The organism is Comamonas sp. NLF-1-9 (assembly GCF_019195435.1).
Lineage (GTDB): Bacteria > Pseudomonadota > Gammaproteobacteria > Burkholderiales > Burkholderiaceae_C > Comamonas_C.
Genome location: NZ_CP078069.1, coordinates 1,893,926 through 2,118,982 on the forward strand (window position 1 = coordinate 1,893,926; position 225,057 = coordinate 2,118,982).

General features: G+C 68.1%; 206 protein-coding genes, 1 other RNA gene and 2 pseudogenes (2 of these 209 only partly in view). 84 read left to right on the forward strand and 125 right to left on the reverse strand.

The window, feature by feature from the left end:
- Positions 1-422 carry the 5' portion of an ABC transporter permease gene (locus KUD94_RS09105; RefSeq protein ID WP_218236825.1) on the reverse strand. The gene continues 2,131 nt to the left of window position 1, outside the view, so the window shows 422 of its 2,553 coding nt (coding positions 1-422); it begins with the start codon at positions 420-422; its stop codon lies off the left edge, out of view.
- Between the two features lie 112 nt (positions 423-534).
- Between KUD94_RS09105 and KUD94_RS09110 the strand changes: the two genes are divergently transcribed.
- From KUD94_RS09110 to KUD94_RS09140, 7 genes are all read left to right on the forward strand, one after another.
- A complete protein-coding gene (locus KUD94_RS09110) occupies positions 535-1,260 on the forward strand; it encodes a ferredoxin--NADP reductase (protein ID WP_218236826.1) in 726 nt (241 codons plus the stop codon).
- Entirely contained in the window at positions 1,250-1,984 is a 735-nt protein-coding gene (locus KUD94_RS09115) for an RNA polymerase sigma factor (RefSeq protein ID WP_218236828.1), read from the forward strand. The genes KUD94_RS09110 and KUD94_RS09115 overlap by 11 nt, the downstream gene beginning before the upstream one ends.
- A 109-nt stretch (positions 1,985-2,093) precedes the next feature.
- Positions 2,094-3,707: an FAD-dependent oxidoreductase gene (locus tag KUD94_RS09120; RefSeq protein WP_255568685.1), complete on the forward strand. Its 1,614-nt coding sequence runs from the start codon at positions 2,094-2,096 to the stop codon at positions 3,705-3,707.
- Positions 3,704-4,858: an L-lactate dehydrogenase gene (locus KUD94_RS09125; RefSeq protein ID WP_218236832.1), complete on the forward strand. Its 1,155-nt coding sequence runs from the start codon at positions 3,704-3,706 to the stop codon at positions 4,856-4,858. The genes KUD94_RS09120 and KUD94_RS09125 overlap by 4 nt, the downstream gene beginning before the upstream one ends.
- 34 nt (positions 4,859-4,892) lie before the next feature.
- Positions 4,893-6,527, forward strand: coding sequence for a GMC family oxidoreductase (locus KUD94_RS09130; protein ID WP_218236834.1), 1,635 nt, complete (start codon positions 4,893-4,895; stop codon positions 6,525-6,527).
- Positions 6,524-7,357 carry an SDR family NAD(P)-dependent oxidoreductase gene (locus KUD94_RS09135; RefSeq protein WP_218236836.1) on the forward strand — a complete coding sequence of 278 codons (834 nt, stop codon included), beginning with the start codon at positions 6,524-6,526 and terminating at the stop codon, positions 7,355-7,357. Before KUD94_RS09130 ends, KUD94_RS09135 begins: the two co-directional genes overlap by 4 nt.
- 29 nt (positions 7,358-7,386) lie before the next feature.
- Complete coding sequence (locus KUD94_RS09140) at positions 7,387-9,045, forward strand: acetolactate synthase large subunit (RefSeq protein WP_218236838.1); 1,659 nt, start codon at positions 7,387-7,389, stop codon at positions 9,043-9,045.
- Between the two features lie 94 nt (positions 9,046-9,139).
- Here the strand turns inward: KUD94_RS09140 and KUD94_RS09145 are convergent, their stop codons facing one another.
- Positions 9,140-9,619 carry an outer membrane protein assembly factor BamE gene (locus tag KUD94_RS09145; RefSeq protein WP_370625899.1) on the reverse strand — a complete coding sequence of 160 codons (480 nt, stop codon included), beginning with the start codon at positions 9,617-9,619 and terminating at the stop codon, positions 9,140-9,142.
- A 61-nt stretch (positions 9,620-9,680) separates the two neighbouring features.
- On the opposite strand from KUD94_RS09145, the gene KUD94_RS09150 reads away from it, so the two are divergent.
- Together KUD94_RS09150 and KUD94_RS09155 are read left to right on the forward strand one after the other, a co-directional pair.
- Positions 9,681-9,911 (forward strand): DUF3460 family protein, encoded by a 231-nt coding sequence (locus KUD94_RS09150; RefSeq protein WP_218236842.1) that lies wholly within the window; start codon positions 9,681-9,683, stop codon positions 9,909-9,911.
- 57 nt (positions 9,912-9,968) lie between these two features.
- A complete protein-coding gene (locus tag KUD94_RS09155; RefSeq protein ID WP_255568687.1) occupies positions 9,969-10,784 on the forward strand; it encodes a ScpA family protein in 816 nt (271 codons plus the stop codon).
- Here KUD94_RS09155 and pgi read toward each other — a convergent pair.
- The 3 genes from pgi to KUD94_RS09170 form a co-directional block, all read right to left on the reverse strand.
- Positions 10,769-12,394 (reverse strand): glucose-6-phosphate isomerase, encoded by a 1,626-nt coding sequence (pgi, locus tag KUD94_RS09160; protein WP_218236844.1) that lies wholly within the window; start codon positions 12,392-12,394, stop codon positions 10,769-10,771. The two genes, KUD94_RS09155 and pgi, sit on opposite strands and share 16 nt — an antisense overlap.
- A 141-nt stretch (positions 12,395-12,535) precedes the next feature.
- Positions 12,536-13,480 (reverse strand): transaldolase, encoded by a 945-nt coding sequence (gene tal, locus KUD94_RS09165; RefSeq protein ID WP_218236846.1) that lies wholly within the window; start codon positions 13,478-13,480, stop codon positions 12,536-12,538.
- A gap of 77 nt (positions 13,481-13,557) precedes the next feature.
- Positions 13,558-14,766, reverse strand: coding sequence for a M20 aminoacylase family protein (locus KUD94_RS09170; RefSeq protein ID WP_146912975.1), 1,209 nt, complete (start codon positions 14,764-14,766; stop codon positions 13,558-13,560).
- Between the two features lie 211 nt (positions 14,767-14,977).
- On the opposite strand from KUD94_RS09170, the gene KUD94_RS09175 reads away from it, so the two are divergent.
- Positions 14,978-15,415: a hypothetical protein gene (locus tag KUD94_RS09175; RefSeq protein ID WP_146912974.1), complete on the forward strand. Its 438-nt coding sequence runs from the start codon at positions 14,978-14,980 to the stop codon at positions 15,413-15,415.
- A gap of 49 nt (positions 15,416-15,464) precedes the next feature.
- Positions 15,465-15,773 carry a type II toxin-antitoxin system RelE/ParE family toxin gene (locus KUD94_RS09180; RefSeq protein ID WP_146912973.1) on the forward strand — a complete coding sequence of 103 codons (309 nt, stop codon included), beginning with the start codon at positions 15,465-15,467 and terminating at the stop codon, positions 15,771-15,773.
- A 117-nt stretch (positions 15,774-15,890) separates the two neighbouring features.
- Here KUD94_RS09180 and KUD94_RS09185 read toward each other — a convergent pair whose 3' ends face one another.
- Complete coding sequence (locus KUD94_RS09185; RefSeq protein ID WP_146912972.1) at positions 15,891-16,139, reverse strand: CopG family antitoxin; 249 nt, start codon at positions 16,137-16,139, stop codon at positions 15,891-15,893.
- On the opposite strand from KUD94_RS09185, the pseudogene KUD94_RS14885 reads away from it, so the two are divergent.
- A pseudogene (locus tag KUD94_RS14885) lies at positions 16,138-16,200 on the forward strand (hypothetical protein); the annotation flags it as partial. The gene KUD94_RS09185 and the pseudogene KUD94_RS14885 overlap by 2 nt on opposite strands.
- A 9-nt stretch (positions 16,201-16,209) precedes the next feature.
- Here KUD94_RS14885 and KUD94_RS14740 read toward each other — a convergent pair.
- Together KUD94_RS14740 and KUD94_RS09195 are read right to left on the reverse strand one after the other, a co-directional pair.
- Positions 16,210-16,404, reverse strand: a pseudogene (locus KUD94_RS14740) (BrnT family toxin); the annotation flags it as partial.
- Between the two features lie 156 nt (positions 16,405-16,560).
- The gene (locus tag KUD94_RS09195) at positions 16,561-16,878 is read right to left on the reverse strand and encodes a type II toxin-antitoxin system ParD family antitoxin (RefSeq protein ID WP_218236849.1); all 318 of its coding nucleotides are present in this window, start codon (positions 16,876-16,878) and stop codon (positions 16,561-16,563) included.
- Positions 16,879-16,930: 52 nt separating this feature from the next.
- On the opposite strand from KUD94_RS09195, the gene KUD94_RS09200 reads away from it, so the two are divergent.
- Positions 16,931-17,089, forward strand: coding sequence for a hypothetical protein (locus tag KUD94_RS09200; RefSeq protein ID WP_218236850.1), 159 nt, complete (start codon positions 16,931-16,933; stop codon positions 17,087-17,089).
- Positions 17,090-17,118: 29 nt separating this feature from the next.
- Here KUD94_RS09200 and KUD94_RS09205 read toward each other — a convergent pair whose 3' ends face one another.
- The gene (locus KUD94_RS09205) at positions 17,119-18,030 is read right to left on the reverse strand and encodes a porin (RefSeq protein WP_218236853.1); all 912 of its coding nucleotides are present in this window, start codon (positions 18,028-18,030) and stop codon (positions 17,119-17,121) included.
- A gap of 197 nt (positions 18,031-18,227) precedes the next feature.
- Positions 18,228-18,677 carry an OsmC family protein gene (locus tag KUD94_RS09210; RefSeq protein ID WP_146914169.1) on the reverse strand — a complete coding sequence of 150 codons (450 nt, stop codon included), beginning with the start codon at positions 18,675-18,677 and terminating at the stop codon, positions 18,228-18,230.
- A gap of 122 nt (positions 18,678-18,799) precedes the next feature.
- Between KUD94_RS09210 and ilvA the strand changes: the two genes are divergently transcribed.
- Positions 18,800-20,365 (forward strand): threonine ammonia-lyase, biosynthetic, encoded by a 1,566-nt coding sequence (ilvA, locus tag KUD94_RS09215; protein WP_218236855.1) that lies wholly within the window; start codon positions 18,800-18,802, stop codon positions 20,363-20,365.
- 272 nt (positions 20,366-20,637) lie between these two features.
- Here ilvA and KUD94_RS09220 read toward each other — a convergent pair whose 3' ends face one another.
- Entirely contained in the window at positions 20,638-21,120 is a 483-nt protein-coding gene (locus KUD94_RS09220; protein WP_218236857.1) for a type II secretion system protein N, read from the reverse strand.
- 118 nt (positions 21,121-21,238) lie between these two features.
- Between KUD94_RS09220 and gspG (KUD94_RS09225) the strand changes: the two genes are divergently transcribed.
- The 10 genes from gspG (KUD94_RS09225) to KUD94_RS09270 are packed head-to-tail and all read left to right on the forward strand — an operon-like array spanning position 21,239 to position 30,362.
- Positions 21,239-21,616, forward strand: coding sequence for a type II secretion system major pseudopilin GspG (gspG, locus tag KUD94_RS09225; RefSeq protein ID WP_255569230.1), 378 nt, complete (start codon positions 21,239-21,241; stop codon positions 21,614-21,616).
- Positions 21,591-22,079 carry a type II secretion system protein gene (locus tag KUD94_RS09230; RefSeq protein WP_218236858.1) on the forward strand — a complete coding sequence of 163 codons (489 nt, stop codon included), beginning with the start codon at positions 21,591-21,593 and terminating at the stop codon, positions 22,077-22,079. The genes gspG (KUD94_RS09225) and KUD94_RS09230 overlap by 26 nt, the downstream gene beginning before the upstream one ends.
- Before the next feature lie 5 nt (positions 22,080-22,084).
- Positions 22,085-22,438: a type II secretion system minor pseudopilin GspI gene (gene gspI, locus KUD94_RS09235; RefSeq protein ID WP_146912965.1), complete on the forward strand. Its 354-nt coding sequence runs from the start codon at positions 22,085-22,087 to the stop codon at positions 22,436-22,438.
- Positions 22,438-23,133, forward strand: coding sequence for a type II secretion system protein J (locus tag KUD94_RS09240; protein WP_218236860.1), 696 nt, complete (start codon positions 22,438-22,440; stop codon positions 23,131-23,133). The genes gspI and KUD94_RS09240 overlap by 1 nt, the downstream gene beginning before the upstream one ends.
- Entirely contained in the window at positions 23,130-24,131 is a 1,002-nt protein-coding gene (gene gspK / locus KUD94_RS09245) for a type II secretion system minor pseudopilin GspK (protein ID WP_370625861.1), read from the forward strand. Before KUD94_RS09240 ends, gspK begins: the two co-directional genes overlap by 4 nt.
- On the forward strand, positions 24,128-25,348 hold the full coding sequence (gene gspL, locus KUD94_RS09250; protein WP_218236862.1) for a type II secretion system protein GspL: 1,221 nt from the start codon (positions 24,128-24,130) through the stop codon (positions 25,346-25,348). Before gspK ends, gspL begins: the two co-directional genes overlap by 4 nt.
- Entirely contained in the window at positions 25,345-25,836 is a 492-nt protein-coding gene (gspM, locus tag KUD94_RS09255) for a type II secretion system protein GspM (RefSeq protein WP_218236864.1), read from the forward strand. Before gspL ends, gspM (KUD94_RS09255) begins: the two co-directional genes overlap by 4 nt.
- A complete protein-coding gene (gene gspN, locus KUD94_RS09260; protein WP_255568691.1) occupies positions 25,833-26,627 on the forward strand; it encodes a type II secretion system protein N in 795 nt (264 codons plus the stop codon). Before gspM (KUD94_RS09255) ends, gspN begins: the two co-directional genes overlap by 4 nt.
- Before the next feature lie 4 nt (positions 26,628-26,631).
- Positions 26,632-28,968 (forward strand): type II secretion system secretin GspD, encoded by a 2,337-nt coding sequence (gene gspD / locus KUD94_RS09265; protein WP_218236866.1) that lies wholly within the window; start codon positions 26,632-26,634, stop codon positions 28,966-28,968.
- A 5-nt stretch (positions 28,969-28,973) separates the two neighbouring features.
- Positions 28,974-30,362, forward strand: coding sequence for a GspE/PulE family protein (locus KUD94_RS09270; protein ID WP_218236868.1), 1,389 nt, complete (start codon positions 28,974-28,976; stop codon positions 30,360-30,362).
- Between the two features lie 170 nt (positions 30,363-30,532).
- On the opposite strand, the gene KUD94_RS09275 is transcribed toward KUD94_RS09270, so the two are convergent.
- Positions 30,533-31,021 (reverse strand): YbhB/YbcL family Raf kinase inhibitor-like protein, encoded by a 489-nt coding sequence (locus KUD94_RS09275; protein ID WP_218236870.1) that lies wholly within the window; start codon positions 31,019-31,021, stop codon positions 30,533-30,535.
- An 80-nt stretch (positions 31,022-31,101) separates the two neighbouring features.
- Between KUD94_RS09275 and KUD94_RS09280 the strand changes: the two genes are divergently transcribed.
- Genes KUD94_RS09280 through KUD94_RS09290 form a run of 3 tightly spaced genes read left to right on the forward strand, consistent with a single transcriptional unit; the run spans position 31,102 to position 34,275 of the window.
- The gene (locus tag KUD94_RS09280) at positions 31,102-32,100 is read left to right on the forward strand and encodes an LLM class flavin-dependent oxidoreductase (protein ID WP_218236872.1); all 999 of its coding nucleotides are present in this window, start codon (positions 31,102-31,104) and stop codon (positions 32,098-32,100) included.
- A gap of 27 nt (positions 32,101-32,127) precedes the next feature.
- Positions 32,128-33,351 carry a type II secretion system inner membrane protein GspF gene (gene gspF, locus KUD94_RS09285; protein ID WP_218236874.1) on the forward strand — a complete coding sequence of 408 codons (1,224 nt, stop codon included), beginning with the start codon at positions 32,128-32,130 and terminating at the stop codon, positions 33,349-33,351.
- A gap of 6 nt (positions 33,352-33,357) precedes the next feature.
- Positions 33,358-34,275: a 5'-nucleotidase gene (locus tag KUD94_RS09290; RefSeq protein ID WP_218236876.1), complete on the forward strand. Its 918-nt coding sequence runs from the start codon at positions 33,358-33,360 to the stop codon at positions 34,273-34,275.
- Between the two features lie 91 nt (positions 34,276-34,366).
- Here the strand turns inward: KUD94_RS09290 and KUD94_RS09295 are convergent, their stop codons facing one another.
- From KUD94_RS09295 to KUD94_RS09305, 3 genes are all read right to left on the reverse strand, one after another.
- Positions 34,367-34,825 (reverse strand): hypothetical protein, encoded by a 459-nt coding sequence (locus tag KUD94_RS09295; protein ID WP_218236877.1) that lies wholly within the window; start codon positions 34,823-34,825, stop codon positions 34,367-34,369.
- 194 nt (positions 34,826-35,019) lie between these two features.
- On the reverse strand, positions 35,020-35,490 hold the full coding sequence (locus tag KUD94_RS09300; protein ID WP_218236879.1) for a DUF1854 domain-containing protein: 471 nt from the start codon (positions 35,488-35,490) through the stop codon (positions 35,020-35,022).
- On the reverse strand, positions 35,487-37,682 hold the full coding sequence (locus KUD94_RS09305) for an ABC transporter transmembrane domain-containing protein (RefSeq protein WP_255569232.1): 2,196 nt from the start codon (positions 37,680-37,682) through the stop codon (positions 35,487-35,489). Before KUD94_RS09305 ends, KUD94_RS09300 begins: the two co-directional genes overlap by 4 nt.
- Before the next feature lie 264 nt (positions 37,683-37,946).
- On the opposite strand from KUD94_RS09305, the gene cphA (KUD94_RS09310) reads away from it, so the two are divergent.
- From cphA (KUD94_RS09310) to KUD94_RS09320, 3 genes are read left to right on the forward strand one after another with little or no spacing between them, the layout of a single operon-like run.
- The gene (gene cphA / locus KUD94_RS09310; RefSeq protein ID WP_218236883.1) at positions 37,947-40,121 is read left to right on the forward strand and encodes a cyanophycin synthetase; all 2,175 of its coding nucleotides are present in this window, start codon (positions 37,947-37,949) and stop codon (positions 40,119-40,121) included.
- A 57-nt stretch (positions 40,122-40,178) separates the two neighbouring features.
- A complete protein-coding gene (cphA, locus tag KUD94_RS09315) occupies positions 40,179-42,755 on the forward strand; it encodes a cyanophycin synthetase (RefSeq protein WP_218236885.1) in 2,577 nt (858 codons plus the stop codon).
- Complete coding sequence (locus KUD94_RS09320; protein ID WP_218236887.1) at positions 42,752-43,240, forward strand: CreA family protein; 489 nt, start codon at positions 42,752-42,754, stop codon at positions 43,238-43,240. The genes cphA (KUD94_RS09315) and KUD94_RS09320 overlap by 4 nt, the downstream gene beginning before the upstream one ends.
- A gap of 44 nt (positions 43,241-43,284) precedes the next feature.
- Here the strand turns inward: KUD94_RS09320 and lpxC are convergent, their stop codons facing one another.
- The 20 genes from lpxC to KUD94_RS09420 form a co-directional block, all read right to left on the reverse strand.
- Positions 43,285-44,208, reverse strand: coding sequence for a UDP-3-O-acyl-N-acetylglucosamine deacetylase (gene lpxC, locus KUD94_RS09325; RefSeq protein ID WP_218236889.1), 924 nt, complete (start codon positions 44,206-44,208; stop codon positions 43,285-43,287).
- A 163-nt stretch (positions 44,209-44,371) separates the two neighbouring features.
- A complete protein-coding gene (ftsZ, locus tag KUD94_RS09330; RefSeq protein ID WP_218236891.1) occupies positions 44,372-45,583 on the reverse strand; it encodes a cell division protein FtsZ in 1,212 nt (403 codons plus the stop codon).
- A gap of 310 nt (positions 45,584-45,893) precedes the next feature.
- The gene (gene ftsA / locus KUD94_RS09335) at positions 45,894-47,123 is read right to left on the reverse strand and encodes a cell division protein FtsA (protein ID WP_146912947.1); all 1,230 of its coding nucleotides are present in this window, start codon (positions 47,121-47,123) and stop codon (positions 45,894-45,896) included.
- Between the two features lie 9 nt (positions 47,124-47,132).
- Positions 47,133-47,957 (reverse strand): cell division protein FtsQ/DivIB, encoded by an 825-nt coding sequence (locus KUD94_RS09340; protein WP_218236893.1) that lies wholly within the window; start codon positions 47,955-47,957, stop codon positions 47,133-47,135.
- Positions 47,954-48,934: a D-alanine--D-alanine ligase gene (locus KUD94_RS09345; protein ID WP_218236895.1), complete on the reverse strand. Its 981-nt coding sequence runs from the start codon at positions 48,932-48,934 to the stop codon at positions 47,954-47,956. The genes KUD94_RS09340 and KUD94_RS09345 overlap by 4 nt, the downstream gene beginning before the upstream one ends.
- Positions 48,931-50,364, reverse strand: a complete 1,434-nt coding sequence (gene murC / locus KUD94_RS09350; protein ID WP_218236897.1) for a UDP-N-acetylmuramate--L-alanine ligase — start codon at positions 50,362-50,364, stop codon at positions 48,931-48,933. The genes KUD94_RS09345 and murC overlap by 4 nt, the downstream gene beginning before the upstream one ends.
- Complete coding sequence (murG, locus tag KUD94_RS09355) at positions 50,361-51,428, reverse strand: undecaprenyldiphospho-muramoylpentapeptide beta-N-acetylglucosaminyltransferase (protein WP_218236899.1); 1,068 nt, start codon at positions 51,426-51,428, stop codon at positions 50,361-50,363. Before murG ends, murC begins: the two co-directional genes overlap by 4 nt.
- The gene (ftsW, locus tag KUD94_RS09360) at positions 51,425-52,699 is read right to left on the reverse strand and encodes a putative lipid II flippase FtsW (protein ID WP_218236901.1); all 1,275 of its coding nucleotides are present in this window, start codon (positions 52,697-52,699) and stop codon (positions 51,425-51,427) included. The genes murG and ftsW overlap by 4 nt, the downstream gene beginning before the upstream one ends.
- A complete protein-coding gene (murD, locus tag KUD94_RS09365; protein WP_218236903.1) occupies positions 52,696-54,411 on the reverse strand; it encodes a UDP-N-acetylmuramoyl-L-alanine--D-glutamate ligase in 1,716 nt (571 codons plus the stop codon). Before murD ends, ftsW begins: the two co-directional genes overlap by 4 nt.
- Entirely contained in the window at positions 54,408-55,586 is a 1,179-nt protein-coding gene (gene mraY, locus KUD94_RS09370) for a phospho-N-acetylmuramoyl-pentapeptide-transferase (protein ID WP_218236905.1), read from the reverse strand. Before mraY ends, murD begins: the two co-directional genes overlap by 4 nt.
- Positions 55,583-58,462 (reverse strand): bifunctional UDP-N-acetylmuramoyl-L-alanyl-D-glutamate--2,6-diaminopimelate ligase MurE/UDP-N-acetylmuramoyl-tripeptide--D-alanyl-D-alanine ligase MurF, encoded by a 2,880-nt coding sequence (gene murF, locus KUD94_RS09375; RefSeq protein ID WP_218236907.1) that lies wholly within the window; start codon positions 58,460-58,462, stop codon positions 55,583-55,585. Before murF ends, mraY begins: the two co-directional genes overlap by 4 nt.
- An 8-nt stretch (positions 58,463-58,470) precedes the next feature.
- Positions 58,471-60,222, reverse strand: a complete 1,752-nt coding sequence (locus tag KUD94_RS09380) for a penicillin-binding protein 2 (RefSeq protein WP_218236909.1) — start codon at positions 60,220-60,222, stop codon at positions 58,471-58,473.
- Positions 60,219-60,518, reverse strand: a complete 300-nt coding sequence (gene ftsL / locus KUD94_RS09385; protein WP_218236910.1) for a cell division protein FtsL — start codon at positions 60,516-60,518, stop codon at positions 60,219-60,221. The genes KUD94_RS09380 and ftsL overlap by 4 nt, the downstream gene beginning before the upstream one ends.
- Positions 60,515-61,441: a 16S rRNA (cytosine(1402)-N(4))-methyltransferase RsmH gene (rsmH, locus tag KUD94_RS09390; protein WP_218236912.1), complete on the reverse strand. Its 927-nt coding sequence runs from the start codon at positions 61,439-61,441 to the stop codon at positions 60,515-60,517. The genes ftsL and rsmH overlap by 4 nt, the downstream gene beginning before the upstream one ends.
- A gap of 10 nt (positions 61,442-61,451) precedes the next feature.
- Positions 61,452-61,880 (reverse strand): division/cell wall cluster transcriptional repressor MraZ, encoded by a 429-nt coding sequence (mraZ, locus tag KUD94_RS09395; RefSeq protein WP_218236914.1) that lies wholly within the window; start codon positions 61,878-61,880, stop codon positions 61,452-61,454.
- 265 nt (positions 61,881-62,145) lie between these two features.
- Positions 62,146-63,462: an ATP-dependent protease ATPase subunit HslU gene (gene hslU, locus KUD94_RS09400; protein WP_218236916.1), complete on the reverse strand. Its 1,317-nt coding sequence runs from the start codon at positions 63,460-63,462 to the stop codon at positions 62,146-62,148.
- A gap of 60 nt (positions 63,463-63,522) precedes the next feature.
- A complete protein-coding gene (gene hslV / locus KUD94_RS09405) occupies positions 63,523-64,071 on the reverse strand; it encodes an ATP-dependent protease subunit HslV (RefSeq protein WP_218236918.1) in 549 nt (182 codons plus the stop codon).
- 55 nt (positions 64,072-64,126) lie between these two features.
- Positions 64,127-65,836 (reverse strand): STAS domain-containing protein, encoded by a 1,710-nt coding sequence (locus tag KUD94_RS09410; RefSeq protein ID WP_218236920.1) that lies wholly within the window; start codon positions 65,834-65,836, stop codon positions 64,127-64,129.
- Positions 65,837-65,873: 37 nt separating this feature from the next.
- The gene (gene dksA, locus KUD94_RS09415) at positions 65,874-66,365 is read right to left on the reverse strand and encodes an RNA polymerase-binding protein DksA (protein WP_218236922.1); all 492 of its coding nucleotides are present in this window, start codon (positions 66,363-66,365) and stop codon (positions 65,874-65,876) included.
- A 217-nt stretch (positions 66,366-66,582) separates the two neighbouring features.
- On the reverse strand, positions 66,583-67,650 hold the full coding sequence (locus tag KUD94_RS09420; protein WP_218236923.1) for a GTP-binding protein: 1,068 nt from the start codon (positions 67,648-67,650) through the stop codon (positions 66,583-66,585).
- Positions 67,651-67,874: 224 nt separating this feature from the next.
- Between KUD94_RS09420 and KUD94_RS14845 the strand changes: the two genes are divergently transcribed.
- Positions 67,875-69,656 (forward strand): methyl-accepting chemotaxis protein, encoded by a 1,782-nt coding sequence (locus KUD94_RS14845; protein ID WP_218236925.1) that lies wholly within the window; start codon positions 67,875-67,877, stop codon positions 69,654-69,656.
- A 66-nt stretch (positions 69,657-69,722) separates the two neighbouring features.
- Here KUD94_RS14845 and KUD94_RS09430 read toward each other — a convergent pair whose 3' ends face one another.
- The 3 genes from KUD94_RS09430 to KUD94_RS09440 all read right to left on the reverse strand — a co-directional run bounded on the left by KUD94_RS09430 (position 69,723) and on the right by KUD94_RS09440 (position 71,684).
- Positions 69,723-69,953, reverse strand: coding sequence for a hexameric tyrosine-coordinated heme protein (locus KUD94_RS09430; protein WP_146912929.1), 231 nt, complete (start codon positions 69,951-69,953; stop codon positions 69,723-69,725).
- A 76-nt stretch (positions 69,954-70,029) separates the two neighbouring features.
- Positions 70,030-70,977 (reverse strand): tyrosine recombinase XerC, encoded by a 948-nt coding sequence (locus tag KUD94_RS09435; RefSeq protein WP_218236927.1) that lies wholly within the window; start codon positions 70,975-70,977, stop codon positions 70,030-70,032.
- Between the two features lie 11 nt (positions 70,978-70,988).
- Positions 70,989-71,684: a DUF484 family protein gene (locus tag KUD94_RS09440; RefSeq protein ID WP_218236929.1), complete on the reverse strand. Its 696-nt coding sequence runs from the start codon at positions 71,682-71,684 to the stop codon at positions 70,989-70,991.
- A 207-nt stretch (positions 71,685-71,891) separates the two neighbouring features.
- Here KUD94_RS09440 and KUD94_RS09445 point away from each other — a divergent pair, with 207 nt between their 5' ends.
- Complete coding sequence (locus KUD94_RS09445) at positions 71,892-72,272, forward strand: DoxX family protein (RefSeq protein ID WP_218236931.1); 381 nt, start codon at positions 71,892-71,894, stop codon at positions 72,270-72,272.
- Between the two features lie 41 nt (positions 72,273-72,313).
- Positions 72,314-73,978, forward strand: coding sequence for an MBL fold metallo-hydrolase (locus tag KUD94_RS09450; RefSeq protein WP_218236932.1), 1,665 nt, complete (start codon positions 72,314-72,316; stop codon positions 73,976-73,978).
- A 5-nt stretch (positions 73,979-73,983) separates the two neighbouring features.
- On the opposite strand, the gene rnpB is transcribed toward KUD94_RS09450, so the two are convergent.
- Positions 73,984-74,301: RNase P RNA component class A (gene rnpB, locus KUD94_RS09455), an RNA gene on the reverse strand.
- 59 nt (positions 74,302-74,360) lie between these two features.
- On the opposite strand from rnpB, the gene KUD94_RS09460 reads away from it, so the two are divergent.
- Positions 74,361-75,719, forward strand: a complete 1,359-nt coding sequence (locus tag KUD94_RS09460) for an amidase (RefSeq protein WP_218236934.1) — start codon at positions 74,361-74,363, stop codon at positions 75,717-75,719.
- Between the two features lie 171 nt (positions 75,720-75,890).
- Here the strand turns inward: KUD94_RS09460 and htpX are convergent, their stop codons facing one another.
- On the reverse strand, positions 75,891-76,766 hold the full coding sequence (htpX, locus tag KUD94_RS09465) for a protease HtpX (RefSeq protein ID WP_218236936.1): 876 nt from the start codon (positions 76,764-76,766) through the stop codon (positions 75,891-75,893).
- A gap of 167 nt (positions 76,767-76,933) precedes the next feature.
- Positions 76,934-77,884 (reverse strand): LysR substrate-binding domain-containing protein, encoded by a 951-nt coding sequence (locus KUD94_RS09470; protein WP_218236938.1) that lies wholly within the window; start codon positions 77,882-77,884, stop codon positions 76,934-76,936.
- 105 nt (positions 77,885-77,989) lie between these two features.
- Here KUD94_RS09470 and KUD94_RS09475 point away from each other — a divergent pair, with 105 nt between their 5' ends.
- The 3 genes from KUD94_RS09475 to KUD94_RS09485 are packed head-to-tail and all read left to right on the forward strand — an operon-like array spanning position 77,990 to position 80,907.
- Positions 77,990-78,544: a TRAP transporter small permease gene (locus KUD94_RS09475; RefSeq protein WP_218236940.1), complete on the forward strand. Its 555-nt coding sequence runs from the start codon at positions 77,990-77,992 to the stop codon at positions 78,542-78,544.
- Entirely contained in the window at positions 78,541-79,839 is a 1,299-nt protein-coding gene (locus KUD94_RS09480) for a TRAP transporter large permease (RefSeq protein ID WP_218236942.1), read from the forward strand. The genes KUD94_RS09475 and KUD94_RS09480 overlap by 4 nt, the downstream gene beginning before the upstream one ends.
- Positions 79,840-79,866: 27 nt before the next feature.
- The gene (locus tag KUD94_RS09485; protein ID WP_218236944.1) at positions 79,867-80,907 is read left to right on the forward strand and encodes a DctP family TRAP transporter solute-binding subunit; all 1,041 of its coding nucleotides are present in this window, start codon (positions 79,867-79,869) and stop codon (positions 80,905-80,907) included.
- A 207-nt stretch (positions 80,908-81,114) separates the two neighbouring features.
- Here KUD94_RS09485 and KUD94_RS09490 read toward each other — a convergent pair whose 3' ends face one another.
- The 10 genes from KUD94_RS09490 to KUD94_RS09535 form a co-directional block, all read right to left on the reverse strand.
- The gene (locus KUD94_RS09490) at positions 81,115-82,968 is read right to left on the reverse strand and encodes an ABC transporter ATP-binding protein/permease (protein WP_218236945.1); all 1,854 of its coding nucleotides are present in this window, start codon (positions 82,966-82,968) and stop codon (positions 81,115-81,117) included.
- 141 nt (positions 82,969-83,109) lie between these two features.
- Positions 83,110-85,035: an FAD-binding oxidoreductase gene (locus KUD94_RS09495; RefSeq protein WP_218236947.1), complete on the reverse strand. Its 1,926-nt coding sequence runs from the start codon at positions 85,033-85,035 to the stop codon at positions 83,110-83,112.
- Between the two features lie 13 nt (positions 85,036-85,048).
- A complete protein-coding gene (locus KUD94_RS09500; protein ID WP_218236949.1) occupies positions 85,049-86,479 on the reverse strand; it encodes a cbb3-type cytochrome c oxidase subunit I in 1,431 nt (476 codons plus the stop codon).
- Positions 86,476-86,979, reverse strand: a complete 504-nt coding sequence (locus KUD94_RS09505; protein WP_218236951.1) for a hypothetical protein — start codon at positions 86,977-86,979, stop codon at positions 86,476-86,478. Before KUD94_RS09505 ends, KUD94_RS09500 begins: the two co-directional genes overlap by 4 nt.
- A complete protein-coding gene (locus tag KUD94_RS09510) occupies positions 86,976-88,556 on the reverse strand; it encodes a 4Fe-4S binding protein (RefSeq protein WP_255568694.1) in 1,581 nt (526 codons plus the stop codon). The genes KUD94_RS09505 and KUD94_RS09510 overlap by 4 nt, the downstream gene beginning before the upstream one ends.
- Positions 88,557-88,578: 22 nt before the next feature.
- The gene (locus KUD94_RS09515; protein WP_255568696.1) at positions 88,579-89,442 is read right to left on the reverse strand and encodes an SCO family protein; all 864 of its coding nucleotides are present in this window, start codon (positions 89,440-89,442) and stop codon (positions 88,579-88,581) included.
- Positions 89,443-89,456: 14 nt separating this feature from the next.
- Entirely contained in the window at positions 89,457-90,359 is a 903-nt protein-coding gene (cyoE, locus tag KUD94_RS09520; RefSeq protein WP_218236954.1) for a heme o synthase, read from the reverse strand.
- Between the two features lie 33 nt (positions 90,360-90,392).
- Complete coding sequence (locus KUD94_RS09525; protein ID WP_218236956.1) at positions 90,393-92,093, reverse strand: cbb3-type cytochrome c oxidase subunit I; 1,701 nt, start codon at positions 92,091-92,093, stop codon at positions 90,393-90,395.
- Between the two features lie 15 nt (positions 92,094-92,108).
- The gene (locus KUD94_RS09530) at positions 92,109-92,648 is read right to left on the reverse strand and encodes a cytochrome C oxidase subunit II (RefSeq protein ID WP_146912910.1); all 540 of its coding nucleotides are present in this window, start codon (positions 92,646-92,648) and stop codon (positions 92,109-92,111) included.
- Positions 92,649-92,667: 19 nt separating this feature from the next.
- Positions 92,668-92,823, reverse strand: a complete 156-nt coding sequence (locus KUD94_RS09535) for a hypothetical protein (protein ID WP_186764573.1) — start codon at positions 92,821-92,823, stop codon at positions 92,668-92,670.
- 232 nt (positions 92,824-93,055) lie between these two features.
- Here KUD94_RS09535 and KUD94_RS09540 point away from each other — a divergent pair, with 232 nt between their 5' ends.
- On the forward strand, positions 93,056-94,036 hold the full coding sequence (locus tag KUD94_RS09540) for a heme A synthase (RefSeq protein WP_218236958.1): 981 nt from the start codon (positions 93,056-93,058) through the stop codon (positions 94,034-94,036).
- A gap of 60 nt (positions 94,037-94,096) precedes the next feature.
- Complete coding sequence (locus tag KUD94_RS09545) at positions 94,097-94,510, forward strand: acyl-CoA thioesterase (RefSeq protein ID WP_218236960.1); 414 nt, start codon at positions 94,097-94,099, stop codon at positions 94,508-94,510.
- A gap of 62 nt (positions 94,511-94,572) precedes the next feature.
- Here the strand turns inward: KUD94_RS09545 and KUD94_RS09550 are convergent, their stop codons facing one another.
- Positions 94,573-95,052 (reverse strand): thioesterase family protein, encoded by a 480-nt coding sequence (locus KUD94_RS09550; RefSeq protein WP_255568698.1) that lies wholly within the window; start codon positions 95,050-95,052, stop codon positions 94,573-94,575.
- Between the two features lie 196 nt (positions 95,053-95,248).
- Here KUD94_RS09550 and KUD94_RS09555 point away from each other — a divergent pair, with 196 nt between their 5' ends.
- The 11 genes from KUD94_RS09555 (at position 95,249) to KUD94_RS09605 (ending at position 107,995) form a co-directional block, all read left to right on the forward strand.
- A complete protein-coding gene (locus tag KUD94_RS09555) occupies positions 95,249-96,124 on the forward strand; it encodes a branched-chain amino acid ABC transporter permease (protein ID WP_218236964.1) in 876 nt (291 codons plus the stop codon).
- Positions 96,125-96,128: 4 nt separating this feature from the next.
- On the forward strand, positions 96,129-97,205 hold the full coding sequence (locus KUD94_RS09560; protein WP_218236966.1) for a branched-chain amino acid ABC transporter permease: 1,077 nt from the start codon (positions 96,129-96,131) through the stop codon (positions 97,203-97,205).
- On the forward strand, positions 97,202-98,038 hold the full coding sequence (locus KUD94_RS09565) for an ABC transporter ATP-binding protein (protein ID WP_218236968.1): 837 nt from the start codon (positions 97,202-97,204) through the stop codon (positions 98,036-98,038). Before KUD94_RS09560 ends, KUD94_RS09565 begins: the two co-directional genes overlap by 4 nt.
- Complete coding sequence (locus tag KUD94_RS09570; RefSeq protein WP_218236969.1) at positions 98,035-98,829, forward strand: ABC transporter ATP-binding protein; 795 nt, start codon at positions 98,035-98,037, stop codon at positions 98,827-98,829. Before KUD94_RS09565 ends, KUD94_RS09570 begins: the two co-directional genes overlap by 4 nt.
- A gap of 4 nt (positions 98,830-98,833) precedes the next feature.
- On the forward strand, positions 98,834-100,702 hold the full coding sequence (locus tag KUD94_RS09575) for a long-chain fatty acid--CoA ligase (RefSeq protein WP_218236971.1): 1,869 nt from the start codon (positions 98,834-98,836) through the stop codon (positions 100,700-100,702).
- Positions 100,703-100,765: 63 nt separating this feature from the next.
- On the forward strand, positions 100,766-101,929 hold the full coding sequence (locus KUD94_RS09580) for an ABC transporter substrate-binding protein (RefSeq protein ID WP_218236973.1): 1,164 nt from the start codon (positions 100,766-100,768) through the stop codon (positions 101,927-101,929).
- Positions 101,930-102,041: 112 nt separating this feature from the next.
- A complete protein-coding gene (locus KUD94_RS09585) occupies positions 102,042-103,208 on the forward strand; it encodes an acyl-CoA dehydrogenase family protein (protein ID WP_218236975.1) in 1,167 nt (388 codons plus the stop codon).
- 179 nt (positions 103,209-103,387) lie between these two features.
- Positions 103,388-104,593 (forward strand): acetyl-CoA C-acetyltransferase, encoded by a 1,206-nt coding sequence (locus KUD94_RS09590; RefSeq protein ID WP_218236977.1) that lies wholly within the window; start codon positions 103,388-103,390, stop codon positions 104,591-104,593.
- A gap of 13 nt (positions 104,594-104,606) precedes the next feature.
- Positions 104,607-106,775 (forward strand): 3-hydroxyacyl-CoA dehydrogenase NAD-binding domain-containing protein, encoded by a 2,169-nt coding sequence (locus tag KUD94_RS09595; protein WP_218236978.1) that lies wholly within the window; start codon positions 104,607-104,609, stop codon positions 106,773-106,775.
- Between the two features lie 93 nt (positions 106,776-106,868).
- On the forward strand, positions 106,869-107,420 hold the full coding sequence (locus tag KUD94_RS09600; RefSeq protein WP_218236980.1) for a DUF2939 domain-containing protein: 552 nt from the start codon (positions 106,869-106,871) through the stop codon (positions 107,418-107,420).
- A gap of 11 nt (positions 107,421-107,431) precedes the next feature.
- Positions 107,432-107,995: a peroxiredoxin gene (locus tag KUD94_RS09605; protein WP_218236982.1), complete on the forward strand. Its 564-nt coding sequence runs from the start codon at positions 107,432-107,434 to the stop codon at positions 107,993-107,995.
- Between the two features lie 33 nt (positions 107,996-108,028).
- On the opposite strand, the gene KUD94_RS09610 is transcribed toward KUD94_RS09605, so the two are convergent.
- Positions 108,029-109,234 (reverse strand): MFS transporter, encoded by a 1,206-nt coding sequence (locus tag KUD94_RS09610; protein WP_218236984.1) that lies wholly within the window; start codon positions 109,232-109,234, stop codon positions 108,029-108,031.
- Between the two features lie 189 nt (positions 109,235-109,423).
- Here KUD94_RS09610 and KUD94_RS09615 point away from each other — a divergent pair, with 189 nt between their 5' ends.
- Positions 109,424-110,248: a DUF3883 domain-containing protein gene (locus KUD94_RS09615; RefSeq protein ID WP_218236986.1), complete on the forward strand. Its 825-nt coding sequence runs from the start codon at positions 109,424-109,426 to the stop codon at positions 110,246-110,248.
- Here KUD94_RS09615 and KUD94_RS09620 read toward each other — a convergent pair.
- The 13 genes from KUD94_RS09620 to KUD94_RS09680 form a co-directional block, all read right to left on the reverse strand.
- Complete coding sequence (locus KUD94_RS09620; protein WP_218236988.1) at positions 110,245-110,673, reverse strand: PIN domain-containing protein; 429 nt, start codon at positions 110,671-110,673, stop codon at positions 110,245-110,247. The two genes, KUD94_RS09615 and KUD94_RS09620, sit on opposite strands and share 4 nt — an antisense overlap.
- Positions 110,670-111,005, reverse strand: coding sequence for a type II toxin-antitoxin system Phd/YefM family antitoxin (locus tag KUD94_RS09625; protein ID WP_218236990.1), 336 nt, complete (start codon positions 111,003-111,005; stop codon positions 110,670-110,672). Before KUD94_RS09625 ends, KUD94_RS09620 begins: the two co-directional genes overlap by 4 nt.
- Positions 111,006-111,051: 46 nt before the next feature.
- Positions 111,052-112,710, reverse strand: a complete 1,659-nt coding sequence (locus KUD94_RS09630) for a M50 family metallopeptidase (RefSeq protein ID WP_218236991.1) — start codon at positions 112,708-112,710, stop codon at positions 111,052-111,054.
- Between the two features lie 30 nt (positions 112,711-112,740).
- Entirely contained in the window at positions 112,741-116,730 is a 3,990-nt protein-coding gene (putA, locus tag KUD94_RS09635; RefSeq protein WP_218236993.1) for a trifunctional transcriptional regulator/proline dehydrogenase/L-glutamate gamma-semialdehyde dehydrogenase, read from the reverse strand.
- Between the two features lie 161 nt (positions 116,731-116,891).
- Positions 116,892-117,038: a hypothetical protein gene (locus tag KUD94_RS09640; protein WP_218236995.1), complete on the reverse strand. Its 147-nt coding sequence runs from the start codon at positions 117,036-117,038 to the stop codon at positions 116,892-116,894.
- Positions 117,035-118,975 (reverse strand): acyclic terpene utilization AtuA family protein, encoded by a 1,941-nt coding sequence (locus KUD94_RS09645; RefSeq protein ID WP_218236997.1) that lies wholly within the window; start codon positions 118,973-118,975, stop codon positions 117,035-117,037. Before KUD94_RS09645 ends, KUD94_RS09640 begins: the two co-directional genes overlap by 4 nt.
- The gene (locus tag KUD94_RS09650; protein WP_370625863.1) at positions 118,972-119,742 is read right to left on the reverse strand and encodes an enoyl-CoA hydratase/isomerase family protein; all 771 of its coding nucleotides are present in this window, start codon (positions 119,740-119,742) and stop codon (positions 118,972-118,974) included. Before KUD94_RS09650 ends, KUD94_RS09645 begins: the two co-directional genes overlap by 4 nt.
- A 135-nt stretch (positions 119,743-119,877) precedes the next feature.
- Positions 119,878-121,038: an acyl-CoA dehydrogenase family protein gene (locus KUD94_RS09655; protein ID WP_218237001.1), complete on the reverse strand. Its 1,161-nt coding sequence runs from the start codon at positions 121,036-121,038 to the stop codon at positions 119,878-119,880.
- Entirely contained in the window at positions 121,035-123,074 is a 2,040-nt protein-coding gene (locus tag KUD94_RS09660) for a biotin carboxylase N-terminal domain-containing protein (protein ID WP_218237003.1), read from the reverse strand. The genes KUD94_RS09655 and KUD94_RS09660 overlap by 4 nt, the downstream gene beginning before the upstream one ends.
- 138 nt (positions 123,075-123,212) lie before the next feature.
- Entirely contained in the window at positions 123,213-124,391 is a 1,179-nt protein-coding gene (locus KUD94_RS09665; protein ID WP_218237005.1) for an acyl-CoA dehydrogenase family protein, read from the reverse strand.
- Between the two features lie 154 nt (positions 124,392-124,545).
- Positions 124,546-126,189, reverse strand: a complete 1,644-nt coding sequence (locus KUD94_RS09670; RefSeq protein ID WP_218237007.1) for an acyl-CoA carboxylase subunit beta — start codon at positions 126,187-126,189, stop codon at positions 124,546-124,548.
- The gene (locus KUD94_RS09675) at positions 126,186-127,088 is read right to left on the reverse strand and encodes an SDR family oxidoreductase (protein WP_218237009.1); all 903 of its coding nucleotides are present in this window, start codon (positions 127,086-127,088) and stop codon (positions 126,186-126,188) included. The genes KUD94_RS09670 and KUD94_RS09675 overlap by 4 nt, the downstream gene beginning before the upstream one ends.
- Complete coding sequence (locus KUD94_RS09680) at positions 127,085-127,744, reverse strand: TetR family transcriptional regulator (protein ID WP_218237010.1); 660 nt, start codon at positions 127,742-127,744, stop codon at positions 127,085-127,087. The genes KUD94_RS09675 and KUD94_RS09680 overlap by 4 nt, the downstream gene beginning before the upstream one ends.
- 127 nt (positions 127,745-127,871) lie before the next feature.
- Here KUD94_RS09680 and KUD94_RS09685 point away from each other — a divergent pair, with 127 nt between their 5' ends.
- Both KUD94_RS09685 and KUD94_RS09690 read left to right on the forward strand, forming a co-directional pair.
- On the forward strand, positions 127,872-128,174 hold the full coding sequence (locus KUD94_RS09685) for a type II toxin-antitoxin system Phd/YefM family antitoxin (RefSeq protein ID WP_218237012.1): 303 nt from the start codon (positions 127,872-127,874) through the stop codon (positions 128,172-128,174).
- On the forward strand, positions 128,171-128,512 hold the full coding sequence (locus KUD94_RS09690; RefSeq protein ID WP_218237014.1) for a type II toxin-antitoxin system RelE/ParE family toxin: 342 nt from the start codon (positions 128,171-128,173) through the stop codon (positions 128,510-128,512). The genes KUD94_RS09685 and KUD94_RS09690 overlap by 4 nt, the downstream gene beginning before the upstream one ends.
- 43 nt (positions 128,513-128,555) lie before the next feature.
- Here the strand turns inward: KUD94_RS09690 and KUD94_RS09695 are convergent, their stop codons facing one another.
- The 9 genes from KUD94_RS09695 to KUD94_RS09735 form a co-directional block, all read right to left on the reverse strand.
- Positions 128,556-129,347 (reverse strand): enoyl-CoA hydratase, encoded by a 792-nt coding sequence (locus KUD94_RS09695; protein ID WP_218237016.1) that lies wholly within the window; start codon positions 129,345-129,347, stop codon positions 128,556-128,558.
- A gap of 4 nt (positions 129,348-129,351) precedes the next feature.
- A complete protein-coding gene (locus KUD94_RS09700; RefSeq protein WP_218237018.1) occupies positions 129,352-130,179 on the reverse strand; it encodes an acyl-CoA thioesterase II in 828 nt (275 codons plus the stop codon).
- 5 nt (positions 130,180-130,184) lie between these two features.
- On the reverse strand, positions 130,185-131,078 hold the full coding sequence (locus KUD94_RS09705) for an alpha/beta fold hydrolase (protein WP_218237019.1): 894 nt from the start codon (positions 131,076-131,078) through the stop codon (positions 130,185-130,187).
- Positions 131,079-131,094: 16 nt separating this feature from the next.
- Positions 131,095-132,297 carry an acetyl-CoA C-acyltransferase gene (locus KUD94_RS09710; protein WP_218237021.1) on the reverse strand — a complete coding sequence of 401 codons (1,203 nt, stop codon included), beginning with the start codon at positions 132,295-132,297 and terminating at the stop codon, positions 131,095-131,097.
- Positions 132,298-132,299: 2 nt separating this feature from the next.
- Positions 132,300-132,707, reverse strand: a complete 408-nt coding sequence (locus KUD94_RS09715; RefSeq protein ID WP_218237023.1) for an endonuclease domain-containing protein — start codon at positions 132,705-132,707, stop codon at positions 132,300-132,302.
- 684 nt (positions 132,708-133,391) lie between these two features.
- Complete coding sequence (locus tag KUD94_RS09720; protein WP_218237025.1) at positions 133,392-135,815, reverse strand: 3-hydroxyacyl-CoA dehydrogenase/enoyl-CoA hydratase family protein; 2,424 nt, start codon at positions 135,813-135,815, stop codon at positions 133,392-133,394.
- 132 nt (positions 135,816-135,947) lie between these two features.
- Complete coding sequence (locus KUD94_RS09725) at positions 135,948-136,376, reverse strand: DUF2147 domain-containing protein (RefSeq protein ID WP_218237027.1); 429 nt, start codon at positions 136,374-136,376, stop codon at positions 135,948-135,950.
- Positions 136,377-136,521: 145 nt separating this feature from the next.
- Positions 136,522-138,318 carry an acyl-CoA dehydrogenase C-terminal domain-containing protein gene (locus KUD94_RS09730; RefSeq protein WP_218237028.1) on the reverse strand — a complete coding sequence of 599 codons (1,797 nt, stop codon included), beginning with the start codon at positions 138,316-138,318 and terminating at the stop codon, positions 136,522-136,524.
- Between the two features lie 64 nt (positions 138,319-138,382).
- On the reverse strand, positions 138,383-139,042 hold the full coding sequence (locus tag KUD94_RS09735; protein ID WP_218237029.1) for a TetR/AcrR family transcriptional regulator: 660 nt from the start codon (positions 139,040-139,042) through the stop codon (positions 138,383-138,385).
- A gap of 120 nt (positions 139,043-139,162) precedes the next feature.
- Here KUD94_RS09735 and KUD94_RS09740 point away from each other — a divergent pair, with 120 nt between their 5' ends.
- Positions 139,163-139,429 (forward strand): BrnT family toxin, encoded by a 267-nt coding sequence (locus KUD94_RS09740; RefSeq protein WP_218237030.1) that lies wholly within the window; start codon positions 139,163-139,165, stop codon positions 139,427-139,429.
- Positions 139,395-139,706: a BrnA antitoxin family protein gene (locus tag KUD94_RS09745; RefSeq protein ID WP_218237031.1), complete on the forward strand. Its 312-nt coding sequence runs from the start codon at positions 139,395-139,397 to the stop codon at positions 139,704-139,706. The genes KUD94_RS09740 and KUD94_RS09745 overlap by 35 nt, the downstream gene beginning before the upstream one ends.
- Before the next feature lie 59 nt (positions 139,707-139,765).
- Here the strand turns inward: KUD94_RS09745 and argB are convergent, their stop codons facing one another.
- Positions 139,766-140,653, reverse strand: a complete 888-nt coding sequence (gene argB / locus KUD94_RS09750; RefSeq protein ID WP_218237032.1) for an acetylglutamate kinase — start codon at positions 140,651-140,653, stop codon at positions 139,766-139,768.
- Between the two features lie 1,895 nt (positions 140,654-142,548).
- The gene (locus KUD94_RS09755; protein WP_218237033.1) at positions 142,549-143,655 is read right to left on the reverse strand and encodes a glycosyltransferase family 4 protein; all 1,107 of its coding nucleotides are present in this window, start codon (positions 143,653-143,655) and stop codon (positions 142,549-142,551) included.
- A gap of 89 nt (positions 143,656-143,744) precedes the next feature.
- Between KUD94_RS09755 and KUD94_RS09760 the strand changes: the two genes are divergently transcribed.
- From KUD94_RS09760 to KUD94_RS09790, 7 genes are all read left to right on the forward strand, one after another.
- The gene (locus KUD94_RS09760; protein ID WP_218237034.1) at positions 143,745-147,401 is read left to right on the forward strand and encodes a methyltransferase domain-containing protein; all 3,657 of its coding nucleotides are present in this window, start codon (positions 143,745-143,747) and stop codon (positions 147,399-147,401) included.
- Positions 147,402-147,474: 73 nt separating this feature from the next.
- Positions 147,475-149,439, forward strand: a complete 1,965-nt coding sequence (locus KUD94_RS09765) for a glycosyltransferase family 2 protein (RefSeq protein WP_218237035.1) — start codon at positions 147,475-147,477, stop codon at positions 149,437-149,439.
- Positions 149,440-149,797: 358 nt separating this feature from the next.
- Entirely contained in the window at positions 149,798-151,336 is a 1,539-nt protein-coding gene (locus KUD94_RS09770) for a cell surface protein (protein WP_218237036.1), read from the forward strand.
- Positions 151,337-151,441: 105 nt separating this feature from the next.
- Complete coding sequence (locus tag KUD94_RS14755; RefSeq protein WP_255568701.1) at positions 151,442-152,380, forward strand: peptidylprolyl isomerase; 939 nt, start codon at positions 151,442-151,444, stop codon at positions 152,378-152,380.
- Between the two features lie 37 nt (positions 152,381-152,417).
- Positions 152,418-153,218: an ABC transporter permease gene (locus tag KUD94_RS09780; RefSeq protein ID WP_218237037.1), complete on the forward strand. Its 801-nt coding sequence runs from the start codon at positions 152,418-152,420 to the stop codon at positions 153,216-153,218.
- A 102-nt stretch (positions 153,219-153,320) separates the two neighbouring features.
- The gene (locus KUD94_RS09785; protein ID WP_218237038.1) at positions 153,321-154,577 is read left to right on the forward strand and encodes an ABC transporter ATP-binding protein; all 1,257 of its coding nucleotides are present in this window, start codon (positions 153,321-153,323) and stop codon (positions 154,575-154,577) included.
- Positions 154,578-154,584: 7 nt separating this feature from the next.
- Positions 154,585-155,517, forward strand: coding sequence for a hypothetical protein (locus KUD94_RS09790; protein ID WP_218237039.1), 933 nt, complete (start codon positions 154,585-154,587; stop codon positions 155,515-155,517).
- On the opposite strand, the gene KUD94_RS09795 is transcribed toward KUD94_RS09790, so the two are convergent.
- The 22 genes from KUD94_RS09795 to KUD94_RS09900 all read right to left on the reverse strand — a co-directional run bounded on the left by KUD94_RS09795 (position 155,486) and on the right by KUD94_RS09900 (position 175,435).
- A complete protein-coding gene (locus KUD94_RS09795) occupies positions 155,486-156,697 on the reverse strand; it encodes an acyltransferase (RefSeq protein WP_218237040.1) in 1,212 nt (403 codons plus the stop codon). The genes KUD94_RS09790 and KUD94_RS09795 overlap by 32 nt on opposite strands.
- Entirely contained in the window at positions 156,666-157,073 is a 408-nt protein-coding gene (locus KUD94_RS09800; RefSeq protein ID WP_218237041.1) for a hypothetical protein, read from the reverse strand. The genes KUD94_RS09795 and KUD94_RS09800 overlap by 32 nt, the downstream gene beginning before the upstream one ends.
- A gap of 32 nt (positions 157,074-157,105) precedes the next feature.
- Complete coding sequence (gene gspD, locus KUD94_RS09805) at positions 157,106-159,502, reverse strand: type II secretion system secretin GspD (protein WP_255568702.1); 2,397 nt, start codon at positions 159,500-159,502, stop codon at positions 157,106-157,108.
- A 62-nt stretch (positions 159,503-159,564) separates the two neighbouring features.
- A complete protein-coding gene (locus tag KUD94_RS09810; protein WP_218237042.1) occupies positions 159,565-160,164 on the reverse strand; it encodes a hypothetical protein in 600 nt (199 codons plus the stop codon).
- Complete coding sequence (gene gspM / locus KUD94_RS09815; RefSeq protein WP_218237043.1) at positions 160,161-160,727, reverse strand: type II secretion system protein GspM; 567 nt, start codon at positions 160,725-160,727, stop codon at positions 160,161-160,163. The genes KUD94_RS09810 and gspM (KUD94_RS09815) overlap by 4 nt, the downstream gene beginning before the upstream one ends.
- A complete protein-coding gene (locus KUD94_RS09820; RefSeq protein ID WP_218237044.1) occupies positions 160,724-161,872 on the reverse strand; it encodes a PilN domain-containing protein in 1,149 nt (382 codons plus the stop codon). The genes gspM (KUD94_RS09815) and KUD94_RS09820 overlap by 4 nt, the downstream gene beginning before the upstream one ends.
- Positions 161,865-162,740 (reverse strand): type II secretion system protein GspK, encoded by an 876-nt coding sequence (locus KUD94_RS09825; protein ID WP_218237045.1) that lies wholly within the window; start codon positions 162,738-162,740, stop codon positions 161,865-161,867. The genes KUD94_RS09820 and KUD94_RS09825 overlap by 8 nt, the downstream gene beginning before the upstream one ends.
- Entirely contained in the window at positions 162,737-163,408 is a 672-nt protein-coding gene (locus KUD94_RS09830) for a prepilin-type N-terminal cleavage/methylation domain-containing protein (protein WP_218237046.1), read from the reverse strand. The genes KUD94_RS09825 and KUD94_RS09830 overlap by 4 nt, the downstream gene beginning before the upstream one ends.
- The gene (locus KUD94_RS09835; RefSeq protein ID WP_218239259.1) at positions 163,405-163,803 is read right to left on the reverse strand and encodes a prepilin-type N-terminal cleavage/methylation domain-containing protein; all 399 of its coding nucleotides are present in this window, start codon (positions 163,801-163,803) and stop codon (positions 163,405-163,407) included. Before KUD94_RS09835 ends, KUD94_RS09830 begins: the two co-directional genes overlap by 4 nt.
- Before the next feature lie 20 nt (positions 163,804-163,823).
- Positions 163,824-164,246 carry a GspH/FimT family protein gene (locus KUD94_RS09840; protein WP_255568704.1) on the reverse strand — a complete coding sequence of 141 codons (423 nt, stop codon included), beginning with the start codon at positions 164,244-164,246 and terminating at the stop codon, positions 163,824-163,826.
- Between the two features lie 49 nt (positions 164,247-164,295).
- Positions 164,296-164,781 carry a type II secretion system major pseudopilin GspG gene (gspG, locus tag KUD94_RS09845; protein ID WP_218237047.1) on the reverse strand — a complete coding sequence of 162 codons (486 nt, stop codon included), beginning with the start codon at positions 164,779-164,781 and terminating at the stop codon, positions 164,296-164,298.
- Positions 164,765-166,012: a type II secretion system F family protein gene (locus KUD94_RS09850; protein ID WP_218237048.1), complete on the reverse strand. Its 1,248-nt coding sequence runs from the start codon at positions 166,010-166,012 to the stop codon at positions 164,765-164,767. The genes gspG (KUD94_RS09845) and KUD94_RS09850 overlap by 17 nt, the downstream gene beginning before the upstream one ends.
- Positions 166,005-167,705, reverse strand: a complete 1,701-nt coding sequence (locus KUD94_RS09855) for a GspE/PulE family protein (RefSeq protein WP_218237049.1) — start codon at positions 167,703-167,705, stop codon at positions 166,005-166,007. Before KUD94_RS09855 ends, KUD94_RS09850 begins: the two co-directional genes overlap by 8 nt.
- Before the next feature lie 227 nt (positions 167,706-167,932).
- Positions 167,933-168,847 (reverse strand): glycosyltransferase family 2 protein, encoded by a 915-nt coding sequence (locus KUD94_RS09860; RefSeq protein WP_255568705.1) that lies wholly within the window; start codon positions 168,845-168,847, stop codon positions 167,933-167,935.
- Entirely contained in the window at positions 168,844-169,980 is a 1,137-nt protein-coding gene (locus tag KUD94_RS09865; protein WP_218237050.1) for a DUF1972 domain-containing protein, read from the reverse strand. The genes KUD94_RS09860 and KUD94_RS09865 overlap by 4 nt, the downstream gene beginning before the upstream one ends.
- Positions 169,981-170,137: 157 nt before the next feature.
- Positions 170,138-170,734, reverse strand: a complete 597-nt coding sequence (gene rfbC, locus KUD94_RS09870) for a dTDP-4-dehydrorhamnose 3,5-epimerase (protein WP_218237051.1) — start codon at positions 170,732-170,734, stop codon at positions 170,138-170,140.
- A gap of 90 nt (positions 170,735-170,824) precedes the next feature.
- A complete protein-coding gene (rfbA, locus tag KUD94_RS09875; protein WP_218237052.1) occupies positions 170,825-171,736 on the reverse strand; it encodes a glucose-1-phosphate thymidylyltransferase RfbA in 912 nt (303 codons plus the stop codon).
- Positions 171,737-171,757: 21 nt separating this feature from the next.
- Positions 171,758-172,153: a type II toxin-antitoxin system VapC family toxin gene (locus KUD94_RS09880; protein WP_218237053.1), complete on the reverse strand. Its 396-nt coding sequence runs from the start codon at positions 172,151-172,153 to the stop codon at positions 171,758-171,760.
- Complete coding sequence (locus tag KUD94_RS09885; protein ID WP_218237054.1) at positions 172,150-172,392, reverse strand: Arc family DNA-binding protein; 243 nt, start codon at positions 172,390-172,392, stop codon at positions 172,150-172,152. Before KUD94_RS09885 ends, KUD94_RS09880 begins: the two co-directional genes overlap by 4 nt.
- A 66-nt stretch (positions 172,393-172,458) precedes the next feature.
- The gene (gene rfbD, locus KUD94_RS09890; RefSeq protein WP_218237055.1) at positions 172,459-173,349 is read right to left on the reverse strand and encodes a dTDP-4-dehydrorhamnose reductase; all 891 of its coding nucleotides are present in this window, start codon (positions 173,347-173,349) and stop codon (positions 172,459-172,461) included.
- A 168-nt stretch (positions 173,350-173,517) separates the two neighbouring features.
- Positions 173,518-174,579, reverse strand: a complete 1,062-nt coding sequence (gene rfbB / locus KUD94_RS09895) for a dTDP-glucose 4,6-dehydratase (protein ID WP_218237056.1) — start codon at positions 174,577-174,579, stop codon at positions 173,518-173,520.
- 91 nt (positions 174,580-174,670) lie between these two features.
- Positions 174,671-175,435, reverse strand: coding sequence for a type III pantothenate kinase (locus KUD94_RS09900; RefSeq protein WP_218237057.1), 765 nt, complete (start codon positions 175,433-175,435; stop codon positions 174,671-174,673).
- A gap of 154 nt (positions 175,436-175,589) precedes the next feature.
- On the opposite strand from KUD94_RS09900, the gene lysM reads away from it, so the two are divergent.
- Positions 175,590-176,099: a peptidoglycan-binding protein LysM gene (lysM, locus tag KUD94_RS09905; RefSeq protein ID WP_218237058.1), complete on the forward strand. Its 510-nt coding sequence runs from the start codon at positions 175,590-175,592 to the stop codon at positions 176,097-176,099.
- 64 nt (positions 176,100-176,163) lie between these two features.
- Here the strand turns inward: lysM and KUD94_RS09910 are convergent, their stop codons facing one another.
- From KUD94_RS09910 to KUD94_RS09945, 8 genes are all read right to left on the reverse strand, one after another.
- Positions 176,164-176,886 carry a M48 family metallopeptidase gene (locus KUD94_RS09910; protein WP_255568709.1) on the reverse strand — a complete coding sequence of 241 codons (723 nt, stop codon included), beginning with the start codon at positions 176,884-176,886 and terminating at the stop codon, positions 176,164-176,166.
- The gene (locus KUD94_RS09915; protein WP_218237059.1) at positions 176,883-177,656 is read right to left on the reverse strand and encodes a 1-acyl-sn-glycerol-3-phosphate acyltransferase; all 774 of its coding nucleotides are present in this window, start codon (positions 177,654-177,656) and stop codon (positions 176,883-176,885) included. Before KUD94_RS09915 ends, KUD94_RS09910 begins: the two co-directional genes overlap by 4 nt.
- Positions 177,657-177,868: 212 nt before the next feature.
- Complete coding sequence (gene glyS / locus KUD94_RS09920) at positions 177,869-180,028, reverse strand: glycine--tRNA ligase subunit beta (protein ID WP_218237060.1); 2,160 nt, start codon at positions 180,026-180,028, stop codon at positions 177,869-177,871.
- A 119-nt stretch (positions 180,029-180,147) separates the two neighbouring features.
- Positions 180,148-181,086 (reverse strand): glycine--tRNA ligase subunit alpha, encoded by a 939-nt coding sequence (glyQ, locus tag KUD94_RS09925; protein WP_218237061.1) that lies wholly within the window; start codon positions 181,084-181,086, stop codon positions 180,148-180,150.
- A gap of 893 nt (positions 181,087-181,979) precedes the next feature.
- On the reverse strand, positions 181,980-183,374 hold the full coding sequence (gene lpdA, locus KUD94_RS09930; protein ID WP_218237062.1) for a dihydrolipoyl dehydrogenase: 1,395 nt from the start codon (positions 183,372-183,374) through the stop codon (positions 181,980-181,982).
- Positions 183,375-183,393: 19 nt separating this feature from the next.
- Positions 183,394-184,692 (reverse strand): dihydrolipoamide acetyltransferase family protein, encoded by a 1,299-nt coding sequence (locus KUD94_RS09935; RefSeq protein WP_218237063.1) that lies wholly within the window; start codon positions 184,690-184,692, stop codon positions 183,394-183,396.
- Positions 184,693-184,694: 2 nt separating this feature from the next.
- A complete protein-coding gene (locus KUD94_RS09940; RefSeq protein ID WP_218237064.1) occupies positions 184,695-185,738 on the reverse strand; it encodes an alpha-ketoacid dehydrogenase subunit beta in 1,044 nt (347 codons plus the stop codon).
- Positions 185,739-185,741: 3 nt separating this feature from the next.
- A complete protein-coding gene (locus KUD94_RS09945; RefSeq protein WP_218237065.1) occupies positions 185,742-186,977 on the reverse strand; it encodes a thiamine pyrophosphate-dependent enzyme in 1,236 nt (411 codons plus the stop codon).
- A 285-nt stretch (positions 186,978-187,262) separates the two neighbouring features.
- Between KUD94_RS09945 and KUD94_RS09950 the strand changes: the two genes are divergently transcribed.
- Genes KUD94_RS09950 through KUD94_RS09960 form a run of 3 tightly spaced genes read left to right on the forward strand, consistent with a single transcriptional unit; the run spans position 187,263 to position 188,304 of the window.
- Entirely contained in the window at positions 187,263-187,577 is a 315-nt protein-coding gene (locus KUD94_RS09950) for a YqjD family protein (protein ID WP_218237066.1), read from the forward strand.
- 26 nt (positions 187,578-187,603) lie between these two features.
- Positions 187,604-188,002 (forward strand): phage holin family protein, encoded by a 399-nt coding sequence (locus tag KUD94_RS09955; protein WP_218237067.1) that lies wholly within the window; start codon positions 187,604-187,606, stop codon positions 188,000-188,002.
- A complete protein-coding gene (locus tag KUD94_RS09960; RefSeq protein ID WP_218237068.1) occupies positions 187,999-188,304 on the forward strand; it encodes a hypothetical protein in 306 nt (101 codons plus the stop codon). The genes KUD94_RS09955 and KUD94_RS09960 overlap by 4 nt, the downstream gene beginning before the upstream one ends.
- 64 nt (positions 188,305-188,368) lie before the next feature.
- On the opposite strand, the gene fabB is transcribed toward KUD94_RS09960, so the two are convergent.
- The 5 genes from fabB to KUD94_RS09985 all read right to left on the reverse strand — a co-directional run bounded on the left by fabB (position 188,369) and on the right by KUD94_RS09985 (position 193,157).
- Positions 188,369-189,592, reverse strand: coding sequence for a beta-ketoacyl-ACP synthase I (gene fabB / locus KUD94_RS09965; protein ID WP_218237069.1), 1,224 nt, complete (start codon positions 189,590-189,592; stop codon positions 188,369-188,371).
- A complete protein-coding gene (gene fabA / locus KUD94_RS09970; protein ID WP_218237070.1) occupies positions 189,589-190,110 on the reverse strand; it encodes a bifunctional 3-hydroxydecanoyl-ACP dehydratase/trans-2-decenoyl-ACP isomerase in 522 nt (173 codons plus the stop codon). Before fabA ends, fabB begins: the two co-directional genes overlap by 4 nt.
- 60 nt (positions 190,111-190,170) lie before the next feature.
- A complete protein-coding gene (lnt, locus tag KUD94_RS09975; RefSeq protein ID WP_218239263.1) occupies positions 190,171-191,709 on the reverse strand; it encodes an apolipoprotein N-acyltransferase in 1,539 nt (512 codons plus the stop codon).
- On the reverse strand, positions 191,706-192,596 hold the full coding sequence (locus tag KUD94_RS09980) for an HlyC/CorC family transporter (protein WP_218237071.1): 891 nt from the start codon (positions 192,594-192,596) through the stop codon (positions 191,706-191,708). The genes lnt and KUD94_RS09980 overlap by 4 nt, the downstream gene beginning before the upstream one ends.
- A gap of 75 nt (positions 192,597-192,671) precedes the next feature.
- Positions 192,672-193,157 (reverse strand): Lrp/AsnC family transcriptional regulator, encoded by a 486-nt coding sequence (locus KUD94_RS09985; protein ID WP_218237072.1) that lies wholly within the window; start codon positions 193,155-193,157, stop codon positions 192,672-192,674.
- A 174-nt stretch (positions 193,158-193,331) separates the two neighbouring features.
- Between KUD94_RS09985 and hppD the strand changes: the two genes are divergently transcribed.
- Positions 193,332-194,447 carry a 4-hydroxyphenylpyruvate dioxygenase gene (hppD, locus tag KUD94_RS09990; RefSeq protein ID WP_218237073.1) on the forward strand — a complete coding sequence of 372 codons (1,116 nt, stop codon included), beginning with the start codon at positions 193,332-193,334 and terminating at the stop codon, positions 194,445-194,447.
- A 1-nt stretch (position 194,448) separates the two neighbouring features.
- Positions 194,449-195,279, forward strand: coding sequence for a phenylalanine 4-monooxygenase (gene phhA / locus KUD94_RS09995; RefSeq protein WP_218237074.1), 831 nt, complete (start codon positions 194,449-194,451; stop codon positions 195,277-195,279).
- A 1,000-nt stretch (positions 195,280-196,279) separates the two neighbouring features.
- On the opposite strand, the gene KUD94_RS10000 is transcribed toward phhA, so the two are convergent.
- Positions 196,280-197,173 (reverse strand): triacylglycerol lipase, encoded by an 894-nt coding sequence (locus KUD94_RS10000; protein ID WP_218237075.1) that lies wholly within the window; start codon positions 197,171-197,173, stop codon positions 196,280-196,282.
- Positions 197,174-197,266: 93 nt separating this feature from the next.
- Here KUD94_RS10000 and KUD94_RS10005 point away from each other — a divergent pair, with 93 nt between their 5' ends.
- The 4 genes from KUD94_RS10005 (at position 197,267) to KUD94_RS10020 (ending at position 202,584) form a co-directional block, all read left to right on the forward strand.
- Positions 197,267-198,196, forward strand: a complete 930-nt coding sequence (locus tag KUD94_RS10005) for an MBL fold metallo-hydrolase (protein WP_218237076.1) — start codon at positions 197,267-197,269, stop codon at positions 198,194-198,196.
- Positions 198,197-198,363: 167 nt separating this feature from the next.
- Positions 198,364-200,703, forward strand: a complete 2,340-nt coding sequence (locus KUD94_RS10010) for a TonB-dependent siderophore receptor (RefSeq protein WP_218237077.1) — start codon at positions 198,364-198,366, stop codon at positions 200,701-200,703.
- Between the two features lie 91 nt (positions 200,704-200,794).
- Positions 200,795-201,907 (forward strand): alpha-hydroxy acid oxidase, encoded by a 1,113-nt coding sequence (locus KUD94_RS10015; RefSeq protein WP_218237078.1) that lies wholly within the window; start codon positions 200,795-200,797, stop codon positions 201,905-201,907.
- Positions 201,901-202,584: a Fe2+-dependent dioxygenase gene (locus KUD94_RS10020; protein WP_218237079.1), complete on the forward strand. Its 684-nt coding sequence runs from the start codon at positions 201,901-201,903 to the stop codon at positions 202,582-202,584. Before KUD94_RS10015 ends, KUD94_RS10020 begins: the two co-directional genes overlap by 7 nt.
- Before the next feature lie 125 nt (positions 202,585-202,709).
- Here the strand turns inward: KUD94_RS10020 and KUD94_RS10025 are convergent, their stop codons facing one another.
- From KUD94_RS10025 to KUD94_RS10035, 3 genes are all read right to left on the reverse strand, one after another.
- Positions 202,710-203,309 carry a DUF3617 family protein gene (locus KUD94_RS10025; protein WP_218237080.1) on the reverse strand — a complete coding sequence of 200 codons (600 nt, stop codon included), beginning with the start codon at positions 203,307-203,309 and terminating at the stop codon, positions 202,710-202,712.
- A 136-nt stretch (positions 203,310-203,445) separates the two neighbouring features.
- Positions 203,446-206,652: an IPTL-CTERM sorting domain-containing protein gene (locus KUD94_RS10030; RefSeq protein ID WP_218237081.1), complete on the reverse strand. Its 3,207-nt coding sequence runs from the start codon at positions 206,650-206,652 to the stop codon at positions 203,446-203,448.
- 243 nt (positions 206,653-206,895) lie between these two features.
- Positions 206,896-208,935: a lytic transglycosylase domain-containing protein gene (locus tag KUD94_RS10035; RefSeq protein ID WP_218237082.1), complete on the reverse strand. Its 2,040-nt coding sequence runs from the start codon at positions 208,933-208,935 to the stop codon at positions 206,896-206,898.
- Positions 208,936-208,955: 20 nt separating this feature from the next.
- Between KUD94_RS10035 and KUD94_RS10040 the strand changes: the two genes are divergently transcribed.
- Genes KUD94_RS10040 through KUD94_RS10050 form a run of 3 tightly spaced genes read left to right on the forward strand, consistent with a single transcriptional unit; the run spans position 208,956 to position 211,552 of the window.
- Positions 208,956-209,528, forward strand: a complete 573-nt coding sequence (locus KUD94_RS10040; protein ID WP_218237083.1) for a 5-formyltetrahydrofolate cyclo-ligase — start codon at positions 208,956-208,958, stop codon at positions 209,526-209,528.
- A 13-nt stretch (positions 209,529-209,541) separates the two neighbouring features.
- Positions 209,542-210,243, forward strand: coding sequence for a glutathione S-transferase family protein (locus tag KUD94_RS10045; protein ID WP_218237084.1), 702 nt, complete (start codon positions 209,542-209,544; stop codon positions 210,241-210,243).
- 19 nt (positions 210,244-210,262) lie between these two features.
- Positions 210,263-211,552 (forward strand): multifunctional CCA addition/repair protein, encoded by a 1,290-nt coding sequence (locus KUD94_RS10050; RefSeq protein WP_218239264.1) that lies wholly within the window; start codon positions 210,263-210,265, stop codon positions 211,550-211,552.
- Between the two features lie 39 nt (positions 211,553-211,591).
- Here KUD94_RS10050 and trxC read toward each other — a convergent pair whose 3' ends face one another.
- From trxC to KUD94_RS10065, 3 genes are all read right to left on the reverse strand, one after another.
- Entirely contained in the window at positions 211,592-212,032 is a 441-nt protein-coding gene (gene trxC, locus KUD94_RS10055) for a thioredoxin TrxC (RefSeq protein ID WP_218237085.1), read from the reverse strand.
- Between the two features lie 88 nt (positions 212,033-212,120).
- Positions 212,121-212,315 carry a DUF2905 family protein gene (locus KUD94_RS10060; RefSeq protein ID WP_146912784.1) on the reverse strand — a complete coding sequence of 65 codons (195 nt, stop codon included), beginning with the start codon at positions 212,313-212,315 and terminating at the stop codon, positions 212,121-212,123.
- A 9-nt stretch (positions 212,316-212,324) separates the two neighbouring features.
- A complete protein-coding gene (locus KUD94_RS10065; RefSeq protein WP_218237086.1) occupies positions 212,325-213,449 on the reverse strand; it encodes a class I SAM-dependent methyltransferase in 1,125 nt (374 codons plus the stop codon).
- Between the two features lie 56 nt (positions 213,450-213,505).
- Between KUD94_RS10065 and KUD94_RS10070 the strand changes: the two genes are divergently transcribed.
- The 7 genes from KUD94_RS10070 to KUD94_RS10100 are packed head-to-tail and all read left to right on the forward strand — an operon-like array spanning position 213,506 to position 218,479.
- On the forward strand, positions 213,506-214,303 hold the full coding sequence (locus KUD94_RS10070) for an SDR family oxidoreductase (protein ID WP_218237087.1): 798 nt from the start codon (positions 213,506-213,508) through the stop codon (positions 214,301-214,303).
- Positions 214,300-214,713: a dihydroneopterin aldolase gene (locus KUD94_RS10075; protein WP_218237088.1), complete on the forward strand. Its 414-nt coding sequence runs from the start codon at positions 214,300-214,302 to the stop codon at positions 214,711-214,713. Before KUD94_RS10070 ends, KUD94_RS10075 begins: the two co-directional genes overlap by 4 nt.
- 27 nt (positions 214,714-214,740) lie before the next feature.
- Positions 214,741-215,115, forward strand: coding sequence for a dihydroneopterin aldolase (locus KUD94_RS10080; RefSeq protein ID WP_218237089.1), 375 nt, complete (start codon positions 214,741-214,743; stop codon positions 215,113-215,115).
- 8 nt (positions 215,116-215,123) lie between these two features.
- A complete protein-coding gene (ttcA, locus tag KUD94_RS10085) occupies positions 215,124-216,032 on the forward strand; it encodes a tRNA 2-thiocytidine(32) synthetase TtcA (protein ID WP_370625864.1) in 909 nt (302 codons plus the stop codon).
- Between the two features lie 54 nt (positions 216,033-216,086).
- Positions 216,087-216,989 (forward strand): glutamate ABC transporter substrate-binding protein, encoded by a 903-nt coding sequence (locus tag KUD94_RS10090; protein WP_218237091.1) that lies wholly within the window; start codon positions 216,087-216,089, stop codon positions 216,987-216,989.
- Between the two features lie 30 nt (positions 216,990-217,019).
- The gene (locus tag KUD94_RS10095; RefSeq protein WP_218237092.1) at positions 217,020-217,682 is read left to right on the forward strand and encodes an amino acid ABC transporter permease; all 663 of its coding nucleotides are present in this window, start codon (positions 217,020-217,022) and stop codon (positions 217,680-217,682) included.
- Positions 217,679-218,479, forward strand: a complete 801-nt coding sequence (locus tag KUD94_RS10100; protein WP_218237093.1) for an amino acid ABC transporter permease — start codon at positions 217,679-217,681, stop codon at positions 218,477-218,479. Before KUD94_RS10095 ends, KUD94_RS10100 begins: the two co-directional genes overlap by 4 nt.
- A gap of 38 nt (positions 218,480-218,517) precedes the next feature.
- On the opposite strand, the gene KUD94_RS10105 is transcribed toward KUD94_RS10100, so the two are convergent.
- Complete coding sequence (locus KUD94_RS10105; RefSeq protein WP_218237094.1) at positions 218,518-219,072, reverse strand: hypothetical protein; 555 nt, start codon at positions 219,070-219,072, stop codon at positions 218,518-218,520.
- A 277-nt stretch (positions 219,073-219,349) separates the two neighbouring features.
- Between KUD94_RS10105 and KUD94_RS10110 the strand changes: the two genes are divergently transcribed.
- Positions 219,350-219,976 carry an RNA polymerase sigma factor gene (locus KUD94_RS10110; protein ID WP_255568711.1) on the forward strand — a complete coding sequence of 209 codons (627 nt, stop codon included), beginning with the start codon at positions 219,350-219,352 and terminating at the stop codon, positions 219,974-219,976.
- Positions 219,977-219,985: 9 nt separating this feature from the next.
- A complete protein-coding gene (locus tag KUD94_RS10115; RefSeq protein WP_218237095.1) occupies positions 219,986-220,729 on the forward strand; it encodes a hypothetical protein in 744 nt (247 codons plus the stop codon).
- A gap of 24 nt (positions 220,730-220,753) precedes the next feature.
- Here the strand turns inward: KUD94_RS10115 and KUD94_RS10120 are convergent, their stop codons facing one another.
- The 5 genes from KUD94_RS10120 to sctV form a co-directional block, all read right to left on the reverse strand.
- Positions 220,754-221,191, reverse strand: a complete 438-nt coding sequence (locus KUD94_RS10120; RefSeq protein ID WP_218237096.1) for a type III secretion system chaperone — start codon at positions 221,189-221,191, stop codon at positions 220,754-220,756.
- A 75-nt stretch (positions 221,192-221,266) separates the two neighbouring features.
- Positions 221,267-221,542: an EscF/YscF/HrpA family type III secretion system needle major subunit gene (locus tag KUD94_RS10125; protein ID WP_218237097.1), complete on the reverse strand. Its 276-nt coding sequence runs from the start codon at positions 221,540-221,542 to the stop codon at positions 221,267-221,269.
- Positions 221,539-221,889 (reverse strand): EscE/YscE/SsaE family type III secretion system needle protein co-chaperone, encoded by a 351-nt coding sequence (locus KUD94_RS10130; RefSeq protein ID WP_218237098.1) that lies wholly within the window; start codon positions 221,887-221,889, stop codon positions 221,539-221,541. The genes KUD94_RS10125 and KUD94_RS10130 overlap by 4 nt, the downstream gene beginning before the upstream one ends.
- Positions 221,890-221,906: 17 nt before the next feature.
- Positions 221,907-223,298 carry a type III secretion system inner membrane ring subunit SctD gene (sctD, locus tag KUD94_RS10135; RefSeq protein ID WP_218237099.1) on the reverse strand — a complete coding sequence of 464 codons (1,392 nt, stop codon included), beginning with the start codon at positions 223,296-223,298 and terminating at the stop codon, positions 221,907-221,909.
- Between the two features lie 117 nt (positions 223,299-223,415).
- Positions 223,416-225,057 carry the 3' portion of a type III secretion system export apparatus subunit SctV gene (sctV, locus tag KUD94_RS10140; RefSeq protein ID WP_218239266.1) on the reverse strand. The gene runs 452 nt beyond the window's last position, so the window shows 1,642 of its 2,094 coding nt (coding positions 453-2,094); its start codon lies beyond the right edge, outside the window; the stop codon is at positions 223,416-223,418.

Here is a 225,057-nt window from a genome sequence, read left to right on the forward strand (position 1 = left end):
TGCGTGTCGGGCGCGGTCTGCATCTGGCCGCGCAAGGGGTAGCCGGCCTGCACGCTCTTGAGCGCCACCAGGCGGCTGGCGCCGCCCTGGGCGTCGTCGGCGCGCGCCATGGTCGGAAAGCTCAGCGTCTGCACGCCCGCAAGCCCCAAGGCCTGCGCCTCGCGCACGAAGGCCTCGGGCGTGGCCTGGTCGCTCACGATCACCGCGTCGCCGCCGAGCAGCTGCACTGCGTCGCGCTGCAGGCTGCCTTGCAGCCGGTCGGCAAAGAATCCGACGGCGCTGAGCGCGGCCACCGCCAGCAGCACGGCGAGCATCAGCAGGCGCAGCTCGCCCGCGCGCAGGTCGCGGCGCAGCGCGCGCCAGCCCAGCAGCAGGGCGCCGGGGGGACGGGCGTCGGCCCGGGAGGGGAAGTGGTGTGCCATGGCCGCGATTGTCCCCAATGCGCATCCGGTCATGCGGCCCCCCGGAGGGCTGTGGGAATATCCGCGCTGCCTTGTGCATCCAATGACGGGAATACCAACAGGAGGTCTGTCCATGACGACACAAACGGTGCATCTGAAATCGAAAAACGAAGTCGCCCAAGGCACCAAGGCGTTTCACTTCGACAAACCCGCAGGGTTCACGTTTCGGCCCGGCCAGGCGCTGGACCTGATCCTGAGCAGCGCGGGCGCCGACCCCAACAGCTCGGACGTGCGCCATGCGTTTTCCATCGTCAGCGCGCCGCACGAGGACGAGCTCGTGGTCACCACGCGCATGCGCGCGAGCAAGTTCAAGAACGCGCTGGACGGCTTGCCTCTGGGCGCAGCCGTCGAGCTGGACGGGCCCTTTGGTTCGCTGACCCTGCACAAGAAGACAGAGCGCGCGGGCGTGCTGATTGCGGGCGGCATAGGCGTGACGCCCTTCATGAGCATGCTGCGCCACGCGGCGCATGAAGGCAGTGCCCAGCCGCTGCGGCTGCTCTACTCCAACCGCCGGCCCGAGGACTGCGCCTTCCTGGACGAGCTGCAGCAGCTTGAGCGGCTAAACCCGCACTTCAAACTGCTGGCGACGATGACCGAGATGGAAAAATCCAGCCAGCCCTGGAGCGGCGCCACCGGCCTCGTCGACGCGGCCTTCATCCGCCGGGCGATCGAAGGCCTGCCCGCACCGGTGTTCTACGTCTCGGGCCCGCCCGCGATGGTGCAAGCCATGCGCGAAATGCTGGAGCAGGCCGGCGTGGACGAGGACGACGTGCGCAGCGAGGAGTTCTATGGCTACTGACTCCGCCGCAGTGCGCGCGCCGCAAGCGCCTGCGCCGTCCATCGCCGGCGCCGATGCCGGCGACGCGGAACTGGTTGCGCATGCGCTGGCCGGCCGACGCCACGCGTTTGAAGCCATCATGCGCCGGCACAACCAGTTGCTGTTTCGCACCGCGCGCGCCATCCTCAAGAACGACGCCGAGGCCGAGGAGGTCGTGCAAGACGGCTACCTGCAGGCCTGGCGCGCGCTGGGCACGTTTCGTGCCGAGGCGCGCCTGTCCACCTGGCTGGTGCGCATCGTGGCCAATGCGGCGCTGGCGCGCCTGCGCCGAAGCCACGGCCAGGTCATTCCGCTGGACGCGGCCATGCAGATCCCGGACGCCCAGGTGCAGGCGCACTTCACGGCCGATGCGGATCTGCAACCGGAAAGAACTGCCATGCGAGAAGAATTGCGCCAGATCCTGGAAGAGCGCATAGACCGGCTACCCGACATCTACCGCGCCGTCTTCGTGCTGCGCGCGGTGCAGGAGCTCAGCGTGGCCGAAGTGGCGCACGCGCTGGGCCTGCCCGAGCCCACGGTGCGCACGCGCTTCTTTCGCGCGCGCAGCCTGCTGCGTGAAGGCCTGGCAAGCGAAATCGACCTGACGCTGGGCCAGGCCTTCGCCTTTGACGGCGAGCGCTGCGACCGCCTCGTCGAGCACACGCTGCGCCGCGCCACGCACGAAGGGCTGATCACCGCAGCCTGAGCGCGAGCCGCCGCACCCGTCCCACGGGCGACAAAGCGCCCTGCCTCTTGGCGCTACAAACCGCCTCTGGCATGCTGCGCCAACAATGCAGCCACGCAGGAGGCACAAGGTGACAGAGCAACAGGCCGATGTGGCCATCGTGGGGGGCGGCCTGGCGGGCATAGTGACCGCGCTGGAGCTGCTGCGCGCGGGTCGGCGCGTGGCGTTGATCGATCGCGACACGCCCGAGCGCTTCGGCGGCCTCGCGCTCTGGGCCTTTGGCGGTATGGCGCTCATCGGCACGCCGCTGCAGGCGCGCATGAAAATTCCCGACACGCCCGAGCGGGCGCTCGCCGACTGGCTGCGCTTTGCCGAACTCTCGCCCGATGACGCCTGGCCGCTCGCCTGGGCGCGCCACTATGTGGAGCATTCGCGCACCCAGGTCTACGACTGGCTGCTCTCTCACGGCCTGAAGTTCATGCCGGCGGTCAATTGGGTCGAGCGCGGCATGCACGGCGAGGGCAACAGCCTGCCGCGCTACCACATCGTCTGGGGCACTTCGCGGCACATGACACGCAGCTTGATCGCCGCGCTGCACGCCGCCGCCAACGGGCGCCTGACGTTGCTGCACCGCCAGCGCGCAACGGCGCTCGACCACGCGGGCGGGCGGCTTGCGGGCGTGCTCGCCATCGACGAAGACAGCGGCGCCCAGACGCGCATCGCCGCGCCGGTCGTGGTGCTGGCCACGGGCGGGCTCAACGGCAGCCACGAAGAGGCGCGGCGCAACTGGCCCGCAGGCCGACCGCTGCCCGCCGCCATGCTCAACGGCGCCCACCCTTTTGCCGACGGGCGCATGCACCGCTGGGCGGCAGAGCATCTGGGCGCGCAGATCACCCACGCGGGCGAGATGTGGAATTACGCGGCCGGCATACCGCACCCCTTTCCGCACTTTGCCGGCCACGGGCTGTCGCTGATTCCGTGCAAGTCGGCGCTGTGGCTGGACCACACCGGGCGGCGCATCGGCCCCGAGCCGCTGGTGACCGGTTTTGACACGCACTGGCTGTGCCAGCGCGTGGCGGCCCAGGCCAAGCCCTGGACCTGGCAGCTCATGAACTGGCGCATCGCCGCCAGGGAGTTCGCGATCTCGGGCGCCGAGCACAACGCGCGCATCCGCGACCGCCAGTTTCCCTCCTTCCTCAAGGAGACCCTGCTGGGCAACCATCGGCTGCTGCGCCAGATGCAGCGCGAGAGCCGCCACTTTCTCGTCGCCGACACCTTGCAGGAGCTGGCGCGGCAGATGAACCAGCTCACCGCCTCGCTCGACGTCGAGCCCGCGGTGCTGCAGGCCACGGCCGACGCCTTTGACGCCAACTTCGCGCTCGGCCACAAGCTGCAAAACGACGAGCAGATCCGCCGCATCCTGCACGCGCGCCAGTGGGGGCCGGACCGCTTGCGCACCTGCAAGCCCGCGCCGCTGCAAAAGCCGGGCAGTGGCCCCTTCATCGCCATTCAAACCCAGCTCATCACGCGCAAGAGCCTGGGCGGCCTGCAGACCGACCTGCAAAGCCGCGTGCTCAGCGGCGCTGGCGCGGCCATCGACGGCCTCTACGCCGTGGGCGAGATGGCCGGTTTTGGCGGCGGCGGAGCCTCTGGCCGCCGCTCGCTCGAAGGCACTTTCCTGCCCGGCTGCATCCTCACCGCGCAGGCGGCTGCGCGCAGCATCACCACGGGAGCCGCCGCATGAGCCTGGCCTACCCCGCCACCACGGACGACTGGCAGCGCCTGGCGCGCCGGCGCCTGCCACGCTTTTACGCCGACTACATCGACGGCGGCGCAGGCGCGGAGCACACGCTCGCGGCCAACGTGCAGGCCTTTGCCGCGCTGCGCCTGCGCCAGCGCGTGCTCGTGGATGTGACGCAGGTCAGCACGCACACGCGCATCGCCGGGGAAGACTGCGCGCTGCCGCTGGCGCTGGCGCCCGTGGGCCTGGCCGGCATGGCCGCAGCGCGCGGCGAGGTGCAGGCGGCGCGCGCCGCCCAGGCCGCGGGCGTGCCCTTCACGCTGTCCACGGTCGGCATCTGCCCCCTGAGCGAAGTAGCTGCGGCCACGCGCGCACCGTTCTGGTTCCAGCTCTACATGCTGCGCGACCGCAGCGCAGTGCAGGCGCTGCTGCAAGACGCCTGGACGAGCGGCTGCCGCACGCTGGTCTTCACCGTCGACCTGCCGGTGACCGGCCTGCGCTGGCGCGACGTGCGCCACGGCCTGGCCGACGCCGGCGCGCGTCCCGCGCTCATCAAGGCCTGGCAGGTGCTTGCGCGCCCGGGCTGGGTGCGTCGCGTGGCGCTCGGGGGCAAGCCGCTCACCTTTGGCAACCTGGCGGCGCAGGTGCCGGGCGCGCGCGACCTCAACGCCTTTCGCGCCTGGGTGGACGCGCAGTTCGACCCGAGCGTGACCTGGCAAGACATCGCCTGGCTGCGCCAGCAATGGAAGGGGCGGCTGCTGCTCAAGGGCATCCTCAGCGCCGAGGACGCGCAGGCCGCAGTGGATGCGGGCGCCGATGGCATCGTCGTCTCCAACCACGGCGGGCGCCAGCTCGATGCCGCCCCGGCCACCGCGAGCGTCCTGCCCGCCATCGCGCAGGCCGTGGGCGGGCGCACCGAGCTGCTGGTCGACGGCGGCATCCGCAGCGGCGTGGACGTGTTCAAGGCGCTGGCGCTGGGCGCGCACGGCGTGCTCATCGGCCGCCCCTGGGTCTGGGCGCTGGCCGCGGGCGGCGAGGCCGGCGTCGCCCGGCTGCTGGCCCACTGGCAGCGCGAGTTACGCACCACCATGATGCTGACGGGGGTAGGCCGGCTGCAGGACATCGACGCTGCCTGCCTTGAACGAATTTCTTGAAACAAATCGGGCTCTAGCGCTTGCGGGATCTGCGATGACAGCTATCAATAGTGAAGAAACCAAGGCCTTCGACTTCATCATCGTCGGCGCTGGCTCCGCGGGCTGCGTGCTGGCCCGGCGCCTGAGCGAGAACCCGGCGCACAGCGTCTGCCTGCTCGAGGCGGGCGGGCGTGACGACAGCCTGCTGATTCGTGCACCCCTGGGCTTCGTCGCCGAGGCGCGGGTCAAGAAGAACTCCATCCACTACCACACCGAGCCCCAGCCGGGGCTCAATGGCCGCCGCGGTTTTCAGCCGCGCGGACGGGTGCTGGGCGGCTCCAGCGCGGTCAACGCCATGATTTATTGCCGCGGCCACGCCAGCGACTACGACGGCTGGGCCCGGCTGGGCAACCCGGGCTGGGACTACGCCAGCGTGCTGCCGCTGTTCAAGCGGGCCGAGGACAGCGCCTGCTTTGGCGAGGACGACTACCACGGCGCGGGCGGCCCGCTGGGCGTGGACTGGCTGCGCAGCCGCTTTCCCACCACGCAGGCCTTTTTGCGCGCCTGCGAGGCGCAGGGCGTCGCGCCCACGCCCGACTACAACGGCGCGCAGCAGGAAGGCTGCTGGCGCGCCCAGGTGACGCAGCGCGGCGGCGAGCGCTGCAGCGCGGCAGCGGCCTACCTCACGCCGGCGGTGCGCCAGCGGCCCAACCTCGCCATCCTCACCCGGGCCCAGGCGCTGCACATCGTCTGGGAAGGGCGGCGCGCGGCCGGCGTGCGCATAGACCGCGGCGGGCAGCAAAGCGTGCTGCGCGCGCGGCGCGAGATCATCCTGTCGAGCGGTGCCTACGGCTCACCCCAGTTGCTGCTGTGCTCGGGCGTGGGCGCGGCCGATGCGCTGCAGGCGCTGGGCATTGCGCCGGTGCATGCGCTGGCGGGCGTGGGGCGCAACCTGCAGGACCATCTCACCGCATCGCTCAACTGGCGCGGCCTGCGCGGCGACGCCGGCCTTGGCATGTGCCATTCGGGCGCGCTGCAGCTGCTGCTTGGCATGCACGAATGGCGCCGCCAGCGCAGCGGCTGCATCACCAGCAACGTGGCCGAGGCCGGCGCCTTTTTCGCGACCGAGCCAGGGCTGCCCGCCAGCGACATCGAGCTGGAATTCGTCGTCGCCATCGTCGACGACCACAGCCGCAAGGCCCACTGGGGCCATGGCTTCGGTCTGCACGTGACGCTGCTGCGCCCCAGGAGCCGCGGCAGCGTCAGCATCGCCAGTGCCGACGCGCGCCAGGCGCCGCGCATCGATCCACAGTATTTCAGCGACCCGGACGACCTGCCGCGCCTGGTGCGCGGCGTGCAGCGCTCGCTGGCCATCATGAACGACGAGGCGCTCGCCCCCTGGCGCGGGGCAATGCTGGCGCCGCTGTCGGCAGACGACCCGGCGGGCATCGCCGCCCACCTGCGCGCCACGGCCGACACCGAATACCACCCCGTCGGCACCTGCGCCATGGGCCCGGCGAGCGACCCGGCGGCCGTGGTCGGCCCAGACCTGCGCGTGCACGGCCTGGCGGGCCTGCGCGTGGCCGATGCTTCGATCATGCCGCGCATCACCAGCGGCAACACCAACGCGCCCACCATCATGATCGGCGAGAAGGCCGCCGAGCTGATCCTGCAGGAGGACGCGCCATGAACTACCGCTGGAAAAAAGGCCCGCCGCGCACCGTCTTCATCAGCGGCGCCAGCAGCGGCATAGGCCGGGCGATGGCGCTGGAGCTGGCACGCGAAGGCGTCAACATCGCGCTCTTCAACCGCAGCGGCGCGCCCGAGGTGCTCGAAGAACTGCGCGCAGCGGCGCGCGACCCCGCGCAACGCTTTGTCTCGCTGGCTGCGGACGTGGCGCAACCCGATTCGATCACGCAGGCAGTAGCGCAGGCAGTGGCACAGATCGGCCCGCCCGACCTGGCGATCAATTCGGCGGGCGTCATCAACGCGCTGCCGTTCGACCAGGCGAGGGCGCAGGATTTTGACCGCGTGATCGACATCAACCTCAAGGGCTCGCGCCACTTCGCCGCTGCGGTGCTCATGCACATGCAGGCGGGCAGCCACCTGGTGCTGGTCGCCTCGCTCGCCGCGCTCACCGGCAATTTTGCCTACACCGCCTACTGCGCCTCCAAGTTCGGCGTGCGCGGCCTGGCCGAGGCGCTGCGCTACGAGCTCAGGCTCAAGCACATGGACCTGAGCCTGTGCTGCCCCGGCGAGATCATGACCCCCATGGTGGAAGAAGAAAAACGCCAGCAGCACCCGGTTTCGGCCGCGCTCAAGGCCTTTGCCGGCAGTGCCCGGCTGGAGGATTCCGTGCCCGCCCTGCTGCGCGGCATTGCGCGGCGCGAGTTCGAGATCATCGATTCGCCGCGCGCGCGCCTGACGGCCTTCTTGTCGCGCCACACCCCGCGCCTGTCGCGCGCCGTGGGCGACGCAATAGCCCGGCGCGCCGGCCGGCGCATGCAGGCACGACCGTAATTCGACCCCCCGCACAGGAACGCATACCCATGAACGGAGCCCACGCCCTGATCCAGACCCTGGCCGACGCCGGCATCGAAGTGGTCTTCACCAACCCCGGCACTTCGGAGATGCACTTCGTCGCCGCACTCGATGACGAGCCGCGCCTGCGCGCCGTGCTCGCGCTGTTCGAGGGCGTGGCCACCGGGGCGGCCGACGGCTACGCGCGCATGGCCGGCAAGCCCGCGGCCACGCTCTTGCACCTGGGCTGCGGCCTGGGCAATGGCCTGGCCAATCTGCACAACGCAAGAAAGGGCAAGGTGCCGGTGCTTAACATCGTGGGCGACCACGCTACGCACCACGTCAAATACGACGCACAACTGCAGTCGGACATAGAAACCGTGGCGCGCAATGTCTCGCCGGGCTTCGTGCGCACCGCCGCCAGCACCGCGGCGCTGGCGCAGGACGCGGTGGACGCGCTGGTCGCGGCGCGCGGCCTGCCCGGGCAGGTGGCCACGCTGATCCTGCCGGCCGACGTCTCCTGGAGCGAAGGCGGCGTGCCCTGCGCCGCCCCGCCGGCAAGCCCGGCGCCGCCGGCCGATGCGCAGACGCTGGCGCAGATCGCCGACCTGCTGCGCTCGGGCCAGCCGGTAGCGCTACTGCTCGGTGGCCAGGCCTTGCTTGAGCCGGGCCTAATGGCCGCCGCGCGCATCGCCGCGCAGGCGGGCGCAAAACTGTTTGCCGAATGCTTTCCCACGCGCATGGAGCGCGGCGCCGGCCTGCCGGCGCCGGAGCGCATCGCCTACCTGGCCGAGCTTGCGAGCGTGCAGCTTGCGCCCTTCAAGCACCTGGTGCTGGTGGACGCCAAGAGCCCGGTCTCCTTCTTCGCCTACCCCGGCAAGCAAAGCGACCTGGTGCCGGGCGGCTGCACCGTGCACACCCTGGCCAGCCCCGCGCAGGACGCCATCGCCAGCCTGCAGGCGCTGGCCACTGCCCTGGGCGCCGATGGCAGCGCACCGGCGCTGCAGCCGGCGCGCGCCCCCGGGCGCCCGCGCGGCCGGCTCAGCGCGCCCAAGGTCTGCAAGGCCGTCGGCCACCTGCTGCCCGAGCGCGCCATCGTCATCGACGAAGCCATCACCAGCGGCCTGATGCTGGGCGTGATGACCGCAGGCAGCCCGCGCCACGACCTGATCACGCTGACCGGCGGCGCCATAGGCCAGGGCCTGCCCAACGCCGTGGGCGCGGCCATCGCCTGCCCCGACCGGCCGGTCATCGCCTTGGTGGGCGACGGCAGCAGCATGTACACCATCCAGGCGCTGTGGACCATGGCGCGCGAAGGCCTGAACGTGACCACCGTCGTCTTCAACAACGCCAGCTACTCGGTGCTCAACGTGGAACTGGAGCGCGTGGGCGCGACCGGCGGCGGCGGCCCCAAGGCGCGCGCCCAGCTCGATCTGCAGGGCCCGGGGCTGAACTTCGCGCAGCTCGCCCAGGGCATGGGCGTGCACGCGGTGCGCACGGATACCGCCGAGGGCTTTTGCCGCGCCTTTGAATACGCGCTGGCCCAGCCCGGCCCGCATCTGATCGAGGCGCTGGTGCCCGAGTCGCTCGCCGGCGCCAAACGCCGCGTACTGCCCTGGATGCTGCGCGCCCTGCCCAGCCTGCCGCCGGCGATGGCGCTGGCGATCAAGCGCAAGATTGCGCCGTGATGCAGCGCATGCCCTGTGGGAGCGCCTTCAGCCGCGCAGGACCCAGCCAGAATTGGCGCCGAATGCCTGGGCCGCAGAAGCCCGCCCCGCACCCCTATTGGGCGGAAGCGGCATCCTCGTGGCTGCCCGAGCGGCGCACGCGTCCGTCGGGCCCGAAGGTGACGGTAAACACCATGGCGCGCGTCGGGCCGTCGAGCCACTTCCAGTCCCAGTCGGTTTCGCGCGTGAGCTCGTAAGTGAGCTTGCGCGCGGGCTGGCCCAGCAGGCGGCGCACGCTGAGCATGTCGGCGCCCGGCTGTACCCGGGCAAAGTTCTCGGGCACCAGCACCTGGCGGGTCTGGCGCAGCGTGCCGCCGGGCGCCAGCGTGATCATGTAGTTGACGTGGCCCTCGGGCTGGCGGTTGTACTCGAAGGTGCGCGCGCCATCGGCCTCCGGCCAGATGTGCTCGGGCGCGCCAAAGCGGGCACGCACGTCGGCTTCGGTGGAAACGCCTTCGTGCAGCTCGGCCAGGCTTTGCTGGTCGCATGCCGCCAGGGTGATACACGCGCCCGCCAGGGCCGTCAGCAGTGCCATCGTGCGCATGGGAGCCTCTGTTTGAATCAGTAAAATGGCGTATTACCGGAGGTTGCCAGTCATGTATCTTATTCGCCGCCCGGACTACCAGTCCGACACCACGCAGTTCATCCAGCAACTGCGCGAGAAGAAGCCGGGCCTGGAAGAGCGCCAGTTCCAGGGCCGCGAACTGCTGTGGGACAAGGACGTGGACCGCGAGCTCTGGCAAGACCTGCAAAAAGCCCGCCTGCGCCAGAAGGCCTACGTCTACTACTCCTTCGACGAAAACGGCTACGACTCCATCCCGACTTGAGTCAAATTGCCCTCCAGCCCAATGCAGGCCAGCGCAGGCAGCTCTGCATTGAATAGCATGCCGGCGGCCGCAGACATCCCGGCGGTGGTAGACCAGGTGGCGCTGGCCAGGCTCTATGGCGAGCCGCTGTTTGCGCTGCCGCACGACTTGTACATCCCGCCCGACGCGCTGGAAGTCTTTCTCGAGGCCTTCGAGGGGCCGCTCGATCTGCTGCTCTATCTGATACGCAAGCAGAACTTCAACATCCTCGACATCCCCATGGTCAGCGTCACGCGCCAGTACCTGGCCTATGTGGACGAAATCCGCGGGCGCAATCTGGAGCTGGCCGCCGAATACCTGCTGATGGCGGCGATGCTGATCGAGATCAAGTCGCGCATGCTCTTGCCCACGCGGCCGGCGCAAGGCGCAGTCGAGCCCGAGGATCCGCGCGCCGATCTGGTGCGCCGCCTGCTTGAATACGAAAAATTCAAGCTCGCCGCGCAGCAACTCAATGAGCTGCCGCAGTACGGGCGCGACTTCCTCAAGGCCCAGGTCAGCATCGAGCAAAGCCTGCAGCCGCGCTTTCCCGAAGTGACCATCGCCGACCTGCAGGCCGCCTGGGCCGAGGTGCTGGGGCGCGCCCGCCTGGTGCAGCGCCACCAGATTGCGCGTGAAGAGCTGTCGGTGCGCGAGACCATGAGCCAGGTGCTCAAACGCCTGCAGGGGCGGCGCTTTCTCAGCTTCGAGGAGGTGTTCGATCCGGCGCGCGGCGTGCCGGTGCTGGTGGTCACCTTCGTCGCGCTGCTCGAGCTGGCCAAGGAAGCGCTGATCGAGCTCACCCAGGGCGCGGCCTACGCGCCGATTTATCTGCGCCTGGCCTATACGCCGAGCTGAGACGGCGCCAGCGCGCCCAGGCGCATCAGCTCGCGCGTGGAAGCATCCACGCCCGCCCAGTCGCCCGAACCCTCGCGCGCCACCAGCTCGCGCGCCAGGCACTTGCCCAGTTCCACGCCCCACTGGTCGAAGCTGTTGATGCCCCAGACCGCGCCCGAGACGAAGACCCGGTGCTCGTACAGCGCGATCAGCGCGCCCAGCGCGTTTGCGTCCAGCCGCTCGAGCAGCAGGAAGGTGCTGGGCCGGTTGCCGGGGCAGCGCCGGTGCGCGTCGCCCGATGCATGGCCGAGCATCAGCGCCTGCGCCTGCGCCACCGCGTTGACCAGCAAGTCGTGGTGGTGTTCGACCAGGTCGCCCACGGGGGTGCGCGCCGCGATGAATTCCACCGGCACCACGTCCTGCCCCTGGTGCAGCATCTGGAAGAAGGCGTGCTGGCCATTGGTACCGGGCTCGCCCCAGAGCACCGGCGCCGTGGCCACGGCGAGCGCTCGGCCATCGCGCGTCACGCCCTTGCCGTTGCTCTCCATCTCCAGCTGTTGCAGATAGGCCGGCAGGCGCCGCAGGCCGTGGCTGTAGGGCGCGATGCAGCGGCTGCCCAGGCCGCAGAAATCGCGGTACCAGACGTCGAGCAGGCCCAGGCGCAGCGGCAGATTGGTTTCAGGCGGGGCGGCAAGAAAATGCGCATCCATGGCGTGCGCGCCCGCCAGCAGCGCGCGAAACGCTGCGCTGCCCACCGCGATCGCGATCGGCAGGCCTATGGCCGACCACAGCGAATAACGCCCGCCGACCCAGTCCTCAAAACCCAGCACGCGCGTGATGCCAAAGCGCGCCGCCGCCTCGGGCTGCGCCGTCAGCGCCACGAAATGCCGGGCGATGCTCTGCGCCTGCGCCGCATCCTCACTGCCGCCCTGGGCCAGAAACCAGGCGCGCGCCGTGTGTGCGTTCATCATGGTCTCCGCCGTGGTGAAGGATTTGGAGGCGATCAGGAACAGCGTGTTTGCCGCCCGCACGCGGCCCAGCACCGCGCTCAGCTCCCCGCCATCGACATTGGCGACGAAATGGATGCGCGGCCCGCCGGCGGCGAGATGCTGCAGCGCTTGCACCGCCAGCTCGGGCCCAAGATAGGAGCCGCCGATGCCGATATGCACCACGTCGGTGATCGCCGCATCGGCGCGCACCTCGTCGGCCAGGCGCAGCATGGCCTGCAGCGTGCGCGCCGTCTCGTCCAGTGCGCTGCGCAGCGGCGCACCCCAGTCCCGCGCGATGGGCAGCTCCCCAAGCAGCCCGGCATCGGGCGGCGTGCGCAGCAGCCAGTGCATGGCGGCGCGCTGCTCGGTGGTATTGACCTGCTCGCCGGCAAACATCGCGTCGCGCCAGGCAAGCACGCCGCAGTCATCGGCCAGGCGGCGCAGCAGCCCTTCCGTGCCCGGCAGCAGCCAGTTCTTGGACAGATCGGCCCAGATGTGCGGCGCATGCTGGCTCAGCAGGGCAAGGCGCCGGCCATCGCGGGCGAACTCGGCACGCAGGTCGATGTGGCGCGCGTCTTGCTGCCAGTGGGCCTGCAGTTGCGCCCAGGCGGGCGTCTGGTGGCACAGGAGTGAATCGGTCATCGGCAGCAGCCCCCATCCCTGCCTTCCCCAAGAAGGGGAAGGGGCGATACCGGCGCCGCCCTGCTTGCCTCCCTCCCCCTCTGCGGGAGGGCCGGGGTGGGGGCCTGCCGCGCCCGATACCGCAACACGCCAGGCACCGTCTCAAGCCTGCATCAAGGCTTCGAGCTTGACCGCGTCCGCCGCAAAGGCGCGTATGCCCTCGGCCAGCTTCTCGGTCGCCATCGCGTCCTCGTTGAGCGCGTAGCGAAAGCGCGCTTCATCGAGCTGCACGTGTTCGATCTGCAAGGCCCGCGCCGCCTCGGCGTCGAGCGCCCGGGGCAGCGCCGCCTCGCTCGCGGCCAGTTCGGCCATCAGCGCGGGCGCGATGGTGAGCAGGTCGCAGCCGGCCAGCGCACGGATCTGGCCGACGTTGCGAAAGCTCGCGCCCATGATTTCGGTGGCAATGCCAAAGTGCTTGTAGTAGTCAAAGATGCGGCGCACCGACTGCACGCCCGGGTCCGCGCTGGCAGCCATCGCCGCTTCGTCCCAGCTGCTGCCCGCCCTGGCCTTGTACCAGTCGTAGATGCGCCCGACGAAGGGCGAGATCAGTTGCACCCGGGCCTGCGCGCAGGCGACGGCCTGGGCGAAGGAAAACAGCAGCGTCATGTTGGTGGCAACGCCCCGGCCCTGCAGCCGGCGCGCCGCCTCTATGCCTTCCCAGGTGCTGGCTACCTTGATCAACACGCGCTCGATGTGTACGCCCTCGGCCTGGTAGAGCTCGATGAGCCGCTCGGCGCGTGTGACCATCGCTTCGGTGTCGAAGGACAGGCGGGCGTCGACCTCGGTGGACACGCGCCCCGGGATGTGCGCCAGGGTCTCGCAGCCAAAGCGCACGATGAGCCTGTCCATGCGCTCGGCCAGGTCGCGCCCGCTCCAGCGCGCGGCGTTGTCGCGCAGCAAATGGGCGTAGTCGCTCTTTTGCACCGCCTTGAGGATCAGCGAGGGGTTGGTGGTCGCATCCTGCGGCGCGAAACGCGCGAGTTCGTGAAAGTCGCCGGTGTCGGCCACGACCGTGGTGACTTGCTTCAAGGCTTCGAGTTGGTTCACCGGGCGTCCTTTACTTCAATAAACATAGCTGCTGGCGCTTTTTGCATCAGCGCGCAAGGCCGATTTTGCACCAATGTTCAGTCGCCCGGCGGCAAGGGCATGGCCTGTTCGACCAGGCCCGCGTGCAGCGCCGCACCCAGTGGCAGCACCTCGTCGTTGAAGTCGTAGCGGCTGCTGTGCAGCGGCGCGCCGCCCTGGCCCAGGCGCAGGTAGGCTCCAGGCTTGTGCTGCAGCATGAAGGAAAAGTCTTCCGCGCCCATGCTGGGCTCGAGCTTGCGCTGCACCTTGGCCTCGCCCACCAGCCGGGCGGCGACGTCGCCCGCGAAGCGCGCCTCGGCGGCTGTGTTGATCGTCGCCGGGTAGATGCGCTCGTAATGCACGCTGGCGCTGGCGCCAAAGCCCAGCGCCACCGCCGCGCAGACCTCGTGGATGCGCCGCTCCATCAGGTCCTGCACCTCGGGGCTGAAGGTGCGCACCGTGCCCACCAGCGTGGCTTCGCCCGGCATCACGCTGAAGGCGGCCAGGTCACCGGCCTGCGCCGCGCAGATGCTCAGCACCGCACTGTCGATCGCGCGCACGTTGCGCGCAACGATGCCCTGCAAGGCGGTGACGATGTGCGCGGCCACGAGCACCACGTCCACCGTCTGGTAGGGGTGCGCGCCGTGCCCGCCCTTGCCGCTCACCTGGATGGTGATGCGGTCGGCCGCGGCCATCATCGCGCCCTCGTTCAGCCCCACGGTGCCCGGCGCCATCATCGGCCAGTTGTGCAGCGCATAGACCGACTGCACCGGGAAGCGCTCGAACAGGCCGTCCTCGATCATCACGCGGGCGCCGCCAAAGCCCTCCTCGCCCGGCTGGAATATCAGCACCGCCGTGCCGTCGAAATTGCGGCTCGCCGCAAGATAGCGCGCCGCGCCCAGCAGCATGGTGACGTGCCCGTCGTGCCCGCAACCGTGCATCAGGCCGCTCTTGTCCGACTTCCAGGCGAAGTCGTTGTGCTCGGTCATGGGCAGCGCGTCCATGTCGGCGCGCAGTCCGACCATCGCGCCGCTGCCCCGGCCGCGCCCGTGGATCACGGCGACCACGCCGGTGCCGCCCACGCCCTCGTGCAGCTCATCGACCTGACAGGCGCGCAGCACCTCGCGAACGCGCGCGCTGGTGCGGTGCTCTTCAAAACCCAGCTCCGGATGGGCGTGCAACTCGCGCCGCAGCGAGGTCAGCTCGGGATGAAAGCGCGCGATGGCCGCAAAAGCCCGCCCGCCCGCCTGGTAACGCAGGGTCTGCATGGGTGTTCCTTTTCACGATGGGCTGCCGCCAGCCACCGCATGAGTATCTCGCGGCAGGCGGCTCATGAAGCATCTCGGATGGTTTCAAATCGGACTGTCTCGCGAATTCCACAAGACCAACGTGTTCCGACCGGAAAACACTTGCACGACTTCCATAGGTCATGCACGATCAAGGCTAGGGGAACATGTTTGATCTATAAAGGAGCGAATCATGCAAAGCATGACACTAGAGCAGCTGCGCGCCACGGCCAGCGCCGGCGGCGTTGTCGGCGTCACCTTGAAAGGGCAGGGCAGCAGTTTCTTCATGGAGATTGCCACCCGCAGCGGGCAAGACGCATTTTTGGTGAAGGCCCGCGGCACCGAGCCGCGCCGCTTCGGCAGTCCGAATTCCGCGCTGATCGTGTTGCGCCATCTTGGCATTGCCGTTGTGAAGCTCGACGCGACCCACTGGAACCCCGACCAAAAAGAAGTCACGCAGAACCGGGACAGCCGCGCTCAAGCGATGCGTCAAGCGCACCAAGCCGCCGCCTATAACCAGTGGCTGACCGGCGAAATTCAGGAGGCCATCGACGACCCCCGCCCGAGCGTGCCGCACGATGAAGTCATGGCCCGAATGGATGCCCGCATTCAGCGGCACAAGACGGCCTGAGTGAAGCGAGCATGAGCCAGCAGGCCATTGACCCATGACAAAGTGGCCGATGGCAAAGCCCAAGACCCCTTACAGCATCGTCTGGCGACCGATCGCCGAGGCCGACTTGGACCACATCGTTGACTACATCGCCCAGGACAACCCGATCAAGGCCGAAGAATTCGGCCAGGAGCTGCGCGACAAGGTGCTCCCGCTTGCGCAGCACCCAAGACTTGGCCGCACCGGCAGGCCCGGCCTGCCGGACTTCCTGCGCGAGTTGGTCGCACATCGGAACTACATCATTTTTTATCGCGTGCTGGACGAGACGCGCACCGTCGAGATTTTGAGAGTGAAGCACGCGGCCCAACAGGTGCCGTGAGGTTGAGGTCAGGAGCGATGACCCAAGCTCTTGATGCCCAGCGGTCGGCCCATCAAACCGTCACCAGAATGCCCGGTGCAAGAAGTCGGGATAGAGCAAGCGCGCCTTTCCCGGCCCTCATTCCGCATGCTGCAAGTCTGCTTCCAGCACCATCCGCACATAGCGGGAATACGGGATACCTTTGGCTTTGGCCTTGGCGCGTACCGCGTCCAGCAGGACGGCGGGCAGGCGCATGTTCAGGGCGGCTTCCTTCTTCACCACCTCGAACCGCATCGGCTTGAACTGCTTGAGGTCAAGGTCGGAAAGGTCTTGCTCCAAGAATGCCTCGGCTTCGTCGTCGGTCTTGAACTCAGGTACTCGTTTCATGGTTGCTCGCCTCCTTGGCGTGCATGTAGCGGGCGCTGATTGGGCGAATGAGACCGCCCCGGAAAGCAAACGCCACGAACATTGCCCGGCCATCCACCCGGCCCGCCGCAATGTGGCGGCTCTCGGTCGGTTTGGTGTGCTTCAGGTCAGGCGCAACGCGCGCTTGACCTTCAAGAAATAGCCGTTCGATTTCTTCACGGGAAACCCCATGCTTCCCGCACTTCGGCCAGTTACCGCTGTCCCAAGCAAACCCGCCGATTTTCATGGTTTATTGTAGATGAATGTCTACACAATTGCAAGGTGTTCAAGGCCGTTTCCTCAATTGTCATCGTTCCTGTCCCGCAAGGCCGCCAGGCCGTTCAACCTTCTGTATCCGCTCTACCTGCTTGGCCAAGCAGGTAGAGCGGAAGTTTCCTCGCCGTCAGGCGCGCGGTATCTGTCCATGGGGTGCATGTAGCCGCAGGCTACGGCCTTCGCCAGCGGAGACAGCCGGTACGGCTTGGCCATTGCGCGCATGCATGCGGCGCAGAAATGCGTCGCTATCAAACAAGCGCGGCGCGCCAGACTCAAGACCGGCGTCCAAGGCATCTTGCAGTGCCTTCACCTTGGATTCGTGTTCTTCCAGCAAGCGCAAACCTGCCCTGATGACATCGCTGGCAGAGCCATGGCACCCATCTTGCACTTGAGCTTCGATGAAGCCGGTGAAATGCTGCCCGAGGAATACGGACGGGTTTCGCATGGGTGCCCTCCTGGAACAGCACTCAATACATACCCATGATTGGTATCGAGCCATGGCTGATCGCTTCGGAAAACGCCTTGTCTGCCTTGGCCTGCGCTACGCCCGCAGTCCCGCCATGGCTAACGCAGACAGCGACTTTCACCTGACTATTGCGCCGAAGAATGCGGGACGCAGCCACGCAAAAAAGCCGCCCGAAGGCGGCTTTGGCTGAATCAGACACTGCCCGAGGCAGTGGCGTCATCAGAAGTTGTGGCGAACGCCGATACCGTAGTTGTTTTCGCCGTCCAGACGGAGGTAGTCGGCGTACACGAAGGTGCGCTTGGACAGGCTGTACTTGCCTTCGATCAAGGCGTTGGTGTACTTCTTGACCGGGTTCTTGGTGTCGCGGGTCAGGTCGAGGGTGACCGAGCCCGGGCCGAAGTTGGCGGTACCACCGATCGAGAAGCCACGGCGCACGGTTTGCAAGTCGTTGTACGACGCGGCCACCACGAAGGTGCCGAACTTGTACTGGCCACCCAGCGACCAGCCGGTCTTCATGGTCTGGGTCTTGTTGGCGGTCAGCGCAACACCCAGCGGGCCGTTGGCGTACTTCAGGTTCAGGTCCCACTTGGCGTTGCCGCCGTTATCATCCTTGAAAATATAGCCAAGGCTACCCGAAAAACCACCGAAATTGGGCGAGGTGTAGGTGAACTGGCTGTTGTTACGAGGAGTCCCATCGCCGCCAAAGCCGAAGGTGTTGGCAACGACCGAGTAGTTGGCCATGCCGGTCAGTTCCCAGGTGGCTGCGCCGAAGAAGGACGGATCCAGGGTACGACCCATCAGGAACTGGCCCCAGCTGCCGGCCAAGTACATATTGGCATTACGCTGCCAGAAAGCAGCATCGTTGGCACCCGTTTTCAGGTTCAGACCCGCTTCAAAATTGAAACCGGCCTTCAGGCCGCCGCCGAGGTCTTCCACGCCACGCACGCCCAGACGGCTGTTGCCGTTGTTGACGGTGTCATTGGCCTTCATGCCAGTCGTGTTGACACCGGTGGCGTAATTGTGACTACGACCGATACCGGCATCGGCCACGCCGTACAAAGTCACCGAAGACTGCGCCATCGCAAAGCCCGAAGCGCCCAAGACTGCCAAGGCAATCAGAGATTTTTTCATTACCAATACTCCAAGGTTAAATAGAAGGCTCCGGCCTGAAAGACTTTGTCCATGCGAGCACTGCCTCGCCGGGCCAACCTCCTGGTGGGGAAGTTCTACGTATTGCAACAGAGACCGGGCGGATAAGCAAAGCAAATCGCCTCGAAAGCGGCCACTGCCCCGGGTTCTGTTGTTCAATGACAACAACCCGCCGCAGCTCAGGACTCGCGCAGTTCAAAGCCGGTGGTGATTTGCGCCGTGCCCGAGAGCATGGCCAGCGCCGAGCAGTACTTTTCGTGGCTGAGCTGCACCGCGCGCTGCACCGCCTCGCGCGGCAGCTGGCGCCCGGTGACGGTGAACTGCAGGTGGATGCGCGTGAACACCTTGGGGTCGGTGCTGGCGCGCTCGGCCTTCAGGTGCACGCTGCAGCCGCGCACGTCGTGGCGGCCGCGGCGCAGGATCAGCACCACGTCGTAGGCGCTGCAGCCGCCGGTGCCCGCCAACACGGTCTCCAGCGGACGCGGGGCCAGGTTCAGGCCGCCGTGTTCGGGGCGCTCGGCGTCGGGCGCGCCGTCCATGTTGAGGATGTGGCCGCTGCCGGTCTCCGCGACGAAGCCCATGCCCGAGCGCGGGCCCGCAGCGCCCGTCCAGCTGACGGTGCATTCCACCATGGTGAGTTTCCTTTTTTAACGTGATCGGCGCGACGCCGCGCGAGGCCGCCATTGTCCCACCGCCCGCTGGGGCGCGAGGCCTATGATTGCCGGTTTTGCCGCCCCTGCACCGACCGCCCATGGCCCCAGCGCTCACCCCCTTCGACTATCTGACCCGGATATTGACCGCACGGGTGTACGACGTGGCGATCGAGTCGGCGCTGCAGCCGGCCAAGGCGCTGTCGCGGCGCCTGCACAACAAGGTGCTGCTCAAGCGCGAGGACCAGCAGCCGGTGTTTTCCTTCAAGCTGCGCGGGGCCTACAACAAGATGGCCAGGCTCACGCCCGAGCAACTGGCCAAGGGGGTGATCTGCGCCTCGGCCGGCAACCACGCTCAGGGGGTGGCGCTGAGCGCCGCGCGCATGAACGCCCGTGCGGTGGTCGTGATGCCGACCACCACGCCCCAGGTCAAGATCGACGCGGTGAAGAACCTGGGCGCCGAGGTGCTGCTCAGCGGCGAGAGCTATTCTGACGCCTACGAGGAGGCGGTGCGCCTGCAGCGCCAGCAGCAGCTGACCTTCATTCACCCTTTCGACGACCCGGACGTGATCGCCGGCCAGGGCACGATCGCGATGGAGATCCTGCAACAGGTGCAGCAGCTGGGCAGCAGCCGGCTCGACGCCATCTTCGTGCCCATAGGCGGCGGCGGCTTGATCGCCGGCGTCGCCAACTACGTCAAGGCCGTGAATCCCGAGGTCAAGGTGATCGGCGTGCAGATGAGCGACTCCGACGCCATGGCCCAATCGGCCGATGCGCGCGAGCGCGTGCAGTTGCAGGACGTGGGTCTGTTTTCCGACGGCACCGCGGTCAAGCTGGTGGGCAAGGAAACCTTTCGCATCGCCAGCGCGCTGGTGGACGAGTACGTGCGCGTCGATACCGACGCGGTGTGCGCGGCGATCAAGGACATCTTCATCGACACGCGCAGCATCGTCGAGCCCGCCGGCGCGCTGGGCGTGGCGGCCATCAAGCAGTACGTGGCCGCGCACAAGCGCCGTGGCGAGACCTATGCGGCCATCCTCTCGGGCGCGAACATGAATTTCGGACGCCTGCGCTTCGTGGCCGAGCGTGCCGAGGTCGGCGAAGAGAAAGAGGCGCTGTTCGCGGTCACCATCCCCGAAGAGCGCGGCAGCTTCAAGCGCTTTTGCGAAGTGGTCGGCGCGCTGCCGGGCGGGCCGCGCAGCGTGACGGAATTCAACTACCGCATCAGCGACCCGCAGCGCGCGCACGTCTTTGTCGGCCTGTCCACCCACAGCCGCGGCGAATCGGAAAAAATCGCCCGCTCCTTCGAGAAGAACGGCTACGCGGCGCTGGACCTGACGCACGACGAAATGGCCAAGGAGCACCTGCGCCACCTGGTCGGCGGGCATTCCAGCCTGGCGCGCAACGAGCGGCTGATGCGCTTCACCTTCCCCGAGCGGCCGGGTGCGCTGTTCAAGTTCCTGAGCCTGATGGCGCCGGCCTGGAACATCTCGCTGTTCCACTACCGCAACCAGGGCGCAGACTATGGCCGCATCCTCGTGGGCATGCAGGTGCCGGCACAGGACAACGCGGCGTTTGACGCGTTCTTGAAGGCGCTGGGCTATCCGTATATCGAAGAGACGCAAAACCCGGCCTATCGCTTGTTCCTGGAGGCCAACGGGCACTGAGCCTGGTTGGGTCCGCGCCGCTTTGGGGAGAGGCTGGGAGAGGGGCTGGCATGTGGCTTCAGTGTGGGCACGGATGCGCCGCTGGCCCTCACCCCTGCCCTCTCCCAGAGGGAGAGGGAGCAAGACAGCGCTCAGGCTGGCTCCACGCCTCTCTGGTGAGAGGTTGGGCGGGGGCGCAAGACGGTGCTCGGACTGGCTCCTCGCCCCTTTGAGGAGAGGCTGGGAGAGGGGCTGGCAGGTAGCAGCAGGGGGCACGGATGCGCCGCTGGCCCTCAGCCCTTCCCTCTGCCTGGGGGCGAGGGGGAAAGAGAAGGAGAGGGGCGCGGCAGCTCCAGCGTCATCGTGGCCGCGCCATCGAGTGCCGCGCCCAGCCGGGCCTCGCGCGCGCCGAGCGACTGCACGACCAGGCCGGGCGCGACCTGAGCGCCGACGCGGTAGGGCTTGGCCGGCTTGTCGCCCACGGCGATCAAGGCCGCGCCCTGCCCGCTGCGCGTGCCCGCCAGCACGCCGCGCAGCACCAGATGGGCGGACTCGGGTTCGGCGGCGTCCGAAGCCACGGCCGGGCTGGCGCCCAGCAGACGTGCCAGCGCGACGGCGTCCACCGCCGGTGGCTCGGCGGCGGCCACGGGCACGGGTGCGGCGGCGGGCGGGCGCGCGAGCCGGATCGCCCACCAGGCAAGGCTCGCGCCGCACAGCAGCCACAGGCCCAGCGTGGCAAGGCGCAGGCTCCAGCGGTGGGGGGCAGGGGCGGACATGGGCCCATTATCATTGAGCCGCTTGCCTTCCTCGTCTTGCTGAAAGAGCCCTCCCGTGCCCCTGTCTTCCACTTTTGGCCGCCTGCGCCGCGCTGCGGGCTTCACCCTGATCGAGCTGATGGTGGTGCTGGTCATCATCGGGGTGCTGGCCGCGCTCATCGTGCCCAATGTGCTGGACCGTGCCGACGACGCGCGCGAGACGGCCGCGCGCACCGACGTGACCAATCTCATGCAGGCGCTCAAGCTCTACAAGCTGGACAACCTGCGCTACCCCACGACCGAGCAAGGCCTGCAAGCCCTGGTGAGCAAGCCGACCAGCGCGCCCGTGCCGCCCAACTGGCGCCCCTACCTGGAAAAGCTGCCTACCGACCCCTGGAAGAACCCCTACCAGTATCTGAACCCGGGCATCAAGGGCGAGGTGGACGTGATGTCGTTGGGCGCGGACGGCCAGCCCGGTGGCGAGGGCAAGAATGCGGACATCGGCAGCTGGCAATAGCGGCACCTGCGTACGTACGCCGCGCACCGCGTCCCGCCCCGCCACGGGCTTGCGCGGCTTCACGCTGCTGGAGCTGCTGGTGGTCGTGGCCATCATCGCGGTGGCCAGTGCGGGCGTGGGCTTTGCGCTCGGCGACAGCCGGCGCAATGCGCTGCAGCAAGAGGGCGAGCGCCTGGCGGCGCTGCTGGAATCGGCACGGGCGCAGTCGCGCGCATCGGGCAGCGCGGTGCGCTGGCGCGCCGAGCCCGGCGGTTTTCGCTTCGAGGGCCTGGGCGGCGAGCCGCTGCCCCGGCACTGGCTGCAGGCGCAGACCCGGGTGTTGACGCCGGCACCTCTGTGGCTCGGGCCGGAGCCGCTGATCGGCCCGCAGGAGGTGCTGATCGTCAACCCCGAACTGCCCGGACAGACGGTGCGCGTGGCCAGCGACGGACTGCGCCCCTTTGCCGCGCACGCGCTGCGGTGAAGTCCATGCGCGCACGCGGCTTCACGCTGGTGGAGGTGCTGGTGGCGCTGGGCATCGTGGCGATTGCGCTGCTGGCCGGCTCGCAGGCCAGCAATGCGCTGGTGCGCAACAGCGCGCGCCAGACCGACATCACGCTGGCCCATGTCTGCGCCGAGAACGCGCTGGTGGCGGTGCGCCTGTCGCGTCAGATGCCCTCGCTGGGCGACAGCAGCGGGCCCTGCGTGCAGGCCGGGCGCGACTATCTGGTGCAGTTGCAGGTCACGCCCACGCCCAATCCGCAGTTTCGCCGCGTGGATGCGCAGGTTTTTCAAGCCAAAAACCCGGTTTTGCGCCTGTCCACCATCGTGGGACGCTATTGATGAAGGAGCGCACCGGACCCTCTCCCGGCGGCTTCACGCTGGTGGAGCTGCTGGTGGCGATCGCGGTGCTGGCGCTGCTGGCCGTGGTCAGCTGGCGCGGGCTCGACGCCATGGTGCGCGCGCAACAGCAGACGGGCGCGCACACCGACGCGGTGCTGACGCTGCAGACCGTGCTCGACCAGTGGGAGACCGACCTGAACGCGGTGCAGACTCTGGAGCACACCACCCCCATCGCCTGGGACGGCCAGCTGCTGCGCCTGACGCGGCGCAGCCCGCAAGCCGAGGACCCGGGCCTGCGCGTGGTGGCCTGGGCGCTGCGCAGCGTGGACGGCAGCGACCAGTGGCTGCGCTGGCAGTCCCCGCCCGTGGCCACGGCCGCGCAGTGGCAGCAGGCCTGGGACCAGGCGGCGCTCTGGGCGCGCACCCCGAGCGCGCAGACGCGCCGCGGTGAAACCGTGTTGCTGCCGCTGGCCGGCTGGCAGCTGTTCTTCTACCGCGAGGGCGCCTGGGCCAACGCCTTGTCCAGTGCCAGCGCGCCGCGCGCGGCGGAAGGCGCCGCGCCGCCGGCGGCGACACCGGCGGTGGGCATGCCCGAGGGCGTGCGCCTGCAGATCACGCTGGCGGCGGGCGGCGCGCTCAGCGGCCAGATCACGCGCGACTGGGTCAACCCGACGCTGGGAGGCAACAAGTCGTGAACGCGCGGCGCGACCAGCGCGGCGCGGCGCTGCTCACCGCGATGCTGGTGGTCACCCTGGTTGCGGCCTTCGCCGCCAGTGCGCTATGGCAGCAATGGCGCGCGGTGCAGGTGGAGACGGCCGAGCGCGCGCGCGTGCAGTCGGCCTGGATCCTGGTGGGCGCGCTGGACTGGGCACGGCTGATCCTGCGCGAAGACTCGCTGGCACGCGGCGACGGCACGGACAACCTGAGCGAGCCCTGGTCGGTGCCGCTGGAAGAAGCGCGCCTGTCCACCTTTCTTGCGGCCCAGCATGGCGCGGTGAGCGACGCCAGCACCGACGTGGCCGATGCCTTCCTCTCGGGCGAGATCATCGACCAGCAGGGCCTGCTGAACCTGCGCAATCTGGCCCAGGGCAACGCGGTGGACCCGGTGGCGCTGCGCCAGTTTGCGCGGCTGTTTTCCTACCTTGGGCTGGACGGCGCACTGCTGCAGCAGATTGCCGAGCACATGGTGCAGGCCACGCGTGCCGACGACCAGGGCCAGGCTGGCGCTGGCGCGCCACTGCTGCCCCAGACGCTGCAGCAACTGGCCTGGTGGGGCGTGCCCGCCGACGTCGTGCGCCGGCTGGCGCCCTACGCCTGCGTCCTGCCGGTGCGCACGCGGCTGAACCTCAACACCGCCAGCGCCGTGCTGCTGTGGGCCGGCATCGACGGTATTTCCATGGCCGACGCGCAGCAGCTTGCACAGCAGCGCCAGACGCGCTACTTCACCCGCGTGAGCGATGCCGCCAGCGCCCTGGGCAACAAGCCCGAGGCGGTGCGCGTGGATTTGCACGACGTTGCCTCCAACTACTTCGAAGTGCGCGGGCGCCTGCGCCTGGACGGCGTGGTGGTGCAAGAGCGCTCGCTGGTGTTCAAGCAGCGCGGCGCGGCGCGCACCCTCTGGCGCGAGCGCGGCAGCTGGCTGCAAGACCCCGGCAAGCCCGCACCTACAATGCCCGACCTGCCCCCGCCATGAGCACGCTGATCGTTTCCCTGCCGCCCGACTCGCCCGAGCCCAGCACCGAGCTGGGCTATGTGCTGACGGACGATGGCTACGGCGCCGCGCGCACCGGCCAGGGCGCTGCGGCCTTGCTGCCCGCGCCGGGGCGCACCGGCGAAACCGTCGCCGTGGTGCCGCTTGCGCGCCTGTCTTGGCAGCGCGTGACGCTGCCGCAGGGCACGCTGGGCCAGATGCAGCGCCTGCGCGCGGTGCTGGAGGGCCTGCTCGAAGAACAACTGCTCGATGAGCCGGCGCTGCTGCATTTCGCGCTGCAGCCCGAAGCCTCCACGGGCGCGCCGATCTGGGTGGCGGTGTGCGAGCGCGCCTGGCTGCAGGGCGCGCTGCAGGTGCTGGAGGGTGCCGGACACCGCGTGGCGCGCATCGTGCCCGCCTGGGCGCCAGGGCCTACCGCCAGCGGGCAGATGGAGTGCACCGTCGTGGGCGAGCCCGGGCAGGCCATGGCCGTGCTCGCCGGCATGGGCGAGCACCTGGCGCTGGGCCAAGTGCCCTTGCAGGCACCGGCGCTGCGCGCCCTGTTGCAGCCCGAGACGCCGCTGCGCGCGGAACCCGCTGTCGCCGAGCTCGCCGAGCGCGTGCTCGAACGCAGCGCTGCCCTGTTGCCGCGCGCCGAAGCCTTGCTCGCCGCAGCGCGCGGAGCCTGGAACCTGGCGCAGTTCGACCTCGCGCGCAACCGCCGCCAGCGCACCCGCCGCTGGCTGGGCGCGGGGGCCAGCGCGCTGCTGCATGCGCGCCAGTGGCGCGCCGCACGCTGGGCGCTGGTGCTGCTGGTGGCGCTGCAGCTGCTGGCGCTGAACCTCTGGGCCTGGCAAGACGCGCGCGCGCTGCGCCAGCGCCAGGAGGCCACGCGCCAACTGCTCACCCAGACTTTTCCCCAGGTCAAGCTGGTGATCGACGCGCCGGTGCAGATGCAGCGCGAGGTGGACGCGCTGCGCCGCGCCTCCGGTGCACTCGCGCCGGGCGACTTCGAAGCCTTGCTCGCCGCTGCTGCCGCCGTGCTCGCGCCGGGGCAGGTGCCCAGCGGCATCGACTACGGCCAGGGGCGGCTGCGCCTGTCGGGCCTCACGCTCAGCCAGGAGCAGTTGGGCGCGGCGCGCCAGCAGCTGGCGGCCGCAGGCCTTGAGCTCGGCCGCGAAGAGCAGGCGCTGGTGCTGCAAGTGCGGGGCGCTCCATGAAGGCGCTGGCTTCGGCGCGCAGCACCTGGGGCGCACTGGCGCCGCGCGAGCGCAGGCTGGTGCGCGCGGCGCTGGGCGTGGTGCTGCTGGGGCTGCTCTGGGGGCTGTTGCTGGCGCCGCCGCTCAAGGCCTTGCGCAGCTCGGCCGAGCGCCATGCGCGCGTGGACGCGCAGTGGCAGCAGATGCAGCAACTGCAGGCCCAGGCCGAGCAGCTCAAGGCCGCGCCGCGCCAGGGCGATGTCGATGCGCCCGCCGAGCTGCGCCAGAGCAGCCAGGCGCTGCTCGGCGCCGGCGCCACGCTCAGCATCAACGCCGGGCGCGCGACCGTGGCCTTGAGCGAGGTGCCTGCCGCCGCGCTGGCCGCGTGGCTCGCGCAAGTGCGCTCCAGCGCGCAGGCGCTGCCCGAGCAGGCGCAGCTCAAACAAGTGCCAGGCGGCGAGGCGGCGCGCTGGAGCGGCAGCGTCGTGCTGGCACTGCCCGCGCCGTGACGGCCAGCCCCGCAGCCGCCGCGCCGCGCCCGCCCTGGGGCTGGGCCGGCCTGGGCTTGTTCCTGGGGGTGCTGGCGGTGCTCGTGCTGCAGCCGCCGGCGCACTGGCTCGCGACCGCGCTGGAGCGCGCCAGCGCCGGTCAACTGCGCCTGGCGGCGAGCGAGGGCACGCTCTGGAGCGGCTCGGCCCAGTTGCAATTGACCGGCGGCCAGGGCAGCCACGACGCGCTGGCCCTGCCCGGGCGCGTGCACTGGCAGATCCGGCCGGTCTGGGATGGCGCGCGGCTGCGGCTGCGCCTGGACTGCTGCACGCCCACGGCGCTGCAGGCGCGTCTGCGCCTGGGCTGGGGCAGCGCGCAGGTGCAACTCGGCGATGGCCAGAGCCTGTGGCCGGCGGCCTTGCTCGCTGGCCTGGGCACGCCCTGGAACACGGTGCAACTGCGCGGCCAGCTGGCGCTGAGCACCAGCGCACTGGAGCTCGGCTGGGCGCGCGGGCGCATGGAGCTTGCCGGCAGCGCGCAGCTTGAGCTGCGCCACATCTCCTCGCGCCTGTCGACGCTGCAACCCATGGGCAGCTACCGCCTGCTGCTCAGCGGCGGCGCCGCGCCCCGGCTGACGCTCACCACGCTGGAAGGCGCGCTGCGCCTGTCGGGCAGCGGCCAATGGGTGGGCCAGCGCCTGCGTTTTGCCGGCGAAGCGACGGCCGCGCCGGGCAGCGAGGCGCAGCTGGCCAACCTGCTCAATATCATTGGGCGGCGCAGCGGCGCGCGCTCCGTCATCACGATTGGTTGATTTCATGCACATCCGGCCCTTGCTCTTGCTGCGGCAAACTATATTTTTGATAGCTGTTTGCGCTGTATGGACGGGCGCTAGCGGCCAAAATCATGCAAAACCCGCGCGGGCTGCGAGCAGCGTGCAGGCGAGCGAGCCGGTGACGCTGAACTTCGCCAACGCCGACATTGACGCGGTGGCGCGCACCATGGCCACCATCACCGGGCGCAACGTGGTGGTGGACCCGCGGGTGAAGGGCCAGATCACGCTGTCGACGGAAAACCCGGTGCCGCCGATGCAGGCCTTCAACCAGTTCCTGGCGGCGCTGCGCCTGCAGGGCTATACGGTGGTCGAGTCCGGCGGCCTGTACAAGGTGGTGCCCGAGGCCGACGCCAAGCTGCAAACCGGCGTGGTCAGCGTGTCCGAAGGCGGCGGCAAGGGCGTGGCCGCGGGCGGGCAGATCGTCACGCAGATCTTCAAGCTCAACTTCGAGAACGCCAACAACCTGGTGCCGGTGCTGCGCCCCTTGATCAGCCCGAACAACACCATCAACGCCAACCCGGGCAACAACTCGCTGGTGATCACCGACTATGCGGACAACCTGCAGCGCATTGCACGCATCATCGCCGCGATGGACGTGGCGCATGCGACCGACCTGGAGGTGATACCGCTGCGCCATGCGATCGCCTCCGAGCTCGCGCCGCTGGTGGCGCGCCTGATCGAAGGCGGCACACCCGCCTTCGGCACGCCCGGCGCGCCCGCCGCGGTGCAGGCCCAGGCGGACGGCGCATTCAAGACCACGCTGCTGGCCGAGCCGCGCAGCAACGCCTTGATCGTGCGCGCGGCCAACCCGGCGCGCCTGGCGCAGGTGCGCGCGCTGGTAGCGCAACTGGACCAGCCGGCCATCAGTACCAGCGGCGCCGCCAGCGGCAACATCCACGTGGTCTATCTGAAGAACGCCGACGCGGTGCGCCTGGCCACCACGCTGCGCGCCGCGCTGGCGGCCGAGGCGCCGGCGCATGAAGGCGCGGGCGCGGCCGCCCCGGCCAGCGCCGCGAGCGCCGGCGCCGCCCGTCTGCGCGGCGCCGGGGGCCTGGGTGCGGGCGGCATCGGCGCGGCGACCGGCCTGGGCGCGGCAGCCGCCGGAGGCCTTGGCAGCAGCGCAGCCAGCGGCGTGGGCGCCCCGCCCGAAGCCATTTCCACCGGCGGCATCATCCAGGCCGACCCGGCGACCAATTCGCTCATCATCACCGCGCCCGAGCCGCTGTTCCGGCAGATTCGCGCCGTCATCGACAAGCTCGACGGGCGGCGCGCCCAGGTGCTGATCGAGAGCCTGATCGTCGAGGTCAGCGCCAACAAGGTGGCCGAGTTCGGCATCCAGTGGCAGGGCGTGTTCGGGCGCTATGGCGGCACGCTCGGCCTGCTGGGCAGCAACTCGGGCGTGGCCGGCACCAACATCCTGGACATGGCGCTGGCCGCCGCCAGCGGCGACCCGGCGGCCCTTGCCAAGGCACGGCCGAGCGCTGGCTTCAACGCCGCCATCGCGCCGCGCATCAACGGCAAGTACTACCTCGGGGCGCTGGCCAACTTCCTGGAAAACAGCGGCAGCGCCAACGTGCTGTCCACGCCGAACCTGCTGACGCTGGACAACGAGGAGGCGCAGATCATCGTCGGCGAGAACGTGCCCTTTCCCACCGGCCAGTACACCAACACCGGCGGCAACAACGGCTCGGTCAACCCCTTCACCACGGTGGACCGCAAGGACGTGGGCCTGATGCTGCGCGTGCGCCCGCAGATCAACGAGAACGGCACCGTCAAGCTCACGCTCTACCAGGAGGTGTCCAACGTGGACAAGTCCACGCTTGCCAGCACCTACGGGCCTTCGACCAACAAGCGCTCGATCGAATCGACGGTGCTGGTCGACGACGGCAACATCATCGTGCTCGGCGGTCTGCTCGAAGACGCGTATTCGCTGGGCGAGGACAAGGTGCCGGTGCTCGGCGACGTGCCGGTGGTGGGCAACCTGTTTCGCAGCGAATCGCGCACGCGCCAGAAGTCCAACCTGATGATCTTCCTGCGCCCCGTGGTGGTGCGCGACAACGCCACCAGCGACACCCTGGTGATGGACCGCTACGAAGCCATACGCGCGCTGCAGCAGGCCAGCCAGCCCGAGCAGCGCGCAGTGCTGCGCGGCGTGAGCGATGCGCCGCTGCTGCCCCCGCTGCCCGGCGCCGGCGCGCCCGCGGGCGTGCCGCTGCCGCTGCCCCCGGGCGGCATGCCGGCCGCCGCGCCGCCGCCGCTGCAGCCGGCGCCCGCCGCGCAGCAGATGCCGCTTTCGGGCGACCTGCCACCGAGCCCCTGAGTGCGATGCGCCACCCCCTGCCCTACGCCTTTGCGCGCGCCAGCCAGCTGCTGCTGGAAGACGACGGCCAGCAACTGCTGCTCTGGCACGGCCCCGAGCCCAGCGCCGCCGCGCTGTCGGAGGTCATGCGCAAGCACGCCGTCGCCCAGCTGCTGCCCCTGCCTGCGCCCGAGCTCGCGCAGCGCATCAGCGCGGCCTATGCGCAAAGCGAGTCGAGCGCCGCCACCGTGGTGAGCGAGGTGCAGGAGGAGGCGGATCTCTCGCGCATGATGCAGGAGCTGCCCGCAGTGGAAGACCTGCTGGAGAGCGCGGGCGACGCGCCCATCATCCGCATGCTCAACGCCCTGCTCACGCAGGCGGCGCGCGACGGCGCGAGCGACATCCACATCGAACCCTACGAGCGCCACTCCAGCGTGCGCTTTCGCGTCGACGGCCAGCTGCGCGAAGTGGTGCAGCCCAACCGCGCGCTGCACGCGGCGCTGATCAGCCGCCTGAAGATCATGGCGGACCTCGATATCGCCGAAAAACGCTTGCCGCAGGACGGGCGCATCAGCCTGCGCCTGGGCACGCGCGCCATCGACGTGCGCGTTTCCACCCTGCCCAATGCGCACGGCGAGCGCGCCGTCTTGCGATTGCTGGACAAGAGCGAGAGCAAGCTCAGCCTGCAGGCCGTGGGCATGCAGGGCGAGGTACTGGCACGCTTTGAGCATCTGATCGCCCAGCCGCACGGCATCCTGCTGGTCACCGGCCCCACCGGCTCGGGCAAGACGACGACGCTGTACGCCGCACTCTCGCGCCTGGACGCGGCGCGCAGCAACATCATGACGGTGGAAGACCCGATCGAGTACGAGCTGCCGGGCGTCGGCCAGACGCAGGTGAATGCGCGCATAGAACTCACCTTTGCCAAGGCGCTGCGCGCCATCCTGCGTCAGGACCCGGACGTGATCATGATCGGCGAGATCCGCGACTTCGAGACCGCGCAGATCGCCATCCAGGCCAGCCTCACCGGCCACCTGGTGCTGGCCACGCTGCACACCAACGACGCGGCCAGCGCCGTCACGCGGCTGATCGACATGGGGGTGGAGCCCTTTTTGCTGTCGTCATCGCTGCTGGGCGCGCTGGCCCAGCGGCTGGTGCGCAAGCTGTGCACCCAGTGCCGTGGCGCGGGCTGCGAAGCCTGCGGGCAGACGGGCTATCAGGGACGCACGGGCGTGTTCGAGCTGCTGACGGTAGACGATGCAATCCGCAGCCTGATCCACCGCCAGGCGGGCGAGGCCGAAATCCGCGCCCAGGCGCAAGCCGCAGGCATGCAGTTGATGCGCGAGGACGCGGAGCGGCTGATCGCCAGCGGCATCACCAGCCGCGAAGAGGTGCTGCGCGTGACGCGCGATTAGCAAGTCCGTGCCACCGGAGGCTTCGGTTTGAGCCACCGCCGCTGGCCCCCACCCCTGCCCTCCCCCAGAGGGGGAGGGAAAAAGACCGTTATCGCCCTCGCCCCTTTGGGGAGAGGGAGGGGTGAGGGGCTTGCGCGGCATGCACAGAGCCGCCCCGGCGGCGCCCTCGATCAGCGCTCGTACCGCGCGGTGAGTCTTGCCTCGCCCAGCCGGGCAAAGTGGATCATGAAGCCCACGTAGGCCGCCGACGCATCGTCAGGCACATCGAGCTTGTCCACGTTCAGCGCATGCAGCGTGAAGACGTAGCGGTGCGGGCCATGGCCGGGAGGCGGCGCGGCGCCACCGTATTCCTTGCTGCCAAAGTCGGTGCGACCCTGCTTCGCCCCGGCAGGCAGCGCGCCGCCCGGGTTGCCCGCGCCGCGCGGCAGGCCGGCGCAATCCGCCGGGATGTCGTAGACCACCCAGTGCCACCAGCCCGAGCCGGTGGGCGCGTCGGGGTCGTACATCGTCAAGGCAAAGCTCTTAGTGCCCTCGGGCACGCCGCTCCAGGCCAGTTGCGGCGAGACGTTGTCGCCGCCCGCGCCCATGGCGCTGTGCACGAAGGTTCTGGCCAGCGTCTGCTGCTCGGCCACGTCGCTGCTGCTCAATACCAATCCCATGGTCCATCTCCGTTGTGCATGCAATGGCCATTATCGGCAGGCCCGCCCAACCCATGCGGGCCCCGGCACAATCTGCAGCCATGAAGACTCCGAAACTCTCCATGCTGGACCTGGTGGCGGTGCGCGAAGGCGGCACGCCCGCCGAGGCGATCGCCACCGCCGTGCGCACCGCCCGCAAGGCTGAGCAACTGGGCTTTGCCCGCTACTGGCTGGCCGAACACCACAACATGCCGGGCATCGCAAGCTCGGCCACCGCGGTGCTCGTGGGCCATGTGGCCGGGCAGACCGCGCGCATTCGCGTCGGCTCGGGCGGGGTGATGCTGCCCAACCACGCGCCGCTGGTGGTGGCCGAAGCCTTCGGCACGCTGGCCAGCCTCTACCCCGGGCGCATAGACCTGGGCCTGGGGCGCGCGCCCGGCACCGACCGCGCCACCATGCGCGCGCTGCGCCGCGACCGCGTGGAGACCGAAGCGGACTTTCCGCGCGACGTGGCCGAGCTGCAGCGCCTGCTCGGGCCGGCGCAGCCGGGGCAGGCGATTACCGCGGTGCCTGGCGCGGGCACCGAGGTGCCGATCTGGCTGCTGGGTTCGAGCCTGTTTTCCGCCCAGCTGGCGGCCGAGAGGGGACTGCCCTACGCCTTTGCATCGCATTTCGCGCCGCGCCTGCTGCTGCCCGCGCTGGAGCTGTACCGCCGCCAGTTCCGCCCGTCCAAGGTGCTGGCAAAGCCCTACACCCTCATCGGCGTACCGCTGGTGGCCGCGCCCACGGACGAAGAGGCCGAGCTGCTGGCCAGCAGCATCCAGCAGCGCGTGCTGGGCATAGTCACCGGCCGGCGCGGCCTGCTGGCGCCGCCGGTGCCCGGCTTCATGGCCAGCCTGGGCGAGGCCGAACGTTCGGCGATCGCGGACTTCCTGGCGCTGGCCGTGATCGGCGGCCCGGACACGGTGCGCGAGGGCTTTGCCGCCATCGCCCGGGCCACGCAGGCCGACGAATTCATGCTGAGCTGCGACGTCTTCGAGCCGGCGCTGCGCCTGCGCTCGCTGGAGATCGCGGCGCAGGCACTGGGCGCGGGCGATTGAGTCCGCACAATCAGCATCGGTCTTTCCATGCCTGCCTTTTCCTTTGAAGCCCTGGACAGCGAAGGCCGCGTGCGCCGCGGCACGCTGGAGGCCGATACCGCGCGCGCCGCACGCAGCCTGCTGCGCGCGCAGGCACTGGTGCCGCTGGAAGTGGGCACGCTGCAGGGCAGCGACAGCGCCCCGCCCACGCTGCTTCAGCGCCTGCTCACCCGCCCGGTATTCAACGCCACCACGCTGGCCGTGTGGACGCGCCAGCTCGCCGGGCTGGTCGGCTCTGGCCTGCAACTGGAGCGCGCGCTCACCGCGCTGGCCGACGAGGCCGAGGATGAAGGCCAGCGCCAGCTACTGGCCACCTTGCGCGCCGAGGTCAACGCCGGCAGCCCGTTTGCCCGGGCGCTGGCGCAGTTTCCGCGCGAGTTCTCGCCGATCTACTGCGCGGTGATCGGCGCGGGCGAGGCGAGCGGGGGCCTGGCCCAGGTGCTCGAGCGCCTGGCCGACGACCTGGAAGAGCGCCAGCAACTGCGCGGCAAGCTGATCGGCGCGGCGCTGTACCCGGCCATCGTCACCGTGGTGGCGATTGCCATCGTGCTGTTTCTGGTCGGCTACGTGGTGCCGCAGGTGGCCAGCGTGTTTGCCGGCAGCAAGCGCGCGCTGCCCCTGCTCACGGTGGCGATGCTGGCGATCAGCGACTTCGTGCGCGACTATGGCTGGCTGGTGTTGCTCGCTATCGTGGCAATAGCGGTCAGCGTACGCCTGGCCTTGAAAAACGCCGGTTTTCATCAAAAGTTCGATGCCTGGTGGCTGCGCTTGCCGGTGCTCGGGCGGCTGGCGCGCGGCTACAACGCGGCGCGTTTTGCCGGGACGCTGGCCATGCTCGCGGGCGCGGGCGTGCCCATTCTGAAGGCGCTGCAGGCGGCGGCCGAGACGCTGTCCAACCAGGCGCTGCGCGCCGATGCGCTGGAGGCGCTCACGCTGGTGCGCGAGGGCGCGCCGCTGGCTTCGGCGCTGGCGCGCACCAAGCGTTTTCCGTCGCTGCTGGCAATGTTCGCGCGCCTGGGCGAGCAGACCGGGCAGCTGCCCCTCATGCTCGAGCGCGCCGCGCGCCAGATGGGCGCCGAGGTGCAGCGGCGCGCGCTGCAGCTGGCCACCATCCTCGAGCCTCTGCTCATCGTCGCCATGGGCCTGGTCGTGATGCTCATCGTGCTGGCGGTGCTGCAGCCCATCATCGAGCTCAACCAGTTCGTCAAGTAGAAGACCATGGCAAGCACCCTGAGCGGCAAGCTCGTCGTCGCGATCTCCTCGCGTGCGCTGTTCGACTTCGAGGAGGAAAACCGCCTGTTCGAGACCGGCGACGAAGCCGGCTACATGCACTACCAGCTCGAGCGCGTGCAGCAGCCGCCGGGGCCGGGCGTGGCCTTTGCGCTGGTCAAGAAGCTGCTCGCCTTCAATACCGACGCGGCGCAGCGCGTGGAGGTGGTGATGCTCTCGCGCAACGACCCGGCCAGCGGGCTGCGTGTGTTCGCCTCGGCCCAGGCGGCGGGCATGCGCATAGAGCGCGGCGTGTTCACGCGCGGCAGAGACCCCTTCGGCTATCTGCGCCCGCTCGGCGCCCACCTGTTTTTGTCGGCCAATGCGGCGGACGTGCAGCAGGCGCTGTCCATGGGTTTTCCGGCCGCGCGCGTGCTGACCGAATCGCGCCCCGCCGGCCAGCACTACCCGCAGGAAGTGCGCATTGCCTTCGATGGCGACGCGGTGCTGTTTTCCGACGAGGCCGAGCGCGTCTACCAGCAGGGTGGCCTGCCCGCCTTCGTGCAGCACGAGACCGAGCTGGCCACCACCCCGCTGGCCGGCGGCCCCTTCAAGCCGCTGCTGGCGGCGCTGCACCACCTGCAGCAGCAGGCCGAAGCCTCGCAGACCATGCGCATCCGCACCGCGCTGGTCACGGCACGCAGCGCGCCGGCGCACGAGCGCGCGGTACGCACCCTGCTCGACTGGGGCATCACGGTAGACGAGGCGATGTTTTTGGGCGGCCTTGAAAAAGGCCCGTTCCTGCGCGAGTTCGAGCCCGATTTTTTCTTCGACGACCAGCGCGGCCATGTGCTGAGCGCCGCCCGGCATGTGCCGGCCGGCCATGTGGCCGGGCTGCTGGCGGCGAGCGGGCAAGAAAAAGGGTAGCGCGAAGGCTACCCCGGTACGAAGAAGAAAACCGCGCCCTCCCCACCAGGCGTGCGCGGAAAGCGCGGCCCTGCGGCCGGCGCTCAGGTCATCACAGACCGCCCGAGCGCTTGACCGAAGGGTCGGCGTAGGTCAAGGGCTGCTCGCGCGGGGGCGGCGGCACCTGCTGGTTCAGCCGGTCGGTGAGCGTGGTCTGGTTCATTTCTTCGGCGATCTGCACCGCCTGGCCGCTGGCGCGCCACATCGATTGCACGATGTCTATCAGTTGCTGGTACAGCGGCGGCTCGCGCGGCGGCGGTTCTTCGATCTTGGGTTTTTCCTTCTCGACCTCGGCCAGGGTCCAGTCGCGCTGCACCGGTTCGGGCACGCCGGCTTTTTCGGACAGGCGCACGATGGCGCCGCCGCCCAGCGCGTCGGTGGATTCGACCGCGTTGGCGGGGTTGATCGGGCGCACCGGCACCGCGCCAGAAGCGCCTGTGGAGTACAGGTCGCTTTGCGGACGCAGTTGCGTCCACTGCGCGGCACTTCGGTCTACAGGTGATAGTGGCATGGCGTGCTCCTTGAGGGCGGCAGCGACCAGCAGATACAGCTAGCACTACGTCGTACCTGCATAACGGCAAACAAAAGGGCAAATAAAGGCTATTTTGTCTTTTGTTACAAATTAGTTCGGTTTCGCCCTCGCCCAAGCCGCCAGAGCCTGGACATCAAATCCGACGCAAAGCCTTTGTAGGATTGCGCGAGCAGCTATAAAAACCGCTCAAGCAGTTTGCGCGAGGCCTTGTCCAGTTGGCGCAGGTCAGGGATCTGCAGTTGCAGTCCGTCGCTCGCGCTGATGCGCAGATGCGTGCGCTCGGCCAGGCGGCGGATGTCTTCTTCGCCCTTGAGCACGAAGCTGGTCGTGCCGCGGTCGGTTTGCACCTGCCAGGTGCTGGGCGTGGAAAAGCTCGACACCGAGACGATGCGTCGGATCTCGGGCACGAGCTCGCGCACCCGCAGGTCTTCTTCGACCAAGGCGCGCACCGGCGCGGGCAGATCCGCCAGGCGCTCTATCCAGATGAGCTCCTTGCCCTCGGGGCCGACGAGCGACAGACCTTCGTCGGGCGCGGCGATCGGAAAGGCGCGCACCGGCGTCACGCCCACGTGCTCGCTGCCATCGGCCAGGTGCAGCACCAGCCGGCCGTGGGCGTTGCGTTGCAGTTCAAACAAGCGGCTCATGCGGCCACCCCTTCTTCTTCGGCGGCGCGCCGGGCCTGGGCCTGGTACAGGCGCCAGTAGGCGCCTTCGCGCTCCATGAGTTCATCGTGCGGGCCGACCTCGACGATCTCGCCGCGGTCCATGACCACCAGGCGATCGGCCTTGCGCAGCGTGGACAGGCGGTGGGCGATCGCGATCGTGGTGCGCCCCTGCACCAGGTTGTCCAGCGCCGTCTGGATTTCCTTCTCGGTTTCGGTATCGACGGCCGAGGTCGCCTCGTCGAGGATGAGCACGCGCGGATCGATCAGGAGCGCGCGCGCAATACTGATGCGCTGGCGCTCGCCGCCCGACAAGCCCTGGCCGCGCTCGCCCACCAGCGAGTCGTAGCCCAGCGGCAGGCGCAGGATGAAGTCGTGCGCATGCGCGGCGCGCGCGGCGGCGATGATCTCGGCGCGCGTGGCTTCGGGCTTGCCGTAGGCGATGTTCTCGGCCACGGTGCCGAAGAACAGGAAGGGCTCTTGCAGCACCAGGCCGATGTGGCGGCGCCAGTCGCTCACCGCCAGGCGGCGGATGTCGACGCCATCGACGCTGATGGATCCATCGGCCACGTCGGAAAAGCGGCTGATCAGGTTCACCAGCGTGCTCTTGCCCGAGCCGCTGTGGCCTACCAGGCCGATCATCTCGCCCGGCCGTATCGACAGCGAGAGGTTCTTGATCACGGTGCGGCTGCCGTAGCGAAACACCACGTCCCTGAGCTCGATCGCGCCAGCGATGCGCGGCAGGCGCACCGGGTTGGCCGGGTCCGGCACATTGCTCACGTGGTCCAGGATGTCGAAGATGCGCTTGGCGCCGGCCGCGGCCTTCTGCGTGACCGAAACGATGCGGCTCATTGAATCGAGCCGCGTGTAAAAACGCCCGATGTAGGCGAGAAAGGCGGTAAGCACACCGACCGTGATCTGCCCGCCCGCGACCAGCCAGATGCCGAAGGCCCAGACCACGAGCAGGCCGATCTCGGTAGCCAGCGTCACCGTGGGAGAAAACAGGCTCCAGGTCTTGTTCAGCCGGTCGTTGGCCGCGAGGTTGCGCTGGTTGGCCACGCGAAAGCGCTCGGCTTCGCGCGCCTCCTGGGCAAAGGCCTTGACCACGCGGATGCCGGGGATGGTGTCGGCCAGCACATTGGTCACCTCGCTCCAGATGCGATCCATCTTCTCGAAGCCGGTGCGCAGGCGGTCGCGCACGCTGTGGATCATCCAGGCGATGAAGGGCAGCGGCACCAGAGTGACCAGCGCGAGCCAGGGGTTGATCGACACCAGGATGACCGCGGTCATCACCATCATCAAGACGTCGGTGGCGAAGTCGAGCGCGTGCAGCGACAGGAAGACGTTGATGCGGTCGGTCTCCGAGCCTATGCGCGCCATCAGGTCGCCGGTGCGCTTGCTGCCGAAGTAGTCCAGCGACAGGCGCAGCAGGTGCTCGTAGGTGGCGGTGCGCAAGTCCGCGCCGATGCGCTCGGACACGAGCGCCAGCACATAGGTGCGCGCCCAGCCCAGGCCCCAGGCGACGAGCGCCGCGGCAAGCAGGCCGCTCAGGTACAGCACGACGGTGGAGACGGGAATGTTCTTGCCGTCCTGAAACGGGATCAGCACCTCGTCCATCAAGGGAATCGTGAGGTAGGGCGGCACCAGCGTCGCGGCGGTGGACAAGAGCGTGAGCACGAAACCCAGCAGCAGCTGTTTCTGGTAGGGCCGGGCAAAGCGCCACAGCCGCAGCAGCACCCAGGTGGAGGCGCGCGGCTCTTCCTCGCGCACGCCGCAGACCGGGCATTCGTCGCTGCCCTCGGGCAGCGGCGTGTGGCAGTGCGGGCAGTTCTGGCCGTCTTCGGGCTCGGGGGCCAGGCCGCCGGGCTGGCCCAGCGCGGCGACGGCGCGCTGGAACTGGTGCTGAAAATCCAGCGCCCGCGGGTGGTGGGTGAGCGTGAAGCGCCACAGCGCCAGGCGCCTATGGGCGTCGTGCAGCTCCAGCGTGCCCACGCCCGAGGCGTCGAACTCCTGCAGGCCCAGCGCGGGCGTGAGCGGCCATTCGCGCAGCGCGCCGGCGCTGCTGCGCGCCAGCAGGCGCCGCTCGGTCAGGGCCAGCGTGGTGGCGCCAAAGTGCAGCTCATCGTCCAGGTCAACCTGCAGCACGGCCAGCACGTTCTCGCTGGGTGCAAGCATGTCTTGCCAATCGGTTTTCAGGGAATCTGCCAGGGCGCGCGGGGCGCCCGTCTCACGGTGATGTTGCATTGCTCGATTCTTGAACACGGCGGCCGGTCCAGGCCGCCCGTGGGCGATGCGCCGGGGCGCGGGCTCGTTTCCCGGCCTTTTGCATGCCGCAGTCCAGAGTAACGCCGCCACCTGCGCGGCGGCTGACAGCGGCTTGTAGCATCATCGCGCTTTTCGCCCTGCGGCGGCCCGCACTCCACCATCCACGCCTGACCCATGCCACGCTTTGAAGACATACAACTGCTGCGCACCACTTACCTGCGCGGACCCAGCATCTGGACTTACCAGCCGGTGCTGGAAGTCTGGCTGGCGCTGGGCGAGCTGGAGCAATACCCGTCCAACCTGCTCGCGGGCTTCAATGAGCGCCTCAGCGCCTGGCTGCCCGACCTGATCGAGCACCACTGCGGCGTGGGCACGCGCGGCGGCTTCATCGAGCGGCTGCACGAGGGCACCTGGATGGGGCATGTGCTGGAGCACGTGATCATCGAGCTGCTCAACCTCTCGGGCATGCCGGTCAAGTTCGGCCAGACGCGCGAAACCTCCACCAGCGGCACCTACCGCATGGTGTTTCGCTGCCCCGAAGAAGCGGTGGCGCGCGAGGCGCTGGCGCGCGGCCACGCGCTGATCATGGCGGCGATCAACGACCAGCCCTTCGACCTCAAGGCGGCCATCCAGGCGATCAAGACCGCAATCGACGACAACTACCTGGGCCCGAGCACCGCCTGCATCGTGGACGCGGCGCAGGAGCGGCGCATTCCGCACGTGCGCCTGAACGATGGCAACCTGGTGCAGCTGGGCTACGGCGCGGCGCAGCGGCGCATCTGGACCGCCGAGACCGACCAGACCAGCGCGATCGCCGAAGGCATCGCCCAGGACAAGGACTTGACCAAGCGCCTGCTGGCCGCTGCCGGCGTGCCCGTGCCCGAAGGCGTGATCGTGGCCAGCGCCGACGAGGCCTGGGAAGCGGCGCAGGACATCGGCCTGCCCGTCACCGTCAAGCCCAGCGACGGCAACCACGCGCGCGGCGTGACCCTGGAGCTGTACAAGCAGGAGAACATCCACGCCGCCTTTGCACTGGCCGAGCGCGAAGGCTCGCAGGTCATCGTCGAGCGCTATGTGCAAGGCACCGAGCACCGCCTGCTGGTGGTGGGCGGCAAGGTGGTGGCGGCCTGCCGCGGCGAGCAGGTCTTCGTCACCGGCGACGGCAAGCGCACGCTCGCCGAGCTGGTGGCCGAGCTCAACCGCGATCCGCGCCGCGGCATCGAAGAGGAATACCCGCTGGAACTGCTGGATTTGCAACTGCCCAACATTCAGCTTGAACTTGCGCGCCAGGAGGTGACGCCCGAGACCGTGCCCGCGCCCGGCCGCCAGGTGCTGCTACAGCGCAACGGCAACATGGCCATCGACTGCACCGACGAGCTGCACCCGGACGTGGCCCACTACGCCGAGCTGGCCGCGCGCGTGGTGGGGCTGGACATTGCCGGCATGGACGTGATCCTCAAGGACGCGGGCCGCCCGATGAAGGAGCAGGACGGCGCCATCCTCGAAGTCAACGCCGGGCCGGGCCTGCTGATGCACCTCAAGCCCTCCAGCGGCGCGCCGCGCCCCGTGGGCCAGGCGATCGCCGAGCACCTGTTTCCCGGCAGCAGCGAGCCGGGCAGCGACGCCGGGCGCATCCCCATCGTCGGCGTCGCGGGTGCGCGGCACAGCGCCTTCATCGCGCGCCTCGTGGGCTGGATGCTGCAGTTGTCGGGCAAGCTCACCGGCATCGCCAGCAGCGAGGGCATGTTCATCGCCGGTCGCCAGACGCAGAAGATAGACACCGCCAACTGGGCCGGCGCCCATCGGCTGCTGACCAACCGCCTGGCCGAAGCGGCGGTGGTGCAAACCAGCGCGCGCTCCATATTGCAGGAAGGCCTGGCCTACGACCGCTGCCTGGTGGGCCTGGTGACCGACATGGACGGCTGGGAGCAGCTGGCCGACCACGACGTGCGCACCGCCGAGCAGATGGTGCGCGTGCTGCGCACCCAGATCGACGTGGTGCTGCCCCACGGCACGGGGGTGTTGAACGCCGACGTCGCCAGCGTGGCCGAGCTCGCCGTGCTGTGCGACGGCGAGGTGCTGCCCTATGCGCTGTCGGCCGACAACCCCGTCATCGCCACGCACCGCCAGAGCGCCAGCGCCCGCGCCGTCTTCCTGCGCGGCGAAGACCTGGTGCTGGCGACCGGCGCCAAGGAGCGCGTGCTCGGGCGCCTGTCCGCCCTGCGCGCCGCCCAGGGCGACAGCCCCGAGCCCGCGGCGCTGCTGGCGGCCAGCGCCTGCGCCTGGGCGCTGGGCATAGCGCCCGACCTGATCGCGGCCGGCATCAAGACTTTTGAATACAAATTTTGATAGCTGCAAGCGCAGACCCCACAAGCGAAAAACCCCGATTTCATTTGAATTTCAACCATGCAAATCCTTCGCACCCGCGCCTTGCGTGGCCCCAACCTCTGGACGCGCAGCACCGCCATAGAAACCATCGTCCACTGCGATGCGAGCGAGCACGACATAGGCAAGGGCTCGCCCTTCGAGGAGCGCCTGCGCGCGCGCTTTCCCGAGGTCGGCACGCTCATGCCGCAGGGGACGGATCAGGCGGTCTCGCTGGCGCACGTGCTGGAGGCGGCCGCGCGCCAGCTGCAGGCGCAGGCGGGCTGCCACGTCACCTTCAGCCGCACCCACGAGACGGTGGAAAAAGACACCTACCAGGTGGTGGTCGAATACACCGAGGAGGAGGTCGGGCGGCGCGCCATGCTCGAAGCCGAGCAACTGATCCGCGCGGCCCTGGCCGACACGCCCTACGACACCGCCGCCACGCTGGCCGAGCTGCGCGAGCTCGACCAAGAGGTGCGCATGGGCCCGTCCACGCGCAACATCATCGACGCGGCCCTGGCGCGCGGCATACCCTACCGGCGCCTGACTTCGGGCTCGCTGGTGCAACTGGGCTGGGGCGTGAAGGCGCGGCGCATCCAGGCGGCCGAACTCGACATGACCAGCGCGGTGGCCGAATCCATCGCCCAGGACAAGGACTTGACCAAGCGCCTGCTGCACGCCGCAGGCGTGCCGGTGCCGCTGGGCCGGCCGGTGCGCGACCTGGAGGACGCCTGGGCACTGGCGCAGGAAGTGGGCCTGCCGGTAGTGGTCAAGCCGCGCGACGGCAACCAGGGCAAGGGCGTGACGGTGAACATCAGCACGCGCGAGCAGTTGCAGGCCGCCTGGGCGACGGCGCTCGAATACGGCAGCGAAGTCATGGTCGAGCGCTTTCTGCCCGGGCACGACTTTCGCCTGCTGGTGGTGGGCAACCAGATGGTGGCCGCGGCCCGGCGCGAGCCGCCGCAGGTGCTGGGCGACGGCGAGCACACCGTGCGCGAGCTGGTCGACATCGTCAACCAGGACCCGCGCCGCGGCAGCGGCCATGGCACGGCGCTGACCAAGGTGCGTCTGGACGACATCGCCCTGGCGCGCCTGGCCAGTGAAGGTATGACGCCCGAATCCGTGCCGGCCCAGGGTCAGCGCGTGGTGCTGCGCCACAACGCCAACCTGTCTACCGGCGGCAGCGCCACGGACGTGACCGACGACGTGCACCCCGACATCGCCGCGCGCGCGGTGGACGCGGCGCAGACCATAGGCTTGCACATCTGCGGCGTGGACGTGATTTGCGAATCCATGCTGAAGCCCCTGGAGGAGCAAGGCGGCGGCATCGTCGAGGTGAACGCCGCGCCGGGGCTGCGCATGCACCTTTCGCCCTCCTACGGCAAGCCGCGCAACGTCGGCGTGCCCATGGTCGATGCGCTGTTCGCCCCGGGTGAGGACGGGCGCATTCCGGTGGTGGCCGTGACCGGCACCAACGGCAAGACCACCACCACGCGCCTGATCGCCCACCTGATGAGCGCCCACGGCTGGACCACCGCCATGACCAACACCGACGGCGTGTACGTCGGCGGGCGCCAGATCGACAGCGGCGACTGCTCCGGCCCCAGGAGCGCGCGCAACGCCCTGGCCCACCCCGACACCGAAGCGGCGGTGCTCGAATGCGCGCGCGGCGGCATCCTGCGCGAGGGTTTGGGTTTTGACCAATGCCAGGTGGCCGTGGTCACCAACATCGGCGCGGGCGACCATCTGGGGCTGAACTACATCATGACGGTGGAGGACGTGGCCGTCCTGAAGCGGGTGATCGTGCAAAACGTCGCGCCCGGCGGCTACGCGGTGCTCAACGCGGCCGACCCGCATTGCGCGGCCATGGCGCATCTGTGCCCCGGCAAGGTGATCTTCTTCGCCCCCGACCGCCACCATCCGGTGATGATCACGCACCGCGCCCAGGGCGGGCGCGTGGTCTATGTGGACGAAGGGCGCATCGTTGCCGCCGAGGGTTCCTGGCGCGAGAGCATCGCGCTGCGCGACATCCCCATCACCCACGGCGGGCTGATCGGCTTTCAGGTAGAGAACGCCATGGCCGCCACGGCCGCCGCTTGGGCCAGCGGCCTGCCCTGGGAGACGGTGCGCCGCGGTCTGGCCAGCTTTGAAAGCAGCGCCGATGCCGTGCCCGGGCGCTTCAATGTCATGGACTACCACGGCGCGACCATCATCGCCGACTACGGCCACAACCCGGACGCGATCCGCGCGCTGGTGCAGGCCACGCAGACCATGCCGGCAGCGCGGCGCAGCGTGGTGATTTCCGGCGCCGGCGACCGGCGCGACCAGGACATCAGCGAACAGACCGAGGTGCTGGGCACGAGCTTTGACGAGGTCATCCTCTACCAGGACGCCTGCCAGCGCGGGCGCGCCGACGGCGAGGTGCTGGCGCTGCTGCACAAGGGCCTGAAGGGCGCAAGCCGGGCCAGCTACATCACCGAGATCCATGGCGAGTTCCTCGCCATCGACCACGCGCTGGCGCGCCTCAGGCCGGGCGACCTGTGCCTGGTGCTGGTCGATCAGGTGCAGGAGTCGCTCGCCCACCTGCAGCGGCGCTGCCAGGAGCCGCACCTGTGAAGCGCGGGACACGCCTGTTTGCGGCCGGCGCCGCCTTGCTGCTCGCGGGCCTTGCCGCCGCGGCCTCGGGCGAGCGCATAGGCAGCGTGGACACCGCTTTTCAGTGGCTGGGGCGCGACCACGACATCGTGGTCGAAGCCTACGATGACCCGCGCGTGCAGGGCGTCACCTGCTATCTTTCGCGCGCCCGCGTGGGCGGCATCAAGGGCACGCTTGGTCTGGCCGAAGACCGCGCCGAGGCCTCGATCTCCTGCCGCCAGGTCGGGCCTGTCGGCTTTGCCCAGCCGCTCAAGCAGCAGGAGCAGGTGTTCAGCGAGCGCATCTCGCTGGTCTTCAAGCGCCTGCGCGTGGTGCGCATGGTCGATGAAAAGCGCAATGCGCTGGTCTATCTGACGTATTCGGACAAGCTGATCGACGGCTCGCCGCAAAACAGCGTCACTGCCGTGGCGATCGATCCGGCAACGCCGATTCCGCTGAAAAAATAGCTCCGGGGCGCCGTGGGGCGCAAGCCTTCAGCCTTGCCCTTGCTTCACCAGGCCGCCACCGGCCGCGCAAAGCCCTGGGGCGCCTCGCGCTCGCTGCCAAAACTCACCAGCTCCCAGGCGTCGGGCTGGGCCAGCAGCGCGCGCAGCAACTGGTTGTTCAGCGCGTGGCCGCTGCGAAAGGCGCTGTAGGCGGCAAGCAGCGGATGGCCGATGAGGTAGAGGTCGCCCATTGCATCGAGGATCTTGTGGCGCGCGAACTCCTCGTCGTAGCGCAGGCCGTCGCTGTTGAGCACCTTGTAGTCGTCCATGACGATGGCGTTGTCCAGCCCGCCGCCCAGCGCCAGGCCGCTGGCGCGCAGCATCTCCACATCCTTGGTGAAGCCGAAGGTGCGCGCGCGCGCAATGTCGCGCGCGTAGTTGCCGCTGCCCAGATCGAACTCGGCGCGCTGGCCGGTAGAGTCGACCGCGGGGTGCGCAAAATCGATCTCGAAGCGCAGCTTGTAGCCGTGGTAGGGGTCCAGGCGCGCCCACTTGAGCTGCTGGCCCTCGCCTTGGCGCACCTCGACGGGGCGCTTGATGCGCATGAAGCGCTTGGGCGCGTTCTGCAGCTGCACGCCGGCCGACTGCAGCAGGAACACGAAGGAGGCCGAAGAGCCGTCCAGGATGGGCACTTCCTCGGCGGTGATGTCCACGTAGAGATTGTCCAGCCCCAGGCCCGCGCAGGCGGACATCAAGTGCTCGACGGTATGCACCTTGGCGCCGCGCGCGCCTATGGTAGAGGCCATGCGCGTATCGACGACCGATTCGGCCGAGACGGGGATGTCCACCGGCTCGGGCAGGTCGATGCGCCGAAACACGATGCCGGTATCGGGCGCCGCCGGGCGCAGCGTCAGCTCCACGCGCTGGCCGCTGTGCAGGCCCACGCCCACGGAGCGGGTCAGCGTCTTGATCGTGCGTTGCTGCAGCATGCGGCGATTTTAGTGGCGTGCCGGCTTGTCGGCCGGCGCGGCGCCGCTATCGCTTCGATAGAAAACAAGCGCCTGCGCACGCACCCGCAGCGCCCCCCGCCCTGAGCGCAAGGCGCGCAGAGACAGAAGGGAAGGCGCCAAACACCTCAGGCGCAGAGCGCCATCAATCGGCCTGCTTGCGCAAAAAGGCCGGGATTTCCAGCTCGTCCATGCCGCCCGAGGACATCGCGTCCACCCGCGCGCTGGCCTGCGAGCGGTTGTTGCGCCACACGCTGGGCACCGACATGCTGTTGTAGTCGCCGCGCACCCCGCCGCTGCCGATGGCCGCGGCCATGGTCGCGGGCACATAAGCCAGGTTGTCGGTGCCGGTGCGCTGCCCGCCCTGCACCACCTGGATGTTCTGGCGGCGCGCGGCGGCGTTGGACAGGCCGGTCGCCACCACGGTCACGCGGATCTCGTCGCCCAGGCTGTCGTCGTAGGCGGCGCCAAAGATCACGTGCGCATCGGGCGAGGCGTAGGCGTTGATGGTGTTCATCGCCAGGCGCGATTCGGAGAGCTTGAGGCTGCCCTTGCTCGCCGTCACCAGCACCAGCACGCCCTTGGCGCCCGAGAGGTCTATGCCCTCCAGCAGCGGGCAGGCGATCGCCTGCTCGGCGGCGATGCGCGCGCGGTCCGGCCCGTTGGCCGTGGCCGTTCCCATCATGGCCTTGCCGGGCTCACCCATCACGGTGCGCACGTCCTCGAAGTCGACGTTGATCTGGCCGTACTCGTTGATGATCTCGGCAATGCCGCCCACGGCGTTCTTGAGCACGTCGTTGGCGTGGGCAAAGGCTTCTTCCTGGGTGATGTCGTCGCCCAGCACCTCGAGCAGCTTCTCGTTGAGCACGACGATCAGCGAATCGACGTTGGCTTCCAGGTCCGCCAGGCCCTCATCGGCGTTCTTCATGCGCCGGCTGCCTTCCCAGGCGAAGGGCTTGGTGACCACGCCCACGGTGAGGATGCCCATCTCCTTGGCGATGCGCGCGATCACCGGCGCCGCGCCCGTGCCCGTGCCCCCGCCCATGCCGGCGGTGATGAAGAGCATGTGCGAGCCGGCAATCGCCTGGCGGATGTCGTCCTCGGCAAGCTCGGCCGCCTCGTGCGCCTTCTCCGGCTTGCTGCCTGCGCCCAGGCCGTTGGCGCCCAGCTGCACCGTCTGGTGCGCCGAGCTGCGCAGCAGCGCCTGCGAATCGGTGTTGGCGCAGACGAACTGCACGCCCTGCACGCCGCGCGCAATCATGTGCTCCACGGCATTGCCGCCACCGCCGCCCACGCCTATCACCTTGATCTGCGTGCCCTGGTTGAATTCTTCGGTCTCGATCATTTCGATGGCCATGTGCTTGCTCCTGATGGGATGTGAAAAACGCTGGAAACGGATGAAAAACGGGAATCGATCGGACGCTCGCGCGCGGGCGGAGGAGGTCGGCCGCAACATCGCCATCGGCCGCGCTTGCGCCGGGCGGGTCTGCTGCCGGCGCAGCAAATCTGGCGGATGTTGATCTTGCTGATCCTTGCCATACGTGAGTGCGCCAGGCCAGCGGCCGCCGCGCAAGGGCCGCCGCACCGCGCTGGCGCCGCCCCCCTTCCCGCAGCGCGCAGGCGATGCGAGAGAAGGGGAAAGGCGCGATGCGGCTCAAGGGAATGCATCAGAAGTTCCCCACGATGAAATCCTTGAAGCGGCCCAGGGCGGTCTTCATCGAGCCGTTCTTGGACGCCACCTTGAAGCCGCGCATGTGGGCGATGCGCCCCTCTTCAAGCAGGCCCATGACCGTGGCGGCGCGCGGCTGGGCGACCATGTCGGACAGTGCGTTGGCGTAGTGCGGCAAGCCGCGGCGCACGGGTTTGAGAAAGATGTCCTCGCCCAGCTCCACCATGCCCGGCATGACGCTGGAGCCGCCGGTGAGCACTATCCCCGAGGACAGCACCTCCTCAAAGCCCGAGTCGCGTATCACCTGCTGCACCAGCTGGAAGATCTCTTCCACGCGCGGCTCGATCACGCCCGCGAGCACCTGGCGCGTGAGCATGCGCGGGTCGCGGTCGCCCAGGCCCGGCACCTCCACCTGCGCCTCGGGGTCGGCCAGCAACTGCTTGGCGCAGCCGTGCTCGACCTTGATGTCCTCGGCGTCCTTGGTCGGGGTTCTGAGCGCCATCGCGATGTCGCTGGTGATCAGGTCGCCCGCGATCGGCAGCACGGCGGTGTGGCGGATCGCGCCGCCCGCGAAGATGGCGATGTCGGTCGTGCCCGCGCCGATGTCCACCACGGCTACGCCGAGCTCGCGCTCGTCGTCGGTCAGCACCGCCTGGCTGCTGGCCAGCGGGTTGAGCAAGAGCTGCTCGACCTCCAGCCCGCAGCGGCGCACGCACTTGATGATGTTCTCGGCCGCCGCCTGTGCGCCGGTGACGATGTGCACCTTGGCCTCCAGGCGGATGCCGCTCATGCCTATCGGCTCCTTGACCTCGTTGCCGTCGATCACGAACTCCTGCGGCTCCACCAGCAGCAAGCGCTGGTCGCTGGAGATGTTCACCGCCTTGGCCGTCTCGACCACGCGCGCCACGTCGGCCTGGGAAACTTCCTTGTCCTTGATCGCCACCATGCCGGCGGAATTCAGCCCGCGGATGTGGTTGCCGGTGATGCCGGTGTAGACGCGCTGGATCTTGCAGTCTGCGATCAGCTCGGCCTCCTTGAGCGCCTGCTGGATGCTGTGCACCGTGGCCTCGATGTTCACCACCGCGCCGCGCTTCAAACCGTTGCTCGGGGCCACGCCCAGGCCGGCCAGCTTGAGCCCGCCGCCCTCGAGCACCTCGGCCACGGCGACCATGATCTTGGCCGTGCCGATATCCAGGCCCACGATGACGTCTTTGCTGTCCCTTGGCATCTGCTCTTCCTAGCCTCTGTGGTTTTTCGGTGCGGCGCGCGGCGCGGCCGGCGCGGGGTGTGCGTCGCCGCTGAGGGTGCTCACACCCTTGAGGCGCAGCGCATAGCCGTTGGGGTAGCGCAGGTCGGCGTACTGCAGCTGCGCCAGGCTGCGCTGCTGGCCGTGCGCCACCTGGGCGAGCGTTGCCGCCAGGCGCCGCACGCGCGCGAGCAGCAGCGGCGCCTCGCCACTGCCCAGCTCCAGCGCCGCGCCGCTGTCCAGTTGCACATGCCAGCTGCCGTGCGCGCTCAGCGCCAGCGTCTGCACCCGCGAATCCAGCGGCGCCAGCGCCGGCGTGAGCTGGCGCAGCATGGCCAGCATGGGCGCGGCCTGCTCCTTCGGGCCGACGAGGCGCACCAGCGCCTCTTCCTCCACGGCCGAAGCGTCGGCATGAAACACCTCGCCCTCGGGGTTGACCAAGGCCTCGGCGCCCTCTTCGCCCCACAGCGCCGCGGCCTGCTGCTCTTGCACGCGCACCTGCAGCGCGTGCGGAAAGATGCGCTGCACCTGCACGCTCTTGACCCAGGGCACTTGCTCGAAGGCGCGGCGCACGCGCTGCAGATCGACGGTGAAGAAGTTGCCCGCCAGCGCCGGCGCCACCTGGCGGCGCAGCAGCGCCGCATCCACGCGCGTGAGTTCGCCGCCCACGCTTACCCGCGTGAGTGCAAACAGCGGCAGCCGCGCGGCCCAGCTGCCCAGCGCCCACAGCAGCGCGGCGGCGCAGCCCAGCAGCAGCAGGCCCGCGGTCCAGTTCATCAGGCGCACATCCAGCGGCAGGGGGCTCGCGGGGTTCATGCCTTCACCTCCCTGCCCTGCCAGGCGTCGAGCGACGCGCCGGCCAGAATCTGCAGGCACAGCGCTTCATAGCTCAGGCCGCTGGCGCGCGCCGCCATGGGCACGAGCGAATGGCCGGTCATGCCTGGCGAGGTATTGATCTCCAGCAGAAACGGCTGGCGATCGGCGGCGCGCACCATGATGTCGGCACGCGCCCAGCCGCGGCAGGCAAGCGTGCGGTAGGCCGCGAGCGAGAGCGCGCGCAAGGCCTGCTCCTCGTGCTCGGGCAGGCCGCTGGGGCAGTCGTAGCGCACCACGTCGGTGTAGTACTTGTTCTGGAAGTCGTAATTGCCGCCCGGCGCGACGATGCGAATGATGGGCAGCGCCTGCGCACCTGCGCCCTGGCCGAGCAGCGCGCAAGTGGTTTCCTCGCCGGCGATGAATTGCTCGCACAACACCTCGCTGTCGTGGCTTGCGGCGAGCAGGTAGGCGGCCTCGCACTGCTCGGCGCGCAGCACCTTGGTCAGGCCGAGCGTAGAGCCCTCGCGCACCGGCTTGACGATCATGGGGCTGCCCAGCTCGGCAAAGGCCTGGGCGCATTGCGCCGCCGAGTCCACCAGCCGCCAGTCGGGCGTGGGCAGGCCCTCGGCGCGCCAGATGCGCTTGGTCATGGTCTTGTCCATGGCGATGCTCGACGCCATCACGCCCGCTCCGGTGTAGGGGATGCCGAGCAGCTCGAGCGCGCCCTGCACCGTGCCGTCCTCGCCGTGGCGCCCGTGCAGCGCGATGAAGCAGCGCGCATAGCCTTCGCGCTGCAGCTCGCACAGCGCGCGCGCCGCAGGGTCGAAGGCGTGCGCGTCGACACCGCGCGCGCGCAGCGCCTGCAGCACGCCCTGCCCGGAGAGCAGAGAGATCTCGCGCTCGGCCGAGTCACCGCCCATGAGCACCGCCACCTTGCCCAGCGCCGCCACGTCCATTTTTGGGTCAAATTGGCTCATGGCGCCCGTCCCTCCTGCGCTGGAAGCTCTGTTTTTTGCAGCATCTGCGCGGTGCGGGCGGCCGCCGTGCCTATGGAGCCCGCGCCCATGCACAGCAGCACGTCGCCGCCGCGCGCCAGGCGCGCGATCTGCGCCGGCAGCTCGGCCACGTCTTCGATGAACACCGGCTCGACCTTGCCGGCGACGCGCAGCGCCCGCGCCAGCGAGCGGCCGTCGGCCAGCGCGATCGGCTCCTCGCCGGCGGCATAGACCTCGGTGAGCAGCACCGCGTCGGTGCGGCCCAGCACTTGTACGAAGTCCTCGAAACAGTCGCGCGTGCGGGTGTAGCGGTGCGGCTGAAAGGCCACCACCAGGCGCCGCCCCGGGAAGGCGCCGCGCGCCGCGGCTATGGTCGCGGCCATCTCCACCGGATGGTGGCCGTAGTCCTCGATCAGCGTGAATCGCCCGCCGCCCGCGGCCGGCAGCTCGCCGTGGCTCTGAAAACGCCTGCCCACGCCGGTGAAGCTGGCCAGGGCTTGCAGGATGGCGGCGTCGGGCACGCTCAGCTCTGTGGCCACCGCGATCGCGGCCAGGGCGTTGCGCACGTTGTGCTCGCCCGCCAGGTTCAGCACCACCTGCAGGTCGGGCAGCGTCACGCCATTGCGTCGCTGCACCTTGAAGTGCATCTGCGTGCCCACGGCGCGCACGTCCAGCGCGCGCACCTCGGCGTCTTCACCCAGGCCGTAGCGCGTGATCGGGCAGGTCAGGCGCGGCGCGATCTCGCGCACCGCCGGGTCGTCCACGCAGAGCACCGCCGTGCCGTAAAACGGCATGCGGTGCAGAAAGTCGACGAAGGCCTGCTTGAGCCGGCCAAAATCGTGGCCGTAGGTGTCCATGTGGTCGGCGTCGATGTTGGTGACCACGGCCATCACCGGCAGGAGCTTGAGGAAAGACGCATCCGACTCGTCGGCCTCCACCACGATGTATTCGCCCTTGCCCAGGCGGGCGTTGCTGCCCGCGCTGTTCAGCCGCCCGCCGATCACGTAAGTGGGATCGAGCCCGCCCTGGGCGAGCACGCTGGCCACCAGGCTCGTCGTCGTGGTCTTGCCGTGGGTGCCGGCAATCGCGATGCCCTGGCGCAGACGCATCAGCTCGGCCAGCATGACCGCGCGCGGCACCACAGGTATCTTGCGCGCACGCGCCGCCAGCACCTCGGGGTTGTCGCCGTGCACCGCGGTGGAGGTGACCACCGCGTCGGCCCCGGCCACGTGCGCGGCCGCGTGGCCGACGTGGGTCTGCACGCCCAGCTGCTGCAGGCGCCGGAGCGTGGCGCTGTCGCTCTGGTCCGAGCCCGAGACCGTATAGCCCAGGTTGTGCAGCACTTCGGCGATGCCGCACATGCCCGAGCCGCCCACGCCGACGAAGTGGATGTGGTGGATGACGTGCTTCATGCCGCCAGCTCCTCACAGGCGGCAGTCATCTCGCGCACGGCCTGAATCTTTTGCATCTTTTTGGCCTCCAGCGCTTTCTGCACAAGCGCTGGGCGCTCCCATTTTTCAATCATTTCGGCCAGTCCCTCGGGTGTAAGGTCGGCCTGCTGCACCAGCCAGGCCGCACCCGCATCCACCAGAAAGCGCGCATTGGCGCTCTGGTGATCGTCCACCGCGAACGGAAAGGGCACGAAGAGCGCGGCGCAGCCCACGGCGGCGATCTCGGTGACGGTGCTGGCGCCGGCGCGGCAGATCACCACGTCGGCATCGGCAAGGGCTTGGGCCATGTCCTCGATGAAGGGCAGCAGGCGGCCTTGCACGCCTGCGGCGTCGTAGCTGGCGCGCAAGGCGTCGAGTTGCTTTTCGCCGCTTTGATGGGTTACGAGGGGGCGGCGCTCGGGCGCAATCAATGCCAGTGCCTGGGGCAGCACCTCATTGAGTGCGCGCGCACCCAGGCTGCCGCCGACCACCAGCAGCTTGAGCGGACCGCTGCGCCCGGCAAAGCGATCCTGCGGCCCCGGCTGCCCGGTGAAGGCGGCGCGCAGCGGGTTGCCCACCCAATGGCCCTTGCGCAACGCGCCGGGGAAGGCGGTGAAGATGCGCTCGGCCACGCCCGCCAGCACCTTGTTGGCCAGGCCAGCGACGGAATTCTGTTCGTGCAGCACCAGAGGCTTGCCCGCCAGCACCGCCATCATGCCGCCCGGAAAGCTCACATAGCCGCCAAAGCCGACCACCACGTCGGGCTGCACGCGCCGCACCACGGCGAGCGACTGCCAGAAGGCCTTGAGCAGCCGCAGCGGCAGCAAGGCGAAGGGCAGCAGGCCCTTGCCGCGCACGCCGGAGAAGTCGATGGTCTCGAGCACAAAACCCTCGGACGGCACGATGCGCGACTCCATGCTGCCCGGCGTACCCAGCCAGTGCACGCGCCAGCCGCGCGCGCGCAGCTCCTGCGCGAGCGCAAGGCCCGGGAAGATGTGCCCGCCGGTGCCGCCGGCCATGATGAGAGCAGTCCGGGGCTGGCTCATGCGCGGCCTCCTCTCATCAGCGACTTATTCTCGTAATCCACCCTGAGCACCACGGCCAGCGCCACCAGGTTCATCAGGATGGCCGAGCCGCCATAGCTCATCAGCGGCAGCGTCAAGCCCTTGGTCGGCAGCGCGCCCAGGTTCACGCCCACGTTGATGAAGGCCTGAAAGCCTATCCACACGGCCACGCCCTCGGCCACCAGGCCGGAGAAGACGCGGTCCAGCGCGATCGCCTGGCGGCCGATCAGCATGATGCGTCGCGTGAGCCAGAGGAAGGCGACGATGAGCGTGAGCACGCCGATGAGGCCCAGCTCTTCGCCGATGACCGCGAGCAGGAAGTCGGTGTGCGCCTCGGGCAGCCAGCTGAGTTTCTCCACGCTCGCGCCCAGGCCGACACCAAAAACCTCGCCGCGGCCAATCGCGATCAGCGCGTGCGAGAGCTGGTAGCCCTTGCCCAGCGCATGGTCCTCGCTGAAGGGGTCGAGGTAGGCAAAGATGCGCTCGCGCCGCCAGGGAGAAGACCAGATCATCAGCGCGAAGGCCGCCACCAGAATCAGCGCGATCAGGAAGAACATGCGCGCATTCACTCCGCCCAGGAACAGGATGCCCATGGCGATGACCGCGATCACCATGAAGGCGCCCATGTCCGGCTCGGCCAGCAGCAGGCCGCCGACGATGGCCACGGCCGCGGCCATGGGCAGCACGGCGCGAAAGAAGCGCTCCTTGACCTCCAGGCGCCGCACCATGTAGCCGGCCGCATAAATCAGCACCGCAAACTTGGCCAGCTCCGAGGGCTGGAAGTTCATCACCCCGAGGCTGAGCCAGCGCCGCGCGCCATTGACCATCACGCCCACATGCGGAATCAGCACCACGACCAGGCTGGCGATCGACGCGATGAACAGCCAGGGTGCAATGCGCTCCCAGGCGTCCATCGACACCTGGAAGGCGAGCAGCGCCGCCACAAAACCGACGGCAATGGCCGACAGGTGACGCAGCACGAAGGTCGTGGCGCTCACGTGGCCAAAGCGCGGGTTGTCCTGCATCGCGATCGAGGCGGAATAGACCATGACCACGCTGAAGGCCAGCAGCAGCACCACCACCCAGAGCAGCGACTCGTCAAAGCCCAGCACGCGCGCCGGCACCGCGGCGGTGCGGCGCAGCTCCATGCCGCCGATGCGCACCGGCAACTGGTCCACGCTTTCGCGCTGCTCACCGGAGCGTCGGCCCAGCCAACGCTGCCACAGCCTGGGCTTGAACGTGGCCGCCGTCATGCGCCGCCCCCTGCCGCGGCCAGGCCACCGGCCTGGGCCAGCTCCTGCACCGCCGCCACGAAGACGCGGGCGCGGTGCCTGTAGTCTTCGAACATGTCCAGACTTGCGCAAGCGGGCGAGAGCAGCACCGCATCGCCCGAGTGCGCCGCGCGGGCCGCCTGCACCACCGCCTGCTCCAGCGTGGCGGCTTCGATCAGCGGCACACCACAAGAAGCCAGCGCCTGGGCGACGCGCGGGCCGTCGCGCCCGATCAGCACCACCGCGCGCGCATGGCGCGCCACGGGCGGGGCCAGCGGCGAGAAGTCCTGACCTTTGCCGTCGCCGCCCAGAATCACCACCAGGCGGCGATCGGCCCCGAGGCCGGCGAGCGCTGCCACCGTGGCGCCCACGTTGGTGCCCTTGCTGTCGTCGAAATACTCCACCCCGTCGACCACCGCGACCGATTCCACCCGGTGCGGCTCGCCGCGGTAGGCGCGCAGCGCCTGCAGCAGCGGCCCCAGCGGGCAGCCCGCGGCCTGGGCCAGGGCCAGCGCCGCCAGCGCGTTGCTGGCGTTGTGCCGGCCGTGGATGCGCAGCGCGTCGACGGGCATGAGGCGCTGCAGACTCAGGGCTTGCGCGCCGGCATCGCGACGGCCTGCATCTTCCCCGTTCAGTGCATGCACCAGCCAGAGCATGCCGCTGGCGCTTTCCATGCCGAAGTCGCCCGGCGCGCGCGGCAGGTCGGTGCCAAAGCTCACATGCGGGCGCTGCCAGGGTTTGCGCAGCTTGACCGGCACCGGCGCGGGCAGCATCTGCATCACCAGCGGGTCGTCGCGGTTGAGCACCATCAGCGCCTGGGTGCCGAAGATGCGCGCCTTGGCTTCGGCATAGGCCTGCATGCTGGCGTGCCAGTCCAGATGGTCCTGGCTCAGGTTGAGCACCGTGGCGGCGGTCGGCTCAAAGCCCTGCACGCCATCGAGCTGGAAGCTCGACAGCTCCAGCACCCAGACCTCGGGCAGGCTCGCGGCGCGCAGGTGCTGCTGCAGGGTGTCGAGCAGGCTCGGGCCGATGTTGCCTGCCACCGCCACGCTGCGCCCGGCCTGGGCCACCAGCTTGCCGGTGAGCGCGGTCACCGTGGTCTTGCCGTTGGTGCCGGTCACCGCCAGCACGGCAGGCGCATAGCCGAACCGGGCATTGAGCAGGCGCAGCGCGTCGGCGTACAAATCGAGCTCACCGGCCACGCGGGCGCCCGCTTCCCGCGCCGCTCGGGTGAGTTCCGCGATCTCCGCCGGGCGCAAGCCGGGCGAGCGCGCCAGCACGGTGATGCCTTGCACCAGCGCCGGCGTGAAAGCGCCGCCGGTGAAGGGAACCTGGGGCAACTCGGCCTGCAGCTCGGCCAGGTGCGGCGGCGCGGCGCGCGTGTCGGCCACCGCCACCTGGGCGCCGCGCGCGGCGCACCAGCGCGCCATCGCAAGGCCCGACTCGCCCAGCCCCAGTACCAGCACGCGCTGGCCGGCCAGCGGCTGCCAGTCGTCGCCCACGGTGATGGGCTCTGCCTGAATGGCGGGCGCGGCCGCGGCAAGCCCTGGCTCGGCGGAGGGCGCCGGTTCGGGCGCGGCACCGCCTTGCTGCACCTGGTCAAACAGGCGCGCCACGAACTCGGCCGCCTCGGCCGCCCTGGAAGGCGGCGCGTCGGCCAGCGCCGGGTTGACGGGGTGCAGTGGCTCGTTCATCGCAGTTTCAGCGTGGCCAGACCCACGAGGCACAGCAGCATGGTGATGATCCAGAAACGCACGACGACCTGCGTCTCCTTCCAGCCGCTCTTTTCAAAATGATGGTGCAGCGGCGCCATCTTCAGAATGCGCCGCCCCTGGCCATAGCGGCGCTTGGTGTACTTGAACCAGGTGACCTGCGCCATCACCGAGATGGCTTCGACGACGAAGATGCCGCCCATGATCGCGAGCACGATCTCCTGGCGCACGATGACCGCGATGGTGCCCAGCGCCCCGCCCAGCGCCAGCGCCCCCACGTCGCCCATGAAGATCTGCGCCGGATGGGTGTTGAACCACAGGAAGGCCAGGCCGGCCCCCGCCATGGCCGCGCAGAACACCAGCAGCTCGCCCGAACCCGGAATGTGCGGAAACAGCAGGTAGCGCGCATAGACCGCGTTGCCGGTCACGTAGGCAAAGATGCCCAGGGCCGAGCCGACCATGATCACCGGCATGATGGCCAGGCCGTCCAGCCCGTCGGTGAGGTTGACCGCATTGCTCGCCCCCACGATCACCAGGTAGGTGAGAACGACGAAGCCCAGCACGCCCAGCGGATAACTCACCTCCTTGAAGAAGGGCACGAGCAGCCCCGCCTTGGGCGGAAGATCCAGCGAGAAACCCGACTGCACCCAGGTGAGGACGAGCTCGAACACGCGCGCGTTGGAATCGCCCGAGATACTGAACACCAGATAGAGCGCAGCAAACAGGCCGATAAGCGACTGCAGCAGGTATTTCTTCCCCGAGCGCATGCCTTCGGGGTCTTTGTTGACCACCTTGCGCCAGTCGTCCACCCAGCCAATCGCGCCCATGCCCAGGGTGACCGCCAGCACGATCCAGACGAAGCGGTTGGACAGATCGAACCACAAGAGCGTGGAAACCGTGATGCCCAGCAGGATCAGCACCCCGCCCATCGTGGGCGTGCCGCTCTTGACCAGGTGCGTCTGCATGGCGTAGCCACGCACCGGCTGACCGATCTTGAGCGCGGTGAGCATGCGTATCACGCGCGGGCCGGCGACCAGGCCAATCAGCAGCGCCGTCACTGCCGCCAGCAGCGCGCGCAGCGTCAGGTACTGGAACACGCGCAGGAAGCCGAACTCGGGCGACAGCCCCTGCAGCCACTGGCTGAGCCACAGGATCATGCGCCGCCCTCCTCGATCGCCTGCACCACGCGCTCCATGCGCATGAAGCGCGAGCCCTTGACCAGCACGCTGGCGGTTTGCGGCAGGCATTCGAGCACGCGGGCGATGAGCGCGGCGGCATCGTCGAAGCACTCGGCGCCCGCGCCAAAGGCCTGCGCGGCGTGGCCGGAGAGCGCGCCCAGCACCAGCAAGCGCTCCACGCCCTGCGCCCGCGCATAACTGCCTGCTTCGGCATGGAATTGCGGCCCCTGGCTGCCGACCTCGCCCATGTCGCCCAGCACCAGCAGACGCGGCGCGGGCAGGCTCGCCAGCACCTCGATGGCCGCGCGCACCGAGTCGGGGTTGGCGTTGTAGCTGTCGTCCACCACGCTCAGGCGGTGTGCGCCGCGCTGCAGTGCAAAAGCGCGCGAGCGCCCGGTGACAGCGCGAAATTGCGCCAAGCCCTGCGCCAATGCCTGCAGCGGCGCACCAGCGGCCAGCGCGCAGGCCGCAGCCGCCAGCGCGTTGAGCAGGTTGTGCCGTCCGGCAATCGCCAGCCGCGTTTGCAGCTCGCCCGCGGGCGTGCGCAGGGTGAGCTGCCAGGCGTCGCCCTGCCACTGCGCGCGCGCGCAATGCACGTCGGCCGCGGCATCGTCGCCAAAGGTGAGCACGCGCCGCTGGCCGGCCAGCTCACGCCACAGTGCACTGTATTCGTCGGCATGCGGAAAGACGGCCACGCCGTCGGCGGACAGGGCCCGCAGCACCGCACCGTTTTCATGCGCCACCGCCTGCACGCTGTGCATGAATTCCAAGTGTTCGCGCTGGGCGTTGTTCACCAGAGCGACCGTGGGCTGGGCCATGGCGGCCAGCGCGGCGATTTCGCCCGGATGGTTCATGCCCAGCTCGACCACCGCCGCGCGGTGCGCGGGGCGCAGACCCATCAGCGTCAGCGGCACGCCGATGGCGTTGTTCAAGTTGCCGCGCGTGGCCAGGGCTGCGTCGCCCAGCCAGGCCCGAAGGATGGCCGCCACCATCTGGGTGACCGTGGTCTTGCCGTTGCTGCCGGTCACCGCCACCAGCGCCAGCGCGTGCTGGGCGCGCCAGGCCGTGGCCAGTGCGCCCAGCGCCTGCAGGCTGTCGGGCACGCTGATGCCGGCAAGGCCCGCGGCTTCAAGCCCGTGCTCGGCCAGCGCCGCTGCCGCGCCGGCGGCGCGCGCCTGGGGCAGAAACTCATGCGCATCGAAGCGCTCGCCCTTGAGCGCGACGAACAAGTCGCCCGGCTGGAGGCTGCGGCTGTCGCTGTGCACGCGCAGCAGGGGCGTGGCGCCGTCGCCCACCAGGCGCGCGGCCGGCACGCGGGCCTGCAGCAGCGCATGCGCCTGCGCCAGCGTGCACATCGGGCCCAGCGTGCCCGCGCGGCGCTGCAGCGCAGCGCGCGCGTGCTCGGCGTCGGAAAACGGGCGGCGCACCCCGGCGGTTTCCTGGTAGTCCTCATGGCCTTTGCCGGCGATCAGCACCACGTCGCGCGCATCCGCCTGCGCCAGAGCCTGGGCGATGGCCTGCGCGCGATCGACTTCGACCTGTACCGCGTCCGCAGCCGCGCCCATGCCGGCGCGCACCTGGGCAATGATGGCTTGCGGCGCTTCGCTGCGCGGGTTGTCGCTGGTGAGCACGCAGCGCTCGGCGCCGGCCTGGGCGGCCTCGCCCATCAGCGGGCGCTTGCCGGCGTCGCGGTCCCCGCCGCAGCCGAATACGCACCACAGCCGCCCGCCGCGCTGGCGCGCCAGCGGGCGCAGCGCGGCAAGCGCCTGGGTGAGCGCATCGGGCGTGTGCGCGTAATCCACCACCGCCAGCGGCTGGCCGGCAAGTGCCACCTGCTGCATGCGCCCGGGCACCGGTGCCAGGTCGGCGCAGGCGCCGCAGGCCGCCGCCAACGGCACGCCGAGCGAGCGCAGCGTGGCAATCACGCCCAGCAGGTTGGCCGCGTTGTAGTCGCCCACCAGGCGCGTGGCCAGGCTGGCGCGCTGGTTGCCTTCGACGACGTCAAAGACCAGGCCCTCGGGGCCGTGGCACAGGTTTTCGGCGCGCAGGCGCGCAGGCGCGGCCACGGCCACGCTCCACAGGTCGAGCGCGCGCGGCGCAAGCTCCGCGTGCAGGCGCACGCCCTGCGCATCGTCCACGTTGACCACGGCGGCGCGCAGGCCGGGCCAGTCGAACAAGGCGCGCTTGGCCTGCCAGTAGGCCGCCATGCTGCCGTGGTAGTCGAGATGATCCTGGGTGAAATTGGTGAAGATCGCGGTGTCTATGCGCGTGGCCGCCAGGCGCTGCTCGGCAATGCCTATGGACGAGGCCTCGATCGCGCAGGCGCGCCGGCCTGCGCCGAGAAGGTCTGCCAGCGCCTGCTGCAGCACCACGGGGTCTGGCGTGGTCATGCCGGTGCTCGCAAGCCGGCCCAGCGATCCCGCACCCAAAGTGCCGACAAACCCGCATCCACCAAGCGCTGCCAGCTCCTTTTTTGCGAGTTTTTCAATGGCTTGCGCGAGCCACCAGGCGGTGCTGGTCTTGCCATTGGTTCCGGTCACCGCCAGCACGCGCATCTGCGCGCTGGGCTCGCCCAGCCAGGCGCTGGCGATGGCGCCGGTCTTCGCCTTCAGGCCGGGCAGGCGCGCGAGCTGCGGCGCATCGGCTTGGGCGTCGGGCACGAGCGCGGCCGCATCCAGCACGCAGGCTTCGGCGCCGCGCGCCAGCGCGTCGCTAGCGTGCGCCCATGCCGCTTCGGGCGCACTGGCCCAGGCAAGAAAGCCGTCTCCCGGCGCCACCTGGCGGCTGTCGGCGCGCAGCCTGGCGCCCACCCGCGCGCGCAGGAAGGCCAGCGCCTGCTCTGCGTTGGCGAGCATGGCGACGCTCACAGCAGCGGCTCCTCGATCGGGTTGGAGACGATGAGCGGCTTTACCGCCAGGTCCGGCGCCACGCCCATCAGGCGCAGGGTCTGCTGCACCACCTCGCTGAACACCGGCCCCGAGACCGCGCCGCCGTAGTACACGCCGGCCGAGGGCTCGTCGATCATCACGCCGACGATGATGCGCGGCTGGTCGATCGGGGCCATGCCGGTGAACCAGGCGCGGTACTTGCCGGCGGCGTAGGCCTTGCCTACCTGCTTGCGTGCGGTGCCCGACTTGCCGCCTATGGAGTAGCCCATGGTTTGCGCCTTCTGGCCGGTGCCGCCCGGACCGGCCGCCAGCCACAGCATGTGGCGCACGAGCTGCGCATTCGTCGCGGAGAACACCCGTGTACCGACGGGCGCCTCGCTGCGCTTGAGCATGGTCGCGGGAATCACCATGCCGTCGTTGGCAAACACGGTGTAGGAGCGCGCCATTTGAAACAGCGACGCCGACAGCCCGTAGCCGTAGGCCATGGTGGCCTGCTCCACCGGCTTCCAGCTCTTCCAGGGGCGCAGGCGCCCGCTGGCCGCGCCGGGGAAGGCGAGTTCAGGCCTTTGCCCGTAGCCCAGGGCCGTGTGCACCGTCCACATCTCCTGCGCCGTCATGCGCTGGGCGACCTTGAGCGCGCCGATGTTGCTGGACTTCTGGATCACGCCGTCCACGGTGAGCGCGCCGTAGTTGTGCGTGTCCGAAATCGTGAACTTGCCCAGCGCATAGCGCCCCGGCGAGGTGTCGATGATGGTGTCGTGCTTGACGCGTCCGAGCTCCAGCGCCATGCCAATGGTGATCGGCTTCATGGTCGAGCCCGGCTCGAAGGTGTCGGTCAGCGCGCGGTTGCGCAGCTGCTCGCCGGTGAGGTGGCGCCGGTCGCTCGGGTCGTAACTGGGGTAATTGGCCAGCGCCAGCACCTCGCCGGTGTGCGCGTCGAGCACCACCACGCTGCCGGCCTTGGCCTTGTGCGCGATCACGGTATCGCGCAGCTTCTGGTAGGCGAAGAACTGGATCTTGCTGTCCACCGACAGCTGGATGTCGCGCCCGTCCACCGGCGGGGTTTCGGTGCCCACGCCCTCGACCACGCGCCCGCGCCCGTCCTTGATCACGCGCAGCGAACCGGGCTTGCCCGCCAGCTCGTCGTCGAAGGCGAGCTCCATGCCCTCTTGCCCGTGGTCTTCGACGTTGGTAAAGCCCACCACGTGGGCGACCGATTCGCCCTCGGGGTATTCGCGCTTGTATTCCTTGCGCAGGTAGATGCCCTTGATGCCCAGAGCCATGATCTTCTGGCCCAGGTCCCAGTCGAGCTGGCGCTTGAGCCAGACGAAGGTTTTGTCTTCGTCGGCCAGCCGGGCCATGAGCCGCTCCAGCGGCATGTCCATGAGCCGCGCCGCTTCCTTCAGGCGCTGGCGCACCGTGGGTTGCTGGTCTTCCACGTCCTCGGGGATGGCCCAGATGCTGGCCGCGGGCACGCTGGAGGCGAGGATCAGGCCATTGCGGTCGAGCAGCCGGCCGCGGTGCGCGGGCAGCTCCAGCGTGCGCACGAAGCGCACCTCGCCCTGGCGCTTGAAGAAGTCGCTGTGGATGACTTGCACATAGGCCGCGCGCGCGGCCAGCGTGAGAAAGCCCAGGGCCACCAGCGCGACCACGAACTTGCTGCGCCACACGGGGGTGCGCGCGGCCAGCAGCGGGCTGGAGGCGTAGTTGACGCGGCGCCGGCTCATCGCCCGGCCTCCGCCGCCGGCAACAGGGGCGAGCCATCGGCCGCCACGTACAGCGTGGTCGCGGGCGTGGGCGTGCGCATCTGCAGCTTGTCGCGCGCCAGGCGCTCGATGCGCAGCGGCGTAGCCTGCGCGCGCTTGTCCACCAGCAGGCGCTGGCGCTCGACCTCGAGCTGGCGCGCCTCGACATTGGCGCGGTGCCATTCGGTGTTGAGCCGGCGCGATTCGTAGCGCACCTGCACCAGCCACATGCCGCTGGCCATGACCGCCAGCAGCAAGACGATGCTCATGCGCGTCACGCCGGCGCTCCCGTGCGCTCGGCCACGCGCATCACGGCGCTGCGCGCGCGCGGATTGGCGGCGAGCTCGGCCGCGCCCGGGCGCACGCGCCCCAGTGCCTTCAGCGGCATGGCGCGCGGCGCGCTGGGCGGCAGGCGCCGGTCCACCGCTTCGCGCGCGTTGCGGGCGATGAACTGCTTGACGATGCGGTCTTCCAGCGAATGAAAGCTGATCACCACCAGCCGCCCGCCGGGCGCCAGCACCGCGAGGCACGCCTCTAGCGCCTGGCGGAGATCTTCGAGCTCGGCATTGATGAAAATCCGAAGAGCCTGAAATGTGCGCGTTGCCGGGTTCTGCCCGTGCTCGCGGGTGCGGACCGCGCCAGCCACGATGTGGGCGAGCTCGGCAGTGGTCTGAACAGGCCCCTGCTTCTCGCGCCGAGCAACAATCGCCTTTGCAATGGCGCCAGCAAACCGTTCTTCACCATAGTCACGTACTACCTCCGCAATTGCTGAGGGCTCGGCATGCGCGAGCCACTGGGCCACACTCTCTCCGCGCGTCGGGTCCATGCGCATGTCCAGCGGCCCGTCGAAGCGAAAGCTGAAACCGCGCTCGGGCGCGTCGATCTGCGGCGAGCTCACGCCCAGGTCGAGCAGCACGCCCGCAACGCTGCCCGGCGCGAGCTGCTCCAGACCCTTGAAACTCTCATGGCGTATCGAAAAGCGCGCATCGTCCAGCGCCGCGGCTGCGGCCACGGCCTGGGGGTCCTTGTCGAAGGCGATCAGGCGCGCGCCCGGACCCATGCGCTCGAGAATGCGGCGCGCATGCCCGCCGCGCCCGAAGGTGCCATCGACAAACACCGCGTTGGGCGCAGCCACCTCACCCAACAAGGCGCTGACCGCCTCGTCGAGCAAGACAGAGGTGTGTGAAGCCGCGCAACCCACCTGGCAGCCCTCAGAAGGAAAAGTCCTTGAACACGTCAGGCATCTGAGCCTGCATGGCCGCGGCTTCCTTGGCCTCGTAGGTGGTCTTGTCCCAGAGTTCGAAGTGCGTGCCCATGCCCAGCAGCACGGCTTCCTTGACCAGGCCTGCCGCCGCGCGCAGCTCGGGCGAGATCAGCACCCGGCCGGTGCCGTCCATCTCCACGTCCATGGCGTTGCCCAGAAAAATCCGCTTCCACCACTGCGCCTGCATGGGCAGCTGGGCGATGCGCGCGCTGAAGGCCTCCCACGCCGGGCGCGGAAAGACCATGAGGCAGCCGTCGGGGTGCTTGGTGATCGTGAGCTGGCCGCCGGCTTGCGCCAGCAGCGGCTCGCGATGGCGCGTGGGCACCGCCAGACGCCCCTTGGCATCCAGACTCAGCGAAGATGCGCCTTGGAACACGGACTTGAGACCCCCCGGATTGAAACTTCCACCGCCGCCCACGGAACTGGGCTGAGACGGCACTTTTTACCACTTCAGTGCACTTTTTTGCACTGTAGCAGGAAAGCGGGTCCACGCAAGAGGGTTGCGCCCTAAAAATTGTGAATGAAATCAAAGGTTTAGCGCCCGCAGTTAAACTGCAGGACAGAAAAAACCTTGATAGTCAAGAACTTGGATCACATTGCGCAAGTGATCCATGAAGCGCGGGCGCCAGGGCCCGAGCTGGTCACAGGATGTAGCGCGAGAGGTCTTCGTTGGCGCTCAGGCTGGCCAGGCGGCTGTCCACCAGGGCGGCGTCGACCACCACGGTCTGGCCCGAGAGCCGGGTCGCATCGAAGCTCACCTCGTCGAGCAGGCGCTCCATGACCGTGGCCAGGCGGCGCGCGCCGATGTTCTCGGTGCGCTCGTTGACTTCGAAGGCGATCTGGGCGATGCGCGTGATGCCTTCGGGCGTGAACTGCAGCGTCACGCCTTCGGTCGCCAGCAGCGCCTGATACTGGCGCACCAGGCTGGCGTGGGTCTGGGTGAGGATGGCCTCGAAGTCCTGCACCGACAGCGAGCCGAGCTCGACGCGGATGGGAAAGCGCCCCTGCAGCTCCGGGATCAGGTCGCTGGGCTTGGAGAGGTGAAACGCGCCCGAGGCGATGAACAGGATGTGGTCGGTCCTGACCATGCCGTACTTGGTCGATACCGTGGTGCCCTCGACCAGCGGCAGCAGGTCGCGTTGCACGCCCTGGCGCGAGACGTCGGCGCCGCTCGTCTCCTGGCGCGTGGCCACCTTGTCGATCTCGTCGAGGAAGACGATGCCGTTCTGCTCGAGGTTCTCGATCGCGCGGCTGCGCACCTCTTCCTCGTTGACCAGGCGATGCGCCTCCTCGTCGCTCACGAGCCTGAGCGCCTCGGCGATGCGCAGCTTGCGCGTGCGGCGCTTTTCCTGGCCCATCTGGGAAAACAGCCCGCGCAGCTGCTCGGCCATCTCCTCCATGCCCTGGGGGCCCATGATCTCGACCTGCGGACGGGCCTCGGCCACTTCGATCTCGATCTCCTTGTCGTCGAGCTCGCCCTCGCGCAGCTTCTTGCGAAACACCTGGCGCGCGGTGCTGTCCGCGCCCGCGCCCTCGCTGCGCGCGGGCGGCACCAGCACGTCCAGGATGCGCTCCTCGGCCGCATCCTCGGCGCGCGCGCGCAGCTTCTTCATGTCTTGCTCGCGCGTCTGCTTGACCGCCACCTCGGCCAGGTCGCGGATGATCGCGTCCACGTCCTTGCCGACATAGCCGACCTCGGTGAACTTGGTCGCCTCCACCTTGATGAAGGGCGCGTGCGCCAGGCGCGCCAGGCGCCGGGCGATCTCGGTCTTGCCCACGCCGGTGGGGCCGATCATGAGGATGTTCTTGGGCGTAATCTCGCCGCGCAGCCCCGCCTCCACCTGCTGGCGGCGCCAGCGGTTGCGCAGCGCGATCGCCACCGCCCGCTTGGCGCTTTGCTGGCCGACGATATGGCGGTCGAGTTCGGAGACGATCTCCCGGGGGGTCATGGCAGACATTTTGTATGAAATAAGGCTCTAACGCCCGCCCATAAAGCGCGAGCAGCTATCAAAACGAGGCTAAAGCGTCTCTATCGTGTGGTGCATGTTGGTGTAGATGCACAGCTCGCCCGCGATCTCCAGCGCCTTGCGCGTGATCTCCAGCGCCGACAAGTCGGTGTTCTGCAGCAGTGCCTTGGCCGCCGAATGCGCATAGGCACCGCCCGAGCCTATGGCCACCAGGCCGAGCTCGGGTTCGAGCACGTCGCCATTGCCGGTGATGATGAGCGAGGCGCTTTCGTCGGCCACCGCCAGCATGGCTTCGAGGCGGCGCAGCACGCGGTCGGTGCGCCAGTCCTTGGTCAGCTCGATGGCCGCGCGCGTGAGTTGCCCCTGGTGCTTTTCCAGCTTGGCCTCGAAGCGCTCGAACAGCGTGAAGGCGTCGGCCGTGGCACCGGCAAAGCCGGCGAGCACCTTGTCGTGGTAGAGCCTGCGCACCTTGCGCGCGCTGCCCTTGAGGACGATGTTGCCCAGCGTGACCTGGCCGTCGCCGCCGAGCGCGACCTGCCTGCTGCCGTCGGGCAGCTGGCGGCGCACGCTCAGGATGGTGGTTCCGTGAAACTGTTCCATAGCCCCGACAGATGGCGGCGTCAGCGCGGTTTTGCAAGTGCCCGCGCCCGCCGGCTCAGTTCTTGCGCGGCTCCACCCAGGCGTGTTCGCTGATGCCGATCACGTTGAAGAACACCGCGACGAGCCGGTGCAGGTTGCGAAAGCGCAGCTCGCGCCCCTGGGCCTGCTGGCTCGCGGCCCAGTTGAGCACCGAGCCCACGGCTGCAAAGTCGATGCGGATCAGCCGCTCGCAGCCGATCACGAAGGGCTGGCCCGGGCGCATCAGCGACTCCAGCGGTTCGAGCTGGGCCTGCGCGTCGCCTTCGATCTCGCCGGTCAGCTCGGCCCTCGTCGGGGCTGCGGCCGCGTCCGCCAGCGCCTGCTCGTCCAGGCCCGCGTCGGCAAGGGCGCCGCCCGGCACCTCTTCGCCAAGCAGCTGGCACTGCGGGTCGACCCAGGACGGGGGCGAGACTTCGTAGGTGACGCAGTAGTCCAGCGCCACCTCCTCGAACTGGTCGGCCTCGCGCAGCAGGCGCAGCAGCGCCATGCGCAGCAGCCACCACTGCGGGTCGGCCTCGCGCTCGTCGGCCACGGTGTGCGCCTGCAGCAGCTTCTGCAGCGCGCCCAGGCCTTGCAGCCGCAGCTGCACCTTTTGCCCGGCCCATTGGCCAAACAGCTCGACGAGCGCGGGCAATGCGGCGCTCTCGATCTGCGTCAAGCGCGCCCAGTTCAGCGTCCACGGCGGGCTGGAGCGCGCCAGGTTTGCCTGCAGCGCCGCGACCGACTGCTGCCCGAGCGTGGCCGGCGCATTCCAGTGCAGCTCACGCTGCGCCGCCCCTTCGCCCTCGCCCACCGGCTCCACCCCGAGCTGCGCTGGAATGGAAAACCACAGCGGCGCCGAGCGCCCGTAGCGCGCGGCGTATTCGATCGCCAGTGCATCGAAGGGCGCCTGCTCGCCGGTGGCGCGGTACAGGTCGAACAGGGTCATCCAGATCTCGTGCTGCTGCTCGGGGTCGTCCTGCGCGTGCTGCTTGAGCACATTGGCCAGGCAACGCCCGGCGCCCGCGTAGTCGGCATTGGCGAACAGGATCGCGGCTTCTTCCAGATCAGGTTCGTGCACGAATTTTTCCTCTCTCGGCCCATCCGCCGCGCCGGCGCCTGCCTCCAGCGCCGATGCGGTGAACGGATAAGCTGCATTCTCGTCGGTGAACAGCGCGCTGGGCACTTCGCTGTTGACCAGGCTCTCGGCGCGCAGGGCCGAGGGCGCCGTGGGGGCGAAGGCCTGCAGCGGGTCGTGCCAACTGCCTGCCTCGGCGCCGGAAGCCGGCGGCGGCAAGGTAGTCTCACCCGGCGTGGCTGCGCATTCGCTCGCCTCCTCGGCCAGCCGGGCCGGGCGCGTGGGCGTGGACGGCGCATTGCCGTGGGCCTTCCACCACTGCTGGGACATCTGCTGCTCGATCGCGTTGATCTTGCGCAGCGTCTCGGCGCGCTCGGAGCGCTCGCCCACGCCGGTGCTCAGAAAAGAGGTCTGCGCGCGCGCCTCGTCGTAGGCGACGTCGGGCGAAGCCTCCTTGCGGCGCAGCTTGCGCAACTGCTCGAATTCGCGCTTGCGCACGAAGTCGTTGCGCCGCTTGCGCTCGATCATTTCCTTGAGCTTCTGGCGCGTGTACTGCGACTCGCGGTTGTCGCCCAGCGCGTCCAGATCGCTCCAGTCCACCGAAGGGTTGCGCACGAAACGCACGACCTTGGAGAGCAAACCACCGGGGGCGGTGTCTTCTTTGGCCATGCGCTCCTGCCCGTGATTGCCTGCGCAGCCGCCCGGCTCAGTCGCCGAACATCTTCTGCTTGAGCTCGCGCCGCTGCTGCGCTTCCAGGGACAGCGTGGCCGTGGGGCGGGCAAGCAGCCGGCCCACGCCTATGGGCTCGCCGGTCTCGTCGCAATAGCCGTAATCTCCGGCGTCGATGCGCGCGATGGATTGCTCTATCTTCTTGAGCAGCTTGCGCTCGCGGTCGCGCGTGCGCAGCTCGAGCGCGTGCTCTTCCTCGATGGTGGCGCGGTCGGCCGGATCGGGCACGACCACGGTGTCCTCGCGCAGCGTCTCGGTGGTTTGGCCGGCGTTGTCGTGGATGTCCTGCTTGAGCCGCACCAGCTTCAGGCGAAAGAAGGCCAGCTGCTTGTCGTTCATGTATTCGCTGTCGGGCATGGCGAGCACTTCGGCGTCGCTCAGTTCCTCGGCGGACTTGGTTTTCCAGTTGTTGGCCAGCTTCGAATCTTTCTTGGCGGCCGCCACAGGTTTTTGCAGGGTCGTATTCATGGTGAAGGTGTGCTGGCTAAAGGTCCAAAGGACGAACGCGGGGATAACCGGGCGATGGTAACCCCACTTGGTTGCAAGCCAAAACCCGAACGCGCGCTGCGCGCCGGCCCTTGCCGCCCGGGGTCATTGCCACGGGTCGGACTGTGAACGGGCCGCGATTGTATCGACCCGAACCCATGGTCCCCGGCAAGCGGCATGCCCGGGCGCGGCGCCCCGCTCACGCGGGCACCAGGCACTGCTCCAGCCCCTGCAGAAAGATGTCGCGCGGCAGGTCGATGCCGATGAACACCATGCGGCTTTGGCGTGGCTCGTCCTTGCCCCATTCGGGCCCCAGGTCGCTGCCCATGAGCTGGTGCACGCCCTGGAAAATCACCTTGCGCTCGGTGCCCTGCATGGCCAGCACGCCCTTGTAGCGCAGCATGCGCGGGCCGTAGATGTTGACGATGGCGCCGATGAAGTCCTCGAGCCGCGCCGGATCGAAGGGGCGATCGGCGCGAAAGACGAAGCTCTTGACGTCGTCGTCGTAATGGTGGTGGTGCAGATGGGCGCAGTGCTCGCCGTGTTCATCGCCATGCGCATGCTCCTCATGGTCGTGGTCGTGGTCGTGCCCATGATCGTGCTCGTCCTGCGCCGTGAGGAAGTCCGGGTCCACCTCGAGCTTGTCGTTGAGGTTGAAACCGCGCAGGTCCAGGACCTCCTTGAGCGGCACCTCGCCAAAATGCACCGCGCGGATCGGCGCGCGCGGGTTCATGTGCTTGAGCCTGTGGATCAGCGCTTCCTTGTCCTGCTCGCTCACGAGGTCGGTCTTGGACAGGAAGATCTGGTCGGCAAAGCCGACCTGGCGGCGCGCCTCCTGGCGGGTATCCAGCTGCTCATTGGCGTGCTTGGCGTCGACCAGCGTGATGACCGAATCGACCAGATAGGTCTCGGCGATCTCGTCGTCCATGAAAAAGGTCTGCACCACCGGGCCCGGGTCGGCCAGCCCGGTGGTCTCTATCACCACGCGCTCGAAGTCCAGCAGGCCCTTGCGCTTCTTGGCGGCCAGCAGTTGCAGCGTGTCGCGCAGGTCTTCTCGGATGGTGCAGCAGACGCAGCCGTTGCTCATCTGCAGGATCTGCTCCTTCGATTCGGTTACCAGCAGGTCGCTGTCGATGTTCTCCTCGCCGAACTCGTTCTCGATCACGGCGATCTTCTGGCCGTGGGATTCGGTGAGCACGCGCTTGAGCAGCGTGGTTTTGCCCGAACCGAGAAAGCCGGTAAGGATGGTGGCAGGAATGAGTGGCATGGTGAACCCCGAAACGAAAAACACGACCACAGCTGGGGTCGCGGCAAGGCAATTCTAGGGACGGCGGCGCTGCCGGGGCGGGCGCACTGCGGGTAAGCACGGCGTGACAAGCGCCAGACGTGCGCGCAGACTGCCCCTGTCCGGTTCAGGGGCAAGGCCGTCGCGAGTCGCGCCCGGGCTTGCCCTTGCTGAAAACCATCCATTGCCTGCACACCGCCGCCACCATGTCCATACAAGACCTGAAGATCCGCACCCGCCTCATCCTGGCCTTCGGGCTGATGGTGGCCCTGATCCTCGTCATCGCCGCCGCCGCGCTGCTCAAGAGCCAGCAACTGCTCGGCGAGTTCGGCACCGTGGTGCGCGACCAATACCCCAAGATCACCCAGGTCCACCGCATCAAGGCAGCGGAGGCCACGAACGAAGTAGCGCTGGCCAACGTGCTGACCTACCGCATGCCCGATGCGGTCAAGGCCCAGATCGAGACCTTGCAGGCCACGCGCCGCCAGGTCGCCAGCCTCTTTGCCGAGCTGCAAGCCAGCATCGTCAGCAGCGGCGGCAAGGCTGCGCTGCAGGCCGCTCAGGCGGCGCGCACGCCGGTTCTGGCGCTGCAGGACAAATTTCTCGAAGCCATGGACATGGGGCTGAGCGGCGACGCGGCCACGCTGCTCGAAAAGGAAATGCCCGCGCCGCTGGGCGCCTACAAGCAGGCGATAGACAAGCTGCTCGACTTCCAGGGCGAGCTCATGGACCGCTCGATCGCCCAGGCCGACGCCTCGGTGCAGGCGATGCAATGGATCGTCGCGCTGGCTTCGCTCGCGGCCATCGTGCTGGGGCTGCTGCTGGCCTGGTCCATCGTGCGCTCGATCACGCGGCCGCTGCACGAAGCGGTGGCCGTGGCCGGCGCGGTCGCCGGCGGCGACCTGACGCGGCGCATCGCAGCCAGTGGCAAGAGCGAAACCGCGCAACTGCTGCAGGCCTTGCAGCGCATGCAAGACGGGTTGGTGCGCGTGGTCACGCTGGTGCGCCAGGACTCCGAGGGCGTGGCCACGGCCAGCGCCGAGATCGCCCAGGGCAACCAGGACCTCTCGGCGCGCACCGAAAGCCAGGCCAGCGCGCTGGAACAGACCGCGGCCTCGATGGAAGAGCTCAACACCACGGTGCGCCAGAACGCCGACAACGCGCTGCAGGCCAATCAGCTCGCGCAAAACGCTTCCGAGGTGGCGCGCCGCGGCGGCAGCGTGGTGGCCGACGTGGTGCGCACCATGAAGCAGATCAACGACAGCTCGGGCAAGATCGCCAGCATCATCCAGGTGATCGACTCGATCGCGTTTCAGACCAACATCCTCGCGCTCAACGCCGCGGTGGAGGCCGCGCGCGCGGGTGAGCAGGGGCGCGGCTTTGCCGTGGTGGCCAGCGAAGTGCGCAGCCTGGCCGGCCGCTCGGCCGAAGCGGCGCGCGAGATCAAGCAGCTCATCGACACGAGCGTGCAACAGGTGGAGGCCGGCAGCACCCTGGTGGACCGGGCCGGTCGCACCATGCAAGAGGTGGTGCAGGCGATAGAGCGCGTGACCGACATCATGGGCGAGATCAGCGCGGCCAGCAGCGAGCAGAGCCAGGGCGTGGCCCAGGTGGGCGAAGCGGTTGCGCAGATGGACCAGGCCACGCAGCAGAACGCCGCGCTGGTCGAGCAGATGGCGGCCGCGGCATCGAGTCTGAACACGCAGGCGCGCGAGCTGGTCGGCGCCGTCGCAACCTTCCGCCTGAGTGAGGCGCCAGGCGTGCGCCCTGCAGGCGCTGCGGGTACGGCGCAGTTTCTGCCCGTGGCCAAGCCGCCGTCGGGTGCCACGCCGGCCCGCCTGCGCGCCAGCGAGCGCGCAGCCGCGCCCGCGGGCAAGGCGGAGGCGGCCGGCAAGGACAGCACGCGGCGCCCGGGCGCCGGCAAGACCGCACCACGGCTGCCGGCCGCGGGCAGCAGCGGCGGCGATCAGGACTGGGAGAGCTTCTGAGCAGCGGCAAAAAAGAGCCCCGCCAGGCGGCAGGCCTGCGGGGCTGCCGGGCGCGCGGCCGCGGCCTTACTTGCGCCAGTAGTTGTTTGCCGCCGCGATGGTCTGGAAGTTGAGCGCGATCACGTGCGAGGCTGCTGTCAGCGCCCCCGCGTCGTGCGCATATTCGGGGCGCAGCTTGTGCAGCACCTCGGTGTCGGGCTGGGTGTACTTGACGCCGCGGCGGCTGAGCGTGATGGCCAGTTCAAAGCCCTGCTGGGGCGTTTCGGTGATCAGCGTCGCAAGCCAGGTATCGGCCATGGTTGTCTCCTTGGTGGTGCGTTGAAAAAAAGCCATTTTGCGGATTCCCGCATAACCGCAGCGCCGGCAGCGGAAATCACGGCGGCGGTTTGCGGTGCGCCCGCGGGTGCGCCTGGTCGTAGACCTTGGCCAGGTGCTGGAAATCGAGCCGGGTATAGACCTGCGTGGTGCTGATGTTGGCGTGGCCCAGCAGCTCCTGCACCGCGCGCAGGTCGCCGCTGGACTGCAGCAGATGGCTGGCAAACGAATGGCGCAGCATGTGCGGATGCACGGGCGCGGCCAGGCCGGCGAGCTGGCCGCGCCGGCGCAGGCGCTGCCAGACGGATTGCGCGCTCAAGCGCGTTCCGTGCCGGCCGATGAACAGTGCCTGCGTTGGCCGATGGGCGGGCGCCGCGGTCTCGCGCAGCGCCAGCCAGGCCTGCAGCGCCGCCTGCGCGGTGCGGCCCACAGGCACCGTGCGGCGCTTGGACCCCTTGCCCAGCACATGGGCTTCGCCCGCCTGCAGGTCTAGCCAGCCGCGGCCTTCGGCTTGTCCGGGTGCGCTCGGCGCCACGTCCAGCCCGACCAGCTCGGCGACGCGCAGGCCGGAGCCATAGAGCAGCTCGACCATGGCCACGTCGCGCGCCTGCAGCCAGGGGTCGGCGCCGTCCTGCACGAAGTCGGCCAGGCGCACCGCCTGGTCGACGGGCAAGGCCTTGGGCAGCAGGCGCGCGGCCTTGGGCGCGCGCAGGTCCTGCGCCGGATTGGCCTGCACCAGGCCCTGGCGGCCGGCCCAGACGTAAAAGCCGCGCCAGGCCGACAGCGCCAGGCTCAGGCTGCGCGGCCCCTGGCCCGCAGCGTGCAGGCGCGCGATGCCATGGCGCAAATCCGCGGGCGCGAGTTGCAGCAGTGGCCTGCCGGGAAACAAGCTGAGCAGGCGGCGCAGCTCCCCTTCATACAGCCGCAGCGTGCGCGGTGCGAGGCGCTTTTGCACCTGCAGGTACTGCAGGTATTGCGCGAGCTCGGCAGGAAGCGGCGCGATCATGCAGCGGGCGCTCAGACGGCGCGCAGCCGGGTCAGCGCGGCGGCCGCAAGCTCGGCCATGTGGGTGAGAAAGTCGGTGCCCATGGTGCTGTCGAAGCGATCGGCATCGTCGGAAGCCAGCACCAGCAGGCCGAAGGCGGGCTGGGCCGCGTCGTCGATCATGCCGGGGCGCAGCGCCAGCATGGCCACCGAACGCACCTGCGCCGCCTGCGGCAGCCAGCCTATGGCCTCGAAGCCGAGGTTGGGCCCGCAAAACGGCATGGTGAGCGACGAGGCGAAAGAGCGCACGTCCTCGCTCGCTCCCTGGGCCCAGGGCGCCTGCTGCCACTGCGGCGCCACGTCCCACAGGCGCAGCGCCACCTTGGGCACCTCAAAGCATTCACGCAGCCCGTCTTGCACCTGCTCGACCAGTTGCGCCGGGTCGGCCACGGCCAGCAGTCGGCGGCTCCATTGCTGCACGCGGTTTGCAATCGCCGCGTTCTCGCTGCCGTTGCGCACCATCTCGACGATGCGCTGCTCCAGCGCCTTGATCTTGTCGCGCAGCATCTCGGCCTGGCGTTCAAGCAGACTGACGGCGCGCTGCCCATGCTGACTGGTGAGCACCACGCTGGTGAGCAGTTGCGCGTGGCGCTCGAAGAATTCCGGCGTGTTGGCCAGGTACTGCGCAATGTCGTCTTCGGTAATGGGTGGCACGGCGGAGGGATTCATGGGCGGGCGCTCACTCGAATGCACGAAGGCTACATCTTAAGACGCGCAGCAGCGGCCCCCGCCCCGGAAGCTCATCCAGCCCGTCTTGCCAAACCGTCTGCAGCGCCTGACAACATGCCGCAGCGCATGCAATAATTGATAGCACCGCAGGCGATACCTTCGCCGCGGCCTTCCGTCAGTCCTTCATCCACCCACGAGGTCACTGCCATGAACGCTCTCTACCAACCCCGACTCGGCGCAATCATTCTGCGCACCGTGCTGGCCGTACTGTTGCTGTTTCATGGCTGGGCCAAGATCAGCGGCGGCGTGGGCTGGCTCGTCGGGGTGCTCGAGAAGACCGGCATGCCGGGCTTTTTTGCCTATGCCGTCTATCTGGGCGAGGTACTGGCCCCGCTGCTGCTGCTGGCGGGCATCTTCGTCGTGCCGGCGGCCCTGCTGGTGATGATCAACATGGTGGTCGCGGTGGTGTTGATGCATCAGTCGCAGATACTGACCATCAACAACTCCGGCGGCTGGTCGCTGGAGCTGCAGGCCTTTTATTTCTTCACCGCGCTGGTGGTACTGCTCACCGCCAAGCCACGCGGCTGAGGGCGCTCGCCCTCCGCGCGGCGGCCCGCATAATGCCGGGCATGCCGCGTACCAGCCAAGTCTTGTATCCGCAGCGCGCTGCCGCGCCGCTGCTGTCTGCCGCCACGGTGCTGCTGCTGCGCGACGACGCCGCAGCCGGCCTGCAGGTGCTGATGACGCGCCGCTCGCCCAGGGCCAGTTTTGCGCCGGGCGCCTACGTCTTTCCGGGCGGCGGCATAGAGCCGGGCGACGCCGCGTCCCACGCGCTGGCCGACCGCCGCCCGCAGCAGGCGGGCGAAGCGCTGACCCAGGCGCTGGCCGCCATCCGCGAAAGTTTTGAAGAGCTGGGCGTGCTGCTCGCGCGCCGCAGCGACGGCAGCTGGGCCGGCGCCGAGGACATCGCCGCGCTGCAGCGCCAGGGCGACTTTTATGCGCAGTGCGCAGCGCGCGGCCTGCGCCCGGCGGCGGACGCGATGTTCCTGCTGGCGCACTGGAACACCGACCGCGATCTGCCCAAGCGCTTTTCGGTGCCCTTCTTCGTGGCCAGGATGCCGCCGCTGCAAGACGCCGTGGCCGACGACGCCGAGCAGTTTGCGCCCGAATGGGTGCGCCCGGGCGACGCCCTCGCGCGCCACCAGCGCGGCGAGTTCTTCATGATTTTCCCCACGGTGCGCACGCTGGAGCGCCTGCAGCACTTCGACAGCGTGCAGGCGCTGCTCGACGCGCTCGCGGGCACAGGGCCGCTGTGGACGAGCTGCCCGCGCGCCGGCCTGCGCAACGGCCGCGAAGAGCGCTTCATGGAGCACGAGCCCGAGTACGGCGAGCTCGCGCTGACCTGCCCCGACGGCCAGATTCGCCATGAACTGGACTGGCAGAACCTGCGCCCGGTGCCGCTGCTCAACAACCTGCAGCGCCTGACCGCGCCCAACCCGGGCGTGATGACCGGCCCGGGCACCAACAGCTACATCGTCGGCACCCCGGGCAGCGGCCATATCGTGATCGACCCCGGGCCGAACGAGCCCGAGCATCTGCAACGCCTGTGGCGTGCGGCCGGCGGCGACATCCGCGCCATCGTCTGCACGCATTCGCACCCCGACCATTTTCCGGGCGCCGCCCCGCTGCAGCAGTTGTGCGAGCGCGCCGGCAAGCCGCGCCCGCCCGTACTTGGCCTGCCCTCGGGGCCGGATGCGCGGGCAGACAGCTTTTTCCGGCCGGACAGAGCGCTATCAGATGGAGAGCTACTGACGCTCGTGGACAAAGGGCTGGAGGCCGAAAATACCCATACTCTTGAGGTCGTCTTCACCCCGGGGCACACCTCCAACCATGTCTGCCTGCTGCTGCGCGAGGACGGCCTGCTGTTCACCGGCGACCACATCCTGAACGGCAGCACCACGGTCATCGACCCGCCAGACGGCAACATGGCCGACTACCTGGACGCGCTGGATCGGCTCGACGCCTTGTGCCAGACCTGGCAGGTGCAATTCATCCTGCCCGCCCACGGCTACGTGCTGGCCGAGCCGCGCGCGGCGATTGCCCACCTCAAGCAGCATCGACTGGCCCGCGAGGCCAAGGTGCTGGCCGCCATGCAGCGCCTGCCCGGCGGCACGCCGGCGCAATGGGTGGAGCTGGCCTACGACGACGTGCCCCCGCGCATGTGGCCGCTGGCGCAGCGCTCGCTGCTCGCGCACGTGCAGCGCATACGCTCGCTTGCGCCCGGCAACGACTGAAAAAAGTGTGAAGCCCGCCGATAAGCCGGATTCTGTGCATGCGGTTGCCCGCATGTGACCGCCATCAATCTGGGCCGGGGGTCGCCCCGCCGGCTCGATGCCACCTACCCGCCAGCTCCGCGGGACCACATCAACGCTGGCCTACTTGGTGTTGCTGCGCGCAGAGATTGCCCGTTGCACCCGAACTGAATCGGCTCGTCTCTGTTGCTCTGATCCTCACCTCACGGTGGACAGCCGTTGGCTGCTGCGCTGCCCTGTGCAGTCCGGACTTTCCTCCAGTGCGGCCTTCTCGGGCGCGCACCAGCGGCGGTCTGGCGTGCTTCACGCCCGCGATTATCCGCGAGCCGGCTACCATGCGGCATCCGCCGCTTCACCCTGTGCCATGTCGCTCCGAGAACAGCCCGATTCCCTGGTCCATGTTGCCCACCGCCTCGCCCAGCGCCAGACCAGCGCCGCGCAGCTGGCCGAGCAGGCGATTGCGCGCGCCGCTGAAGGCGAAGGGCCGAGCACTTTCACCCGCGTGCTGGCACGCACCGCCCGTGCCCAGGCGCAGGCCAGCGACACGCTGCGCGCAGCCAATCTGGTGCGCTCGCCGCTGGAGGGGGTGCCAATCTCGATCAAGGACTTGTTCGACGTCTCGGGCTACCGCACGCGCGCGGGCTCCACGCTGCTGAAGTTTGCGCCGCCGGCCACGCGCAATGCGCTCGTCGTTGACCGGCTGCTCGCGGCCGGCGCGGTAATCGTCGGCACCACCAACATGACCGAGTTCGCCTTTTCGGGCGTGGGCATCAACCCGCATTACGGCACGCCGCGCAATCCCTGGGAGCGCAGCGGCAGCGGCCGCATCCCCGGCGGCTCGTCCTCGGGCGCGGCGATCAGCGTGACGGACGGCATGGCCTGCGCGGCCCTGGGCACGGACACCGGCGGCTCGGTGCGCATTCCGGCCGCGCTGTGCGGGCTCACCGGCTTCAAGCCCACGGCGCGGCGCATTCCCGCCGCCGGGGCGCTGCCGCTGTCCACCTCGCTCGATTCGATAGGTCCGATTGCGCACACGGTGCGCTGCTGCGCGCTGCTCGACAGCGTGCTCGCGGGCGAATCCCCGGTGCGCCCCGAGCCGGCAGACCTCACGCGGCTGCAGTTGCTCGCGCCCAGCAACCTGGTGCTGGACGGCATGGATGCGACGGTCGCCCAAGCCTGGCGGCGGGCGCTCGCGCGCCTGGCACAGGCGGGCGCGCGCGTGGTGCATGCGCCGCTTGCGCCGCTCGACGAACTGGCGGCCATCCATGCGCACGGCACGTTCTCCAATGCCGAAGCCTGGGCCTGGCACCGGCAATACCTGCCGGCGCGCCAGAGCGAGTACGACCCGCGCGTGGCCTCGCGCATCCTCGTCGGCAGCCAGATGAACGCCGCCGACTACGTGGACCTGCTGGCCGCACGGCGCGACTGGATTGCCAGGATGGAGGCGGCGCTGGCCGACTACGACGCCTTCATCATGCCGACGGTGCCCATCGTGGCGCCGGAAATCGCCCCGCTGCTGGCGAGCGACGAGGCCTTCTTTGCCGCCAACAGCCTGCTGCTGCGCAACCCCTCGGTGGTGAATTTCCTCGACGGCTGCGCGATCTCGCTGCCCATCCATGCGCCGGGTGAGGCGCCGGTCGGGCTGAGCCTCGCCTGCCCCGGCGGGCAGGACCAGCGCCTGCTCGCCATGGCGCTGGCGGCCGAGGCGATGCTGCGCCGCTGAGCGCCGCCCTCAGAGCTTGAGCGGAAATTGTCCGTGCCCGAAAGGCGCGTCAAAACGCCGCCCATCGAGACGCAAAACGCAGTCATGGCCGGGGCCATGGCGAGTATTTGCAACGAAGAGTGGCGGTGTGTGGGCGTGCAGGGCGGGCATGGGGGATTGCCTCTCAAGCTCTCAGCCGCGCAAGGCCTGCAGCGCGGCCACGCGCTGCTCTATCGGCGGGTGCGAGGAAAACAGCGCGCCTATGCCGCCGGTGATGCCCATGGCCTGCATGCTCTTGGGCAGTTCGCCCGGCTGCATGCCGCCCAGGCGGTACAGCGCGTTGATCATGGGCTGCGTCTGCCCCAGCAGTTGCGCCGAGCCGGCGTCGGCGCGGAACTCGCGCTGGCGCGAGAACCAGGCGACGATGATCGCCGCCAGGAAGCCGAAGACGAGGTCCAACACCAGCGTGGTCACGACATAGCCTATGCCCGGGCCGCTGTCGCGCCCGTCGCCGCGGCGCAGGAAGCTGTCCACCAAGTAGCCGATGGCGCGCGAGGCGAACACCACAAAGGTGTTCATCACGCCCTGGATCAGCGTCATGGTCACCATGTCGCCGTTGGCCACGTGGGCGATCTCGTGGCCGAGCACCGCGCGCACCTCCTCGCGCGTCATGCCCGAGAGCAGGCCGGTGGAGACCGCGACCAGCGCGGAGTTCTTGAAGGCGCCGGTGGCAAAGGCGTTGGCCGGGCCGTCGTAGATGCCGACCTCGGGCATCTGCACGCCGGCCTTCTCGGCCAGTTCGCGCACGGTCTCGACGATCCAGGCCTCGTCCGCGTTGCGCGGCGCGCTGATGAGTTGCACGCCCATGCTGGCCTTGGCAATCGTCTTGCTCAGCAGCAACGAGATGATGGAGCCGCCAAAACCCATGACCAGCGCAAAGCCGAGCAGGCTGGTCATGTCCAGCCCATTGGCCGTGAGATAGCGGTTGACGCCGAGCAGGCTGGCCACGACGCCGAGCACCGCCACGACGGCGATGTTGGTGAGCAGAAAGAGCGCGATACGTTTCATGCAAGGGCTCCGGATGAGCGAGAGTCGGGAAATCGATGCAGACAAATGGGTGCGTCCGCCAGCGCTTCAAGGGGCGGCTGAGCGCTCGCCGGGCCGGCAGGCATCATAAGAGCCGCCGCCGCGCGGCAGGCACAGGCAGGCACGCACAGGCTGGCACGGCAGCGGCCTCAGCCGGCCTCGCCGCCGGCGCGCTCGGCCTGGCGCAGCAGGTAGTCCCAGAGCTTTTGCGTCAGGTTCTTGTTCGGCTCGCGCTGCGACGGCTTTTTGCGGTAGGCGCGCACCTCCATGACCATGCTCAGCCGCTCGGGCTCGTGCAGCGGGGCGGCGCTGGCGAGCTTGCGTGCGCGCACTTCGCCGCGCACCGCGCTCAGCGGCAGGAAGGCAATGCCATGGCCCTCCAGCGCCATCGCCTTCAGGCCTTCGGCCATGTCGGTTTCGTACACCCGGTCCAGGTGCACTGCCGTGCCCGCCTGGCGCAGCACCAGGTCGGTCATGCGCCCGAGATAGGCGCCAGGCGCATAGCCCAGGAAGGGCAGCGGCTTGTCGGCGGTGCCCGGCAGGCGGTAGATGGGCTCGCCGCCGGGGCCGGTACGCGCATAGGGGGCGAGCGGTTCGTCGCCGATCGCGATCATCTGAAAGTGCTGCGGGTCGAGCTGCAGCGGCTGCGAGGGATGGTGGTAGGTGACGAGCACGTCGCAACTGCCCTCCACCAGGCGCACTACCGCGTCGTGCACGTTGAGCGCAATCAGGCGGCTCTTGAGCGGGCCGAAGCCCTTGCGCAGGCTGGTCACCCAGGCGGGAAAGAAGGTCAGCGCCAGCGTGTGCGGCACGGCAAATTCGACCACGTCGTCGCTCGGTGCGGTGTGCGCGCGCAGCACCGCGCGGGTGTTCTGCAGGGTCTGCAACACCTCCAGCGCCTGGTCGTAGAGCGTGTCGCCCGCGGCCGTGAGCCGCGTGGGGTAGGAAGTGCGGTCCACCAGATCCGTGCCGGCCCAGGCCTCCAGCGCCTGGATGCGCCGTGAAAACGCCGGCTGCGTGACATGGCGCAACTGGGCCGATCGGCTGAAGCTGCGCGTCTCGGCCAGGCTGACGAAATCTTCGAGCCATTTGGTTTCCATGGGGGCGCATTATCGTGTTTCGGCGCCTCGGGCCGCTGCTATTCTTGCGTGCAAAATAGCTGGCCCCGCTGCCTTGGCGCGTCGGGCACAGCAGCCAGGAGCCCCATGCCCGCCCAAGATACGCAAGAACCCGAGCACCGCACGCCCGCGCCGGCAGGCTCCAGCCCCCGCGCGCCGCGCTTTGAGGACTGGTGCGTGGTGCTGGTCATGGCGCTGCTGGCGCTGATCACCTTTGCCAACGTGCTGGTGCGCTACTTCACCGACGCATCGTTCGCCTGGACCGAGGAGATCTCGGTCTTCCTGATGATCGTGCTCGCCATGGTGGGCGGCGCCGCCGCCGTGGTGCGCGACAGCCACATCCGCATCGAATTCTTTGCCCAGGGCGGCTCTGCCGCGCGGCGCCGGCGCTTGGCGCAACTGGGCGCGGCGCTGGTCGCGCTGCTGTTTGCCTTCATCGCGGTGGTCAGCGTCCGCGTGGTCTGGGACGACTTCCGCTATGAGGAAACCTCGCCCGGCATTGGCGTGCCGCAGTGGTGGTATTCGATCTGGCTGCCGCTGCTGTCGGCGCTGATCTCGGCGCGCGCCATCGGCTTGTACCGCAGGCAGGCACGCCAGAGCGACGCCGACTATCTCGCGGGCGATGAGGAGAGCGCCGCGTGATCGCCACGCTGCTGTTCACCGCCTTCGTGGTGTTCATGTTCCTGGGCGTGCCCATCGGCGCGGCGCTGGGCCTGGCGGGCACGGCGGCGATTGCGCTGGCCAATCAGGATGCGCAGTGGTTTGGCCTCTTGGCGGTGCCGCAGAATTTTTACGCCGGGCTGGGCAAGTACCCGCTGCTGGCGATTCCGATGTTCGTGCTCGTGGGCTCCATCTTCGACCGCTCGGGCGTGGCGCTGCGCCTGGTCAACTTTGCCGTCGCCATCGTCGGGCGCGGGCCGGGCATGCTGCCGCTGGTGGCGATCAGCGTGGCGATGTTCATGGGCGGCATCTCGGGCTCGGGGCCGGCTACGGCGGCGGCCGTCGGCGGCGTGATGATCGCGGCGATGAGCCGCGCAGGCTACCCGGCGGCATTCTCGGCCAGCGTGGTGGCGGCGGCCGCATCGACCGACATCCTGATTCCGCCCTCCATCGCCTTCATCGTCTATTCGGTGCTGGTCTCGGGCGCGTCGGTGCCGGCGCTGTTCGCCGCCGGCATGCTGCCGGGCATCCTCGCGGGGCTGGCGCTCATCGTGCCGGCGGTGTGGCTGTCGCGCCGGCACAAGATGGGGCAGAACGAAGCCGGCGAGCCGCGCCCGCCGTTCTGGAAGAGCCTGCGCGAGGCCTCCTGGGGCCTGATGGCACCGGTGGTGATTCTGGGCGGCATGCGCATGGGCTGGTTCACGCCGACCGAAGCGGCCGTGGTCGCGGTGTTCTACGGCTTGTTCGTCGGCATGGTGGTGCACCGCACCATCGGCCTGCGCGACCTCTACGAAATCCTGCGCGAGGCGGGCGAGCTGTCGGCCGTGATCCTCATCGTGGTTTCGCTCGCGGGCATCTTCGCGTTTTCGCTCTCCACGCTGGGCGTGATCGACCCGGTCACGCGCGCCATCGTCGCCTCGGGCATGGGCGAATGGGGCGTGATGGCCTGCATTCTGGTGCTGCTGCTCGTCATGGGCATGTTCCTGGACGGCATCTCCATCATGCTGATCTTCGTGCCGCTGATGGCGCCGCTGCTGCAGCACTACCAGTGGGACACGGTCTGGTTCGGCACCGTACTGGTGCTGTGCATCGCCATCGGCCAGTTCACGCCGCCGATGGCGGTGAACCTGATGGTGTCGGCAAAAATAGCCCATGTGCGCATGGAGGCGACCACGCGCTGGGTGCTGTGGATGGTTGCGGCGATGACCATCGCCACGCTCGTGGTCGTGGCCTTTCCGCAGATTTCGCTCTGGCTGCCGGCCAAGCTCGGTTACTGACTTTCAACCACCCCAAGGAGACTTGCCATGCTACTTCGCACCTTTCTCGCTACCGCAGCCGCGGCGGCAGCCGCCCTCAGCTTCTGCGCGCCCGCCTGGGCCCAGCAGGCGAGCAATTACAAGAGCGAATACCGCATGTCGCTGGTGCTGGGCACCGCCTTCCCCTGGGGCAAGGGCGGCGAGATCTGGGCCAACAAGGTCAAGGAAAAGACCCAGGGGCGCATCAACATCAAGCTCTATCCCGGCGTGTCGCTGATCCAGGGCGACCAGACGCGCGAATTTTCCGCGCTGCGCCAGGGCGTGATCGACATGGCGATAGGCTCGACCATCAACTGGTCGCCCCAGGTCAAGCAGCTCAATCTGTTCTCGCTGCCCTTCCTGATGCCCGACTACGCCGCGATCGACGCGCTCACCCAGGGGCCGGTCGGCAAGAGCCTGTTTGCCACGCTGGACAAGGCCGGCGTGGTGCCGCTGGCCTGGGGCGAGAACGGCTACCGCGAGATCTCCAACTCCAAGCACCCGATCAAGACGCCGGCCGACCTCAAGGGCCTGAAGATCCGCGTGGTGGGCTCACCGCTGTTCCTCGATACCTTCACCGCGCTGGGCGCCAACCCCACGCAGATGAGCTGGGCCGACGCCCAGCCCGCCATGGCCAGCGGCGCGGTGGACGGGCAGGAGAACCCGCTGTCCATCTTCACCGCGGCCAAGCTGCAGAACGTGAGCCAGAAATACCTCACGCTCTGGGGCTACATCGCCGACCCGCTGATCTTCGTGGTGAACAAGGAAGTCTGGAACAGTTGGACGCCCGAGGACCGTGAAGCCGTGCGCCAGGCAGCCATCGAAGCAGGCCAGGAGGAAATCGCTCTCGCACGCAAGGGCGTGGTGGAAGCCGACAAGCCCCTGCTCAAGCAGATCGAGGGCCTGGGCGTGACGGTGACCCAGCTCAGCCCGGCCGAGCGCGAGCAATTCGTCAAGGCCACGCGCGGCGTGTTCAACAAGTGGAAGGGCCAGATCGGCGCCGACCTGGTGAACCAGGCAGAAAAGTCGATCGCGGCGCGCAAGCAGTAATCTGCTCTTCAAACAGGAGCTGACAGCGCTTGCAAGACGGGCGCTGGCAGCTCTTTTTGTTTGCAAAACAGGGCGGCCGGCGGGCGGCGTCCACACCGAGCTTCCCAGCCGCGGACACGGCAGGCAACCATCACCGCCTGTTTCCTCCTGAACTGATAGCTTGCCGCGCTTGTGCCACAAGCGCTGCGGCCATTTTTGCCATGAATTTCAGTCTGCTTGGAACGTAGTTTCGGCGCCAGAAGCACCCTGGTGCTGCAGCGCCCACATGTCCGCATAGCGCCCGCCGGCCGCAAGCAATTGGGCGTGCGTGCCGCGCTCGACGATGCGCCCGGCATCCATCACCAGAATCTCGTGCGCGTCGACCACGGTGGACAGGCGGTGCGCAATCACCAGCGTGGTCTTGCCCTGGGCCACCTGGCGCAGCTCGGCCTGGATGGCGCGTTCGTTGGCCGAGTCGAGAGCGCTCGTGGCCTCGTCAAAGACCAGGATGGGCGGGTCCTTGAGCAGCGTGCGGGCAATGGCCACGCGCTGTTTTTCTCCGCCCGAGAGCTTCAGGCCGCGCTCGCCGACCATGGCCTCGTAGCCCTGGGGCGTGGAGACGATGAAGTCGTGGATGTGCGCGGCGCGCGCCGCCTGCTGCACCTGCTCGGGCGTGGCATCGGTGCGGCCGTAGGCGATGTTGTAGGCGATGGTGTCGTTGAACAGCACGGTGTCCTGCGGCACGATGCCGATCGCGCGGCGCAGGCTGTCCTGCGTCACGCTGCGGATGTCCTGCCCGGCGATGGTGATGCGTCCCTGCTGGATGTCGTAGAAGCGAGACAGCAGGCGCGCGAGCGTCGATTTGCCTGCGCCCGAGGGGCCGACCACCGCCACCGTCTGCCCGGCCCCGATCTCGAAGCTCACGCCGCGCAGGATGGGGCGGTCCGCGGCGTAGGCGAAATGCACGTCCTCAAAACGCACCACCGGCGCCTGCAGCCCCTGCAGCGGCTGCGCGCCGGGCGCGTCGCGCACCTCGCGCTCGGTGTCCATCAGCACGAACATGCGCGCCAGGTCGGTCAGGCTTTGCTTGATCTCGCGGTAGATCACGCCGAGGAAGTTCAGCGGGATGTAGATCTGGATCATGAAGGCGTTGACCATGACCAGATCGCCCAGGGACAGACGCCCGTCGACGACCCCTTGCGTGGCCAGCCAGAGCATGGCCACCAGGCCGCTGGCGATGATGAACTGCTGGCCGGTGTTGAGCAGCCCGAGCGACGAGCGGCTTCTGAGCTGCGCGCGGCGAAAGCGCTCCAGGCTTTCGTCGTAGCGGCGCGCCTCGAAGGCCTCGTTGTTGAAGTACTTGACGGTTTCGTAGTTCAGCAGCGAATCGACCGCGCGGGTGCTCGCCGCCGAGTCCGAGCGGTTGGCCTCGCGGCGAAACTCGATGCGCCATTCGGTCACCCAGACGGTGAAGCCCACGTACAGCAGCAGCGCGCTCAGCGTCACCGCAACAAAGCGCCAGTCGAACCTGGCGCCCAGCACGGCCAGCACCAGCAGCACCTCGATGAAGGTGGCAACGATGTTGAAGATGGCAAACGACACCATGGATTCGATGCCGCGCACGCCGCGCTCGATGTCGCGCGTCATGCCGCCGGTCTGGCGCTCCAGGTGAAAGCGCAGCGACAGGCTGTGCAGATGCTCGAAGGTGGCCAGCGCGATCGAGCGCGCCGCGCCGTGCGTGGCCTTGGAGAACACCAGTTCGCGCAGCTCGTTGAACAGCGAGGTGGCCAGCCGCAAGCCGCCATAGGCGAGCAGCAGACCTACCGGGACGACGAGCAGCGCCGCAGCGCTCGCGCTCTTGACGTCCATGGCGTCGATCAGTTCCTTGAGCAGCAGCGGCACCCCGACGTTGGCCAGCTTGGCCGCAAGCATGAAGGCAATCGCCGCTGCTACGCGCCATTTGTATTGCCACAGATAGGGCAGCAGGCGCGAGAGCGTGCGCCAGTCCGAGGCTTCAGGCCCCGCAGGGTGCGCGCCGCGCGGCGGGGCGGGGGGCAAGGGTGATCCTCCTCTATAACGCATGAAGGGCTGCTGTGCAAAGGCTCAAAAGCAGCCATTCTTGCCCACGCGCGCTGCGGGCGCAGGGGCGCGGCCAAAGCCCGAGCCCGCTGCTGCGCCGCTTGCGCCGCCCGCAGCCGGCGGGCCCGGCGCGCAAAGCCCGCTTCAGGAGGTCACCACGGGCGCGCCGGCAGCCGGCACGAAGGCGTCGGAGAAGCAGGCGCCCTCGGACAAGCCCTGGTCGATGAAGGCGGGCACCGCGCTCTCGACCATGCGCACCGAGCCGCAGAGGTAGACCTCGTGCCCGCTCAGGTCGGGGAAGTCGGCCAGCATGGCCTCGTGCACCAGGCCGGTGCGGCCCTGCCAGCCATCGCCCTCGGCGGGTTCGGAGACCACCGGCACCACGCTGAAGTTGTCGTGCTCGCGCTGCCACTGCTCGCACAGGTCGAGCATGTACAAGTCCTGCGGATGGCGCACGCCCCAATACAGGCGCATGCTGCGCTGTACGCCGCGGGCGAAGGCGTCTTCCACGATGCTCTTGATCGGCGCAAAGCCCGTGGCCCCGGCAACGAACAGGATGGGGCCGTGGCCGTCGCGCAGCGTGAAGCTGCCCAGCGGCCCTTCGAAGCGCAGGAAGTCGCCCTCTTTCATGCTCTCGAACACCTGGGTGGTGAAGCGGCCATTGGGCATGTGACGGATATGCAGCTCGATGTCGTTGCTCACGCCCGGCCGGTTGGCGAATGAGTAGGCGCGGCGCTCGCCGTTGGCCAGCACGATGTTGATGTACTGGCCGGCGGCAAAGTCCAGCGCCGGCTCGCCCACGGGCAGGCGCAGCACCACGTGCATCACGTCGGGCGACAGGCGCGCCATCTTCGCCACGCTCGCGCTGTGCTCCTTGACGCGGTGGCCGGGGTCGGTGGAGAGCAACTCTACGCCTATGGCCATGTCCTCGCGCGGTATGGCGCAACACATCAAGGCCATGCCGCGGGCCTTCTGCTCGTCGCTGAGCGCGCTGAGCTGGTAGGAGCGGTGCTCGTAGGTGCCCTGCTCCACCATGCAGATGCAGCGGCCGCAGGCGCCATTGCGGCATTCGTAGTCCAGGCCCACGCCCGCGCCCAGGCCGGCGTCCAGAATCGTCTCGCCCGGGCGCACCCGGAACTGCGCGCGCACGCCCTGGCCGTGCACCACCACCTGGTGCACCTCCTTGGCCGGGTTGCGCCGCAGCTTGAGCGGCAGCCAGGGCTGCAGCGCGGCGAGCAGGCCCAGGCCCACGAGCAGCGCCCACACCCAGCCCATGGGCCATTGGGAGATCAGGGGAAAGAGCGGCAGCAGGAACCAATCCAGCTCGATGCTGGCCACCGCCTGCGACAAGTCGCTGATGCCGCCCTGGCTGTGCACCGGCACCGCCACGGACAGCACCAGCAGGCTTGCAAGCAGACCCCAGACGATGGGCCGCGGCGGCGTGGTGCGCGCCTTGGGCACGCGCTGCACGTGCACCCACATGATCATCAGCACGATCAGCGGCAGGCCGATGTGCATGAAAGACAGCAGCGTGAACAGGCGCCCGCCGACGTGGTCGGAATAGAGGAAGTTGCGCATCAGCGCGCCGTCGAAGATGGGCAGCCAGTCCAGCCATTCAAAGCTGGTCACCGTGACGTACTGCGCCAGCTTGTCCCAGGGCAGCATGTAGCCGTTGATGCCCGAGGCATAAACCATGACGATGAGCACGATGCCGGTGATCCACGAGAACCAGCGAAAGCCCCGGTAGCGGTTGAAGGCGAAGTAGCGCAGCATGTGCAAGCCCATGGTGAGCACCATGGCGTCCGATGCATAGCGGTGCACGCTGCGCAGGATGCCGCCCAGCCACCATTGCTTTTCCGAGATGTTCACCACCGAGGCATAGGCGTCGGTGATGCCGGTCTCGAAGAAGACGTACAGGTACAGGCCCGAGCCCGCGACCACCCAGAACAGGAAGAAGGTGATCGCGCCCAGGTGGTAGTAGGGGTTGATGCGGTCGCCAAACGCCCGGTTGAACAGGTTTTCAACGCGCAGGAAGATCCACTGCAGCAGACTCTGGATTTTTTCTATCATGTCTTGCGCTCCTTCAACGCGCAGGCCGGGCCGGGGCGCGCATGGCCTGCAGCACCACCACCACGAACAACAAACCACCGATGATGGCGACGAGGCCACCCAGGCCCATCAGGCCCATGCCCGCCACCTCGGCGGCGCTGCGCAGCACCTGCTCGCTGCCCGCCACCTTGCGCTGCACCCCGTAGCCGCCCGACCAGACCAGCCCGACGATGTGCATGAGCTGCCCGATGCCGTAGAGCCAGGGCTGCCAGGTTGCCATGCGCCCCTGCGGCGCCTGATAGCCCATGGAGGGCAGCACGCGGTAGACCGCGCCCATCAGCGCCAGCGTCACGCCGACGATGCAGCCGTGATAGTGCGCCGGTATGCGCACATTGCTGCCGTTGATGAAGATGCCGATCACGCCGCCGGCCGCAAACAGCACGATGGAAGACAGCAGCGCCGCGCGCAGCGGCCTCAGGGCGGCGTCGTGCAGCCGGGCCGTGGCCATGCCCAGCACCACGGCCAGCCCCAGCGGCACGATGGCCGGCCCGCCGCCCAGGCGCATGGCCCAGGTCAGCAGCTCCCGGTGCTCGACCGAGGTGATGTTGTGCGAGACATAGGCATAGGGCGTGACGAACACGCCGACCAGCGCCAGCAGAAAGAGCAGCACCGCCACGCGCGGCGTGAGCAGCACGCGCGCGCCGCAGGCGCTGGCCAGCCACAGCCAAGCCACGAGCATCAAGAGCGTCCAGGTGAACTGCAGCGCATGCCCGCCGCCCCAGAACAGGATTTCGTAGTAGGTCTTGGCGTCCAGATCGGTCTGCAGCACCGCCCAGGACCAGCCAAACGCCAGCAGCGCCACCGCGGCCGAAACCGCCGCCGCGCTCAGGCCGAAGTGCAGCGCGCCATGGCCGTCGTAGTGCAGGCCAAGGCGCGGCGCGGTGTTCAAGCTGCGCAGCACCAGCAGCACGGTGCCCGCGGCAAACACCACGAGTCCTGCCAGGAACAGGCGCGACTGCAGCACCGGGATGTAGTTGGACATCACCGGCTCGCCCGGGTCGACAAAGGGCGCCAGCGCCATCGCCAGCGTGCCCGCGCCCGTCACCCACAGGCCCAGCCAGCCCGCAGCCTGCGCGTTGGTACGCCCATACAGGCTCCAGAGCATGCCGGCCATGGCAACGAACCAAACCATGACCGACAAGTCCACATGCAGCACCAGCGCCACATGAAAGAAGTTGGCCGTCGGCAGCCACGCATTCACGCCAGGCGTGCGCGATGCCACGAGCAGCACCGAGAACACGCCCGAGCCGATCAGCGCGGCCAGCGCCAGCCAGAGCCAGCCACGCGCCAAGCGCACGCGCGCGTCCTGGCCAATGTGCAACTGGTAGTCGGCGCCGCTGCGCGCCGGCATCGGAGGGGCGGCGGCGCGCGTGGGCTCGCGCCTGCCGAGCAGAGTGGTGTTCATTGCAGGATCACGCCTCCGCGGCTCTGGTCATAGTCGATCACCAGCACCTGGGCGCTCTTGAGCGCCACGGTCTTCTCCAGCTGCTGGGTCGGCTCGGGGCTGCTCATCTTGTCCTTGAAGCGCACCGTGATGCGGTGCTCGCCCGCGGGAACGTTGAGCCGTTGGTACATGGTCGATGCGCCGTCGCGCGAAAGCCCCGCAGGCACGGCCGTGTGGCTCAGCACCTGCTGGCCGTCGATGTCCACCTCGATGTGCACCGGCGAGCGCTCGCGCCCGCATTTCATGCTCTTGCGCATGTTGGGCGCCATCTTGGCCTTCTCTTCCTCGGTATAGGGGCGGCATTCCTCCACCCGCTGCCCGTGGTGCAGAAAGCTCACCTTGATCTGCGCCGTGTCCGGCGGCAGGGGGTGGTAGACGGGCCAGCGCGACAAAACCCCGAGGGCGACGGCGAAACAGGCGTAGAGCACGGCCTGCCCCAACCAGTTCAAGCTGCGATTCATGAAGCAAACTCCTTCTTACAAGCCGTGTTGCCGGCCGCCTGCCGGCGCAATTCTTCGAGCCGCGCATGCACTGCCGCCTCGTCGCCGGCGTCTGCCCAGACGACGCCCGGCGCCAGCGCGCCCTCGGGGCGCTTGAAGCGGGGCTCGCGCCGGCCGGCAAGGCGCTCGGCGCTCCAGCGCTGGCCCAGGCGATAGGCGCATGCGCCTTCGCGGCAGCCGGCGATCAGCACGCCCGTGGCTCCGGCGCGTACAGCGTAATCGACAAAGGAAGGTGGCAGCATTGCCGCGCAGATCAGATCCACCTGGACCACATCCCGGGCCTGAAGGCGCAACGTGGCGCCCTCAACGCAGCCAAAGACAACCAGTTTGCCCGGGCCGGGCAGCGCCGCAAGCCCTTGCAAAAGCTCGCCGCGAAGTGTATCGATGCTGCGCTGCGGCATGTCTATGCCCGTAACCAGTTCGTGGATACTGCGAAACGGCGTGGAAGACGGGCAGGAGCCGGCGCAAATGCCGCAACCGACGCACAGGTCGGGGTCGACCTGGGCCATGCGCGCGCCCGGCTTGCCGCTGGCGTGGGCCACCATGGTAATGGCCGAGTAGGGGCAGTCGTCAAAGCAGCGCTCGCAGCCGCTGCAGTGCTCGGGCTGTACCTCGGCCACGGCCGGCCGCGGGCGCGCCGGCAGCAAGGGCGGCAGCAGCAGCGCCGCCAGCAGCGCAAACACCAGCAGCCACACGAAGGCGGGCGAGGTCGCGTCGAGCAGCGGATGAATGAACAGGATCAACCAGTCCATGCGCAGCCGTTCAGGCAGCGAAGACAAATCCGCCGCGCCCTGGCTCGTGACCGGCAGCGCGAGCGACAGCAGCACCAGCACCGCCAAAGTCCCGAGGGACAACGCCCGCGGCGGCAGCCAGTCCGCGTGGGCCAGGCGCTGCACGTGAAACCACAGCCCGAACATCAGCATCAGGGGCAGTCCGATGTGCACGAAGAGAAACAGCGTGAACAGGCGCTCGCCCAGGGCTTGCCCGCTGAGAAAATTGCGCGCCAGCGGCGCGCCGAACAGGCCCAGCGCGTCGAGCCATTCGGCGGTGGAAACGGCCGAGTACTGGCCAAGCCGGTCCCAATTGAGCCAGAAGCCCCCTATCGCGCTGGCAAAAACCAGCAAGACCAGCGGCACCCCGGTGAGCCAGATGGGGCGGCGCACATGGCTATAGCGCCCGAGCGCCCATTCGCGGGCAATGTGCAAGGCCAGCACCAGCACCAGCGCATCGGCGCTGTAGCGGTGCAGGCCGCGCAGGATGAGGCCCAGGCCAAGGGGCAGCCCGGCCAGGCCGGCGATCGAGGCGTGGGCGCCGGCCGCGGACGTGTCCAGCACCACGAACAAGACCACGCCCGTGGCCAGCAGAATCCACAGCAGCCACACCGCGAGCGCGCCCAGGTGCTTGAGCGGATTGGCCGCCGCGCCGAACACCGCGTCAAACCGGTGCTCCAGCCAGCGCACCGGGGCGGCGTAGCGTGCGCTTCGGGGGGACAGCGCGGCCTGCGCGGCGCCGCGGGTGTGGGTTGCCTGGGCGGGCACGTGGCTCTGGCAGGACGAAGCGTCAGTCGGCGCCGCGCTCCCGTTTGCGGCGCGCCCTGCTGGCGCGCCATTCATTGAAGAAGAACACCATCATCAAGACGAAGAAGGTCACGCCGCCGCCGATCTGCAGCGGCAGCGTGTAGTCCACCTTGTAGCCGCCGGTGCGCGGGTCGTAGACGGTGCACAGGATGCGCACCCGGTCCACCAGGTTGGACAGGAAGCTGTTGGACGGGTGGTAGGTGTCGCCGTTGAGCAGCATCTTCAGCGGCTCGCCCAAGTCGCCAGCGGCCAGCTTCTCGCCATAGACCTGGTGCACGATGCGCCCCTGGGCGTCGAGAACCGACACCTGCAGCACGTGGTCAAAACCCGCAGGCGTGGCGGCAAAGATGAAGCCGAAGTCCTTGGCCAGCGCGCCCACCGTGGCCATGGGCGGACTCAGGAAGTTCCAGTTGGCGTTGTGGATGCCGTTTTGCCGCGCAAAGGCCTTGAGCGCCTGCGGGCTGTCCTCGGGCTGATTGAAGCCCACGCTGACCACGTTGAACTGGTTGGGTCCGACGGCCTTCTCCAGCTCGTTCACCGCGCTTTGCAGCGAACGCGTCGTCGTCGGACAGATCACGAAGCAGCCGGTATAGATGAAGCTCACCAGCAACGGCTTGCCGCGGTAGGACGAGAGCAGCACCGGCTTGCCCTCGCGGTCCAGCAGGATGTGCTCGCCAATCTGGCGCCCTATGGCCTCCTGGCTCACCGTCAGGGCCCGGTCGACGTCAAGCCCCGAGCGCTCTTGCGCAGAGGCGGGCGAGGCGATCGCGAGCGCGCACGCCACCAGCGCGAGCGTTCGCCACCAGCGCGAGTGCCATGGGCTGCGCGGCAAAAGACGGGCTGCCACCGCCAGCCTCCCGGTCAGCGCAGCCAGGCGTCGATGCAGGCCGCCACCAGCAGCACGCTCAGCTGCACCAACGAAGCGAAGAACGCGCCCATGGCGGCCGAACGCTCGGTCGGCCGGCGCACCAGTTGCCAGGACTTGCGCACGAAGTGCAGGCCGCCCAGCGTGGCGCCCATGCCGTAAATCCAGCCGGCGCCAAAGAACACCGGCGCGACCGAAGCGAGGAACAGCGCCAAAGTGCTCACCAGCACCGCGCGGGCCGCCCGCTCGGGGCCGACCACCACCGGCAGCATGGGCACGCCGGCATTGGCGTAGTCCTGGCTGTTGGCAATGGCCAGGGCCCAGAAATGCGGCGGCGTCCAGAGGAACAGCACCAGCGCCAGCAGCCAGGGCAGCGGCCCTAGGGCCGGGTCGACCGCAGCCGCGCCGGCGAGCACCGCAAAGCTGCCCGCCAGGCCGCCAATGACGATGTTCATCGAGGTGCGGCGCTTGAGCCACAGGGTATAGACGACGCCGTAGAAAAACGCGCCCAAAAACACGTAGAGCGCGGCTGCGCCATTGAAGGCGACCCAGGCCGAGGCCACCGCAGTCGCCAGCATCAGCGCCATCAGCACCAGCCACAGCGGGTGGTGCGGCAGCGCACCGGTGGCAAAGGCGCGCCTTGCGGTGCGCTTCATCAGCCGATCGCTCTCGAACTCGACGTACTGGTTGTAGGCCCCGGCGCTGGCCGAGGCCACGAGCACCGACAACGCGAGCACCGTCACCTGCAGCCAGCTCATGGTCGGCCCCGGCGTGATCGCCATGCCCACCACCGCGGTGATCATGATGAGCACGCCGATGCGCAGCTTGAACAGGGAGATGACGTCCCGCGCCACCTGCGCCGCGCTGCGCCGGGAAACTTCAAGCGTCGTGGTATCCATCGCCTGATTATCCAATGCCGCCGTGAGGAGCGATCAGCTAAGCCCCCAGAGCTGTCCGAGATACTTCCAGTTGACGAAGTAGTACAGGATGAAGGTCAGCAGGAAGATCATGGTCAGCACGAAGGTGCCGGGGGCCACGAAGCCGGCCGAGCCATAGGTTTGCAGCGGAGCGCTGGGCGCGGCGCGGTTCAGGAAGGTGAAGGTGTTGCTCACCTTGCCGCCATCGAGCCGCTTGCCCCACAGGAGCGAGCCCACCACGAGGTAGATGAAGACCGCACCGCCGATGATCGCGATCACGCCGGTGATGCCGACCAGGCCCATCATCAGGTAGGCCGCACCCGGCCATTCATAGGCCAGCGCATTGCCGTTGAAGGCCATGTCCCAGTGGCGGCGCGACACACCCAGGGTTCCCGCGCCCATCATGACGATGGTGAAGGCGTACATCGCGAAACCGAACAGGAAGGGCTGCAGCCGCGCCAGACCCGGGTTGATGATCTCGCGGCGGAACAGCACCGGCACGAGGAAGTAGGTCAGGCCCATGAAGGTCATGGTGGTGCCTATCACCACGGTGGCGTGGAAGTGGCCGGGCACGTAGATGGTGTTGTGGATCAGCAGGTTGAGCTGCTCCGTGCCCATCATCACGCCAGTGATGCCGCCCAGGAAGCCGAAGCCCACGAGCGAGATGAAGATGCTGGAGAACACCGGATTGCCCCAGGGCGCCTTGCGCAGCCACTCGAACAGACCCTTGTTGAAGCCCTTGGCGCGCTGGGCCACTTCCATGGCACCGGGCACCGACAGCGCGTGGATCATCGAGGCCAGCACGGCAAAGTACATGAAGTAGCTGGTGTTGACGATCTTCCACTCGGTGCTCACGCCCGGATCGGCGAGGATGTGGTGGGCGCTGGCCAGTTGCAGGAACAGGATGTAGAGCAGGAAGGCGCCGCGGCTCACGCGCTCGGACATGGGCTTGGCGCCCAGCACGATGGCGGCGACCGCATACCAGATAGAGATGTGCGTGGCGACGTTGATTTGCTGCGACGAGTGGCCCAGCGCCCACCAGATCACGCGGTAGGCGAGCGGGTCGACGTTTTGCACCAGGCCCCAGGACAGGAACAGCGTCGGCACCAGGATGATCGCGCCCGACAGCAACGTGAACACGGCGATGATCGCGGCCGTCATGGCGCCGAAGGTCACCAGCGGAATGGAGCCCTCATAGGTCTTCTCGCGCTTGGCGACAACCAGCGTGCCGAAGAACACCGCACAGGCGATCAGTGCGCCGACGGCGAACACCACCAGGCCCAGATAGAAGGACCAGTGGGCCATCATGGGCACGTAGGAGGTCATCATCACGCTGGATTCCCCCTGGAACACGGCGATGTTGTTGACCACGGCGCCAATCAGCATGAGCCAATAGCCCAGCCAGGCGATCTTCGGCGTGGCGATGCGGCAACGCAACAGCGTGGATGCGGCAAAGTACATCACCGCGACCTCGAAGAAGATCATCCAGTAGATGAGCATGTCCAGGCCGTGGGCGGTGAGCACCATGTAGAAGGTGTCGGCCGCCAGCAGATGCACCGCCGGCCAGCGCGTGAGCACCACGCCCAGCGCCAGGATGCCGCCCACGAGCAGCGCGACGATGGCGGTAAAGGCGTTGGCCTTGATGAGTTTTTCGGCCTGGTCTTCAAACTGCAGACCAGAGCGCGGGCAGGTACGGTAGGTGGTAGAGACGGTCATGGCGCTTCCCTCGCTTTACTTCACGTACAGGCGACCGACCATCTCGTGGTGCCCGATGCCGCAGAATTCGTTGCAAACGATGGCGTAGGTGCCCGATTCGTTGGGCGTGACCTTGATCACGTGCTCATAGCCCGGAACGACCTGGATGTTCAGGTTGATCGGCTGCAGCGAGAAGCCGTGGTTGTAGTCCATGGAGGTCATGTGCAGCTTGTAGGTCTTGCCCTTTTCCAGCTCGAGAATGGGCCACCAGTTCCACAGGCGACCGATCATGTAGACGTCGCTGCCTTCGGGCGGCGCGACCACCGGAACTTCCTGTTCGGTCTCGGTACGCACGGTGTACTTCTTGGCGAAGGCCTCGGCGCGCTCGGCAAAGGCGGCCGGATCGACCTTGTAGGTTTCGGTAGCCAGGTTCTGTTTGCCGAAGAAGTGCCAGCCGACCATCATGGCGAACATCACCATGCACCAGATGAAGGAGATGATGATCCAGATGGTCTCCTGGCGATCCATCGGGTGTTTCCACCACAGCCGGTCTGAAGGAGGCAGGATTGCGGTCATGGACGTGCTTCCTTTGTTGTTATTTGGCCAGCGGGATGGTCAGGGTGTCGATGTAGCCCCAGAGGTTGTAGACAACCATGGGAATCATGACCCCCAGAAAGAGCAGCAGGAAAGGGCTGTCCAGCAACTGCTGCATGAAGGGCACAGGCTCGTTTTCGTCGTCATGATGGCTCATGCTGATCGCTCCTTGACAAGGTCGGCTGAATCCGGATTTACGGCTCAGGCAGTCTACAAGCCGGGCCCGGCCTGAAACGTGATCTGGATCAAAAAGTAAGAGGATGCCAGCGGGTGCGCCCGCTGGCCGTCGCGCAGCGAGGGTAGTGCAGCCGCCGCGCAAAAGCAACGTTCGCACCCCGCACGGGTCTGGGGTAGATTCGCGCACCACGGCTTTCACCCTCCGCTACCCCATGGACGCAACGCTCTCCCCTGCCCGCCCACCTGCCGGCGTGCCCGCGCGCCGCTGGCTGCGCCGCCTCGCCTGGCTGTGCGCCGCAATGGTGCTGGCGATCACCAGCCTGTCGGCCTTCGTGCGGCTGGTGAACACCGGCATTGGTTGCGAGCCCTGGCCCGCCTGCTACGGGCAGCGGCAACTGGCGCGCGCGCAAGCGCCCAGCGCCCATCTGGCGACGCAGCCCGGCGCCAGCGATGCGGCCATCGCCGTGGCGCGCACCGCGCACCGCATCATTGCCTCGAGCAGCCTGGTGGTGGTGCTGGCGCTGCTGGCACTGGCGGTGCGCCAGCGCTGGCGCCCCGAGGCGGCGCTGGCCGGCGGCCTGCTGGCGCTGGCACTGTTTCTGGCCGTGCTGGGCGCGGCCACGCGCAGTTCGCTGCTGCCGGCGGTCACGCTGGGCAACCTGCTCGCAGGCTTTGCCATGCTGGTGCTGGCGGTGCTCCTGGCGCGGCGCCCCGCACCCGGCGCCGTCGCGCCGCCGCTGGCGCGCTGGGCCTGGGTGGCGCTGGCGCTGTGCTTCGTGCAACTGGCCCTGGGCGGCCTGGTCAGCAGCGGTCACGCCGGCCTGTCCTGCCCGGCGCTGGGAAGCTGCGACGTCTCGAGCGGCACCTGGCGCACGCTCAACCCCTGGTTCGTGCCGGTGGCAGGCACCGCGCCCGACCACGCGGGCGGCGCGATTGCGCATCTGCTGCACCGCGCCGCCGGCCTGGCCTTGTCGGGCTTTCTGGTCATCATGGCCTGGCGCGCGTGGCGCATGGCGCGCAAGGCGGCGGCGCTCGCGCTGGTGGCGCTGCCACTGCTGCAGGTTGGCTTGGGGCTGGGCATCATTGCGCAGCAGCTGCCGCTTGCCGGCACCTGGGCGCACAACCTGCTGGCCGCGCTGCTGGTGGCGCTGCTTGCAGCCCTGGCCAGCAGCACGGCGCAGCGCCCGCGATGACGCGCGCTGGCCCGGCGCCTGCGGGACAATCGCGCCACCCCGACTCCTGACCACGCCTACATGCCACAGCCCGACACCACGCCCGCCACCACGCTGCCCCAGGACAAGGAACTGGTGCTCAAGGTCATCCCCCTGCCCAGCGACACCAACAGCAACGGCGACATCTTTGGCGGCTGGGTGATGTCGCAGGTCGACCTGGCCGGCTCGGTGTTGAGCGCACGCGTTGCCTGCGGGCGCATTGCCACCGTGGCTGTCAATGAATTCGTGTTCAAGCAGCCGGTACGCGTGGGTGACCTGCTCTCTTTTTATTCTTCAGTACTGCGTGTCGGGCGCACTTCGATCACCGTGCAGGTCGAGGTGTTTGCCGAGCGCATCCGCGCCCAGGGCCAGTACCTGAAGGTGACCGAGGCGCGCCTGAGCTACGTGGCCATCGACGAGCAGGGCCGCCCGCGCCCCATCCAGCCCGAGAAGTAAGCGCCTCGCCCCCCGCGGCAAGCACCCGGACGCCGGCAGCCGCCCCGAGCCGGGCGACACGTTCAGGCCACGATGTAGGAAGCCGCGCCCGTGGCCAGCAACTGGCCGTCGGCGCCCAGGCATTCCATGCGCGTGCTGGCCACGCGCGAGCCCAGGCGCAGCACCTGGGCCTGCAGCTCGAACCACGGGCCTATCGCGGCCCGCAGGTAGTCCACGCGCAGATCGATCGTGCCCAGCCTGGAAAAATGCTGCAGGCGCTGCTCGGGTGTCTTGTCGGCGTGCCGCGCCGCCATGGCCGCGATGATCGCCAGGCCCCCCATGGCATCGAGGGCCGCGCTGATGGCGCCGCCGTGCAGGCGGTTGTAGGCAAAGTGGCCCACGAGCTCGGGGCGCATCGCGATGCGTCCCCGGGCCTGGCCGGCGGCCACCTGCGTCACCTTCAGACCAAGCGTGCGGTTGAAGACGATTTTTTCTTCGAACAGCTCGCGCAGCAGGGCGATGAATTCGGCATCGAAAGGGTCGGGCGTCGTGGCAGTCGGCATGGGGCGAGCCTTCATGGAAATACCGGGTCGCGTCAGGAGCTATCAAAAACCATAGCTGCTAGCGCCGTGTTTGCAAGGTCTTCCGGGCTGAACCCCAGGTTTTAAGGGTAATCACCTAACGCGAAGACCTGTCGCTGCATGCATTATCGGTATTTATGCAAAGCGGGCGCTTTGTGAAAATAACGGGAACGCACAGGTGCAATTTGTCCAACTTCTGATCAGCGGTGTAGCCCAGGGCTGCATCTACGGACTGATCGCGCTGGGCTTCGTCCTGATCTACAAGGCCACCGAGATCGTCAGTTTTGCCCAGGGCGAATTCATGATGGTCGGCGCCTTCATCGGCGTGGCCGCGATGTCCTTCCTGGGCTTTCCCTTCTGGCTCGCGGTGATCGCCGCGATGGCGGCCATGGGACTGCTGGGCCTGCTGCTCGAGCGTGTGGTGATACGCCCGGTGCTGGGCCAGCCCGCGTTTTCCATCGTGATGCTGACCATAGGCATAGGTTATCTGCTGCGCGGCCTGGTCACGATGATTCCGGGCATGGGCACAGAGACGCACACGCTGGAGGTGCCCTACAAGGACGCGACGCTGCAATGGGGCAGCCTGGTGGTGGGCTCCGAGCAGATCGCGGTGATCCTCACCACGGTGCTGCTGTGCGCCTTGCTGTTCGCGATGTTTCGCTACACCCGCCTGGGCGTGGCGATGCAGGCGGCCTCGCAGAACCAGCTCGCGGCCTACTACATGGGCATACCGGTGCAGCGCATCAACGGCATGGTCTGGGCGCTGGCCGGCATGGTGGCGGCGATCGCCGGCCTGCTGCTTGCGCCCATCACCTTCGTGCATGCCAACATGGGCTTCATCGGGCTGAAGGCCTTTCCGGCCGCGGTGGTCGGCGGCTTCGGCAGCCTGCCCGGGGCCATCGTCGGCGGGCTGGTGATTGGCAGCATCGAGTCGCTCTCGGGCTTTTACCTGCCCGAGGGCTTCAAGGACGTGGCCGCCTACGTCGTGGTGCTCATCATGCTGATGGTCAGGCCCAACGGCTTGTTCGGCGAGCGCCTGGTCAAGAAGGTCTAGGCCCATGCGTTTCATTTTCAAGACCTCCTACCAGCAGGACATCCGCCTGGCCAAGCATGGCGGCCATCGGTTCTGGTATGGGCTGCTGCTGCTCGGGCTGCTGGCCGCGCCCGCGCTGCTGCCCGAATACTGGCTGGCCCAGCTCACCTTCGTGCTGATCTACGGCATTGCCGGCCTGGGGTTGATGCTGCTGGCGGGCTTTACCGGCCAGTTCTCGCTCGGGCATGCGGCCTTCCTCGGGGTGGGCGCCTACACCCAGGCGCTGCTCACCGCCATGGGCTGGCCCTTCCTGCTGTCGCTGTCGTGCGCGGCGCTGCTCTCGGCCGCGGTGGGCATCGTCGTGGGCCTGCCGGCGCTGCGCGTCAAGGGCATCTATCTGGCCATTGCCACGCTGGCCTTCGGCTTCATCGTGGAGGAGATCTTCGCGCGCTGGGAGTCGGTCACCGGCGGCAACAAGGGCATCTTCCTGCAGCCGCCGCAGGTCATGGGATACGCCTTCGAGTCGTCGCAGGCGTTTTACTTCCTGTGCCTGGTGATCGCCATCGTCTGCACGCTCGCGATCCTGAACCTTCTGCGCGCGCCCACGGGGCGGGCCTTCGTCGCAATCCGCGATTCGGAGATCTCGGCGCAGAGCATGGGCATACACCTTGCGTACTACAAGACCTTGTCGTTTGCGCTGTCGGCGGCGCTGGCGGGCATCGCCGGCGCGCTCTATGGCCACAAGCTGCAGTTCATCACGCCCGAGCAGTTCGACATCGTGCAGTCCATCGACCTGCTGCTGATGATCGTCATCGGCGGCCTGGGTTCGGTGCACGGCGCCTTCCTGGGCGCGATGTTCCTGATCTTCATGCCTCAGCTCATCAGCCTGTCCAAGGACTGGCTGCCCGATTCGATAGGCCAGTCGCCAGGCCTGCAGACCTTCGTCTATGGTGCGGTGCTGATCGTCTTCGTGATGTTCGAGCCGCTGGGCATCTATGGGCGCTGGATCAAGGTGCGCGCCTGGCTGCAGCTGTTCCCCTTCTACCGGCGCGGGATGTTCCGGCGCCAGAAGTCCTTCCAGAAATCGGAGCGGCTGAGATGAGCGGCAACCTCCTCTTGAGCGCGCAGCACCTGAGCGTGCGCTTCGGCGGCCTGCTGGCCGTGAACGACGTCGGTTTCGAGGTGCGGCAGGGCGAGGTCTTCACGCTGATCGGCCCCAATGGCGCGGGCAAGACCACGGTGTTCAACCTGATCAGCCGCATCTACCAGCCGACGAGCGGCCACATCGACTACGCCGGCCCCGAGGGCACGCTGCGCCTGACCGAGCAGGCGCCGCATGCGGTGGCCGAGCTCGGCATTGCGCGCACCTTCCAGAACATCGAGCTGTTCGAGCACGCAAGCGTTCTGGCCAACCTCTTGATCGGGCGCCACATCCGCCGGCGCACCGGCCTGCTGAGCGACATGCTGTTTACCGGGCGCACCCGCGCCGCCGAGGTGCAGGCGCGCGAGAAGGTGGAGGAAGTCATCGACTTCCTCGACCTGCAGCACTACCGCGACACCCTGGTCGGCGGCCTGCCCTACGGCGTGCGCAAGGTGGTGGAGCTGGGCCGCGCGCTGTGCACCGAGCCGCGCCTGCTGCTGCTCGACGAGCCCTCGTCCGGCCTGAACGTGGAAGAAACCGACGACATGGCCTTCTGGATCGAGGACATCCGAAAAGACCTGGGCATCACCGTGCTGATGGTTGAGCACGACATGTCGCTGGTCTCGCGCGTGTCCGACCGGGTGCTGGCGATGAACCAGGGCGAGGTGCTGGCGCTCGGCACCCCCGCCGAGGTGCAGGCCCACGCGGGCGTGGCCGAGGCCTATCTGGGCACGATAGACGACGTGAGCAATCTGCGCCGCCCCGCCGGCCAGCGGGTGGGAGGGCGCGCATGAACACCCAGGCCAGCGCCGTGCAACTGCCGCTGCTGCAGTTGCAGAACGTGGAGAGCGCCTACGGCCCGATCAAGGCGATACGCGGCGTGAGCCTGGCGGTACACGCGGGCGAGATCGCCACCGTGCTGGGCAGCAACGGCGCGGGCAAGACCACCATCCTCAAGACCATCTCGGGCATCATCGATCCGCTCAAGGGCAGCGTGCAGTTCAAGGGCGTGGACATCACCGCCAACGACCCCACGAGCATCGTGCGCCGGGGCTTGATGCACGTGCCCGAGGGGCGCGAGGTCTTCCCGCTGCTGTCGGTGCGCGACAACCTGATGATGGGCGCCTACACCCGAGCCGACCGCGACGCGGTAGGGCGCGACCTGGAGCAGGTCTACGGCTACTTCCCCATCCTGAAGGAGCGCAGCCACCAGGACGCCGGCCTGCTCTCTGGCGGGCAGCAGCAGATGCTTGCCATCAGCCGCGCGCTGATGGCCGCGCCCGAGCTCATCCTGCTCGACGAACCCAGCCTGGGACTGTCGCCGCGCCTGACCAAGGAGATCTTCGAGATCGTGGTGCGCATCAACCGCGAGCGCGGCACCACCATCTTGCTGGTCGAGCAAAACGCCAACATGGCGCTGAACGCCGCCGACTTCGGCTACGTGCTGGAGAACGGCCGCATCGTCATGGAAGACCGCTGCGAGCGCCTGCGCGAGAAGGAGGACATCAAGGAGTTCTACCTGGGCATGAAGGACGCCGGCGTGCGCGGCGAGCGCCGCTGGAAGAAGAAGAAGACCTGGAGGTAGGCCAATGGCGACGTTGTGGAACCCCGACATCCGGCCGCGCGAGGACATCGCCATGGCGGGCGAGACCATCGCTGCCATGTTCTGGAACGCGGTGCGCGAGCGCGGCCCCGGCGTGTGGCTGCGCGAAAAGAAGCTCGGCCTGTGGCAGGCCTGGACCTGGAAGCAGGTCGGAGAAGCCGTGGGCGAAGTCGCCGGCGGGCTGATGGCGCTGGGCTTTGCGCCGGGCGACACCGCCTCCATCCTGTCCAACACCGTCCTCGAATGGGTGCTGGCCGACCTGGCCGTGCTCTCCTGCGCTGGCGTGGCCAGCGGCATCTACCCGACGGACGCCGCGCCCCAGGTGCACTATCTGACGCAGGATTCGCACAGCAGCATCCTCTTCGTCGAGGACGACGAGCAGCTGGACAAGGCGCTGGAAGTGCGCGCGCAGTTGCCGCTGCTGAAAAAAATCGTCGTCTTCGACATGGACGGCCTGCACGAGCTCGACGACGAGGGCGTGATCAGCCTGGCGCAACTGCGCGCGCTGGGCCGCCAGTGGAACGCCGAACACCCGCAGATGCTGAGCGAGCGCGTGGCCGCGATCACGCCCGAACAACTGGCGATCCTGGTCTATACCTCGGGCACCACCGGCAAGCCCAAGGGCGCGATGCACACCCACGCCGCGCTGGTGCAGACCGCGCGCGGGCTCAACAGCGTGATCTCGCGCAGCGAGCAGGACGAAGCCATGGCCTTCCTGCCGCTGTGCCACATCGCCGAGCGCATGGGCGGCGAATACCTCTCGCTGTACACCGGCTGCAAGCTCAACTTTGTCGAGAACCCCGACACCGTGCCCGAGAACGTGCGCGAGATCGCGCCCACGGTCTTCGTCGCGGTGCCGCGCGTGTGGGAGAAGTTCTATTCCGGCGTCACCATCGCCATCCGGGAAAGCTCGCGCCTGCAGCAGCGCGCCTACGCCTGGGCGCTGGGCGTGGGGCGCGAGATTGCCGAGCGGGTGCTCGCGGGCCAGGACGTGCCCGCCTCGCTCAAGTGGCGCTTTCGGCTCGCGCGCTGGCTGGTGCTGGACAACGTGCGCAAGATGATTGGCATACACCGCTCGCGCTACCTCGTCACCGGCGCCGCGCCGATCTCGCCCGAGCTCATCAAGTGGTACCTGTCGCTGGGCGTGCCCATGCTCGAGGTCTGGGGCATGACCGAGACCTGCGGCGTCTCCACCGCCATGCTGCCCGCGCGCATCAAGCCCGGCTCCATAGGGCCGGCCGCGCACTACAACCAGGTGCGCCTGGATCCGCAGACGGGCGAGATCCAGGTCAAGGGCCCCAACGTCTTTGCCGGCTACCTGAACCTGCCCGAGAAGACCGCCGAGACCTTCACCGAGGACGGATGGCTTGCTACCGGCGACGTCGGCACCGTGGACGCCGACGGCTACTACCGCATCACCGACCGCATGAAGGACATCATCATCACCGCGGGCGGCAAGAACATCACGCCCAGCGAGATCGAGAACGAACTCAAGTTCAGCCCCTACATCACCGACGCCGTGGTGATAGGCGACAAGCGGCCCTACCTCACCGTGATCGTCATGATCGACCAGGAAAACGTCGAGAAGTACGCGCAAGACCACGACGTGCCGTTTTCCAACTACGCCAGCCTCACGCGCGCGCCCGAAGTGCAGCAGCTCATCCAGGACGTGATCGACGAGGTGAACACCCGGTTTGCGCGGGTGGAGCAAATCAAGAAGTTCTTCCTGCTCGACACCCAGCTCACCGCCGAGGACGAAGAACTCACGCCCACGATGAAGCTCAAGCGCAAGCTCGTCGAGAAGAAGTACGCCGAGCAGATCGAGGCGATGTACCGCGGCGCGGGAAAACCCTGAGCCACGCGCCGGCACCAGCAACCACAATCATTTCAAACCACACAAGGAGACCTGACGATGCGCATGAAGACCACCCTTTTGGCCGCCGCCTGCGCCCTGGGCTTTGCCGGGAGCGCGCTGGCACAGAACCTGGGCGTGAGCAAGTCCGAGCTCAAGATCGCCACCATCCAGGACCTCTCCGGGCCGCTGGCGCCGATCGGCAAGCAGGCACGCGACGGCATGCAGCTGCGCGTCGACGAGGCCAACGAACAAGGCGGCATCAACGGCCGCAAGATCGCCTTCAAGGTGGAAGACGACGGCTACGACCCCAAGCGCGCGGTGCTGGCGGCGCAAAAGCTGGTGAACCAGGAAAAGGTCTTCGCCATCATCGGCCACATCGGCACGGCGGCCAATCTGGCCACCTTCCCGGTGATGTTCCCCAAGAAGGTGATCAACTTCCTGCCGCTCACCGCCGCGCGCGAGATGTACGAGCCGCTCAACCCGCTGACCTACGCCTTCATCGCGCCCTACTACCAGCAGATCCGCGAGGCGGTGCCCCAGCTCGTGAAGGACAAGAAGCTGTCCAAGGTCTGCACCATCTACCAGGACGATGAGTTCGGCGCCGAAGTGCTCAAGGGCACCGAGGACGGCCTCAAGGACATCGGCATGCAACTGGTCGAGAAGGCCAGCTTCAAGCGCGGCGCGACCGATTTCTCCTCGCAAGTGGCCAAGACCAAGGCCGCGGGCTGCGACCTGGTGACCCTGGGCGGCGTGATACGCGAGACCATAGGCACGATAGGCACGGCCAAGAAGATGGGCTACAACCCGGTGTTCCTGGGCTCGGCCGCGTCCTACAGCGAGTTGATTCCCAAGCTCGGCGGCAAGGCCATGGACGGCTTGTACGCCACCATGGCCGCGCAGGTGCCTTATGCGGACGACACCAGCAACAAGCCGCTTGCCTTCTGGGCCACCAAGTACAAGACCAAGTACGGCGAGGACGGCGGCATCTTCTCGGCCTATGGCTACATCGTGATGGACATGTTCCTGCAGGCCGTCTCCAAGGCCGGGCCCAACCTCACGACCGACGCCTTCATCAAGACCATGGAGTCCATGCACTTTCCGACCGACATCTTCGGCAGCGCCCCGGCCACCTACACGGCCACCAAGCACCTGGGCAGTACCGCCTGGCGCCTGTCGCTGGTGGAAGACGGAAAGTGGAAGGTCGTGTCCGACTACTCCACCAAATAACACGGCCGCGCTGCCAACGCAGACCGCCTTCGGGCGGTTTGTCGTTTCTGCGACTGGACATCCGGGCAAAAGCTGTCAGACTTTAACCAAGCAACTGCTTCAATTAAATACCATGATCGAACGCACTCTTTTCGATGCCGGCCACCAGGCGTTTGCCGACAGCTTCCGCCGCTTTCTGGACAAGGAAGTCATGCCCCAGCACGCCGCCTGGGAAGAACAAGGCTATGTGGACCGGGCGGTCTGGACCAAGGCGGGCACCAACGGCTTTCTCTGCCTGAGCATGCCCGAGGAATACGGCGGTGCAGGCGCGGACAAGCTCTACAGCGTGGCGCAGATGGAGGCGATCGCGCGCGCCGGCTGCACCGGCATAGGCTTTGGCCTGCACAGCGAGATCGTCGCGCCCTACATCCTGCACTACGGCACCGAGGAGCAAAAGCGCAAATACCTGCCCCGGCTTGCCAGCGGCGAGATGGTCGGCGCCATCGCCATGACCGAGCCGGCCGCCGGCAGCGACCTGCAAGGTGTGAAGACCACCGCCCTGCTGTCCGATGACGGCAGCCACTACGTGCTCAACGGCAGCAAGACCTTCATCACCAATGGCTGGCATGCCGACCTGGTCATCGTCGTGGCCAAGACCGACCCGGCCGCCGGCGCCAAGGGCACCAGCCTGCTGCTGGTCGAGCGCGGCATGGCCGGTTTCGAGAAAGGTCAGCGCCTGAAGAAAGCCGGCATGAAGGCGCAGGACACCTCCGAGCTCTTCTTCAAGGACGTCAAGGTTCCCGTCGAGAACCTGCTGGGCGGCGCCGCCATGCAGAACAAGGGCTTCATTTGCCTGATGGAGCAGCTACCCTGGGAGCGGCTGCAGATTGCGATCACCGCAGTGGCCGCAGCGCAGGCGGCAATCGACTGGACGCTGGACTACGTCAAGCAGCGCAAGGTCTTCGGCCAGGCCGTGGCCGCCTTCCAGAACACCCGCTACACCCTGGCCGAGCTGCAGACCGAGGTGCAGGTGGCGCGCGTCTTTGTCGACAAGTGCTGCGAGCTCATCGTGCAGGACAAGCTGGACACCCAGACCGCCAGCATGGCCAAGTACTGGACCACCGACCTGCAGTTCAAGGTGATGGACGAATGCGTGCAACTCTTTGGCGGCTACGGCTACATGTGGGAATACCCGATCGCCCGCGCCTGGGCCGACGCGCGGGTGCAGCGCATCTACGGCGGCACCAACGAGATCATGAAGGAGCTGATCTCGCGCAACATGGGTTTGCCGGGGCGGTGATCCCCTTGCACCCTCCCCCTCTGCGGGAGGATTGGGGTGGGGGCCTGCTTGCCATCGCGCCAATGCCCGCGGCCCCCATCCCTGCCTTCCCCCAAAGGGGGAAGGAGAAGATACATAAAACATAGCTGCTTGCGCTTGTCCAGCAAGCGTTTGAGCCACTTTTCATCTGGAGAAATTGCATGACCACCGCCTATGTGTTCGAGGCCTTGCGCACCCCGCGCGGAAAGGGCAAGAAGGACGGCACGCTGCACGAGGTCAAGCCCATAGACCTGGCCGCCGGGCTGCTGGCCGAGCTGCAGGCACGCCAGGGGTTTGACAGCGCCGCAGTGGACGACGTGGTCATGGGCGTCGTCTCGCCAGTGGGCGAACAAGGCGCGGTGCTGCCCAAGATCGCCGCGCTCAAGGCCGGCTGGGCGTGGAGCTGCGCGGGCGTGCAGATCAACCGCTTCTGCGCCTCTGGCCTGGAGGCGGTGAACCTGGCGGCGCAGAAAGTGGCCAGCGGCTGGGAAGACCTGGTCGTCGCCGGCGGCGTGGAGAGCATGAGCCGCGTGCCGCTGGGCAGCGACGGCGGCGCCTGGGCGCAAGACCCCGCCACCAATCTGCAGACCCTGTTCGTGCCCCAGGGCATAGGCGCGGACCTGATCGCCACGCTGGACGGCTTCACGCGCGCCGACGTCGACGCCTTCGCGGTCGAGTCGCAAAGGCGCGCTGCTGCAGCGCGGGCGGCCGGATGGTTTCAGCGCTCCGTGGTGCCGGTGCGCGACATGCTCGGCCAGGTGATCCTCGCCGAAGACGAATTCATCAAGCCCCAGACCACGCTGGACGGCCTGGCCGCGCTCAAGCCCTCGTTTGCCCAGTTGGGTGAGATGGGCTTTGACCAGGTGGCGCTGCAGCGCTATCCGCAGGTCGAGCGCATCGAGCACGTGCACCACGCGGGCAATTCCTCGGGCATCGTCGATGGCGCGGCCGCCGTGCTGATCGGCAGCGAGGCCGCGGCCAAGGCCCATGGCCTCAGGCCGCGCGCGCGCATCGTCGCTACCGCCGTGAGCGGGGACGACCCCACCATCATGCTCACCGGCCCCATGCCCGCCACACGCAAGGCGCTGTCGCGCGCCGGCATGACGATAGACCAGATCGACCTGTTCGAGGTGAACGAGGCCTTTGCCGCCGTGCCCATGCGCTTCATGCGCGAGATGGGCGTGCCGCACGAGAAGGTCAACGTCAACGGCGGCGCGATCGCGATGGGCCACCCGCTGGGCGCGACCGGCGCGATGCTGCTGGGCACGCTGATCGACGAACTCGAGCGCCGCCAACTGCGCTACGGCCTGGTCACGCTGTGCGTGGGCGGCGGCATGGGCATTGCCACCATCGTTGAGCGGCTTTGAGGGAGACAAACACATGGACACCATCCGCTACGAACTCATCCCCGCCCAGGGCGAAGGCCAGGTTGCCCTGGTCACCTTCGACGAACCCGGCTCGCCGGTGAACACCATGTGCGCGCGCTGGCAGGGCGACCTGGTCGCGCTGACCGCCCAGGTACTGGCGGACCGCGACCGCCTGGGCGCGCAGCTCAAGGGCATCGTGCTCGCATCGGCCAAGAAGACTTTCTTTGCCGGCGCAGACCTGAAGGCCCTGATGCGATTGACGCCCGCCGACGCGCCGCAGGTGTTCACCGAGATCGAGCGCATGAAAAAGCAGATGCGCACGCTGGAAACCCTGGGCATTCCGGTGGTCTCGTGCATCAACGGCACGGCGCTCGGCGGCGGCTGGGAGGTGGCCTTGATGGGCCACCACCGCATCGCGGTCGATGAGGCCAAAACCCAGCTCGGCCTGCCGGAAGTGACGCTGGGCCTGCTGCCCGGCGCCAGCGGCATCACCAAGACGGTGCGCCTGCTCGGCCTCATGGGCGCGCAGCCCTGGCTGCTTGAAGGCAAGCTGTTCAACCCGCAGCAGGGCAAGGCGCTGGGCCTGGTGCACGCACTGGTGGCCACGCGCGAGGAGCTGCTGCCTGCGGCGCTGGCCTGGATTGCCGCCCACCCCGAATCGCGCCAGCCCTGGGACGAAAAGGGCTACAAGATCCCAGGCGGCACGCCGGCCAACCCCAAGATTGCCGCCGCTCTGGCGGTAGCGCCAGCCATGCTGCGCAAAACCACGCGCGGGCGCTACCCCGCGCCCGAAGCGGCGCTGGCCGCGATGGTCGAGGGTGCGAGCGTGGACTTTGACACCGCGCTGCGCATCGAAAGCCGCTACCTCGCTGGCCTCATGACCAGCCCGGTGGCGCACAACATGGTCAGCGCCTTCTTCTTTGACCTGAACGCGATCAAGAGCGGGCAGTCGCGCCCCAAGCTGGCCGAGCGCTTCAAGCCCACGCGCGTCGGCGTGCTCGGCGCGGGCATGATGGGCGCGGGCATCGCCTGGGCGCAGGCCAGCCGCGACATCGCCACGCCACTGCTGGACGTGAGCGTCGAGAAGGCCGAGCACGGCAAGGCCTACAGCGCCCGCCTGGCCGACAAGCGCGTGGAAAAAGGCCGCATGAGCGCCGAGGCGCGCGAGGCGCTGCTCGCCTGCATCGCACCTACCGCCGAGGCGCGCGACCTGGCGGGCTGCGAGCTGATCATCGAAGCGGTGTTCGAAAACCGCGAGCTCAAGGCCAGGATCACGCGCGAAGCCGAGCCGCAACTGGCACCGCGCGGCTTCTTCGCGAGCAACACCTCCACCCTGCCGATCACCGGCCTGGCCCAGGCCAGCCGCGCGCCGGAAAAATTCATCGGCATCCACTTCTTCAGCCCGGTAGACAAGATGCGGCTGGTGGAGATCATTCGCGGACGGCAAACCAGCGACGAGACCGTGGCGCGCGCCTACGACTACGTGCTCGCGCTGGGCAAGCTGCCCATCGTGGTCAACGACGCGCGCGGCTTCTACACCAGCCGCACCTTCGGCACCTATGTGATGGAAGGCGCCAGCATGCTCGCCGAGGGCATTCCCGCGCCGGTGATAGAGAACGCCGCGATGCAGGCCGGCATGCCGGTAGGCCCGCTGGCGGTGCTGGACGAAACCGCGCTGTCCTTGAGCGTGCACGTGATGGAGCAGACCCGCGCCGACCTCGCCGCCGAGGGCAAGACCTGGCAGGCCACGCCCGGCGAGCTGCTGGTCGAGCGCATGGTCAAGGAATTCAAGCGGCCCGGTCGCGCCGGCGGCGGCGGTTTCTACGACTACCCCAAGGGCGAGAAAAAGCACCTGTGGAGCGAGCTCAAACCCCTGTTTGAAAAGCCCGATACCCGCTGGAGCGTGCCCGAGCTGCAAGACCGCCTGCTCTACCGCCAGGCGATAGAGACCGCGCGGTGTCTTTCCGAAGGCGTGCTCACCAGCGTGCACGACGCCAACATCGGCTCGATCTTCGGCATCGGCTTTCCGGCCTGGACCGGGGGCGCGATGCAGTTCATCTACGGCACGGGCGTGGACGCCTTCGCGGCGCGCGCGGAGGAACTCGCGCAGCGGCACGGCGCGGGCTTTGCCATCGACGCCAAGGTGCGCGAGGCCATCACGCAGCATCAGCCCGTCTATTGACCATGCCCGTCCCTGCGGGAGCGGCGTGAGCCGCGACCACAGGCTTGGAATCCGCGCGGTATGCTGGCGCCTTTGCGCCCAGCGCCCTCCCCGGTGAACAAGAAAATCCTCGCTCCGCTTCTGGCCGCCGGCGTGCTGCTGGCCGCCTGGTTCATCGCCGCGCCCTGGCTCACGGTCTACCAGATCGGCAACGCAGCCCAGAGCCGCGACGCCCAGGCGCTGGCCGAGCATGTGGACTTCGCCAGCGTGCGCCAAAGCCTGAAGGACCAGATCAAGGCCATGATGCTGGACAAAGTGGCGCGCGAAGACGGCGGCGCGCTCAACCCGCTGGCCGCCCTGATTGCGCCACTGGCGGGCGCCGTCGTGGACGGGGCGGTAGACGCCTACCTCACGCCGGCGGGCCTGGCGCGTTTGATGGCCGGCACCGCGCCGCGTGAAGGCGCAGCCAAACCCGGGGGCGAAGCCGGCACGCCCGAGGACGGCGAGGCCGGCGCAGGCCGCCCCCTGGCGGGGGCAGACATGGGCTACGCCGGCATGCACCGCTTCATCGTCACCGCCCACGGGCGCCGCGGCGACACGCGCTTCGTGCTCAGGCGCCAAGGCCTGGGCTGGAAGCTCAGCGAAATCATCCTGCCCTTGAACTGAGAGGCACACCCATGGACACCCCCGTCACCTTCCCCTTGCCGCCGGATCTGCCCGAACCTTTGGACGATGGCGCCGCCCGCCACCTGATGGGCATGCGCCTGCCCGAGCTGCAACTGCCTTGCACCGACGGCAGCCAGGTCGCGCTGAACCTGCTGGGCGGGCGCACCGTGATCTTCATCTACCCCATGACCGGGCGCCCGGGCATAGCCCTGCCCGAAGGCTGGGACGCGATACCCGGCGCGCGCGGCTGCACGCCGCAGGCCTGCGCCTTCCGCGACCACCATGAGGCGCTGTGCCAGCACGGCGCGCGCGTCTTCGGCCTGAGCACGCAAGACAGCGCCTACCAGCGCGAGGCGCGCGAGCGTCTGCACCTGCCCTTCGAGCTGCTGAGCGACCAGGCGCTGCAATTCGGCACCGCGCTGCGCCTGCCGGGCTTCATGGCCGGGGGCATGGCGCTGCACAAGCGCCTGACGCTGGTGCTCGAAGATGCCTGCATCGTCAAGGTCTTCTACCCGGTGTTTCCGCCCGACGGCAATGCCCGGGAGGTACTCGACTGGATGCGCAGCCGCGCCTGAGGCGCGCTGGCACGCCGGTGCGAAGCGACGCCTTCAAGCCTTTGCCGGCAGATTTGCGGGAGCTGCCGGTAGCCAGCGCCAGAACATCCAGGCGGCGACAAAACCAAGGCCGCCCGTCACCAGCACGCCGCCGGCCAGCGTGATCGCGGCGGTGAGCGCCGACAGCAGCAGCGGCCCGCCGCCCCCGCCGATATCGGTGATCACGCGCCAGATGCCGAGGAACTGCGTGCGCCCCGCTGCCGGCGAGGCGTCCGCGCCTATGGTGAGCACGATGCCCGCGCCCACGCCATTGCCCACGCCCATCAGCAGGCTCGCCGCCAACAGGCTGGCAAAACCGCCGGTGAGCGGCATCAGGCAAAAGCTCGCGCCCATCACCAGCATGCTGGGCAGCGCCACCGCGCGCCGCCCGCGGCGGTCCATCACCCGGCCCGCAGGGTAGAACAGCAGCATGTCCACCGCGCCCATCAGGCCGTAGATCAGCGAGGTGCTGGCCGCGTCCAGCCCGATGTGGCTGGCCCACAGCGGAATCACCACCTGGCGGCAGGCGCGAATCGCCGCCACCAGCGCCGTGGCCACGCCCAGCGTGAGCAGCACGCGCCCATGCGCGCGCACCATGGCCGCCGGCGCCGGCACCGCCTGCGGCGCGGCGGCGCCCGCCTGCGCCCGCGTCGGCAGGTCGGGCACCAGCAGCGACAGCGCGCCGGTCGCCAGCATCACCAGCAGCGCCGCCCAGTAGGCGCCGTCCAGCCCCAGCCAGCCGATGAAGGCCGCGCCCAGAAACGGCCCGGCAAACATGCCCACGCGGTGCACCCCGCCGAGCATGGCCATGGCGCGGGCGCGCAAATGCAGCGGCGCCGCCTCCACCAGAAAAGCCTGGCGCGCCAGCATGAACACCGCCCGCGCCAGCCCCACCATGAACACGCCCAGCCCCAGCAGCCAGACGCTGCGCGCCACCAGGCACAGCACCAGCGCCACCAGGCAGAACCCGGCCGCGCCCACCATGGCCCGCCGCTCGCCAAAGCGTGTGGCCAACCACGCCGCAGGAATATTGGCCAGCAACGAACCCAGACCGACCAGCGCCACCACCAGCCCCGCCACCGCCAGGCTCGCCCCCAGCGCCCGGGCACTGAGCGCCAGCACCGGCAGGATAGTGCCCTCGCACAGGCCGAACATGAGCGAGGGGCCAAACGCGGGCAGCGCCATGCGGCGCAGGCTGAAATCTTGGGGGGAGCTTGGCATGGGGGAGCGCAGATTGTCCGCGCTTATGTCGGTCACGAAACGCTCGGCGCCCCATCTATGCCGCAACGCATTTCCGAGCTACGCCGCAAGGCCGGGTGTAAGCCCAGGTCGCGAACCATAATTCGGCACGACCCACCCAGCCATTTCGCGTTCTCGATGATGCCAACCCCCCAGGAAGAAGACCAAACCATGCTCAAGGCAGCCTGGACGGAGGCCGAGATCGAGCAGGTCGTCCAGGACTACTTCGCCATGCGCTCGCTCTTCCTGCAGGGCCGCCCTTTTGTCAAGGCACGCTACTACAAAGAGACTGCGAAGCGCATCGGGCGCTCCGTTGCGTCGATCGAGCACAAGTACATGAACATCAGCGCGACGCTGGAGCGCTTGAGTTTGCCCTGGGTCACCGGATATGCGCCCATGCGCAACTTTCAGCATGCCTTGTTGAAGGCGGTGGAGACGCGGGTCGCTCAAGAATGGGATGGCCCCATCATCCCCGAGCAGGCAAACTGGAGGGCGGCCGACGCCCCTGCCCTGGCGATCGAAGCGCCGCCACCCCTCAATACGGTGCTGACTTCCACTCACCAGGAACTCGAACGCATCGCCCGGCGCTTTGACCCGGCGCTGCGCGACGAGCGCAACCGCAAACTGGGTCGCGCAGGTGAGGAATACGTCCTTGAATCAGAACGCACCCGCCTCACAGCCCATGGGCGCGCAGACCTCGCGAGAAAAGTGCTCTGGGTGGCGCAGGAACAGGGCGACGGCGCCGGGTACGACATCCTATCGTTCGAGCCCAATGGCGAAGAACGTTTCCTGGAAGTGAAGACCACCGTCGGCCACCAACGCACACCCTTCTATCTTTCAAGCAATGAGCGAGACCTCGCGCGAGAAGCGCCGGATCGATTTCGCATCTTCAGGTTGTATGGCTGGGGCACCGAGCCGCGTGCATTCCTGATCAAGCCGCCGCTGGAGTCCAGCTTGATCCTGAGTCCGACGGCCTACCGTGCTTCTTTCGGCTAGCGTCGCGGCGCAAATGGGGCCAGCACCGCCACGTTCAGCCCCGCCACGCGCCGAAACGCCGCATCGCCCGTGAGCAGCACATGCCCGGGTCCGAGCTGCAAGCAGCAGGCCGCCTGCAATGCATCGGGGGTACGCAAGCCATGGCGCGCCCGGATGGCGGCCGCCAGCTCCACCACTTCACGGGTCAGCTCCAGCCACACCAGATCCGGGCGCGCAAAAAAGGCGTCGAACAGCGCGAGTCTTGCAAGCTCGTCCGCCTTCATCGGGCCGACCCGGCATTCCAGCCACGACAAGCGGCTGACAGCCACACGCAGGCCCGCATGCGTCTGCGCGAGCGCGGCCAGCTCGGCGTGCGCCCTGCGGGCCAATGCAGGCTCGCCCTCGAGCAGATAAATCAGCGCGCTGGCATCCAGAAACGCTATCACCAGGCGCGTTCCTCGGCCAAGGCGGCATCGATCTCCGCCTGCTCACGACGCCCTGTCGGCGCTTGCGTTTGCGCCAGCAGCCATTGGGCCGCGGTCATTCCGGGCACAAGGGGCGCCTGCGCCGATGTCAGGCGCCGGTACTCCTCTTCGCTCAACATGACAGCCGCCGGCCGGTTGTGCTTGAGCACGTGCACCGGCCCGTGCTGCAGTTTTTCTCCGATGGCCGCCATGCCGCGACGCTTGATTTCGGCAATGGTCAGAGTGTTCATGAAGCATCCAAATCGGTACTGAATGACTCCAATGATACCGTTTTCAGTATCAAAACAGGTCATGCGGTACTCTTCTGATGCTCCAAAATCACCGCCGCACACCTGCGCCTCAAGCCGTCCCCCAAACCCTCAGCACCCACACCACGCCCTGCCCCACCGGATGCAGCAGCACCAGGGCGAACGGGGCCAGGTAGAGCAGCAGCAAGCCGATGCCGACGCCAGGCGTGGGCGGCGCCTCGTCCAGGCGGGCGCGCAGGGCCAGCATCTGCTCGAAGCGCCGGGCCAAGCCGGCGGCGGGCCTGGCGCGCGTGCACAGCGCGAGCAGGAGGGCGTCGCGCTCGGGGCCCGGCTCGATCTTGGCGCCCTGGCGCAAGAGCCTGGCCTCGCGCAGCGCGCCGCGCCAGACCCAGGTCTGCCAGAGTGCGACCAGCACGAAGGACCAAAAACCCAGCCGCCAGGCAAAAACCAGCAGCCCGGCCAGCGCGGCGCCCGCGAGGGCAAAGACCAGCCATTGCCAGCGCCGTGGCAGCAAGGCTTGCACGATCCGGCCGCCTTCGAACGCGGGCAGCGGCAACAGAGCCGCGTAATTGACGAGCAGCGGCACCAGCGCGCCCGGCAGCAGCCAGGGCTGCGTCTCGGTCAGGGCGACCATGTTCACCACTACGCCGGCGAAGTCAGGGGCGCCGAACCAGAGCGTCAGCCAGGCCCAGCCCAGGAGCACGCCCGGCAGCGTGGCGGCCAGGCCGACGAGGGCGCGGCGCGCGCCCGAGGGTGCGGGGTCGACGCCGGGCCTGCGTTCGCCCAGCAGCGCCAGCGGCGGCAGCACCGCGCCGCGCCAGCCCATGGCGCGCATCGCAAGGTAGCGGCCCGCTTCGTGCAACACGAAGGTGAGCGCGATCCAGAACGCCAGCCAGCGATGGAAGCGGGCCGATGCGCCGTCGCCAATGACCAGGGCCAGAAACACCGCGAAGACCGCCGTCACCGCCAGCGCCAAGCCCCATTGCACACCGGGCCCGGGTGCCTGTTCGCGCACTCGCTCATGCTCGGCCAGCAGCGCGAGCTGGCGCGCCATTGGCACCTCGCCGGGCGGCGGGGCCTTGGGCGTGCGCGTCAGCGCCCGGAAAAAAGCCGGGTACTTCGCCAGCCGCAGACGCAGGCTGGCGTCGGCGTCCCGGCGCATCCAGCCGCGCCGCACCAAATCACCGAGAAAGCGCCCCCAGTAGGCGTCAAGCCGGTCCACCCAGGCGGGCAGGTCGGGCGCCTCGGGCATGGCTTGTGTGCCCAGCGCCGCGCAGGCCTCGCGGTGCGCGGCGAAGAGCATTTCCAGGCTTTGCACCTCGTGGCTGCGGCGAATGTCCGCCGGGGAGCTGAAGCACTCATCCAGCGGCATGTTGGGCACGCTGGTGAGCCGACGACCATCGGCAAACGAGGTAGCCAAAACCGCCATCAGTTCGTTGGGCCTTTGCAGCTGCTTGCCGGGGCTCAGCAGCGCCGTCGTACCACTGGCGTGGTGCACCAGCACGCGCATGACTACCGAGGGATGCGCGCCATCTGGCTCATCCATGCCGACCCAGCCCAAGGGCTCGAATCCCAGCGCGCTCAGCTCTTGCTCGGCGCGCTCGAACAGGTCGGCATGCGCGGGCGATGCCTGCGCCGCCGTGGCCACGCGAAAGCGATGGTGCGGCCAGCGCAGGCTGGAGATCTGGCCGACGATGGACGCCAGCCACAAACACGCCAGCAGCGCGACGCACAACAGGAGCCAAAACATGGCGCAGTGATCGGATCGGACCGGGCCGGCTCACGCCATGGTCATCAACTGCGCATTGCCGCCGGCCGCCGCCGTGTTGGTGCTGATCGACTGCTCATGCACCAGCGCCGCCAGGTCGTAGCCACGGCCTGCGGCCAGCTCGTCGCTGCTGCGGCTTTCCACGCGCACCAGCGCACCCGCGCGCGCGGCCACGCGCGTGGCCAGTTGCAGCAGCGCGTCGCCATCGCCCTCGAACAGCAGCGCGGCCATGGGCGCATCGTCCAGCGCGGCGGCGTCGGCCTGGCGCAGGCGCTCGCGCGCCGGCTCGCCCAAGGCCGCCTGCACGGCCGACCAGGCGGCCGCGCAGTCGCTGTCGCCCTCGGGCAGCACCAGCTCGCAGACGTTGCCGCTGGCAAGCGCCGCGGCCACCTGCGCCAGCAGGCCCAGGGCGGTGCGCGGCAGCGCCCACACCGGGCCGCGCGGCAGCAGCCGGTAGCGGTTGGATTCGCCCGTGGGGCCGGGCAGCGGCCAGCTTTCATGCAGGCGCGCGGCGCTGATGGCGGCCTGCACCAGGACGCGGGCCTGGGCGGCGTCCACCTGCGCTGGCGGCGACTGCAGCAGCGGCTCAAGCAGCGCTGCGGCCGCCGTGGCCGGGGCCGCCTCCTTTGCGGGCAGCGCGGCCAGCGCCTCGTTGGGCGCGCCCTGCACCAGCCGGTACAGGTAGAGCGGCCCGCCCGCCTTGGGGCCGGTACCCGACAAACCCACGCCGCCAAAGGGCTGCACGCCGACGACCGCGCCGATGATGTTGCGGTTCACGTAGATGTTGCCGGCCTGCACCCGGGCGCTGAGCTCGGCGATGGTCTCGTCGATGCGGCTGTGCACGCCAAAGGTCAAGCCATAGCCGCTGGCGTTGATCTGCGCCAGCAGCTCGGGCAGCGCCTCGCGCTGGTAGCGCACCACGTGCAGCACCGGGCCGAAGACTTCGCGCCTCAGGCGCGCGGCGCTGTCCAGCTCGATGAGCGCGGGCGGCACGTAATACCCCTTGTCTGCGCTCTGGTGCAGCCGCGTGACCTTCTGGCCCGCGGACTGCATGGCCTCGATGTGGGTTTCGATCTGGGCGCGCGCCTCCTCGTCGATGACCGGGCCGACGTCGGTGTCCAGGCGGTCGGGGTTGCCCATGCGCCATTCCTGCAAGGCGCCCTTGAGCATCGCCAGTTGCCGCTCGGCGATGTCTTCCTGCAGGCACAGCAGGCGCAGCGCCGAGCAGCGCTGCCCGGCCGAGTCGAAGGCCGAGCCGAGCACATCGAGCGTCACCTGCTCAGCCAGCGCCGACGAATCGACCACCATGGCATTGAGCCCGCCGGTCTCGGCAATCAAGGGGATGACGCGGCCCTGGGGCGACAGGCGCGTGGCCAGGCGCTGCTGGATGCGGCGCGCAACCGCGGTCGAGCCGGTGAACAGCACGCCCGCCACCTGCGGGTGCGCGACCAGTTGCTCGCCCACGGTTTCGCCCGGGCCGGGCAGCAACTGCAGCGCATCGTGCGGCACCCCGGCCTCGTGCAGGATCGCAATCATGGCTGCGGCGGTCAGCGGCGTCTGCTCGGCCGGCTTGGCCAGCACCACGTTGCCCGCGGCCAGCGCCGCCGCCACCTGGCCGGTGAAGATGGCCAGCGGGAAGTTCCAGGGGCTGATGGCCAGCACCACGCCCAGCGGGCGCTGGCTGGCGTTGTCGAACTGCGCCTGCACCTGCGCGCCGTAGTAGCGCAGGAAATCAGTGGCCTCGCGGATCTCGCCCAGCGCCGCAGCCAGGGTCTTGCCGGCTTCGCGCTGGATCAGGCCCATCAGCAGCTGGCCGCGCTGCTCCAGCAGGTCGGCCGCGCGCGCCAGCACGTCGGCGCGGCGCGCTGGCGGCAGGCCGGCCCACATCGGCAGCACCTGGGCGGCGCGCCGGGCGCTGTGCTCGACGTCGCCGGCATCTGCAGGCCGCACCCAGCCCACCGTGTCCTGCAGCTGCGCGGGGTTGCGCAGCGGCTGCCAGGCGCCGTCGTGCTCGGGCTCGGGCGGCGGCTGCACGCCCGGCGGCATGGCAAACCAGGGATGGCTGGTGCTGCCCAGCAGCGCCACCGCGAGCGAAGCCAGGCGCTGCTCGTGCGCCAGGTTCAGGCCCTGGGAGTTGGGCCGCGCCAGCGCCCCCTGGCCGGCAAACAGGTTCACCGGCAGCGGAATGCGCGGGTGCGGCGCGCCCAGCACGCCCTCGTCGCGCGCGATCTGCTGCGCCTGCTGCACCGGGTCTTGCACCAGCTCGGCAACCGGCACGGCCGGGTCGCCAATGCGGTTGACGAAGGAGGTGTTGGCGCCGTTTTCCAGCAGGCGGCGCACCAGGTAGGCGAGCAGCGTCTCGTGGTTGCCCACCGGGGCGTAGATGCGGCAGGGGCGCGCGAGCTTGCCCTCGGCCGTGGGGCCGACGACTTGCGCATACAGCGGCTCGCCCATGCCGTGCAGGCACTGGAATTCGTACTGGCCGCTGTAGTAGCTGCCGCCCACCGACTGCGCCAGATGGTAGATGCTGGCCAGGGTTTGCGCGTTGTGCGTGGCAAATTGCGGGTAGATGGCGTCGGGCGCCTGCAACAGCTTGCGCGCGCAGGCGAGGTAGCTCACGTCGGTGTAGGCCTTGCGCGTGTAGACCGGGTAGCCGGGCAGGCAATCGAGTTGCGCGCGCTTGATCTCGCTGTCCCAGTAGGCGCCCTTGACCAGGCGCACCATCAGGCGGCGGCGGCTGCGCCGCGCCAGGTCGATCAGGTAATCGATGACCTGCGGGCAGCGCTTCTGGTAGGCCTGCACCACGAAGCCTATGCCGCTCCAGCCCTTGAGGCTGGGCGCGGCGCACAGCGCTTCCAGAATGTCCAGCGACAACTCCAGGCGGTCGGCCTCTTCGGCGTCGATGTTCATGCCGATGTCGTACTGGCGCGCGAGCTCCGCCAGATGCAGCACGCGCGGCAGCAGCTCGCTCATCACGCGCTCGTACTGGGCGCGGCTGTAGCGCGGGTGCAGGGCCGAGAGCTTGATCGAGATGCCCGGCCCCTCGAAGATGCCGCGCCCGTTGGCCGCGCTGCCTATGGCGTGGATGGCCTGCTGGTAGTCGGCCAGATAGCGCTGGGCGTCGGCCTCGGTCGTGGCGGCTTCGCCCAGCATGTCGTAGCTGTAGCGAAAGCCCTGTTTTTCGTGGGCGCGGCTGTTGGCCAGGGCTTCGGAGATGTTCTGGCCGGTGACGAACTGCTCGCCCATGAGCTTCATCGCGCGGTGCACGCCCTGGCGGATGACCGGCTCGCCGCCCTTGGCGATCACCCGGGTGAGCGCGGCCGAGAGCGTCTTTTCGCTGCTGGTGGCGGTGAGCTTGCCAGTCAGCACCAGGCCCCAGGCGGCGGCGTTGACGAAGAGCGAGGGCGAGCGGCCCACATGCGCGCGCCAGTCGCCGCGGCTGATCTTGTCGCGGATCAGCGCGTCGCGCGTGGCGCGGTCGGGGATGCGCAAGAGCGCCTCGGCCAGGCACATCAGCGCCACGCCCTCCTGGCTGGAGAGCGAAAACTCCTGCACCAGCGCGGCCACGCCGCTGAGCACCGGCGCGTCGCGCAGGCCTTGCACCAGGCGGGTAGCGAGCTCGCGCACGCGCGCTTCCTGCGCCGGTTCGCCGGCGCGCGCCAGCGGCAGCAGCACGGGCAGGCATTCGGGCTCGGGCCGGTGCCAGGCGGCGGTGATGGCGCCGCGCAGCGGCGTCTGCGGCAAGATGGACTGGGCAAAGGCCAGAAAGGGCTGGCTTGCGGCATTGCCAGCGGCAGCGGCGTCGGCGTCGGGCGCATCGGCTTCGTCGCTGGCGGCGCCGTGCAGGTGGATCTCGTGCGCGCCGCGCTCCACCGCATCGACATAGAGCATGGCCGCCTGCTTGATCAGCCAGTGGGGCGTGCGCCCGATCTGCTGCGCGGCCGCATGGATGCGCTCGCGCTGTCGCTCATCGACCTTGATGCCCAGGGTGGAAGTGGCCATGGCAAGCTGCCTTGTGCGTGGGAAGAGACCGCCATGGTTGCACACATTGGCCAGGCGCAGATATTAGGGTTAACCCGTGGTTCTACTTTTTGCCCCGGTGCTTCTCCTGCACACGTTCGCGCGGCGGCCGCAGCGTGGCCCGGCGGCCGCGCCATGGACTTTCAGGGCGCGCTGTCCTGATCCGTGGGCGCAGGCACGGCCTCTTGCTGCACTGCCGCCGCAAAGGCCTGGGCGATGCCCAGATGGATGCCGTTGGTGCCGCCAAACACCATCACGTGGCAGCCGCAGTAGTCGAATTGGACCTTCATGCATTGACCCCCCGGCACGCTTGCACGCGCAGCCGCATGGTCAGCAGCATCTGCGCCATGCCCTTGCCCAGCGCGTCGTTGCGCAAGCTGGCCATGCCGCCGCCGCCCAGCGCCTGCTCGCAGACGAAATTGAAGGCTGCAATGCCGGGCACTTCAAAGCGCGTGACCCGGCCTTTGACGGCATGGGCCAGGTGCGCTTTGACGGCCTCGGCGGTGACTTGCTCGCGCAGCAGGGGCAGCCATTCAGGGCGGCGCGCGATCACGCCGATGTTGGAAGTGTCGCCCTTGTCGCCCGAGCGCGCCCAGGCGAGCTGGATCAGGGGGACTTCGATGGTGTCTGATTCTTCCGTATTGATAGCTGCCTGCGATTGTGTGGCAAGCGTTTCAGGCCGATTTGATTCTTGGCCCTCACCCCTGCCCTCTCCCAGGGGGAGAGGGGGGAATACCGGCGGGGCATCAGCTTTCTCTCCCTTTGTGAGAGGAGGGACTACCGGCGGCGCATTGGCTCCCTCTCCCTTTGGGAGAGGGCTGGGGTGAGGGCCGACGGCGACCGGCACATCATCGAGCCTCACCACCGGCACCACGCCTTGCTTGTCCAGCAAAAACGCATACTGCCGTATCAGCGGCGAAACGCCCGATCGCCCCCCCGCCCCGGTCGTGCCCGGCGCCCAGGAGGTACCCGCCGGCGCCACCTCGCGCGCCAGCAGTTCCAGCGCCGCCTTGTCCGCGTGGCGCGCGCTGATGCGCAGCACCGCCTCGCGCGTGTGCTGCACCGCCGGGCTCGCCAGCGGCCCCCAGCCGCTTTCCGCCCCCAGCACCTCGATGTGCGTGGCGGTAAACGGCGCCAGACCCCGGGCCGCAAGCAGCTCGCCCACGCGGGTGAAGATGGCCTCGCCGGTGCGCCGCGCCTTGGCCACGGCGTCGATGCCGACGATGGTCAGTTGCGCCGAGGTCTTGTAGCCATCCATCCAGGTCGCGCAGACCTTGTAGCTCGCGGGCGCCGGCAGGCCGCGTGCGCCGCGCACCTGCACGCGCTCCGGCCCGGTTTGCGTCATCGTCACCTGCGTGAAGTCGCAGACCACGTCGGGCAGCAGATAGGCGGCCGGGTCGTGGATCTCGTAGAGCATCTGCTCGGCCAGCACCTGCGGCGCAATCAGCCCGCCCGTGCCCGCGGGCTTGGTGACGGTGAAGCTGCCATCCTGCGCGCACTCCACGATGGGGTAGCCGATGTGCGGCCAGTCGGGCACCGCCTGCCAGTCGGTATGCAGCCCGCCCGTGGCCTGGCAGCCGCATTCGATGATGTGGCCCGCGAGGCTCCCGCCCGCCAGCTTGTCCAGCTCATCCGCCTGCCAGCCGAACTCATGCATCAAGATGCCCAGCGTGACGGCCGAATCGACGCAGCGCCCGGTGATGACGATGTGCGCCCCGGCATCGAGCGCCGCCTTGACGGGCAGCGCGCCCAGATAAGCGTTGGCGGTGACGACCTTGGCGGGCAGCGGCGCGCCGCTTTGCAGCTCGGCCAGCGGCGGCTGGGCAGCGCGCAGTTCGGGCAAGAGCGGCATCACGTCGTCGCCCGTCACCGTAGCGATCTTCACGCTCACGCCCAGCTCATCGGCCAACTGGCGCAGCGCGGCCGCGCAGCCCTCGGGGTTCACGCCGCCGGCATTGCTCACCACGCGGATGCCCTTGGCCACCACGTCCTGCAAGACCGCGCGCATCGCCACGGTGACAAAGTCTGTGGCGTAGCCCAGCTCGGGCTTTTTCATGCGCGCGGCCGCGAGGATGGACATGGTCAGCTCTGCCAGGTAGTCGAACGCCAGGTAGTCCACCTGGCCGCTGGCCACGAGCTGGGGTGCGCCAACGCTGGAATCGCCCCAGAAACCACTGGCGCCGCCGATGCGCACCACTTTGTCTTTGCCTTTGTCGTTCTCGTTCATCGCCCACTCCATTGCGGTGCGCGCCTTTCGCGAAAGGCCGCCTGGCCCTCGCGCGCGTCCTCGGTCAGCGCGAACAGGCCGATCTGGCTTTCGGTGAAGGCCATCGATTGCTCAAACGGCAGGCCATCGAGGTGCTTCATCAAATAGAGCCCGCGGCGGATCGCGGCGGGGGATTTGTCCACGATGCGCGCGAGCAGTTTTTCCACCGCCGCATCCAGGTCTTCGGCCACCTCGTTGACCAGGCCGATGGCCAGCGCCTGCTGCGCGCCGATGGGCTCGCCGGTGATGCACAAATCGGCCAGCGCGCGCCGCCCGATCAGCCCCTGCAAGACCGAGAGCACCTGCGCGGGGAACACGCCCACCTTGACCTCGGGCAGACCGAAGCGCGCATGCGGCGCGGCAATCGCCAGGTCGCACATCGCGAGCAAGCCCATGCCACCCGCCATGCAGGCGCCATTGACGCGCGCGATCAGCGGCACATGCGTCGCGTGCGCGGCGCGCAGCAGATTGGCAAAGCCCTGCTGCGGTTCGGCATAGTCGAACTGGAAGCTCTTGCCCGTCGCCAGATCGGCCCCGGCGCAAAACGCCTTCTCGCCCGCGCCGGTGAGCACGATGGCGCGCAGGCTGCGGTCGGCGTTGGCGCGTGCGAGTTGTTCGATGAGGCCCGCAATCACCGCCGCGCTCATCGCGTTGCGGCGCTCCTCGCGGGCGATGGTGAGCCAGAGGATGCCATCTTCCTGGCGGATCAACAGTTCTGTCATGTGCATCTTCCTTGGTTCAGTGACTGACTCCCTCCCCCTTTGGGGGAGGGTTGGGGTGGGGGCTAACTGCGCCGCCGCAATGCGGTACGCCGCAAGCCCCCATCCCCGCCTTCCCCCAAAGGGGGAAGGAGCCAACGCCAATCAAAACCCCCACTGCCGTGCAGCGAGCTCCTTCATGATTTCCTCGGTGCCGCCGCCTATGGTGATCACCTTGACCTCGCGGTAGATGCGCTCGCACACGGTGCCGCGCATATAGCCCATGCCGCCCAGAATCTGCACGCCTGCGTCGGCGCAGAACTGCATGGTCTGCGTCGCCTGGTTCTTCAGCGTGCAGACCTCGGCCACCCAGTCGGCACCGGTGTTGCCTGCATCGGCCCGCGCGGCCACGGCGTCCAGCCAGGCGCTCGTGGCGCAGATGCGCTGGCGCATGTCCACCAGCTTGTGGCGTATCACCTGGTGCTGGACGAGCGGCTGGCCGAAGGCGGTTCGCTGGCGCGCCCAGGAGAGCGCTTCATCCAGGCAGGCCTCGGCAAAGCCGATCGCGCCCGCCGCCAGGCCCAGGCGCTCGCCGTTGAAGTTGCCCATGATGGCCTTGAAGCCCGCGCCTTCACTGCCCAGCAAATAGCGTGCAGGCACGCGCACGCCGTCAAAGCGCAGGTGCGCGGTGTCGGAACAGAGCCAGCCCATCTTGTCCAGCCGCGTGCGCGACAGGCTCGGCGTGTCGCCCGGCACCACGATCAGGCTGATGCCGCCCGCGCCCTTGTTGGCCGGGTCTGTCCTGACGGCCAGCGTGAACCAGTCGGCGCGCATGCCCGAGGTGATGAAGACCTTCTCGCCGTCGATCACGTACTCATCGCCCTCACGCCGCGCGGTGGTCTTGAGCGCGGCGACGTCCGAGCCGCCACCGGGTTCGGTGATGGCCAGCGCCGCAATCCGCTCACCGGCGAGCACCGGCGAAATCACTTCCTGCTGAACCGCGTCGCTGCCCAGCGCGAGCACCAGCGGCAACGCGATGTTGTGTGAAAACAGGCTGGCCTGCACCCCGCCCGATGCGCCGTAGCGGCACAGCGCGCGCCAGGCGGGCATGCGCAGCGCGTAGGGCGCGGGCGTGCCGCCCAGCGCCTCCGGGTAGCCCAGGCCGAGCAGGCCCAGATCGGCCGCGCGGCGGTATAGCAGCCGCGGAAATTCCCCCGCCGCGTCCCACTCGGTCGCGTGCGGCGCGATCTCGGTTTTGGCAAAGCGCGCGACGGTATCGACGAGTTGCGTGCGCGCTTCCTGCAGCTCTTCGGCGCTCATGCTCATGCGGTTTTCTCCTGCGGCTGGGGCGGCGCAAAGCGCAGCAGCACCTGCCCGGGGCTGACCTGCTGGCCCACCTCGACCAGCAGCTCGGCCACTGTGGCCGCGGCGCGCGGGGCGAGGCTGTGCTCCAGCTTCATCGATTCGATGACCACGGCCGCCTCGCCCTGCGCCAACGCCTGCCCCGGCTGCGCGGCGATGCGCACCACGCGGCCGTTGAAGGGTGCTTTCAATTCGGCAGCTGCCTGCGCTTGGCTGGCGTCGGTTTCGGCCAGATAGGTGACGTCTTCGAAGCACCAATCGACACCGCCCGCCTGCGCATGCCAGCGCTGGCCGCCCTCGCCGCCCGCCACCGGCACGGCACGCACGCACTGGGTGATGCCGTCCCCAGTGCAACGCAGACTGCCATCGGACAAGGGTTGCACCGCCACATCGCGCGCGTGGCCATCCGGGCCTGTGATCCGCACGCCACCCGAGCGCACCCATACCGCCAACGTGCTCACCTGTTCGCGGTGGATCAGGCGGCGGGGGGCGGCGAAGGGGCAGGCCAGGTGGGTCTGCGGGTGAGCAAGGTGGGGCGGGTCAGGCCGCAGGCCCTCACCCCTGCCCTCTCCCAGGGGGAGAGGGGGCAATACCGCCGCCAAGCCATATGCAGTGTGCGCTGAAAGCTCTTTTTCAAGGAGCGACGCGCGCAGCGCATCGCCGTGTTCATCGAGGAAGGAAATCAGCGCCTGCCCGGCGCGAAAGCGCGCATCGCCCAGGCATTCCATCAGAAAGCCGCGATTCGTCGGCAGGCCCAGCAGCTCGGTCTGCGCGAGCGCGGCGCTCAGGCGATCGATCGCCTCCTCGCGCGTGGCGGCGTGGACGATGAGCTTGCCCAGCATCGCGTCGTAGAACGGCGTGACCTCCCCACCGGCTTCGATCGCATGGTCAAAGCGCAAGGGCGCGCGCGCGAAGTGGCTTGCGCCCGGCGGCTCGGCAAAGTGCGCGATGCGCCCGGCGTGTGGCGTGTAGTGCTCGTCCTCGGCGCACAGGCGTACCTCGATCGCGTGGCCCTGCATGGGCACTTGGTCTTGCGTGATCGGCAGCGCCTCGCCGCGCGCCACGCGGATTTGCCACTCGACCAGATCGAGGCCGGTGATCGCCTCGGTCACCGGGTGCTCGACTTGCAGGCGGGTGTTCATCTCCATCAGGTAGAAGTTGTCGCCCTCCAGCAAAAACTCCACCGTGCCCGCGCCGACGTAGCCCGCGCCCTGCGCCAGCGCCACCGCGCACTCGCCCATGCGTGCGCGCAGCGCGGGCGAGACGGCGGGTGAGGGGGCTTCCTCGATGATCTTCTGGTGCCGCCTTTGCACCGAGCAATCGCGCTCGAAGAGGTGCACCGCATTGCCGTGCGCATCGGCAAACACCTGCACCTCGACATGGCGCGGCTGCATCAGCGCGCGCTCGATGAGCAGCGCGCCATTGCCAAAACCGGCCAAGGCTTCGGAGCTGGCGCTCTGCAGCGCGCCGGGCAGATCGTTTGCCTGCATCACCAGCCGCATGCCGCGCCCGCCGCCGCCCGCGACGGCCTTGACCATCAGCGGGTAGCCGATTTTCTCGGCTTCTTGCGTGAAGCGCTCGGTCGACTGGTCTTCACCCGCGTAGCCTGGCAGCACCGGCACGCTCTGCTGGACGGCCAGACGCTTGGCCGCGCCCTTGTCGCCCAGCGCGCGAATCGCCGCCGGGGGCGGGCCAATCCAGACCAGGCCGGCGTCCTGCACTGCCTGGGCAAAGGCCGCGTCTTCGCTCAGAAAGCCGTAGCCGGGGTGGATCGCATCGGCGCCGGTGGCGCGCGCGGCCGCCAGCAGCTTGTCCACGCGCAGATAGCTCTCGGCGGAAGTATTGCCGCCCAGGGCGAAGGCTTGTGTCGCCTCGTGCACGTGTGGCGCGCGGGCGTCGGCGTCGGAATGGACGGCGACGGTGGCGATGCCCATCTGCTGGGCAGTGGCGATCACGCGGCGGGCGATTTCGCCGCGATTGGCGATCAGGATCTTTTTCATGCCACTCTCCGCAATACTCCCTCCCCCTTTGGGGGAGGGGTGGGGTGGGGGCCAGCGACGTCACCAATTCCAGCGCCGTCGGCCCCCATCCCTGCCTTCCCCCAAAGGGGGAAGGAGATACAGCCGCAAGCCCTCACGTCAGGCCGCATGGCGCTTGGCCAGCCCCATGGTCTTGGCAATGATGCCCAGCATCACCTCGTCCGCGCCGCCGCCGATCGAGCCCAGGCGCCCGTCGCGGTACAGGCGCGAGACGCGGTTGTCCCAGGTAAAGCCCATGCCGCCCCAGAATTGCAGGCAAGTGTCGGCCACCTCGCGCGTCAGGCGCCCGGCCTTGAGCTTGGCCATGCTGGCCCACTGCAGCACGTCCTCGCCCGCCACGTAGCGCTCGCCGGCCTTCCAGGTCAGCGCGCGCAGCGCCTCGACCTCAGTCTGCAGCTCCACCAGCTTGAACTGCACCCACTGCTGGTCCAGCAGCGTGGCGCCGAACATCTTGCGCTGGCGCGTGTATTCGATGGTCTCGCGGATTGCCACCTCCATGCCGGTAATGGCGTTGGCCGCGGCCCACAGGCGCTCTTCCTGGAACTGCTGCATCTGGTAGATGAAGCCCTGGCCCTCCTGGCCGATCAGGTTGCGCGCGGGCACCCGCACCTCGTCAAAGTAGATCAGGCCGGTGTCGCTCGCGTTCATGCCGATCTTGCGGATCTTCTGCGCCACGCTGATGCCCTTGGTCAACTGGCCGTTCGGGCCGTCGCGCATGGGCACGATGATCAGGCTCTTGTTCTTGTGCATCGGCCCCTCGCCGGTGTTCACCAACATGCACATCCAGTCGGCCTGCAGGCTGTTGGTGATCCACATCTTCTGGCCGCTGATCACGTAGTCGTCGCCATCGCGGCGCGCGCGGCTGGTGATGCCCGCCACATCGCTGCCCGCGCCGGGCTCGGACACGCCGATGCAGCCCACCATGTCGCCCGCGATCGCCGGGGCGAGAAATTCGCGCTTGAGTTCGTCACTGCCAAAGCGCGCCAGCGCCGGCGTGCACATGTCGGTCTGCACGCCCACGGCCATGGGGATGGCGCCGCAGTTGACCAGCCCCATGGTCTCGGCCATCAGCATGCTGTAGGAGTAGTCCAGCCCCATGCCGCCGTATTCGACCGGCTTGGTCAGGCCCAGCAGGCCCAGATCGCCCAGGCCCTTGAAGACCTGGTGCGCGGGGAAGATCTCCGCCGCCTCCCATTCGTCGACGTGCGGGTTGATGTGCTCGTCGATGTAGCGCTTGAGCGTGTCGCGGATTTGTTCGTGCTCGTGGGTAAGTTTCATCGGGGTCTCCGGTCAGGTGCATTGCACCCTCCCCCTCTGGGGGAGGGAGGGGTGGGGGCTTGCGTGGCACGGAGATCGCGCCAGGCACCAAAGCCCCCATCCCTGCCTTCCCCCAGAGGGGGAAGGAGAAAGATAGATGTGCCGCCATGGGGCTCTACATCCGCGCCACGCCGAACTGCAGCGGCCGCAGCTCGCGCGCCGCGCCTTCGGCGATGGTCGAGAGGCAAAAGCCCAGCACCGCGCGCGTGTCGCGCGGGTCGATCACGCCGTCGTCCAGCAGCGTGCCGCTGGTGGCGAAGGCGTCCTGCTGGCGCTCGAACATCGCGACCACCGCGTCGAACTGCTGTTGCATCTTTTGCGCATCCGGCTCCGCTCCCTTTCTCTTGAGCGCGGCCTCGGTGACGATGCGCATGGTGCCCGCCGCCTGCTCGCCGCCCATCACCGCCGTCGTCGCGCCCGGCCAGGAAAAGAGAAAGCGCGGCGCAAACCCGCGCCCGCACATGCCGTAGTTGCCCGCGCCAAAGCTCGCGCCGCACTGAATGGTGAGCTGCGGCACGGTGGCATTGGTCACCGCCTGGATCATCTTGCTGCCGTGCTTGATGATGCCGCCCTGCTCCATCTCCTTGCCCACCATGTAGCCGGTGGTGTTCTGCAGATAAACGATGGGGTGGCCGAGCTGGCACATCCACTGGATGAAGTGCGTCGCCTTGTTGGCGCCGGCGATGTCGATCGGCCCGTTGTTGGTGATGAGGCCCACCGCATGCCCCTGGATGGCCGCCTGCGCGCAGACCGTGGCCATGCCGTAGCCGCTCTTGAATTCCAGCAACGCGCCGCCATCGACGAGGCGCGCCGCCACCTCGCGCATGTCCACCGGTTCGCGGTGGTGCGCGGGCATCAGGGTCAGCAGTTCGTCCACCGGCCAGGGCGGTTCGGCGTATCCTGTTTCAATAGCTGCCAGCGCTTGTCCAGCAAGCGTTTGAGGCCGATTTGACCAGTATAGTTGCGCCATAACCCGCCGCGCCATGCCAAGCGCCTCGCGGTCGTCCTGCGCCAGGTATTCGCCCAGGCCAGAGACCGTGGTGTGCATCAGCGCGCCGCCCAGTTCTTCTTCCGTCGCCACCTCGCCAGTGGCGGCCTTGAGCAGCGGCGGGCCGGCCAGGAAGGCGCGCGAGCGGCCCTCGACCATGATGACGATGTCCGACAGCCCCGGCATGTAGGCCCCGCCCGCCGTGCCCGAGCCGTGCTGCACGGTGATGACCGGAATGCCCGCACTGGAGAGCCGCGCCAGGTTGCGAAACATGCTGCCGCCGTAAACGAAACCCTCGACGCGGTAGCGCATCAGATTCGCGCCCGCGCTCTCCACCAGATGGATGAAGGGCAGGCGCTCTTGCAGCGCGATCTCCTGCACGCGCAGGATCTTGTCCAGGCCCATGGGCTGGATCGCGCCCGCCTCTATGCCCGAATCGCTCGCCACCACCATGCAGCGCGTGCCCGAGATGAAACCTATGCCCGCGATGATGCCGCCGCCGGGCACGGACTTTTCGGCATCGGGCACGTCGTGCAGAAAACCCGCGAGCGAGCACAGCGGCAGCCACGGCGCCCCGGCATCGAGCAGCAGCGCCACGCGCTCGCGCGGCAAAAGCTGATGGCGCCTGGCAAAGCGCGGCCCGGCCTGCGCCGAGGCGTCTTGCGCGCGCTGCTCCAGCGCCCGCAGCTGCGCGATGCGCGCGAGCATATGCGCGCGCCGCTGCTGCGCCTGGGCGCTGGCCGCGTTCCAGCGCGATGCGAACGCGCTCATGCACCGCCCCCTTCGTCATCGGCGAACACCTTGGGCGTGACCGCGCGATGAAAGCCGTTGAATGCGCGCACCGCCGGGCGCTGCTGCACTTCACGCGGCGGCAGCTGCATCGGCCAGCCCATGCGCACCTGCGGGCGCGCGCCGTCGATGCGCAGCACGCTGCCGCTGATGAAGTTGGCCGCGGGACTGAGCAGAAAGGCAATCGCCGCGGACACCTCGGCCTCGGTGCCAAAGCGACCCAGCGGCACGGTGCGGCGCATGGCGCGCAGCATATCGCCGGCCTCGGGCGGGTAGTGGTCCATGCCGCTGGAGGCGATGTAGCCCGGCGCCACCGCGTTCACGCGCACGCCGCTCCTGGCCCATTCGGCGGCAGCCGTCTCGGTGAAGCTCACCATGCCCGCGCGCGCCGCGCCGCTGTGGCCCATGTTGGGCATCGAACCCCACATGTCGGCAACGATGTTCACGATGGCCCCGCCCTGCGCCTGCATGCTTTGCAGATAGCACTCGCGCGCCACCAGAAAACCGCCGGTCAGATTGGTGTTGACCACCGCCTCCCAGCCCTTGGCGCTGATCTTTTCCAGCGGCGTCATGTACTGCCCGCCGGCGTTGTTCACCAGCGCATCGATGCGTCCGTGCGCGGCGACGACGGCGCCGACCATCGCCACGACCCCCGCCTCGTCGCGGATGTCGCACACCCGCGTGTCGGCCTGGCCACCGTCCTGAGCGATCTCGGCGGCCACCGCCTGCAATTTTTCAGGCTTGCGCCCCACCAGCACCACGCGCGCGCCAAGCGCTGCAAGTTCATGCGCGCTGCAACGCCCTATGCCCGAACCGCCGCCGGTCACGACGATGGTCTGCCCGGCAAACAGACCGGGCGTAAAAATCGATTGGTAATTCATGCCTTCCCCGCAAAAAGACGCAAGGCCTCGTCCGCCAGTTGATCGAGCGAGCACCCGCCGCGCACGCGAAACCACTGCACCGACCAGTTGAGCGCGCCAAAGATGAACAGCCGCGCGATCGCCGGCTCGGCGCGCAAGTCGCCCTGCGCGGCCAGCTTTTCCAGCGCCGGCATCCAGGCCGCCTCGTAGGCATCCTTGACCTGCGAGACACCTTTTTTCTGCGCCGCCGTGAGCGAGCGCCACTCGTAGAGCATCACCGGAATGAAGCCGCTTTGCGGCCCCAGCAGGATGTCGAAATGATGGCGTATCAGCGCGCGCAGCCGGGCGTGCGCGTCGGCCTCGGGCGCGAGCTGCTCCAGCGCCTGCCGCTGGCTCGCCAGCGCGCCCTCCATGCCCTCGCGCATCACCGCGTACAAGAGCGCGCTCTTGCTTTTGAAGTAATAGAACGGCGAGCCGCTGTGCATGCCCACCGCCGCCGCAATGTCGCGCGTCGTGGTCGCCGCGTAGCCCTTGACCAGGAACAGGCGCGCCGCCTGCTCCATCAGCTCGCGCCGGCGCCCACTCTCATCGAGATGCTGCGCACTCTTGCGCGGGCGCCCGCGCGGGCGACGTGGCGCGGCTTGCACCGCCGGGTCTTGCGCATGGGTCTCGGACATGCGCGCAGATTAGCAAAGCACCTGAATTTAATCAAGCGCTTGCTTCGTAAAAATATTCGTCTTGCCTGGCCCGGGCACAAGACCACAGGAGGACTATATTCAGACCCATAGTCATCAGGAGGCCGCCGTGCGTTACTCCACGCAGATCAAGCCCATCAGCTACCTCAAGGCCAATGCAGCCCAGATCCTGCAGGATCTGGGCGAGCAGCGCGAGCCCCTGGTCATCACCCAGAACGGCGAGGCCAAGGCGGTATTGCAGGACGTGGTTTCTTTCGAGCAGACGCAGGAGACCCTGGCTCTGCTCAAGCTACTCGCCCTGAGCCGCCAGGATGTTCAAGCCGGTCGACTGAGCCCCGCGGAAGAAGTGCATTCACGGCTGCGCGCCAAGTTGGCGCAATTGCGCACAGCCGCTGACACGTCGGCAAAATGAAAACCCGGCCAGCAAGCCATTCGGTGCTGATCACCGAGGCCCCACATGGTGATCTTCTGGACATCGTGGATTACATCGCCGCGACAGACGGCGCGCTGCGCGCCGATCAAATCCTGGACGGCCTGATGCGCGCCATCCACGGCTTTGCAAACCTGCCTGAGCGCGGCAGCTACCCGCCGGAGCTGCTCGCGCTCGGCATCAAGGACTACCGCCAGACCCTGCACAAGCCCTGGCGCATCCTCTACGGCATCGAGGCGCAGCACGTCATCGTTCACCTGGTGGCAGACAGTCGGCGCAATTTCCGCTCCTTGCTGACCCGGCGCTTGCTGCATGGCTGAACGGCCCGCTGCGCGGCCCGCCTCCCTGACGGGAGGGCTGATTTCAGCAGTTGCTGAAATCAGGCTTTCTCTTTTCAACGAACGCGGTGAAGGCTTCGCGCGCTGATGGCGTGCGCATCAAGCGCGAGAAGGACTGGGCCTCTTCGGTCATGCGCTCGATCACGGCGGGTGTCTGGCCGCCCTTCATCAGGCGCTTGGTCTCGATCAGCGCGCTCAGAGGCTTGGCGGCGAGTTTTTTTGCCTGCTGCCCGGCGATGGCGTTGCATTCGGTCGGCGGCACCACGCGGTTGACCAGGCCGACTTCCAGCGCCGCCTCGGCCATGAAGGGCTCGCCCAGCATCAGCGCCTCGGCCGCGCGGTGATGGCCCAGCATTTGCGGCAGCAGCAGGCTGGAGGCCGCCTCCGGGCACAGCCCGAGGTTGACGAAGGGCAGCGCAAAGGCCGCGTTGTCGCCCGCGTAGACCAGGTCGCAGTGCAGCAGCAGCGTGGTGCCTACGCCCACGGCAGGGCCGCAGACGGCGGCGACGAGCGGTTTGGGGAAAGTGGCGATGGCGTTGAGAAAGCGCCAGACGGCGCGCTGCGTCAAGTCGCCGCCTTGCGCCTCGCCGCCCTGGCGCAGGAAGTCGCCAATGTCGTTGCCGGCGCTGAACACCGTCGCGTCGCCCTGAAACAGCACGCAGCGCACGCTCGGGTCTTCGGCGGCGGCCGTGAGCACCTCGGCCATCTCGCCATACATGCGCTCGGTGAAGGAATTCTTCTTGTCCAGCCGGTTGAAGGTGATGGTGCTCACGCCGCCCTCGACGTGCACCAGGATGTCTTGCGTTGCTGCGTTCATGCTCTCATTCCTTGTAGTAGACGATCTGCTGCGTGGTCGCCAGCATTTGGCCGGCCTGGTTCCACAGCTGCGCCGTCTGGTCGAAAAAGCCGCCGCGGTATTCCTGCCCGCGCGCCTGCGCCAGCAGCCAGCCGCTGCCGGTCTCGGCCAGCAAGGCGCTGCCGGCGTGAAAGTACACCGTCATAGACACCGTGCCCGCCGGCACCTGCAGCGCGCGGCGGCGCCAGATGCGCGGGTAGAACACGTCGCACAGCGCCGCCAGCGCCGCAAAGTCCAGCGCGCGCTCTGGCGCGTCGCGCACCCACAGCCGGGTGAGGCTGTCGCGCTCGGCGCCGTCCCATTGGCGCGGCGGCATGCCGCTGACGGGGCGCATGGCGTAGCGGTTGATCCACTGCACCGGTATCGGCTGCTCCACCTGCGTGCAGGCTTCGGGTGCGGGCGCCTCGGGCATGGGCAGGTCGCTCGCGCTCCAGGTCTCGCGGCGCAGCGCCGTGATGGCCGTGGCCGTGGTCATTACCTGGGCCTGGCCGTCCTTGTCCGGCTGCACCAGTTGCAGCCACCAGTGCTGGGTCGATCGCGTGGTGCGCACCGCCGTCGCCCGGATCTCGAACGGCCCCTCGCCCACGGCCCCGGCGTAGTTCACGGTGAGCGACAGCGGCTCGCCCAGGCGCGCCGGGTGCTGCATCACCGCCTGCAGCAGCGTGGCCGCGGTGACGCCGCCGAACGGGCCGACCATGTTCCAGTAGGTTGCGGTAGTTCGGCCGGTGAAGGTGTCGGCGCCTGCGGCGGTCAACGCAAGCGCATCGTCCAGAGGGTGCAAAGAAGGGTTCATGGCAGTCATGGAGCGCGAGTGTGCCCTTGCTGCGCCAGCGCTTCGGTCGTCTGCGCGACGCCGCACCAGGCGCGCAGCACCGCATCGGCATGGGGCCAGAGCAGCGTCTCGAAGCGCGGCTTGAAGAAGCCCAGGTGCCCTATGCGCTGGCCGCCCGCCTCCTGCGCGCCCAAGCTCTGCACCCGCTGCGCCGCGCCGGGGTACATGGCCAGCAGGTCGTGGTTGGCCTGCTCGCTCATCATCTCGTCGTCCATCATGCGCAGCAGATGGATGGGAAAGCGCACGCGCGCATAGCTTTCCACCGCCTGCTCCGCGCCCATGGCGTAGCGCGGGTGCAGGCACCAGCGGCGCCATTGCCAGGCGATGCTCGCGGGCAGGTCGCCCACCATGCCCAGGCGCGCGCCCGGGAAATAGCCGGCCCACCACGTCGCCGCCGGCATGACCAGATACCAAAACGGCAGGATGCGCCGCCTGAGCTGCGGCGCATTCACGCGCCAATAGCCGCTGCCTGCGGCCACGGCCAGCAGGCCGCCCACGTCCTGCGGCCGGCTGAACAGCCCCGGCAGTTGCGCGCCCAGGCTGTGGCCAATGAGGTAGAGCGGGCGCCCCGGCAGTTGCGCCCGGGCATGGGCGATGACGGCTTCGTAGTCGCGCACCCAGTCCTGCATCGAGGGCCGCGCGTCGCGCATCGGCCCGGCGAGCGATTCGCCCTGGCCACGCCAGTCGAAGGTGTAGACGCGCCAGCCCTGCGCCGCCAGCCAGACGGCAAAGTCCTGGTAGTAGCGCTGGTGCACGCCCACCGCATTGCCGATGACCACGCTGGCATGCGCCGCGCCCGCGCCGTCAAAACGCCGGACGGCGACTGGCGCGCCGCTGCCCGTGAGCGTGAACGCCTGCATGGCGTGCGCCCGGCGCTCAGACGCGCTCGAAAATGCCCGCCGCCCCCTGGCCCATGCCCACGCACATCGTGACCATGCCGTACTTCAGCTTCTCGCGCTGCAGCGCGTGCACCACCGTGGCCGAGCGGATCGCGCCGGTTGCGCCCAGCGGGTGACCAAGCGAGATCGCGCCGCCCATGGGGTTGACCACCTCGGTGTTGAGCCCCAGCGTGTTGATCACCGCCAGCGACTGGGCGGCAAAGGCTTCGTTGAGCTCTATCCAGCCCATGTCCTCGTGCTTGAGGCCGGCGAGCTTGAGCGCCGCCGGAATCGCATCGATCGGCCCCACCCCCATGATCTCGGGGCGCACGCCGCGGTTGGCAAAGCTGACAAAACGCGCCAGGGGCTTGAGGTTGAAGCGCTTGAGCGCCGCCTCGCTCGCCAGAATCAGCGCACCCGCGCCATCGCTCGTCTGGCTGCTGTTGCCCGCGGTCACCGTGCCGCGCGCGGCAAACACGGTGCGCAGCTTGGCCAGGCCCTCGAGCGTGGTGTCGGGGCGCGGGCCTTCGTCCAGGTTCACGGTGCGCGTCTTCACTACGGGCTCGCCCGAAGCCAGGTCAAGGCCGCGGTCGGTCACCTCGATCGGCGTGATCTCATCGGCAAAACGCCCGGCCTGCTGCGCGGCAATCGAGCGCCGGTGCGATTCCAGCGCAAACGCGTCCTGCGCTTCGCGCGTCACCTTCCACTGCTGGGCGACCTTCTCGGCGGTGAGGCCCATGCCGTAGGCAATGCCCACGTCCTCGTCGCCGCCCGCGAAGATGCTGGGCGAAAGACTCGGGCTGTTGCCCATCATGGGCACCATGCTCATGCTCTCCACGCCGGCGGCGATCATCACCTCGGCCTCGCCCACGCGGATGCGGTCGGCCGCCATCTGCACGGCGGTCAGGCCCGAGGCGCAAAAGCGGTTGACCGTCACCCCGCCCACGCTCTTGGGCAGGCCGGCCAGCACCGCGGCAATGCGCGCCACGTTCAGGCCTTGCTGCGCCTCGGGGATGGCGCAGCCGGCAATCACGTCTTCCACCGCCGCCGGGTCCAGCGTCGGCACCTGCGCCAGCGCCGCGCGCAAGATGGTAGCCAGCAGGTCGTCGGGCCGGTAGTTGCGGAAAAAGCCCTTGTGCGATTTGCCTATCGGCGTGCGCGTGGCGGCGACGATGTAGGCGTCCTGGATTTGCTTGCTCATGGTCAAACTCCTTGGGGTGTCAAGTCCTTCCCCATTTGGTGGAAGGCGGGGATGGGGGCCGGCAGCGCCTGGAGCGTTTCCAGAATCCGCTGCAACACCCCTTCCAGTTGGGTCAACGGCGCGTTGCTGTCAAACCGCAGCACCTCGAACCCTTGATCGCGAAAGAACGCATCCCGACGCGCGTCGTAGCCGGCCTGCGTCAGATGTTGTGAACCGTCCAGCTCCACGATCAGCCTTGGCGCCAGGCAGGCAAAGTCGGCGACGTAGCTGCCCAAAGGGTGCTGGCGGCGAAACTTCACGCCCAGTTGTTCGCCACGCAGGCGGCTCCAGAGCTTGCGCTCGGAGTCCGTCATGGTGCGGCGCAATGCCGCAGCGTTGCCGCGCGCCCGGGTGCTGGCCTGGTACTGCATGGTTTTACTCCTTCCCCCTTTGGGGGAAGGCCGGGATGGGGGCCGCCCGCAGACGGCCAACGGCAGGCTTCACCCACCGCTGCTGGCCCCCACCCCTGCCCTCCCCCAACGGGGGAGGGAGCTGAAAGCGCGCTCCGCCACTCTCCTTCCCCCTCTGGGGGAAGGCCGGGATGGGGGCCGCCCGCAGACAGCCAAGGGCAGGCTTCATCCACCGCTGCTGGCCCCCACCCCTGCCCTCCCCCAGCGGGGGAGGGAGCTGAAAGCGCGCTCCGCCACTCTCCTTCCCCCTCTGGGGGAAGGCCGGGATGGGGGCCGCCCGCAGACAGCCAACGGCAGGCTTCATCCACCGCTGCTGGCCCCCACCCCTGCCCTCCCCCAACGGGGGAGGGAGCTGAAAGCGCGCCCCGCCACTCTCCTTCCCCCTTTGGGGGAAGGCCGGGATGGGAGCCGCCCGCAGACAGCCAACGGCAGGCTTCATCCACCGCTGCTGGCCCCCACCCTTGCCCTCCCCCAACGGGGGAGGGAGCTGAAAGCGCGCCCCGCCACTCTCCTTCCCCCTCTGGGGGAAGGCCGGGATGGGGGCCGCCCGCAGACAGCCAACGGCAGGTTTCATCCACCGCTGCTGGCCCCCACCCCTGCCCTCCCCCAGCGGGGGAGGGAGCAAAGACGCATGCGCCGTCATGTTCAATTGCGCACCGGCTTGCCGGTGCTGAGCATGCCCAGAATGCGCTCCTGCGTCTTCGGGTGCTGGATCAGCGCGCAGAAGGCCTTGCGCTCCAGGGCCATCAGGTATTCCTCGTTCACCAGCGTGCCCGCGTCCACGTCGCCGCCGCAGACGATCTCGGCAATCAGCGTGGCGATGTGCTGGTCGTGGTCGCTGATGAAGCCGCCGGCGCGCATGTTCACGAGTTGCCCGCGGATGGTCGCGGTGCCGCTGCGCCCCGCCACCGGGAAGCTGCGCTTGAGCGGTGCGCGCCAGCCGCTCGCGGCCATGGCGCGTGCCTCGTTCACCGCGACGTACAAGAGCTCTTCCTTGTGCGGCACGATGATGTCGCTGCCCAGCAGATAGCCGATGGCGCGCGATTCGATCGCGCTCGTGCCCACCTTGGCGGTGGCGGCGGCGGTGAAGCCTTCGGTCAGGAAGGGCAGCAAGTCCTTGCCGGTGCTGGCCTGGGCGTTTTCCGCGGCGCGGCGAGCGATGTAGGTCAGCCCCCCCGCGCCCGGCACCAGTCCGACGCCGATTTCCACCAGGCCCATGTAGCTTTCCATGTGCGCCACGCGGCGCGCGCAGTAGATCGCCAGCTCGCAGCCGCCGCCCAGCGCCATGCCGTGCACGGCCGCGACCACCGGCACCTGGGCGTAGCGGATGCGCAGCATGGTGTTTTGCAGCTCTTGCGACAGCCCGTCGATCGCGTCCACGCCGGCGGCGATGAAGGCCGGCATCGCGGCCTGCAGGTCGGCGCCGACGGAAAACGGCGCGTCGCCCGACCAGATCACCATGGCGGCGTATTCGCGCTCGGCCAGGTCAAGCGCCTCACCCAGCTCCTCGATCACCGCCGGACCGATGGCGTGCATCTTGCTTTTGATGGAGGCGATCAAGACCTGCTCGGACTTCTCGCAGTCGCCCGCATCCAGCGTCCACAGGCGCAGGCCTTCGCCGTCGCTGATGGTGGTGCCGCCGCTGCGCCAGTCGGGCAACTGGTCTTCACCCAGCAGTTTTTCAGGAAAATACTGTCTTTCGTAGACGGGCATTGCGCGGCGCGCTATGAATTTGCCAGCAGATGGACTCCACGAACCCTGGGCGGTATGCACGCCGCCGGCGTCCGCCACCGGGCCCTTGAAGACCCAGTCGGGCAGCGGCGCGCGCGTGAGCGCCCGGCCGGCGTCTATGTCCTCCTGCACCATCTTCGCCACCTCGAGCCAGCCGGCTTCCTGCCATAGCTCGAAGGGGCCTTGCTTCATGCCAAAGCCCCAGCGCATGGCCTGGTCCACGTCGCGCGCGGTCTCGGCAATCTCGGCCAGGTGCAGCGCGGCGTAGTGAAAGCCGTTGCGCAAAATGGCCCAGAGGAATTGCCCCTCGGCGCCCTGGGCGTTGCGCAGCAGCTTCAGGCGCTCGGCCGCAGGTTTCTTGAGCATGCGGCCATAGACCTCGTCGGCCTTGGCGCCAGCGGGCACGTAGTCCTCGCTCTCCAGCTCAAAGCGCAGGATGTCGCGCCCCACCTTCTTGTAAAAACCCGCCTTGGTCTTCTGGCCCAGATGGCCCAGCTCGATCAGCTTGGCCAGCACCGGCGGCGTGGCGAAGCTGTCGTAGAAGGGGTCGGTTTCAGGACTCAGGTTGTCCTGCATGGTCTTGATGACGTGGGCCATGGTGTCCAGGCCCACCACGTCGGCGGTGCGAAAGGTTCCGCTGGACGCGCGCCCGAGCTTCTTGCCGGTGAGGTCGTCGACCACGTCAACACTCAGGCCGTACTTCTCGGCCTCTTTCATGGTCGAGAGGATGCCGGCAATGCCAATGCGATTGGCAATGAAGTTGGGCGTGTCCTTGGCCCGCACCACGCCCTTGCCCAGGCCGCTGGTGACGAAGGCTTCGAGCTGATCGAGCACGCGCGGCTCGGTGGCAGGCGTGGCGATCAGCTCCACCAGCGGCATATAGCGCGGCGGGTTGAAGAAGTGGATGCCGCAAAAGCGATGGCGCAACTGCTCGGGCAGCGCCTCGCTGAGCTTGGTGATCGACAGGCCCGAGGTGTTGGATGCCAGCAGCGTGTGCGCCGGCACGTGCGGCGCGATCTTGTGGTAGAGGTCCTGCTTCCAGTCCATGCGCTCGGCAATCGCCTCGATCACCAGATCGCATTCGCCCAGCAGCCCCAGGTGCTCTTCGTAATTGGCGGGCTCGATCAGGTCGGCATCGCTCGCCACGCCTATGGGCGAGGGCTTGAGCTTCTTCAGATTGGCAATCGCCTTGAGCGCGATGGCGCTCTTTGGGCCTTCCTTTGCCGGCAAGTCGAACAGCACCACTGGCACCTTGACATTGATGAGGTGCGCGGCGATCTGCGCGCCCATCACGCCCGCGCCGAGGACGGCGACTTTTTTCACGTTGAATCGGGACATGGATGTTCCTTTTTCGGTTTTCAAACCCCTTCCCCCTTTGGGGGAAGGTTGGGATGGGGGCTTGCGCGCCCGGCCAGCGCCGCTGGCCCCCACCCCTGCCCTCCCCCAGCGGGGGAGGGAGTTGCCCCAGCCTTACTGCACCCGCTTCCACACCTGCGTGCGAAAGAAGGGGCCGATGAAGCCGCGCACCTGCAGCTCCTTGCCGCCCTCGATGGGGGTGAAGGTGGCGCGGTATTCCTTGCCGTTGTCGGGGTCGAGGATCTTGCCGCCCTCCCACACGTCGCCGTCCGCGGCCTTCTTGCCGCCGCGGATGATCTCCATGCCGATCTTGGGCTGGTCCTTGCGGTCGTCCGTGCATTCGGTGCACAGCGGCTGGCTGCTGGGCTGCAGGCTCTTTTCCACCCGCCCGCTGAGCGCGCCGCCCTGATCCACGATGCGGATCTCGGCCTTGGGTTGGCCGGTCTTGTCGTCAATGCTGTTCCACGTGCCCACGGGCGTCATCTGCGCCCAGGCGGGGGCCGAGATTACTATTGCAAAGATAGCTGTCAGCGCTTTGTACATAAGGGCTCCATCGGTAAAACGTTCTGATTTCTTCCCTTGCCCCTTCCCCCTTTGGGGGAAGGTCGGGATGGGGGCTTTTGTGCTCAGTCAGCGCCACTGGCCCCCACCCCTGCCCTCCCCCAAAAGGGGAGGGAGCAAAAGCCATTCAAGCCAGCACCGCGTCGGTATCCATCAGACTCTTGCTGCCCGCCCGCGCGGTGCGCATCAGCGAGTGAATCTCGGGGAACAGCTTGGCAAAGTAAAAGCGCGCCGTCTGCAGCTTGGCGGTGTAGAACGGGTCGCTGCTGCCTTCGGCAATTCTGCGCAGCGCCACCTGGGCCATGCGCGCAAACAGGTAGCCAAACACCAGGTGGCCGGCCACGCGCAGGTAGTCCACTGCGGCCGCGCCCACCTCGTCGGGGTTTTGAAAGCCCTTGAAGCCGATCTCGGTGGTGAACTTGGTCATCTGCTCGCCCAGGATGGCGATCGGGTTGATGAACTCGGCCATCTGTTCGTTCACGCCCTCTTCCTGCACCAACTGGCCGACGAGCTTGCCCAGCTTCTTGAGCGCCGCGCCCTGGTCGCCCAGCACCTTGCGCCCCAGCAGGTCGAGCGACTGCACGGTGTTCGTGCCCTCGTAGATCATGTTGATGCGCGCGTCGCGCACGAACTGCTCCATGCCCGACTCCTTGATGTAGCCATGGCCGCCAAAGACCTGCATGCAGGCATTGGTCGCGGCAAAGCCGTTGTCGGTCACGAAGGCCTTGACGATGGGCGTGAGCAGCGCGACGAGCTGGTCGCTGTCCTTGCGCACCTTCTCGTCCGGATGGTGGTGCGCCTTGTCCACCAGCAGCGAGCAAAACAGTTGCAGCGCGCGGGCCCCGTCGGCCCAGGCGCGCGCGGTGAGCAGCATCTTGCGCACGTCGGGATGCACGATGATGGGGTCGGCCTCCTTGTCCTTGGCCTTCTTGCCGGAGAGCGAGCGCATCTGCAGCCGCTCCTTCGCGTAGGCCAGGGCGTTCTGGAAGGCCACTTCGGTCAGGCCCAGCGACTGGTTGCCCACGCCCAGGCGCGCGGCGTTCATCATCACGAACATGGCGGCCAGGCCCTTGTTCGCCTCGCCCACCAGGGTGCCGACGGCGCCGTCCAGCGTCAGCGCACAGGTGGCGTTGCCGTGGATACCCATCTTGTGCTCCAGCGCGGTGCAGAAGATGGGGTTGCGCTCGCCCAGCGAGCCATCGGCGTTCACCTTGAACTTGGGCACGACGAACAGGCTGATGCCCTTGGAACCCTTGGGCGCATCGGGCAGGCGCGCAAGCACCAGGTGCACGATGTTGTCGGTAAAGCCGTGCTCGCCCGCGCTGATGAAGATCTTGTTGCCGGTGATCTTGTAAGTGCCGTCGCCGACCGGCTCGGCCTTGGTGCGCAGCAGGCCCAGGTCGGTGCCGCAGTGCGGCTCGGTCAGGCACATGGTGCCGGTCCACTCGCCGCTGGTGAGCTTGGACAGATAGGTCTTCTTCTGCTCGTCGGTGCCGTGCGCCACCAGCGCCTCGTAGGCGCCGTGCGACAGGCCGGGGTACATGGTCCAGGCCTGGTTGGCGCTGTTGAGCATCTCGTAGAGGCACTGGTTGAGCGCGAAGGGCAGGCCCTGGCCGCCGTATTCGGGGTCGCAGGACAGCGCCGCCCAGCCGCCTTCCACGTATTTTTGATAGGCCTCCTTGAAGCCCTTGGGCGTCGTCACCTCGTGCGTCGCCGGGTCGAGCTGGCAGCCTTCGGCATCGCCGCTGATGTTCAGCGGAAAAGTCACCTCGGCGGCAAACCTGCCCGCCTCCTCCAGTACCGCATTCACCGTGTCCACGTCGACCTCGGCGTAGCGCGGCATGGCCTTGAATTCGTCGGTGGCGTGAAACACCTCGTGCATCACGAACTGCATGTCGCGCAGCGGCGGCGTGTAACTGGGCATGTGGGCTCCTCTGGGGCTGTGGATGGGTGAAAGGAAAGAAAAAGCGGCTTGGTGCGCCCCTGCCTCATGCCGGCTCGGGCAGGGCGTAGCGCAGCAGAATGTTGTCGAAACCCCGGTGCGCGCGCTCGATCGCGCCGGGCAGCTTGAGGAAACGCGCCTCGTAATGCAGGGCAAGAATCAGACCGTGGATGCCAAACAGCATCTGCGCCTCGTCCGCGTCGGCGCGCAGTTGGCCGCAGTCGCGGCACTGCACGATGGCGCGGCGCATGGCCGCGAGCCAGATGCGCACCGACTCGGCCAGCGCGTCGCGCACCGGGCCTGGCCGGTCGTCGAACTCGGCCGCGCCGCTGATGTAGATGCAGCCCGAATCGATCTCCACAGAGGTGCGCTGCATCCAGTGGTCGAACAAGGCCTTGAGCCGGGGCAGTCCGCGCGGCAGCTGCAGGGCGGGCTGGAACACCTCCTGCTCGAAGCGCTGGTGGTATTCATGGATGACGGAAATCTGCAGTTCTTCGCGCGAGCCGAAGTGCGCAAACACGCCCGACTTGCTCATGCCCGTGGCCTCGGCCACCGCGCCTATGGACAGCCCCTCCAGCCCCACCTGCGTGGCCAGCTGCAAGGCTGCATCGACGATGGCCGCCTTGGTCTGCTGACCCTTGTGCGCCGCGCGCGCACCGCCGGAGCGGCGTGCGCCGGAATGGGAGGAAATGAGAGAGACGGGCATGGAATAAAACGAACGATCGTGCTATTTTGCATGAAGCCAGCGGACAACACCAGCCCCATGCGACACCTTCGCCACAAAAACCCGTCTTGCCCGCCAAATTAATTGAAACTACAATTATTCATGCGTATCGAGTTCGATGCCGACAAGCACGCCAAAACATTTGCTGAGCGCGGGCTCGATTTCGCCGATGCACAGTACGTATTCGACGGCGTCACCGCCACGCGGCCCGACGAACGCCAGGACTGCGGCGAACCGCGCTTGCAGACACTCGGGCTGCTGCGCGGACGCGCCGTCGCGGTGGTCTGGACACCGCGCGGCGATGCTCGCCGCATCATTTCAATGAGGTACTGCCATGACAGTGAAATCCAAACCTTCGGCCTGGGTTGACCCGGACGACGCACCCGTCTGGCGCGCCAAGGACATCGAGAGCGCCCAGTGGCAGGTCAGCACGCGCAAGGTCAGCGCCACGCAAGGCTTGGCCCTGCTGCGCACCGCCGCCCGGCGCGGGCGGCCGGTGGGCAGCACCAAGGAAGGCAGCAAGCAAGCCGTGACCATCCGCTACAGCCCCGAGGTCCTGGCGGCATTTCGCGCCGGCGGGCCAGGATGGCAAACCCGCATGAACGACGCACTGCTGGAGTGGGTGCGCGCACACCAGCAGGCCTGACCTCTGCCTCACTCCTTCCCCCTCTGGAGGAAGGCCGGGATGGGGGCCGCCGCCGGCCCCTACCCCCGGATCATCGTCCCGTAGGCCTGGTCGGTCAAAACCTCCAGCAGCATCGCATGCGGCACGCGCCCATCGACGATGTGCACCGCATTCACCCCCGCCTTGGCCGCTTCGATCGCGCCGGCGAGCTTGGGCAGCATGCCGCCGGAGATGGTGCCGTCCTGGATCAGCGCGTCGATCTGCGCCGCCGTCAGCTCGGGCAGCAACTGGCCGGCCTTGTCCAGCACGCCGGGGATGTTGGTCAGCAGCAGCAGCTTTTCCGCCTGCAGCTCGGTCGCCAGGCGACTCGCCACGACGTCGGCGTTGATGTTGTAGCTCTCGTTGTCGCTGCCGAAGCCGATGGGGCTAACCACGGGGATGAAGGCATCGTCTTGCAGCGCCTTGACCACGCTGCAGTCCACCGCCACGATCTCGCCCACCTGGCCCACGTCGTGCTCCACGCTCGGGTCCTTGTGGTCCAGCAGCTTGAGCTTCTTCGCGCGGATCAGGCCGCCGTCGCGCCCGGTAAGGCCCACGGCCTTGCCGCCCACCTGGTTGATCAGGCCGACGATGTCCTGCTGCACCTCGCCGGCCAGCACCCACTCGACCACCTCCATGGTCTCGGCGTCGGTCACGCGCATGCCCTGGATGAAGTGCCCCTGCTTGCCCAGGCGTTTGAGCGCCGCCTCGATCTGCGGCCCGCCGCCATGCACCACCACCGGGTTCATGCCCACCAGCTTGAGCAGCACCACGTCCTCGGCAAAGTCCTGCTGCAGCGCCGGGTCGGTCATGGCGTTGCCGCCGTACTTGATCACCAGCGTCTTGCCGTGGAACTGGCGGATGTAGGGCAGCGCCTGGGCCAGGATCTCGGCCTTGTCGCGCGCTTGGATTGAAATGGATTCGGTCATGTGAAAAATTCGAAAAACAGTCAAAAGGCCCTTCTTCCGGGCCGGCCCTCAATCGCCTTCTCTCAGGGCAAACAACAGCCCGCTGCCCTGTTGCGCCAGCAAATGCATTTGCTGCGCATACCTCTGCCTGTCCAGCGGAAACTTCTGCGTATCGACAATCAGCAGGCGAACGCCCAGCTCGTGCATGAAGCGCCGCGTAGATTCCGGCGAGCGCATCCGGCAGCCTCTGTTGCAATCGGCAATGCGGGTAAATGCCGCCCGCCCGAACCAGTCACCCACCAGCTGCCCGCGATAATAGAACACGGCATATTCATAACCCATGTTCAGCATTGCCGTGCCGTAACTAGCAGACTGCGCCTGGGCCAGCTCAAGCAAGGCAATGACGTCTTGCGCCATGCCTTGCTGCGCAATCGCCGGACGCTCACGCATGGCAAGCACGGCGCCCGCCAGCAGCCAGGCAGCGCACGCAGCCCCCAGCAGGGGCAAGCCGGCCCGGGCAATCTTGCCAACGCCAGGCTTGACGGCCTGCAACACGACTCGGCGCAGCGCCTCGACGCAAAGCAAGGCGCCCGCTGGCACCGCCATCAACACATACCTGTCGACCTGGCTCACCCAGAACCAGAACAGCACGCAAAACCACACGACGGCCGCAAGAAGCAGCCATGCGCGCCGCCCTGCCCTGCGCCAGCACAAGAGCAGGGGCGCCGCCATTGCCAGCGCCAGAAAAAGCACGCCCGCGCGCGACAAGGCGGGCAACAGATTGGCCCAGGTCTTGGCCACTCCATGCGCCGCCTGCTCCGCCATCTGCAAGGCCATGTCCTGCGCGCTCCAAAGGTAATAGCCAAACACCGGCGCTCCAAAGGGGTGCAAGGGATCACCGGAGAACCACCAACTGCGGCCATACCAGAACCCGCATACTGCAAGACAGCAGGCGCCATATGTCGTCAACGCCCGACAGGATTGCCGCAGCCCTGTCGCAAGCCCTGCCCACGCCGGCAGCGCGAGGCCAAGCGCCGTCGCCAGAACCAGTCCCTGCGGCTTGATGCCACAGGCGAACCCGGCAAACACGCCTGCCAGGGCCGGCCAGCGCCCGGCGCGCACGGGCTGCTTCGGCCCGTATTCGAGCCACCAGGCGCCAGCGAGCACCGCCGCCAGCGCGTACATGACCAGCGCCGCATCGGGCATGGCAAACCCGAGAGCGTGCTGCAGCGCCGGTGTCGTCAGGTACAGCGTGGCCGCAGCCAGTCCCCACTGCCAGCGCCCGCACAGCCATTGCGCCGCACCCGCCAACCCCAGCGCCGTCACCGCAGCCGGCCAGGTACTCAGCCATTGCGCCAGGCCCACATCCAGCCACAGCCCAGCAGCCATCAGCAACTGCATACCGGCCGGGAAAAACGGAAACCTCAGCCACTCATCAACCACAAGACCCTGGTGCTGGACAAACCCGCGGGCCATGGGCAAGTGGTAAGACGTGTCGTCCCAGCCCGCCGGAAAACGCCACGCCTGCACGGACACCCAAAGCAGCGCGCACACCAGCACCGCACACCACCGTGCCTGCACGCCCCGGCGCCTGCGCCCTGCGCCAGCGCAGCCTGCGCCGGCGCGAACCAGCGCCCAGGCCGGCAATACCGCGGCGCACAACGCCGCAACCAGCGTCACCTTCCAGGTCAGCAGCTGACTCAGAGCCAGCGCCAGCAGCAGCAACATCGCGGCGCCCATGCCCAGCGCCTGCTGGAAAAACACCTCCAGCAGCGGCGCCGCAGTCAGCCCCTCACGCATCCACGCACGCCACAAGCCCCAGCCCGTCAGTTGAAACCACAGCACGGCGCCCGTGCCCGCCAGCGCAATCCACCAGGGGCCGACCGCCAACGCCTGGCTGATCGGCACCGGATACATCATTCCCCCTGGATCCACCCCGGCACCTTGAAGCGCACGATCATCAGATAGGCCAGCACATACAGCACGACAAACACAAGACAGAAGAGCATCAGCAACCAGGTGCTGCGCCAGACCAGCACCGCCGGCACCACCGTCAGCAGCGTGAAACCCCACAAATAGGGTGAGGTGCGGTTGTTGCGCTTGAGCATGCGTCGCGAGATATCCTTGTCGAACACATGGCGCACGATGCGGCGATAAATGAGCTGATGAAAATGCAGCGCGTCGGCCACGCCGGGAGAGCTCCCGCGCGCCAGTTTGCGGTAAATCGAGAACAGCGTCTCCCACACCGGATACACCAGCAGCAACATCGGAAACCAGGGCGAGACCTCCGGGTTGCGCTGCACCAGCGACACGCTCGCGATCGCTATGACCACCCCCCAGACATACGCGCCCCCGTCTCCCGCAAACAACAGGCCTCGCGGGTAATTCCACACCAAAAACCCCACCGTCGCGCCCGCCATGCACACCACCATCACTGCCAGGCTGCGGTCGCCCACCTGCAGCGCCACGTGGGCCAGCGCCAGGCAAACCGCCAGGGCAACCGCGCCGGCCAGTCCGTTGTAGCCGTCAATGATGTTGAACGCATGGGGCAGGCCGGTCACCGCCAGCACGGCGATGGCCGCGCCCAGCCAGGGCAGGCGCGGCAGCCAGGCGTCCAGCCAGCTCAGCCCCAGGCGCGGCACCTCCAGGTCCAGCAGCCATACCGCCAGCACCCCCGTTACCGCCGACAGCAGCAGACGCCAGCGCACCGCCAGGCGCTGGGTAGCGTCCTCGGCCATGCCGCCCAACACCGCAGGCAGCATGACTGCCGCCCACAGACCCACCCATGGCCCCATGCGCAGAGAACCCGGGTCGCCAAAAAACGCCGTCTGCATGGCGCCCGCGCCCCAGCCAACCGCCACGCCAGCCAGCAATGCCACCCCGCCCAGACGCGGCACGTCGCCGACGTGAAAGCGCTGGGGCATGTCCGCGCCATAGATACGCGCGCGCGCGTGCCCCCAGCGCACCACCGCCGCCGCCGCCAGCGTGGAAACCAGAAACGCCAAAAACGCAACCAAGAGCATGCCGCACCGATCCCGTGGCGGCACACATGCATGCCGCAGACCGCAAGTGTCGCATTCCGGCGCCCATCGGGCGCCGTCATAATCCCTGCATGACGCCCGCCAACGAGGATTTGCACTTCTATCAGCGCGAAATCCGGCCCGACGAACACAGCTCGCTGACCGCCATCGCTGCCGCCACCCCCGTCGGCAGCGAGGTGCTTGATCTGGGCTGCGGCCCGGGCGTGCTGGGGCGCCACCTGAGCGCCACGCGCGGCTGCGTCTGCGATGGCGTCACCCTCAATCAGGCAGAAGCGGAGCACGCGCGCGCGCATTACCGGCGCGTCGTGCTGGCCGACCTGGACGCCGCCGAACTCGGCGCGCTGTTTCCCGGCACGCGCTACGACGTCATCGTCTGCGCCGACGTGCTGGAGCACCTGCGCCATCCCGAGCGCATCCTGCACGCCTGCGCGGCGCTGCTCAAACCGCAGGGGCAGATGCTGCTGTCGGTACCCAATGCCTCCTATGCCGGCCTGACGCTCGAACTCATGCATGGCGAGTTCCGCTACCGCACCGAAGGCCTGCTCGACCGCACGCATCTGCGCTTCTTCACGCGCAAGTCCCTCACCCGCTTTCTGCGCGATCACGGCTGGTGCCTGGACTCCATGCAAACCATCCGGCGCGAGCTGTGGGACTCCGAATTCCGGCGCACGCCCGACAGCCTGCCGCCTGCCGTCGCGCGCTATCTGCTGGCCCAGCCCGACGCCCTGAGCTACCAGTTCGTCGCGTCGGCCAGCCCTTGCGACAAGCCGCCGAGCGCAATCGCCGCGCCTGTCGACGCCCCGCCCGAACACGCCGTATTCACCGCCCAGTTGTACTGGAGAGCGGGCGAGGGCAGCTACGACGAAGCACGCAAGCTCAGCGCCATCGGCCTCATCGGCAAGCTGCGCCAAACCCTGAGCTTTGCACTGCCGACGTGCACCCTGCCCGAGCCGCACCTGCGCCTGGACCCTGCCGACCGCCCCGGCTTCCTGCACCTGCACGGCATTCGCCTGCGCGCTGCAGATGGCCAGATCGCCTGGTCCTGGGAGCCTGGCCGGCAGGCCCAGCCCGCGCCCGCCGAGCTCGCGCACCAGCAGCTCGCCTGGACGCAGGCGCGCGACGGCGCGCAAGGCTGGGTGCTGCTGCTCACTGGCGACGACCCCTGGATCGAACTGCCCCTCCCCCCTGCGGTGCTGGCGCAGCAACTGCATGCAGGCGGCTGCGTGCTCGAAGCCGAGCTCGGCTGGCCAATGTCGGCCGACTACCTTGCCCTGGCAAAGACCACGCGTGAACTGCAGCTGCAAAGCAGCCACGCCGAGCACAAACTGGCTGAGCTGAGGGCCACCTACCACGGCGCGCTGCAAGCGCATGCGCGTGAACTGGGCCAACAGGCGCAGACGCAAGCCCAACTGCAGGCCCGTCTGGACGCCCTGGAAAGCTCACGCCTGTGGCGCATCACGCGCAAGCTGGCGCGGCTCAAAAGCTTGCTGCCAGGCTTGGCGCGGCCCGCCGCCACTCCAGCCGCCGCTGCGCCTCCCGCTCCAGCAGCGCCGCCAACCCAGGCCCCAAGCCCCGCGCCCGCAGCACCCGACGCGCCCGCAGCACCCGACGCGCCCACCGCGCCCGACGCACCCGCCGCCACTGCATCCACGCCACCGGCGCCGCCCGCGCCGCAGATTCGCCCGCCCGCAAGCACAGTAGACATCATCATCCCCGTCCATCGCGGCCTGCAAGACACCCGCCGCTGCCTGCAGTCCGTGCTTGGCGCGCCGCAGCGCACCCGCTGCCGCATCATCGTCGTCAACGACGCCAGCCCCGAGCCCGAACTCAGCGCCTGGCTGCGCGAGTTGGCCGCGCACGAACCGCGCCTCACCCTGCTTGAAAACGCCCGCAACCTGGGCTTCGTGCAGACCGTCAACCAGGCGATGGCCCTGAGCGAGGAGCACGACGTGCTGCTGCTCAACAGCGACACCGAAGTCGCCGGCGACTGGCTCGACCGCCTGCACCGCGCCGCCTACCATGCGGGCGACACCGGCACCGTCACGCCGCTGTCCAACAACGCCACCATCTGCAGCTACCCGCGCAACTGCGAGAACAACCCGCTGCCCCCGGGTTACGACACCGCCGCCATGGACGCGCTCTGCGCGGCCACCAACGCCGATGCCAGCGTGGCCATTCCCACCGCCGTGGGCTTTTGCATGTACATACGCCGCGACTGCCTCATGCAGACCGGCCTCTTCGATGCCGAGCGTTTCGGCCCGGGCTATGGCGAAGAAAACGACTTCTGCCTGCGCGCGGCCCGCTCTGGCTGGAAACACCTGCTGGCGCTGGACACCTTTGTGCGCCACGTCGGCGGCGTCAGCTTCGGCGCCGCCAAAGGCCCGCGCGAAGCCGCCGCGCAAGAGCTGCTCGAGCGCCTGCACCCGGGCTACAGCGCGCAAATCCAGGAACACCTCAGGGCCGACCCGGCGCGCCCCTGGCGCCATGCGCTGGACATTGCGCGCCTGCAACGCAGCCCGCGCCCGCGCATCCTCGCGGTAGTCCACAGCATAGGCGGCGGCACGCACCGCCACCTGCATGAGCTGAGCGCCCACTTTCGCGGCCGCGCGGACTTCCTCTTCATGATGCCCCTGGCCAACCAGCGCCTGCGCATTCAATGGGACGCGCCGGGCGAAGCCTTCGTGCACGAATGCGACAGCCTGGGCCCCGGCTCCGACCTGCTCGAGCTGCTGCGGCGCATCGGCATCACCCACATCCACTACCACCACCTGCTGGGCCTGCACCCTGCGCTCACGGCCTTGCCCCAGCAATTGCAGGCAAGCTACGACTTCACGGCGCACGACTACTACAGCGCCTGCCCGCAGATCGCGCTGGTCGATGAAAACCAGGCCTATTGCGGCGAACGCGGCGTGGCCCAGTGCACGCTGTGCCTGCAGGGCCGCCCGGCGCCCAGTGGCGAATCCATAGAAGACTGGCGCCTGCGCCACCGCATGTTCCTGGACGGCGCGCGCGCCGTCCTCGCCCCCAGCCGCGACGCCGCGCGGCGCATGGCGCGCTACTTTCCCGCCGCCCGCATCCGCTACGCGCCGCATCTTGACCTGCCGCCCGGGCGCGCCCTGCCACTGCCCCGGCCGCGCCGGCTCGACCCCCGCGCCCACCTGCGCGTCTTCATCATCGGGGCCATCAGCCGCGTCAAGGGCGGCGAAACCATGCAAGCCGTCGCACTGCAGGCGGCCCGGCTGCGCGCGCCCATCGAGCTGCACCTGCTGGGCTACCCGCACCAGCCCATGCACGCCCAGCCCCACGCCAGCCTGAGCATCCACGGCGCCTACCAGGACGCCGACCTGCCCGAGCTGCTGCAGCGCCTGCAGCCCGACCTGGTCTGGTTCCCGGCCCAATGGCCCGAGACCTACAGCTATACACTCAGCGCCTGTCTGCAAGCCGGCTTGCCGGTGCTGGCCACCGACCTCGGGGCGCTTCCCGAGCGCCTGGCCGGTCGCCCCTGGAGCTGGATTCGCCCCTGGAACACCACCGCCGGCGACTGGCTCGACTGCATGCTGCAATTGCGCCAGCGCCACTACGTGGACGGCGAGCCCCCGCTGCCCGCGCCCGGCCTGCACATACCCCTGCCCGACGACACCCTGCCCGCCTGGTCCTACGACCGCGACTACCTTGCCCCTGCCACGCCCGCCCTGCCACCGCCTGCCACATTGACCGTGCCCGCGTGACTGCGCCCGCCCAGGGCGCACCAGTCCATGCTGCACCCCTTTTTGCGGCGCCGCCGCATTGCGCCCCTTCTCCATGCCTGCTTCATTGAACTACCTGCAACAGCTTGCCCACCGCCTGCGCCTGCTCGCGCGCAGCCTGCGCTTTCTGGCCCGCGACCACGTCAACCTGCGCTGGAACCTGCGCCAGTTGCACGCCGCCTGGAAAGAAGACGGCGCCAGCGGGCTCAAGTCCGCGCTTGCCGCCTTCGGCAACGGCATGCCCGAGCCGGGCGAACGCCAGCTCGACCCCGCCGCCTACGCCCTGGCCGTGCGCCGCGCCGTGCGCCGGCTGCGCGCGCCCGTATCCATAGGCATTCTGGTGCCGGTCTTCAACACCCCCGAGGCCATGCTGCGCGCCATGCTCGAATCGGTGCGCGCGCAGTGGTATCCGCACTGGCAGTTGTGCATTGCCGACGACGCCTCCAGCGCCGCCCACGTGCGCCCGCTGCTGCAGGAATACGCCCAGCGCGACCCGCGCATCCGCCTGCACCTGGGCCAGAGCAACCGCGGCGTGTCGCACGCCACCAACCAGGCGCTGGCGCTGTGCGACTGCCCCTTCGTCGTGCTGCTGGACCACGACGACCTGCTGGAGCCCCAGGCCATCTACCGTGTTGCCGAAAGCGTGCGCGAAGACGACCCCGACATGCTCTACTCCGACGAAGTCGTGGTCAGCGAAGACGGCGCCCAGGTGCTGCAGCACGTGCTGCGGCCCGCCTTCTCGCCCGAATACCTGCGCGAACACCCCTACATCGTGCACCTGCTGGGTTTTCGCACCGCGCTGCTGCGCCGGCTGGGCGGCCTGGACGAAAGCCTTGCCATCTCGCAGGACTACGACCTCGTCCTGCGCGCCAGCGAACAGGCGCGCAGCATCGTGCACATCCCCGAGATCCTCTACCGCTGGCGCACCCACGCCAGCTCCGCCGGCCACACCCAGGCCGACGAAGTCGTGCGCATGTCCACGGCAATACTGCAGCGCCACCTGCAGCGCGTCGGCTTGCCCGGCCAGGTGCAGCCCGGCGCCTGGTTCAACTTCTACGCGCCGCACTACACGCTGCAGCCCGGGCAGCGCGTGGCCATCATCATCCCCACCAAAGACCAGGGCGCGCTGGTGCGCCAATGCATCGACAGCCTGCAGGCCACCACCGCCGGCCTGGACTGCGACATCCTGCTGATAGACCACGACTCCAGCGACCCCGCCGCGCTCGCCTGCTTTGCGCAGCTTGGCGCCAGCGGCGTCAAGGTGCGCCGCTACAGCGGGGCCTTCAATTTTTCGGCCATCAACAACTGGGCGGTGCGCCAGCTCGGCCTCGGCTACAGCCACTACCTGTTTTGCAACAACGACATCCAGGCGCTGGAGCCCGGCTGGCTGCAGCGCATGCTGGCGCTGGCGCAGCAGCCGGGCGTGGGCATCGTCGGCGCGCAACTGCTCTACCCCGACCAGCGCACCATACAGCACGCCGGCGTGTGCGTGGGCGCCTACGGCGTGGCCGAGCACTACGGCAAGTTCCTGCAGCGGCCCGAAGGCCCCTGGCGCGCCATGTACCAGGGCCGCCTGATCGCCACGCACGAGGTAGCCGCAGTCACCGCCGCCTGCCTGCTCATGCGCAGCGAAACCTTTGAAGCGCTGAACGGCTACGACGAAAGCCTGGCCGTGGGCTTTGGCGACGTGGACTTGTGCCTGCGCACCCTGCAGGCCGGCTGGCGCATTCTGTACTGCCCGCACGCCACGCTGATACACCACGAGTCCTACACCCGCGGCAAGGCCCAGGGCTACGACCCGCACCCCGAAGACTCCGCCGCCTTTCTGGCGCGCTGGCACCGCTGGATTGCCGAGGTAGACCCCTACTACCACCCGGCGCTGGACCAGAACAGTACCTGCTGGCAGCCGCGCGAGCCGCTGCCCTGCACCCTGGCCCTGCGCCGGCGCGTGTGGCAGCCGGCCGCCGCACAGCCCGGCCAGCAGCAATTGCGCCGCCCCGCCCCGGCGCGCCCCCGTTAGCGCGCAGCGGCGCGCCAGCGCGGCCTTTGCATGCCACGCAAGCCGCGCAAGCCGCGCAAGCCGCAGGGTTTTGGTGCGCCAAAGCAACACTTTGTAGCGCAATGGCGCCCATTACACCCCCAGGCCTCGCCGCCGCCCGGCGCCTTCGGTAAACTCTTGGCGACCCGCTCATTGGCTGCTTGCGGAAGGGTGGCGCAACCGCCCCGCTGTCCGGCAGTCGCGTGTGAAGCGTTGTTTTTTCCAAACAGCGCGCCACCGCTGGGTGAAACGGGCGCTAACCCTCAAAAAGCCTGTGCTACCATCAACTAGCGTAATCAATCTTGGTAGTTGCGCTTTCAACTTTAACTGGAGTTCATACATGAGAAAGAACCTTCTCGCCCTGAGCATTGCTGCCATGGTTGGTGGCTTGGCTGCCGGTGCGGCCAATGCGGCTGTGATCGCAGCTGGCACGACTGCGACGGGCCTGGCACCCACGGTGACGGGCGTCGGTCATATCCTGACCATCCCCTATTTCACGACACAGGGCACCAACAAGACTCTGTTGAATATCGTCAACACCGACACGACCAATGGCAAGGCCGTCAAGCTGCGCTTCCGCGGTGCCGCGAACTCCGATGACGTGTTCGACATCACCGTTTACCTCTCGCCCGGCGACGCCTGGTCTGCCGAGGTTGCTGCCGACGCTGCGGGTTTCTCGCGCCTCGTGACCAACGACAACTCTTGCACGCTGCCGAGTCGCCAGGACATCCGCGACGCAAACAATGGCCGCTTCAAGATCCATCGTGTTCTGAACGCCGACCCGGCCCAAACCCGCGAAGGCTACGTCGAAATTCTCAATACCGCCGACATTCCTGCCGGTAGCGCGCTGTACACGGCCATCAAGCACGTCAACGGCGTCGCCCCCTGCACGGCCGGTGTCATGGATGCCCAGGAGGCCGACTTGATCGATCCGGCTCCCGCTGCTCCCCCCTTCGCGACCGATGCGGAGAACCACGCCTACGCCAATGCGCGCGGCTACGACAACCCCACCGGTGGTCTGATGGCCAACTGGGTGGTGGTGAACGTCGCCGGCTTTGCGTCGCATTCCGGTGAGGCGGTTGCGGTTGAAGCCACGGGTGGCACTGGCGCTGGCGCCATCGTCTGGTGGCCACAAACTACCGATACGCCGATCTACCAAGCGGATGGTGCCGCTATTACGGTAGCGGATATGACGGCGGACCCGTTGCTGAATCACGCAACCTTCGCATCGCAAGTGGCCAATTACGACTTCCCCGATCTGTCTACGCCTTACACCACCTTTGGTGGCGTGGGTGGCGGCATTGGAGGGTTGGCCACGCCCGAAGAGCAGGCCGACGACCTGACTGCGTCTTTGGCGACCACATCCGTCACCAACGAGTACATGACGGCCGACGGTTTCTCGACCGACTGGGTGTTCTCCATGCCCACTCGCCGCTACGCGGTGGCCATGGGCTATCACTTGCCCGCAGCTACGCGCCTCCTGCTGCGCGGCGGTGCTGGCAATGATTACTTCAACGCCCTCAACACTGCCATGAATATCACGGCTGACCGCATCTGCGTGACTCCGGGCAATATGCGCGCATACGATCGCGAAGAAGGCACTCAAAGCGTCTTCGTGATTTCTCCTGACGCGAATTTCCGCCTGTGCGGCGAAACCAGCGTGCTGTCCTTCAACAATGAAGGTGCTTCGGTACTGGGTGCTGCCATTGCCCGCGCCAACATCAAGACCAAGGGCGCCGAAGGCTGGTTCCGTCTCAACACGCCGTCTGCAAACGCCATTGCCGGCGGCGTTAGTGGCCTGCCGATCATCGGCTACGCCGCTGCCAAGGTCTCCGGCGCCAACCTGGGTGGCACCTGGAAGCACCGCACGGCCCGCTGATCCGCAACCGGTTCAGCAGCTATGCGAGAAAGGCGGGGAACCTTCCCCGCCTTTTTTATTTCCCAGACACTTCTGGCCTTTCCTCCCTCTTTTGCGTTTTCCATGATGAGACTTCTGCCCCCGTCCCGGCGCCTGCGCACAGGCGTCTTGTGCGTGCTTGCGCTGGCCGGCGCCGCCACGGCGCAGGCCACTGATGCAAACTCCGTGCTGCTGGAAGGCGCCGGCGTGCAGGTGAGCACGGGCGACGTGCTGCGCGAAATTGCCGACCAGCCGCTGCAGACCCGCGCACAGTTGTTTGCCGACCCCGACGTGCTGCGCAACGTGGTAGACCACATCTATCTGCGCCGCGCCTTTGCGGCACGGGCACTTCAGCAGGGCCTGAACAATACACCCGAAGTGCGCGAACGCCTGCAGGCCTTGCGCGAGGGCGTGCTGGCCGAAGCCATGCTTGGCTCCATCCGCAGCGGCGCCACGCCACCGACCGACGCCCTGGAAAAAGCGGCCCGCGCCGCCTACCAGGCCGAACGCGAGCGCTTTCAAGCCCCGGAGCGCACGCACGCGCGCCACATCCTGGTGCGCGGCACCGATGAAGCGGCCCATCAGCGCGCACGGCAACTGCTGGAGGAACTCAAGGCCGGCGCCGACTTTTCCCGGTTGGCGAAGGAAAATTCCGCAGATCCGGGCAGCGCCGCCAAGGGCGGAGACCTGGGCTTCTTCGAGCGCGGCAAGATGGTCGCCCCCTTTGAGAAGGCGCTGGATGCGCTGCAGCAGCCGGGCGAGCTGAGCGAGCCGGTGCTGACCCAATTCGGCTGGCACATCATCCGCCTGGAGAAGCGCGTCCCGGCCATGGCGCGCTCCTACGACGAGGTGCGCGACGAGCTGTACGCTGAAATCATTGGCCGGGCGCAGACGCGCGCCCAGCAGGAAGCTAACGAGCAACTGCGTGCCCAGGCCCAGGGCGACGAGACGCTGCTGCAGTCTTTTGCGGCGCAAGAAAAGGCCAAGCTTCCGCCGGTAGATTTCAGTGCTCGCGCGGGCAAATAAGCCCCTTGCCTGCTCCGGCTGATTTCACCTTCCGCACGTGCATGCATTGCTAGCCGACGCAAACGCCTTGTGGCGTGCCCGCAGCCTGTGCTGGGTGCTGACCCGCCGCGACATTGCGGCGCGGTATGCGGGCACGGCGCTGGGCGTGCTCTGGGCCTATGCCCAGCCGCTGCTGACAGTGGCCGCCTACTACCTGGTGTTTGACGTGGTGTTTGCCATGCGCCTGGGTGCGGGCGCACCCACGCGCGCCGTGGGCACCTACCTGATTGCCGGCCTGCTGCCCTGGATGGCGTTTGCCGACGCGCTCTCGCGCGGCATGACCAGCCTGGTGGAGTCGGCCGGGGTGCTGCAAAAGAACGCCTTGCCGCCCATGCTCTTCGTGGCGCGCGCGGTGCTGGCCAGCAGCGTGGTTTATGCGCCGCTGCTGGTGCTGCTGCTGCTGGCCTATGCGCCGCTGCACGGTTTTGCGCCGGCCATGGCGGCGCTGCCGCTGCTGGTGCTGGGCCAAGTGCTGCTGTGTCTGCTGTGGGGCGCGGTGCTGGCCATTTTGGCGGCGGCGCTGCGCGACGTGCTGCAACTGGTGAGCTTCATCTTGTCGCTGGGGGTGTTTTTGTCGCCGGTGCTGTTTCCCATGGACATGTTCCCCGCAGCCGGGCGCTGGCTGCTGTGGCTCAACCCCATGACCGGCTGGGTACTGGGCTACCAGTCCACGCTGTTGCAGGGCGCCTGGCCCGCCGCCGGCGCCTGGCTGGCCATGGGCGCCTGGCTGCTCGCCGGCGCGCTGGTGCTGGAGCTGCTGCTGCGGCGCAGCCGCGAGCAACTTGTGGATTGGCTGTAGCGATGTTCTGCACTCTTTTTGATAGCTGTTGGCGCTTGCGTGGCGGGCGTTTGGGCCGGTTTTCATTGAAATACTGGCGCACGGCGCGCGCACGGTTCTGAGATGCTGCTCTCCTCCCCCGCACGGGTTGCCGCCGACGCCCCGGCCACCTTGCTTGCTCGCGGTCTGGGCAAGGAATACCGGGTCTATGCTTCGGCGCGCCAGCGTCTGTGGTCGCTGCTCACGGGCGCCAGCCGCTTCACCAGCCACTGGGCGCTGCGCGATGTGTCGCTGCAGTTGCAGCGCGGCCAGTGCCTGGGGCTGATTGGCGACAACGGCGCAGGCAAGAGCACGCTGCTCAAGCTGCTGACGGGCACGCTGCAGCCCACGCAGGGGCGGCTGGAGCGGCGCGGGCGCGTGACTGCCATCCTGGAGCTGGGCGCGGGTTTTCACCCGGATTTCACCGGGCGGCAGAACCTGTACTTCGGCGGCAGCCTGATCGGCATCGGCGCGGCGCAGATGCGCCAGCTCGAGCCCGAGATCATTGCCTTTGCCGAGCTGGCACAGGCGATGGACCGCCCGCTCAAAACCTATTCTTCCGGCATGGTAGTGCGGCTGGCCTTTGCGCTGGTGACGGCGGTGGAGCCCGACCTGCTCATCATCGACGAGGCGCTGGCCGTGGGCGACCAGCACTTTCAGAAGAAGTGCGTGGAGCGCATCGAGGCGTTTCGCAACAATGGCTGCACCATCTTGTTTTGCTCGCACAGCCTCTACCACGTGCAGCGGCTGTGCGACAGCGCGCTGTGGCTGCACCAGGGCAGGCCGCGCGCGCTGGGGCCCACGCCCGAGGTGATTGCCGCCTATGAGGCGCATGTACGCTCGCAGGCGCTGGCCGGCCAGGCCGGGGCCGAAAGCCTGGCCCCCGGCGCCGGCGCCGCCACGCAAGCGGCGCAGAGCACGGCGCCCGCCCACGCGCACATTGAAGGGGTAGAGCTGCCCGACGTGCTGCCCGCCCCCGGCGCCGATTGCGGGCGCCTTGGTTCGCCGCACCTGCGCATCACCATCCGCGCCCGCGCGCCTGCGGGCGAGCAGCCGCACATGGGGGTGATGCTGGAGCAGGTGGGCGGCGGCGTGGGCATTACCACGGCGGGCACGCACGTCGATGGCGCCCGGCCGGTGCAGGACGCCAGCGGCGCCTGGGTTGCGACGGTGACCTTCACCGACCTGCCGCTGCACACCGGCCAGTACAGCGTGAGCGCCTACTTGTTCGACGCCATGGGTCTCGTGGTCTACGACGAGCACAAGGATTGCGCGCGCTTTCAGCATGTGCTGCCAGGTTCGACGCCCGGCCTGGTGCATCTGCCGCACCACTGGAGCTGAAGCACGCATGCAGCGCATTACCCGCAAGCGGCTGCGCACGGAGCTGCGCGACCTGGTCGAGCTGGTGCTGGCCCCGGGCCTGGCGGCGGTGCTGCCCTGGCGCTGGTGTTTTGCGCTTTTTCGCCGGCTGGCTACCCTGCCCTGGCTGTACCGCGCGGGCTGCGCGCAGGCGCTGGCCCAGGCGCAGGCGCTGGGCCAGGTAGCGCCTGGGCAGGAGACCGCCTGGCTGGCCACGCGCCGGCTGGTGACGCTGGTAGACCACGCCGACCACTGGCTGGCGCTGACGCGCAGCGACGCCTTCATGCGCCGCCACCTGCGGCTGCAAGGGCAGTGGCCGGCGCCCGACGAGGCCGCAGTCTGCCTGACTTTTCACTGGGGCGCCGGCATGTGGGCGCTGCGCCACGCCGGCCAGGCGGGCCTGCAGGCGCATGCGCTGGTAGCCGCAATGCAGGGGACGCCCTTTGCCGGGCGTGGCGTGCTGCGCCGCTACGCCCTGGCGCGCACCGCCAGCGTGGGGCGGGCGCTGGGCCATGCGCCGCTGGTGGTGTCTGCCAGCCTGCGCCCGGTAGTGCGGGCGCTGCGCCAGCGCCAGCAGGTATTTGCCGCAGTAGACGTGCCCGCAGACCAGGTGGACGCGAGCCTGATCGTCACCCTGTGCGGCCGCCAAGCGCGCGTGCCCAAGGGTTTGCTGCGCCTGGCGGTGGACATGCAGGTGCCGGTGGCGGTGTATCTGACCGGTTTTGACCTGGCCACCGGCCGGCGCGAGCTGCAAATCGTCCGGCTGGGGCCGCACGCCGATGTGCAGTCGCTTGCCGATGCGGTGTTTGCCCATCTGCAGTCTGCGCTGGCGCGCAATGGCGCCTTCTGGCACTTCTGGGCGGAGGCCCCGCGGTTTTTCGTGCCAGAGCTCAAAAGGGAGACGCATCCACCCGGCGGGTGAAGCGCTCGCGCAGGTCGGACACGGGTTTTTCAAACCCGTGGAAGATGCAGGCCGACACCGCCAGCGTGGCCGTCAGCCATCCGGCAACCACCGCCGCGAGGTACTGCGGCGAGCGCGCGGCGTTGATCTGACAGAAGTGCAGGAACAGGTAGAGGATGGGAAAGTGCGCCAGGTAGATGGAGTAGGTGTAGTCGCTCAGGTGCGCCGTCCAGCGCCGCAATTGCACGCCGCCCTGCAGTTTCTGCGTGATCCAGGGCATGGCAAGAAAAGTCCCCAGCCCCATGAGCGTGATGGAGAACACGCTGCACAGCTTGCGCAGCTCTGCGCCGGCCATGTGCGGGCGCACCAGCAGCATCACGGCCAGCAGGCCCGCCAGCATGAGCACCAAGCCCAGCGCCGCTTTGGCGCCGCTGCGCGCACGCCACCACTGCGGATACCAGCGGTTGATGGCCGCAGCCAATACGCCCCAGCCGGTGGCGTCCAGGTGGTAGATGGTGACGCGCCGTATCTGTGCGTCCCACTCCATGAATTCCGCCGGGGTGGCATGCAGCCAGCGGCCCGCGGTCGGCATCAAAAGCAGCAGCGCCGCGGACAGGAAGAAGGCGTGCTTCTTGCCCAGCGTCATGAGCCCGAGCAGGCCCACCATGAACGGCAGCGTCAGGTAGAACCATTCGTCGAGTGCCAGCGACCAGGATTCCCCGAAGAAGTGCGGCACCCTCTCCTGCCAGGCCAGGTTCTGGGAAAACACCAGGTAGGAGGCTGCAAAGCTGCCCTCGGCCACGCCGAGCCAGACCAGCAGCGCGTTGACGAGGATGAAGAAATAGTAGTTGGGGATGGTGCGAAACCAGCGCCGCAGCCAGAAGTCCTTGGCACCGCCCCACCAGTTGCGCCCCTGCTTGTCGAAGCTGCGTATCATCATCGCGCCGATGAGAAAGCCGCTGAGCACGAACAGCCATTCGATGGCAATCACGGCGCTGGCGCTCAACACCGCGATGGCGCCCTCGGGCCGCACGAGCCCGGGGCCAAAAAAGAAGCCAATCAACGCGTGATTGGCCAGCACGACGGCGATCGACAGACTGCGCAGGTAGTCCAGACCAGCGTTTCTGCGTCGCAGGGCGGCTGCGGGTTTCTCGCCCCGCGTCACCGCGTCAGTCGCGCTGGTAGAACCACCATTGGCCATCTTCCTTGATCCAGGTCTCGAACATCTCGGACTGTATCGGCTTGCCCCCAAAACCGGGGGCCACGACGAGCACGCCCAACTCTACGGTTGCCACGCAGCGGTCTACCTCGTCGCATTTGACCTGGGTGACTTTGGGCTCTACCCAGGCGGCGCCGGTGCCGAAGCGGTTGCGGTAGGCCTTGCGGTCATTGAGCGCGCGGTAAGAGGGCGCGAGGTAGTCGTAGGCCTGGTCGAAGTTGCGCGCCAGCAGCAGGTCCACGCGCTCTTGCGCGCGCGCGCGCACGATGTCTTGCGGTTGCGCCGGCGGCGCGCTCGCGCAGCCGCCAAGCGCAAGCGCGCCGGCGATGACAAGGGTATGGGCAAGGGTCTTGTACATGGATTTCATCGTAGTGCTCTCGATCGGATGGGTTACTGGGCCAGCGCCGGGCCGGCAGCGGTGTCGCGCAGCGGCGCGGGCTGCTCGGGCGCCTGCTCGGCGGACAGCGACACCAGCCCTCTCATGCGATAGCGCAGATCGTCACTGATGGCGCGCACGTCCACGTCGCTGCGCACGACCTTGGGCGTGAGAATCACCAGCAATTCGGTTCGTTCCCCCTTGTTCGTGGTGGTGCCGAACAAGCCGCCGACGATGGGCAGCTCATGCAAGATGGGCACGCCGCCCTTGCCCTGTGTCTCGTTGTCCTTGATGAGGCCGCCAAGCACGATGGATTCACCCGAGCGCACCGCAACCTTGCTGCTGATCTGGCGCTGCATGAACACCGGCTGGTTGTTGACGGTGGCGCTGCCGAAGTCGGCCACGTCGGTGACGGATTGGTCGATCTGCATGGTGACCAGGTTGCCGGCGTTGACCGAGGGGGTGACCGCCAGGCTGACCCCGGTGTCGCGGTATTGCACCGTGCTGGTCACGGCGCCGGTGGTCGACAGGATGTCCGTCACGCTCGACAGTATCGGGATCTGGTTGCCCACCGCCATCATGGCCTGGTGGTTGTCCAGCACCATCAGCGAGGGGTTGGAGATCATCTTGACCTTGGTGTCCTTGGACAGCGCGTTGAGCGCCACGCGGATCTTGCTGAGCGAGTTGACCAGCGAATAGGTGAAGCCCTGCGTGCCGGCAACGCCCAGGTTGGCCGCCGGCGCCGGCATGGCCGCAGTGCCCGAGCGCAGCGTGCCTATGCCCTGGTAGTTGCCGCCCACGCCGCCATCAAAAGCCCACTGCAGGCCGTAGGCGAGACTGTCGTTGAGGGTGACCTCCACGATGGAGGCCTCGATGAGCACCTGGGTAGGCGGTTGGTCCAGCCGCTTGAGAGTGGCTTCGATCTTTTCGAATTCCGCCCGCGTACCCCATACGAGCAGGGTGTTGTTCAGGTCGTCGGACATGACGCGCACATTGCCGATGTTGGCGCTGACGGGTGCCTGCATCTGGCCGGGCTGCACGCCGGCCTGCGCTTGCGTTGCCTGCGGCAGCCCGAAACCCCCGCCGAAACCGCCGCCGAAGCCTGTGTTGAAGCCCGGCGAGCCAAAGGCGCCGCCCGGCACTGCGCCGCTGCGCGAGCCCAGGGGGTTTTGAAAGCCGTTGCTGCGCCAGCCCGGGCCCTGCACCACGCCGGGCGCGCCAAAGGCGCCGGTGCTGCCCGTCACCGCGGCCAGACCGGGGGCTACCCCGCTGTTGGCGTAGGCAGGGGCGGGAGAGCCGCCGAAGATGCCTTGCAGCACCGTGGCCAGATGGCGGGAGTTGCCGTTTTGCACCTTGTAGATGTTCAGCTGCGGCTCCATGCCGTTGTCGGTGGGCCGGTCAAAGCGCTCGATGAAGTCGCGCACCTGGTCAAGATAGGCCGCGCGCGGCGTGACGACGAGCACGCTGTTGATCCGCTCGATCGGAATCAGGCGCAGCGCGCCATACAAGGGGTTGGACTCGGTGATCGCCGGCGCCGCATTTGCCGGCGCGCCAGGTGTTGCGCTCTTGCTGTCCTGGCCTGCGGGCTTGGCTTGAGCGGCGGGAGTGCCCGCCCCCGCCGAACCGGCGCCGCCGATGACGCGCAATGCCGATTCGAGCTCTGCCACGGATACGTATTTGAGCGGAAACACGCCAAGCGACATGCCTTTGAGCAGGTCGACGTCGAAGGTCTTGACGATCTCCAGCCAGCCTTCTGCCTGACTGCGCGTGCCGGCGAGGATGAGCAGGTTGCGCACGGTGTCCACGCGCAACAGGCTGTTGGCCGGAATCATGGGGCGCAGGATGTTCGCCATCTCGCCCGCGCCGATGTACTGCAGGGGAACGATGATCGGCCCGGTGCCCGGCGCGATCGTGACGGCATCTATCTGGCGCACGCCCGGGCTGACTGCGTTGACCGCGTCGGGCGGACCGACGTGGTAGCTGCCGCGCACGTCGCGCACCATGGCCAGGCCATTGGCCGACAGCGCGCTTTCAAGCAGGAACATGGCGCGGTCTGGCGCTACCGGCGTGCGGGTAGCCAGGGTGACAAAGCCGTTGAGCGGCGGGTAGAGCACGTAGTCCACCTTCAGCAGGTCGCCCAGTATGGTGCGCACCACCTCGGCTATCGGCGCTTCTTCGAAGTTGAAGCTGATTGCCGGCCCCGTCAGACGGGGCGCTGCCGGTGCGGCGCCTATGACCTTGTCGGTGCCGCGCAGGATGCGCGGCTCGTTGGCGGAGAGCGGCGCCGTTTCGGGGGCTGCCGCGCCAGGCGCCGCGGCGGAGGGGGCGCCGTCGGCAAGCGCGGCAGTGGCGATGGCGACAGCGCCGAACGCCACGAGGGCGCAGGAGAGCAAGTGTTTGCAGAAAGTCATGGTGTGCGCCGGGGTCGGAGACCAGTACGGGGTTTGCAGACAGGCATGGCGGGCTTGGAGGGTCAAGTCCCGTTCGCGGACGCAGGACTCGAAGCTCTGGAGCCGGCGGGTGCGCCCGGATTCGGATGGGTCGGCGCTCGGGGCGCGCCCGCAGGTCGCGGCACGCCGGGAGCGGCGCGGGCGGCTGTCAGGTCGGCCCGCTTGAGCGGCAGTTCACGCGTTTGTGCACCGCTCTTGAATACGGCGGCGCGCTCGGTCACGGCGTGCAGTTGCCAGCCATTGAAGTCTTCGTTCAATCGCACTCGACGGCTTTGGCCGCCCGCGCGAACGATGACACCACGCAGCGCGCCCGATTCGAAGATGCCCAGCACCTGCGCGTCGCCCAGGGTATCGACCACCGGAGCCACGACGGCGGGCGCCGGAGCGCGGCGGCGCGAGGGAGAAAACAGCGGCCGATCGAGCATGGCGGCGTACGCGCTGCCCGGCACCGGCGCGGGCGTGGGCAAGGCGGGTACGGTCTGGCTGTAGTCGGGCGCTATCGCCGCAGGCGGGCTCCAGTGGATGTTGCGCCACTGTCCGCGCGCATTGACCCAGAGCAGGAGCAATACCGCAACCAGGACGATGTCCAGCGCCGCCAGCGCCATCAGGGTATGGCGCTTCATGGGGTCGCCGGGGCGCCCAGGCGCCGCAGGATGAGGAAGTTGAACTGCACGGACAGCCGCTGGGGGTTTTGCTCTGCTGCGCCCTGCGCCTGGATGTCCAGCGTGTCCAGCAGTACGGCGGGAACCTGCTCGGCAAGAGCGGCCAGCGCGCCGCGCAGGGCGACGATGTCGCCTTCTGCACGTACGGACAGGGGAATGCGCTCGAGCCGGCCCTCCTCCTTGGAAGGCAGGACCTGATTGCTGGAGATGGTCATGCCCGCGCCTGCCAGCAGGCCGCGCACGCGCTGCTGCACTTCGTTGCCGATCTGGTTGGCCTCCTGGTCCGGGCCGTGGGTGTAGAGAGACTCCAGTTCGCCTGCGCGCGCGGAGGCGGATGCAAGCGCCGCAGCGCTTTCCTTGAGCCCCGCGAGCCGGGCATGGCGCGGCTCTATGGTGTCCGCCAACTGGGACTGCACCCATTGATGCTTCTGGAATACATAGACGGCCCCGGCCGCCACGACACCGAGGGCGCAGACCAGGGTGATCGCCGGCAGCAGGATGTCGCTGTGCAGGCGCAGCTTCACAGGGCCCCCGGCATACGCGATGGCGCGGCATGCGCAAGCTGACCCTGCGCCGCTGCGGCAGTCGAGCGCGCGTGCGCCTTGGGCGACTGCGCTGCCAGCGAATACACGGCCGGGTCCAGTTGCAGCTCGATGCGAAAGTTTTCTGCGTTAGCACCGGGAGCGCGCGTGGCCGCCATGGGTGCGCGCACGTCCGCAAACCCCGGCACCGCGCCGAGCGTCTGCATGAGCGCCGCCGAATCTGCAGTGAGCCCGTGCAGGCTCAGCTTCATTCCGCGTATCTGCACGCTCTGCAAGTAGGTGCTGTCGGGCAACACCTTGCTCAAGGTCGCGAGCAGCGGCAGGACGTCGGCATGCGCGGCGAGGATGCCGTGCAGGGCTTGCAGGCGCTCGGCCGCGTGCGTCAGGGCTTCACGCTGGGCAACGATGGGGGCAGTCTCACGCTGAAGGGCCTGAAACGAAGCCAGGGCGTCGATGGCGCGCGCGCGCAGTTGCAGCGTCGGAGTAATCGCGATCGCAGACGCCAGGATCAAGGCGCCGATGGCCAGCGCGCCGGCCCAGCGCAGGTAGCGCCCCGCCTTGCGTTGCCGCAAGCCTTCACCCCAGCCGGGCAGGACGATGGGCTGGCCGTTGTCGGCAAACGTCCACGCCTCCACCGCCTCCACCGCCTGCACAGGCTGCGGCTGCGAGCCCAAGCGTTGCTGCAGATGGCGTTCGAGCTGCTTGCGCGAGGCCAAGGCAAGTTCGATGTTCTGGCTGCGCCCTCTGGCTCTGCCCGTCACCGCATGGCCCCAGACCAGATCGTCGGGCGGAAACGGGCTGGCCGAGGCGGCCTCGACCTGCAGCGCCTGCGCAATGGTGTCGGGGGGCATGTCGGGCAAGACCAGACGCCTGCGCAGAAGCAGCTCTTCATCGACTTCCACGGCGAGGAATGGGCTCGCGGCGCTGCGCGCGTCGGCGGGGCTCAGATGAGCGCCATTGCTCAATGCAAGCTGCCCGTCGGCGCGCAGCACACGCACCGGCAGTTGCGGGGCCAGCCACGCAAAGGCCGGGCCCTTGAGCAACGCATGCCACGCATCGCGGTAGACACGGCCTGCCCGGCGCAGGTCCAGACCGAACAGGCTGAGGGAGTTTGAAGATTCAGTCACGGAAATCAGCCCCCTCCACTGAGGAGGTATCCAGCCAAAGTTGACTACCCAACGGTTGCCAAGGCAGGCCTGTGCGCCGATCGGGCGTCAGTTCGACAAACAACACGAAGGTGCCCGCCGACCCGTCGGCCAGCGGCACCACGGCCTGCATTCGATAACGGGACCCCACAGAATTGTCGATGAATTCTGCGCGCAGATTGCTGGTATTCATGAGCGCCCCATCGCGCTGGCGCGCCAGAGACAGTGCTTGCCCTTGCCGTATGTCACCACCCGCCAGAACCGACAACAAGCCCGCCGGCGCGGCCTGCGGATTGATCTTGCCCGTTCCCTGAGCGTCTGCGACCAGGTAGCCGCGCAGTCTAGCATAGAGGTCGTAGCTGACCCCGGGGATGAGCATGAGATCTTCGGGCGCCTCGAAGCGCAGCGGCCGCCCGGCCGGGTCTGGCGAGTTGCGTGCCTCGACCGTCGCCTGCGCCAACGCTGCCGCGCTGCGCGGATCGAGCTGGCCCACGATCTCGTACACCTGAGCCAAGAGCTGCGGCGACGCCCGGTTGAGGTCCACATAGCCGTTGAGCGAGCTTGCCTGGACAAGCATCTGCGTGCCAGCGAACGAAACCATGCTACGCAGCAATGGCGGTCGGGCCGCGTTGCGCTGCTGCGCCATTTCCTGCAACACCAGCGTGATGGCGGCCTCGCCGGCAGCCTGCACCTGCAGCAGGCGCTGGTCGGCGGCAGTGACCCGGATCTCGCTGCGTACCGTGTGCAGCATGCCCGCAACGGCGATGGCAAGCGCCGCCACGATCCAGAGCACGGCAACGAGGGCGACGCCGCAGCGCGCAGCGCGTGTCATGGAGCAGCGGTGGCTCATCGGCTGCCTCCGATAGTGAAGCGGCTGCCGCTGGATTCGCTGTTTGCCAGCAGGCGCATGGGTATGACCCACAGGGGCCAGTCGCCCGCACTTGTGGCCAGCTCGATGCGCATGCGCGCCGGCAGGCTGTCGCTGCGCTGCCACTCACTGACCCAGACCGGAACCGGATGCCGGGCGTCTTCGTAGGACAGGCGAAAACCGGTGACACCGCGAACCAGGAGATGGCGCTGCGCCTGCGACCAGTCGCCGCTTTCGCTCGCGCCGTCCCATGGCGCCATCCACAAGGTCAGATCCTGGCTCTGGGGCGTGCCCTGCAGTGCCAGCCGAAACAGGGTGCGCCCGCCCATGCCGACGCGCGCGGGCATTACGCCGACCCAGACGAGTTCCTGCGGCCTGGCAAGAAACAGGTAGGGGCTTTCCCCGGCTTTTTGCACGCCTGCGCGCCTGCGCCCGGAGATCCGGCCGGCCGTCGCCTCCAGCAGGGAGGTTGCAATACGAAAGTCTTCCGACGTGTCCACGGTCTGATCAACGCGCTCCTGGGTTTGCGCCATGGAGCGAATGACGGAAGCCATGCCGGCGACGACCAGCGAGAGCAGGACCATGCTGACAAGCAGCTCGATCAGGGTGAAACCGGCGCTGCCAGGGCTGCGCTGCCGCCTGCGGTTCATGATGCCGGCGTCCCCGGCTGCGCTATCGGCAGGCGCTGTGGCCGCAAGGTCTGCACCTCGAGGTGGCGAGTCTGCCCCCGGTCGTTCCAGGTAATGGTCAGGTCCAGCGAATACAGGCGCAATTCACTTGCGGGGTCGGTGACCGGGCCAAAAGGCTGGCTGACCACGCGCCATTGGTAACCGCCGGCAGCGCCGCTCTCGTTCCACCCGCCTGCGGGCACGGCGTCGGTGGCCGCAAGCAGGGAGCGTGCCACAAACACAGCCTTTTGCTGGCCTTGCAACCGGCCTGCATCACGCACGCCCGCGCCCAGCGCGCGATAGAGCATGGCTACCGCAATCGCCATGATGGACAAGGCGACCAACAGCTCAAGCAGCGAGAGCCCGGAATGCCGCATGGCCGGCTGGCGAAGATGCCTCACGGCTGCATTGCTTCCTGCGAGACGCGCCCCGACAGCCAGTCCACGCGCAGGCGCGTGCCATCACCGGACGGGCGCACGACGTCCACGCTGCCGCCCGTGGCGCCGCCCGACGGGAAAAAGCGTATGCCGGACTCCTGCTGGCCGGATTCAACCGCCGCCGTGGTCACGTTGACCTGCAATGGCTCAGGGATCGTGCGCGCCTTGCCGGCATCGATCCGATAGCTTCGCCCGGCGGTGTTCACGACGAAACGTACTTCCCGACGCGAAACCAGCGCTTCCTGGCGAGCAAGGCGCAATGTGGTGAGTACGCTGCGCACGGTGTCCCTGTAATTGACGGCTTCGCGCATGCTCTGCAGCGCCACGGGCGCCAATCCGACGAGCAGCGCCGATATTGCGAGCACCACGAGCAGCTCAATCAAGGTGAAGCCGCACGCGCGGCGCCGGTGTATTCGCCGCAAGTGCGTGTCGTCAATCGACGTTGCGGATATCCGCGTTCTCGCCTTCACCGCCCGGAGCCCCATCAAGGCCGAAAGACAATATCTCTATCTTGCCGTTGCTGTTGGCATATTTGTAATTGTTTCCCCAGGGATCCTTGGGCACGGCGCCTTTGATATAGGGGCCATTCCAGCCATTAGCGCCTGCGGGTTTCTTGACCAGAGCATCCAGCCCTTCTTCCGAGCTTGGATAACGCCCGACGTCCAGACGGAACAATTCCAGCGATTTGTCCAGATCGGCAATCTGCACCGCGGCGGTTTTTGATTTGGCCCCGCCAAGCTGATTGAGAACCTTGGGCCCGACCAGGCCGGCGAGCATGGTCAGGATGGCCAGCACGACGAGCAATTCGATCAGCGTGAAACCCTTTTTGAATCGGCTACGTGAACAGCTGTTGCGCGGCGGGCTGAATGCTGCCTGGTTGTTTGCGGCAGGAGAGTGTTGGTTATGCAGCGAGGTCATTGATGGACAGTATGCCTAGGAGAATGGAAACGATGATGGCGCCGATCAGTATGCCAAGTACCAGAATCAACACGGGCTCCAGCAGGGCGAGCAGCCGTTTGATGCCGGTTTCGACTTCGCGATTGAGAACGTTCGCCAGCTCCAGCATCAGCGGGCCCATGTTGCCGGTTTCTTCGCCCACTCTGATGAGGCTGACCGCCAGAGGTTCAAAGATGCCTGCGGCGGCGACAGCCTGTACCATTTTCCCGCCTCCTTTGACGACCGGGCCGAGCTTGCTCAAGGCGTCACGGACCACCACGTTGCCGACGGTCTCGCTGGCTATGTGAAGCGCGACGAGCACGGATACCCCGTTGGTCAGCAAGGTGCCGAGAGAGCGGGAGAACAAGGTGAGCTGATACCTGAGCGTGAGTTGCCCGAGGATGGGAAGCCGAAGCATCCGTGTCTGCAACCAACGCCGCCCTGGCGCAGTGCGGGCCCAGCGTCGAACAAGGACGGCGAAGACCACGGCCAGCGCGCCGAGAACGAGTCCGTACTGCGTGAACACCTGGCCCAAACCCATGACCATACGGGTTGGCAAGGGCAGCGCATCACCCATGTCAAGAAACAGTTTTTCGAACTGGGGAACGACGAAGCCGAGCATGGCAACCAGCGACAGTACTGCCACGATGAGCAGGATGAGCGGATAAATGGTTGCGGAGATGATGTTGTCGCGCAGGGCTTTGCGGCTCTCCATGTGCTCCACAAGACGGTCAAACACCCCGGAGAGCTGCCCGCTGATTTCGCCGGCGTGCACCATGTTGATGTAAAAATCACCAAAGGTTTCACGGTGCGCGGCCAGCGCGCGGCTCAGCGGCGCCCCGCCCTTGACGGATTCCAGTATTTCCTGCGACAGCGCAGCAACACTGGGCTTGTGCGCCATGGAGATGAGCAGCCGCAACGCCGCGTCGAGCGCCACGCCTGAACGCAACATGATCGCAAGCTCGCTGGTGAGCGCGAGTACGTCGTCGGCGTTCACTGGGCCGCTGCGCTTGCGTCTGGGCGAGGGCGCGGCGAGCCCGGCGTCGGAGATCGTCGGGTGCCTGGACGACTCCTGGTCCGCCGGTTCGAGCTGCAAGGGCGTGAGCCCCTGCTCGCGCAGGCGCCGCAGCGCTGCGGCGCTGCTGGGCGCACCGAAGCGGCCTTGCTCGATTTTCCCGGCGGCGTTGGCCGCTCTCCAGACGAAATCAGGCATCTGACTGGTCCTGGGTCACGCGCACGAGCTCGTCGAGCGTCGTTGTGCCGGCAGCGACCTTGCGCAGGCCGTCTTCATGCAGGCTCAGCATGCCGTCGCGCGCCGCCAGGGCTTGCAGGCTGTTCGCGTCCTTGCCGTCGATGATGGCACTGCGGATCTTCTCGCCGAGCACCAGCAATTCGTGTATGCCCGTGCGCCCCTTGTATCCGGTTTGGCGGCACTTGTCGCAGCCTACCGCCCGGTAAATCGGCTGCCCTGCGGCAAGAAAGCGAGACAGGCCGGTGCTTTCACGCACGCGCTCACCCGGGTCCCAGGGCTGCCGGCAGTCGGTGCACAGTACGCGCACCAGCCGCTGGGCCAGGACTGCGTTGACAGACGAGGTGATGAGATAGCTTGCGACACCCATGTCCTGCATGCGGGTGATTGCCCCGGCAGCGGTGTTGGTATGCAAGGTGGAAAGCACGAGGTGCCCGGTCAGCGCCGACTGAACCGCGATCTGGGCGGTTTCTCCGTCGCGTATTTCGCCAATCATGATGATGTCCGGATCCTGACGGAGAATGGATCGCAAGGCATTGGCAAAGGTCAGATTGATCTGGGGATGCACCTGTATCTGGTTGACACCCTCGAGTTGATATTCGATGGGGTCTTCCACCGTGATGATCTTGCTGTTGCTGGAGTCCAGCTCCGCGAGCGCCGCGTACAACGTTGTGGTCTTGCCCGACCCGGTCGGTCCGGTCACCAGCAGTATTCCGTAGGGCCGGGTCAAAAGCGCCTTGAAAGCCTGGGAAACGTCGCTGGCAAAGCCCATGTATTCAAGGTCGAGTTTCACGCTGGCACGGTCAAGCACCCGCATGACAACGCTCTCGCCATGAACCGTGGGCACTGAAGAAACCCGAAGATCGAGCTCCCGGCCCTTCACGCGAGTCCGGATGCGCCCGTCCTGGGGCAGACGCCGCTCCGCTATGTCCAGATGCGCCAGCAGCTTGACGCGCGAACTGACCGCCGCGGACAAGTGGGGCGGTATCAGGTCGCTTTGGTGGATGACGCCGTCCACGCGATAACGTACATGCAGGCCGTCGTCGAACGGCTCCATGTGGATATCGGACGCTCGAAGGTCAATTACGCGCCCTATGATGGTATTTACGAGCCGAATGACTGGCGCTTCGCTGGCCAAGTCTCGCAGGTGTTCGACAAAGTCGTCGCTGTCGATGGCGTTGGGGCTGCCGTCCGCGTCCACCGGGTCGGGCTCTGGGTCAGCCAGGGCTTTTTCGATGTCACTCTCCAAGCCCATGTAGGGACGGACCGTCAGGCCGGTCGCCAGACGCAGTGCCTTGAGCACGAACTCGTCCTGCGGTACCGACATGACGACGTGCATTTCGTTTTCATCGACCCGGATGGGGCAAACGGCATTGGTCTTCAGGAAATCGGCGGAAAGCCCTTCAATGTCGGTCACGGGGTTGCCCATGTCCTCGGACGTTGCCAGCGGAACGTTCAGCTGCAGCGCAACCGCCTGAGCGACATCCGATTCCGAGACCACGCCGAGACGGACCAGCACCTGCCCAAGCATGCCGCCCATTTCCTGCTGTGCCGACAGGGCGCGCTGCAGGTCCATGGCGCCGACTTTTTGCCGCTCAAGCAGGATCTCGCCGAGCATGCGGTGCGGTTTGCGTTCCTGGGTGCTGCTTGTGTTCATTCGGGGCAACCTCCGGCCGTTGAATGCGGTAGTCCGGGCACGAAGCGCGCCGAGGCAGGTGCGCCGGTGTTCTGGCGCATGCCTGGAGCTGCATGCGCGCACCAGGTTCGCAGGAGCGGCGATGGCGCGCGCTCGTTCCGGGTATGGCCCCCAAGGCGGCAGCCCGGCGCAGTGTGGAACGCGCGACGCGCGGGGGACTTTTTCAGCGTTTCCTTGGTCATTTGAACTTACCTGTTGCCCGGATGCACCAGGGCACCGGAGCGGCCCTGCCAGCCGTGCTGCAGGCCCAGCATCCACATCTTCAGATAGCGCCAACGGCCCGGTACCAGGGTAGAAAACACGAGAAACCGCTTGAGCTGGCGCCATCCCATGCTTATGCATTCGCCCCGGCGCACATGGCCCGCACGGAGCAGCAACACGAAATTGCGCGATTGATAGTAATGCCGCCACGGAGCATGACGAGGAATTTCACGTCCGAAAACCCGCGCCAGCTGATCACCCAGCCTATGCTCGAGCCGGGCAGCGCACACACCGTAGAGGAGCCAGCCGGCCCTTCGAGCACGCAAGCACCACTCGGTATCGACCCAGTCGATAAAGAAGTCCTCGCGCATCGCGCCAACCTTTTGCAATACCACGGCAGGAATCAGACAGCCGGAGGCAATCAGATGGTCGGTCTCCCACACTCGCGTCTCGTCCGAGCAGGGCAGCCACTGCAGTCGGGTTCCGATTACCTTGCTGAAGGGCGTGCGCTCACGCTCGCGACGCGTATCGAGGTGGCGTGCGCCCGCCGCACCGGCGCGTGGGTGAGCGGCCAGCGCACGGTGCAGCTGCGACACCATGTCCGGCGCCGGCAAGCTGTCGTCGTCCATCAGCAGTACATGGCTCGCGCCCGTTGCCAGGGCATGCTCGATGCCGCGGTTCTGCGCCGCGCCCACTCCGACGTTCTCCGCCAGCCAGATGGCGTGCAGACGCTCGGGGGGCCACCGGTTCCGCAGCGAACGCAGCGCAGGAGGCGAAGCATTGTCTACCCACACGATGGCGTCGACCTGCGGCAACAGGCGCTCAAACTGAAGCGCCAGACGCTCCGGGTCGCTGCGACACGACACCACGACCGCGCATATCCGGCGGTGCTCCATGCTCATCGGGAAGCCTCGCTGCGTCGCGCCCGATCGATGTCGGAATGCATGAGTGCTTCGTACTGCTTGACGATACGGTCCCAAGAATAGTCCTCGATCACGATGTTGCGCGCGCGCCTGGACGCGGCGCGCCGGGCTTGCGCCGACAGCTTGTGCACGGCGCTCAATGCGCGCGCGAGTTGCGCCGGCGTGTGAAAGTACTGCGCGGCATCTCGAGCAACCTCCCGGTTGAACGGGTTGTCGTGGGCGACGACCAGGTTGCCGCAGGCCAGCGCTTCGAGCAGCGAAGGATTGGTTCCCCCGACCGAATGGCCGTGCACATGGCAGGCAGCGCCGAGACGCAGGTTGGTCAATGCGCGCGCGTCGTACACCGGCCCGACAAAGCGCACCTTGTCGCCCGCAAGTGCGCGCAGGCGCTGCTGATACGCGGATGACGCCTGCTGAACGTCTCCAACGATCACCAGTGGCCAGTCCCCCGCCCAGGAGGCATGTCCCTGCACAATTTCGAGCAAATGGTTTTCCGGCTCCGCACGCGCAACGACAAGAACATACTGGCCCGCGCACAGCCCCCAGGAAGACAGATCAAGAGTGGGCGGCGTTGAGGTCACGGGCACATCCGCTCCATAGGCGATGAAACTGCAGGGCGACCCCCGCGGATAGCGGCGCGCATAGTGTTCGGCGATGGCTTGGGCATCGGCCAGCACCCGTGTGGGCGCCCACGAAGAAACCCACTCCATGGTACGCAGATAGAGGCGCGCCATTCGTCCCCATTTGCTGCGTGCCCATTCAAGACCGTCAACGTTCAACCAGACCGTCTGCCCGTGGACGCGGCGATTCCACCAGCAAGCCCAGGCAGCTCCATATCCGAGCATGTAGATCAGGTCATAGCCTGCGCGCGCGTCGCGCAGGCATCGGCAGTCGTAGCCGATCACCGAAGCGGCACCCCAACGCGGCCGCTGTATGTGGCGTATGCGTACCCCGTGATACCAGGTGTCTTGCAGACCAGCGCTGTCAGCTTCGGCATAGACCGTCACCTGCATGCCACGCTGCACCAGGCGTGTGGCCAGTTGCTCGGCGAAAGTCTCGAAACCGCCGTAACTTGCCGGTATGCCGCGCGTGCCCAGGATTGCAATGTGCATGGGAAGTAGGCGCGGTGATGCCGACGACACTGCAGGGTATTGGTGGGCGGCTCGAAAAGCGGCCCACAATGCAAAAGACAGGAGTGTAAGCCAAGGGTCGCACGCTCCCCGCACACGGCCGCGCAGAACTCACGAGGACAAGTCTCGTTCAGGAGCGCTACGACGATGACTGAGCATCCTGCCGCGGCGCGTGAAAAGCCTCGTCATTCGGCAGTTGCGCCTGGGCCAGCGACACACCCTGCGAGTCCTTGCTCGAAAGCAGCGGCTCGCCCCCCACGTCGGGCCAGGCGATGGCGAGTTGCGGGTCGTTCCAGAGGATGCAGCGCTCGGCCTGCGGCGCGTAGTAGGTGGTGGTCTTGTAGAGGAAGTCGGCGGTTTCGCTCAAGACCAGAAAGCCGTGCGCCAGGCCAGGCGGGATCCAGAGCTGGTGCTGGTTGTCTTCGGACAGCTCCACGCCTACCCAGCGGCCGAAGCTGGGCGAGCCGCGGCGGATGTCGACCGCCACGTCCCAGACGCGCCCGCGCGTGACGCGCACCAGCTTGCCCTGGGCGTGCGGCGGCATCTGGTAGTGCAGGCCGCGCAGCACGCCACGGGCAGAGCGACTGTGGTTGTCCTGCACGAACTGGAAGTTGGTTCCGGTAGCCTCGTTGAAGGCCTGCTGGTTGAAGCTCTCAAAGAAGAAGCCGCGCGCGTCGCCGAAGACCTTGGGGGCGATCAGCAGCACGTCGGGGATGGCGGTAGGGGTGGCTTGCATGGGGCTTTCGCGATATTGGATTTTGGCTACTTCCCCCTCTGGGGGAAGGCGGGGATGGGGGCCGGTTTGCTCTGCCAGCGCCGTCCGCCCCTACCCCTGCCCTCCCCCAGAGGGGGAGGGAGTTGAAGCGCCATACAACCCGCGCAGATACTGCCCGTAGCCGTTCTTGAGCAGCGGCTGGGCCAGTGCTTCAAGCTGGGCCGAGTCGATCCAGCGCTGGCGCCAGGCGATTTCTTCGGGGCAGGCGACCTTCAGGCCCTGGCGGCGCTCGATGGTGGCGATGAATTGGCTGGCTTCGAGCAGGCTCTCGTGCGTGCCGGTATCGAGCCAGGCATAGCCCCGGCCCATGGGCTGCACGGAAAGCTGCCCCCGATCGAGGTAGAGCCGGTTGAGGTCGGTGATCTCCAGCTCGCCCCGGGCCGAGGGCTTGAGGCTTTTGGCCAGGTCAACGACTTGCGCGTCGTAGAAGTACAGGCCGGTGACGGCGTAGTTGGATTTGGGCGCCCTGGGCTTTTCCTCGATCGAGAGCACGCGGCCGGCGGCGTCGAACTCGGCCACGCCGTAGCGCTCGGGGTCTTGCACGTGGTAGGCAAAGACGGTCGCGCCTTGCGCCGACGCGGCGGCGCGCGTGAGCAGCGGCTGCAGGTCGTGGCCGTGGAAGATGTTGTCGCCCAGCACCAGGGTGCTGGGTGCACCGGCGAGGAAGGCTTCACCGATCAGAAAGGCCTGCGCCAGGCCGTCGGGGCTTTCCTGCACGGCGTAGTGCAGCGACAGGCCCCACTGGCTGCCGTCGCCCAGCAACTGCGCAAAGCGCGGCGTGTCCTGGGGGGTGCTGATGATGAGGATTTCGCGTATACCCGCGAGCATCAGGGTGCTGAGCGGGTAATAGATCATGGGCTTGTCGTAGACCGGCAGCAGTTGCTTGCTGATCGCCAGCGTCGCCGGATGCAGCCGGGTGCCGGAGCCGCCGGCGAGGATGATGCCTTTGCGTGCGAGGGTCATGCGATGGTTCCCGGTCAACAGTCAGGCCGCCAGCACAGTGCGGGCGATATCAGGGAAGGCGCGCAGGATCTGCGCGTCCATGGTGACGAGCGGCACACCCAGTTGCTGCGCCAGAGCGACGAATTCGCAGTCGTAGGCGGAGCAGCCGCTGTGCTGCGCAAGCTGCAACACTTGGAGTGAATCCACTTCATGCTCGGCGCCCTGCATCAGTGCTTGCGCTTCGAGCTGGATGGCACTGGCCTGCTCGAACCCCAGCAGGCCGCGGCGCAGGTAGCCCGTGAGTACGTTGCGCAATTCACTGCGCCAGAGCACGGGCGCAGCCCAGTCTGGCTGGCGCTCCAGCAAGGCCTCAGCCGCGGCGGTGTGCTCACCCGGCAGATACAGATAGGCCAACACGTTGGTATCGACAACGATCATGCACGTCCTGCACGTTTGAAGGCGTCGACATCGTGGATATGGAAATGCGGCGGCAGGCCTGCGCGCAAGGCGCGCGCACGCGCAAGGCGCTGTGCAGGCGCAACGGCAGTGGGCAGGAGCACGGCTTCCAGGCAGACGATGGCTTCACTGTTCAGGCTGCGGCGGTTGGCCTGCGCCGACAGCTTGAGCCGTTCATAAACGGGCGCAGGGATGTTCTTCAGCGTCAGCGTTGCGGACATGGCGGTATGCCCTCCATTGCAATGGAACCATTTTGGTTCCATTTTAATGACGGCAGTCTTTGCCGATCACAGGATTTCGGCCAACATGCGCGCCACGCCCTGCTCCCAGGGCGGCAGAGTCAAGCCGAAGGTGGTGCGCAACTTGGTGGTATCGAGCCGCGAATTGGACGGGCGCCGCGCCGGCGTGGGATAGGCGCTGGTAGGGACGGGGGCGACCTCGGTTGCTTTGATTTGCATAGCTGGTTGCGCTTGTCTGGCTTGCGAAATCACGTATTTTGCGTATGAAAACCAGTTGGTCTCGCCGCCGGCGACGCAGTGGTACAGACCGCCATGCTCGGGCTGGGTTTGCAGCTGGCGCACCGCGAGGGCGGTGACGTCGGCCAGCAGCTCGGCGCTGGTGGGCGCGCCCCATTGGTCGTCGATGACGGTGAGGCGCTCGCGCTCGCGGGCCAGGCGCAGCATGGTCTTGGCGAAGTTGCCGCCGCGCGCGCCATAGACCCAGCTGGTGCGCAGGATCAGGTGGCGGCAGCCCGACTGCTGGATCAGTTGTTCGCCCTCCCATTTGGTCGCGCCATAGACGCAGAGCGGCGCGGGCGCATCGGCCTCTCGCCAAGGGCGCGTGCCACTGCCATCAAAAACGTAGTCGCTGCTGTAGTGCACCAGCCAGGCGCCCAGCCGCGCGGCTTCCTTGGCGAGCGCGCCGGGGGTAGTGGCGTTGAGCAGGCGGGCGCGCTCGGGTTCGCTCTCGGCGCGGTCCACTGCGGTGTGGGCGGCGGCGTTGACGATGAGCTCAGGGCGCAGGGCGCGCACGGTGGCCGCCACGGCGTCCGGCCGGGCAAAGTCACCGCAGTAGTCTGTGCTGTCGTGGCTCAGCGCAGTGACCCGGCCCAGCGGCGCCAGGCTGCGTTGCAGCTCCCAGCCGACCTGGCCGTTGCGGCCGAAGAGCAGGATGTTCATGGGCGTGCGGATTTGGCCCCTTCCCCCGCTGGGGGAAGGTAGGGATGGGGGCGGCGTGCACATGCGCCACTGCGTGTTTTTCGTGCGGCCGCTGGCCCTCCCCCAAAGGGGGAGGGAGTATGAGGCTGCCTTCTCCCAGAGGGCGAGGGAGCCTGAAATGCCGCCTCTTCAATCCGCATAGTGCCTTGCCACCCACTCGCGGTAGGCGCCGCTTTGCACCTGCGCAACCCATTCGGGGTGGCCGAGGTACCACTGCACGGTCTTGCGGATACCGGTGTCGAAGGTTTCGGCGGGGGTCCAGCCCAGCTCGCGCGCGATCTTGCCGGCGTCGATGGCGTAGCGGCGGTCGTGGCCGGGGCGGTCGGTGACGTGGGTGATCTGGCTTTCGTATTTGCCGCCATCGGCACGCGGGCGCTGTTCGTCCAGCAGCGCGCAGATGCTGCGCACGATGGCGATGTTGGTCTTTTCGTTGTGCCCGCCGATGTTGTAGATCTCGCCGGGGCGCCCGGCTTGCAGCACGCGGCGGATGGCAGCGCAGTGGTCGCTGACGTAGAGCCAGTCGCGCACCTGCAGGCCGTCGCCGTAGATCGGCAGGGGTTTGCCGGCCAGGGCGTTGAGGATGACCAGCGGGATGAGCTTTTCAGGAAATTGCAGCGGGCCGTAGTTGTTGCTGCAGTTCGTCGTCAAGACCGGCAGGCCATAGGTGTGGTGCCAGGCGCGCACCAGGTGGTCGCTTGCGGCCTTGCTGGCCGAGTAGGGGCTGTTGGGCGCGACGTTGGTGGTTTCGCTGAAGGCCGGGTCGGTGGGCGAGAGCGTGCCATAGACCTCGTCGGTGGAGACGTGCAAGAAGCGAAACGCTTCTTTTTTTATAGCTGGCAGCGCGCTCCAGTATTGGCGCGCAGCCTCCAAAAGCCTGAAAGTTCCGACGACGTTGGTCTGGATGAAATCCTCGGGCCCGTGGATGGAGCGGTCCACATGGCTTTCGGCCGCAAAGTGCACGATGGCGCGCGGCTGGTGTTCGCCCAGCAAGCGATCGAGCAGCGCACGGTCGGCAATGTCGCCCTGCACGAAGACGTGGCGCGCATCGCCGGCCACGGCAGCGAGGTTGTGCCGGTTTCCCGCGTAGGTGAGCTTGTCGAGGTTGACCACGCCTTCGCTTGCGGGCTGCGCCAGCCAGTCGAGCACGAAGTTGGCGCCGATGAAGCCGGCGCCCCCGGTAACGAGAATCATGGGGAAGGAGACAAGCGCGTTGGGAGGCTGGGAATTATCCCATCGCAACAATCAGCGCCCTGCCCTCCCCGGAGGGTGAGGGAGAACAGCCTCAAGCAAAGCGCCGCACGGCGATCTCCAGCAGGCCGTCGAAGATGAGGTTTTCCACCAGCTCGAAGGGCCGCGTCATGCTGGGCATCATCTTCCAGCCCGCGCCGCCGGTCATGAGGCACAGTGGCTCCTGCCCGGTGTGCGCGCGCAGGTGCTGCCACATGCGCTCCACCGCGCCGGCGATGGCGTAGGTGCCGCCGCTGGTGAGCGCGTCGCTGGTGTTGGCGGGAAAGAGCTGCACCTCGCCCGTGGGTACGCTCAGGCCCGCGGTGCCGGTTTCCAGCGCGCGCAGCATGATGCCGTGGCCGGGCAGGATCAGTCCGCCAAGAAAGCGTCCGTCGGCGTCGATGGCTTCCACCGTGACCGCGGTGCCAACCATCACCAGGACGATGGGGCGCGGCGCGCCCTGCGCCAGCATGTGATGGCGCGCACCAATCATGGCCACCCAGCGGTCCGCGCCCAGGCGCTCGGGGCGCTCGTAGCCGTTGATGAGGCCGGCCTCTTCGGCGCCGGGCACGACCCAGTGCGGCGTGAGCTCCCAGGCGTCCATCTGCTCTTCGATCAGGCGCTTGACCGCGTCGCCGGCCACCACGCAGCCGAGCATGGTGCTGGGCTCGGGCAGCTGCGACCAGGCGCCGTCGGCCAGGCGCTGGACGTTGTCGAGGAATTCCACCCCGTGCGCCTGGGCCGCCGCCCCCGGACGGGGGGCGTCGTAGAGTGCCCATTTCAGACGCGTGTTGCCCACGTCGATCGCGAGAAAGCCCATGGGCGCGGATTATGGCAAGGCCGGTGCCCGCCGCCCGCCGGGAACACCGATTGCAGGGCGCAAATGTCAATCATCGTCCGGCCGCGGGCGCCCGGCGGGGGTGCGGCGCGCAGCGGCGCTATATTGAGCAGCTAGCAACGACAGGAGGTCACACATGGGTTTGTTCAGTTTCATCAAGGAAGCCGGTGAAAAGCTTTTTGGCGGCAGCGCCGCGCACGCCGGCGAGCCGGCCGCGCGTGCGGGCGAGCCGTCCGCGCCCACCCAGGGCGATCTGGACCAGCGCGCGGGCAAGGCGATCGAGGCCTATATCGCCGCCCAGAACCTGGGCGTGAGCGACGTGAAGGTGGCTTTCGCCGGCCCCGAGGGCAAGGTGACCGTGACCGGCACTGCCCCGACGCAGGCGCTCAAGGAAAAGGTCACGCTGTGCTGTGGCAACGTGGCCAGCGTCACCAGCGTGGACAACCAGATGGTGGTGACCACGCCCGAGCCCGAGGCGCAATACCACGACGTGGTGCGCGGCGACACGCTCAGCGCGATTGCCAAGAAGTTCTACGGCGACGCCAACAAGTACCCGGTGATCTTCGAAGCCAACAAGCCCATGCTCTCGCACCCGGACAAGATCTACCCGGGGCAGAAGCTGCGCATTCCGCCGCTGAAGCAGTAAACCAAACCTTGCCTGGTGGGGCAGGCCGCTGGCGCGCGCGGCGTGTCGGCGGCTTTTTTGCGCCTCAGTCCCACAGCGGCGTGCAAACGCCGCGCAGCTCGCGGCGCAGCTGCCGGTGCTGCGGCACGAGCTGCTCGACGATGGCCCAGAAGCGCGGGCTGTGGTTCATCTCGCGCAGGTGGGCAAGCTCATGCACCACCACGTAGTCGATCAGCTCGGGGCGCAGGTGCATGAGGCGCCAGTTCAGGCGAATGCTGCCCTGGGCGCTGGCGCTGCCCCAGCGCGTGGCTGCGCTGGTGAGCAGCACGCGCGCAGGCTGCACCTGCAGGCGCGGCGCAAACCGCTGCACCTGCTGCGCAAAGTGCGCGCGCGCCTCGCGCTGAAACCAGGCCAGCACCCGCGCGCGCAGCACCGAAGTCGGGCTGCCCGGCGGCAGGCCGGTGTGCAGTTGCTCGCCCGAGAGCAGCGGCGCGCGGCGCAAGCCGTCGCAGCGCAGCGTGAGCACGCCGCCCTGCCAGGGCAGTTGCCCGCCCTCGGCCCAGACGATGCGCGCAGCCTGCTGGCGCTGCGCCTGCTCTTGCATCTGCTGGAGCTTGCGCAGAACCCAGACGGACTTTTCCTGCAGCGCGGCCTCTATGGTGCCCAGCGTGGTCCAGGCAGGGGCGCGCACCACCAGACCTTGTGCGCTGACGGTCAAGCCTATGCTGCGCCGACGCGCACGCTGCAATTCGTAGCTGACGGCGCTGCCGGCGAGCAGCACCTGGCGCTGGGCTGGGCGCTCGTTCACGGGCCGGCGGGTGTCTGGGCGGGCGCAGCAGCCGGGGCGTAGGCTTCGGGATCCAGGCGGCGCATTTCCGCCTCGATCCAGGTCTGCACCTCGGCCATCAGTTCATCGGCCTTGCGCCCGCTGCTGGCGATGGGCTGGCCAATGGACACCTCGACCACGCCGGGCCGCTTGACGAAGCCGCTCTTGGGCCAGACCCGCCCCGAGGTGACGGCCACAGGCACCACAGGCACGCCGGCCTCGATCGCCAGACGCGCGCCGCTCACCATGTACTTGCCCGCCTGCCCGCGCGGCGTGCGCGTGCCCTCGGGGAACATCACCACCCAGATGCCCTGATCCAGCAGCCGCCGGCCCTGCTTGATGACGCGCACGAAGGCCCGCGTGGGGCTGCCGCGGTCGATGTGGATCATGTCCATGCAGGCCATGGACCAGCCGAAGAAGGGGATGTGCAACAGCTCGCGCTTGAACACATAGGCCACGCGCCGCGGCAGGATGGCGGGCATCATGAAGGTCTCGTAGGCCGACTGGTGCTTGACGAGAATCACCGCGCCCTGCGCCGGGTCGGTCGGCAGATTCTCCAGCCCGCTGACGCGCCGGCGGATGCCCAGCAGCGGGCGGGCGCTGTCGGCCGCCAGCGCCAGCCAGGCGCGCGCCGGGCGGTAGGCGCCCCGGGGCCCGCCGCCGAAGGCGCGCACGAGCAGCACGGCGAGCGTGTAGGGGACGACCGTGACGACGAGCCACAGCATGTACAGGATGGAGCGGATCAGGGCCATGGAGGTGTCTGTGATGGAAGCAGGCGCCGCTGGCCCTCACCCCTGCCCTCTCCCAAAGGGAGAGGGAGTTGCTCCTTCCCCCTGTGGGGGAAGCTTGGGATGGGGGCACGCCAGTGCACTTTCTCAGCCGCGGCTGGCCCCCACCCCCGCCCTCCCCCAGTGGGGGAGGGAGTCAAACCGGGGTGCGGCCATTCAACCATCAACCCCCCGCCTCACGCCGCCAGCCGCGACAGATCGGCCACGCGGTTCATCGCGTCGTGCAATTGCTGCAGCAGGCCCAGGCGGTTGGCACGCAGCTCGGCCTCTTCGGCGTTGACCATCACGTGCTCGAAGAAGGCGTCGACCGGTGCGCGCAGCCCCGCCAGGGTCTTGAGGCTGGCGGTGTAGTCGCCCTGCTCGAACTGCGCGCCGGCCTGCGGGGCGATGGTTTGCAGCGCGCCGTAGAGGTCTTTTTCGGCCGCCTCGACGAGCAGTTCGGGCTTGACCCGGGGCTCTACCCCGTCGGCCTTTTTCAGTATGTTGGTCACGCGCTTGTTCGCCGCCGCCAGCGCCTGGGCCTCGGGCAGGGCGGCGAAGGCGCGCACCGCATCCAGGCGCGGCGCCACCTGGGCCAGCAGCGCCGGGCGCAGCGAGAGCACCGCGTCCACCTCTTGCGCGCCGTAGCCTTGGTCGCGCAGGCTGCCGGAGAGGCGCTCGTAGATGAAGCTGGAGAGCGGCTCGGAAATATCGGTGATTTTGGACTCGAACGCAGGCTGGGCGTGCGCCAGCAGCTCTGGTAAAGAGAGCGGAAGATGCTTTTCGACCAGCATGCGGATCACGCCCAGCGCGTGGCGGCGCAGCGCGAAGGGGTCGCGGTCGCCCGTGGGCGGGTTGCCGGTGCCGAACATGCCGACCAGGGTTTCCAGCTTGTCGGCCAGCGCCACCACCACGCCGACGGTTTCGCGCGGCAGGCTGTCACCGGCGAAGCGCGGCTTGTAGTGGTCTTCGATGGCGTGCGCCACCTCGTCGGGCAAGCCGTCGTTGACGGCGTAGTACGCGCCCATGATGCCCTGCAGCTCGGGGAACTCGCCGACCATGTCGGTCACCAAGTCGGTCTTGGCGAGCAGCGCGGCGTTGTCGATGCAGGTCAGCAGCCAGTCTTCAGCGATCTCGCCCTCGGGCGTTTGCAGCAGTGCGTTGGCGTGCGTCAGATGCGCAAAGAGCTGGCTGCCCACGGCCTTGGCGATGGCGCGCACGCGCGCTACGCGCTCGCCCTGGGTGCCGAGCTGGTTGTGATAGACCACCTTGGCCAGCTCGGGCACGCGGCTGGCGAGCGTTTTCTTGCGGTCCTGGTCGAAGAAGAATTTGGCGTCCGCCAGGCGCGGGCGCACCACGCGCTCGTTGCCTTCGATGACCGCGCTGGCGTCATCCGGGCGGATGTTGCTCACGACGAGGAAGCGGTTGGTCAGCTTGCCCGCACCGTCGAGCAGCGGAAAGTACTTCTGGTTGGCCTTCATCGTGAGGATCAGGCACTCCTGCGGCACGGCGAGGTACTCGGCGTCGAACTGGCAGGTGAGCACGTTCGGGCGCTCGACCAGCGCGGTGACCTCGTCGAGCAGCGCCGCGTCCTCGATCGCCTGCGCGCCGCCGCCCACAGCCTGCGCGGCGGCGGCGAGCTGGCGCGCGATCTCGGCGCGGCGCTCGGCAAAGCTCGCGATCACCGCGCCTTCATGGTGCAACTGGCGCGCGTAGCTGTCGGCGTTCGTCAGCGTGATCGGGTCTTTTGCCGCCTCGAAGCGGTGCCCGTGCGTGGTGCGCCCCGCCGCCAGGCCCAGCGCGCTGACGGGCACGACCTCGCTACCATGCAGCGCCACCAGCCCATGCGCCGGGCGCACGAAGTGCACGCTGCTCCAGCCGTCTTCGAGCTGGTAGCGCATGAGCTTGGGAATCGGCAGCCTGGCAATCGCCTCGTCGAGCGCCTTCTGCAAGCCCTCGGCCAGCATCACGCCGGTGAGCGTGGCGCGCAGGTGCAGCACCTCGGCCTTGCCATCGTGCACGCGCTCGAGGCCGGCCACGGCAGACGCATCGGCGCCCAGCGCCGCAAGCTTCTTGAGCAGCGCGGGCGTGGCCTGGCCGTCGGCGGTCAGGCCCACGGAGGCGGGCATGAGCTTGTGCGACACCGCCTGGTCCTCGGCCTGCGCGCGCACATCGCTGACATGCACCGCCAGGCGCCGGGGCGTGGCGTAGGCCGTGGACTGCGCGGCGGCGCCGGCAAGCCCCTGCGCCTTGAGTTGCGCAAAAAGCACGTCGGCGAATGCATCGCCCAATTGGCGCAAGGCCTTGGGGGGCAGTTCTTCGACGAAGAGTTCGACAAGCAAGGAGGCGGTATTCATGTCATTTGATTCTGTAGGGCTCCTTCCCCCTGTGGAGGAAGGTGGGGATGGGTGGCGTCTTGCCCGCCGGGCCGCTGCCCCCACCCCTGCCCTCCCCCAAAGGGGGAGGGAGAAAAATATCAGGCCGTCTGTTTTTGGCGCTTTTCGCTCGCCTTGGCCAGCTCGGCCAGCACCTCGTCGGCCTGGGCCTTGGCGGCCATGGGAAACCCGAGGCGGGCGCGGCTGTCCAGGTAGCACTTGGCGACGGCGCGCGCCAGGTTGCGGATACGGGCGATGTAGGCGGCGCGCTCGGTCACAGAGATTGCGCCGCGCGCGTCCAGCAGGTTGAAAGTGTGCGCCGCCTTGAGCACTTGCTCGTAGGCCGGCAGCGCCAGCGGCACTTGCACCAGGTGCTGGGCCTGCTTCTCGTGCGCGTCGAAGGCGGTGAAGAGGAAGGCGGCGTCGGAGTGCTCGAAGTTGTAGGTGGACTGCTCGACTTCGTTCTGGTGGTAGACGTCGCCATAGGTCAATCCTGGCGTCCAGATCAGGTCATAGACCTTGTCCACGCCTTGCAGATACATCGCCAGGCGCTCCAGCCCGTAGGTGATCTCGCCCGTCGCGGGCCGACACTCGATGCCGCCGACCTGCTGGAAGTAGGTGAACTGCGTCACCTCCATGCCGTTGAGCCAGACCTCCCAGCCCAGGCCCCAGGCGCCGAGCGTGGGGTTTTCCCAGTCGTCCTCGACGAAGCGGATGTCGTTCTTCTTCAAGTCGAACCCCAGCGCGGTGAGGCTGCCCAGGTACAGGTCCAGGATGTTGGCCGGGGCGGGCTTGAGCACTACCTGGTACTGGTAATAGTGCTGCAGCCGGTTGGGGTTGTCGCCATAGCGCCCGTCCTTGGGACGGCGGCTGGGCTGGACGTAGGCGGCCTTCCAGGGCTCCGGGCCAAGTGCTCTCAAAAACGTAGCTGTGTGCGATGTACCGGCGCCGACTTCCATGTCGTAGGGCTGCAAAAGCGCGCAGCCCTGGGCGGCCCAGTAGGTTTCGAGCTGGAGGATGATGTCTTGGAAGGTCTGCATGGCGTTTCGTGGGTGCGGCGGGGCGCACGCGGAAAGGGGGATTTTAGGGGGCGGGCGTTTCCTCTTCTCCCTCCCCCTCTGGGGGAGGGTTGGGGTGGGGGCCCGCGGCGATGAATATTTCAAAGCCGTGTGCTTCTTGCGAGGGCCGTCGGCCGCGTCTGGCCCCGGCGGGCGACTCACTTTTCTTGCTTCGCCAAGAAAAGTAAGCAAAAAAAAGGCGACCCCACGCCCGCGACCCCTGCGCTGCGCTTCGGGGCAAACCTGCGCCGTCTCGCTTGCACGGTGCGCCGCATAACTCACTACGCGCCAAGGCGCTGCGTTCGGACAAACGCGGCAAGTCAGTCAACAAGGCATGCGCGCTTCGACGCGCATGCTCACCGCGCAAACGAGCCGTCGCAGGCGCAGCCGAGGGGATGGAGGAGCGGGTGTGCGAGGCGCACTAGAGCTTCGCAAAGCGCGGGCCGGTACCCGATCCCGCACCCTAGCCCCTCTGGCCGTGCCGAGGCGCGCAGCCGGTGCGGTGCGCAGGTGCGCCGGAGGACGCACCTGCTTCGTGAACTGACTTGCCGCGTTTGTCCGAACGCAGCGCCGCAGGCGCGAAGTGAGTTACGCGGCAGCACCGCAGCGGCGAGCACCGCAGGTTGCCCGTAGCGCAGCGAAGGGACACGGACAGCGGGGTCGCCTTTTCTTTGCTTACTTTCTTTTGGCGAAGCAAAAGAAAGTGAGTGCGCCGCCGGGCGCATGTCCCGGCCAGCAGCGTTTGCAAGAAGCAAACGGCTTTGAATCATTCATCGCCGCTGGCCCCCACCCCAACCCTCCCCCAGAGGGGGAGGGAACAAATCGGAGCCCCACCCCGAAGGGGGGAGAAAAGGCCCGACGCGCAGAAACCAAGGTCAAATGTGCAGCGAATGCCCCAGCGCCCGCATCGCCGCTTCCTGCACTGCCTCGCCCAGCGTCGGGTGCGCGTGGATGGTCCCCGCCACGTCCTCCAGCCGCGCGCCCATTTCGATAGACTGGCCAAACGCCGCGGAAAGTTCGGAGACGCTGCGGCCTACCGCGTGCCAGCCGATGATGACGTGGTCGCTCTTGCGCGCTAGCACGCGCACGAAGCCGCCCTCGGCGCCCAGGGTCATGGCGCGGCCATTGGCGGCGAAGGGAAAGCTTGCCTCCACGGTTTCGACGCCGGCGGCGCTCGCTTCCTGCGCGGTCAGGCCGGTGATGACGACCTCGGGGTCGGTGAAGCACACCGCGGGGATGGCCATGGGCTCAAAGCGCCGCGGTTTGCCCGCGATCTGCTCGGCCACGCACTCGCCCTGGGCCATGGCGCGGTGCGCCAGCACCGGCTCGCCAGTGACGTCGCCAATCGCCCAGACCTTGCGCATGGAGGTGGCGCAGTGCGCGTCGATCGCGATCGCGCGGCCGTTCATGGTGAGTTGCAGGCTTTCGATGCCAAAGCCGGTGGCGCGCGGACGCCGGCCGACGGCGACGAGCACCTTGTCCGCCGGCAGCGCGAATTCGTCGGCGTTGGCGTTGCGCACGTGCACGCCGTTCTTGGCGTCGTAGCCGGCCACGCTGCAGCCCAGGTGCAGCACCACGCCGGCCTTCTTCAGGCTGTCGAGCACGGGTTTGGTCAGCGCCTCGTCGTAGCGCGGCAGGATGTCGGGCGCGGCTTCGACCACGGTGACCTCGGTGCCGAGCTTGCGGTAGGCAAAGCTCAGCTCCAGGCCGATGTAGCCCGCGCCTACGACCACAAGGCGCCTGGGCAGCTCGGTGGGCGAGAGCGCGTCGGTCGAAGACCAGATCGCACCGCCAAAGGGCATGCTGGGCAGGGCGACGGGCTCGGAGCCGGTGGCGATGAGCAGGTGCTCGCAGCGCACGCGCACCGCTTCGCCTTCGAGCTGCACCACGGCGGTCTTGCCGTCTTCGACCGTGGCCCAGCCGTGCAGCACTTGCACGCCGGCCTTGCGCAGGAGCGCGCCCACACCCGAGGTCAGGCGCTTGACGATGCCGTCCTTCCAGCGCACGGTTTGTGCCAGGTCGAGCGCAGGCTCGCTCACGCGTATGCCCATGGGCGAGTTGCCCGCGGCCTGCAGGCGCGCCTGCTCGAAGTCGTGCGCTGCGTGGATCAGCGCCTTCGATGGAATGCAGCCGATGTTCAGGCAGGTGCCGCCCAGGCTCGCGCCTTCGGCCAGCACCGTGGGCACGCCGAGCTGCCCAGCACGGATTGCCGCAACATAGCCGCCGGGGCCGCCGCCGATGACCAGCAGTTTGGTGGAAATTTCCTTCATGTTCTCTTGCCTCCCGCGGTCATTCGATGAAAAGCAGCGCCGGGGCTTCCAGCAGGCCGCGCACGGCCTGGATGAAGCGCGCCGCATCCATGCCGTCGACCACGCGGTGGTCGAACGATGAAGACAGGTTCATCAACTGGCGCGCCACGACTTGCCCCTCGCGGATCATCGGGCGCTCGACGATGCGGTTGACGCCGACGATGGCGACCTCGGGATGGTTGATCACAGGCGTGCTGACCACGCCGCCCAGCGGGCCCAGGCTGGTGAGCGTGATGGTGGAGCCGGAGAGCTCCTCGCGCGGCGCCTTGCCGCTGCGCGCGCCCTCGGCAATGCGCACGATGCCGGCGGCGCAGGCCCACAAGTCCATGCCCTCGGCATGGCGCAGCACGGGCACCATCAGGCCACCGTCGGTCTGGGTAGCCACGCCCAGGTGCACTGCCTCGTAGCGCGTGACCACGCCCGCGTCGTCGTCAAAGCGCGCATTGATCTGCGGGAAGTCGCGCAGCGCCACCACCATGGCCCGGATCAGAAAGGGCAGCAACGTGAGCTTGCCGCGCGTGGCGCCGTGCAGCCGGTTCAGACGCGCGCGCAGGGCTTCGAGTTCGGTGACGTCCACCTCCTCGACGTAGCTGAAGTGCGGGATGCGGCGCTTGGCCTCCTGCATCTTCTGCGCGATCTTGCGCCGCAAGCCGATGACGGGAATGTCTTCTTCACCGTAGCGCTCCACGTAGATGGAGCCGCCCGCCGCCTGGGCGCCGCCGCGTGCGGCATAAGCATCCAGGTCTTCGTGCAGGATGCGCCCGGCCGGGCCGCTGCCGGCCACCAGGCGCAGCTCTATGCCCATGTCCAGCGCGCGCTGGCGCACCGAGGGGGCGGCGAGCGGGCGCTCGCCTTCCTTGCGTGGCACGCGTGCGGCGGCCGCGCGCGCCGGAGCAGGGGCAGCTTTTTTCGGCGTTGCGGCGGGTGCGGGTGGCGCAACGGGGGCCGCCACCGGAGCAGGGGCCGCCACGGCAGCAGGGGCCGCTGCTGGCACGGGCGCCGCAGCGGCCTCTTCTCCCTCCTTGAAATTGCCTTCGCCCTCGACCTCCAGGCGCACCAGCTCGGCGCCTACGGCGAGCACGTCGCCCACCTTGCCGCCCAGTTGCAAGACCTTGCCGTGCATGTGGCAGGGCACTTCCACAGAGGCCTTGTCTGTCATGATGTCGGCGATGACCTGGTCTTCGGCAACCGCGTCGCCTTCCTTCACGTGCCAGGCGGCGATTTCCACTTCGGCAATGCCCTCGCCGATGTCGGGCACGCGGATGATGTAAATACCCATGTTCATGCCTCCACTGCGCGCTTGAGGGCGGCGCCGACGCGCGCCGGGCCGGGGAAATACGCCCATTCCTGGGCATGCGGGTAGGGCGTGTCCCAGCCGCAGACGCGCTCGATCGGCGCTTCCAGGTGGTAGAAGCAGTGCTCCTGCACCAGCGCGCTGAGCTCGGCGCCAAAGCCGCTGGTGCGCGTGGCCTCGTGCACCACGACGCAGCGCCCGGTCTTCCTGACCGATTCGACGATGGTCTCCAGATCCAGCGGCCAGATGGAGCGCAGATCGATGATCTCGGCGTCGATGCCGGTGTCGATCGCGGCGCGCTCGGCCACCCAGACCATGGTGCCGTAGGTCAGCACGGTGACCGCCTTGCCCGGGCGAAAGATGGCCGCGCTCTCCAGCGGCACCTTGTAATAGCCCTCGGGCACCTTGCCCATGTCGTGCTTGGACCAGGGTACGACCGGCTGGTCGTGGCGGCCGTCGAACGGGCCGTTGTACAGGCGCTTGGGCTCCAGGAAGACGACCGGGTCTTCGCTCTCGATGGAGGCGATCAACAGGCCCTTGGCGTCGTAGGGGTTGCTCGGCATCACCGTGCGAATGCCGCAGATGTGGGTGAACACCGCTTCGGGGCTCTGGCTGTGCGTCTGCCCGCCGTAGATGCCGCCGCCGCAGGGCATGCGTATCACCATGGGCGCGGCGAAGTCGCCGGCCGAGCGGTGGCGCAGGCGCGCGACCTCGGAGACGATCTGGTCCATGGCCGGGTAGAAGTAGTCGGCGAACTGGATCTCGACCACGGGCTTGAGGCCGTAGGCGGCCATCCCCAGGGCCGTGGCCACGATGCCCGATTCGGAAATCGGCGCGTCAAAGCAACGCGTCTTGCCGTACTTGGCCTGCAGGCCTTCGGTGACGCGAAACACGCCGCCGAAGTAGCCCACGTCCTCGCCGTAGACGACCACGTCCTCGTCGCGCCCCATCATCACGTCGTGCGCCGAGCGCAGCGCCTGCACCATGGTCATGGGCACGCTTGCGCCCGGGGTTTGCTCTTGTGTGCTCATGGCTCAAACCCCCAGTTGCTGGCGCTGCCGGCGCAGGTGCTCCGGCATGTCCTTGAAGACGTCTTCAAACATGGATGCGGCGCTGGGCACGCGGCCATCGAGCAGCGTGCCGTAGCTCTCGGCCTCTTTCTGCGCGGCGATGATCTGGGCTTCGAGCTCTTTGCTCATTTCCTCGTGCTGCGCCTCGCTCCATTCGCCGATGCCGATCAGGTGCTGCTTCAGGCGCGCGATCGGGTCGCCCAGGGGGAAGCGCTGCCAGTCGTCAGCGGGGCGGTACTTGGAGGGGTCGTCCGAAGTGGAGTGCGCGCCGCCGCGGTAGGTCACCCATTCGATCAGCGTCGCGCCGTGGTTGGTGCGCGCGCGCTCGGCCGCCCACTGCGAGGCGGCGTAGACGGCCAGGAAGTCGTTGCCATCGACGCGCAGCGAAGCCAGGCCCACGCCCACGCCGCGCTGGGCGAAGGTGGTGCCTTCGCCGCCGGCAATCGCCTGGAAGGAGGAAATCGCCCACTGGTTGTTGACCACGTTGATGATGACCGGCGCGCGGTACACATGGGCGAAGGTGAGCGCGGTGTGAAAGTCCGCCTCGGCGGTGGAGCCGTCGCCGATCCAGGCGGAGGCTATTTTGGTATCGCCCTTGATCGCCGACGCCATCGCCCAGCCCACGGCCTGGGGCACCTGGGTGGCAAGATTGCCCGAGGTGGAGAAAAAGCCCGCGCGCTTGTAGGAGTAGAGCACCGGCAGTTGGCGGCCCTTGAGCGGGTCGCGCGCATTGCTCATGAGCTGGCAGATGATCTCCACGAGCGAGATGTCGTCGCGCGAGAGCAGCAGGCCTTGCTGGCGGTAGGTGGGGAAGTTCATGTCGCCCTCCTGCAGCGCCTGCGCGTGGGCGATCGCGATCGCTTCCTCGCCCAGGCACTGCATGTAGAAGGAGAGCTTTTTCTGGCGCTGCGCGATCTGCATGCGCGCGTCGAACAGGCGCGTCTTGACCATGGCGCGCAGGCCGCGGCGCAGTCGCTCGGGGTGGATGGCCGGTGCCCAGGGGCCCTGGGCCTTGCCCTCGTGGTCGAGCACGCGCACCAGGCTCTTGGCCATGGAGGCGGTCGCCGCAGCGGGCACGTCCGGCGCTGGCCGCGGGACTTCGCCCGCTTCGGAGAGCAATAGATAGGAAAAATCGGTCGTGCCGCCCGGCCGACCCGTGGGCTCAGGTATGTGCAACCTGAGCGCTGCAGGTGATGTCATCCACTGTCTCCTTGTGCCCATGGTGTCGGGCCGCTTGGGGTGAACAGGACAAAGTGCCAGATCATGGCGCTGCGTCCCTTTGAAGCGCCATGGCGCGGCGGCAATTCTAGTGGAGCCGCAGGCCTCTTCCCGGTCAAGTTTGCGCCGCCATGGTAGCAGCGTAAGCATCGCGTCAGCTTGCGCCGGCAAAGACAGTGCCCGGGCAGTTCGCTAAGATGAAGACCGCTGCAGGGCCGGGTTGCCCGGCTGTGCGGCGGCGTTTTTCATTCGAGAAAGGTCCCGCCCATGCCTACCAAAACCAAATCCGAAACCGCCCGCACGACCGAAGGCGAACTCGAGCGCCTGGTTGGCGATCTGCGCGAGCTGCTGGCCAGCAAGGATCTGGACGACATCCCGGCGATCAAGCAGGTGCGCCAGCGCCTGGAAGACGGCGTGCAGAGCGTGCGCGACGCCACGGTGCGCGCCGCCCAGGACACCGCGCAGCGCGCGATGGACGCCGCCCGCGCCGCAGACAGCTACGCCCACGACGAGCCCTGGCGCGTGGCCAGCGCCGCGCTGGCCGTGGGTGCGCTGGTGGGCTTTTTGCTGGCGCGCCGCTGAGTACGCCTGCCGACGGCGTGCCGCGCATGAACTGGACTGCCTTGCTGGGTCTCGATGGGCTTGCGGCGCACTGGCGCCGACGCCTGGGCGAAGCCGCTGCCGCCGGCCACGACCGGCTGGCGCTGGCCCGGCTGGAATGGGCCGAGCAGCGCCACTATCTGTGGCGGCTGGCGCTGCTGCTGGTGCTGCTGGGTGCGCTGGCGCTGGGCACTCTGCTGTTCCTGTCGCTGGCGGTGCTGGTGCAGTACTGGGATACGCCGCAGCGCAGCGTCGTGGCCTGGCTGCTGGTGCTGGCCTGGGCGCTGGCCTGCGCGGCCCTGCTGCTGGCCTTGTATTTCACCGCGCGCCATGTGCGCCAGCTGTTTGCCCTCACGCGCCATGAACTCGCGCAGGACTGGCAGGCCTTGCGGGAGCAACTGCCATGAAGCGTCCCCTGCCCCGTACGGCCGAGCAGCAGCAGTTGATCGATCGCATCACCGCGCAGCGCGCGCGCTGGCGCCAGCGCCGCCAGGACCGCCGCGAACAGCGTGCCGCCGGCGCCGGCCTGCGCGCGGTGGCCGCAGGTGCGCGGGCTTCCGAGCCGCTGCTCACCCGCGTGGGCGGCTTTGCTCGTCAGCATCCGCTGGCCGTGGCGGGCGTGCTCGCCGCGCTGGCCGTGGCCGGGCCCCGGCGCCTGGCGCGCTGGGCCTCGGTGCTGCTGCCGCTGGTGCTGCAACTGCGCCGCTGAGTGCGGCGCGTCTTTTTGACCGACTGGTTTGACCGACTGGTGAAGGCGCGGCGCGCTCGGGGCTTCAGGCGCCGTCCCAGCGGCGCAGCACCAGGCTGGCGTTGGTGCCGCCAAAACCGAAGCTGTTGGACAGCACCGTAGTGAGCTGCGCGTCGCGCGTGGCGGTGACGAGCGGCATGTCACCGAGCTGCGGGTCGGGCGTATCGACGTTGATCGAGCCGGCGATGAAGCCGCCCTGCAGCATCAGCATGCAATAGATGGCCTCCTGCACGCCGGTCGCGCCCAGCGAGTGGCCGGTGAGCGACTTGGTACTGGAAAACGGCGGCACGCGCTCGCCAAACACCGCCCGCATGGCGCGCACTTCCTGCATGTCGCCCACGGGCGTGGAGGTGCCATGGGTGTTGATGTAGTCGATGGGGCCGTCCAGATGCGCGATCGCCTGGCGCATGCAGGCCGTCGCGCCCTCGCCCGAGGGGGCGACCATGTCCTCGCCATCGCTCGTGGCGCCAAAGCCGACGAGTTCGGCATGGATGGTGGCGCCGCGCGCGAGCGCATGCTCCAGGCTCTCGAGCACGACCGCGCCGCCGCCGCCGGCGATGACGAAGCCGTCGCGCTCGGCGTCGTAGGCGCGCGAGGCCTTTTGCGGCGTGGCGTTGTACTTGCTGGACATTGCGCCCATGCCGTCAAACAGCATGGCCATGCCCCAGGAGAGCTCTTCGCCCCCCCCCGCGAACACCACGTCCTGCTCGCCCCAGGCGATCTGCTGCGCCGCCGCGCCGATGCAGTGCGCCGAGGTCGAGCAGGCCGAGGTGATGGAGTAATTGATGCCCTTGACCTTGAAGTTGGTGGCCAGGCACGCCGAGACGGTAGAGCTCATGCAGCGCGTGACCTGGTAGGGGCCGACGCGCCGTATGCCCTTGCTGCGCAGCGTGTCGGCGGCCTCGATCTGGTTGGCGGGCGAGCCGCCGCCCGAACCCATGATGAGGCCGGTGCGCGGGTGGCTGACCTCGGACGGGGCAAGCCCCGCCTGGGCGATGGCGTCCTGCAGCGCGATCTGGGCGTAGGCGGCGGCTTCGCCCATGAAGCGCAGCTGCTTGCGGTCTATGCGCGCTTCGATGTCGATGTGGGGCACGCCCGCCACCTGGCTGCGCAGGCCCAGCTCGGCGAACTCGGGCACTGCCTCGATGCCGCTGCGGCCTTCGCGCAGCGCCGCTTCCACCGTCTTGAGGTCGTTGCCGATGCACGAGACGATGCCCGCGCCGGTGATGACCACCCGCTTCCTGTTCATGCCGCGTCCTTGCTGCCCTCTTCGCGCAGGAACAAGCCGACGCGCAGATCGTGGGCCACGTAGATTTCCTTGCCGTCGGCCAGCAGCCGCGCATCGCCTATGGCCATGTGCAGCTTGCGCCGTATCACCCGCTTGATGTCGATCTCGTAGGTGACGAGCTTCACCTCCGGCCCGACTTCGCCGGTGAACTTGACCTCGCCCGCACCCAGCGCGCGCCCGCGCCCGGGCAAGCGCAGCCAGGTGAGGTAAAAGCCGATGAGCTGCCACATCGCATCCAGCCCCAGACAGCCGGGCATGACCGGATCGCCGCGAAAGTGGCATTCGAAGAACCACAGATCGGGGCGCACGTCCAGTTCCGCCACGATCCTGCCCTGGTTGTGGCTGCCGCCGTCCTGGTCGATGGTCGTGATGCGGTCAAACATCAGCATCGGCGGCAGCGGCAGGCGCCCGGCGTCGGGGCCGAACAGGCGCCCTTCGCCCGAGGCAATGAGCTGGTCGTAGGAAAAGGATTCGGCCATGTAGGTGCTTGCTTCTCAGGCCGCGCGCCGCATGGGCGGCGTGCGTGGATAAAAAGAGGATTATCCGTTGTTGCGCCGGCGCTGCATCAGCGCGGCGGCCAGCAGCACCAGCAGCGCCGCGAGCCACAGCGGCGCCAGGCCCCAGCGGCCTGCCCAGCGGGCATAAGGCGTGCCAGGCCCGTCCACGCCGCGCACGCGCGCCTGCAGCACCGCGCGCTCAAAGGGCGCCAGCAGCGCCTGCACCTGCCCCCGGTGGTCTATTACCGCGGTCATGCCGGTGTTGGTGGCGCGCACCATGGGCCGCGCAAACTCCAGCGCGCGCATGCGGCTGATGGCCAGGTGCTGGTCCAGTGCCAGCGTGTCGCCAAACCAGGCGATGTTGCTCAGGTTGACCATGAGCGTGGGCGCCTGGCGCGCATCGGCAAAACGCAGCGCCAGCTCTTCCCCGAACAGGTCTTCATAGCAGATGTTGGGCGCAATGCGCTCGCCCGCGAAGACGAAGGGCGGCTGGGACGGCGCACCGCGGTTGAAGTCGCCCAGCGGAATCTGCAGCAGGCCGGTGAACCAGCGAAACAGCGGCGGGATGAACTCACCAAACGGCACCAGATGGTGCTTGTCGTAGCGGTAGGGCGCGCCCTGACCGGCGGCGAAGCCGAGCACCGAATTGGTGTAGCCGGCCGCGGGCGTGCCCAGCGGCATGCCCAGCAGCAGCGCCTGCTCGCCCTGGCGGTAGCGCTGGCTGATGCGCGCGAGGTAACCCGGCTCCAGGTCGCTGGGCAGCAGCGGAATCGCGGTTTCGGGCGCCACTACCAGCTGCGCCGTCTGCGCCTGCATCTGCTCACCGTACCAGGCCAGCGCCAGCGGCACGCCGCTGCCCGGCTGAAACTTCTCGTCCTGCGGAATGTTGCCTTGCAGCAGCGCAAGACTGAGCGGCGCATGCACCTGCATCCGGGCGAGCACCGCCTGCTGCCACTGCGCTGCGCCCAGCCCCGCGGCCACCAGCAGCGCCGCCGCGATCCAGGCGGGTGCGCGCAACAGGTCGGCGCGGCGCAACTGGGCGAGCAGCGCGGCCAGCAGCGCTGCCACCAGCCCTATGCCGTAGACGCCTACGAGCGGCGCCAGCGGCGCCAGCGGCCCGTCCAGGTGCGCATAACCGCCCGCACCCCAGGGAAAGCCGGTCCACCACTGCCCGCGCGCAAGTTCGGCCAGCAGCCACAAAAACGCAAAAACGATAGCTGGTAGCGCCCGTCCAGTATGCGCAAAACGCCAAAAACACCATGACGCAATGGCGTAATAGCTGCCAAGAAACGCCGCCAGCGCCAGCACCGCCAGCACCGCCAGCGGTGCGGCCAGGCCGCCGTAGGTGTGCAGCGAGACGTAGAGCCACCAGAAGGTAGCGGCGAGCCAGGCGGTGGCAAACAGCCAGCCGGTGAGCGCCGCCGCGCGCGCGCTGGCGCCCGTGCGCAGCAGCCACGCCAGCAGCGCGAGCGAGACGATCTGCAAGCACCACAGGGGCGCGCCGCTGCCCGGCAGCGCAATCGACGCCGCCTGGGCCAGCCCGGCCAGCAGCGCGGCGAGTGCTCGCGCAGCCGCGCTCAGTTGGGCGCTCCCGCCGGCGGCTCGCCTTCGGGCAGGCGCATGACCTTGAACCAGCGCACCGCCCCGCCCTTGTTGTGCAGCACGGTGAAGTGCAGGCAGCCCAGCGAGAGCGATTCGCCACGGCGCGGGGTGTGGCCCATGGCGTGGGCGATCAGGCCGCCTATGGTGTCAAAGTGCTCGGCCTCTTGCGCGCTGCCCAGGTCGCAGTCGAACTCGTCGGCCACGCGCTCGATCGGCGTGTCGCCGCTCACGCGCCAGGTGTCGTCGGCCAGCGCGAAGATGTCGCCCTCGGGCTCGTCCTCGGCATCGAACTCGTCCTCGATCTCGCCGACGATCTGCTCGATCACGTCCTCGAAGGTGACCAGGCCGGCGGTGCGCCCGAACTCGTCGACCACGATGGCCATGTGGTTGCGCGTGGCGCGAAATTCGCGCAGCAGCGCCTGCAAGTCCTTGTTCTCGGGCACGAAGAGCGCGGGCCGCACGAGGGTGCGCAGACTCAGCTCGGGCGCGCGCTGCAGCTTGAGCAAGTCTTTGGCCAGCAGGATGCCGATGATGTTCTCGCGCCCGCCCTGCACCACCGGAAAGCGCGAATGCGCGGTGCGTATCACTTCGTTGACCAGCTCCTGCGGCTCGGTGTCGATGTCCAGCACGTCCATGCGCGGGGCGGCCACCAGCACGTCGGCCGCAGTCATGTCGGCCATTTGCAGCACGCGCTCGAGCATCACGCGCGAGTCGGTGTGGATGACGGCGTTGTCCTCGGCCTCTGCCAGGGTGGCGATCAGCTCGTCGGTGGTTTCGGGGCGCGGATGCAGGAACTCCGCCAGGCGCTGCAAGAGCGTGCGCTTGTCTTCTCTTTCAGGGGCGCGCGCAGGGTTGGGGTCGGACACGTGGGGCGTGCGAAAGTGGTCGAAGCACCAAGGATAGCGGATTGCCCGGATGGGGCCGGTGCGCCGGACGCCGCGCTACACGGGCATGGCGGTGGTGCTCTTGACGGTGTCGAGCACGAAGCTGGTCTTGCAGTCCTGCACGCTCGGGTGCTTGAGCAGGGTTTCGAGCACGAAGCGGCTGTAGTGCCCCATGTCGCGCACCACCACGCGCAGCACGTAGTCCATCTCGCCGGTGAGCGAGACGCACTCGACCACTTCGGGCCAGGTCTGCACCGCCGCGCGGAACGCGTCCATGGGGCTGCGCTTGTGTACGTCGGTGTTTTTCTCCAGGCGCACCGTGAGGTAGGCCGCAAGCTGCAGCCCCACGGCCTGCGGGCGCACCAGCGCCACGTAGCGCGCGATGGTGCCGCTGTCCTCCAGGCGCTTGACGCGGCGCAGCACCGCGCTGGCCGACAGGCCCACCTGCTCGCCGATCACCTCATAGGTTTCGCGGCCGTTGTCCTGCAGCCGGCGCAAGATGGCGCGATCGAGCTTGTCCAGGGCGGGGGCGGAGTCGGTCATGGCCATCCTTCAAATGCATGCTGCGCAATGCCTTGATTTTGCGCAATTTTCTTGTGCGGCCCGGCGGGCAACTATCGATATTTGCACGAATACTGAGCACGCGGGAACCTACAGTTGCATAGTTGAGCCCGACTCTGTCAAGCTCTTTCATCAAGCAAATTGCAGGAGACCCGCATGACCGCCGCCATTCCCTCGTCCACCGCCCGCGAAGCCGCCAGCCTCGACAACCCCATGGGCTTGTGCGGCTTCGAGTTTGTCGAGTTCGCCTCGCCCACGCCGGGCGTGATCGAGCCGCTGTTCGAGAAGCTCGGTTTCTCGCCAGTGGCCAAGCACCGCTCCAAGGACGTGGTGCTCTACCGCCAGGGCGGCATCAATTTCATCCTCAACCGCGAGCCCAAGAGCCAGGCCGCCTACTTCGCCGCCGAGCACGGGCCGTCCGCCTGCGGCATGGCGTTTCGCGTCGAGAGCGCACCGCGCGCCTACAAGCGGGCGCTGGAGCTGGGCGCGCAGCCTATCGACATTCCCACCGGCCCGATGGAGCTGCGCCTGCCCGCGATCAAGGGCATAGGCGGCGCGCCGCTGTACCTGATTGACCGCTTTCGCGATGGCGAATCGATCTACGACATCGACTTTGAATGGCTGCCCGGCGCAGACCCGCACCCGCGCGGCCATGGCCTCAAGGAGATCGACCACCTCACGCACAACGTCTACCGCGGGCGCATGGGCTTCTGGGCCAACTACTACGAGCGCCTGTTCAACTTCCGCGAGATCCGCTACTTCGACATCCAGGGCGAGTACACCGGCCTCACTTCCAAGGCCATGACCGCGCCCGACGGCAAGATCCGCATCCCGCTCAATGAGGAAGCCCATCAGGGCGGCGGGCAGATCGAGGAATTCCTGATGCAGTTCAACGGCGAAGGCATACAGCACATCGCCATGAGCTGCGACAACATCATCGAAGTGGTGGACCGCCTGCAGATGGCCGGCATCCCCACGCCGCCCGCGCCCAACCAGGCCTATTACGACATGCTGGCCGAGCGCCTGCCCGGCCACGGCCAGCCCGTGGCCGAACTGCAGGCGCGCGGCATCCTGCTGGACGGCAGCACCGCCGGCGGCCAGCCGCGCCTGCTGCTGCAGATCTTCTCCACGCCCATCCTCGGGCCGGTGTTCTTCGAGTTCATCCAGAGGAAGGGCGACGAGGGCTTTGGCGAGGGCAACTTCAAGGCCTTGTTCGAATCCATCGAGCGCGACCAGGTGCAGCGCGGCGTGGTCGGCAAGCAGGAGGCCTGAGATGGCTGTCCAGCCCGTGGTCTACGGCGAGGGCGAGCGCCCGCCGCGCGGCAACTACGCCCGCGCCAACGAGGACTACACCTGCGCGCAAAACTGGGCCGCCTACAGCGCGCAGGACCACGACACCTACCGGCGCCTGTACGAGCGCCAGACCGCGCAACTGCCCGGCCTGGCCTGCAGCGCCTTCATCGAATCGCTGCCGCACCTGGGCGCCAAGGACCGCATTCCGCGCTTCGAGGACGTCAACGAGCACCTGTACAAGGCCACGCGCTGGGAGATCGTGGCCGTGCCCGGGTTGATCCCGGAAGAGGCCTTTTTCGCGCTGCTGGCCCGGCGCAAGTTCCCGGTGACCGACTGGATACGCAAGCCCGAGGAGTTCGAGTACATCGTCGAGCCCGATGTGTTCCACGACCTCTATGGCCACGTGCCCATGCTGTTCAACCCGCAGCTCGCGGACTACGTGCAGCGCTACGGCGAGGGCGGCCTGAAGGCGGCGCGCCTGGGCGCTTGCGAGATGCTCTCGCGCCTGTACTGGTACACGATCGAATTCGGCCTGATCCGCGAAGCCGGGGCCTTGCGCGCCTACGGCGCCGGCATCCTGAGCTCGGCCGGCGAGTTGCCTTATTCGGTCAACAGCCCCGAGCCGCAGCGCCGCCCGCTCGATCTGCTGCGCACCATGCGCACGCGCTACAAGATCGACAGCTACCAGCAGACCTACTTCGTCATCGACAGCTTTCAGCAACTGTTCGACATGACCGAGGGGGATTTCACGCCGCTGTACGAACAGATGCGCGGCATGCCGGAGTTCGCCGCCAACGCGAGCGGGGATTGAGGGCTGCTGCGCCTGCGCCCTGCGCCTGCGCCTGCGCCTGCGCCTGCGCCTGCGCCTGCGCCGCGGGGTGCGGGGTGCGGGGTGCGGGGTGCGGGGTGCGGGGTGCGGGGTGCGGGGTGCGGGGTGCGGGGTGCGGGGTGCGGGGTGCGGATTTTCTCCCTCTCCCTCTGGGAGAGGGCTGGGGTGAGGGCCAGCGGCGATGAATATTTCGAAGCCGTGTGCTTCTTGCGAGCGCCGTCGGCCGGGACATGCGCCCGGCGGCGCACTCACTTTCTTTTGCTTCGCCAAAAGAAAGTAAGCAAAGAAAAGGCGACCCCACGGCTGCGACCCCTGCGCTGCGCTCCGAGGCAAACCTGCGCCGTCTCGCTTGCACGGCGCGCCGCGAAACTCACTGCGCGCTGACGCGCTGCGTTCAGACAGACGCGGCAAGTCAGATTACGAAGCATGTGCGCTTCGACGCACATGCCCACCGCGCAAGCGAGCCGGCGCAGGCGCATCCGAGGGGAAGGGAGCGTGCAAGCGCTGCCGGATTCTGCGTACCTCGGGCTTGGTACCCGTATCCGTACCCGCACCCGCTTTCGGGGTCCCCTCTGGCTGTGCCGAGGAGCGCAGCAGTCGGGGTGAGCGAATGCGCCGCAGGACGCATTCGCTTTGTGGTCTAGCTTGCCGCGTCTGTCTGAACGGAGCGCGTCAGCGCGCAGTGAGTTTCGCGGCACACCCCGACTGCGAGCACCGCAGGTTGCCCCGTAGCGCAGCGAAGGGGACACAGACAGCGGGGTCGCCTTTCTTTTGGGTACTTTTCTTTGGCGAAGCAAAGAAAAGTGCCTCGCCCGCCGGGGCGAGTCCCGGCCTCGGCGCCTGCGGAGCAATCGACTTTGAGTTTTCCACCGCCGCTGGCCCTCACCCCTGCCCTCTCCCAGAGAGAGAGGGAGAAAATACCGGCCAGTGGGAAAGGAGAAGACCCGAACACCTCCCGAAGAGAGGCAGAAACCCCCGCTCCTCAGGGCCGCAGCAAGCCAAAACACGCCTGCACCACCCGCGGCTCAAATGCCAGTTGCACGTGCCCCACGCCCCTGACCGTATGCGCCTCGCCTCCCCCAAGCAGGGCGGTGCCCAGCGGGTACACCACGTTGTCGCAATCGCTTTGCCAGCAGATGAAGAGCGCACGGCGCGGTGCGGTTTCGCTCGCGGCGAGGGTTTGCAGCCAGGCGCTCGCCGGGCGCATCTGGCGGGCGTTTGCGCCCAGGCCCCAGCGGGCGGCAGGGGTACCGTGGTGCGGGGTGCCCAGCGTCACCACGCGGTAGATGCGCGCGTCGGCGCCGGGGTTCGCGTGCAGCCAGGCGCGCACCGCAAGGCCGCCCATGCTGTGCGCGACCACCAGCGGCGCGCAGCCGCTGGCAGCGCTTACCTCGCGCACTGCCAGATCGATGGCGGCGGCGTAGCGGTCGATGTCGGCCAGCGGCGGCTGCAGGTTCACCGCGACGCAGGCGCGGCCCTCGCGGCGCAGGCGGCGCAGCCAGGGGGTCCAGAAGGCGCGGTTGCAGCCAAAGCCGTGTACCAGCACCATGCCGCGCCCGGGGTGCGAGGGTTGCAGGCAATCGGGCAGTGCCTGCTCGCGCCAGGGCTGCCACCAGCCGAACACCCGCGCTGCCCACTGCCCTTCGTGCCACCAGGCGCGCAGCCAGTCGCCAGCCGTCGGGCGCGACGCACCCCGGCACGCAGCCCGGGCAGCCAGCACGAACTGCACTGTCAGCGGCAGGCGCAGCCACAGCGGCAGGCAGACCAGGGTGAGCACCAGCGCAAACGCGCCGCGACGCGCGGCCCAGGTCAGCACCGCCGCGCACAGCAAGGCCTGCAGCACCAGCGCGAGCTGCAGCCAGCGCGCGATCCTCATGCTTGCCACCCGTGCGCATGCCGCAGAAGCACGCGCCCTGCACTACAGTGCAAGGCATGGCCCGCCGCCTTGGCATTAGGAAAACGATAGCGCATGACCCAATCCACATCGACGCTTTTGCCCGAAATGACCGTGTTCGAGCGCAGCTGGTTGTCGGCAAACAATATCCTCTTTCACGGACCGCAGGAGACGGCGCTGGTCGACAGTGGCTACCACAGCGACGCCGAGGCGACGGTGCAGCTCGTCGCCCGGCAGCTCGGTGCGCGGCCGCTGCAGCGGCTGCTCAACACCCATCTACACAGCGACCACTGCGGCGGCAATGCCGCGCTGCAGGCGCGCTGGGGCGCGCTGCACACCGAGATTCCGCCGGACCAACTGGCCCAGGTGCGCGCGTGGGATCCGGTCGCGCTCTCCTACGAGCCCACGGGGCAGTATTGCCCGCCGTTTCGCGCCGATGCGGTACTGAAACCGGGGGGCGAGACGCAACTGGGCGGGCGCGCCTGGCAGATCCATGCGGCGCCCGGGCACGATCCGCACGCCATCATGCTGTTCGAGCCCGTCTCGCGCATCCTGATCTCGGGCGACGCGCTCTGGGAGAATGGCTTCGGCGTGGTCTTCCCGGAGCTTGCCGGTGAAAGCGGTTTCGACGAGGTGGACGCGACGCTCGCGCAGATCGAGCGGCTGGCGCCCGCAACCATCATCCCGGGGCATGGCCGGGTGTTTGCGGACGTGGACGCGGCGCTGGCGCGCGCGCGCAGCCGGCTCGCCTTCTTTCGCGCCAACCCGGACAAGCATGCGCTGCACGCGGCCAAGGTGCTGCTCACCTACAAACTCATGGAATGGAAGCACCAGGATCTGGAGCAGGCCTACGAGTGGATGGCCCGGACCGATTGCTTTCAGGGCGTGCTGCGGCGCTTTTTCCCCGATGCCCCCGCGCGCCCGTGGTTTGACGCCATGGTGCAGGCGCTGACCCAGGCGGGCGTGCTGCGCCTGCAGGGCGGCGTGCTCCACGACGCGAGCTGACGCCGGCGTCTGTTGCCAGAGCGCAACGCGCTCCCCCGTGTTCCCCCTCAGAGAGCGCGGTTTCAGCGCGCCAAATCCGGCTTTTTTCCGGCAAGACTGCTAATGCGAGTCATTCTCAATAATAATACGCCCACTCTCTTTCCGGTATTTCCACTCTTTCAGCCGCCATGTCCCAACGATCTTCTGCCCTGCGCCCCTCCAGTTTGCGTCTTGCCAGCCGCGTGGCCGCCGGCCTTTCGGCCGCCGCTCTGCTGCCGGTGGCAGCCCATGCCCAGGCGGTGGCCAGCGGCGCCACCCTGCCCACGGTCACGGTGCAGGAAGAGGCGATAGACCCCAACCCCAATGCCGAGGTGGGCGCACCCTACAAGGCCAAGACCTCGGCCGACGTGCGCCACACCAAGCCGCTGGCCGAAACGCCGCAAACGATTTCGGTGATCACCAGCTCGGCCATCGAGGATTCGGGCCAGACCGACCTCAAGCAGATCCTGGCGACCCAGCCCGGCATCACCCTGGGCACGGGCGAAAACGGCAACGCCTTTGGTGACCGCTACATCATCCGCGGGCAGGAAGCGCGCTCGGACGTCTTCGTCGATGGCCTGCGCGACCCCGGCATGACCACGCGCGAGAGCTTTGCGGTAGAGCAGGTCGAGGTGACCAAGGGACCGAACTCGAGCTTTGCGGGACGCGGTTCGGCCGGCGGCGCGGTCAATCTCGTGACCAAGCAGGCGACGACCGACATGGACTTCACCCGCATCAACGCGGGCGTGGGCACCGACAGCCACTATCGCCTGACGGGCGACACCAACCGCGTCTTCACCGACAGTTTTGCGCTGCGCGCCAACGCGCTGCTGGGCAGCGAAGGCGTGCCCGGGCGCAGCGGCTCCAAACGCGAGCGCAACGGCCTGGCGCTTTCGGGCCTGTGGACGCTCACGCCCGACTTGTCGATCAATCTGGACTACTACGGCCTGCGCGCCAAGGACAAGCGCCCCGACCTGGGCTACTTCCTGGTCGGCGATCCGCCCAACCGCCGCCCCGCCAGCCGGGTGCCGCTGTACGCGCAGGACCAGGACTTCATCGCCTCGGACGTGGATACGCTCACCGCGCGCATCAACTACCAGATCAACCCCGAGCTCAAGCTCATCAGCCTCACGCGCTACGGCAGCTCGAAGAACGGCTACGGCACCACCGGCGCCTCGATGAGGGACACGGTAGACGCCGCCGGCAACGTGCTGTTTCCCGCGATCACGCTGGACGGCGGGCATACCGGCTGGCAAGACGTGTCCTACTTCGCGCACCAGAGCAATCTGCGCTGGGACGCAGACCTCGCCGGCATGCTGCATGCATTCATCTTCGGCATCGAATACACCGACCACCGCGTGCTCTCGGGCAATTACGGCATTGCCAACACCCGCGCGCCCAACTGCCGCACCCGCGGGCGCGACGGCAGCGTACCCGCGGCCAACAACAGCTGGTGCATCACCGGCGCGGGCGGCGCCCTGCTGAGCGATCAGCTCGGCAGTTTTCTCGGGCGCAGCTACACCCGCCAGGGCTGGCAGCGCGACTGGCGCGTGAAGACCACCTCGCTCTACGTGATGGACACCGTGGACATCGACGCCCACTGGAGCGCCTTCGGCGGCCTGCGCGCCGACCACTACCGCCTGAGCATGCCCACGCGCAACAACCTCACCGGCGCGAGCACCGGCGACTACGGCTTCAGCGACACCCTGGTCAACGGCCATCTGGGCGTGAGTTACAAGCTCAACGCCCAGGGCATGGTCTACGCCAGCATGGGCAGCGCCCAGGACATCAACGGCGGCGAACCCGACACCGGCACCAGCAGCGGCTACGGCGGCCTGGTGGTGTACAACGGCAGCGCGGCGGGCGCACGCCCCGAGACATCGATCAACCTGGAAATCGGCACCAAGTGGAATCTGCTCGACGACAAGCTGCTGGCCACCGCCGCGCTGTTCCAGAGCACCAAGCGCGATGTGATGGAAGGGGCGGACTACGGCACCACCGGCACCTTCAACACCGGCAAGAACCGGGTGCGCGGGGTCGAGTTCGCCCTTGCCGGCAATCTCACGCCGCGCCTGCAATTGCAGGCCGGCGTGGCGCTGATGCAGTCGCGGGTGCTCGCATCGAGCAATGCCGCCAACGTCGGCTTGCCGCTGTCCAACTTCGCCAACCGCAGCGCGGTGCTGCAGGGCAAGTACCAGCTCACGCCCGAGCTGAGCCTGGGCGCTGCCGCGCGCTACGAAAGCGGGCGCTGCGGCGGCCAGCCCGACACCGGCGCCGACTATGCCAACGGCATGTGCCGCCAGCCGGTGCCCGGTTTCAGCAGCTACGACCTGTTTGCCAGCTACCGCTTCAACAAGCACGCATCGCTGCGGCTGAACGTGCTCAACGTCACCAACAAGGACTACTTCACCGCGGTCTACCGCTCCGGGGCCTTCCTCTACAAGGGCGACGGGCGTTCGGCGCGGCTGACGCTGGACATCGAACTGTGATCGCGCTGCCGACCCCGCTGGCAAACACCTGGTGGGCAAGCGCCTGCGCGGTCGGCAGCGCCTGCCTGAAGCCCAGGCCCGTCTGGCCCGCATGAGCACCCCACCCGCACCCGAGCGGATACCGCCCGGCATTGCCAACGCGCTGGACTACGAACGTCTGGCCGCCCAGGCCTTGCCGGCGGGCCACCTGGCCTACATTGCCGGCGGCAGCGGCGAAGACCTCACGGTCAGCGCCAACCGCGCCGCCTTCGGGCGCTGGGCCATCCTGCCACGGGTGCTGCGCGACGTGCGCGCCGGCCACACCCGGCTCGCGCTCAACGGTGCCACCCTGCCCCACCCTTTTGTGCTGGCGCCCGTGGCCCACGGCCTGCTGGCCCACCCGCAGGCCGAACTGGCGAGTGCGCGCGCGGCGCAGGCCACGGGCGCCTGCATCGTGCCCAGCACCTTGAGCTCGCGCACGCTGGAAGAGATTGCCGCAGCCGCCGGCCCCGCACGCTGGTTTCAGCTTTATCTGCATCCCGACCCGGCCCATACCCTGGACCTGCTTGCCCGCGCCGAGGCCGCTGGCTACCAGGCCATCGTGCTGACGGTGGACGCCAGTCTGCAACTGGCCAGCCGCAGCGCGCTGGCCGCAGGCTTCGTGCTGCCGCGCGAATGCGTGGCGGCCAACCTCGCGCGCTATCCGCAGGCCTGCGCCCCCGCCTTGCCCGAGGGCGCAAGCCGCATCTTTCAGGGTGCCATGCGCCATGCACCCACCTGGGACAGCCTGCAGTGGCTGCTGGCGCACACCCGGCTGCCGGTGTGGGTCAAGGGCGTGCTGCACCCCGAAGACGCCTTGCTGCTCAAGCAGGCCGGCGCCGCCGGCATCGTGGTGTCCAACCACGGCGGACGCGGCCTGGACGGCAGCCCTGCGAGCCTGAGCATGCTGCCCGCCGTACGTGCTGCCGTCGGAGCGGATTACCCGGTGTTGTTCGACGGCGGCGTGCGCAGCGGCGCCGACGCCTTCAAGGCCCTGGCCCTGGGTGCCAACGCCGTGCTGCTCGGGCGGCTGCAGCTTTACGCCCTGGCCGTGGCCGGCGCGCTGGGCGTGGCCCACATGCTGCAGCTCTTGACCGAAGAACTGCAAGCCACCATGGCGCTGGCCGGATGTGCGCGGCTTTGCGAGATTACCCCCGACTCCCTGATCCCGACCTACCCATGCTGATCTCCATAGACCAGGTACTCACCAAGGACGAAGTGCGCCAGTTTCGCCAGGAGCTGGACGCTGCCGAATGGCACCAGGGCGCCGCCACCGCAGGCACCCTGGCCAAGGCGGTCAAGCACAACGAACAGATTGCCGACGGAAGCGAACTGGCGCTGCGCCTGGGCCAGCAGATCCTGCGCCGCCTGGCGCAGACACCGCTGTTCATCAGCGCCGCGCTGCCCCACACCATCTACCCGCCCAAGTTCAACCGCTACCGCAATGGCGGTACCTACGGCGCGCACGTGGACAGCGCCATGATGTTCTTGCCGGGCAGCAATGAGCAGATGCGCACCGATTTGTCGGCCACGCTGTTTCTGGCCGAACCCGAGGAATACGACGGCGGCGTGCTGGAAGTGGAAGGCCCGTTTGGCGTGCAGGAGGTGAAGCTGCCCGCAGGCGACATGGTGCTCTACCCGTCGAGCAGCCTGCACCGCGTCACGCCCGTCACGCGCGGCGCGCGCGTGGCCTCATTCTTCTGGATGCAAAGCCTGGTAGCCGACGAGGCCGAGCGCACCCTGCTCTTTGACCTGGACCAGAGCGTGCAGCAGATCACGCCGCTGCTGGCACCGGACGACATGCGGCTGGTGCAGCTCACCGGGGTCTATCACAACCTGCTCAGGCGCTGGGGCAAGCCCTGAATATGACTGGTCAAAAGCTGCGTTTGCGCTTTATTGGCCTGCGGTTGCAGCTACTCTCTTGATAGAAAAACAACGGCGCCATGAAGCACCGCTGCCGATGAGGCTCGAAAGGGCCCATCCGACCGTCAATGCCCATGCTCGCCGTGCGCTTCGGCGTGGCGGCGATCGTCCACCACGTTCACCGTGATGCCGTTGGGCAGCACCATGTCCCCCGCGCGCTGCTGCGCCAGGCAAGCACCCAATCTGTGGCCTTCAAACAACATGCGACCGGTATTGTTCATGGGCGTATCGCGGAAGGTGACATTGAACGACCCCTGATAGGCCGTGCGCAAATCACCGGTCAGTTGCATCCGCATCTCCACCTGGTTGTCGTGCACGAAGCAGACGCTGTGGATGTCCCAACCTCCCCCCGCCTCGGCACTGCGGCGGTTGGTCGTGACTTGGCGGCAGTTCTCCTGCCCTGGCACGATGGCAAACAGCATCACCGGCTCGGCCTCGGCATCGGTACACATGCGCACCGTCTGCGGCTGCGCCTTGGCTTGGCCCCGGCGCCTGAGCTGCAGATCGTCACTGCGCACTGTCACTTCCCACAGACCGGGCTGGCGCACAGGCAAGGGCTCGGGTGCTTGCGCCTTCTTTTGGGCAGCAGACGCCGCATGCGCGCCGCCGGCTTGAAACGCCATCAGCACCACGCACACTGCGGCACAGGATCGGAAAAATTGCATGGCTCAATTCCGCTTCAAAAACAATAGCTTTCCGCGCTTGTTGCATAAACGCTAGAGCCCATTTTTATATAAAAAGCCAGCGGCGCCGCAAGGCACCGCTGGCTCACTGTCCATCAGACCGGAACACGCCGCCTGTTCAGAACATCCGGCGGCGGTGCATGCCCACCATGAGCAACCCCATCAGGGCCGACAGGATGATGAGGCCCCATTCGGAAAGCGTCGGGATGGCGGCAGGCGATGCCATCACCCGCACCCGCACCACGGCTTCATCGCAAACTGCCGCGCTCGGCGCCGCCAGGCACACCTTGTACGTAAACGTGTCCTCGCCAATAAAACCAGGGTTGGGCGTGTACCGGCAAATACCTGGCGTGGCGGTGCAATTCACCGTGCCATTGGCGGGGCCAGACGTGGTCACTACACTGCTCAAGTTGATCACGCCACCAGTGGCCGTGTCATTGACGGTAACAGGGACGTTCACCGGCGCGCCTGGGCCCGTGCTGACAGGGTCATTGTTCGCGGTCACCGTCGGGGTCACGCCGCCACCACCCGCGGGGGTAACCGCCACCGTCACCTGCGCCTCGTCGCACACCGTCTGATTCGGTGCGGCCAGACACACCTTGTAGGTGAACTGATCCGTCCCGGTGAACGGCCCGTTGGGCGTGTACGCGCATTCGCCTGTCGTCGGGCTGCAGACCACCCCGCCGTTGGATGGGTTCGAAGTGATGGCCACGCTGGTCGGGTCGATCGCGCCGCCACCCGAGGTGGTGTCGTTTTGCAGCACCGGAATCGTCTTGGACTGACCCTGTGGCGTGTTGGTCACGTCGTTCGTTGCCACCACGCCAGCGCTGCTGATGTTTACCGTCACCGTGGCCGTCTTGCAGACAGCGTGATTCGGCGCAATCAGGCAAACCTCATAGGAGAAGGTATCCGTGCCAGTCTGGCCCGCAGCGGGCGTGTAGGTGCAGATGCCGGCTGTCGTGCAGCTCACCCCGCCCTTGGTCGGCGCTGCCCCCGTCGTGGTCACGGTGCCCAACGGGCGGTCGCCACGGTCGTTGTCCAGCACGGAAACAATCACGGGAGTCTCTGGCCGCGTGTTGGTCACATCGTTTGTCGGGTACACATCCGGCGACACGAAGTTGACCGTGAACGCGCAATCGTCATTTACCGGATTCACCGTGTAGACATAGTTGCCGGAGCCATCGGGGCCAGCCAGGGAACCCGTGCAGGTCGTGCTGCCCGTATCGATCTTTGGCACGCTGTTGGGTACCGTCGGCGTCAACGTGAAGCTGCGGCTGCCGCCATCAGGCACCAGCGAGGGTCCGGCGGGGCCACTGGTTCCGCCTGTCACCGTGGGTGTCACGACGTGCGCGATGTCAAACCGTGCGGTAGCCGTCTCGGCGCCCGCGCCCTTGGTCAACTTGCATACATTGTCCGTGACCGTTCCAGGGCAATTCGTCCAGCCGGAAAAGATCGAACCCGGATGCGCCGTGGCATAGAGCAGCACTTCCTGTCCCTCACCCACGTCTTGTTCCGTGCTGGAGCACTTCCCCGTCACCGGCGTGGCATTGCCGCAGGCGAGTGCCGCGGGCGTAGCTTGCACGTAGCCGCTGCCGGAACCGGTGGCCTCGACCGTCAGTTTGGGCGTGCTGGCAGCCACCGGGGTCTGCATGCCGTCGGTGTTGTTGGACGGATTGCTGTCCGTCGCACCCCCGGTAGGCGCAACCGAAACCGCCGTATTGACCGGCGTGCCCGCAGTCCCCGCCGTCGTGCCGGACACGGTATAGCTGGCGACACCACCAGTCGTCAGGCTCCCCGTGGGAAAGGTAATCGTGACGCCAGAGCCAGGAGCGCCACCACCCGCACAGGTGAAACCGGCGCCCAGGGCCGGGTTGAAGGTCAACGCGCCGCAAGCCTCGCCCAAGCCCTTGAGCGTCTGCGTGACCGTACCGGTCTGGTCGATCGGGCCATTGTTGGTGACCTTGACGGTATAGGTGACAGCTTCATTTGTGCCGTAGGCTACCTTGCCGCCGTTGTCCACCGTCACCGCCAGATCAACCAGCGGCGTGGCGGCTGCCACGATGTTGGTCTTGACCATGGGGCCGATGTAGGCACTGACGGTATTGGAACTGATGTTGTAGTCCCCGTTGTTGATCACATCGCCCGCCACCGCAGCACCAGGCACCGTGAAGCTGATGGGGAAACTACCGCCCTCGCCGGGATTGAGCTGACCGCCCGCGCCACCGACGTCGCACACGATGTATTTGCCACGGCTCGCCGGGTTGGGGCTGGGGTACACGGGCGTTGCCGAGCAGTACGAGGGAATCGAACTCGTGTCAAAGTCCAGCTCCAGGCCGTTTTCCGTCTTGGGTGCAGCCACATACACCTTGGAGCCCAGAGTCATGTCGGGGCTGTTGTTGACGTAGTTGTAGGTGTACTGGATGGCCGCGCCGGGGGTCGTCACCGAAGGACCCTTGGCCTCTACCGACAGGCCGGGCATGAACACCCCCACGGCGTCCAGATACACCCGCGCCTCGTGTGCTGCGGCACCGGGTTCGCAGTTGGCCGCATAGACAATCAACTGAACTTGGTCGCCAACATCCAACTGGCCATTGCCGGGCGCAACATCCACCCCTTGCCAGTCTGTCCAGCGGTAGCTGCCAACGGACTGAATCTGCCAAGGCACCCCCGGCTGAGTGGAGTAGTTGTAGGTGTAGAACATCACCTTGTTCTTGGTGATGTTGCGTACCTGAACAAAGAAATACGGCTGCTCCGTAGGGCCATGGCCACCATCGACCATGATGGGCGCCATCGCAAAACGGATGTGTACCCGGTCGTCCCTGGGATCGACGTCGTCCACCGTCATGGTTGCGGTTTGCTCGATGGACGATGCAAACTGGCCTCCCACGCTGTTGAGCTTCAACGCTTTGTCATCCCAGCGAGGCGCCTTGACGCTTGAAAGTTTGCCACTACTCAACGGCATGTCCGTTGCCGGCGCGGTGATGATGGCGCTGCGATTTCCTGCGTTGTTCAAATTCTCGCTTGTCAGCCCCAGCTGATTCAAGGCAATCCCGGTGGTCATATTCGGTACCGGCGGTGACGCGGGCAGAACGGCGGTGCGAGAGTAGGTCTTATGTAGCCACCCGTTGGTGACCACGCCGGAATTCAAATCCGTCGTGCTGCTGGCCTCAAATCCCCCATTGACCCAGCTCGCCTGCGCCAGGGGCGCAACCAGCAGCGCCAGCGCCATCCCCCACGCGGCGCGCATGGCATTTGCTTTTCCTAAAGGAGCCCACCCGCGGCGTGGCTTGCTCTTCGTCAACGGCTCAATGGCTGAAATTGTCATGATTTCTCCATGTTTCCGATCGGGCTAACCACCAGCCCCGAGGGCAGATGTCAGATTGCGTAAGCACGCTTTTCCAACTCGCGCATGGCTGCGACTATCGATACTTTAGGGCAAGAGGTGCTGACGCATGGGGCTCAGCGGATATTCGTTTGACACGAATTTGCATTTGCTGCTGGAACCGAAGCACGGGGAGCTTTGCAGTTGCAAACCCTGTTGGCCGTCGCCCGCACCGCCGGGCTTGGCTCACGGCAAATCCGGCTCCCTCTCCGGCCGCTTGGCGTCGCGCGGGCCCACCTGGCCCAGGCGCTCTTTCAGCGACTGCGGCTGCCCCGTGATGATGGCCGCGTAATTCACGGTGTTGGCCAGCACCTTCTTGACGTAGTCGCGCGTTTCGCTGAAGGGCACGTTCTCGGCCCAGATGGCCGCTTCCAGCACCGGGCCGTTGCGCCAGGCGCGCGGGCGCCCGGGGCCGGCGTTGTAGGCGGCGGCGGCCAGCGGCAGGGAGTCGTCGAAATCGTCCAGCGCCAGTTTGAGGTAGGCGGTGCCGATGGCGATGTTGGTCTCCTGGTCGTTGAGCTGGTCGATGCTGAAGCCTTCCAGCCCGATTTTCTTTGCCGTCCAGCGGGCGGTGGCGGGCATCACCTGCATCAGGCCAGAGGCGCCGACGTGCGAGCGCGCGTCCATGATGAAGCGGCTTTCCTGGCGCACCAGGCCGTAGACGTAGGCGGCGTCCAGCCCGATCTCGCGCGTGCGGCGCAGCACCGGGTCGTGAAACGGCATGGGAAAGCGCTGGGCGGCGTCGATAAAGCCCTTGGTGCGCTCGCTGGTGTTGATGCAGCGATCCCAGACTTCCTGCGCGCAGGCGAACTCGGCCGCCGCCAGCAGCTCGCGGTCGCCCATGCCGCCGGGCGTGTGCAGGTTGGTGCTGTAGTTCCATTCGCGCACGCCTTCGCTGCGCAGGCCGATCAGGATGGCGTACAGGCCGCGATTGAGGCCCGGGTTGGCGCGCGCGCCGGCCTTCTCTTCGGCGGTGGGCGGGGCAGGCGGCGCGGGCACGGTGATGCGCCCGCCGGTCTCCTCCAGCGCAAGCTGTTCATAGAAACCGCTGGTGCCGGCAATGCGGGCATACAAGGCCTGGGCGCGCGCGCGCTCCTCGGGTGACGGTTGGCCCGCCAGCAGCGCCCGCGCGCGCCAATACACCCAGGCGCTGTCGGCGCGCGTGGCCTCGTCCATGGCGTCGATGGCGCGCGCCACCTGCTTCCAGTCGCCGGCGCGCAACGCGGCGCGGGCCTTCCAGGCGAGCATGTCCTCGCTCAGGTCGGCGTCGCGCGTGACCCGTGCAAAGTAGGCCATGGCGTCGACCGACAGCGACAGCGCCGCCTGCCGCCCGATCGCGCCCCAGACCCAGTTGCGCTGCTCGGCGCTCAGGTGCGCGCTCCAGTGGTCGCTGAGCAGGCGCGCCGCGCCGGTGTAATTGCTCATGGCCAGACGCACCAGCGCAAGCGTGACGAGTTCGCTCGGCTGCGCCTGCGCCTCCTTGTGCGCGGGGGCGGCCTTGCGCTTGGCGCTCTTGCCCTTGGCTGCGCTGCCCTTGTCCGCGCCGCCCAGCGTCAAGTATTTGGTGGGTGCGGCCAACGCCTGGCCCATCTGCGCCAACAGCTCGGGCGCGACCACCTGCACCGCCTCGCGCGCCTGCGCCACGCGGCTGCTTTCGGCGCCCAAGCGCGCCTTGCGCCAGACGTCGACGGGCCGGATGCGCCCGTCGGCCAAGAGCTGCGCGGCCGCACGCGCACAGCCGTCGCTGCTGCGCCGCTGGGCCTGCCAGTTGGCCAGCACCTGCGCTCCCGCGTCGGCGGGCGCGCGGCCCTCAAGGTGCTCGACCAGCAGCGTATAGCAGCGCACGTCGCGATCGTCTTGCATGCGAAACGCGGGCAAGGTGTCGGCAAAGCGCTGCCAGTCGCGCCGCTGGCCCAGGATCAGCAGCCAGTCGTTGCGCAAGCGGTCTTCGACGTAGCTGCCCTGCCAGCGGCGGAAAAAGGCCTGGACCTCGTCCTCGCTCGCCTCTTCAAGACGGGCGCGCAGTTCCCAGTACGCGGCCCAGGGTTCAAGCGGATGGCCGCTGGCCTGCGGCAGCAGCAGGGTGAGCTGCGCGCGGTCGCCCTTGCGAAAGGCCTTTTGCATGGCCAGCAAGACCTCGTCGGTGGCGGTCTGGGCAGGGGCGGGAAGGGTGAAGGTGAGCGCCAGTGCGGCGATCAGCGGTGTCAGAATGCGATGGATACTCATGGTGAGAGAGGAATTATCGGATGGACAAGGCAGCCACACGCAAGCGCCTGGTGGCCGAGCGCCAGGCCATGGCCGATCGCCTCGCGCGGGCCGACGCGCTGCAGCAGGTGCTGCGCTTCTGGCTGGTCGATCGCGCCGACACCGTGATAGGCGCCTACTGGCCGATCAAGGGCGAGTTCGACCCGCTGCCCGCGCTGCACCGCTGGAAGGAAGACGGCGAGCTGCTCCATGAGTCGCAGCGCCGGCGCATCGGCCTGCCGGTAATCGACAAGCTGCACAAGACCTTGGCCTTTCACGCCTGGTACCCGGGCTGCCCGATGGAAGAAGACGCCTACGGCATCCCCAAACCCAAGGACACGGAACTGCTGCATCCCACGCTGCTCTTCGTGCCCTGCGTGGGCTACGGGCCCGGCGGCTACCGGCTGGGCTATGGCGGGGGTTTCTACGACCGCACGCTGGCCCAGCTTGCGCCGCGCCCCTTCACCGTAGGCCTGGGCTATACCCAAGCCTATCTGGACGACTTTCTGCCCGAGGCGCACGACCAGCCGCTGGACGCCATCCTGAACGACAACGGCGTGGTCTGGCCACTTTGAGAGCGCACCTGCAATGATCAAGTTCTATACCGGCAACAAGAATTACTCCTCCTGGTCAATGCGCGTGGGTGTGCTGCTCGCGCAGGCGCAGATTCCGCACGAGGAAACCGTGTTGCGCATGGACGGCTTTGGGCCGGATTCGAACTTCAAGCGCCAACTGCGCGCGCTCAGCCCGACGGGCAAGGTGCCGCTGCTGGTCGATGGCGACACCACGGTGTGGGAATCGCTCGCCATCGTCGAATACCTTGCCGAACGCTTCCCGGAAAAACACCTTTGGCCGCAGGAGCGCGCCGAGCGTGCCCGCGCGCGCAGCGTGGTGGCCGAGCTGCACGCCGGCTTTGGCGCGCTGCGTCAGCACTGCTCGATGAGCATAGAAGCGCACCTGCCCGAGGTGGGCGCGCTGATCTGGCGCGACCAGACCGGCGTGCGTGCGGACGTCGCGCGGGTAGTGGAGATCTTCAGCGATCTGCTCGGCCGCCACGGCGGGCCCATGCTGTTTGGCGATTTTTCCATCGCCGACGCCTACTACGCGCCCATGTGCATGCGCTTTGCCACCTACGAACTGCCCCTGCCGCAGCAGGTGCAAGCCTATGTCGAGCGGGTGCGGCAACTGCCGGGCGTCAAGGCCTGGGTGGACGCGGCCCGCGCTGAAAACGACTTTCTGGCGTTTGAAGAGCCCTACCGGCTGCGCAGCGCCTCAGCGCGCAGGGATTGAGCCGCTGATGACCCAGGCAATGCAGATCTACCAGGTGGGTGGCGCGGTGCGCGATGCGCTGCTCGGCCGCCCGGTGCACGACCGCGACTGGGTGGTGGTAGGCAGCACGCCCGAAGCCATGGAGGCCGCGGGCTATCTGCCGGTGGGGCGCGACTTTCCGGTCTTTTTGCACCCCGAGACGCACGAGGAGTACGCGCTGGCGCGCACCGAGCGCAAGAGCGGGCGCGGCTACCGCGGCTTTGTGGTGCAGGCGTCGCCCGACGTGACCTTGGAAGAAGACCTGGCGCGGCGCGATCTTACTATCAACGCGATAGCTGCTCCCGCAGACTGGGCGGGCGCTGAAGGCGTTTTTGACCCTTATGGCGGAGTGGCCGACATCCACCGCCGTGTGCTGCGCCACGTGGGCGAGGCCTTCGTCGAAGACCCGGTGCGCATCCTGCGGGTGGCACGTTTTGCCGCACGATTTACCGATTTCTCCGTCGCACCCGAAACCCTGGCGTTGATGCGCGAGATGGTCGCCGCCGGCGAGGTGGATGCGCTGGTGTCCGAGCGCGTCTGGCAGGAACTGGCGCGCGGGCTGATGCAGGAGCAGCCTTCGCGCATGCTGCAGGTGCTGCGCGAGTGCGGCGCGCTGGCCGTGCTGCTGCCCGAGGTCGATCGCCTGTGGGGCGTGCCCCAGCGCGCCGAGTACCACCCCGAGGTGGACACCGGCGCCCACCTGCTGCTGGTGTTGGACATGGCTGCGCGCCTGCAAGCGCCGCTGGCCGCACGCTTTGCCTGCCTGACGCACGACCTGGGCAAGGGCACGACGCCGGCGCACGTGCTGCCGCGCCACCTGGGCCACGAAGGGCGCAGCGCGCGGCTGCTCAGGGACGTGTGTGAGCGCCTGCGCGTGCCGGTCGAATGCCGCGAGACGGCCGACGTGGTGGCGCGCGAGCACGGCAACATCCACCGCTCGCTCGAACTCGATGGCGCGGCGCTGCTCAGGCTGCTCGAGCGCTGCGACGCGCTGCGCCGGCCCGAGCGCTTTGCCGACGTGCTGCTGGCCTGTGAGTGCGACGCGCGCGGGCGCCTGGGCTTCGCCGAGGCGCCCTACCCGCAGCGCCCACGCCTGGCGGCCGCGCTGCAGGTGGCGCTCGCGCTGCCGACGGCTGACGTGGCCGCGCAGGCAGCGGCGCGCGGACTCACGGGCGCCAAGGTGGGCGAGCAGATCCGCAAGGCGCGGGCGGATGCGCTGCGGGCATGGCTGGATGCGGGGGCGGCCACCACCCCAGCCGTCCCCCAGAGCGGAGGGGAGCTGGAGCGCTGAGCTCCCCTGCCGGGGAGGAGCAAGAGAGGCAGGCCTCCCTCAGAGCACCGAGCGTATCCAGCGCGTGATGCCATCGGTCGCCATCGCGCCCGAGGTGCGTGCAAGCTCCTGGCCGCCCCGGAAGACGATCATGGTCGGAATGCTGCGGATGCCGTAGCGCGCGGCGATCTGCGGCTGGGCTTCGGTATCGAGCTTGGCCAGGCGCACCTGCGGCTCCAGCGCGATGGCCGCTTCGTGAAAGAAGGGCGCCATCTGCAGGCAGGGCCCGCACCACGGCGCCCAGAAGTCGACCACCAGCGCAATCTGGTTGCGCATCAGGTGCTTGTCGAAGCTGGCGGCGTCCAGCTCCAGCGGCTCGCCTTCGAACAGCGGGCGATGGCATCGGCCGCAGTCGGGCGCCTTGGCCTGGTCGGCCGGCTGGACGCGGTTGGTGGTGTGGCAGTGCGGGCAGACGATGTGCAGGGCGGCAGGCGTGGACATGGCGGGCGCGTGGCGAAAGAGCGATCAAGACCCTGCAACTGCGGTTGCAGCCGGCATTTTCAAGCGCGCGGGCCGCAGCGGCGCAGCATCACAGCCAGCGCACCAGCCAGCTCAGCAACAGGCTCAAGAGCACGGTGCTGGCCAGCGGCACCGACCATTGGCGGCCGAACAGACGGAATTCAAAATCGCCCGGCAGGCGCCCCAGGCCAAGGCGGCGCAGCAGCGGCGCCAGGCCGTTGATGAACATCAGCGCGAGAAAGACGACGATCAACCAGCGCACCATGGCCCGCGCCTACAGCCGGTGGCTGCGCTCGCCCGCGGCAAAGCCGCGCGGCTGCCAGGCCGGGCCCGCGCCGAGCGCCAGCACCTTGAACAGCTCGCCCATTTCATGCTCCAGCACCAATTTGAGCGCTGGCGCTTGCTGTACCTGCGTGAGCTGCTCCAGATTTGATAGAAAACCGTTGTTCATCAGGAAGTGCGCCTGGCTGGTATAGCCCAGCACCTGCAGGCCCGCTTCCTGCGCCGCCAGCGCCAGGCCGGTGAAGTTCAGGTGCGCGGTGATGTCCTTGAGCCCCACGTCCTGCAGCGGTTCGGCGTCCACCCGGTGGGCGCGGTGGCACACCAGCGTACCCTGGTCGCGCTGGGGGTGGTAGTACTCGGCCTCGGGAAAGCCGTAGTCGATGAAGAAGGCCGCGCCCTGCTGCAGGTGCTGCGCCAGGGTGCGCATGAAGCCTTCGGCCTGGGGGTGGATCTCGGTCAGGTAGTCGTGCTCGCCCGCGACCTCGGCGGGTGGGCGCAGCACGCTCGGGCGGTCGCTCCAGACGAAGGCGTCGTCTTGCAGCGCCACGCCGCGCTCGTGCCAGCGCCCGTTGCTGCGCTGCAGCAGGCGCACCGGCATGGCGTCGAGCACCTCGTTGCCCAGCACGACGGCGCGCATGCGCTCGGGCAGGCGCTCGGCCCAGGCCACGCGCTCGCCAAAGCGTGCCAGCGTCTGCTGCTGGCGCGCACGCAGCGCGCCAGACACATCGACGATGGTGTAGCGGCGCAGCCGCGCACCCAGGTGCTGCAGCAACTGCGCGGCCAGCGCGCCGCTGCCGGCGCCGAACTCCCAGACCTCGTCGGTGCCGGTGGCCTCCAGCGCCTCCTGCACCTGCGCGGCCAGCACTTGGCCAAACAGGGGCGAGAGCTCGGGCGCGGTGACGAAGTCGCTGCCGCTTTGCGGCATGGCGCCGAACTTGCGCAACGCGTTGGCGTAATACCCCATGCCGGGTGCATAGAGCGCCTGCTGCATGAAACGGTCAAAGCTCAGCCAGCCGCCGGCCTGCGCGATCAGGCCGCGAATATGCCCGGCCAGCGGGTTGTCCGGCGCGTTTCGTGCCGGCGCGTGTTCGGCGGCTTGGGCGGGGGTGTAGTCCATGCGCGCATCTTATGATGGCCGCCCGCGGCGCCCACCGCGGGCACGGAGATCAATACATGGCAGACACATCCTGGGTCCTGGTGACCGGCGGCGCGCGGCGCCTGGGGCGGGAGATTTCGCTGGCATTTGCCCGGGCCGGCTGGAACGTGCTGTGCCACTACCGCCATTCGGACGATGCGGCGCGCGCCACCGCAGCCGAGATCGAGGCGCTGGGCCGCCAATGCCGCACCGTGGCGGCAGACCTGGGCGAGGCCGCAGGCGCTGCCAGCCTGTTCGAGCGCAGCCTGCAGGCGCTGGGCGGCCAGGCGCCGCGCTGCATCGTCAACAACGCTTCGCTTTTTGAAGCAGACGACGCAGCCAGCAGCACGCCGCAGCAGCTACAGCGGCACTTCGGTGTGAATGCGGTAGCGCCGCTGCTGCTGGCCAACCGGCTGGCCGGGTGGCTGCACGGGCAAGACGGCTTTGCGCCGGGCTGGCACAGCGTGGTGCATGTGCTGGACCAGAAGGTGCACAACCTCAACCCCGATTATTTTTCCTACACGGTGAGCAAGCTCGCGCTCGAGCGCAGCGTGGCGCTGCAGGCGCAGGCGCTGGCGCCGCGGGTGCGGGTGTGCGGGCTCTCGCCGGGGCTGATCTATCTGAGCGGGCCGCAAAGCCGGGAGAACTTCGAGCGCGCCAGCCGCGTGAATCTGCTGCGCACGCCGATAGATCCGCGCGAGGTGGCGCAAAGTGCGGTCTTCCTCGCGCAAAACGCCAGCCTCAACGGCTGCACGCTGCAGGCGGACAACGGCCAGCACCTGGTGGCGCTGGCGCGCGATGTGATGTTCGCGATCGACGAAAATCCAGCGCCATGACTTCCCTGCTGCTGGCCTTTGCCGCGCTGGACGCGCGCCTGGCCACCGAATGCCGCCTGCTGAGCCTGCGCCGCCATGAGCGCCAGGTGCGCATCGGCGTGCACGAGTTCGAGCGCAGCGCGCCTCAGCGCATGTGGTTCGACGTGGACTTGTGCATCCGCCTGCGGGCCGCGCCGGCGGCACGCGACGACATCTCGCAAACCCTGGACTACGACTTCATCCGCCACGTGATCGCCGACACCGTGGGCACGCGCCACCACGAGCTGCAGGAGACGCTGTGCGACGCCATCTTGCACACGCTGCTCGAGCGCCCCCAGGTGCAGGCGGCGCGCGTGGGCACGCGCAAGCCCGACGTCTATCCCGATTGCGAGTCGGTCGGCGTCGAGCGCGTGCGCCTCAAACCCTGGTGAGCGCGGCCGCGCCATCCCGCCATGACCATGCCTCTTCCCCACCAAGGCCAGCAGACGCTGACGCTGACAGGCCTGCGCTTTGACGCCAACCTGGGCATCCTGGCGCACGAGCACCAGGCGCCCCAGCCCATCCAGGTGGACGCCGAGCTCAACCTCGGCACCCAGCCGCTGGCGCCGCCCGACGACGACATCCTGCACGTGCTCGACTACCGCAAGGTGCGCCAGATCATCATCGACGAATGCAAGGCCGAGCACCTGAACCTGCTGGAGAGCCTGATCGGCAAGCTCGCGCGGCGCCTGCTGGCCCTGCCGGGCGTGCGCGGCGTGCGCGTGAAGATCGCCAAACTGGAAATCTTTGACGACTGCGAAGTCGCCATCCGCATCGAAACCGGACAATGGTGAACAGCGCCATGCACCTCAACGAAGCCAGCGCCGCCGCGCCCGCGCACGACACGCGCAAGGCCGAACACGAAGCCCACAAACTGGAAAAACGCCTGTGCCGCGAAGTCGGGCGCGCGATCATCGACTACGACATGATCGAAGAGGGCGACAAGGTCATGGTGTGCCTCTCGGGCGGCAAGGACAGCTATACGCTGCTCGACATCCTGCTCAAGCTGCAAAAGCGCGCGCCGATCCACTTCAAGATCGTCGCCGTCAACCTCGACCAGAAGCAGCCGGGCTTTCCGGAGCATGTGCTGCCCGACTACCTCACGCGCATAGGCGTGGATTTTCACATCGAGAACCAGGACACCTACAGCGTCGTCAAGCGCCTGGTGCCCGAGGGCAAGACCACCTGCAGCGTGTGTTCGCGCCTGCGCCGCGCCATCCTCTACCGCGTGGCCAGCGAGCTGGGCGCCACCAAAGTGGCGCTGGGCCACCACCGCGACGACATCGTCGCCACGCTGCTGCTCAACCTGTTCTACGGCGGGCGCATGAAGGGCATGCCGCCCAAGCTGGTCTCGGACGACGGCAAGCACGTGGTCATCCGGCCGCTGTGCTACGTGAGCGAGAAGGACACGCGCCGCTGGTCCGAGCTGCAGGACTTTCCCATCATCCCGTGCAACCTCTGCGGCAGCCAGGAAGGGCTGCAGCGCGTGGTCGTCGGCGAGATGCTGCGCGAATGGGAGAAGAAGCACCCGGGCCGCATCGAGAGCATGTTCCGGGCCATGGGCCATGTCGTGCCCTCGCACCTGATGGACCAGAAGCTGCACGACTTCAAGGGCGCGCGCGCCACCGGCATTGCCGACCCCGATGGTGACCGCGCCTTCGACCCCGAGGTGCTGGCGCCGCCCGAGCTGGCGGCCTGGCGCAGGCCCTGAGGCAGCGCAACTGGGATATATTGACCCGCCTGAGCCACCACGCGAGAGTGTCCGATGTCCATCCAGTCCCTGATCAAGTCCTCCGTCGCCGCCTTGGCCTTTGTCGCCGCAGGCTCGCTGTACGCGCAAGGCACGCCCATCAATGCCGCCGCCTTCGACGCGCTGATCGCGCAGGGGCCGGTAGCCGACGCCGCCACGCTCGCCTCGAGCAACTGGGCCAGCAAGATCAAGCAGGCGGGCACGCTGCGCCTGGGTGCGACGCAGACCTCCAACCTGTTTTCCCTGCTCAATGAAAAAGACGGCAAGATGCGCGGCTTCGACGCGGGGCTGGCGCAGCTGATTGCGCGCTACATCCTGGGCGACGGCGCGAAGATCCAGTTCACCCAGGTGACCTCGTCCACGCGCGAGCAGGTGCTGATCAACGACCAGGTGGACATGGTGCTGGCGACCTACTCGATCACCCCCGCACGCGCCGAGAAGATTTCGTTTGCCGGCCCCTACTACACCTCGCAGGCCGGGGTGCTGGTCAAGGCGAACAACAAGACCATCCAGTCGCATGCCGACCTGGCCGGCAAGAAGGTCGCGACGCAGGCGGGCTCCACCGGGCCGGCCATCCTCGCGCAGTTTGCGCCCAAGGCGACGGTGCAGGAGTTCCAGACGCACCAGGAGGCGCTGGACGCGCTGCGCCAGGGCCGCGTCGACGCCTACGTGACCGACTACACGCTGCTGCTCAACGCGCTGAGCCTGGGCACCGGCGACACGCGCCTGGCGGGCGCGCCCTTTGGCGCCGAGGACCCCTATGGCGTGGGCCTGCCCAAGGGCTCGGACGGCGTGGCCTTCGTCAACACCTTCCTCAAAAAGGTGCAGGCCGACGGCCTCTGGGCCAAGCTCTGGACCATCTCCATCGGTGAGCGCACCGGCAGCACCGACGTGCCCACGCCGCCGGCGATTCCCTAGCGTGTGAGCGCCACGCCGGACCGCTGAGCCGTGGCCGAGCTGGCAAGACTGGTGCTCGACTACGGGCCTGTCTTCTGGCAGGCCCTTTTGCTGACCTGGAAGCTCACGCTGCTGTCCTTCGTGCCCGGGGTGTTGCTCGGCCTGATGCTGACGGTGCTGCGGCTGCTGCCCCTGCCGCCGCTGCGCCTGGCGCTGGCCGTCTATGTCGAGGTCTTTCGCAATATCCCCGCGGTAGCGCTGCTGATCTTCATCGTCTTTGCGCTGCCCGATCTTGAGGTGGTGATCGACTACGAGCCCAGCGTGGTGCTGACCCTGGCACTGGTGTGCTCGGCCTTCACCGCCGACTACCTGCGCAGCGGCATCAATACCGTGGCCCACGGGCAGATCGCGGCAGCGCTCAGCCTGGGGCTGCGGCCGCTGCAGGTGATCACCTCGGTGGTGCTGCCGCAGGCGCTGCGCGCGGTGGTCCAGCCCATGACCTCGCTGCTGATCGCCTTGATGCTGTCCACCTCGCTCGCTTCGCAGGTGCCCATGGCGGGGCGCGAACTCACGGCGCTGGTGTCCAAGATCGCCACCGATTCGGCCGCCGGCATAGCCGCCTTCGTCATCGCCGCCACGCTGTACGTGCTCACCGGGCTGCTGATTGCCTGGGCAGGCGCTGCGCTGGAGAAGAAGCTGCGCATCCTGAAATGAGCCGCCCGCTGGAAGACTTGCTGTTCGGCGCGCCTACCCCGCGCGCGCGCGCCGGGACCCGGGCCTTGAGCCTGCTGGCCTTCGGTGCGCTGCTGGCGCTGGCGGCCGGCGTCGCCTGGCGCTTTCACAGCGCCGGGCAGCTCGATGCGCGCTACTGGCGCTTCTTTGCCTGGCCGACGACCTGGTCCTTCCTCTGGCGCGGCCTGCTGGGCACCATGGCCTCGGCGGCGATGGCCGCGGTCATCGCGCTGACCCTGGGGCTGCTGCTGATGCTGGGGCGCCTGGCTCCCCTGCGGCTGCTGCGCTGGCCCAGCGTCGCGGCCATCGAATTCCTGCGCGGCACGCCCACGCTGCTGCTGATCTATGTGTGCTTTCTGGTGTTGCCCCAGCTCGGCATCAAGCTCAGCACCTACTGGATGCTGACCCTGCCGGTGAGCCTGAGCGCTGCCGCCGTAGTGGCCGAGGTGTATCGCGCCGGGGTGCTGGCGGTGGCGCGCGGCCAAGGCGCGGCGGCGCGCAGCCTGGGCATGAGCGAAGCGCAGGTGTTTTTCTCCATCGTCTTTCCGCAGGCGCTGCGCTACATCGTCCCGGCGCTGGTCGCGCAACTGGTCATCGTGGTCAAGGACACCACCTTCGGCTACGTGGTCACCTACGGTGAACTGATGCAAAACGCCAAGGTGCTGATCGCCAACTACCACGCGCTGGTACCCGTCTACCTGGTGGTGGCGCTGCTTTACTGCGCGGTGAATTACGCGCTCTCGGCGGCAAGCAAACGGCTGGAGCGGCCGCTGCATTGAGGCGCTGCTTGCACGCGCGGGCCGTGCAGCGGCGCGACTCAAGTGCGCTGCGACTCCTGCAGCGCCTCGCGCAACCACTGCTCGGCCAGGCGGTTTTCCACCGGAGCGCTGCCGCTCGCCTGCGCCTGTGCAAAGCGTTCGTCGAGCTGCGCGTCGATGCGTTCACGCTGGGCCGTGGTGAGTGCGCCGGCATCCAGCTCGAGCGACTCGCAGACCCGGCGGAATTCGGGGCCGTCGGCTGCGGCGGAAAACTGCAGACGGGTGAGGAAATCCACCCCGGTGAGCGCCTGACGGCTGGTCTGCGCCATGTCCAGCGCCAGCTTGACCGCGCGCGACGCCAGCGCCTGGCCGGGCGCGGGCTGCAAGTCGAGCTCGCGCGCCACCGCCGCGCTGATGCCTGCGGAAAACGATTGGCCCAGCGCCTGCACAAAGGCCGAAGTGGTGTCGGACTGGGCCGCATCCGGGCTGACCCAGGCCACTTCGCGCCGGCTCTGCGGCATGGTGCCCACGCCTTGCACCTGCCAGTGGGCGCCATCGAGCGTGATGCGCACCGCATCGTGCTTGTGTGCCGCCTGCTCAAACGCCTCCAGCATGGAGGAAGGGGCGGTAGGCGGCGCTGACCAGGGCGATTGAATGTTCAAAACGTGAAATTCCAGAGTGCGTCCCTGCGATATCGAGACCATGACGTGTGTTTAGTAACCAAGGCCGCCACGCGGTTCCATGGCCAGTGCGAGCCAATTGGAACCCGAAAATCCACAGACAACTGTGAATGTCTGTCAAAGACTGCGCCCGCGAATTGACAAAAGAAAAGAGACCTCGCAGGCACGCAAGGCCCACACCGAGTCAAGAATGGCGTAATCTCCGCCCCTCATGAACCGCAGCGGCAACGATCAGGAAGACCACCGCGCTCCGACGCACGCGCAGGCCGCGCCTTGGCCGTCCTCGATGCAGGAGTCCCCGATCGGGGACACGGCGAACCGCGACTTGCTGTTTCGCGACCTGGTACGGGCCCATTGGTCGCGCCTGCATCGCTTCATCATCAAGAACATAGGCCACTGCGACGACGCGGAAGATCTGACGCAGCAGGCCTTTGCCGAGGCGGTGCGCTCTTACGAACGCTTTCGCGGCCAGTCTGAACTTTCGACCTGGCTCTACGGCATCGCAATGAACCTGGTGCGCAACCACCTGTCGCGCGCGCCACAGCGCCGATACGACTTCGTCGGCGAGGAAGCGCTCGACGCCGTGGCCTGCGAGGCACCCAGCCCCAGCGTCGCCCTGGTGCAGTCGCAGCAGTTGCAGGCCTTGCAGCTTGCTCTGCAAGAGCTGCCCGAGCACATGCGCGAAGTGCTGCTGCTGGTGGCCGTAGACGAGCTGTCCTACGAAGATGCGGCGGCGCTGCTCACCGTGCCGGTCGGTACGGTGCGCAGCCGCATATCGCGCGCGCGCGGCGAGCTGCGCAGCCGCTTGCGGCTGGCCGGCGTCGAGCTGGATTTCTGAGACGGCGCCATGGCCCGCGCACCCCGGACCGCCATCCCTCCCAGCCTGCAACCGGTGCGCGAGGAGCGCCTGCAGCGGCTGCGCTCGCGCCTGCTCAGCCCGGAAGATGCCGATGCGGTCATGCAACTGCGCGACCAGGTGCTCAGCGGCCTGCCCAACCCCGACCTGTACGTGCGTGAAGACGACGAGCGGGGCTTCGTGCAAGGGCATCTGGCAAGCAGAGATGCGCGCGGCGGCGAGACCATAGGCGTGTTCGACGGCGAGCGGCTCGTGGCCTATGCCATGCTCGGACTGCCCGCCGCGAGCGACGCGGACAACCTCGCGCACTACTTTGCGGCGCACACCGCCAACCCGGCGCACACCGCCCACCTGGCCAGTTGCATGGTGCTCGAGCCCTACCGCGGCCACCATCTGCAGCGCATGCTGCTGGTGGCGCGCATTGCGCTCGGACAGGCGCACGGGCGCAGCTTTTTCGTGGCCATGGTGTCGCTGCACAACCACGCAAGCCGCCACAACATGATGCGCGAAGGCATGCGCATAGGCTGGGTGGGGCAGATCGACGGGCTCAAGCGCCAGCTGCTGGCCATCGAGCCGGGCGGCAACTGGCGCTTCGACGCGGTGCAGCGCCACCTGGTCGACGGCCAGGACTGGCAAGGCCAGAGCGAGCTGACCCGCAAGGGCTGTTGGGGCGTGGGCCGGCAGAGCCTGGGTGCAGGCGCCGACCGGCTGGTGTTCCTGCGCCGAACGGCCTGAGCCCGGGGCGCCAGCACGCGCCGCTCACACCTTCTGCATCCACGGCGAGATCGGCGCCGGCGCCGTCGGCTGGCCTGCCGGGGCGCTGAGCCGGGGCTCCCAGCGTTCGGCCGCGTTCAGCATGTTTTCGATCTGGCGCAGCAGCTCGGGTGCGCCATCCTCGGCAGGGATCAGCGCATGCTGCAGGCACAACTGCTGCGCATCGTCCAGGGCAAACCAGCCTCCCGCGCTGCCGCTGCCCCAGGCGTTGGCGCCCAGCAACAGCAGCGCGTGCTCGGGCGTTGGCGGCGCTCCCAGCAGCCGGCAACTGAGCAGCACCCGGCCCTGCGCCGCAGCCGCACGCAGTTCGAGCATGCGCTGCCCGTCAAACACCAGGCGGCAACACCCCTGGGCATCGGCGCGCAGACCTTCGATACCCAATTCGCGACCCACGGCCAGCAGCAACTGGCCAAATGCATCCATCACGTCAAGCGCTTCTCAAACAGGCCAAGCCCGACCGATACCAGCCCTGTTGCAGGGCAGTGTTCGCAGCGGCGTTCAGCCCGCCTTCTGGATGATACCCTTGAGCGCATCACCAAGTTCCTTGGTAATGGTGCTCTGCAGCTGGATCATCATCGACCACTTCTGCAGATCGGCCTGCAGCATGAGCATGTCGGCCTGGCTGACGTTGCCGTCGCCGGCGCTGTTGATCTTGTCGATCTTGGCGCGCAGATTGGTTTCGGCGTTGTCGGTCACCGCGCCCAGAGCCTGGGCGATGGAATCGAAGCTGACGACACTGCCCCCGGCGGAGCCCGGGCTTACGGATGCAGTCATGGGATCACTCCTTTGTGGCTAGCTGAATGGCCGAGCTGGTTCGACGCGACTCCATCGTCCGGCACACCGATGCAGTCCAGTACGGCTTGCGCAGCCTCGCAGGCTGCGCGGACCGCTTGCAAGGTAGCGAAATCCTGCGGCTTGACCCCCGCCTGCAAGGCCTTGCGCAGACGCGCGTCCATCCGCGCCAGTTGACTGGCTGCCGCCGCACGCGCCTCTTGCGCCGCCGCAGCCGGGCCGTCGAGCGCGGCCTCGAGCGCACTGAGCGCGCCCCAGGGGGGCGACGCGGCTTCGGCACTCGCGCGGGAAAACCCGTGCATGGCCAGAAAATCACGGAGCTCGCTCATGGCTGCATTGTGCGTGCTCAGCGCTCGACCACCAAGCGCCGCGGTGCGTCAAAGACCAGCAGCTCGGGCTCTATGGACTGCAGGCGCCATCCCGCATGCGTGCCGCCGGGCAGCAGGCGGCTGCCATCAGGCAGCACCAGATAAGACTGCCGGCCGCTGACCACGCTGCGGATGGCAAAGGGTGCGGGGCCGCGTTCGGCCTGCTGCAGCGCCTGCACCGACTGCACGCTCACGTGCAGCGGCAGGCCGCGAAAGCGCTTGACCAGGGCGACCAGGGCGTTTTCCAGCTGCCCGCGCGCGTTGGCCGCCAACGCCACCGTCAACTGCATCTGCTGGCCATCCCACTGCGCCTGGGTGTCCGCAAAACCCGCGCCAACCAGCGCCGAGCGCACCTGGGGCGCGAGCTGCCCGGCCAGGCGCAGGCCATCGCTCACCGTCAGCTCGCGCGGCAGTTGCTCACGCACTGCAGTCAATGCCTCCTGGCGCACGGCGGCATTGGCCACGATGCCCTCGACGCGCAGACGCCCAGGCCCGTCCGGCAGGAAGTCGAGTTGCGCAAAGCGCATCGCGAGCAAGGCGCGCAGCTCGGCCTGCAATTCGCTGGCCACACGCACCTGCAGCACCGGCTGCGGCTGGTGCTGGGCCAAGGCTTCGGCCAGGCGGTCGAACTGCGCGAGCGTATCGACCCAGCCCTGCACCAACACCCTGCCATCCGCGCGCGGCTGCAGCTTCAGTCGCAATGCCGGATCGACCTGCGCGATGCGCAGCTGCAAATCGCCCAGTTGGCTGCGCGCGGCCTGCGTGCGATCGATCGGCGCGGCGGGCGCCGCCAACAGCGCTGCGGCCGGCGGGGCGCTGCGCACCCAGAGCCCGTAGGCGAGCGCGATCAGCAGACCCAGGGCCGCCAGCAGCAGCCAGCGGCTGAAAAGGGTGCGTCTGGTCTGCACGCCAGCGGCAGGGGCGTCGATGGGCGGCGCACCCTGCGCCTCCGATGCCAAAGGCGCGAGCATCTGGGCCGGCGCTTGCGATGCGGCCGCGCCAGCCTGCCCGGGTTCGGGCGCCGGCGGCTGGGCGGGCAATGGCGTCGGTGACTGCGTGAAGGCTTTTGGCCAGTCGGTGTGCGGCGCACTCACGCACAGACTCAAGCCCCCCCAGGGGCGCGCCGCGCCCAGATGGGCGGCTTCGGCCCGCGCCTTGTCGTCGGGCGTTTCGGCGGCGGGCCAGAGCAGCCAGCGGCCATTGTCGAGCAGATGCAAACGCGCCAAGCCCAACTGCGGCGCAAGGTCGGTGAGGATGACGTCGGCATCCTCGCCCGTGCCCAGCAGCAGGCCGTCGAAGGCCGGGGCGCTCGCGCCGGCGTGCCGACCATCGAGCACGCGCAGCTCGGCGGCAAAGGCCTCACGCATCATGGCGCGCGGCCCTCCCCAGGCCTGATCCGATGCCGCAAGAATTCAAGACAAATCGGGCTTTGGCGCTTGTCTGGCGTGCGCTGGAAGCTATCATTTTCGAAGTGTACATGACCGCACTTACAAATCGATCCGCGCCAGCGGCTGGATGTTGATCTCCTGCGTCAGCTCCTGGTAGCTGAGCACCGGCAGCTCGTACAAATCCTGCTCGATCATCTTGCGCATGTAGCGGCGGATATCCATCGAGGTCAGCAGCACCGGGCGCTGGCCGCTCGCGCCGATGTCGCCCACGGCCTTCTTGATGTTTTCCACCAGCTTCTTGCTCACCGCCGGATCCAGCGACAGATAGCTGCCCGCCGAGGTCTGGCGGATCGCGGCGCGCACCTGGTCTTCGATGGCCGGGGCGAGCAAATAGGCGGGCAGCACGTTCTGGCCACTGGAATACTTGTAGCTGATGTGGCGCTTGAGCGTGGAGCGCACGTATTCGGTCAGCAACACCGAATCCTTTTCCTTCTGCCCCCATTCGATGAGCGATTCGAGAATGCTGCGCAGGTTGCGCACCGAAATGTCTTCGGACACCAGACGCTGCAGGATTTCGGCGATCTTCTGGATCGGCAGCACCCGCGTCGATTCCTTGACCAGATCGGGAAAGCGCGCCTCCATCGCCCCGAGCAGAAAGCGCGTTTCCTGGATGCCGATGAAGTCGGCCGAGTATTTCTTGAGCACGAAGGCCAGGTGGTAGGTCAGCACCTGGCTCGCGTCCATGAAGGGGATGCCGCTGCGGCTGAGCGTGTCGCGCAGCGTGTCGCCGACCCAGAGCGTGGGAATGTGCGGCAGGAACTTGCGGTCGCTCTCGTAGGCGATTTGCAATGCATCCAGGTTCTGGGTGCTCTCGCGCACCAGCAGGTAGCCGGGGCGCAGGCGCCCTTGCGAGACCGGCACCTCGGACAGCAGGATGTTGTAGCTTTCGGCCTCCAGCGCCTCGTTGAAGCGCAACTGGATGCCCGGAAACGGCACGCCCAGGTCAAAGTACAGCGCCCGGCGGATTTTCAGCAACTCGTCGTTGAGGGTTTCGGCGTCAAAGCTGTTTTGCAGGCCGGCAGCCACATCCATGAGCAGCGGCACTGTGGGGGCGAATTCCTCGCTGCCGTCGGTCTTGGGCTTGCGCGGCTTCTCGCCCGCAGCCTGCATTGCAGGTACTTCGGTGACCTTGCCAGTGGCTTCATCGACCACTTTGCGCGTGCCTCGCAGCAGGGTGAAACCCAGACCGCCTATCACCAGCGCCAGCACCAGGAACACCGGCCACGGCATGCCGGGGATCAGGCCCATGCCCAGCGCCACTGCGGCGGCAATCATCAGCGCGCGCGGCTGCGCCATCACCTGCGCGCCGATGTCCTTGCCGACGTTGGACGGCCCGCCGTCGTCGGACTGCACGCGCGTGACGATCATGCCGGCGCAGATCGCGATGAACAGCGCAGGAATCTGCGAGATCAGCCCGTCGCCTATGGTCAGGATGGAATAGGTCTTCATCGCGTCGGCCGCGCTCATGCCGCGCTGCATGGTGCCGATGACGATGCCGCCCAGCAGGTTCACCGCGACGATGATCAAGCCGGCGATGGCGTCGCCCTTGACGAACTTCATCGCGCCATCCATCGCGCCGTAGAGCTGGCTTTCCTTCTCGACGATGCCGCGCCGGCGCTTGGCTTCTTCCATGTCTATGGTGCCTGCGCGCATGTCGCCGTCGATCGACATCTGCTTGCCC

Bases quoted from the DNA above. Each gene is read 5' to 3' on its own strand.
- KUD94_RS09725 (WP_218237027.1), bottom strand. From the start codon at position 136,376: ATGTACAAAGCGCTGACAGCTATCTTTGCAATAGTAATCTCGGCCCCC.
- KUD94_RS09450 (WP_218236932.1), top strand. From the start codon at position 72,314: ATGCCGCGTACCAGCCAAGTCTTGTATCCGCAGCGCGCTGCCGCGCCG.
- rfbA (WP_218237052.1), bottom strand. From the start codon at position 171,736: ATGACCCTCGCACGCAAAGGCATCATCCTCGCCGGCGGCTCCGGCACC.
- KUD94_RS09220 (WP_218236857.1), bottom strand. From the start codon at position 21,120: ATGTCCGCCCCTGCCCCCCACCGCTGGAGCCTGCGCCTTGCCACGCTG.
- KUD94_RS09715 (WP_218237023.1), bottom strand. From the start codon at position 132,707: ATGCAGTACCAGGCCAGCACCCGGGCGCGCGGCAACGCTGCGGCATTG.
- KUD94_RS09280 (WP_218236872.1), top strand. From the start codon at position 31,102: ATGAAGACTCCGAAACTCTCCATGCTGGACCTGGTGGCGGTGCGCGAA.
- KUD94_RS09340 (WP_218236893.1), bottom strand. From the start codon at position 47,957: ATGAACCCCGCGAGCCCCCTGCCGCTGGATGTGCGCCTGATGAACTGG.
- ilvA (WP_218236855.1), top strand. From the start codon at position 18,800: ATGGCCCCAGCGCTCACCCCCTTCGACTATCTGACCCGGATATTGACC.
- KUD94_RS09860 (WP_255568705.1), bottom strand. From the start codon at position 168,847: ATGAGCATGGAGCACCGCCGGATATGCGCGGTCGTGGTGTCGTGTCGC.
- KUD94_RS10090 (WP_218237091.1), top strand. From the start codon at position 216,087: ATGTCCATCCAGTCCCTGATCAAGTCCTCCGTCGCCGCCTTGGCCTTT.
- KUD94_RS09490 (WP_218236945.1), bottom strand. From the start codon at position 82,968: ATGCGTTATAGAGGAGGATCACCCTTGCCCCCCGCCCCGCCGCGCGGC.
- KUD94_RS09850 (WP_218237048.1), bottom strand. From the start codon at position 166,012: ATGCCTGATTTCGTCTGGAGAGCGGCCAACGCCGCCGGGAAAATCGAG.
- KUD94_RS09175 (WP_146912974.1), top strand. From the start codon at position 14,978: ATGCAAAGCATGACACTAGAGCAGCTGCGCGCCACGGCCAGCGCCGGC.
- KUD94_RS10040 (WP_218237083.1), top strand. From the start codon at position 208,956: ATGGACAAGGCAGCCACACGCAAGCGCCTGGTGGCCGAGCGCCAGGCC.
- gspM (WP_218236864.1), top strand. From the start codon at position 25,345: ATGAAGGCGCTGGCTTCGGCGCGCAGCACCTGGGGCGCACTGGCGCCG.
- KUD94_RS09580 (WP_218236973.1), top strand. From the start codon at position 100,766: ATGAAGACCACCCTTTTGGCCGCCGCCTGCGCCCTGGGCTTTGCCGGG.
- KUD94_RS09430 (WP_146912929.1), bottom strand. From the start codon at position 69,953: ATGGCCGATACCTGGCTTGCGACGCTGATCACCGAAACGCCCCAGCAG.
- KUD94_RS10075 (WP_218237088.1), top strand. From the start codon at position 214,300: ATGACTTCCCTGCTGCTGGCCTTTGCCGCGCTGGACGCGCGCCTGGCC.
- KUD94_RS09615 (WP_218236986.1), top strand. From the start codon at position 109,424: ATGCTCAAGGCAGCCTGGACGGAGGCCGAGATCGAGCAGGTCGTCCAG.
- KUD94_RS10025 (WP_218237080.1), bottom strand. From the start codon at position 203,309: ATGCAATTTTTCCGATCCTGTGCCGCAGTGTGCGTGGTGCTGATGGCG.
- KUD94_RS09270 (WP_218236868.1), top strand. From the start codon at position 28,974: ATGCGCCACCCCCTGCCCTACGCCTTTGCGCGCGCCAGCCAGCTGCTG.
- KUD94_RS09950 (WP_218237066.1), top strand. From the start codon at position 187,263: ATGCCTACCAAAACCAAATCCGAAACCGCCCGCACGACCGAAGGCGAA.
- gspI (WP_146912965.1), top strand. From the start codon at position 22,085: ATGCGCGCACGCGGCTTCACGCTGGTGGAGGTGCTGGTGGCGCTGGGC.
- KUD94_RS09915 (WP_218237059.1), bottom strand. From the start codon at position 177,656: ATGGCCCTGATCCGCTCCATCCTGTACATGCTGTGGCTCGTCGTCACG.
- KUD94_RS09695 (WP_218237016.1), bottom strand. From the start codon at position 129,347: ATGAACGCAGCAACGCAAGACATCCTGGTGCACGTCGAGGGCGGCGTG.
- KUD94_RS09940 (WP_218237064.1), bottom strand. From the start codon at position 185,738: ATGAGCACACAAGAGCAAACCCCGGGCGCAAGCGTGCCCATGACCATG.
- KUD94_RS09665 (WP_218237005.1), bottom strand. From the start codon at position 124,391: ATGAAACTTACCCACGAGCACGAACAAATCCGCGACACGCTCAAGCGC.
- KUD94_RS09180 (WP_146912973.1), top strand. From the start codon at position 15,465: ATGGCAAAGCCCAAGACCCCTTACAGCATCGTCTGGCGACCGATCGCC.
- glyS (WP_218237060.1), bottom strand. From the start codon at position 180,028: ATGAATACCGCCTCCTTGCTTGTCGAACTCTTCGTCGAAGAACTGCCC.
- KUD94_RS09550 (WP_255568698.1), bottom strand. From the start codon at position 95,052: ATGCCGACTGCCACGACGCCCGACCCTTTCGATGCCGAATTCATCGCC.
- KUD94_RS09470 (WP_218236938.1), bottom strand. From the start codon at position 77,884: ATGGAAACCAAATGGCTCGAAGATTTCGTCAGCCTGGCCGAGACGCGC.
- KUD94_RS09810 (WP_218237042.1), bottom strand. From the start codon at position 160,164: ATGAAGCGCCATACCCTGATGGCGCTGGCGGCGCTGGACATCGTCCTG.
- KUD94_RS09625 (WP_218236990.1), bottom strand. From the start codon at position 111,005: ATGACCTGTTTTGATACTGAAAACGGTATCATTGGAGTCATTCAGTAC.
- KUD94_RS10115 (WP_218237095.1), top strand. From the start codon at position 219,986: ATGGCCCGCGCACCCCGGACCGCCATCCCTCCCAGCCTGCAACCGGTG.
- KUD94_RS09675 (WP_218237009.1), bottom strand. From the start codon at position 127,088: ATGAATTACCAATCGATTTTTACGCCCGGTCTGTTTGCCGGGCAGACC.
- gspG (WP_255569230.1), top strand. From the start codon at position 21,239: ATGGTGGTGCTGGTCATCATCGGGGTGCTGGCCGCGCTCATCGTGCCC.
- KUD94_RS09785 (WP_218237038.1), top strand. From the start codon at position 153,321: ATGCTGCTCTCCTCCCCCGCACGGGTTGCCGCCGACGCCCCGGCCACC.
- KUD94_RS09460 (WP_218236934.1), top strand. From the start codon at position 74,361: ATGTCGCTCCGAGAACAGCCCGATTCCCTGGTCCATGTTGCCCACCGC.
- KUD94_RS09690 (WP_218237014.1), top strand. From the start codon at position 128,171: ATGAAAACCCGGCCAGCAAGCCATTCGGTGCTGATCACCGAGGCCCCA.
- KUD94_RS09535 (WP_186764573.1), bottom strand. From the start codon at position 92,823: ATGAGCCATCATGACGACGAAAACGAGCCTGTGCCCTTCATGCAGCAG.
- KUD94_RS09650 (WP_370625863.1), bottom strand. From the start codon at position 119,742: ATGCACATGACAGAACTGTTGATCCGCCAGGAAGATGGCATCCTCTGG.
- KUD94_RS09935 (WP_218237063.1), bottom strand. From the start codon at position 184,692: ATGGGTATTTACATCATCCGCGTGCCCGACATCGGCGAGGGCATTGCC.
- KUD94_RS09440 (WP_218236929.1), bottom strand. From the start codon at position 71,684: ATGAATCCCTCCGCCGTGCCACCCATTACCGAAGACGACATTGCGCAG.
- KUD94_RS09835 (WP_218239259.1), bottom strand. From the start codon at position 163,803: ATGCGGCATTCCGGGCTCTCGCTGCTTGAGCTGTTGGTCGCCTTGTCC.
- KUD94_RS09135 (WP_218236836.1), top strand. From the start codon at position 6,524: ATGAACTACCGCTGGAAAAAAGGCCCGCCGCGCACCGTCTTCATCAGC.
- pgi (WP_218236844.1), bottom strand. From the start codon at position 12,394: ATGACCGATTCACTCCTGTGCCACCAGACGCCCGCCTGGGCGCAACTG.
- trxC (WP_218237085.1), bottom strand. From the start codon at position 212,032: ATGTCCACGCCTGCCGCCCTGCACATCGTCTGCCCGCACTGCCACACC.
- lpdA (WP_218237062.1), bottom strand. From the start codon at position 183,374: ATGAAGGAAATTTCCACCAAACTGCTGGTCATCGGCGGCGGCCCCGGC.
- KUD94_RS09380 (WP_218236909.1), bottom strand. From the start codon at position 60,222: ATGAGCCGGCGCCGCGTCAACTACGCCTCCAGCCCGCTGCTGGCCGCG.
- murC (WP_218236897.1), bottom strand. From the start codon at position 50,364: ATGAAGCACGTCATCCACCACATCCACTTCGTCGGCGTGGGCGGCTCG.
- ftsW (WP_218236901.1), bottom strand. From the start codon at position 52,699: ATGACGGCGGCCACGTTCAAGCCCAGGCTGTGGCAGCGTTGGCTGGGC.
- KUD94_RS09545 (WP_218236960.1), top strand. From the start codon at position 94,097: ATGCCACAGCCCGACACCACGCCCGCCACCACGCTGCCCCAGGACAAG.
- KUD94_RS10010 (WP_218237077.1), top strand. From the start codon at position 198,364: ATGTCCCAACGATCTTCTGCCCTGCGCCCCTCCAGTTTGCGTCTTGCC.
- murF (WP_218236907.1), bottom strand. From the start codon at position 58,462: ATGCTCGCCAACGCAGAGCAGGCGCTGGCCTTCCTGCGCGCGCGGGTG.
- KUD94_RS09125 (WP_218236832.1), top strand. From the start codon at position 3,704: ATGAGCCTGGCCTACCCCGCCACCACGGACGACTGGCAGCGCCTGGCG.
- KUD94_RS09830 (WP_218237046.1), bottom strand. From the start codon at position 163,408: ATGAACCGCAGGCGGCAGCGCAGCCCTGGCAGCGCCGGTTTCACCCTG.
- KUD94_RS10065 (WP_218237086.1), bottom strand. From the start codon at position 213,449: ATGGACTACACCCCCGCCCAAGCCGCCGAACACGCGCCGGCACGAAAC.
- KUD94_RS09530 (WP_146912910.1), bottom strand. From the start codon at position 92,648: ATGACCGCAATCCTGCCTCCTTCAGACCGGCTGTGGTGGAAACACCCG.
- sctD (WP_218237099.1), bottom strand. From the start codon at position 223,298: ATGATGCGTGAGGCCTTTGCCGCCGAGCTGCGCGTGCTCGATGGTCGG.
- cphA (WP_218236883.1), top strand. From the start codon at position 37,947: ATGCCACGCTTTGAAGACATACAACTGCTGCGCACCACTTACCTGCGC.
- gspD (WP_255568702.1), bottom strand. From the start codon at position 159,502: ATGACTTTCTGCAAACACTTGCTCTCCTGCGCCCTCGTGGCGTTCGGC.
- gspD (WP_218236866.1), top strand. From the start codon at position 26,632: ATGCACATCCGGCCCTTGCTCTTGCTGCGGCAAACTATATTTTTGATA.
- KUD94_RS14755 (WP_255568701.1), top strand. From the start codon at position 151,442: ATGAGACTTCTGCCCCCGTCCCGGCGCCTGCGCACAGGCGTCTTGTGC.
- KUD94_RS10060 (WP_146912784.1), bottom strand. From the start codon at position 212,315: ATGGTGCGCTGGTTGATCGTCGTCTTTCTCGCGCTGATGTTCATCAAC.
- KUD94_RS09610 (WP_218236984.1), bottom strand. From the start codon at position 109,234: ATGCCAAGCTCCCCCCAAGATTTCAGCCTGCGCCGCATGGCGCTGCCC.
- KUD94_RS09500 (WP_218236949.1), bottom strand. From the start codon at position 86,479: ATGAACACCACTCTGCTCGGCAGGCGCGAGCCCACGCGCGCCGCCGCC.
- KUD94_RS10020 (WP_218237079.1), top strand. From the start codon at position 201,901: ATGCTGATCTCCATAGACCAGGTACTCACCAAGGACGAAGTGCGCCAG.
- argB (WP_218237032.1), bottom strand. From the start codon at position 140,653: ATGACCGAATCCATTTCAATCCAAGCGCGCGACAAGGCCGAGATCCTG.
- murG (WP_218236899.1), bottom strand. From the start codon at position 51,428: ATGAGCCAGCCCCGGACTGCTCTCATCATGGCCGGCGGCACCGGCGGG.
- ttcA (WP_370625864.1), top strand. From the start codon at position 215,124: ATGCACCTCAACGAAGCCAGCGCCGCCGCGCCCGCGCACGACACGCGC.
- murD (WP_218236903.1), bottom strand. From the start codon at position 54,411: ATGAACGAGCCACTGCACCCCGTCAACCCGGCGCTGGCCGACGCGCCG.
- KUD94_RS09985 (WP_218237072.1), bottom strand. From the start codon at position 193,157: ATGACCGACTCCGCCCCCGCCCTGGACAAGCTCGATCGCGCCATCTTG.
- KUD94_RS09295 (WP_218236877.1), bottom strand. From the start codon at position 34,825: ATGCCACTATCACCTGTAGACCGAAGTGCCGCGCAGTGGACGCAACTG.
- KUD94_RS09525 (WP_218236956.1), bottom strand. From the start codon at position 92,093: ATGACCGTCTCTACCACCTACCGTACCTGCCCGCGCTCTGGTCTGCAG.
- KUD94_RS10005 (WP_218237076.1), top strand. From the start codon at position 197,267: ATGACCCAATCCACATCGACGCTTTTGCCCGAAATGACCGTGTTCGAG.
- rfbC (WP_218237051.1), bottom strand. From the start codon at position 170,734: ATGCAAGCCACCCCTACCGCCATCCCCGACGTGCTGCTGATCGCCCCC.
- cyoE (WP_218236954.1), bottom strand. From the start codon at position 90,359: ATGGATACCACGACGCTTGAAGTTTCCCGGCGCAGCGCGGCGCAGGTG.
- KUD94_RS09560 (WP_218236966.1), top strand. From the start codon at position 96,129: ATGCGTTTCATTTTCAAGACCTCCTACCAGCAGGACATCCGCCTGGCC.
- KUD94_RS09435 (WP_218236927.1), bottom strand. From the start codon at position 70,977: ATGATCGCGCCGCTTCCTGCCGAGCTCGCGCAATACCTGCAGTACCTG.
- KUD94_RS09865 (WP_218237050.1), bottom strand. From the start codon at position 169,980: ATGCACATTGCAATCCTGGGCACGCGCGGCATACCGGCAAGTTACGGC.
- KUD94_RS09110 (WP_218236826.1), top strand. From the start codon at position 535: ATGACGACACAAACGGTGCATCTGAAATCGAAAAACGAAGTCGCCCAA.
- KUD94_RS09900 (WP_218237057.1), bottom strand. From the start codon at position 175,435: ATGGGCTTTCTCGCGATCGACGTGGGCAACACGCGTCTGAAATGGGCA.
- KUD94_RS09765 (WP_218237035.1), top strand. From the start codon at position 147,475: ATGCCTGCTTCATTGAACTACCTGCAACAGCTTGCCCACCGCCTGCGC.
- fabA (WP_218237070.1), bottom strand. From the start codon at position 190,110: ATGGCCGAATCCTTTTCCTACGACCAGCTCATTGCCTCGGGCGAAGGG.
- KUD94_RS09790 (WP_218237039.1), top strand. From the start codon at position 154,585: ATGCAGCGCATTACCCGCAAGCGGCTGCGCACGGAGCTGCGCGACCTG.
- gspG (WP_218237047.1), bottom strand. From the start codon at position 164,781: ATGACCTCGCTGCATAACCAACACTCTCCTGCCGCAAACAACCAGGCA.
- KUD94_RS09760 (WP_218237034.1), top strand. From the start codon at position 143,745: ATGACGCCCGCCAACGAGGATTTGCACTTCTATCAGCGCGAAATCCGG.
- KUD94_RS10120 (WP_218237096.1), bottom strand. From the start codon at position 221,191: ATGGATGCATTTGGCCAGTTGCTGCTGGCCGTGGGTCGCGAATTGGGT.
- KUD94_RS10030 (WP_218237081.1), bottom strand. From the start codon at position 206,652: ATGACAATTTCAGCCATTGAGCCGTTGACGAAGAGCAAGCCACGCCGC.
- KUD94_RS09710 (WP_218237021.1), bottom strand. From the start codon at position 132,297: ATGAGCAAGCAAATCCAGGACGCCTACATCGTCGCCGCCACGCGCACG.
- KUD94_RS09150 (WP_218236842.1), top strand. From the start codon at position 9,681: ATGTATCTTATTCGCCGCCCGGACTACCAGTCCGACACCACGCAGTTC.
- KUD94_RS10035 (WP_218237082.1), bottom strand. From the start codon at position 208,935: ATGAGTATCCATCGCATTCTGACACCGCTGATCGCCGCACTGGCGCTC.
- dksA (WP_218236922.1), bottom strand. From the start codon at position 66,365: ATGAATACGACCCTGCAAAAACCTGTGGCGGCCGCCAAGAAAGATTCG.
- KUD94_RS09640 (WP_218236995.1), bottom strand. From the start codon at position 117,038: ATGAAGGTCCAATTCGACTACTGCGGCTGCCACGTGATGGTGTTTGGC.
- KUD94_RS09680 (WP_218237010.1), bottom strand. From the start codon at position 127,744: ATGTCCGAGACCCATGCGCAAGACCCGGCGGTGCAAGCCGCGCCACGT.
- KUD94_RS09275 (WP_218236870.1), bottom strand. From the start codon at position 31,021: ATGGGATTGGTATTGAGCAGCAGCGACGTGGCCGAGCAGCAGACGCTG.
- KUD94_RS09290 (WP_218236876.1), top strand. From the start codon at position 33,358: ATGGCAAGCACCCTGAGCGGCAAGCTCGTCGTCGCGATCTCCTCGCGT.
- KUD94_RS09885 (WP_218237054.1), bottom strand. From the start codon at position 172,392: ATGTCCGCAACGCTGACGCTGAAGAACATCCCTGCGCCCGTTTATGAA.
- KUD94_RS09195 (WP_218236849.1), bottom strand. From the start codon at position 16,878: ATGCGAAACCCGTCCGTATTCCTCGGGCAGCATTTCACCGGCTTCATC.
- lysM (WP_218237058.1), top strand. From the start codon at position 175,590: ATGGGTTTGTTCAGTTTCATCAAGGAAGCCGGTGAAAAGCTTTTTGGC.
- KUD94_RS09670 (WP_218237007.1), bottom strand. From the start codon at position 126,189: ATGAGCGCGTTCGCATCGCGCTGGAACGCGGCCAGCGCCCAGGCGCAG.
- htpX (WP_218236936.1), bottom strand. From the start codon at position 76,766: ATGAAACGTATCGCGCTCTTTCTGCTCACCAACATCGCCGTCGTGGCG.
- KUD94_RS09745 (WP_218237031.1), top strand. From the start codon at position 139,395: ATGACAGTGAAATCCAAACCTTCGGCCTGGGTTGACCCGGACGACGCA.
- KUD94_RS09645 (WP_218236997.1), bottom strand. From the start codon at position 118,975: ATGAACGAGAACGACAAAGGCAAAGACAAAGTGGTGCGCATCGGCGGC.
- KUD94_RS09730 (WP_218237028.1), bottom strand. From the start codon at position 138,318: ATGCCCAGTTACACGCCGCCGCTGCGCGACATGCAGTTCGTGATGCAC.
- KUD94_RS09660 (WP_218237003.1), bottom strand. From the start codon at position 123,074: ATGAAAAAGATCCTGATCGCCAATCGCGGCGAAATCGCCCGCCGCGTG.
- fabB (WP_218237069.1), bottom strand. From the start codon at position 189,592: ATGAACAGGAAGCGGGTGGTCATCACCGGCGCGGGCATCGTCTCGTGC.
- KUD94_RS09565 (WP_218236968.1), top strand. From the start codon at position 97,202: ATGAGCGGCAACCTCCTCTTGAGCGCGCAGCACCTGAGCGTGCGCTTC.
- KUD94_RS09140 (WP_218236838.1), top strand. From the start codon at position 7,387: ATGAACGGAGCCCACGCCCTGATCCAGACCCTGGCCGACGCCGGCATC.
- rfbB (WP_218237056.1), bottom strand. From the start codon at position 174,579: ATGATTCTCGTTACCGGGGGCGCCGGCTTCATCGGCGCCAACTTCGTG.
- KUD94_RS09130 (WP_218236834.1), top strand. From the start codon at position 4,893: ATGACAGCTATCAATAGTGAAGAAACCAAGGCCTTCGACTTCATCATC.
- KUD94_RS09630 (WP_218236991.1), bottom strand. From the start codon at position 112,710: ATGTTTTGGCTCCTGTTGTGCGTCGCGCTGCTGGCGTGTTTGTGGCTG.
- lpxC (WP_218236889.1), bottom strand. From the start codon at position 44,208: ATGCTGCAGCAACGCACGATCAAGACGCTGACCCGCTCCGTGGGCGTG.
- hppD (WP_218237073.1), top strand. From the start codon at position 193,332: ATGACCGCCGCCATTCCCTCGTCCACCGCCCGCGAAGCCGCCAGCCTC.
- KUD94_RS09855 (WP_218237049.1), bottom strand. From the start codon at position 167,705: ATGAACACAAGCAGCACCCAGGAACGCAAACCGCACCGCATGCTCGGC.
- gspF (WP_218236874.1), top strand. From the start codon at position 32,128: ATGCCTGCCTTTTCCTTTGAAGCCCTGGACAGCGAAGGCCGCGTGCGC.
- KUD94_RS09240 (WP_218236860.1), top strand. From the start codon at position 22,438: ATGAAGGAGCGCACCGGACCCTCTCCCGGCGGCTTCACGCTGGTGGAG.
- KUD94_RS09960 (WP_218237068.1), top strand. From the start codon at position 187,999: ATGAAGCGTCCCCTGCCCCGTACGGCCGAGCAGCAGCAGTTGATCGAT.
- KUD94_RS10070 (WP_218237087.1), top strand. From the start codon at position 213,506: ATGGCAGACACATCCTGGGTCCTGGTGACCGGCGGCGCGCGGCGCCTG.
- KUD94_RS09420 (WP_218236923.1), bottom strand. From the start codon at position 67,650: ATGCCACTCATTCCTGCCACCATCCTTACCGGCTTTCTCGGTTCGGGC.
- KUD94_RS10125 (WP_218237097.1), bottom strand. From the start codon at position 221,542: ATGACTGCATCCGTAAGCCCGGGCTCCGCCGGGGGCAGTGTCGTCAGC.
- KUD94_RS09185 (WP_146912972.1), bottom strand. From the start codon at position 16,139: ATGAAACGAGTACCTGAGTTCAAGACCGACGACGAAGCCGAGGCATTC.
- rfbD (WP_218237055.1), bottom strand. From the start codon at position 173,349: ATGAACATCCTGCTCTTCGGCCGCAACGGCCAGGTCGGCTGGGAGCTG.
- KUD94_RS10080 (WP_218237089.1), top strand. From the start codon at position 214,741: ATGCCTCTTCCCCACCAAGGCCAGCAGACGCTGACGCTGACAGGCCTG.
- KUD94_RS09305 (WP_255569232.1), bottom strand. From the start codon at position 37,682: ATGCTTGCACCCAGCGAGAACGTGCTGGCCGTGCTGCAGGTTGACCTG.
- KUD94_RS09145 (WP_370625899.1), bottom strand. From the start codon at position 9,619: ATGGCACTGCTGACGGCCCTGGCGGGCGCGTGTATCACCCTGGCGGCA.
- KUD94_RS09605 (WP_218236982.1), top strand. From the start codon at position 107,432: ATGGACACCCCCGTCACCTTCCCCTTGCCGCCGGATCTGCCCGAACCT.
- KUD94_RS10100 (WP_218237093.1), top strand. From the start codon at position 217,679: ATGAGCCGCCCGCTGGAAGACTTGCTGTTCGGCGCGCCTACCCCGCGC.
- KUD94_RS09945 (WP_218237065.1), bottom strand. From the start codon at position 186,977: ATGACATCACCTGCAGCGCTCAGGTTGCACATACCTGAGCCCACGGGT.
- KUD94_RS09740 (WP_218237030.1), top strand. From the start codon at position 139,163: ATGCGTATCGAGTTCGATGCCGACAAGCACGCCAAAACATTTGCTGAG.
- cphA (WP_218236885.1), top strand. From the start codon at position 40,179: ATGCAAATCCTTCGCACCCGCGCCTTGCGTGGCCCCAACCTCTGGACG.
- mraY (WP_218236905.1), bottom strand. From the start codon at position 55,586: ATGATCCTGTGGCTCAGCCAGTGGCTGCAGGGGCTGTCGCCCGAGTTC.
- KUD94_RS09230 (WP_218236858.1), top strand. From the start codon at position 21,591: ATGCGGACATCGGCAGCTGGCAATAGCGGCACCTGCGTACGTACGCCG.
- hslU (WP_218236916.1), bottom strand. From the start codon at position 63,462: ATGTCTGCCATGACCCCCCGGGAGATCGTCTCCGAACTCGACCGCCAT.
- KUD94_RS09540 (WP_218236958.1), top strand. From the start codon at position 93,056: ATGGACGCAACGCTCTCCCCTGCCCGCCCACCTGCCGGCGTGCCCGCG.
- KUD94_RS09585 (WP_218236975.1), top strand. From the start codon at position 102,042: ATGATCGAACGCACTCTTTTCGATGCCGGCCACCAGGCGTTTGCCGAC.
- KUD94_RS10015 (WP_218237078.1), top strand. From the start codon at position 200,795: ATGAGCACCCCACCCGCACCCGAGCGGATACCGCCCGGCATTGCCAAC.
- KUD94_RS09485 (WP_218236944.1), top strand. From the start codon at position 79,867: ATGCTACTTCGCACCTTTCTCGCTACCGCAGCCGCGGCGGCAGCCGCC.
- KUD94_RS09445 (WP_218236931.1), top strand. From the start codon at position 71,892: ATGAACGCTCTCTACCAACCCCGACTCGGCGCAATCATTCTGCGCACC.
- KUD94_RS09590 (WP_218236977.1), top strand. From the start codon at position 103,388: ATGACCACCGCCTATGTGTTCGAGGCCTTGCGCACCCCGCGCGGAAAG.
- glyQ (WP_218237061.1), bottom strand. From the start codon at position 181,086: ATGCAGACCTTCCAAGACATCATCCTCCAGCTCGAAACCTACTGGGCC.
- KUD94_RS09155 (WP_255568687.1), top strand. From the start codon at position 9,969: ATGCCGGCGGCCGCAGACATCCCGGCGGTGGTAGACCAGGTGGCGCTG.
- KUD94_RS09705 (WP_218237019.1), bottom strand. From the start codon at position 131,078: ATGCAGGCGTTCACGCTCACGGGCAGCGGCGCGCCAGTCGCCGTCCGG.
- KUD94_RS09170 (WP_146912975.1), bottom strand. From the start codon at position 14,766: ATGCAGACCCTGCGTTACCAGGCGGGCGGGCGGGCTTTTGCGGCCATC.
- KUD94_RS09700 (WP_218237018.1), bottom strand. From the start codon at position 130,179: ATGAACCCTTCTTTGCACCCTCTGGACGATGCGCTTGCGTTGACCGCC.
- KUD94_RS09795 (WP_218237040.1), bottom strand. From the start codon at position 156,697: ATGGCCAATGGTGGTTCTACCAGCGCGACTGACGCGGTGACGCGGGGC.
- KUD94_RS09825 (WP_218237045.1), bottom strand. From the start codon at position 162,740: ATGAGCCACCGCTGCTCCATGACACGCGCTGCGCGCTGCGGCGTCGCC.
- KUD94_RS09655 (WP_218237001.1), bottom strand. From the start codon at position 121,038: ATGAGCATGAGCGCCGAAGAGCTGCAGGAAGCGCGCACGCAACTCGTC.
- KUD94_RS09720 (WP_218237025.1), bottom strand. From the start codon at position 135,815: ATGTCCCGATTCAACGTGAAAAAAGTCGCCGTCCTCGGCGCGGGCGTG.
- KUD94_RS10045 (WP_218237084.1), top strand. From the start codon at position 209,542: ATGATCAAGTTCTATACCGGCAACAAGAATTACTCCTCCTGGTCAATG.
- KUD94_RS09570 (WP_218236969.1), top strand. From the start codon at position 98,035: ATGAACACCCAGGCCAGCGCCGTGCAACTGCCGCTGCTGCAGTTGCAG.
- KUD94_RS14845 (WP_218236925.1), top strand. From the start codon at position 67,875: ATGTCCATACAAGACCTGAAGATCCGCACCCGCCTCATCCTGGCCTTC.
- KUD94_RS10130 (WP_218237098.1), bottom strand. From the start codon at position 221,889: ATGAGCGAGCTCCGTGATTTTCTGGCCATGCACGGGTTTTCCCGCGCG.
- KUD94_RS09595 (WP_218236978.1), top strand. From the start codon at position 104,607: ATGGACACCATCCGCTACGAACTCATCCCCGCCCAGGGCGAAGGCCAG.
- phhA (WP_218237074.1), top strand. From the start codon at position 194,449: ATGGCTGTCCAGCCCGTGGTCTACGGCGAGGGCGAGCGCCCGCCGCGC.
- KUD94_RS09575 (WP_218236971.1), top strand. From the start codon at position 98,834: ATGGCGACGTTGTGGAACCCCGACATCCGGCCGCGCGAGGACATCGCC.
- KUD94_RS10110 (WP_255568711.1), top strand. From the start codon at position 219,350: ATGAACCGCAGCGGCAACGATCAGGAAGACCACCGCGCTCCGACGCAC.
- KUD94_RS09505 (WP_218236951.1), bottom strand. From the start codon at position 86,979: ATGAATCGCAGCTTGAACTGGTTGGGGCAGGCCGTGCTCTACGCCTGT.
- KUD94_RS10105 (WP_218237094.1), bottom strand. From the start codon at position 219,072: ATGCTGGAGGCGTTTGAGCAGGCGGCACACAAGCACGATGCGGTGCGC.
- ftsZ (WP_218236891.1), bottom strand. From the start codon at position 45,583: ATGGCCATCGAAATGATCGAGACCGAAGAATTCAACCAGGGCACGCAG.
- KUD94_RS10050 (WP_218239264.1), top strand. From the start codon at position 210,263: ATGCAGATCTACCAGGTGGGTGGCGCGGTGCGCGATGCGCTGCTCGGC.
- KUD94_RS09495 (WP_218236947.1), bottom strand. From the start codon at position 85,035: ATGATAGAAAAAATCCAGAGTCTGCTGCAGTGGATCTTCCTGCGCGTT.
- KUD94_RS09345 (WP_218236895.1), bottom strand. From the start codon at position 48,934: ATGAGCCAATTTGACCCAAAAATGGACGTGGCGGCGCTGGGCAAGGTG.
- KUD94_RS09755 (WP_218237033.1), bottom strand. From the start codon at position 143,655: ATGCTCTTGGTTGCGTTTTTGGCGTTTCTGGTTTCCACGCTGGCGGCG.
- putA (WP_218236993.1), bottom strand. From the start codon at position 116,730: ATGGCCACTTCCACCCTGGGCATCAAGGTCGATGAGCGACAGCGCGAG.
- KUD94_RS09880 (WP_218237053.1), bottom strand. From the start codon at position 172,153: ATGATCGTTGTCGATACCAACGTGTTGGCCTATCTGTATCTGCCGGGT.
- KUD94_RS09205 (WP_218236853.1), bottom strand. From the start codon at position 18,030: ATGAAAAAATCTCTGATTGCCTTGGCAGTCTTGGGCGCTTCGGGCTTT.
- KUD94_RS09200 (WP_218236850.1), top strand. From the start codon at position 16,931: ATGGCTGATCGCTTCGGAAAACGCCTTGTCTGCCTTGGCCTGCGCTAC.
- KUD94_RS09770 (WP_218237036.1), top strand. From the start codon at position 149,798: ATGAGAAAGAACCTTCTCGCCCTGAGCATTGCTGCCATGGTTGGTGGC.
- KUD94_RS09115 (WP_218236828.1), top strand. From the start codon at position 1,250: ATGGCTACTGACTCCGCCGCAGTGCGCGCGCCGCAAGCGCCTGCGCCG.
- KUD94_RS09475 (WP_218236940.1), top strand. From the start codon at position 77,990: ATGCCCGCCCAAGATACGCAAGAACCCGAGCACCGCACGCCCGCGCCG.
- gspL (WP_218236862.1), top strand. From the start codon at position 24,128: ATGAGCACGCTGATCGTTTCCCTGCCGCCCGACTCGCCCGAGCCCAGC.
- KUD94_RS09955 (WP_218237067.1), top strand. From the start codon at position 187,604: ATGAACTGGACTGCCTTGCTGGGTCTCGATGGGCTTGCGGCGCACTGG.
- ftsA (WP_146912947.1), bottom strand. From the start codon at position 47,123: ATGCCAAGGGACAGCAAAGACGTCATCGTGGGCCTGGATATCGGCACG.
- KUD94_RS09800 (WP_218237041.1), bottom strand. From the start codon at position 157,073: ATGTACAAGACCCTTGCCCATACCCTTGTCATCGCCGGCGCGCTTGCG.
- KUD94_RS10000 (WP_218237075.1), bottom strand. From the start codon at position 197,173: ATGAGGATCGCGCGCTGGCTGCAGCTCGCGCTGGTGCTGCAGGCCTTG.
- KUD94_RS09300 (WP_218236879.1), bottom strand. From the start codon at position 35,490: ATGAGCCGCTTGTTTGAACTGCAACGCAACGCCCACGGCCGGCTGGTG.
- hslV (WP_218236918.1), bottom strand. From the start codon at position 64,071: ATGGAACAGTTTCACGGAACCACCATCCTGAGCGTGCGCCGCCAGCTG.
- KUD94_RS09410 (WP_218236920.1), bottom strand. From the start codon at position 65,836: ATGGCCAAAGAAGACACCGCCCCCGGTGGTTTGCTCTCCAAGGTCGTG.
- KUD94_RS09735 (WP_218237029.1), bottom strand. From the start codon at position 139,042: ATGCCCGTCTCTCTCATTTCCTCCCATTCCGGCGCACGCCGCTCCGGC.